The sequence below is a fragment of the Aquimarina amphilecti genome (assembly GCF_900109375.1).
GTDB lineage: Bacteria > Bacteroidota > Bacteroidia > Flavobacteriales > Flavobacteriaceae > Aquimarina > Aquimarina amphilecti.
The window spans coordinates 115,343-346,028 of sequence record NZ_FOAB01000006.1 but is presented as its reverse complement, the minus strand read 5'-3'; the positions used below and the strand labels follow the sequence as shown (position 1 = coordinate 346,028).

Below are 230,686 nucleotides of genomic sequence, written 5' to 3'. Positions count from 1 at the left end.
GTTGTGAACAAAAGGAACTTCTTGTCAACAATGATAACTCTAAAACAGAATCATTGTTAGAAAATAAATCCACTACAGGTATTCCATATGCGGAAGTTCTTATTACTCATCAACCGGGATTTCCAGAATTTAAAAAAGAAGCTAAAAGAATATGTTTTGCAGATTACTTTGACGTAACCATTCAAAGTGTGACGCAATGCAACACTAACCCGAATACAGAAATATTAAGATTTCCAAATACAGTTTTAAGACCTACAAATGGAGATCCGCTTGAAGCTGATGATGAAGACGAGCAAAAACCACCACCATTATACTTAGAATTCAATCCTATTGTCATTTCTGTTGATCAACTATCAGAAGCCGCTAGTGAATGTGGTCTTTTAGATGCTACTGAAATAATCAACTGTGATAATCTGATTATTTTTTAGAATGTATTTAAAATTTAAGTTTTATATACTTACTTTTTTTTTATTCTTTTCAGTTCTTTTAGTACAAAAACTAAATGCTCAATATAGCTACCAAGAGATTAAATCCTTAAGCTTAACTGAAGATATTACAGAAAAAAAAGCAGACCATATACTTAATTCGATATTAAAAAGGGATACGCTCTATGCTAAAACAGCACACAGCTTATCCTTTTTCTTTAAAAAGAATCAAAAAAATTATGATTTAGCCATAAAATATGGTCGAATTGAGATAGCAACTTTAGATAGCTTAAACATCAATGATAGTAATTACACCAATGGTTTATATAATTTAGGCAAATTCTTTTTTTTAAAAGAAAAATACGATAAGGCTATAGAATACTACAACAAAGCGATTAAATCCAATAAATTCCCTAAAAAAGTTGCCCAATCGTATTGTGAAATTGCGGATTGTTATTTTGAAAAAGGAGATTATTATAAATCCATAAATTATTATAATAAAGGCTTACCTCTTCTAGAGAAACACGGATCAGAAGTAAGTCTTGTTTTAAAATACAATCAGCTTTCTAAAAATTGTAATAAAATGAATTCTAAAGAAAGTACTGATCTTGGAATTTATTATTTAAAAAAAGGAGATAGTATCATCAAAAACTCTCCAGAAACTAATAGGTTTAACCGTTATATTCATGGTTTAAACACGGGTTTCGCAAATCTATATGCATTGCCGCATAGGTACAATTTTAATAAAGCGAAGGACTATTATAACCAAAACCTTCGTAGTTCTTTATCCGAAGATGATAGTTTAACAATAGCTAATACATATTTAAACATAGGAGAATTATATTTAAAAAGAAAAAATGATAGCTGCCTTTATTTTTTCAAAGAAAGTTTACGATATGACTCGATAAAAAAAACAGACACTTATGAAACTTATAGAAACTTAGCCGATTATTATACCTCTAAACTAGAATACAATAAAGCACTATCCCAAGTAGAAACATCTATAACTCATAATTTGAGGATTACGTCATCGGTTAATCTTGATTTAATTTCTATAAAAAAATTGTTAGATCTTAAAGATCAAAGATCAATCATTAGTGCCCTAAAAGCTAAAACAAAAATATTATTAAGCCTTTACGAAAAAGAGCATAATAATGAACATTTACTAGAAGGTATTAAAACGGTTCATTTTGCCAATAAGTTGGTTACACTACTTGTAAACTATAGCACTGAAACGGCAACTAAATATCTATGGCGAGAAGAAGTTTCTGAAATCTTTAATTTAGGTGTTTATATTTCCTATTTATTAAAGGACTCAGAATTAATGTTTCAGTTTATAGAAGAAGACAAAGCATTTCTTCTAACTCAGGATATTAATGCTAATATTAAAAATGTAAACCTTCCTCAACATATTATTAACAAACAAATACAATTTAGAAAAAGAATCCTTGAATTAGAGAGCAAAAATAAAAATAGCAATCTATCTCAAAAAAAAGATTCTCTGTTTAACCTCAAGATTGTCTATCAGAATTTTAAAGATTCTCTTCAAGAGAAGTATCCCACTTATTTCGAAAACAAAAATAAAGTACAACTGATTTCGTTAGAAGATGCAATTGCACAATTAGACAACGAAAGTGTTGTTATTTCATATAGCATATTAAACAACACGAATGAAATAAATCAAAAAACTATTTTAGGTGTATTCATCTCTAAAACTGCCACTATTCCTTTTAAAGTTGAAGACTCACAAGAGACCTTAAAGCAGTTAAAAAAGTATAAAAAAGTAATTTCAAAACCATTAAGAACCAAAAAGGAATTTCACCAATTTTATAAGATATCGTACCTTTTATATAATAATCTTATGCCAACCGATAGGATCAAAAAAGGTATTCATAAAAAACATCTTATTGTTATTCTTGATGATGAATTACAAAACACACCTTTCGAAGCTTTTACTACGACTAACAATAAACTAAAGTATCTTATAGAAGATCATGACTTAAGTTATGCGTATTCCTTGTCGTTCCTAAATTTCAATAAAGACATTCAAAGAAAGTATACTAAAGAACTATCCTCTTTTGCGCCTGTACATTTTAATCTATCCAAACTCCCCTCCTTAACATATTCAGAAAATGAAATTAATCAGATTCATGAGATGTTTACTTCAAGTCAAAGTTATATGCACGTTAATGCGTCTAAAAACAACTTCTTAAGCAGTAGCATTGATTCTAAAATTATTCATTTAGCAACACACGCTGATGCTAGCAAAAAACCTGTAATTTATTTCGCAAAAGATTCATTAGAACTTCACGAACTCTATACATACAAAAACAATGCTGATTTAGTTGTTTTAAGTGCCTGCGAAACAAATCTTGGGGAAGTTAAAAAAGGAGAAGGAGTGCTCAACCTTACCCGAGGTTTCTTTTATTCTGGTGCAAATTCGGTTATTTCATCCATTTGGAAAATTAATGATGGTACAAGCTCCTCAATCATGCAAGATTTTTATTCTAACTTAAAAGACAAACAGTCAAAAGTCTCAGCATTAAACAATGCGAAGAGAAAATACTTATCAGAAAACAGCTTATCAGAAAAATCACCTTATTACTGGGCCTCATTTATTCTAGTGGGCGATACTGAACCAACCTTCAATAGTAGCTTTCACGCTTATTACCTAATCGCATTTTTACTACTTCTAGTTTTATTTTTATTTTTTATGAAAAAAAAAGGGTAACATTTCAATCATTATTGAACAGTCTCGTAAATATTCTAAATTTTGAAAGACAGTTTAATATATATTACACAAAGATTATTAAAAAAGAATAAAATTTCTTTTGATAAAAAAGAGTTTAGTTTTCAGATCCAAAGTCATCCATCATACCCAAGCTTACATGCAATAACTGGAGTATTAGATCATTTTAACATAGAGAACATTGCAGCCGATGTTCCCGTAAACTCAGAAACACTAGCACAATTACCTAATAATTTTTTAGCCCAGATCTATCTTGATAATAATGGTAAAGACCTAGTATTTGTTGAAAAAGACAAAAAAACAAAAGATTATAACATCCTTTCAAAGGATAACGAAAAGGAAACTGTCTCTCAAGAACAATTCTTACAAAAATTTACGGGAATTATAGTAGCTGTAGAAAATGAAAAAAGTGAAAGTAAAACCGTAAAAACGTCTAATACAAAAGAAATCTTATTATTTGGTGTACTTACAGTCTCGTTTTTTATAGCGTTATTTTATCAACGACCCCTATTAATTAATCTTGTTCATACCTCATTATCTATACTCGGGATTATAATTAGTTTAGTGATACTAAAACAAGAAAATGGAGAAAAAACGAGTATTGGAAATGCATTTTGCTCAGGAAATACAGAAAAAAAAGATTGTGATGCTGTTTTAACTTCTAAAGGAGCAAATCTTTTTAAAGGTCATAAACTAAGCGATCTAAGTTTACTGTATTTTTCGGGCTTAACTCTTACTTCTTTATTACTCACCGCAAATTTTTACACGATTCATCTCATTAGCATTTTAGCTTCTATTATTACATTATACTCGATATACTACCAATATGCTATTATCAAAAAATGGTGTTTACTATGTTTAACAATAGTTGGCATTTTATGGGTACAATCTGTCATTAGCTATTCCAGTATTGAATCATCTAATTTAATTACAGTATACAGTATTGCCATATTCATTTTAAGTTATACTATCGTGTACACCATCTGGAATTATTTAAAACCCATTTTTATACAGCAAAAAGATCTACAAAAAAACAAAATAGCGTATCTAAAATTTAGAAGGAATTACACTTTATTTGACAGTTTACTCCAAAGGTCTGCAACATTAGATACTAACATAGACAATTTGCAAGAAATAATTTTTGGAAACGCTTCTTCCAAATTAGAACTACTAATTGTTACGAATCCCTTTTGTGGACATTGTAAACCAGTACACACAATTATTGAAGACATTTTAAAACGACACGAGAATAATGTTAGAATAATAGTTCGTTTTAACACTAATGTGGACCATTTAGAATCAAATCAAATAAAAGTAACAAGTAGATTAGTAGAGCTATATAATACACAAGGCCCAGAAATATGCCGACAAGCAATGAGCGCTATTTATCAAGGAGAGAACGTTGAAAAATGGATCCAGACTTGGGGAGTTACTAATAACTTAAAAGCTAGTTTAACTGTTTTGACTATTGAAAAAGAATGGTGCACTAATAATGCTATGAATTTTACCCCAGAAATACTAATAAACGGAAAGGCTTATCCAAAAGAATATGAAAGACAAGATCTACTATTTTTCATAGAAGATTTAGAAGAAAGCCACAATACTGAATCGGCACTTACCTATTAATATCAATAGCAAAACCCCAGTTTGGGGTTTTGCATAAACATATTCTCTCGCGAAGAATAGACACATAAAGTGAGTGTCTTAAAATGTTCACTGCAAAAATAATTTTTAAATATTTATTATGAAAAAATCAATTTTAAACTTGGGGAAAACTTTAAACAAATCAGCACAAAAAGAAATTAACGGAGGTCGTGCATTTTTTGACTGCTCAGATGTATGCAGAATTAGAGAAGAAGACAGACAATATCATATAGCACTTCAAATGGAGTTATATGGTTTAAATTTTTCTCATTGTACATGTAGTGGACATTCTTGTTAATATCCAGTTACTTAAAATACTTAAAAGAAGTAGATTCTACTTCTTTTAAGTATTTACCAACCAAAAAATTCTTTAAAAAGCTTTTAGATTATTGGTAAACGTCTTTTTAAATAAATTCTCTCGCAAAGATATAGACACATACAGTGAGTGTCTTAAAATGTTCACTGCAAAATAATTTTTTAAATATTTATTATGAAAAAATCAATTTTAGAACTAGGAAAAGTTTTAACTAAAGTAGAACAAAAAAAGATTTCAGGTGGTTTAAGTCATTCTTCTTGCTGTGAATGGTGTTGGGGAGGTGATGGGACATATTGTGCCGATTGGGGAGAAATAAACAAAACTTGTAAATATTCAAGAGGATGTGATAGTGCTGGTTATTAAACATTAGTATAATTCTAGAAAGATAACAACAAGAATAATTTTTAAATATTTATCATGAAAAAATCAATTTTAAAACTAGGAAAAGCTTTAACTAAGGTAGATCAAAAACTCATTAAAGGAGGTACAGATCCTATTGCTGGTTTTCCTGGAGGCGGAGGAAATGGAGGCGGTTCAGGAGATTCTTCAAGATGTTTTTGTTTAATGCAAAAATTCGGACAATTTTATCCTGTTTACGTAGACTGCAATGACACATGTACCGACGGCAGTGATCCTCTATCTAACTAGTCTAAAAACTATTGAAGAATAGACATAAATGGTGAGTGTCTATAAACGTTCCCTGTAAAATAATTTTAAACATCTATTATGAAAAATCAAATTTTGAACATAGGAAAACCTTTAAATAAATTAGAACAAAAGAAAGTATTTGGAGGTAAATTCGGTGGCGAATGTAAGTCCGCTAGAGAGTGTTGGATGGCAACAGGTCAAACTGGTAGCGCAACTGACTACTTATGTATTGATGGACATTGTGCCTTTAATCCATTTTAAAATTATTATAGTCAAATATTTTTACACCTATCAAAAGGAATAAAAAATAGGTTATAATAGTACTGGGAAGCAAAACTTCCCAGTATATATTTCTTTGTAATCTTGTCAATAAACATTTTTTTTGATTAAAAAATGAAATCCTTCATTTCTTTCCTAAAAACTAATACCTAAGCTTCCCCCCTCTAAACTAGAAATGCAATATACTTCACAAGTCATTTTACAGTTGTAGACAAAGTGTCTTCGTTTTTTTTATAAAGTAACTAGGTAACAAATCCGTTCTTTACGACACTTACATATATAGAATAGCTAATTAAAAAGTTATAAAAGATTACCACCTATAGAACTTCTATACAACGGAAAATACATAAAAATCAAATATTCAACTAAAAAAATAGTTCAATAATAAAAAGTTTAACTACTTTTAAAAAAATAATCAAAAAACAAATTCACACTAACTATAATATGTCATCGATGATTAAAAAAACAATTTTTAATACATTCATTGGAGCTTTTTTATGTAGTATTCCATTTTCTGGAATAGCTCAATCTAACGATACTAAAGAGCTAAACGCAGCATCTAATGTAAAAAATGAAGATAAAATACCCGTAGATCCTAATGTAAAGATTGGGAAATTAAAAAATGGTCTCACCTATTATATACGTAATAATGGAAAACCTGAAGACAAGGTAGAATTAAGATTAGTTGTAAACGCAGGTTCTATTTTAGAGGATGACAACCAACTAGGTTTGGCTCATTTTATGGAGCATATGAACTTTAATGGCACTAAAAACTTCAAAAAGAATGACCTTGTAGATTACCTACAAACCATTGGGGTTAAATTTGGAGCGGACCTTAACGCATATACTAGTTTTGATCAAACTGTTTATATTCTTCCTATTCCTAGTGATGATCCAGAAAAGCTAGAAAAAGGATTTCAAATCATTGAAGATTGGGCGCATAACGCAGAATTAACCGAAGAAGCTATAGATGGAGAAAGAGGTGTTGTATTAGAAGAATATCGCCTAGGTAAAGGTGCTAATGAGCGTATGCTGCAAGAGTATTTACCTATTATAGCCTATAATTCTAGATATTCGGAACGCTTACCCATAGGAACAAAAAAAATATTAGAGAACTTCAAATACGAAGACGTAAGAAGTTTTTATAAAGACTGGTATCGTCCAGATTTAATGTCAGTAGTTGCAGTTGGTGATCTTGATGTAGCTACATTAGAACAAAAAATTAAAGATCACTTTAGTGGCATACAAATGCCGTCAAACCCTAAGAAAAGAGAAACTTACGATACCCCTAATCATAAAGAAACGCTTATTGCTGTTGTATCGGATAAAGAAGCCTCCAACTCTGTTGTTAGGCTTATGTATAAAGACAGAGAGGTTTCAGAACCAATGACTACAGTAGGAGATTACAGAAAGGCCATTGTAGAAAGAGTATTTACCCAAATGATGAATAGCCGTTTAAACGAATTACGTAACAAACCTAATCCACCATTTGTATTTGCAGGAAGTAGTCATAGTGGAATTTTTGCTCGTAATAGGGAAGCATATCAATCTTTTGCGCTAACCTCAGAAACAGGGCAGTTAAATGCGCTAAAAACAATACTCCAAGAAAATAAAAGAGTACAGAAATATGGATTCAAATCTAGCGAATTAGATCGAGCAAAAAAGGAAATTTCTGCCAATTGGGAAAAGCAATTTAAAGATAAGGACAAGAGAGAATCTGCTCGTATTATTGGCGAGTACATTAATAACTATCTCGAACAAGAACCTATTCCAGGAATCGAATGGGAATATCAATATACAATGTCTCAATTACCAACTATAACTCTTGAAGAGGTTAATGGGTTAATTAAAGATTTTTTACACGATGATAATAGAGCGGTAATTATGACCGGTCCAGAAAAAGAAGGATTAAAACAGGTTACAAAAGAAGAGATCCTTTCTTTACTAAAAGAGGTGGAGACTTCAGAAATAGAAGACTACAAAGATGAAAAAGTTCGTGAGAATTTGATTGAAAAAATGCCTACTCCAGGAAAAATTGTTTCATCAAAAAAAGATGAAAAACTAGGTGTCACAGTTTTAGAATTAGGTAATGGTGCTAAAATCACCTATAAGAAAACAGATTTCAAAAACGACGAAATTTTATTTTCTGCATATAGTTATGGAGGAAGCTCTCTATTTTCTTTAGAAGATCATAATCAAGTAACTTTTGGACTTGGAAGCATTACTCAAACGGGACTTGGAGGATTATCACTTAATGATATGAGTAAAGTTATGGCAGGTAAGATCGCTAGAGTTCGTCCTTATATAAATAACTTATCAGAAGGATTTAATGGATCTGCTACTCCAAAAGATTTAGAAATCTTATTCCAACAAATACATCTTTATTTTACTAGTCTAAATAAAGATGAAAAAGCTTTTAGATCTGATCAGGCAAAAACGAAAGGCTTTTTAGCCAACTATTTATCTAATCCACAAAGCTACTTCAGGGAAGAATTTAATAAGTTTCAATTTGGTAAAAACCCTAGATACACTGGATTTCCTACACCTGAGAAATTAGATGCAGTTAATTATGAGTTAACTTATCAGAAATACAAGGAGAGATTTGCAGGAGCCGGTGGTTTCAACTTCTATTTTGTTGGTAATATTGACGAATCTAAACTAAAACAATATGCGGAAAAGTATATTGCTAGTTTACCTGATACAGGTAAAGACGAAACATACAAAACTTCGAATTTCAGACCCTTATCAGGTACTCATGAAAAAACAGTATACAAGGGTAAAGACCCTAAAAGTTCTGTAAATATTGTATGGAGAGGAGAAACAGCTTATGATAAATCAGAAAAATTAGCAATAGAAGCTTTAGGAGAAATCCTAAGTATAAAACTTATAGAAAAACTTCGAGAAGAAGAAGGTGGTGTTTATGGTGTTGGTGCTAGAGGAGGTATGTACAAAATAGGACCGTCTGGCGGTTACAGTGGATATCGTTTTTCCATATCCTTCCCTTGTGGTCCAGAAAATGTAAAAAAATTAACTGATGCTGCTATTGCAGAAGTAAAAAAAGTTATAAATGAAGGGCCAACTGACAAGGATTTAGCTAAAATCAAAGAATCAAGATTATTAGATTACAAGGAAAAAAGTAAACAAAATTCTTTCTGGCTAAGTAATCTTCAAAATGCAGATTATAATCAGATCACCATAGAAAGTGAAGAGACATATGCAGAAACAATTAAAAAATTATCTAAGCAAGATGTTCAAAATATAGCTAAAAAATATATAGATACCGGATATATTTTAGGTGTATTAATGCCCGAAAAAAAATAAATAAAATATAGTATTCACTCTGAAGGCCGTCTGTTTCAACTGACGGTCTTTTTTTATTTATAAACCGAAAGAAAAATTAAAAAAATATCCCATTATATACAGTAACATTTATTCATTTAGTGACACTATAATGTAGCAATACATAAATAGCAAAAATGAAGAATACAATTATTTTACTAATCGCATTATTAATAAGTACGATAACTTCTGCTCAAAACGAATTTGAACCAGGAACTATCCATTTAAAAGACGGATCAAAACAAAAGGGATTGATTCAATTTTTTAATAAAAAAAATTATAAATCAATTCTATTTAAAAAACTAGAAGAGAGTGAGGTCAAAACGTTTACAACAAATCAGATTGATTATTATGCTTTTGATAATGTTGATAAAAAAGTAATTACTGAGTTAATCAACCTCTCTCCTGTTTTTCTTGAAGTAATTATTGAAGGAAAAGCAAGTCTCCTTTTATACAATGATAAAAATGGTGACAAAAGATATTTTCTGAAATCCAAAAAATCAGGTTTGAAAGAACTGGATATTATTACAAAAGACAAAGGAGATCTGAGTAAAGGACAATTTAAGTTAAAACGATATGTTGGAATTTTAAATTTTGAATTTAATGATTGTGAAAACTTAAAAATCCAAGCAAATAATATTAAACTAACACTAACCAGTTTATCTAAAGCCTTTTTAGAATACAACAATTGTTCAGGAAGTACCTCTTTTAGTTCAGAACGATTAAAAAGAGAAGATATACATGACCTTGTAATACTAGCAGGTCTATATTCTACAAAAATTAAAGAAAAAGGAGACGGGATAAGAGGAATGGGGTTTGAAAACTCTTTAACGCCATCAATAGAAATCCATTACATATATACTCCTACTCTATTCAACTCTAAAACTTCACTTTCGATTGGAGCTTCCTATAATGAGATAAACTCAGAAACAGACTACTTTAGAAACGTCCCTGTTTTAATAGGAGATTATGTCACAACAAAAATAAACCCTAAGACTTTAAATCTTAGGGTTGGTATATATTATAACTTTAGTCAATCGAAGAAAAAATTAAAGAGCAACTTAGGTATATTTTATATAAACAGTCGCTTACTTAATTCAGATAAAACATATTTAAGGATTGATACTGATGGAAATGAAGAATATTTTTATGAAGATTTTAATGTTCCAATATTGAAGTCTTCTTCGGGATTTGCGATAGAGCTAGGTCTTAATTACAATATTTATAAGAATAATGACATAATCGCCAAGGTAGGTTATGAAAGAATAGGAGATTTTTTAGATTTTGTTGGAGCCACATATGCAAGTAATACATTCACTCTAAAATTAGGTTATAGTTTTAATTTATAACTTTTATATAGTAATAATATCTTCTCAGAGACCGTCAACACTGATGGTCTCTTTTTTATTAAGCACTGTTAATACTTTTCATTTTTATAATGTATAATTAATTGTATTTTTATCGCTTAAAATCCAAATCTCCCCCTATGGGTAAAATAATAGCGATTGCCAATCAAAAGGGTGGTGTTGGTAAAACAACCACCTCTGTAAATTTAGCTGCTTCTCTAGGAGTATTAGAGAAGAAAGTATTATTAATAGATGCTGATCCACAAGCCAACGCGACTTCTGGATTAGGATTAGATGTAGAAAACATTGAAAAAGGAACGTACCAGATACTTGAACATACTATCAAACCTGAAGAGTCAATATTAGAGACTACTTCTCCTAATGTAGATATCATACCAGCGCATATCGATCTGGTAGCTATAGAGATTGAACTCGTCGATAAAGACGAACGAGAATATATGCTAAAGAAGGCTATTGAACATCTTAAGTCTGCATATGATTATATTTTGATCGACTGCGCACCATCATTAGGCCTATTAACACTTAATGCATTAACCGCTTCCGATTCGGTAATTATTCCTATTCAATGCGAGTATTTTGCTTTAGAAGGATTAGGAAAATTACTTAATACGATAAAAAGTGTTCAAAAAATTCACAACCAACAATTAGATATAGAAGGATTATTACTTACAATGTATGATTCTAGATTACGATTATCTAATCAGGTCGTTGAAGAAGTGCAAAAACATTTTAATGAAATGGTTTTTAAAACAATCATTCAGAGAAATATACGTTTAAGTGAAGCTCCTAGTTACGGTGAGAGTATAATTAATTATGATGCTGCTAGTAAAGGTGCTAGCAATTACTTAAGTTTGGCACACGAGATTATAAAGAAAAATAGTTAAGGATTCATGGCGAAGGCAACAAAAAAACAAGCTTTGGGTAGAGGACTATCAGCTTTGCTGAAAGACCCAGAAAATGACATAAAATCAGCTGAAGATAAAAATGCTGATAAGGTAGTTGGTAATATTATAGAATTAGATTTAAATAGTATTGAAGTAAATCCTTTTCAGCCACGTACCAGTTTTAATGATGAAACACTTCAAGAGCTTGCTACTTCTATCAAGGAAATAGGTGTTATTCAACCTATAACTGTACGTAAGTTAGATTTTGATAAGTATCAGTTAGTAAGTGGAGAAAGACGTTTTCGTGCTTCTAAATTAGTTGGTTTAAAAACTATCCCTGCGTACATCCGTATCGCTGATGACCAAGAATCACTAACTATGGCTTTGGTAGAAAACATCCAACGCCAAGATTTAGATCCTATAGAGATTTCTTTATCTTATCAAAGATTGATTGATGAAATTAAATTAACTCAAGAACAATTAAGTGATCGTGTAGGTAAGAAAAGATCTACCATCGCTAATTATTTAAGATTATTAAAATTAGATCCTATTGTACAAACTGGTATTAGAGATGGCTTTATCTCTATGGGTCACGGAAGAGCATTAATTAATATCGATGATCAGCAACAGCAACTTGATATTTATGAAAAAATTATAGGAGATTCTTTATCTGTTCGTAACACTGAAAAATTAGTTAGGTCTTTAAATAATAAAGAGGAAAAAACCGATACTGAAAAAACGGAAACTAAAGCTCCTCAATATATTCTAAAAGGAATTAAAGATTTCTCGGAATATTTCGGAGCTAAGATTGATGTAAAAGTTTCCAGTAATGGACGAGGGAAATTAATAATCCCATTTTCTTCTGAAGAAGATTTTAAACGCCTAAAGAAACTTATTGATAGTGAAAACTAAGTCATTTTATATTATTTTATTTCTATGCTTTTTTGTTCATACGGCCTTTTCTCAAGAAGAAAACGAAAATGAAGAACTAAAAGTAGTTACAGAAGAAGTTGCCGTTAAGAAGAAGAAAAAGAAAAAAAAGAAAAAAATCAGACCTTATGAACCTTTAGCACCAGCTCGTGCTGCATTCTATTCTGCCATATTACCAGGATTAGGTCAAGCATATACTGGGAAATACTGGAAAATACCAATTGTTTATGGAGCGTTAGGTGCAGGAGTATACTTTTATTTAGAAAATAACAATACGTATAATGAACTTCGGGATGCTTACAAAGGTAGATTAGCAGGTATAGACCCAAGTGACTTAGATTTCCCTGATTTTAGCGATGAACAATTAATTGATTTACAAAGACGTTTTAGAAGAGATCAAGAGTTATCTTTATTGATTACTGCTGGCTTGTATGTTCTTAACATTATAGATGCTAATGTTACTGCTCATTTACAACAATTTAATGTCTCAAAAGACCTTTCTTTTAAACCCAAAATAAAATTCAACGAATTTGATGCCAGACCTAGTTATGTTATGTCATTAAATTATAGTTTTTAGATTTTATAACCAACAACCACCAAAAAATATGAATATTGCTCTTTTAGGATATGGAAGAATGGGTAAAACCATAGAAAAAATTGCAACAGAGAGAGGTCATTCTATTGTACTTATTGTTGATAAGGATGATAAAGATTATGATGTATCTGTAGCTGATGTAGCTATTGATTTCAGCATCCCTTCTGCAGCAGTAAACAATATCACGAACTGCTTCAATGCTGGAGTACCGATTATATCTGGTACTACGGGTTGGTTAGATCATTATGATCATATCATATCTTTATGTAAGGAAAAAAAAGGTGGTTTTATTTATGCTTCTAACTATAGTCTAGGTGTTAACCTTTTCTTTGAACTAAATAAAAAATTAGCAAAAATGATGAACCCTATTGAAGGATATGATATCAATATGGAAGAAATTCATCATACTCAAAAATTAGATGCTCCGAGTGGAACAGCTATTACCTTAGCTGAAGGTATTATAGAAAACAGCAATAAAGATGGGTGGCTTTTAGACCAAGGAAATGAAGATACAATTCCTATTATAGCTAAAAGAATTGAAAATATTCCAGGAACACATACAGTTACCTACACCTCTGCTGTAGATGATATCGAAATCAAACATACTGCTCATAACAGACAAGGTTTTGCGCTAGGCGCTGTTGTAGCTGCAGAATGGCTATCTGGCAAAAGAGGGGTTTATGGAATGAAAGACGTTTTAGGTTTATAACTAAAAAAATAAAAAGTGTAACACTTTTGATGTTACTTACACTTATACTAAAAACATATATAAGATGACACTATCAGAATGGTTTATATTTTTCCTGGCAGTACAAGTAATACATTTCTTGGGGACTTGGAAATTATACGTTAAAGCAGGAAGAAAAGCCTGGGAGGCAGGAATACCGGTATACAATGCTGTTGTTTTAATGAAAATAATCAATCGTCCTTGGTGGTGGGTAATATTATTATTTATTCCCGTAATCAACGTAATCATGCTTCCTGTAATATGGGTAGAAACCATTAGAAGTTTTGGAAAAAATACAACAACTGATACCATATTAGTAATCGTAACATTAGGTTTCTACATCTACTATGTAAACTATATGTTAGATGTAAAACATATTAAAAATAGAGATCTTAAACCAAAAACAGGCACTGGAGAATGGATTAGCTCTATTCTTTTTGCGGTAGTTGCAGCCACATTAGTGCACACATACTTTATGCAACCATACACGATACCTACTGGATCTTTGGAAAGAACGTTATTAGTTGGAGACTTCTTATTCGTAAGCAAATTTCATTATGGAGCTAGAACACCAATGACATCAGTTTCTTTCCCTATGGTACACGATACGATTCCGTTAGTAAAAACAAAATCGTACAATAGTGATATACAATACCCATATTTTAGATTACCTGGTTTTCAAAAAATTAAACGTAATGATATTGTTGTATTTAGCTGGCCTGTGGATACTGTGCGGTTTTTTAGGGATCCTTCCGGAATTCATGTCTATAAGCCTATTGATAAAAAATCGAACTATGTAAAACGCTGCGTAGGTATTCCTGGTGATTCGTTATCAGTAGTAGATGGATATGTGCATATCAATGGAAAACAGACCGAATTGCCAGACAGAGCACAATTACAATTTTCTTATACGGGAACTACAAAAGGAAAAGGTTTTAATATGCAAAATCTTTATAATCGCTATAAAATCAAACCTAATGAATTTGGTTATAATAATGAATTCTTTCAATCAGGAGGTTTAACAAATGAAGCTGCTACTAAATTCAAAAATCATCCTAATGTAGCAAGTATTCAAAGAAGTATTACTCCAAAAGGAGCTAAAGGTTCTAGTATTTTTCCTAACAATGGAAAAGTTAATTGGAATATTGATAATTTTGGTGCAATTTATATTCCTGAAGCTGGTAAGACAGTAAAAATGGATCTACAAAGCTTTTCTCTATACAGAAGAATTATAGAAGTCTATGAAGGTTCAGAAATGGGAATAGATAATAAATTATCTGTTAATGGCCTACAGGTTTTATTAAACGGAAATCCAATCGACAGCTATACATTTAAACAAGATTATTACTGGATGATGGGTGATAATCGTCATAATAGTGAGGATAGTCGTGCTTGGGGATATGTTCCTGCAAATCATATCGTAGGTAAACCTGTTTTTATATGGATGAGTTGGGACACCAATGCTAAAGGTTTATTTAATAAAATACGATGGGAGCGCCTATTTACTACTGTTGGTGGTAATGGTAAACCAGTATCGTATTTCTATTATTTCTTAATTGCTTTAGCAGGATGGATAATTTTTAGTAAATACCGCAAGAAAAAGAAGACTGCTTAATATTTACTTATTTATAGGTTTTCAAAAACAAGTAACATATTTAAAGATTGAAAAATCCCTTACTCCATCCTATGTATTTTGGATCTATTTCTCAGTATGCAGTAATAGCTCAATCTGATTCAATTATTTTTGAAAATGAGGATAATTACCAAAAACAAACGTATCGCAACAGAACCTACATTTATGGAGCAAATGGAAAGCTTCTATTAACCATACCAATCAAACATTCTGGAACTAAAGACAACACTAAGATATTATATAGAGACGTTAGAATCGAAAACGAATTTAAATGGCAGCCACTTCACTGGAAATCGATTGAGTCTGCATATCGCACCTCTCCTTTTTTTGAATATTATGAAGATGAGATAGCCCACCTTTTCGAAAAAAGAAAAGACTTCTTGTTAGATTTTAATTATGAATGTACAGAAATTATTTGCGAATGTTTACAGTTAGATGTTTCAAACACTAAAACTGCAAATTATCAAAAAGATCCAGAAAACTCAACTGACTTAAGAATGCTAGTCAATGCCAAAAAAGAAAAAGTGTATGAACTATCTCCTTATATTCAAGTCTTTTCGGACAAGCACGGATTTATCCCTAATCTTTCTATTTTAGACTTGCTCTTTAACGAAGGTACAAATGCTCTTACTTATCTAGAAAATCAATCGGTTTTCTAATGTTACGCACAGTAATACATTATGGACTTCATTTTATTATACCTTTAGGTATTGCTTTTATATTATTTCCCAAACAGTGGAAAAAAGTATATCTAGTGTTTCTTGGGGCAATGTTTATTGATTTAGATCACCTATTAGCAAATCCAATTTTTGACCCAAATCGTTGTAGTATTGGATTTCATTTTTTACATAGTGTACCTGCAATTATTATGTACCTGATTATGTTAATTCCTAAAAACACAAGAGTTATCGGATTGGCACTACTTTGGCATATTATTACTGATTATATTGATTGCTTAATGATATAGATATTCCATTTAGAAAATATTTTTTAAATTTAGTACATAACTAGTTCCAAAAAATCATTTATAAATCCTCTCATTCTATGAATAAATTTCTACTTTCTATCGCTATCTTAACTCTTTTTTCCTGTGGAAAACAAAACAAAGAATCAAAAGAGGATTCCAAAACTAAATCGGAAAATATTAGTGCATTACCTATACAAAAACATGCATCAATACCTATAGACACTGCATTAGTCAGGAAAATTTCTAAAAAAGAAATGAATGCGGTTTTCTCGAACAGAAGGCAAATCCAATTAGGTATTTCCTACCCTTTATATCAGGCATATAATTATAAAGATGAATCCGGTGAATATTATCTACTACTAACAGATCATAAAAAAGCGATAACCGAAAAAAAGGATACTTTATACGATAATATATATGGAGTAAACTTACGAGTAGAAAAAAATCAGTTTAAGAAAAGATCAACTATCAAAGGTGAAATAGATCAAGATTGGGAAACATCTATTGGTTTCTGGAATCAATATTCGAAGTTAGAAGATTTTGATGGAGATGGTGTAATAGATCCTATAATTGTTTATGGTACCATTACTCCCAGTAAATACGAAGATGGCAGAGTAAGAATCATAGCCTATAACAAAAAAAGTAGAGTAACGATTAAACACCAAAATAGTGAGATTCCTGATGGAAGAATTACCAAAATAAATAAGAAGTTTTATAATTTTCCTCCACAAATACAAGAAGCTGTTAAAATAATAATGAAATCAATGACAAAAAACGGACATGCTTTTTTTGCTGATGACTGGGAAAAAAAGATGGGTAATAACGCTATTCGATTAGAGAATCAATAGATCAAAGTTTGATAATGGAAGATATCGGGTAATGATCGGAAAGCTCTACATCATAGCTTTTAAAACTTACTACCTCTGTATCATCAGGAACTAATATAAAATCAATTCTAGCAGGAAATAATTCAAAATTAAAAGTTTTACCAAAACCTTTACCTGCTTCTTTAAAGGTGTCTTGTAAATCTTCTGATTTTATTTTATCATATATATAAGAGTATGCTGTATTATTAAAATCGCCCATTACAACATTTCTGTATGGTGATGACTTCATATGTTCAATAAGTTGTTCTGTCTGAGTTTGTTGTTTTTTAAACGAAGTCTGAATACGTTTTAGTAATTTTTGAGAATCAGCTTTTGCGAGATCATCCGTTTTAGTGCTAATACCATGCGACTGTAAGTGAACATTATAAATTCTTATCGTATCAGACTTTATAACAATATCAGCAAAAATCACATTATTAGCTGTTTTTTCGAAACTTAATGAACCCTTGTTTATAAATGGGTACTTAGAAAATATAACCAATGCTAATTCTTTACTGCGATGATGAAAATAATCATACTTGTATTTATATTGTTTAAAATCTATGTCAGGATTATTATAAAACTCTTGTGCACAGAAAATATCGGGATTTTCAGTTTTAACTAACTTTGAAATATCTTTTGGTATCCCATCAGCATCAATCCACTTAAATCGATTAAACGCGTGCACATTATAACTCAACAATGAAAGTGTATCATTGGTGTTTTCTGATGATTTCCCTCTTAATTTATACAAAGAAGTTACGTGCGATATTCCTAGGATTAACACAATTAATGACAACAACATTTTTCGCTTTAACAGTACAGCCCAATAGAACAAAAACAATGCATTAATAACTATCAATATAGGAACAGCAAGACTTAATACCGATAATAAAGGAAATGTTTGAGGAGAGACATAAGGCAATAAATAAGACATCAATAAAGCAAAAGCTACCAACGAATTGATAAAGAATACGATCTTATTTACTAGCTTTCTCATAACTAATCTTTGCCTGCCTTAAACAGAAAGTCTTTCTCCTGTTTTGTTAAGCTATCATAACCGCTTTTGCTAATTTTATCCAATATTGCATCTATTTCTGCTTGGTTAGGGTTTTTAACTTTAGATGAACTTGTACTTTTTTTAGCCGCATTTTTTGATTTCTTAGCTTTATGAACGGTCTTTAAAGGGCTCTTCTTTCTAGGTTTAAACATACTTACCGTAGCATCCATAAGTTTTTCAAAACCACTTCCTATATCATTCCCTTTTCTAAGCTGTATTGCATACAAATAACCAAACAAAGCTCCACCTAAATGTGCTATGTGCCCACCTGCATTACCTGAAGGTATTTGAATAATATCAAGTATTACAAAAAAAGCAGCTATCCACCAGAACTTTACACTCCCAATAAACATTAACCGAACAGACATATGAGGTATATAAGCGGCAGTAGCAATAAGTATAGCCATTACAGAAGCCGAAGCTCCAAGCAGTACAGAATTACCAACTTCTGAAAACGCAGGAAACAAATTATACGATAACATATAAAGTATTGCTCCCATGATTGCCCCCAAAAAATAAACAGTTAGCACTCGTTTTCCTGTTAGATAAGCAACAAAATATTTTCCTGAAAAATATAAAATAATCATATTAGACGCTATATGGAAAAATCCGCTATGAAGAAAAGCATATGTAACGATTGACCAAGGTTTCGTAAAAAAATCCTCAAGCTCTTTTGGGAAAGTAAACCAATCCATTAAAAATCCACTGGACGAATTGAATAGGTACGCGAATGTATTTATAAGATAAAAAGATACGAATACAACTACATTAATTACAATAAGTTTTTCGATTATCGAAAAGGTCTTAAACTTCAATTTTAAATCGTCTATCTGTGACATTAATTCCAACGATTTTGATTAAACGAATTCTTTTTCCAGTACCACATCGTAATAAACCCGATAACCGCTCCTCCAATATGTGCCCAATGAGCAACATTGGTCGCTCCATATATACTTTGACCAGTAATTCCTCCAAACAAATCTAAAGCAAAATATCCTGCAACCATATACTTAGCCTTTATTGGCACTGGAATAAACATAAGATATAAAGGTAAATTAGGATATAATACTGCAAAAGCAACTATAACTCCAGAAATAGCTCCAGAAGCTCCCACCATGGGAGTGAGATATGACCCAATCATTTGTTCCGTCACTTCTTGAGGAATATTAGGATATACTGTATACTTTCCTGTTGCTAATGTATTATTCAAAAATTCTTTTATCTCTAAAACAGTAAAGCCTGCCTCCTGATATGCTTGATATCCAGGTAAAAACTGGAAATAAGTAAACAAAATTTGCAAACCTGCTGCGCCTAGCCCAGAAGAAAAATATAAAAACAAAAATTTCTTCTGTCCAACCGAATTTTCTAAATGACTTCCAAACATATATAACATAAACATATTAAATAGTATATGTGTAAATGTTGACTGACTATGCATAAACATATGCGTAATAATCTGCCATATCTGGAAATTATCATTTTGTGGAAACCACAATGCAAATAACCTAAAAGCTGTATCTCCCAGAGTCAATGCACCAATAAAAAAGATTACGTTAATAATCAATAAGGTCTTAACTGTATCTGTAATTCTCCCCATGTACTCTTAAAATTTTTTATCTATATCATCTACTGTTAACGTGATGAATGTTGGCTTATTATCTGGCGTTACTGTTGGTTCCGTACAAGCGAAAAGACTATTTACGATATGCTGCAATTGTTCTTGTGCTAAATCAACACCAGTTCTTACCGCAATACTTCCCGAAATAGATCTTGCTAAAAGATCTGTTAAAGAAAAACCGCTATCAGGCACCTCTTGTTCAATATCGCTAATTAATTTTTCTAATAGCACAGAAACTTCACTTTCTGTAGTCACCGTAGGAATACCAGATATCGACACTTCTCCATCCGTAATTTCCCCAAAAACAAAACCAGTGTTTTCTAATTGTTCCCGAACTTCTTTTAATAACAAAATTTCCTGTTTAGAAAAAGATAATTTTAATGGAAATAATAGTTGTTGACTTACAGCACTGGCCATAGTAATATTACGTAATACTTCTTCATAGAGCACTCGCTGATGAGCCCTGTTTTGATGAATAATTACCATCCCACTCTTAATAGTAGTAATGATATATTTTCTTCTTAATTGATAGGTGGTATTATGCTCTAAACTCGCTTGTTGATCTCCATCAAACAATGAACCTGTTACTTCGGAACTCTCAAACTGTATTGACGAAAAATCATTTTCTACTGATTTAGGTGACACTTCTGAAGTATCCAAACCAGCATATAAATTTTCCCAACTACCTACTGATTCCTTCTTAAAATTGGTGTAATTATTTGCAGATGAAGAAGATGAACCCTCTTTCCTATCCTCTTTAAAAGGATTAAAACTTCTATCCACTTCTATAGTAGGCGTTTGCGCCATTTTACTCTTATACTCATATGGAGTATCCATGGACGAATCTCTATTGAAATCTAAAACAGGTGCTACATTAAATTGCCCTAAGCTATGTTTAATGGTAGAACGTAACATTGCGTACAAGGCGTGTTCATCATCAAATTTAATTTCGGTTTTAGTTGGATGAATATTAATATCAATAGATGTTGGATCTACTGTAAGGTATATAAAATAACTAGGGTGTGTTTTTTCTTTAAGTAATCCCTCAAAGGCAGAATTCACTCCATGATTAAGGTATGCACTTTTGATAAACCTATTATTTACAAAGAAAAATTGTTCTCCTCTAGTACGTTTTGCATATTCAGGTTTGCAAACAAAACCTGTAATACTAACTAAATCAGTTTCTTCATCAATCGGAACTAATTTTTCATTAGTTTTTCCACCAAAAATATGTACTATTCTTTGACGATGATTAGCTCCCGGTAGACTAAAAACCTCACTTCCGTTGTGGTACAAGTCAAATTTGATATCCGGATGTACCATAGCAACTCGATGAAATTCATCTATAATATGGCGTAGCTCTACTGAATTTGATTTTAAAAAATTACGTCGTGCCGGAATATTATAAAATAAATTTTTCACACTAATAGAAGTTCCTTTCGGAGTAACACAAACTTCCTGAGAAGCTACTTCACTTCCTTCTATTTTTATTTCAGTTCCAACCTCATCTTCTTCCTGTCTTGTCTTTAGCTCTACATGAGCAATAGCAGCTATTGAAGCAAGCGCCTCTCCTCTAAAGCCTTTCGTATTTAATTGAAAAAGATCTTCTGCTGACTTTATTTTGGAAGTCGCATGACGTTCAAAACTTAGTCGTGCATCCGTAACACTCATACCAACTCCATCATCAATTACTTGAATAAGAGTTTTTCCAGCTTCTTTAATTATTAATTTAATATAGGTAGCCTTAGCATCAATTGCATTTTCTAACAGTTCCTTAACTACAGAAGCAGGCCTCTGCACTACCTCTCCGGCAGCGATTTGATTGGCTACGTGATCCGGTAATAGTTGTATGATATCTGACATTTATTGTCGGGCAGTAAATATGGATAAATCAAAATCAATTAAATATAAAAAAATGAAGATTAATACAATTGCAACATAAATAACTCTTCTATTTATTTCACGATTACCTCTATTTCTACTAGATTTTCGATCTTCACTCCATTGAGATCCAAAGTCAATTGCATTTCTGGCGTCGCGATACTTAGTAATTCTATTCTCAAAATCATAGATATTGCCTTCACTCTTTCCCTTATAATATCGGGGAGTATAGTTATATCTTCGATTTGTTTTTCTTTTAGGGATACTTAATTTCACGTGCTGCTCCTTTCTTTTTATATTATTCAAATATACTTAAAATGCAGAGTAATCTAAAGCTTTTAGCATTACAATAACATTGAAAACATGAACAACAAGTATGATGCCGTTTTTAGAACCCAGAAAAGAATATATTGATATAAGTACCTATACTAAAGGTCAATTAAAACTTTGCATCTTTGCGCAATTGAGCCATTTTTATAGCCGCAATAGCAGCTTCTGTGCCTTTATTTCCGTGTTTACCTCCAGATCTATCAATTGATTGCTGCATATTATTATCTGTTAGTACACAGAATATAACAGGAATATCATTTTGGATATTTAGATCCTTAATTCCTTGAGTAACTCCATCGCAAACAAAATCAAAATGTTTAGTTTCTCCCTGAATCACACTTCCGATTGCAATTACGGCATCTAACATATCGTATGATTCTTGCATTTTCTTACAACCGTATATAAGTTCGAAACTACCAGGAACATTCCACCTTACAATATTATCCTTGATAGCCCCACAATCTATTAATGCATCAAAGGCTCCCTGAAAAAGACCTTCGGTTATGGTATCATTCCATTCAGAAACGACAATCCCAAACCGAAAGTTTTTCGAATTTGGGATTGTTGTTTTATCGTACTGAGATAAATTTTTATTTTCTGTAGCCATTGTTAATTAATGGTTTATTGTTGAAAGCTGATAGTATTTACTGTAATAAAACATTACGCGTCCTAAAAACTAACAACTATGAACTACTTAAGCATTCCTTGCGCTCTTCCTAAATGAACATCCGCTTGATTCGCCTCTGCACTTTTAGAAAACTCTTCTTTAATTCTTTCTAAATAGGTAACTGCTATTTCTGGTTTCCCTAATGATATTGCAGTTATAGCAGACTTTAATAAAAACTTAGGAGTTGTAAATTCATTATTCTTAGCTTTTGCCGCTCTTTCATAATAAGATAAAGCTTCTCCCATTTGGTCTAATTGTGCAAAAGCATCACCTATTCCTCCTAATGCTAGCGGTCCTAACATTTCATCATCACTTTTAAACTTATCAAGATAATCAATAGCTTCTTGATATTTTTTCATATTAAGGTAAGAGAAACCTGCGTAGTAATTAGAAAGATTGGCGGCCTTAGTACCTCCATAGTTTTCTATGATTTCTAAGAATCCGTATTTTCCTTCACCTCCGTTAAGAGCCAATGTATATAAAGAGTCACTAATGGTAGTGTTTCCATTTACTGCGTTATCAAAATATTGTTGCGCTTTAAACATTTCATTAGAAGCCTCTAATTCTTTAGGTTCCTGAATATATTTTTGATATCCTAGATATCCTAACACTACAGCAGCGATAGCACCAACAATGATAAATATATATTTTTGATTAGCAGCAACCCATTCTTCAGTTCGGGAAGCACCTTCATCCAAAGTATTAAATACCTCAGCAGTTGTAGAATTGTCTTCTAATTGCTCTACCTCTTCTGCTTTATTTTTTGGTTTGTATCCTCGTTTCTTATAAGTTGCCATAAATTATATTTAATGAACGGCAAAAATAAAATTTTTATTCATAATTAAAAGCGAAAATATTTGTTATTTTTCAATATTTTGCACTTCTTATTTGAGAATTTCTAAAAAGTCACTACTTGCTGACGATCAGTATTTTATGATTCTAAAATCACTTTCTTTAATCAATTACAAAAATTTTGAATCCGAGAATTTCAATTTTGATGTTAAGATTAATTGTCTTGTTGGGCACAATGGAGTAGGAAAAACTAATATCCTAGATGCTATCTATCATTTATCTTTTGGCAAAAGTTATTTTAATCCTATAACAGGCCAAAATATAAAACATGGTACCGATTTTTTTGTGGTCGAAGGATTATATGAAAAGTCGGATAGAGAAGAAAAAGTAATTGTAAGTGCTAAAAGAAGCCAAAAAAAAGTAATTAAAAGAAATGGTAAGGCGTACGATACTTTTAGTGAACATATAGGTTTCTTGCCGCTCGTTATTATTTCTCCAGCGGATAGAGATCTTATAACCGATGGAAGTGATACTCGTCGCAAGTTTATAGATGGTGTTATTTCTCAAAGTGATACCGCTTATCTTTCTACCTTATTAAAATATTCTAAAGTGGTTTCTCAGCGTAATTCACTTTTAAAATATTTTGCCGCCAACAATACATTTGATGCCACTACTTTAGAGATATACAATCAACAATTAAATGAACTTGGCAGCATTATCTATCAAAAAAGAACCACCTTTCTGGAAACATTTATCCCTATATTTATTGAACGTTATGAAGCAATTAGTTCTGGTAAAGAATCCGTTTCATTGCGTTATCAAAGCAAATTATCTGAATACAGCCTTTTAACATTATTAGAACAAAGTATTTCTAAAGATCGAATGCTACAATATACCAGTGTTGGTGTTCACAAAGACGACCTATCTTTTGAAATTGAAGGATATCCTATAAAAAAATTCGGTAGCCAAGGACAACAAAAATCATTTTTAATTGCGCTAAAACTGGCACAATTCGATTTTATTAAAAAGCAAAGCCAAGTAAACCCTTTGCTACTCTTAGATGATATCTTTGATAAGCTCGATGAAAAACGTGTAGAACATATCATACAATTAGTAGATGATCAAAACTTTGGACAGCTTTTTATTAGTGACACGCACGCGGATCGAACGGAAAGTGTAGTAAAAAAAATATCACAATCTTATAAAATTATTAAACTCGGTATCTAACCTACAATTCTATGACAAAAAAGATCATTTACCTATTTGTTTTTAGCCTAATTTCTTGTTCTAAACCAAACCCCGAAGAGTACAAGAAGTATATAAATGGTTATTGGGAAATCGAAAAAGTAATTACTTCGGATGGTATCGAAAAACAATATAATTTTAATCAAAGTATTGATTACCTTCAGGTGAAAGACAAAAAAGGTATTCGTAAAAAAGTACAACCTCAACTAAACGGTAGTTTTATCACGACAAAAGACAGGGAGATCTTCACATTGAAAATCGAAAACGATAGCCTAAGAATGTACTACGTGACTCCGTTATCAAAATGGAAGGAGACCGTTATTTCTGCAAAAGAAAAACAGTTAATTATAAAGAATGAAGCTGGAAATCTATACTTTTACAAACCATATACAAAGATTGAATTATAAATGGCAAAAAGGCAAAACGACAATCTAAAAATAGGTGATGTGCTCAAAGAATTTGTAACTGAAAACAGGTTACAAAAAGGACTTGACAAAGTAGAAGTGCGTGATGTTTGGGAGCAAATCATGGGCCCCGCTATTAATAAATATACCAGAAACATAAAACTGGATCGTGAAACCTTATATATAGAACTTACTTCCTCTGTGCTTAGAGAAGAATTAAGTTATGGTAAAGAAAAAATCATCAGTAATCTTAATGAAGCCTTAGGACGTACTCTTATTAAAAAATTAGTTTTAAGATAATTCTTAATTCTATACTGCTAACCTTTTGTTAAATTACTATTTTTTCCCTGTTTATTAAGTAACATATTCCCCTTTAATGCTATCAATACTTAGTATTAATATTCAAATCATTTTATTATGTTAAAAGACATGCTGAATTTAGAAGGAATCACCTTATTAAAAAAAGATCAAAAAAAAGTAATTAGTGGAGGTATTAATTATGAAAATTGTGACAATCCCGAAACTTGGTTTTATGATATGTCTTCTGAATGTGAGGCATATTATGGTGGTTCATAACTAACTAAAAACAAACAGAAGTTGCCTTTGATAGACAACTTCTGTTTGCAAATAAATTCTTGTATGGCTTTCTAATACATTAAACACTTATATTGAGAGCGATATGCGAAATACTAGTTTTGCGCAAGTCTATCTCTTACAAATTCTATTTTGGTTTTACCATGCGGTGTAGGTTTGCCTTTTTCATCTAGATTAACCATAGTAATCTTTTCTACTTTAATAATTGTTTTTCGAGTTAATTTATTCCGGACTTCACAGGTTAGAATTAAAGACGAACTCCCAAATTTTACAACGTCCATTCCTATCTCTACAATATCGCCTTGTACTGCGGAGCTTATAAAATTAATTTCGGACATAAACTTAGTTACAACTTTTTTACTTTCTAGTTGAATTACTGCATAAAGTGCTGCTTCTTCGTCAATCCACTCCAATAACCTTCCTCCAAATAATGTTTCATTAGGGTTTAAATCTCCTGGCTTTACAATTTTTCTAGTATGGTATCTCATATTCCTTTACTTTCTTGTAAAGTTACTGAAACAGTATATATTTTCTATAAATTTAGCATTTCAACAACAAGAATTATCTAATTCAAAAATTCACTAAAGGATTACTATTAAATTATAAAAATTGAACATAAAATATTACTACATAAACACTTTTAAATCTTCAATAAATGTGATTTACTCGATCACTAGCTGTTCGCAAAATTCAGTTCCATCAGGACAAGTATCGGTTGTAGTCCTAATACAGATCTCATATGACCCAGGATCGAATTGAAAAAAGAATACATTATCTCCACTTTGTCCACCATCTTCTTCTATAACATCTCCATCTATTTCCCATTGATATGTTATTGTATCAATATCTCCAAACTCTGCTGTAAAATTATAGCTTGTAGTATTCCCTTCCTGTTCCAGAGTAAAAAATAAATTAGGACAAATTGGCTCGACAGTTATTTCTTTGCAATATTCTGCTCCATTAGGACAAGAAGGAGTTTCTGTTCTTATACAAACTTCATGTGTACCTGGCGACAAATTAGAGAATAATATGTTATCTCCATTAGCCCCTCCATCTTCCTCTATTAGCTGATTATCTATATACCATTGATAACTTAGCTCTTCCATCGCGGAAAAACTAGAGGTAAAAGTATACGCTAGGGTTCCTTGTTCTTGTTCAAAATCAAAAAACAATTCTGGACAAAACTCAGTAACTTCAATCTGTTTACAAAACTCTATCCCTTCTGGACAATTAGGAGTTTCCGCTTTTATACAAACCTCATAAGTTCCGGGTGAGCCAAAATCGCGTATCAATAAATTATCTCCCTGATTATTTGGTCCATCACTCTCAATAAATTGACCATCTACAAACCAATCATACGTTCCTACTTCTTCTATCTCCGAAAAATCGGCAGTAAATTGATATTCCAAATTAAATTGATCTGTTAGATCAGAGGTGAAATCAAGGTTCGGGCATCTACTTTCGCAAGAATCTATAAGTCTATAAAAGCCAAAATAAGTCTCTATTGTACTACTTTCAAAATTTGGCGATACCAACAAATTCAATGGAAATTTGAAATTTGGTTGATATGACGTCCCTTGTTCTTGATAAAATGTTTGAAACGCATCGTCTGTTGTAATTTCAGTTTCATTTCCATTAACATTAAATAAAGTTACTGGATAGTCAAACTTAAAGCATCCATTAAAAAACTGATCAAAATCATCTCTGATCGTATCGAACTCACATTCTTGTATAACATTTAACAAAGCTACCTCATTAGCAATAGATACTGTGGCATCTGTATTTCTAAATATAATATTGACAGGAAACTCTAATCCCGTGACGTTAAAATTGGTTCCTTGACTTGAAATCACATCTACTAATCCATCGTAATTCTCAATTCTTATAGTAGAATCCGTATTATACCCAAGTGTAATTGGGTATACAAATCTAAAACATTGTTCACTTTCTGACAGAAAAGTTATTGTAGCATCAAAATTATTAAGGACAGTTACCAAAGCAGCACTTGATATCACATTACCTGTGTTTTCTTCAGGAAAAAATGAATCATCACTCACACAACTACTAAATAATGATATCATTATTAGTAATGCATTTAATCGTATATATGTATTGAAATTCTTCAAAATAATTTGCCTTTATATAAGTAAAACGTCTGAAAATCAGTCTACCCTACCCTGAGTTAAAATAAATTATTCAATCTATTTTAGGTTACAATCTAACATATCTTATGCGCATAAACAAAATTCCCTGAAAGAATGACAATGCTTCCAGGGAATCAACCTAATTAATCTAACCTAACTAACTGTACTATTCTATGACTAATGTTTTACAAAATGTTACGCCATTTGGACAATCCGGTGTTTCTGTGATAATACAGATTTCATAAGTACCTGTTCCGAATTGATAATATAAATAATCATCTCTATCATTGCTGTTCATCATCTCAGAATCTACTACATCTCCGTTAATCATCCATTCATAAGAAACACTATTCATTCCCTCAAATTCTGCCCAGAAATTATATCCAGGAGTGTTTCCTTCTTGTTCTATATTAAAAAATAAATCTGGACAATCTACTTCTGACCCTTCGATTTCAATTACTTTACAAAATGTTACACCTTCAGGGCAATCTGGTGTTTCTACAGAAAGACATACCTCATAACTACCAACACTAAATTGATAGTAGAAAGGATCATTGTGACCTGAACTTGTTCCTACATAATCACCATTAATGGACCATTCTAGTGTTACATCATCTATACCTTCAAAAGCACTTGGGTAAAAGTAATACGCAAGGTTATCTCCATCTTGTTCTGCTTCAAAGAACAATTCTGGGCAAACACTAGCATCACCTTCAATTTCAATAATTTTACAATAAGAAGTTCCTTCTGGACATTCTGGAGTTTCTGTTTTTAAACATACTTCATACCTTCCTGGTGCAAACTGATAATAAAATCTATTATTATCACCATTATTAGAATCCTCTACAAACTCTCCATCAATATACCATCCTAACCATTCTACTTGATCAGCTCCTTCAAATTCTACTTGAAAATAATATGCTGGATTATCTCCGTCTTGTTCTGCAATAAAAAATAACTCAGGACATTCTTCGTCTATATCTGTCTCTTCTATTTCGATAGTCTTGCAATAAGAAGTTCCGTTAGGACAATCTGGAGTTTCTGTTTTAATACATACTTCATAACTACCAGACTCATTAAATTCCCAAAATAAATAGTTATCATCATTCTGATTGTCATTATCTATCACTTCTCCATCAATAAACCATTCATAACGAACATCTTCGATTCCAGGGAAATCTGCAATAAACTTATACTTATTTGGTTTTTCATACTGTCTTGCTTCAAAGAATAAGTCTGGACAAGGATCTGTTTCATCAACATCTACTTCAATTTCTTTACACACTTCTATAGGACAAGTATCGCTTACTACTTTTACACAAACGGTATATGTTCCTTCTTCAAACTGATATTCAAAAATCTGATTTGCGATATCGCTTAAGTTACCAGTATCTATTTCTTCGCCATCAATAGACCAAGTAAGTCTTACATCCTCAATACCGTCTAATTGAGCTGCAAATCGATAAACTGCACTTCCAGAAACATTGTCTACATTAATAGTAACATCCGGGCAATTTTCTAATTCTTCAATCTCTTCACAAGAAATAATTCCCAATAAAAGTGTAAAGATCATTACATACCAAATACTAAGTTTTTTCATCATTATAATTTTTAGGGGTTGTCAATAATTAATTGTCTTAGAAGCTTTTTATGCGCTCCACACTAATGAAACGCAGCTAAAAAAGAATACCCTACCCCTTCCTTCAAAAAAAATGTTAAAGGTCATTTTTGAAATTAAAAAAATGAGGTTGTATTGATATACAACCTCATTCTTTAAAATTATGAACTATGATCTATTAAGAACATTTATTATTCATATTACAATCCTTGAAAATCAACTTCGATACACTCTTGTAGTGCTCCACATTCAGTTGACTCCGCCTTATAGCAAATCTCATACTTTCCTGCTTGACTAAGGTGATTTTTTAATATGATAAAATGTCCTGTTGTAGTTGTAGGATTAATTTGAGTTCCATCAATTTCCCATACTACAGAGTTATCCTCTAATCCAAATAGAATAACTCCATTAGCATTTACAAATTCAGCTCCATTTGTTGCTATATATTCCAGCTTAAATACTGAACAATCTACTGGCTGTGGTTCTGGAATTACTACATCTCTACAAAATTCTGTACCATTAGGACATTCATTAGTTTCTGCTTTGATACAAACAGTATAAGTTCCAGGATTATAAGATGATAAATCAAGTTTATTATCTCTATCCTGACTTTGTAAACTTTCGGTTTCTACCAATACTCCGTCAACAAACCATTCATATACATCTAGCTGATTAATACCAGGAAAGTTAGCAAACATTAATGTTCCTTCTTCAATAAATGATAAATCAGGACAATCATCACCTCCATTATTATCATCTGTTACTTGAGCAGATACGCAAGCTTCAATCCCTTGAGAACAATCGTTAGAATTAAATTTTACACAAACTTCATAAGAACCTGGATTGTAATTACTCAAATCTAGTGTTACAGTATTACCCTGAACCTGCAAATCTTCAGCAGCTAAAAGCTGATTGTTTACATACCATTTAAACAAATCAAAATCATCGGTCCCACTAATTGTAGCTACAATGATATTTCCTTCTGAACTAACTGAAAGATCAGGGCAAGAATCCTGTCCATCACCATCGATAGTAATTTCTTCGCAATACTCAGCGCTAGTACAGGTAGGACTTTCTGAGATTAAACAAATAGTATATGTCCCTTCTTCTAAATTAGCAAGAGAAAATTTATTATCCCCTTGATTATCGGTTCCTTCATTTTCTATGATAGTTTCATTCCCTAGAGTTTCTCCAGAAACTTGCCAAGCATAAAACTCTAATGTATCAAGGCCTTCGAAATCAGCTATTAGGTAATCTCCATCTCTTGTGAATTTCAATTCTGGACAACCTTCCATATCCTCTCCTACAACTATTTCTTTACAAAACTCTACACCTGCAGGACAATCTGGAGTCTCGGCTTTTATACAAATAGTATAAGTTCCAGGATTATATTCGGAAATATCTAACGTATTATCACGTTGATTTTCTAGATTTTCAGTTTCTACCAATTCATCATTTACAAACCATTCGTAAACGTCCAAACTGTTTATTTCTTCAAAATTTGCAATTAATTTCCCACCATCTCTTTCAAAAGATAATTCAGGACAATCTGTAGTTGAGTCGCTGTCATCGCTTTCTTCACATGCAGTAAATACTAACATAAGCCCCAGCATAAGTAGGCTAAGAATTTTAAGATTTTTCATTTTAATTTTTTAATTAAAGATTAAGTAAAACTCAATTGAGATATTTTGTGTGTTATAACACTAGTAAAACGCTAATCAATCAAGCTACCCCACCCCAACTTTTATTTTTTTTTATAATTTATTTTTTTTGGTATCGGAAAAAAATCTAGTTTTGACACTAAATAAATCCCCCAAATGTCTGATAGTAAAAACTCTACTTGTGACGAACAAGCTTTTAATCAATTTTTCAAAAGTCATGCTAAACTTTTGAGAAGTTATCTATACTATAAATTTGGAGATCTTGATCAGGCAGAAGATATCGTGCAAGATTCTTTTATCAAATTATGGAATAATTGCGCAAAGGTCCCTTTAGACAAGGCAAAAAGTTATGTCTATACGATTGCTACTAATTTAGGAATTAGCATTGCAAGACATCAACAAGTAAAGTTTAAGCATCAAAATTATATTACACAACGAAAAAGTGATGTAACCAATGAATCTCCAGAATTTGTTATGCTTGAAAAAGAGTATATGGAGAAATTAAAAAAAGCTATAGCTGATTTACCCGATAGACAACGAGAAGTTTTTTTATTAAGTAGAATTGACAAAAAAACATATAGAGAAATTGCTGAGTTATCTAATGTATCTGTAAAAGCAATAGAAAAACTAATGCATAAGGCTTTATTAACACTAAGAAAAAAAATCGGAAATATTTAATTGTAATTATTTTCTAAAACCAAATCATTAGATCATTATTAATATGAAAATAAAAAAAGTAAATATTAGGGTAGGGTTATTAGATAGTAAAACGTTTCTATTATATACAGACAAGTTATGTTAGACGATAAAAAAGATGATATATTCTTATCAAGATGGATTAATGGAGGGCTTTCTCCAGAGGAACTCAATGAGTTCAAATCTCATCCAGAATATCATCACTATGCTAAGATCATGGCTGGTGCAGATGCTTTAGAACTTAAAACATATGATGTAGACAATGCTTTAAACAATATAAAATCTAACAAGAAAAACTCTTTAAAAAAGAACACTAAACCTGTTATCAAACTATGGCCTGCTTTAGCTGTAGCTGCTTCAATCGCTATATTATTTGGATTTTTCTTTTTTAAATCTAATGACTCGTTTACTACCTCGTATGGAGAACAATTAGCTGTTATATTACCTGACGGCTCAGAAATGATATTGAATGCTAAATCTGAAGCTATTTTTAATAAAAACGATTGGAAAAATAATAGAGTGATATCCTTAGAAGGAGAAGCATATTTTAAAGTAAAAAAAGGAAGCAAATTTACAGTAACTACAACAAATGGGGATGTTACTGTGCTAGGAACAGAATTTAATGTACAATCGCAATCTACATATTTTGAAGCACTATGCTATGAAGGTAAAGTGAATGTTAACAGCGGGAAAGAAAACACCATACTCACCGCAGGAAAAGGTTATAGAAAAATTGCTCGTACTTCATCCGAAAACTGGGTGTTTGAGGCATTAGAGCCTTCCTGGATTAGCAATACTAGTTCATTTAAAAGTGTACCTCTGCAGTATGTTTTCAAAGAATTAGAAGATCAGTACAACATTACTATTAACTCCAATGGAATTGATATTGAAACAATCTATACAGGAACTTTTCCCAATGATAATATAGAAGTTGCTCTTAAAACAGTTTTTAGTACCTTAGGTTTGCAATATAAATTATTGCAAGACCAAAAAACCGTGGTATTAGATAGATAAGAGAATGACAAGATTTTTATGTGTTTGCATGCTTTTCTGGGGGATGGTTGTTTTTTCACAAGAAAAAACAACCATTATTGATCTCAAAAACGAACCGTTATCTCTAATAATTCCTTCAATAGAAAAACAATTTAATGTAAAATTCTCCTACATCGATGCGACGATTGTAAATAAACCAGTTTCATTACAAACAAACTCAGAAACCAGTCTAGAAGAAGCTATTAATATATTGCAAGAACAAACACAATTAAAGTTCGAAATTACCGGAAAGAATTTTATCACTATTAGAAAATATTCAAAAAAGGATACCATTTCAATCTGTGGTTATATATATGATGAAAACAATCAACCTCTAGAAAAAATAAGAGTGTTTTTTAAAGGATCTAGAACAAACACTACCACGAATGAACAAGGGTATTTTGAAAACAAAGAGGTTCGTTTTAATACTCCAATTCTAATAAGCGCACCAGGATTTAGACAAAAGGTTTTAAATTCTTCAGAGTTTACCAATACCAATTGTGCCAACATATATTTAATTAATTCTATTGAAACACTTGACGAAGTTATTATACAGGAATATCTTACTAAAGGAATTACTCAAAATAAACGAATAGTTAATATAAACCTTAAAGATATAGAAATACTGCCTGGTCTTACAGAACCTGACATCCTTCAAAGCATTCAATTAACACCTGGTGTGAATAGTCCATTCGAGACAGCATCAGGAATATATGTACGCGGTAGTGCTCCAAATCAAAATTTAGTACTTTGGAATGGCATCAAAACATATCATCAAGGACATCTTTTCGGAATGTTATCTGCTTTTAATCCTTATGTCGTAAAAGAAGTAAATTTTTCTAAAAGTGGAGTAAGTGCTCAATATGGAGACAGGGTTTCTGGAATAATTGATATCAAAACAGAAGATAAAATAGTAGACCGTTTTTCTGGTGGAGCAGGTTTTAATATGATTAATGCAGATGCTGTGATCCATACTCCTATTATTAAAGATAAAGTTTCTTTACAGATTTCTGGTAGAAGATCATACACAGATCTTCTGGAAACCTTTACTTACAAGCAATTTGCTAATCGAGTTTTTCAAAACACTACAATAGCAGAAACGATTGAACTTAATGATGCCAAAAACGATTTTTTTTATGAAGACTACAATGCAAATTTAATTGCAAAAATTTCTGATTTTGATAAAATAGAAGCAAACGCTCTTTACAGCAAAAATGACCTAGATTTTGAACGTAGTGACAACTTAACATCTTTCAATGATAACTTAATTACAGAGAATGAAGGATATAATATTAGTTGGAAACATCAATCAAACAATAAATTTAAAATTAAAACTAGTGGATATTACACAAGGTATTTATTAAACTATCAATTTATTACTACGGAATCGGGAAATACTATAGAAACGGAAAGCAAAAAAAACAGTGTAAAAGACTTTGGAGCAGCTTTGGACCTTAGCTATTCTTTATCACAAAGTCATAAAATTTTAGGTGGGTATCAATTTTCTAACAACAATATTAAATATGCCTTTGTAACAACTACACCGACGTATGAATTAATTTTGGATCAAGATGATCGTTTTCTGAATACACACTCTATATATGGTGAGTATAAATATGAAATACCAAGAAACTTATACCTGTCCGTAGGCTTAAGATTCAATAACTACACTGAATTAAATGAATCATTTATTGAACCTAGAGTTTTTATACAAAAAAACCTATCAAAATCTTGGCAACTAAATGCCACTGGAGAATACAGAAGTCAAGCTGTTAGCCAAATAAGGGAATCCGTAGTAAGTGATCTATCTCTAGAAAATCAGGTATGGACATTAGCGAATGAAGAACAATTTCCTGTGATAACGAGTTATCAATTTACCTTAGGCAGTAGCTTTAAAAAACACAAATGGTATTTTGACATAGACACTTATTACAAGCAAATAGATAATATTACATCCTTAACTGCGGGGTTTATAAACCCAATTGACAATACCTATCATAATGGTGAAAGCAGAGTTTACGGGATTGATTTCTTTTTAAAGAAACGATTTAATCGCTATAAAACCTGGATAAGCTATTCTTATATCAACACCAAAAACAAGTTTGAAGACATCAATAACAATCAATCTTTTCCTGGTAATTGGAATATAGAACATACTGTAAAATGGTCTCATTTTTATAAAATCAACAATTTCCAATTCTCACTGGGTTGGTTGTGGCATACCGGTAAAGCGTTTACCAATGTTGATGGAGTTGATGAAAATGGAAATTTAGTAATTTTAGATTTTGGAGAAATCAACGGTAATAACTTACCTATTTATCATCGTCTTGATTTTTCTGCCATATACGATTTCAAAATAGGTTCTAATCCTAATGTTAAGTATCGATTAGGGCTTTCTGTATTAAACCTATATGATAGAGAAAATTTATTAAATCGAGAGTTTAGAACAACGAATTCTTTAGATAACCGATTTATAAACTCTGATATAGTAGCATTAGGTATTACACCTAATCTTAGTTTTAGAGTTTTTTGGTAGATCTTTTTTTTAAATTATATGGATGAGTTAATTTTATATAAAAAAAGAGGCATTGAATTCAACACCTCTTTTGTATATTTTTTAGAATCTTTCTTTCTTAGAACTGCTCTCTTCCTGAGAAATGGAAAGCTCCTTCGATAGCAGCATTTTCATCACTATCACTTCCGTGTACAGCATTTTCACTAATAGAAGTAGCAAACTTCTTACGGATAGTTCCTTCTGCAGCTTCTTCTGGATTAGTAGCACCGATTAAAGTTCTAAAGTCTTCAACAGCATTCTCCTTTTCAAGGATAGCAGCTACTATTGGACCACTAGTCATATATTCTACTAATTCTCCATAAAAAGGACGCTCACTATGCACAGCATAAAAAGCTTTAGCATCATCTGTAGTTAACTGTGTTAATTTCATTGCCACAATTCTAAAACCTGAAGCAGTTATCTGTTCAAGGATTGCACCGATGTATCCTTTTCTTACCGCATCCGGCTTAAGCATTGTAAAAGTTCTATTTGTTGCCATTTTTAAAGTTTGGTTTTTATCCTATCTCCTAATTAAGGAAATTGATTTTTAATTATCTTTTGACTATTAATGTCAAATGCAAAATTTTGTGCAAAAGTATATATAAAAGCATCAAAAACAATAAAAATCCTAAGAAAGTACTGTCTTTTATAAAATCAGATTTAATTATTCTATTTTTTTAAATACTCTTGTTTTATTTCTTGTAGTACTGCATTATTAGTTCCTCGCATCTGCATGGTTACTAATTGCCTATCAAAATCAAATCTTAAAACACCAAAACTCGGAATAGCAATTACTTTTCCAGTTCTATATCGATTAGGTTCTCCGCTATATTTAGTATATGCATGTGTTAATCCACTAGAGGTAAAATCTACTAAAGGATAAGAAATCATTGGTATATCTTTCTTTGAAAATTCCGAAATATGACGATCACCACTTAGAATCAAACAATTCTTGACCTCTGTTTCTGATATTAATTCTTGTAATTTCAATACCTCATCAGGAAAATTAGCCCAACTTTCCCAACCGTGTTCTCCTGATAAAAATTGAATACTACTCACTAATATATGAAAATCTGCATTACTTGATTTTAGTTCTTTCTCTAACCAAACCCATTGCTTTTCTCCTAATATTGTCTCGTTGTTATTTTCATGAGGTAGGTAACGCTTTTTTCCAGTTATATCTTTACGAAGAATTCCTCTAAAATATCTAGTATCTAATATAATTACTTTTATAGTTCCTTTAGGTGTTTCAAAAAGTTGAGAAGTATATATTCCATCTCTAATTCTTCTTTTATCATCTTTAGCAACTCCTATAAAATCGAGAAACAACTGTTGGCTTTCTTTTTTCTTATGCCACTCTACACCAACATCGTTTTTCCCATAATCATGATCATCCCAGGTAGCCATTATGGGAATCTTACTCTTTAATTTTTGATATCCAAAATTACTATTCTGAATTTTATAATCATCTGCAATTTTGGACATATCATCAGAATCTCCGTAAATATTATCTCCTCCCCAAATAAAAACATTCGGTTTATTCTTTAGAATTTCTTCCCAGAATGGTTGCGGACTATTTTGCTTATTACAACTTCCAAAAGCAATTACAAAATCTACAGTTTCTTTTTCCTGAGTTTCTTGAGCAGAAACATATTTAATAATAAAAAGTAAAAAAAAGACTAAATATATTTGGAGTTTCATTTTTCAAAAAGATTAGATCTTGGTAAAAGTAATCATTCCAGTATTACCATATTATTAATTAATAGTATCTTCGCTGACCTATGAATACAAGTGAGTTTAAAGAAATAAAAGCGCTTTTAAGCGCTCCTAAAAACATAGTAATTATACCTCATAAAAATCCAGATGGTGATGCAATTGGATCTACCCTAGCATTACATCATTATTTATCGGGTTTAGGACATGAATCTACAGTAATAACACCAAATGATTATCCTAGTTTTCTAAAATGGATTCCTGGCGAATCTTCTATCGTAAAGTACGATAGTGATACTGAATTAGCAGTTAAAAAAATTAGAGGAGCGGATATTATTTTTACCCTAGATTTTAATCATTTTTCCAGAACTGGAAATATGGAAAGTGTTTTAGAACATACAAACACTACTTTTATTATGATTGATCATCACCAACAACCTGATGATTACGCTACCTATACATATAGTGATGTTGGTATGAGTTCTACATGTCAAATGATTTATCATTTTATTGAAAAACTAGATGATTTAGACAAAATTACAGCTGACGTAGCTACTTGCATCTATGTAGGTATTATGACAGATACAGGTTCCTTTAGATTTAGATCCACAACAAGCACTACACACAAGGTAATTGCGGATCTTATTGATCGTGGAGCTAATAATACTGCTATTCATGAAGACATATATGATAATAACACTTATTCTAGATTACAATTACAAGGCGTAGCACTTAAAAACTTAAGAGTGTTACCAGAATACAAAACTGCTTATATTACTTTATCTCAGAAAGAATTGGACGATCATAATTTCAAAAAAGGTGATACCGAAGGTTTTGTAAATATGGGATTATCGGTAGAAGGAATTCTTTTTGCACTGATTTTCATAGAAAACAGAGGTGAAAATATCATAAAAATATCTTTACGTTCCAAAGGTGAATTTTCCGTTAATGAATTTTCCCGAAATCATTTTGAAGGAGGAGGTCATCATAATGCTGCTGGAGGAAAAAGTAATCTTTCTCTAAGCGAAACCGTTGAAAAATTTATTAGTATCTTACCATCCTATAAAAATGCCCTGAATTCATGAGATATTTTCTCCTATCCATAGGTTTCCTAACGTTATTTTTCTCTTGTAAAGCTCCTGAAGCCAGAAGACCAGTAAGTATTTCTTCAGGATCATTTATCGATGAATCGATAAATCGAAATAAAGAACTTAGTGCAAGAGAAGAAGCAAGAATTCAAAAAATAATACAACAAGATTCTTCTAATAACTACATCACCTCTGATGGTGGATTCTGGTATTATTATGAGAAAAAAGACACCTTAGCAACCACCAAAGCCAAATTCGGAGATATCGTTAATTTTAATTATGATATCAAAGATCTTAACGGAGACATCATATATAGCGAAAAAGAGTTAGATACTGTAAACTATGCTATTGACCAAGAAGATCTTTTTTTTGGTTTAAGAGAAGGATTAAAAATAATGAAAGAAGGAGAAATAGTAACTTTTCTATTCCCTTCCTATCAAGCTTACGGATATTATGGGGACAATCATAAGATTGGCACAAATATTCCGTTAATATCTAGAGTAAAACTCAATAAAATCACAAAACAATCAACAAAAGAAAATTAAATCTTAACTAAAAAAATGAAAAAATTAAGTCTTTTATTTTTAGCACTTATTACTCTTACATTTACTAATTGTGAGGAAAAATACCCAGAACTTGGAGATGGAATCTATGCTGAGATCATTACCAACAAGGGAACTGCTATAGCTGAATTACATTACAAAGAAACTCCAATGACAGTGGCAAATTTTGTTTCTCTAGCAGAAGGAACAAACACTATGGTAGATAGTCTATATAAAGGTAAAAAATATTATAACGGTATTATCTTCCATAGAGTAATCAAAGATTTTATGATTCAAACTGGTGATCCTCTTGGTACAGGAACTGGTGATCCTGGTTACAAATTTCCGGATGAAATCGTAGATTCATTAACACACAAGTCTAAAGGTATTTTATCTATGGCTAACTCTGGTCCAGCTACCAACGGAAGTCAATTTTTTATTACACTAAAAGAAACTCCTTGGTTAGATGGTAAACATACTGTTTTTGGAGAAATCGTTTCTGGTCAAGATATTATAGACAGTATTGGTGTAACTGAAACTAAACCTGGAGACAAACCTGTTTCTGAAATAAGAATGGAACAAGTTAATATCATTCGTAAAGGAAAAGATGCTAAAGCATTTGATTCTAAAGCAGCTTTTGAAGACAAACTAAAAGCGCTAGAAGAAGAAAAATTAGAAGAAGAACGTATTGAAAAAGAGAGACAAGCGGAAATAGCTAAAAAATTCCCTGCAATTGCTGCTGAGTTCGCTGAATTAAGAAAAAAGGCGACTAAGCTAGAAAGTGGTTTGGAAATACTATTTTTAGAACAAGGAAATGGTGAACAGCCTAAGCAAAGTGATATGGTACAAGTAAACTACCAAGGATCCTTCACTGATGGAAAAATGTTTGACACCAATCTTGTAGAAAAAGCAAGAGAAATGGGACTTTTTGATCAGCGTCGTGCAGACCACCCAAAAGGATATGTTCCTCTAGAAATTCCTTATTCTCCAGAGGCTAAAATGATCCCTGGTTTTAAAGAAGGTGTTCAACAAATGAAGGTAGGAGATAAAGCAATTATATTTGTTCCTCCACATTTAGGATATGGAGAAAGAGGTAGAGCTCCGATTCCTCCGAATACAGAAATGGTTTTCGAACTAGAATTAGTTGGGATAGTAGGAAAACAATAACCTTCCCAATTAAATAGGATAAAAAAGGCATCTCAAATAAAATTTGAGATGCCTTTTTCTTTTGATCTAAATTAAAAAATTATTTACTCGGAATATTTTCTAATATTTCTTTCACAAAACCCCAATACTTTTGAGCAGAAGAAATACTAGCTCTTTCATCTGGAGAATGTGCTCCCAAAATAGTAGGACCAAAAGATATCATATCCATATCTGGATAATTCTGACCTAGAATACCACATTCCAAACCAGCATGACAAGCAGCAATATGTGCCTTTTCGCCATTTATTTTTTGATACAATTCGTCCAATACTTTCAGTATAGCAGAATTCATATTTGGCGCCCAACCTGGATAATCTCCATCTGTTGTAACCTCGCATCCAATTAACTCAAAAGTTGCTCGTAACTTATTTACCAAATCTAATTTAGTAGAATCCACACTGCTTCTGGTTAAACACTCAATCTTAATATCGCCATTACCAATAGTCACTTTTGCAATATTATTGGACGTTTCTACTAAGTCAGAAATAGATAGACTCATAACATACACACCATTATGAGCTGCATATAAAGATTTTAAAACACCTTCTTGAACACCTAATTCCATTACATTACTAGGTAAATCAACTTGTTTCAATTCTATTGATAAGCTTGGATCAACCAAAGAAAGTTCTTTCTTTATTGTAGTTATTAATTCAGAAGTCTCAAATTCAAAAGCTTCAGCTTGTATCGTATCAACCACTATCGTTGCAAAACTTTCTCTAGGAATTGCATTTCGTAAACTCCCTCCTTTGATTTGATGAATTCTAAGCCCAAAATCCTCAAAACCATCAAATAACAATCTATTCATAATTTTATTAGCATTCCCTAACCCTTTATGAATATCCATTCCAGAATGCCCTCCATTAAGACCAGTTACAGAAACTTCATATGCTGTTTTTCCTTCAGAAACCTCCTCTTCTTTATAAGTTCTTTCTGCTGTAACATCTACTCCTCCTGCGCACCCAACTCCTATTTCATCATCCTCCTCAGTATCTAAATTTAATAAGATATCTCCTTTCAACCAATTAGGTTTTAACCCCATTGCTCCAGTCATCCCGGTTTCTTCGTCGATTGTAAACAAAGCTTCTATAGCTGGATGTGATAACTCATTAGATTCTAAAATAGCCATAATAGTAGCCACACCTAATCCATTATCTGCTCCTAAAGTAGTTCCTTTAGCACGCACCCAATCACCATCTATATGCATTTCAATTCCCTGTGTATCAAAATCAAAAACTGTATCAGCATTTTTTTGATGCACCATATCTAAATGAGATTGCATCACTACAGTTTTTCGATTCTCCATTCCTGATGTAGCAGGCTTTCTAATTAAAACATTCCCAACTTCATCTACTTCTACAGGTAATCCTAGAGATGCACCAAAATTTTTCATAAACGCAATTACTCGTTCTTCCTTTTTAGAAGGTCTTGGTACGGCGTTTAAATCTGCAAATTTATTCCAGAGTTCTTTAGGCTCCAGATTTCTTATTTCTGAATTCATGTGTGTATCGTGTTTTTGACAAATGTACATTATGATAATCTTAATTCAAATCATATATTAAATGTTGTAGATTTACAATCTGATATATTTCGTTATATGCACTCTAAAACAAAATTATACCTTACGCTCCTTCTACCGGTGCAGTTTATAATTATCAAAATTCTTTCTTTCTTTCCGGAATTTATAGATCGTTTTTATAGTAATGGAGTTTTTATATACACGTCCAAAGCATTACGATATGCGTTCGGTTGGATTCCTTTTTCTTTCGGCGATATAGGTTATAGCATTTTGATTATTCTTTTGATTCGTTTTTTATTTAAAAAAGTATTTAGAAAAAACATACAATGGAAAACAGTATTGTTAGATATCGGGGCTACTTTATCTATAGTTTATGCTGCTTTCCATCTATTATGGGGAATGAATTATTATAGATTGCCAATGCATGAAATATTAGGTATAGAAGACCAATATAGCGAAGAAGAACTTTTACTAGTTTCAGAGAAACTTATTGAGCGTGCAAATATTATACATTCCACTTTAGAAACAAACGATTCATTAGCTATAGTAGTTCCTTATAGCAAAGAAGAAATATTCAAAAAAACAGTTCCCGCTTATCAAACACTTAATCAAGTTTTTCCTGCTATTAACTATTACCCAAAAAGTATAAAAAAATCTTTATTAAGTATTCCTTTAACGTATATGGGCTTTAGTGGATACCTGAATCCCATAACAAATGAAGCGCAAGTTAACGGGCTAATTGTAAACTACAAAACACCAACTACCAGTTGTCACGAGGAAGCACACCAATTAGGCTTTGCAAAAGAAAATGAAGCTAATTTCATGGCGGCTTTAACTACTATGAATTATAATGATCCGTATTTTAACTACAGCGGAACCACTTTTGCACTTAAGTTTTGTCTTAATGATCTATACCTTAGAGATGAACAAAAAGCATTTTGCTTAATAGAAAAATTAAGACCCGGAATACGAAAAAATTATCAGGAGGTAAATGAATTTTGGATGAGTTATCAAAATCCTTTAGAACCCCTTTTTAAAAGTACTTATGACACATATCTCAAAGCTAACAACCAACCAAAAGGAATGGAAACCTATAGTTATGTTGTAGCTTTATTAGTAAATTATTATAAAGATAAGCTCTAATCTATTTATGATTATCTTATTTTAATTCGGCTATCGGTTGTTAAAAAATTACTAATTTGTAAGGTCTTTCTGTATCAAAAGTTATCTTTAAAACCAATTCATTTTTTACACTAACTCTTATGAAAAAACTATTTTTATCACTCTCTGTGATATTTATGGGATTTAATTTTTATGCTCAAGAATATTTCCCAAAAAATGATGGCGTAAAGACGTCAAATTCTAATTATACAGTTTTCACTAATGCGATTATTCACACATCTCCGGAAACTGAAATTAAGAATGGTACATTAATTATTCAAAAAGGAAAAATCAAACAAGTAGGTACTGCACTCTCTATTCCTAAAAATAGTATTGTAATTGATCTACAAGGAAAACATGTATACGCTTCCTTTATTGATCCTTTTACTAGCTTCGGAATTAAAAAACCTAAAAGACAAGGAGGTTCTTTTAGAAGCAATCCTCAATATGATGCTTCTAGAGAAGGATATTATTGGAATGACCATATCCGTCCAGAAACAAATTCATTAGATGATTTTACTTATGACAAGAAAAAGGCTGATGAATTTATCAAAGCTGGATTTGGAACATTAAATACTCATATGCCTGATGGAATTATGAGAGGAACCGGTTTATTAGTCGCTCTTAATAATGATGGTACCAAAGGTGATCGTTTATTAAGTGATGCATCATCACAATTACTTTCTTTTTCTAAAAGTAATAAAAGCAAACAAATGTACCCTACATCACTAATGGGTTCGATGGCACTGCTAAGACAAGTATATTTAGATGCTAAATGGTACACCACTAATAATACAGATTATAAAGATCTATCCATAGAAGCTTTGAATAAAAACAAAAACTTACCTCAAATTTTTGAAGCAGGAAGTAGAATTAATGGTTTTAGAGCCGATAAAGTAGGTGACGAATTTAATATTCAATACATCATCGTTGGTGGTGGTGACGAATATGCTAGAATCAATAAAGTAAAAGCTACCAATGCCAAATATATAATTCCGCTTGATTTTCCAGAAGCTTATGACGTATCTGATCCCTATATGGCTAATCTAGTAAGCTTAGGTGATATGCGTCACTGGAACCAAGCACCGACAAATCCATCTATTTTGGCTAAAAATGGAGTTCAATTTTCACTAACTACACACAAACTAAAAAAGATTGCTGATCTCAATGCAAGAATCGAAAAAGCAATCAAGCACGGATTAGACAAAAAAACTGCATTAGAAGCGTTGACTACAGTTCCTGCTCAAATCTTGGGTAAAAGTGATGTATTAGGAACTATTAAAAAAGGAGCTTATGCCAATTTCTTAATTACCAGTCAAGAATTATTCTCTAAGGATAATATTATATATGAAAACTGGGTACAAGGGCATAAGAATATTATTAATGACATGAATACTACAGATATTAATGGTAAATATGAATTGACTCTTGCAGGAAAAACATATGATCTATCTATATCTGGCAAACCGGCTAAACCAAAAGCAGAAATAAAACTGGGAGAAACTAAATTAGGAAGTAAAATTAGTTATACTAATGATTGGGTATCTCTCACTTTTACCGATGCAGATACCACAAAAACTCAATTTACTAGGCTAGTCACAGCCATCAATAAAAATCCGAAATTTTGGAGTGGTAAAGCAATTCTTCCAAATGGATCAGAGACTACTTTTACTGCTAAACAAAAACCAAAAGAAGGAACCAAAGATGCTAAAAAGAAATCTAAGGATAAAAAAGAAGTACCTAAAGTACTTCCTGTAACCTATCCAAATATTGCTTATGGTAATAGGTCACTTCCAAAATCCGAAAACATACTATTTAAAAATGCAACAGTTTGGACTAACGAATCTGATGGGATTCTAAAAGATACAGATGTATTAATTAAAAATGGAAAAATTGCTGGAATCGGAAAAAATCTCAATGCTGGGAATGCCAACGTTGTTGATGCTACAGGAAAGCATATAACTAGTGGTATCATTGATGAACACTCTCATATTGCTGCAGCAGCAATTAATGAAGCAGGACATAATTCTACCGCAGAAGTAACTATAGAAGATGTTGTCTCTCCTGATGATATCAATATGTATAGAAATCTAGCAGGTGGAGTAACTTCTATCCAAATATTACACGGATCTGCTAACCCTATTGGTGGTAGATCAGCAATCTTAAAACTAAAATGGGGAGAAAGTGCAGAGAACCTTATTTACGATAATTCACCTAAGTTTATCAAATTCGCTTTAGGAGAAAATGTAAAACAAAGTAATTGGGGAGATGCCGAAAGAATACGTTTTCCGCAAACTCGTATGGGGGTAGAACAACTATATATTGACTATTTCACACGTGCCAAAAGATATGAGCAACAAAAAAATAGCGGAAAACCATATAGAAAGGATATCGAAATGGAGACCTTAGTAGAAATTTTAAACGGAAAACGTTTTATTAGCTGTCATTCATATGTACAAAGTGAAATTAATATGTTAATGAAAGTGGCTGAAAAATTCAACTTTAGAATCAACACGTTTACCCATATTCTAGAAGGTTATAAAGTAGCAGATAAAATGGCTGCGCATGGAGTTGCAGGATCTACATTTTCGGATTGGTGGGCTTATAAATATGAAGTAAATGATGCAATTCCTTACAATGCGACTATTATGCATAATGAAGGTGTTCTTGTTGCAATTAATAGTGATGACGGCGAAATGTCACGAAGATTAAACCAAGAAGCTGCTAAATCAGTAAAATATGGAGGTATTAGTGAAGAAGAAGCTTGGAAGTTTGTGACACTTAATCCAGCAAAAATGCTACATATTGATGATCGTGTAGGAAGTATCAAAATAGGCAAAGATGCAGATCTGGTATTATGGACAGATCACCCGCTTTCTATTTATGCGAAAGCTGAAAAAACAATAATAGAAGGAGCTGTATATTTTGATCTGGAAAAAGACAAAACCAACAGGAAAGCTATCGCTGAAGAGCGAAATCAATTGTCTACAATGCTTCTGAAGGCTAAAAACAGTGGCTTAAAAACGCAGCCCCCAAAGAAAAAGGAAAAACAACATTTTCACTGCGATACCGTAGAACACATCCACTAAACACCAATTGAAAAAATGAAAAGTATATCATATATAATTCTGTTGCTAATTGTTACATTCGGAAATGTAACGGCACAACAGACTCCTGCTAAATCACAGACTAAAGCGATCTCTATTACAGGTGCTATCGCACACATAGGTAATGGCGAAGTAATCAATAATAGTATTATAATTTTCGAAAACGGAAAAATCACTAATGTTGGCATTAATGGAAGTATCCCTAGTAAAGGAGAGGTAATAGACGCATCCGGAAAACATGTTTATCCAGGGTTTATTGCTCCTAATTCTACTTTAGGACTTGTAGAAATTGGTGCTGTACGGGCTACTGATGATGATAGTGAGATCGGTGGTTTTAATCCACATATTAGAAGTATCATTGCTTATAATGCCGAAAGTAAGATCGTAGAAAGCATGAGACCTAACGGTGTTTTAATTGCACAAACAACACCTCGTGGCGGATGGATTTCTGGGACTTCTACCATAGTGCAATTAGATGCCTGGAATTGGGAAGATGCAGCAATTAAGACGGATGATGGGATTCATATGAATTGGCCTAGTCCTTTTACCAGAGGAAGATGGTGGTTAGGTGAAGACCCTGGTTTTAAGCCAAATAAAAAATATCAAGAACAAGTAACGGCACTTACTGATTATATGAATCAGGCAAAAGCAACTATAAAATCTGATGTGAGTAAAGAAAACTTACCTCATCTTTCCATGAAAAATATTTTTAATGGTTCACAAACCCTATTTATTCATGTTAGTGCTGAAAAAGCCATTTTAGATGTGTTGAGTTTTGCAAAAAAACAAGGATTAAAAAAGGTAGTTTTAGTAGAAGCGGATGAAGCATATAAAGCGGTTTCACAATTAAAACAACAAAACATTCCTGTACTATTAACCAGAACGCATTCTACACCAAATTATGAAGATGATGATTATGACTTACCATATAAAAATGCAAGGTTATTAATGGATGCAGGTGTATTAGTCGGTTTGCAAAATACTGGCCAAATGGAGCGAGCAAACGCTCGTAATCTACCTTTTCAGGCAGGAACTGTGGCAGCACACGGTTTAGACAAAGAAAAAGCAGTTCAATTAATAACTGGTAATAGTGCCAAGATACTAGGTATTGATGATATCGTTGGAACTTTAGAAGTGGGAAAAGATGCTACTCTTTTTATAAGTATTGGTGATGCATTAGATATGCGAACTAATCAATTAGAAAAAGCATTTATACAAGGACGAGATATAAGTTTAGAAAGTCATCAAACTAAATTATGGAAACGCTATAGTGGTAAATATGGAAAATAAATAAAACGTTTATTCATTAAAATAAAAAAGAGGCGCTAAAATAAGCGCCTCTTTTTTATTTTAAATTCCAAGCTTGGACATTTGATGTTTGCTTTTATATTTAAGCGCTACCGTAACTCTTACGGATTCATATATTTCGTCTTCTCCTCTTGATCTCCAAAATGTTTTCACACCTTCTTTTACTAGCCAAGAAAGTGATGGTGTATATGTAGGTCTAGGAACTAAATGCATCGATGCTGACGCCTCTAACGCTTCTGCGTACATTTCTGCTGCCAAATCACCCAATTGCTCAGTTACATCATGTTCTGAGATTGAATTTTTAGGATAAAAAAAGTTTAAGATTTCTACGACCATTTGGTCATTACTGATAGAACTCATTGAATAAGGTATTAAGAGATTAAAAACTTGTAAACTATTTTGTTTACACAAAAATCAAAAAAAATAACTTCTAATCACACCCTGTTTTCAGTGAAATTCAACACCTTATATCCAAGTAAACTAATTTCTAAATTCTTTCATATCGTGTAAAGCACTAACCAACATATTTACATGATTGAGAGTACAACTCTCCCCCATAATACCTACTCTCCATATTTTCCCTGCAAAATCACCTAATCCTCCTCCTACTTCGATATTATAATCGTTTAGTAATTTTTTTCTTAGTAATGCTTCATCATTTCCTTCTGGTAGAAAAACTGCATTTAGATTAGGTAATCTATATTGCTTTTCAACCAAATACCTAAACCCTAAGGATTCTAGTTTTGTTTTTAAAACCTCATGTACTTCTTTATGTCTTTTCCATCTGTTTTCTAAACCTTCTTCTAATACTATTCTCAAAGATTCTCTTAAAGCATATACCGAAGAAACTGGTGCAGTATGATGATATGCCCGTTTGGCACCACCCCAGTAGTTTTTAACCAAACTTAAATCTAAAAACCAACTTTGCACTTTTGTTTTTCTATTCTCTAATGCTTTTAGAGCATTATCAGAAAAACTCACTGGTGATAATCCTGGTGGAGCACTTAAATTTTTCTGTGTACCTGTATAGATAGCATCTATATTCCAATCATCTACTTTTAACTCTATACCGCAATATGATGTTACTGCATCTACCATTAATAATCCGCCAGCATTATGAACTAAATCACTAATCTCTTTTATCGGTTGCAAAGCACCAGTAGAGGTTTCTGCGTGTACTAGTGCTACTAGTTTTGGTTTTTTACATATATCCAACGCTTTTTTTACATCTTCTGGAGAGACCACAGTTCCCCAAGCTACTTCAACTTTATGTACTTTGGCTCCACATCTTTCGGCAATATCGGCCATTCTACCGCCAAAAACTCCATTTACACAAATAATAACCTCATCGCCTGGTTCTAACAAATTTACCAAACAAGTTTCCATACCCGCACTACCAGGAGCAGAAACAACAAAAGTCATATTATTTTTAGTCATAAAAGTATTTTGTACCATCGTTTTGACCTCATCCATAATAGTTACAAATTCAGGATCTAAATGACCTATTAATGGTGTAGACATTGCTTTAAGTACTCTTGGATGTGCATCTGATGGTCCTGGTCCCATCAAAATCCTATTACTTGTTGTAAGTTCTTTATACATAAAATTAGTTTTGCGTGTGTTACTATATCGTTTTCGTAAATAGAATTAGATAAAGGATATAAAATTAATTAATTCTAAAAATGTATCTGAATTGACTTTACAGTATTATTCCTAAAAAGGACATTATCAATGATTATTTCGTAATAAAGAATTAAATATATTATAGGATATTATCGATTTCATAAAATTGCACCTCTATTTTTATCAAAAAAAGTTTTCGATTTTCTAAAAAAACAAAGAGCTCTATTAGTTTGTAACTAATAGAGCTCTTTTAAGTTTTTTAAACCTTATAAGTTTCTAAGATCTATTCTGCTTCTTTTGGTTTACTAAATATAGTAAAATCCATTTTTTCTGAACTTGCTGACGCATTTACAAAATTTCTTTCGCTTTTAACTTCGCCTACAACCCCATCTTGATACTCTCTCCATTTTAACGTTTTTGGCAATAATAACCCATCCACGTCATTCCAATCAGAATATTCGATAAGACTAATTTTCTCACTACTTTCTTTACTAAAATACGTTACAGTATATCCTAAATATTTCATTCTATATGACTCATTATCATAGTATACAAAATAATTATCTTTCGGTGAATCACCAATCGCCTCTCCATAAGATATTTTATAACCAGGATACGACGTTTCTCCCACTTTAAGATCTTCTACTTTATCATAAGAAATACCATCATCTCCTAATACAAAAGGCATTGCATAAAAATAGAACATTAGATTATGATAAAACCTCGGGTTTCCTTTAAAATAAGTAGAATCTTGTTCAATCCAAGCTTCTTTCCCATCAAACCCTAATTGAAATTTATCCGTTTCTATACGAGCATGTCTAGTCTTAAGATCTGTAGTATGCTTCTCATTACCTTCTGGATTAGCTAGCTCAAAAACTAGAGAATTCTTTTCATCAAAAGATTGAATCCCTCCATGAGCCTTAAAAACGGAAGCTATATCAGTCGGAAAATCTTTAGAACGATCAACGATAGCAACTTCCTCTTTTTCTTCTACAATAACTTCTTTTTCTGTTTTGGGAGTTTCTTTACAAGAAAACAAAACACTTAAAACTAAAGTGGACAATATTATTTTTTTCATTTTTGAATGTTAGGTTATAGTTTAACTTTACAATAGTCGTAATGTATTTATAACCTTACAATTTATAATGAATTACTTCTTCTTTACTTTTTTTCCAACTTCATATATGTAGTTTTTATCAGAAAAAGTATAGTTACTAGTATTATACTTAAAAGTATTCACATCTGCTCCTTCTACAATTTCACCATGAAAAAAAACATAATTTATATCTTTTGCATACCCATAATCAAGTTCACTAAATGTTGCTGCATCAACTTCTTCGATTATTAAGCCTTGATAAAAAATCTGATCATCTATTTTTAAAAGAGAAGCATCTTCAAAAAAAGCAATTTCATTTCTATTTTTAAAAGGAAGCTTTACCAATTCTTGTATATAATCAGCGCCTCGATACGTAAGATAGAAATAAACATTCTTATCATCTCTTATATGAGAACTTGTGAGCGAAACTATTTCTGAAATATTGGCATCATCAATTTTTAATAAAGGTTCACCATATTGATAGTGATAAACTCCTTGAATATCCCTACAAAACTGATCATTAACAATGTCAAAAGACCCATGATCTACTTCTATGCATTTTTCATTATTGCGATAGATAAAGTTTTTATCCCTTGCAAAATCATAACTAAGCTGTTCATATGTCTTAGCATCTGCATCTTCGAGAATTTTAAAACCTTCTGCCTCTGAATCATCTAAATAATAAAGATCATCTATCAATATATAAACATGATTTTTATCTAATGGCATAAAACCAGACTTCACATCGAATGAAGCAACATCTACAGGAGTATTTATTATTCTAGATTTAAAATAAGCATGATTAGCATCCTTAGCATAATCTCTTCCTAGAACCTGAAAAGTAGGTAAATCCACTTCCATTTCATTCTTACCTAGTGAAAACCAATTTCCCATAGGGCTATATACGACACCCTTATCATCTCTACTGTAATAATAAGAATCTGATAATTCTTCATTTATTACTTTTCCGAAAGGATTAAAAAATCGATATACTCCATAAATACATAAAGCACCAATTGATACAAATAAAATAGCAACTATCATTATTATCTTTTTTACCATAAGATCAAAACTACAAAATGTCTTATACTCCAATCACCCTATAAACAGTGATTTAATAATTGCAAAAAGAAAATAATTAGGTTTTCTGCTTCTTTTTCTTAGCAGCTGGAAAGAGAACATTATTAAGAATTAAACGATATCCAGGAGAGTTAGGGTGTAATTCTAATTCCGTCTTAGGATCCCCTACTCTATGCTGATAGTCCTCTGGATCGTGACCTCCATAGAACGTAAAAAAACCTTTCCCTTTAATTCCATGAATATATCTAGCTTCGTTATTAGTTCGATTTTCTCCAAGAACTAATACATTCGATTTAATTTCACTAGGATCATATGCAGTTGTTTGCCCCATAAATCCTTTAACTAAGGCAGTATGATTCTGACAAAGCATCGTAGGGATTGGATCCCATTTTGCCGAAAAATCCATTAAAGTAAAGTAATCTGTTGTTTTAGAAATGCGTCGTTTTCTAGTCATATCGATGGAAGAAAACTCATAAACATTAGGACTACGTTCTAAGGTAAAATCTTTAAAAGCAAAGGTTTTATTATAATCGATTTTAGATTGATACCCAGGTTCACTCGGATCTCCATCAAACATTGGTTCACATATATCTACGTCTTCTGATGCCAGAGCTATCTCGAAACTATCTGTGGCACTGCACATAGCAAACATAAAGCCACCTCCTACTACATAATCTCTAATCTTAAGTGCTACACCTAATTTTTCTTGAGAAACCTTTTCATATCCTAACTCAAAAGCTAATTTTTCTGCATTAGCTTTTTCTTTAATATACCAAGGTGCTGCTCTATAAGATGCATAAAACTTACCGTATTGTCCTGTAAAGTCCTCGTGATGTAAGTGTAACCAATCATACAGAATAAGGTTATCTTCTAAAACTTCTTTATCGTATATTGTTTCATACGGAATTTCGGCAAAAGTTAAAACCATGGTTACTGCATCATCCCAAGGTTGGTTCCCTTTGGGAGAGTATACAGCAATTTTAGGAGCTTTTTCTAAAATAACAGCTTCCATATTTTTAGATGGACTGCTTATTTCTTCTAAAATTTCTTCTGTTTTTGTATTACTCAAGACTTCATAAGAAACGCCACGAATGGTACATTCTTTTTTAATGTCATCCGTATCCGGTAACAAAAACGATCCTCCTCTATAATTAAGTAACCATTTTACCTTTAAATCTTTACTAAGTGTCCAATAAGTAATTCCATATGCTTTTAAATGATTTTGCTGACCGTCAGCATCCATCGGAATTAATACATAAGAGGCATACGATTGAAAAGTAAATAAAAACAGTAATGTACAAATTAAAAATTTGCACTTTATTTTAGAAAGGAACATCGTCATCATCATTAGAGTCGTTTATGCTACTACCAAAAGCTTCATCGGCACTAGGAAGATGATTTGTACTAAAAGGATCTTCTTCTTCTTTGCCGTCATTCATTTTAGAATGAAATTCAAATGGAGTACTAAAGTCATCTAAGTTATCAAATTTACCTAAGTGACCAATAAACTTTAACCTAATATTTTCTAAACCACCATTACGGTGTTTCGCTACGATAAACTCTCCTTGTCCCTGAGTAGGAGATCTTTCCTCATCATCCCATTCATCAATTTTATAATATTCAGGTCTAAATATAAACGCAACTATATCCGCATCCTGCTCGATTGCTCCAGATTCCCTCAAGTCACTCAATAGTGGCCTTTTACTACCTCCACGAGTTTCTACCGCACGCGATAACTGTGATAATGCAATAACAGGAATATTCAATTCTTTTGCTAATGCCTTAAGGTTACGAGAAATTGTAGAAATTTCTTGTTCACGATTTCCATTTTTACCACTACCTCCTGCCGTCATCAACTGTAAATAATCAATAACAATCATTCTTATACCGTGCTGCGAAGAAAGACGTCTTGCTTTTGCTCGTAAATCAAAAATAGAAAGAGAAGGAGTATCATCAATAAAAAGAGGTGCTTTCTCTAGGTCTTTTACTTTTACGTTAAGTTGCTCCCACTCATGTTTTTCTAATTTACCAGTACGTAATTTCTCGGAAGAAAGACCAGTTTCTGAAGATATTAGACGAGTAATTAGCTGTACTGATGACATCTCTAACGAGAAAAACGCAACAGGAATATTGGCTCCAACTGCCATATTTCTTGCCATAGATAATGTTAAAGCAGTTTTACCCATACCAGGACGTGCTGCTACGATTATCAAATCACTAGGCTGCCAACCAGAAGTTAACTTATCTAATTTATCAAAACCAGAAGGAACTCCACTCATCCCCTCTTTATTAGATATTTCTTGAATTTTTTTCTTAGCTTGAATTACAAGATTTTGTGCAGTCTCAGTAGATCTTTTAATATTTCCTTGAGTAACTTCATATAACCTAGATTCTGCCATATCCAAAAGATCAAAGACATCTGTTGTCTCATCATAAGACTCTTCAATGATTTCATTAGATATTTTAATCAAACTACGCTGTATATATTTCTGCAAAATTATACGAGCATGAAACTCTATATGTGCCGAAGATGCTACCTTTTGAGTCAGTTGTATAAGATAGAATTCCCCACCAGCCAATTCTAATTTTGCATCTTTCTTAAGTTGACTAGAAACCGTTAATAAGTCTATTGGTTCTGAATTTTCGAAGAGTTTAAATATAGCTTCAAAAATATATTTATGAGTCTCTTTATAGAATACATCGGCATTGAGGATATCAATGATTTCATCAACTCCTTTTTTATCAATCATCATTGCTCCTAGCACAACTTCCTCTAAATCAGTTGCTTGAGGAGGTATTTTTCCTTTTTCCAGCGATATTACGTTCCCCCGACCATAATTAGATTGCTGAGCTTGTTGTACTTTTTCCATAACCACGAATGTAAAAAAATTGTAAAGAGCTGGGCCTTACACAAAGGTAATCAATGTCCACCAGTCTTCAACAAATGAACTGTTGATAACTTAATAATATTGTTAATAAGCACAAAAAAATCCGAAGTCATAAACTTCAGATTTAGATGTCAAGTGATTTATTAGGGGTTAGCCTTTGAAGACTCCCATATTGGCATATTTATCCATACGCTTTTCTACCAATTCTTCTGGTGATAAGTTTTTCATCTCATCGAAAGAAGACAAAATTTTGTCACGTACGGTCTTAAAAGTTTTTTCGCGATCGCTATGAGCACCTCCAAGCGGTTCTCTTACGATTTCATCTACAACCTTAAGTCTGGCACTATCTTTTGCCGTCAATTTCAATGCTTCTGCCGCAATTTCTTTTTGTTCCCAACTTCTCCATAATATAGAAGAACAGTTTTCTGGCGAAATTACAGAATACCAAGCATTTTCTAACATCAATACTTTATCTCCAACTCCTATTCCTAATGCTCCACCACTAGCACCTTCACCAATAATGATAACCGTGATTGGAACCTTTAGACGTGTCATTTCTAAAATATTCCTAGCAATAGCTTCTCCTTGCCCTCTTTCTTCTGCTTCTAATCCCGGATATGCTCCTGGAGTATCAACAAAACAAACAACAGGGATATTGAACTTTTCCGCACTTTTCATAAGACGAAGTGCTTTTCTATATCCTTCAGGATTAGCCATTCCAAAATTTCGATATTGTCTTGTTTTGGTATTATATCCTTTTTGCTGACCAATAAACATAAAGCTCTGATCACCAATTTTACCTAAACCACCAATCATCGCTTTATCATCTTTAACATTACGATCACCGTGTAATTCTAAAAAAGAATCTCCACAAATAGCATTTATATAATCCAAAGTATATGGCCTAGATGGATGTCTAGATAATTGTACTCGCTGCCAAGCAGTCAAGTTCTTATATATCTCCTTTTTAGTCTCGTTTAACTTTTTTTCAATTTGCTTACAAGTATCAGTGACATCAACATCACTTTCCGCTCCTATAGCGCAAGCTTTTTCAAATTGTTCTTCGAGTTCTTTTATGGGGAGTTCAAATTCTAAATATTCCATATCAAGAATATATTTTGTTTTTTTTAACTAGGGTTAGCGGACAAATATAAAACAATACTTGTTAAACTAGTATTAAGACCTTTGTCTTTTTATTTTTTTAAGATTTTTAAACACCCCATTTAGTACCACAGTCCCAAGTATAATAAGGGCTCCGTAATAAAATCCTGGATTCATTTTTTCTGAATCTCCAAAAATTAAATATGCCAATACAATTCCATAAACTGGTTCTAAATTTATCGTTAACATTACTGTATAAGGGCTTAAGTATTTCATAACCTGCACAGAACCAATAAAAGCATACGCAGTACAGAAAGAAGCAAGTATTATAAGAAATATCCAATCCGAAGTTGATAATTGAAAGAAACCAACTGTAAAACCATCGTTTTCTGCTCCTAAAAAAGACATCCCTATCAAATAAACGGTAACAAAACCTACTCCACTTAATAATTCATAAAAAGAAATCATCGATGGTGAATATTGCTGCGCAATCTTACCATTAATTAGTGAGAAAACAGAAGATAAAAAAGCTGAACATAATGCATACACAATCCCAAGAAAATAATCTCCTTCTACGTTAAAAATAATATAAAGACCTCCGATTACCATCAAACCAAATACAACTTCATACCAGATTAATTTCCGCTTATAGAAAATAGGTTCTAAAATAGATGTGAAAAATGCACCTGTAGATAAAACAGCTAGCGTTATGGAAACGTTAGAAACTTTTATTGCGGCAAAAAACGTGATCCAATGTAACGCTATAATACCGCCCGCTATACACAACGTGAATAAGAGTTTCCTTGATATATTTAAAGAAACTTTTCTAAAACGAATGTAAATGTAAATAAATCCTGAAGCCATTAACATTCTATACCACACTAAAGGTAACGCTTCAATGGAGATTAGCTCTCCTAGTATAGCGGTAAAACCCCAGATAAATACAATAAAATGAAAATGTAAATAGTTCTGAAGTTTAACGTTTGGCATTGTATAATAGATAAATTGCTAATATCCCAAAAGAAAAATTCGGAAACCATACAGCTACTAAAGGTGGGAAATCTGATTGATTAGCTAAAGTACCCAAAACCTTATCAAAAAAGATAAAGACAAAGGCTAACGAAATACCAACAGCTAAATTAACCCCCATTCCCCCTCTTCTTTTCATAGAAGAAACAGCTACACCAATAACAGTAAGTATAAAAGCTGAAACGGGAATACTCCATCTCTTGTAAGCCACAACTTTATATCGGTTTATATCAGAAGAACCTCTTTTGCTTTCTTTTTCGATAAATTTATTTAACTCCATATAATTTAGCGTCTCTGCCACATAAGTTACCGGAGTAAATTCATCTATATCAAAAGGTAAAACAGTATCTTTTTTTCTAGCTTTTTCTATAATATCCTTATCCTCTAAAACTGTACGTTTTACGAAATCTCTTAATTCATAAACGCTATCTTTTGAAGTAATAGTTCTTGCAGAAATTTTAGTAACTAATTTATTCCCATCAAAATACTCTAATGTGAAATTTGTTGCCTTTTTCTTAAGCGGCCTGAAATCACTGGCATATAAAAAGATACTATCATTTAATTGGCGGTATACATTTCTTGTTTCCTGAACTTTCTTGCCCTTTTTTAGATAGGTATATTTAAACTCATTAAATCCTTGACTTGCTTTAGGAGCTAAAAACAATCCCATCGCAAGGGCTCCCACACAAATCAAAATTGCTCCTATCATATATGGCCTAAGAAATCTCCAAAACGAAACTCCAGAACTTAAAAAAGCAATGATTTCCGTTTTATTAGCCAACTTAGAAGTAAACCAAATTACAGAAAGGAAAACAAATAATGGAAATAATAAATTCGCAAAATATATTGTAAAATCTAGATAATAAGAAACAACAGCTCCAAATGGTGCTTCGTGCTCCAATATATTATCTATTTTTTCAGAAAGATCAACGATAATCCCTATTGGAATAAACATAAGAATCATTGCAAAAAATGTACCCAAATAACGTTTAAGTATATACCAGTCTAATATTTTCAAATTATAGTCTTTTATCCATTTGTTTAACCATCATATTTTTCCAAGAATAAAAATCTCCTGCTAATATATGTTTTCTCGCCTCTCTAGTCAACCATAAATAGAAACCTAAATTATGAATTGTAGCTATCTGTCTACCCAACATTTCATTGACAGAGAAAAGGTGTTTTAAATATGCTTTAGAATATTCTGTGTCTACGTATGTGATTGCCATTTCATCAATCGGAGAAAAATCATCTTCCCATTTTTTATTCTTAATATTAATAGTTCCGTGTGCTGTAAACAACATTCCATTTCTACCGTTTCTTGTCGGCATTACACAATCAAACATATCAATCCCCAGCGCAATATTTTCCAAAATATTAATAGGTGTACCAACACCCATCAAATATCTAGGCTTATCTTCTGGTAATATTTCAGTTACTACTTCGGTCATTGCATACATCTCTTCAGCCGGTTCTCCTACGGACAATCCTCCGATTGCATTTCCTTCTGCTCCAGCATTGGCTATATATTCTGCAGACTGTCTTCTTAGATCCTTATAAGTGCTTCCTTGCACTATCGGAAAAAAAGTCTGATCATATCCATATTTAACTGGAACTTTTTCAAGATGTTGCATACACCTATCTAACCACCTGTGTGTCATATGCATACTTCTTTTCGCATATCGATAATCACAAGGATATGGAGTACATTCATCGAACGCCATTATGATATCAGCACCAATTGTTCGTTGTATTTCCATTACATTTTCTGGAGTAAACACGTGATATGAACCATCAATATGAGATTTAAACTTAACTCCTTCTTCCTTAATCTTACGATTTGCTGATAAAGAATATACCTGATAACCACCACTATCTGTTAGAATATTTCTATCCCAATTCATAAATTTATGTAACCCTCCTGCTTTTTCTAAAATTGGTGTTTGTGGTCTTAGATACAGGTGATATGTGTTTCCTAATATAATATCTGGATTAATATCATTTTTCAACTCTCTTTGATGCACACCTTTTACAGTTGCCACAGTACCAACAGGCATAAAGATTGGAGTTTCGATAACTCCATGGTCAGTTGTTATTTTTCCGGCTCTAGCCTTACTCTCAGGGTCCGTAGATAATAGGTCGAATTGCATAATTTTTATTTCGTAGAGCGCAAAGATAACTAACTAAAACTACTTTAATAAAGTGAAGTTTCCGAAAACTTTTCGTTATTAACAATAGTATCTTAATTAAAAGGTGATCAGACATTTTGCCACGGTAATCAAAACCTTTATTTTTGCGCCTTAATCATTAAGCCAATTAGCATAGCAATGCCAAAAACACAACAATTAGAAGATTTTGTAACCCAAGTTCGTAGAGATATTCTTCGACAGGTTCACAAAGTAAACTCAGGGCATCCAGGTGGTTCTCTGGGATGTACCGAATTTTTTGTAGCTCTTTATCAAGAAATTCTAGAAAGAAAAGATGGTTTCGATATGGACGGAAAAGAAGAAGATCTTTTCTTTTTATCTAACGGACATATTTCTCCTGTTTTTTATAGTGTATTAGCAAGAAGTGGGTACTTTCCTGTGGAAGAACTAAATACATTTAGACTTATCAATAGTAGGCTTCAGGGACACCCTACAACACACGAAGGACTTCCTGGAATTCGAATTGCTTCTGGATCTCTTGGACAAGGTATGTCTGTAGCCATTGGAGCTGCTCAAGCAAAAAAACTAAACAATGACAATCACCTTGTATATAGTCTTCACGGAGATGGAGAACTACAAGAAGGTCAGATTTGGGAAGCAGCTATGTATGCGTCTGGAAAGAAAGTAGACAATCTTATTTCTACTGTAGATCTTAATGGACAGCAAATTGATGGATCTACTGATGATGTATTATCCTTAGGTAGTCTTAGAGCTAAATTTGAAGCTTTTGGTTGGGATGTTATGGAAATCAAAGAAGGAAATAATATCACAGCTGTAATAGAAGGCTTAAAAGAAGCTAAAAGTAGAACCGGAAAAGGGAAACCAATTTGTATTTTGATGCATACGGTAATGGGTAACGGAGTTGATTTTATGATGCACACACACGCTTGGCATGGTAAAGCTCCAAATGATGAGCAGTTAGAAATAGGTTTAGCACAAAATCCAGAGACTTTAGGAGATTACTAAGGCGTACAAAAGAGATTTCTGTTTTACAGAAATGACTTAAAAAAAATATTCATGAAAAAATATATAGATACAGGAAAAAAAGATACTCGCTCAGGTTTTGGAGCAGGTCTTGAAGTACTTGGAAAAACAAACGAGAATGTTGTAGCACTTTGTGCGGATCTTATTGGTTCTCTAAAAATGGATGCATTTATTGCAAATAATCCAGATCGCTTTTTTCAAATAGGAATTGCTGAAGCTAATATGATGGGAATAGCTGCTGGATTGACTATTGGAGGTAAAATACCTTTCACTGGAACATTTGCTAATTTCTCTACAGGTCGAGTTTATGATCAGATTCGTCAATCCATTGCTTACAGTGGAAAAAATGTAAAAATCTGTGCTTCTCACGCTGGATTGACACTAGGTGAAGATGGTGCTACTCATCAAATCTTAGAGGATATTGGATTAATGAAAATGTTACCAGGAATGGTTGTAATTAATCCTTGTGACTACAATCAAACCAAAGCAGCTACAATGGCTATTGCAGACTATGAAGGCCCCGTATACTTACGTTTTGGAAGACCAAAAGTTGCAAATTTTACTCCAGAAGATCAAAAATTTGAAATCGGAAAAGCGGTTCATTTACAAGAAGGTACTGATGTTACTATTGTAGCTACTGGTCATTTAGTTTGGGAAGCTTTACTTGCCGCCGAAGCATTACAAGAAAAAGGAATTAGTGCTGAAGTAATTAACATACACACTATCAAACCACTTGACAACGAAGCTATTTTAAATTCGGTTAAAAAAACAGGTTGTATAGTTACCGCAGAAGAACATAACTTTTTAGGAGGTCTTGGAGAAAGTGTATCTAGGGTATTATCTCAAAACCACCCAGTACCACAGGAATTTATTGCAACCAATGATACGTTCGGAGAAAGTGGAACTCCAGATCAACTTATGGAAAAATATGGATTAAATGCTGAAGCTATTACAAATGCAGTAGAAAAAGTGATAAAAAGAAAGTAATACTAACTATTCCATTATACCAAATTATATTAAAAGTCTTCTGTTTTCACAGAAGACTTTTTTATTAGCCATTAGAATAATCAGATTCTATTTCCGTTATAGAAGAAACACTGACCACAACCAAAAAAATAATTAGTTAATTATTCATCTTTTAAAACTCATTTAAAATGAAAAATGTATTAGTGTTTTTAATTCTTTTCACTTCTTGCTCAATCATATCGCAAGAAAAAGGAATAAATTTTGGTGTAAAAGCCGGTTTAAATTATGGAGATAATGGTAAAATCGAATTTAGTGATGTCACCAACGCAGGTGATAACTTACTTTCTGAAAATGCCGATGATCGTGTTGGTTATCACATTGGCATCTTCTTAAGAGGAGATATTACTGATAACTTCTATCTAAAACCCGAACTACAATACACCCAAAACAGCAGCTCTTATTCATTTGAAAACAGAAAATTAAATTACAATGTAAAGAAAATAGATCTTCCTATTCTAGCAGGAGTTTATTTACTAGGCCCGTTACACGTTTTTGGAGGACCTTCTTTACAGTATATTGTAGATAATGACTTGGAAGATGTCAGGCTAAGCGAAGTTAAAAACGAGTTTACTGTAGGAGTTCAATTTGGTGTAGGGTTACAGATAAGACGACTAAACATAGACCTTAGGTATGAAAGAGGAATTACCGAAAACCAGGCTCAGACTATTGACGCAAATACAGGACAAACAATTAGAGTTGATTCTAGACCTAATCAATTTATTTTAAGTTTAGCATTGGACTTATAATTTCATTTATAAAAAAAACTCCGGTAAAATTATCGGAGTTTTTTTTATAAATTAATCATCTCTAGATGCTGTATCATCCGTATCGAGATAGTTTGGAATTCCATCACCATCAGTATCATCATTTGTTGGATCTCCATCTCCAATATCATTAGTAGGATCTCCATCTCCATCTCTATCCACAGTTAAATCTGTATCTGGCTCTAAATCTTCATCTATAGTTAATGTTCCATCACCATCATCATCCGGATCTAAATAATCAGGAAAACCATTAGCATCGGTATCATCATCAGTATCAAAAACTAACCTATCTCCATCTATATCTTCTAAATAAGAGGGAACACCATCATTATCATGATCAGCTTCTACACTTCCATATAACTGAATACTAAATATTAATGGAGCATATTGCGGAATTCCGTTCTGCGGTTCTGCAAAATATGCCAAACCTGAAGGCATAAAGACCGTGAAATTACCAAAATCCATATTATAACTAACAGTACCATCAGCATTCTCTATAAAACCAGAAGCTCCTTTAAAATCAACTACAGCTTCCCTAAAACCTTCTACAACATTTACTAAATCAAACCATAAAGGAGTAACTGCACTATCAAAAACTCTTCTACTAGGATTATTATTATCCACAGGATCATTGTCATCAATTACACCATCGCCATCAGAATCCGATGCTCCAGGGTTATTATCAATATCACTATCATCTGCAATTCCATCATCATCACTATCCGTTTTTGTAACAGAGTCATCTACAGTATCAGGCTCACCATCACCATCGGCATCAACATCTCCATCATTAGGAATACCATCTCCATCATCATCTTCATAATCATAAAACACCTCACCAGTATATGTTACAAATGTAGAATCCGCAAATTGCGTCTGACGTTCAGTAACAACTCCTTCATCATATTTAAGCATATATAATGTATAAGACACTTCGGTATCTTGATTGGTAACTGTTTTAGTTTCCAAAAGACCAGAATCCCAAATAGAAGTTTGGCCACTATTATCACCCGCTATAGTATCAAACTGTACCGTCTGAAAATCCGGATTAGCAGGATTATCTACCAATGTAAAAAAGTGTGTTTTTAAGTAATCTTGTATTATTGGATCTTCATCCGCCTGTTGTTCTGCTTCATCTCTTGGCGGAACACTAATAATACCATCATCATCATCGTTATTACAGGCATATAAGGCTGCCACAACAACACTTGCGGCAAAAATATATCTTCTTACATTCATCTGATTGCTTTTTTGAAGGCGCAAGATACAATTTTCTTGTACTTTTGCTCAACTATTATTATAGATAAAACGCATTTTTTAATCATTTTTTATGCGAGTTGATAAATATTTATGGTGTATCAGATACTTCAAGACACGTAGTATTGCTACTAAAGCTTGTAAAGAAGGTAAAATAAGAGTGAATGGTGATATTATAAAACCATCACGAGAAATCTACCCAACTGATAAAATTACAGTTCGAAAAAACCAGGTTAACTATGAACTTGTTGTTCTGGACACACCAAAAAGTCGACTTGGCGCTAAGCTAGTCGACATATACCGTAAAGACGTTACTCCAAAAGAAACGTTGCAAAAATTAGATCTTTTAAAATATTCTAAGGATTATTATAGAAAGAGAGGGAGCGGTAGACCCACCAAGAAAGACAGAAGAGATATTGATGACTGGTTTGAAGAGCCTTCCGATAAAGATAGCGAAGAATGAAATTAGATTCAGATTTTTGGGATAATAAATACAAATTAAATCAAACTGGATGGGACATTGGGTATGCATCTCCTCCAATTATTTCTTATTTTAATCAATTAGAAAACAAAAAACTAAAAATATTAATTCCTGGATGTGGAAATGCTCATGAAGCTATTTATTTATTTCGGAAAGGATTTAAAAATATTTACATATTAGATTTTGTAGAAGACACATTATCTAATTTTAAAAAAAACTTTCCTGATTTCCCTGAATCACAGATACTATATAAGGATTTTTTTAAGTTAGAAAATCAATTTGATATCATTATTGAACAAACATTTTTTTGTGCTATTTCTCCTATTCAAAGAATTGACTATATCACTAAAATGAAATCTCTATTAAAACCAAATGGAAAATTAATTGGTCTCTTGTTTGATATCACGTTCGAAAAAAAAGGGCCTCCTTTTGGAGGAAACAAGAAAGAATATTTAGAGTTGTTTTCTCCTTATTTTAAAATTAAAATTTTAGAAAAATGTTATAATTCCATTATACCACGCATGGATACCGAACTCTTTTTTATCTTTGAGGTTAATTGAAAGAATACTATAACTGTTACAAATGCAAGCCGAAGACAATATTATCCTTACTCACGAACAAATCCAACATAAGATTAAACGTATCGCGTATCAAATCTATGAAACCAATGTAAATGAAAAAGAAATTGTGATTGCTGGTATTTCTAGTAATGGATATGTTTTTGCTCAACGACTAAAAAAAATTCTAGAAGAGATCTCGGATATTAATATTACGTTATGTGAAGTGACTATGGACAAATCATCTCCACAAGACACTGTACATACCTCCATTTCTTCTTCTGAATATGCTAACAAATCACTGGTTCTTGCCGATGACGTTCTTAATTCAGGTACAGCCTTAGTTTATGGTGTAAAGCATTTTTTAGATGTTCCATTAGTTAGATTTAAAACAGCTGTTCTTGTAAATCGAAATCATAAAAAATATCCAATAAAAGCAGATTTCAAAGGAATTTCTCTTTCCACCTCACTACATGAGCACGTAAACGTAACTTTTGGAAAAAAAGATCTTGCTATATTAGAATAAGGTATTCTGTATTTCGTTAGTAACTTCTCCAATAGTACGATCATCAGTAGAAATAATATACTCGGCTTGGTTATAATAAAATGATCTTTCAAAAAGATGTTTACGAACAAAATCTTTAAGATCATCCCTAGACGATATATGAGCTATTAAAGGACGTTTTTCTTTCTCTTGATATAATCTATCCACTAATTCCTCTAAAGATGTTTTTAGATAGACACTTTTTACATTTGTGTTTTCTTTTATTATTTCAATGTTTCCAGCAAAACATGGAGTACCTCCTCCTAAAGAAATTATATGGTTATTTTTCGTTTCTAATACCTGTTTTAGATACTCATTTTCTTTTTTTCTAAAATATATCTCTCCTTTATCAGCAAAAATCTGAGCTATTGATTTTTTTTCTTGATCTTCTATAAAATCGTCTAAATCGAGACACTGCATTTCCAATTTAGAAGCTAAATCCCTGCCAATAGAAGATTTACCGCAACCCATATACCCCAATAAAATAATATTCATAAACTAAAATTTAGGTTATTTATGCCTGAAAAAAAGAGCAATTAAAATAAAATGTAAATTTATATTAAATTCTTCTTGAAAAATAAATTTTTGATAGTATATTTGCACCCGCATTCAAGGAAAAAGAATGTATGACCGGGTAGCTCAGTTGGTAGAGCATCTCCCTTTTAAGGAGAGGGTCCTGGGTTCGAGCCCCAGCCCGGTCACTGATACTGAATAATTATGAAGTATTGCTGATTATTTATTCTATAGTTCTTTAAAATACACGATAATTAATTTATCAATGACCGGGTAGCTCAGTTGGTAGAGCATCTCCCTTTTAAGGAGAGGGTCCTGGGTTCGAGCCCCAGCCCGGTCACTAAAAAGTATCGCAATTCCCCTGTGATACTTTTTTAGTTTTATACTATATTGTAAAACAAATTATATTGCCCAGGTGCTGGAATTGGTAGACAGGCATGGTTGAGGGCCATGTGTCCATTAGGGCGTGCGGGTTCGACTCCCGCTCTGGGCACTTTTTTTACTTCATTAAACTCTTGTAATGTTACAGAGATTAATCCCCATCAATTTCTTTAAAAGTAATAATTCTTGAAAAATTACTAACCAAGACGAGAATCATACAAACTTGTATTCAAAAAACAATACCTTATATATTAACAACATTTTTATAACTATAATTTTAGTAATATTACTATATCTGTAGTAATATTACTAAAATTATAGTTATATTTACCATATGAAAGACTTAACGAAAGCTGAAGAGCAGATTATGAAATACTTATGGAAACTTGAAAAAGCATTCCTAAAAGATATCGTAGACCAATTCCCAGAACCTCGCCCAGCTTATACTACTATATCTACAGTAATAAGAACTCTAGTTACTAAAAAGTTTATAAGCTTCAACACCTATGGCAGAATAAAGGAATACTACCCATTGATATCAAAAGAAGTATATTTTAAAAGCCACTTCAAAGGAGTTGTGAAAAATTTCTTTAGTGGTTCCATAAGTAAATTCGCTATGTTTTTCACAAATGACGAAGATCTAAATGTTTCTGAACTAGAAGACATGAAACAATTTATAGAAGAAAAAATAGAAAAACTAAAGAGAGAAAATGAGTGATTTTTTAACATATTTGTTTCAAGCCAGTATTTGTTTAGCCACGTTATATACTTCGTACTATTTATTTTTAAAAAGATTAACCTTTCACAAGGTCAATAGAATAGTATTACTCCTTTTAATACCTTTCTCTTTAGGTCTTCCTTTACTAAATCAAATAGAATTCACTGTAACCACCGAAACTATAACAATCCCATTTTTTAATGAACTTCTACCGATAGATCAACCAGCAACAGAAGTTGTTTTGCCGAAAAAGCCACGCTCCGAAGAAAAGAATTATCTGACTAATCTTATTTCATTAATATACATCTTGGGTTTCTTTACAGCACTATTTCGATTATCTCTATCTGTAATACAACTTTATAGAATAAAGAAAAAGTCCAATATATTTTCGAAAGATGGATATCGTTTTGTTACAACAGATACTCCTCATATATTCTCAAGTTTCGGCTGGATTTTTATTCCAAAAGATAAAATAAATGAAATTGCCACGCCCATTATAGAACATGAAAAAGCACATATTAAACTATGGCATACTGCAGATTTAATACTTACGGAAATGTATGTTGTTATATTTTGGTTTAATCCATTCTCTTATTTTTTCAGAAAATCAATACGATCTGTTCACGAATTCCAAGCAGATAGCTTTGTTCTAAATACCCAAATAAAAAAATCCTATTATTTAGAACTCCTTATCAATACGTTACAAACCAGACAAACAAAAAAATTACATAGTTATTTCAATCATTCATTAATCAAAAAACGAATAGACATGATCACAAAAACCAATTCTAATCAGGCAAGTATTATTAGATACGCCTTATTACTACCAATCTTTATTGTACTCTTAACAGCCTTTGTGCAACCCAAATTTGACGATAAAAATATTGTTGAAAATATTATCGAAGAAGAAGTAAAAGTAGAAATTCCACCTTCTATATTTCCAATCGAAAATGGTTCAAAAGACAACATTACTGCGGTTTATGGAAAAATTCATAAGCACCCTCTATCAAAAAAGAAAGTGATTCATAGAGGAATAGATATTCGGGCTAAAATCGGAACTCCTATATTAGCCACTGAAGATGGAACAATTTCTGTAGCAAAGGATAAAGGGAATTGGGGAAACTTAATTGTTATTACCCATGCTAACGGTTATGAAACTTGGTACGCTCATTTAGATAGTTTCGAAGTAACAGAAAATCAAAAAGTAAGCAAAGGACAAATTATTGGAAAAAGTGGAAATACAGGTCTTTCTACTGGCCCTCATCTCCATTATGAAGTAAGACTTAATGGAAAAAACATGGATCCAATGGATTACTTAAAATAAACATATAAAAAACAGGCAAAGATATCTTAATCCTTGCCTGTTTATGTTTTTATCTAAAGGCTAAAATTAATTCTTGCAAATAAAAATCTACCGGAATATCCAAATTGCGAGGTTCTTCTAGAATACACGAACTGATCACCAGCTGTTCCTCCTGCTCGGTTATCATCAGGATATACATCAAGGAGATTATTAGCTCCAATGGTAATGTTTAGATTTTCTAAAAGTTTTGCGGAGAATGAAAGATCGGTTACTACTTTTCCTCCATATACAGCGTCATCACTAACAACAGTACCATCCACCCTTGGATCTCCATTAAAATCATCTGGATCTGTTACTTCTCCAAAGAATACATTTCTTAATAGAATGTCATATCGTCCAAAAGATAATGCGTTAGTTAAACTTAATTTAGTTCTTGGTTGCGCTAATGTCAGGAATGCTTCTTCCTGTCCATCAAAAAAGCTTCCACCTTCTCCAGCCGCTGCTATTTTCTCAGGCACTCTTATTTCTTCTACTTCTGTCTTAGCGAACGTTCCCGAAAGATCATTTTTAAGTAACATATTTTCTCCAAGGTTCATTTTATGTGAAATCACAATGTCTATCCCTTGTGATTTTGTATCTATTGCATTCACAAAGAATCTTGCGCTGGTTGCACCGGCATCTTCGAATATTTGTGTTAGCTCAGGATCTCCTCCGTTACCAAAACTACCACTATAAACGATTCTATCATCTATATTGATTACATATGCATCCGCTGTGATAGTAAAATTTTGAACTTTGGCAGTAAGTCCAAGACTAAAACTACTAGATGTTTCTTCTTTTAACTTTGCTATTCCAATTAATGATGCAGCCCTACTATCATTCGTAAAAGTTCCTTGCTCAAAAGGCTGATTATCTACAAAAACTGTACTCGTACGACTAAAAAATTGTTGGTGTAAAGATGGCGCTCTAAATCCTGTACTATTCGCCCCTCTAACAGAGAAGTTTTCTGTTATCTTATAACGTGTAGCTAATTTATAATTAAATGTATCTCCAAAATCCGAAAAGTTCTCATATCTACCTGCAAGACTTACTAGCCATTTCTCTGTAAAATCAGCTTCCAAATCAATATATCCTGCAATACTATTTCTATATTCATCAGTTTCATTATTGGGATCATACCCTCTAAATACCTGAGAACCTCCTCCAAGGACTGCTCCGGTAAAATTATTACGTACTAAATCAGTTTCTGGAGTGGTACTCGTTACAATATTACCATTGACATCATAACTTGTGTATGATGCTTCTTCTCCTGCAGTAATCGTATAATTTTCTACTTTGTACTCTGCTCCCATTGCAATATTCAATCCTTTAAAAATATCATCATAAAATCTACCAATATCTAGATTTGTAGTATTCTGCATAAAACTTAAAGCTCCCGCATCAAAACTCCTTGGTGTTGATACTCCTAAAGTTCCATTACTGGAGTTTCCTACAGTAATATCAAAATTGTTTATCCCATAAGTATTGGAAAAATCTACATTCCATTCCTTTACTTTTCCTTTGATTCCTACTGCAACTGATTTATCTACGATATCCGTTCCTATATTAGGTAAAAATCCATTTGGAAACGCTGGAGTATTCGCTCTACCATCTCCTTGCGCAGGTCTTCTATAAAAACCAGAAGCTAAACCTTCTCTATAACTAATCCCTCCAAAACTATAAAACTCTGCATCTTCTCCTAAAGGAATAGACATATTAGCAAAGAATTTTCCTTCTCGTAGTTTAGCAGTTCCTACCTTAAATCTAAAATCTGTTCGTGTCAAACCACGTGCTGACAATTCATCCTCATCAACATCAATATCTAATAAAGTTCTAAATGTTTCAATATCATTTGGATCTGTAACATCCAATGCCGCAATCTGATCTCTTGTTGTTTGATCTAAATAAGATATATCCTGCGAAGCTGTTTGATAATCCCCTAATGTCATTTCTGCAACATTTCCACCATTAGCGGTAAATATGCGTTCGGCTCCATGAAAACCCCTAAAGATATCTCCTTGATAATCTCTATTACGCAAAGCGGGTTCTCGTGTTGACAAAGAACCAGTGAAATTTATAAACCCACCATTATCACCTATTGGTAATCCATAATTAACATCAAGCTTTACTTTTTCTCCATCACTACCTCCATCGAATTGGTTGGAATTCTTACTGAAATTAGCTCCAGTAGTCAATGTAACATCCAACTTATTAGTTCCCTTTTTTAATACTATATTAATTACTCCTGCAATAGCATCAGAGCCATACTGAGCAGCTGCTCCATCTCTTAATACCTCGATTCGCTGAATCGCCGCTGTTGGAATTGCATTTAGATCAGTTCCAACACTACCAGCTCCCACTGTTCCATTTACATTTACCAGAGCAGTATTATGTCTTCTCTTTCCATTAACTAATACCAATACCTGATCAGGACCCAATCCTCGTAAAGATGCCGGATCAATATGATCAGTTCCATCAGAAACCGTTTGCGTCTGCGATGTAAAAGATGGCGCTACATAATTTAAAATCTCATTTACAGATGTTTGCGGTCCTTGTGTAGCAATTTGAGTAATATCAATTACATCAATAGGAACCGCTGTCTCTGTTGCCGTACGACTAGGATTTCTAGATCCTACAATCACAACATCATCTAATTGAGCTGATGCATCTTTTAATGCAATCGAAATAAAATCTTTTCCAGTGGTATCTACTTCCAAGGTTTCAAAACCAATATAAGAGATAACCAATATACTATTGTCATCAGGCATATTGATTATAAAATTCCCTTCAAAATCCGTTTGTGCTCCAATAGTAGTTCCTTTTACTAAGATATTAGCTCCAGGAAGTGGATTCCCATTAGAATCTTTTACATTACCTTTTACTTCCCTTATTATCTTTTGTTTTTCCTGTGTAAATGGTCTTTTCTTCAATATCACTTGTTTTCCCAATATGGAATAAGAAATATCCGTTGTATCAAAAAGTATTGACAAAACCTTATCAATAGTTTCTTTCTTTACTTTAATCGAAGTCTTTTGATCCAAATTGACTTCATCATTAATATAGAAGAACTTATACGAAGTCTGATTTTTAATTTCTTCTAATACGTCAGTAATTGCTGTTTGTTCTAAATCCAATTCTATTTTACCCTGCGAAAAGCCGGAAGTTGCCATCATCTGAAAGATGGAAAAACTAAATAAAACTAGTGTAAGCCTCATTTTTAATACGATTGATTTGTGCGCTAAGTGTGAAAATAGCGTACAGTTACCCTTTTTTTTCATAATTTTGAAAAGTTTGGTTGTTAGTACTCAGTTAAATAATAATCAGACCATAAGGGAAGTGTTGCAGCACTTCCTTTTTTTATGGTTTGATTTTAATCTTCTAAAATCACCCGAAGCTTATCAAATATTTAGTGTCTAGAAATTCTCCGATAAGCTCCGAATGAAAATTGCATCTTAGTTATGGGGCGATGACAATTCTTTTATTTTCTATTACATATTTAAAATTTATAGTTTTGGAAAATACGTTAAGAATCTGTTTTACATTTTCTATATCAAATTCTCCGGTAAATCGAGTATTATTTAATTTTTGATTTGTACTTATGATTTCTACATCATAAGTTCTCTCTAGTCGTTTAATTACTTCAGCAAAGGATTCATTCTGTATAATCATCTTTTTCTGCATCCAAGATGTAAATAAAACCGTATTTACTATCTTCTTATTTATCATTCTGTTGTCCTTAGAATAAATCGCTTGGTCGTTGGGCTTCAAACTAATTACTTCTAATTCATCCCCGGTGTTTATAGTAACAGAACCTTCTACCAATGTTGCTTTTATGGTGGTATCCTCTTGATAAGAAGACACATTAAATTGTGTACCTAACACTTTTACATCCATTCCGTTTGTTTTTACTAAAAATGGTTGCCTCTTATTTGTAGCGACATCAAAAAATGCTTCTCCTTGCAAGTATACTATTCTATTTTTTTCAGTAGCTATAAAGTTTTTAGGGAACTTTAGTTTACTATCTGCGTTCATCCATATTCTAGTTCCATCGGATAAACTTAATTGAAAAATTCTCCCTTTGGGAATAGAAATTTCTAAGTATTCTAGTTTTTCTTCATTTTTAGTATCATCTGATATCACCAGTTTATCCTTAACCTTTTTACCGATCACAGTACCATTTGTTGTTATAACATCTGATAAGCCATTAATATCCATATACGTTACTGTACCATCATCTTGAACAATTTTAATTCTATCCTCTTGTATCTCTTCATTCAAGACTAAAATTCTTTCATTTCCTGCTTTAGTAGGATTCAATTCAATTAGGTAATATCCCAACCCCAAGATTCCCAAAAACATAGCTGCATACTGCAATACTCTTTTTAGGGATCGAAATTCGACAACCTTATTATTTTCTTGTGTCTTATCTAAAAAACGTTTGAAAGCTTTATCTGAGTTAACAGAAATTTCTTGATGTGCCTCATTCCATTCAGCAACTTTTTTTTCAAAAAATTCTCTATGCTCCTGCTTTTCATTCAACCACAGTTTTAAACTTTCTTTCTCAAAAGACGAAGCATTCCCTTCTAAATATTTTTCAATTATTGTTAAATAATTATTCATTCTACTACATTTCTACATACATGATGCAAAAATCACATGAATCCCCTACTTTATTTTAATTTTTATAATTTAGCAAGTGATTGTCATCATGAAATACCAAAATCATAACATAGAAAAATCACTCATTAAAGGGTTAAGAGACGGAAATCAAAAAAGTTATAAAATTTTATTTGATCAATATTATAATTGGTTATGCAATTATGTCTATAAGCTCTCTAAAAATAATGCCTTGTCCGAAGATCTTGTACAAAATGTATTCTTACGGCTTTGGGAAAAAAAGTCTACATTACACATAACTTCTTCATTAAGAAATTACCTTTTCCGTTCTTGTCATAATGAGTATTTAATGCATTTGCGTCAACAAAAAAAGGAAATCGATTTATTAGATGAGTTAAAATGGAAAGCTCTTTTTCAGTTATATCAAGAAAATGAAAAATTACAACAAGAAGAAGATTGGTTAAAAATAGAAAAGGCAATTGCAAAATTACCGAGAAAATGCCAAGAGGTCTTTAAATTAAGCAGATTAGAACAAAAAAAACATAAGGAAATAGCTGAAATTTTAGGGATTTCTACGAAAACTGTAGAGATTCATATAACTAAAGCATTGCGTTTTCTAAAAACAAATGTTTCTGGATTTTTCTTTTAATCACCTATATATCAGTGATTTTTCATCTATAAACAATTAGATCTTCTTATCTCCAAATTTGATTTTTAAATATCTTTTTAACAATTGAGGTTGATAATTTAACAAGAACTATCTCTTAATTAATTACTTTTTTGTTTAAATTTGTTTAACTATTTATATGAAAAGGTGAACAATATAAAACAGAATTTTAGTATTAAAGATCTCGAAAATCTATGCGGAGTAAAAGCGCATACCATTAGAATATGGGAAAAAAGATATAATTTGTTATCACCGGATCGAACGGAAACCAATATAAGAACTTACAGTTTAAAAAGTCTTCAAAAATTACTTAATGTAACATATTTAGTAAATAGCGGATATAAAATATCTAGAGTTTCTAAACTTAATAACGAAGAAATAGATGAGTATGTTAGGAGAATAGTTTCTGATAACAGCACTAAAAACCAAGCAATCAATTCTTTAAAAATATCGATGCTTAACTATGATCTACAATTGTTTTTAGGCACCTATGAACAATTGGCTGAAAAAAGAACCTTTAGACAAATTTTTACTGATGTTTTCATACCCCTTTTAACAGAAATCGGTCTTTTATGGCAAACTAATACAATAAGTCCTTCTCACGAACATTTTATAACGAATTTAATAAAACAAAAACTTCTTATAAACATCGAGAAACTTCAATACTCTAAGTCTACAAAAACTGATAAGGCTTTTATACTTTTCCTTCCGGAAAATGAGATACACGAATTGGGTTTATTATATATAAACTATGAAATATTATTACAGGGCTATAAAGCTATTTATTTAGGCCCAAGTATTCCTCTTGATAGTTTGCCAAACATGCTTACTTTCCATGAAAGTACTATATTTTTATCTTATTTTACCGTTAGGCCAGAAAAAGACAAAATAAAAGACTATGTTGCAAAATTTAACGATATAATATGTTCCAAACGTGAAAGTGAGTTTTGGATGCTTGGAAAACAAACCATGCACATATCTGAAAATAGCGCTCCCAACCACCGTTATTTCTCATCTATCACGGACCTGATCAAAGAACTATAATATATTTTTTTACAATAAACAAACCACTATGTCAAAGAAAGTAGTAATCATTGGTTCTGGCTTTTCATCTCTTTCTGCCTCTTGTTATTTAGCACAATCCGGATTTGAGGTATCCATATATGAGAAAAACGAAACTATTGGCGGCAGAGCAAGACAACTTAAAAAAGATGGGTTTACCTTTGATATAGGTCCCTCTTGGTATTGGATGCCAGATGTGTTTGAAAAATTTTTTAACGATTTTGATAAATCCCCTTCCGATTTTTATGCACTAGACAAACTAAACCCTGCATACAAGGTATTCTTTGAAAATAAGGAAAGTATTACTATTGAAGATACCTTAGAAAAAATCTACACTGCTTTTGAAAAAGAAGAAAAAGGAAGTTCATTAAAGCTTCAAAAGTTTATTAATGATGCTAAAAACAACTATGACATTGCTATCAATGAATTAGTATATCGACCAGGTGTATCACCTATAGAATTAGTTACTAAAGAAACAATCAAAAAAATTGGACAGTTTTTTAGTACAATTTCCAAAGAAGTTAGAAAAGAGTTTAAGAATGATAAATTGATTAAAATTCTTGAATTTCCGGTGCTATTTCTAGGAGCAAAGCCTAGCAATACTCCTGCATTTTATAGTTTTATGAACTATGCTGATTTTGGTTTAGGAACCTGGCATCCTAAAGGAGGAATGTATCAAGTAATTTTAGGTATGAAAAAATTAGCAGAATCTTTAGGTGTTCAATTTTTCACTAGCTCTCCTGTAGAAAAAATTGATGTAGATAATGGAGTGGCGAATGGAATTGTTGTTAATGGCACTAAAATTAATGCAGATATCATACTATCTGGTGCTGATTATCATCATAGTGAAACGTTACTAGACCAAAAATATCGCCAATATTCAGAAAAATATTGGGAACGCAAAACATTTGCTCCTTCTTCACTATTATTTTATGTAGGTTTTGACAAAAAATTAAAAAACATACATCACCATAATTTATTTTTTGATACAGACTTTGATTTGCACGCTAAAGATATTTATGACGATCCCAAATGGCCTGAAGAACCTCTTTTTTATGCAAATTTCACTTCTGTGACTGATTCCGGTTCTGCTCCTGAAGGTAAAGAAAATGGTTTTTTCTTGATTCCCTTAGCACCAGGGATAGAAGATACTCCCGCGTTAAGAGAAACTTATTTTAGTAAAATTATAACTCGTTTTGAGGATTTAACTGAGCAAACTGTTCAAAATAACATTATATTTAAAGAATCCTTTTGTGTTAAGGATTTTGTAAAAGAATATAATTCATACAAAGGAAATGCATACGGAATGGCTAACACGTTATTGCAAACCGCATTTCTAAGACCTAAGCTAAAAAGTAAAAAAGTACAACATTTATTTTTTACCGGTCAGCTAACTGTACCTGGACCTGGAGTTCCACCTTCTTTAATATCTGGTAAATTAGTAGCAGGATTAATAGAATCGCAGTTAAATATATCAAGAAAACCAAAACTTCAGACTGTTTGATTTATGTAAAATATATCTAATTATTCGACAACACTATTAAGATCTAATTATTAATTCTCAACACATGATGAGAATTAAGCCTAACTAAAACCATATCCATGAAAGCTCTATTTGACTCCGTTTCTTATAATTGTAGTAAACTTGTTACTAACTCTTATAGCACTTCTTTTTCTTTAGCGTCTAAAATGTTATCTGATTCTATTAGACAGGATATTTATAATATTTATGGATTTGTAAGGCTAGCTGATGAAATAGTTGATAGTTTTCATGATTATGATAAAGAAACACTTTTCAATGATTTTGAAATTGAAATGTATAAAGCGATTGAGCATAAAATAAGTTTAAACCCTATTTTAAATTCATTTCAAGAAACGGTGCATCAATATAATATTGAACCAGAATTATATGAAGCTTTTATGAAGAGTATGCGATTAGATCTTCATAAAACAGACTATTTAACCAATGCAGAATACAAAGAATATATATATGGTTCTGCTGATGTGGTTGGTTTAATGTGTCTTAGAGTATTTGTAAAAGGAGACAGTAAAAAATACAATGAACTTAAAGAAAGTGCTATGCATTTGGGTTCTGCTTTTCAAAAAGTTAACTTCTTAAGAGATCTAAAAGCAGATTTCGAAGATTTAAGTCGTACATATTTTCCGAATACTGATTTGACGCAACTCGATGAGATTTCTAAATTAAGAATTATAGAGGAGATTCAAGAAGATTTCGATAAAGGTTTCGAAGGAATCATGAAACTACCTGCAGAAGCTAAATTTGGAGTTTACACAGCCTATATTTACTACAGGAAATTATTAAACAAATTAAAATCAACTCCTTCAGTTGAAATAAAAAATACTAGAATACGAGTTCCAAATTATCAAAAATTTGGATTACTAGCTAAATCATATTTTGATTACAGATTACATTTAATTTAATGATTCATTAAAAAAGATTTATCTCACATGAATACACTAATTTGGATATCAATTTTTATTGCCACGTTCTGTTTTATGGAATTTATGGCGTGGTTTACTCATAAATATGTTATGCACGGTTTTTTATGGTCTTTACATAAAGATCATCATCATAAAGATCACAGTAGTTGGTGGGAACGTAATGATCTATTTTTTGTGTTTTATGCAGTAATTAGTATGTCTTGTATTATGCTTCATGATCCTGTTACTTTTTGGTTTGGAGAATCTATCGGTTTTGGAATATTAGCCTATGGCATTGCTTACTTTCTTGTACATGATATTTTTATTCATCAACGTTTTAAGCTATTCAGAAAAGCAAATCATTGGTACGCAAAAGGTGTTCGCAGAGCACACAAGATACATCACAAACATCTAGGCAAAAGCAAGGGAGAATGCTTCGGAATGTTATTTGTTCCTTTCAAATATTTTAAAAATTAAATTTTATTCCGAGATTAATTCGTCTAGCGTATTTCTTACTTTTTCTGTATTCCAATCTGCAGCGCCAATCTTATGAATCACAATATTTCCCTTTTTATCAATAAGATAAGTTCCCGGAATAGGCTTATGAACGAACGGTTTAGGATGCTCCTTTGATAATGATCTATAAATAGGATAATTATAACTCTTATCACTCATAAATTTATTTAGTTCTGGATCATCATCTTCAGTAAGAAAAACAAATACCACTTTACCTTTATAGTCATTATACAGTTTTTGTAATGATGGCATTTCTGCAATACAAGGAGGACACCAGGTTGCCCAATAATTTAATATCACCACTTTACCTTCTGCAATATTAAAATTCATTGACTCTGTATTAACTCCATGAAGTTTCCAATCATAAGAAGCCACTTGTGCTCGTTCTTCTACATCTACTAAACTAGGACTAAACGAAAATATTCTTGTTAAGAAAATTTGCATCATTCCTCTAGTATTAGGGATAAAAAAGAGTAATAAAATAATTACAAAAATTAAATTTGATATGTTCTTTTTAGTAAGCTTCATAAACGATTTGCAGTATTGTTTTATTAATATTTGTCAGTAAAAAGTAGTTTCCTTACAAAAGTATATAAATTAATAAAGCGCAACCAGAGGTTGCGCTTTAAACTAACAAAAAAACAACAATGAACTATTGTGTTATGCTTCCTAAGAGAAGAGAAGCTACGTTAAGTTCACATTATCTTCAATGATAACTATCTCTTTTTCTATATTTAATTTCTTGTTACCTGTATAGAGTTTGATAAGCTGAAACAACCTTTAAGATCATTTGCATTCATTCCCATTGCTAACCCTTCTACCCCATTCTCGTATCTCAAATACCAGATTAGACATACTCCAGGACCTGCCGCATCAAAATTCACTCCTTGTACATCAAATAAAGTAGCTGGCAATCCTAGGATTTCACCTTGATCATCTGTAATAATCCAAGTACTATTAGGTCCTGCTGCATTTGAGTTATCTATAGATAATCCACTTACCATATCTGGTGTTCCATCAACAGTAAAAGTATAAGGACCTCCGGATATTACTCCTGGACTTGTATTACAATTTCTAGTTACTGTAATTGAATTAGAGAGATCAAAATCGCCAGTTACGTTATTAGCATTCATACCCATTTCTAGTCCGGTAACTGTTCCTGTATATCTTGCATACCATATTAAACAAACACCTGGACCTGCTGCGTCAAAATCTACACCCTCTACAGCCATTATTGTTGGTGGCAATCCTAAAATATTTCCTTGATCATCAGTAATTACCCATGTACTATTATCTCCAAATACATTTGTATCATCTAATGTGATTCCTGAAACCATATCGGCTGTACCATCTACATCAAATTCAAATGGTCCTCCGGCTATAACTCCTGCATTAGCAACTTGATTACGAACAACAGTTATTGAGTTAGAAAGATCAAAATCACCTGTAACATCATTAGCGTTCATTCCCATTTCTAATCCAGTTACAGTTCCATCATATCTAGCATACCAGATTAAGCAAGTACCTACTCCAGCAGCATCAAAATCAACTCCTTCTACTGCCATAAGTGTTGGTGGTAATCCTAAAATATTTCCTTGATCATCAGTAATGATCCAAGTACTATTAGCACCAAAAGCATTCGTATCATCTAATGTAATTCCAGATACCATATCAGCATCTCCATCAACGTCAAATTCAAATGGACCTCCTGAAATTGTCCCAGCATTTACAACTTGATTACGAACTACGGTTATCGAATTAGAAAGATCAAAATCACCTGTAACATCATTAGCATTCATCCCCATTTCTAAACCTGATATCGTTCCTTCGTATCGAGCATACCAAATCAAGCAAGTTCCTGCTCCAGCACTATCAAAATTAACTCCTTCTAAAGCAGTCATTGTTGGTGGTAATCCTAGTATATTACCTTGATCATCAGTTACAATCCAAGTACTACCAGAACCAAATACATTTGTGTCATCTAACGTAATTCCTGAAACCATATCCGCTTCACCATCAACATCAAATTCAAATGGACCTCCATCTATAACTCCAGCGTTTGCAACTTGATTTCTTACTACAGTAATAGAATTAGAAAGATCAAAATCACCAGTTACTTCATTGGCATTCATCCCCATTTCTAAACCAGTAATAGTTCCATTGTATCTAGCGTACCATATTAAACAAGTTCCAGCACCAGCTTCATCAAAATTAACCCCTTCTACTGCGGTTATTGTAGGTGGTAATCCAAGAATATTTCCTTGATCATCTGTTACTATCCAAGTGCTACTAGTTCCGAAAGCATTGGTGTCATCCAATGTAATTCCTGAAACCATATCCGCTTCTCCATCCACATCAAATTCGAAGGGACCACCAGCGATTTCACCAGCATTAGCGACAAGTACGTTATCGTCGTCGTCATTACAGGAAACTGCGATCAATCCTATCGCTAGCATTCCTATTATTAATTTTTTAAACATTGCCTTTTATTTTATGATTATTATTACTGTAAAAGTAAATTCATAAAACTTTTTAAAATGTTAGGTAGCTAACACTAAGCAACAATTTTTAAACGAATCTCCCTTCTATTGAAATCAATTTTATTAGATTCCTTTAATTCGTTCATAATGATATTTAAGGTAGGGCGGGATGTACCAATAAGATTCGCTATATCTCTTTGTGTATATGGATGTTGTATCACAGTATCACCAGTATTAGGACAGCAATACCCAAAATCTTCTTTAAGTTCATCTAGGAATTCTAGTAATCTAGTTTTAGTATCTTTAAATAAGAGCAATTGCAACCTTCTTTCTAAACGTTTAAAACGAAGTCCAATAAATTTATAAACCTTTAAGCTAAAGGTCTGATTATCCCTCATAAGATCGTGCATAGTTTGCACCCCAATAGGACATATAGAGGTTGCGTTGTCAACGGATTGTGCAAACTCGGTTCTTCGATCTTCTCCTAAAATTGCTTTTTCTCCAAAAAGCTCCCCTCGTGTTAAGATTGCTTTTACAACTTCATTCCCATTTTCAGAATAATAGCCTATTTTCACTTTTCCTTTTTCGATTAAATATACCTTGTTAGCTGAGTCTTCTTCAAAATAAATGTAATCGCTCTTCTTATAAGCGTCGAAGTCGTGATCTTTCTTGTAATTTCTAAATTTATGAGGACATAATACCTTGAAGAGATTGGCATCCTCAAAAAACCAAATTGTACTCATGATGTTTGTGTTTTATAAGTTAGTTAGATATCTAGTGACTGATACCATAAGGACTGTCGTAATACTAAAATGATCCTTACAAAAAAATGATCAAATTATTTTTTTGTTAAAAAATTAATTATCACACACTATTATAACAGATTTATAACTATAAACCCTATATAGTTATATATAAAAACTCCCAAAAAAAGCTTTTTGGGAGTTTTCATATATATATGAATAATCTATGCTAAAATTCGATTTCGTATAACTGAGAGGCTTTCATCTTTAATTAATTTACCATCTTTAAAAACAGTCTCAAACAACCCTTGAGTTTCTTCTTCTACTGTACATTGATCTTTTAATATAATCTCACCATTTAACCTATACAATTGCATTAACCCTTTAGCTGATTTTTTAGTTCCATCATCTGTTATGGGATCTTTAAAAATTTCTCTTCCTTCTCCATTAACCTCAACATAAGTCGCTTTCATAGCAAATCCAAAAGTATCTCTAGTATTATATTGATAAGTAAAACTCCCGATTCCTAATACTACATTAGTAGAAGCAAAACCTTTTTCCTTAAGACGCTCACAAATCTGTGTTGCTCTATCTATTGTTATACTATCACCATAAATAGCTCCAATCTTTGGATCTAACACTTTATATCCTTGTGCGTTAATAGCTCCTCCAAATTCATCCCAAAGTAATTCAATAACACCTTTAGCAACTATAGGGTTTTCATGATCACAACCACAAATAATATCTACTGGATCTCCCGAGTCAGGCCTTATTACTAATTTCCCATCACGTTCTAAAATTTCCTTCTTCAATTTTGGAAGGTATTCCGTAAGTACTTTCCATAAATCCCAAGTATCAGATACTACAGATAAAATCCCATTTGGATACGTCTCTAACAACCTTCTGAACGTACCAATTTCATCATCTTTACTTCCAGCACACATCACACTATGCTCTGTAGCATTGACACTACCAATTACTAATTCTTTTGTAACATCTGCATTATAGTACATTTCATATGCCTTTGCGACTGGTAATGTATCACTTCCTGAAAAAGAAAGTGCGTGTCCCATACCACTAAGGATAGCTGATTCTGTACCAGACATCCCTCTCATAGAGAAATCATGTCCTTGCCATGTTATAAATGCTAGATTCTCCTTATCAGTTTCAACTGCATACTTACTAAGAATCTTTTGGTATTGCTTTGCTATCGTTGCAGAGGTACATGGTTGCCAAATAATACTAGAAAGTAACGTTTCTAGGTAGTTTGTCAACCAAAAGAATTCAGGTTTTGTATTTACCAACGTAAACATTGGTACTTTTATCGGTACTTCAGTCCCTTCTGGTAATGCTTTTATCTCAATAGGTAAATATCCTAAATCGTGTAATGCTGAAATATGTTTCGTATCATAATCAACACCTAAATAATGATCTACATATTTTTTATATTCTGAAACAACTTCTCCTTTAGGAAGATTAAAAAAACTTTCGTTAAATCTTTTAATTAAATATTCTTTTACAAAATACTGCAATCCAAAGAACACTACATGATCAATTCCTTCTATTCTACTCTTTCTTGGAGTCCAATTAGAATACACCAGGGTAGTTCCATCTGGATATTGTTCTTTATGACCTAATTTGTAACCGTCTGTTAATAGTAGTGGATTCATTTATAATTTATTTTGCGTTAATCATACGCAAATATAGTTTTTATTTTGAAATATAGAAAATTTTTGAAAACATTTCTTTTAAAATATAGTACGCTAATCATTTCTAATCTTGTTTAAGTAATTTTTAAACACTTTTTGAAAATTAATAATATCTATCTTTTCTTTTTTAACACTATTACCATTTGCATATTCCTCATAATATGAACTCTTATCATCTTCATAAAATCGTATCCCAGTAACTATATTTACAGGATCCCCAGTGATTAAATATCCCCTATATATTTCTGGTTCTTTTGGACTTGTACCTTCTTTTCTTTTAGTTTCAATTATTGACGCCTCCACAAGATCTCTAAAAAACATATCTATTTTTTGAGATTTGAAAATTTCTGGTTTGTCAAAAAATATATTTGTAAGATCAATTAAGTTAAGTGTAGGTAAGAAATCTTTGAAATCACTAGTCCCATAGCCATAAGTATTATCGTTTTTGTCATAAATAAACAACATACTATTCTTGGGCAATTTATTAGTTTCTTCTCCTATCACAAAATATTTGGATCCTATATACTCCTCATTTAAAGTATATCTTAAATTCCAATAGCTGTCTTTTCTCGTTAGGTTTGTTTGAAATTTTTCTCCTTCAGCCGCTATCGAAGGAGATTCTATAATTATAGTATCTTCTTTTAGAATCATAGAAGTTCTCTGATAATAATGCATAGCAAATACATCAATATGCAATTCTTTAATTTCTCTATTTTCTATTTTCTTAGAAAAGATAGCAGAAGACATTTCTTCATACTCATATCCATCTGCTATTTTACCATTCTTATAAACCGACTTGATATTTAACCTTGGTCTATACTTATTTTTCACGTATTCGTTATAGTCGTCCTCATTCATTTGATATGAATCTTCTTCTTCGGATTCATAAACTTCATCTCCTCCTAATGCCATTTGATACACATCAAGGGAGTATTGAAATTTTGCTATCCCATCCTTATAAAAATCAACTCTAGGAAACTCGACATTTCCTTTTGAGAAATATCCATTGTACGGTTTACCATCCTTATAAAAACCTTGATATATTTTCTGCGGTTTCTCAACAATTAAAAAAGAATCGTACTCAATAAAATCTTCCATATTTTGAGAATTAATGGTATTAGATAAAAAGATGTACCCTATTAAAAATAAATTGATCTTTATGTTGTTTCTTACAATATGTTTAAGCGGAAATTTATCAATTATCATACTTCATATTTTAGAGAATAAAAGTCGTTACTATTGAATCTAAAAACTACCCCGTTTTCAGGTAAAATAGAAAGGGTTTAGTTTCGCCCTTTTTCATTAGGGTATAAGGAAGGTAATGTATCACTTTGCCAAAATTCTTTAGAATCAATATCTAATATGGTGAGTTTTCCTGTAAAAGCTGCTCCTGTATCTATGTTCCAAAGATTATATGCTTTTATTGGTGTCGATATTTTATATTCTGTAGTTGGGGTATGCCCTATATAAATCTCTTTATAATGATTAAATCGTTTGGGAGAAGTAAGCATTTCTTCTAGTGTTTTTTCTTCTACCTTATCAGCTAGAAGCGCTGCTTCCCACAATGTTCTGTCCCAGTAATAATTGGATTCATATTCTTCTTTTCCAACCCCATGCATAGAAGTAAAACCAGCGTGAATAAACAGTCTATTTCTTGAGTCTATATGATAATTCTGTAACCCTTTAAAGAACTGTTTATGCGAAGCATTGGCTAACAAACCTGATTGGATATAACTATGTATGGTTTCTTTTCCTCCATGAGCTAACCAAACTGGATTGGTAGCTCCTTTATCTAGCCATAAACCACACCACAAATCATGATTTCCTCTAACAAATACACATTTATTTGACGACGAAAGATCTATTAATTTCTGAATAGTTTCTGCCGATTCGCTCCATCCATCTACATAATCTCCTAAAAAGATTAAAGTATCTGATGTTGTAACTTTAGCTCTTTCTAATATTTGTGTTAATGCTTTGTATCCTCCATGTATGTCTCCGATTACAAGTGTTCTCATTCTGTCAATTTATACATTATATCGGTTCTTAAAACATACTTCGTTCCTGAGGTTATCGGCTTTCCTTCGTGACGTAATGGATGATGAAACAACAATGCATCTCCAAGGCTCGGAGTGATTATAACCCCATTCTCAAAAAAGGTTTCTCCTCCTTCAAAATCTTCATTTAAATATATAAGAAATGAGAAGAAACTACATTCCTTCTCATTTCGTTTATAACTACCATCACGATGCATCTTAAAACGTTGTCCTTCTTCATACTTATAAACCCGAAACATCTCATTAAGACCATTCGCTTTATAAATGCCAAAATTTTGTATCACATTAGGTTCTAATTTTTCCCATATCTTATCTGCTAGCAATTGATCTTTAAATAAGATTCGTTGATTATTACGAACTCCTTTTACCATTACTTGTTTACCATCAATAGAAACTTTAGCTTCCTCAAAAGAAACTTGTTCTCCTTTTTCTATAAAATGATTACACATTTCTTTTGACAGAAAATCTTCAATTAAAAATATTTCTGGATGTAGTACATTTTTAATCATTCATTTTGGTTTATTCGGACTTATCAAATTTTGAAAACCTGACAGGTCTCATTCTTTTAGACTTTAAACTCAATATACTCTGAAGCAACAGTATCTGTCAACCATACTCCATTATCCGATTGATAAAACTCAATCCCGTTACGATGCATATCACCAGATCGAACTGTCAGTATTATTGGTACTCCTCTTCTGGAACCGACCTTCATCGCTGTTTCTAATTCTTCACTAAGATGTACATGATGCCTACTCATTTTTAACAGACCTTTTCTTCGTATATCTTCTCTGAACTTCCCTACGGTACCGTGATACAAAAATTCTGGTGGTTGCACAGGTGTATACTCTAAATCCACTTTTATGGAATGCCCTTGGTTTGCTCTAATTTTAGTTTCATCTTCATTAAATGCAAAACGCTTTTTGTCATTGGTAGCAACCACTTCTTTTAGCGTTTCTATAGTTAGTTGATTACGATGTTTATTCGCTTTACGTATTAGTTCACTTACATCCGCCCAACCGTTTTCATCTAATTGCAATTCAATCTTCCCTGGATTGTGCCTTAGAATTAGGCTTAAAAATTTACTTATTTGTTTCGTATTTGTTTTCATTTTCTTCAATAATTCTTTTTAATTCTTCATTTTCAGGAGACATGTATTTCTTTCCGAAACATGCTTTTATCACCCTGATTTCTCCTACTATGTTTTCATTTTAAATTGGCAACTGTTTCTTTTGTCTAATATCATCTAACCCTTCTCTATACTCAGATAACCCAATATTAAACTCCTCTATAGTATTCGTGTTCTTTATATAATCATAGTACTTATTCTTTTTCAGAACTTTTTCTAATTCAAAACACCAATAGATAGTCATTAGAGGGTTGATCCATAATTCACTTCCTTTTGTTCTACTAGTCTTATGATAGTTTCCATAATTCCCTTCTAAAGCACTAATAATCGAATTAGAAACAATACTTTCCATTCCTTTCATTTTACTATCTACAAAATCGATTGCTTCTTTATACTTTTGTCCTTCTGGCATCGAATTAAGGACCTGAAACGATCCCAAATATGCGTTCTCTCTATCCAATTCCGCTAAATTTTCTAGAAACCTATAATGAGAAACTCCGTGAAAATGATCTACTCCGAAACCAATACTTACTAATAATTTTTTAGCAACATTGATCTGAAAAGCTGCTGCCATTGAAGAAATATCTTCTTGTGGTGTTCCTAGTCCTTCTTCATCTCCAAACATTAAACAATCCGTTCCTCCATCTACCAAAATTACAGTATCTATCTCATGCTGATCTACTAAAAACTGATACGCATCCTTAAGTGGTTGAACTGCTATTCTTTCAAAAGCGTAGATATCGACCAAAATTCCTTGAGATTGAAACCATAACTTAAGATACTTCTCTGGGAAATATGATGGTATTGTATATACTTGATCTCCAGATCTTATTTTATAACAAAAAGGAAATACAGATTCTGAATTAGTATTTCTTAATCTGGTAAAAGAATAATTAGCAATAGTTACTTTTTTACCTTGTTGTATTAAGCTAAAATATAATGGTATCGCAGCATAGATATCAAAACCACCACCCATACCAGTTAGTAGTACATTCTTACTATCATTTACTTCCTGAAAAAAAGGTATTTTATCTAGTGTATACATAGTAATAGTTTTTTATTTTATTCTTAATCAAAATCATATACATAAACATCCAAATCCTTCTCTAATAAAGTTTGTTCTACCAAAGGCTCTATTTCAGTCCATTTTCCTCCTGCTAATCCACAACCTATTCTAGGCATATGAATACTTGCATTCAATTTTTTGGCTTCGATGCTTATTTTTTCTAAACAAGTTTTTACAGCTTCATATCTAATCGGGACGCCTTTACTTCCGGTTTTTATTCCTTGCTGAGCAACTATATTTCCCACATATTTATCATTAGAAACCTGTATTACTTGAATAGAACCAAGCTCAAAATCGTTCTTAGCTCGGTTTCTATGCCATTCTCTATATGCCTTTTCTGGTTCTGGCCATCTTTTTGATATTGCTACAACAAAACCTTTTCCCCAGCCACCAATATTATTACATATATGCACAATTAATTTAGTTCCTTTGGCTTGTGGAACTGTGGCATCTCCTTTTATATATGTTATTTGTTTCATTTTAAATTTCATTTAACTTACCTAATTCCTATTCTTCGTTTTATATCGTCAGGAACGTCATACAACTTTTCTTTAGGTACTATTCTTTTAGCTTCTTTATACTTTCCTTGTTTTAGCAACAATCGAATTTTCTTTGTTAATGGAGTTAAGTCGATTATTTCCTGTATCCATTCTTCATTATATTCTTGTATCAAATCTCTACCAATTCCTACCTGTATAGATCTGATTTACATCTTTGCTCCTTTAAAGGTTCTTTCTGGATCCCATTGAATATGAACTTTTGCATTTCGGAATTCCTTATCCCATAAAGCACCACTTTTATAAATAGTTTTATCTGGATCTGTTAGCACTCCTAATGACAAAGCTTTTTCCCAACTGGTTCTTTTTATTTTTATCCCAAGATATACTCTTGATTCGATTTTGTTCCCCAATTACTCCGTTCCATTAACCATAAATAGGAAGGTTTGATCCAAGTCATTCGATTAAACGAAAAGGGTTTTTCGAACCTATTGTTTTTGATAGCAGGTATCGCAATTGATTTATCATATGCTTGATACACCGTTATTGTTTCTCTATCATAATCTGCTCGTATTTCCTGAATCATATCAATAATCTTATTCTAATTTCAAATATTTATTAAGCTTCTTATTTTTAAAAATGAATGGTTTTTCAAGAGGTGTAACTAGTGCTTCTAAGTTATTAGATTGTACTAATGCATATTGTTCTTTTACAAATTTCGAAATATCTTCTATCTCCAATATATCTTCGGACGCATATGATTTTATAAACTCCTTTCTTAATCCAATCTGGATTGCTCTTCTTTCTAATTTAGCTCCATAGGGATCGTGATCAGGATCCCATTGCAACCTAACATCAGAAGCTGTAACATCTAATTGCCAATCTTCATAAGATTTATATAATTCGGGTTTAAATGAAGAGTACACCGCGTTACTTAAGTAATTTTCGAAAGCCTCTCGCTTTAGATGTATAGCTAACACAACTTCTTGTCCTTCTTTTGTCCCCCATCCATTGCGATACATCATCCAAAGAAAATTAGGCTTAATCCAAGTCATTCTTTCTAAACTAAATGGGCCTCCAAAAAATTGATTTCCCACCGCAAAATTTCCAATAGCTGGTCTATATGATTGGTATACCACTATTTTTTCATCATCATATTGTGCCATAATATGATATCCTTGTTGTGGCCAGTTCTCTTCTTGTTTTTTATAATTTGTTATTTCTAATTTCATTTTAATGTTCCTTTAAAAAACCTTTTATGGACTCAGCATATCCCTTACCTCCATCAAAGCAAAACCTAAAAGATTTTGACCTCTCCATAAATTAGGATTCTGTGCTTTTTCATTTGCTTGCCCCATTCCGATTCCCCATATGCGATCTCTTGGACTTGCTTCTACAATAATTCTTTTCTTTGTATTTAATAAAAACTGCTTCTGTTCTTCATACTGAGAGAACTTATGATAGTTTCCTTGTTTTACAATTTCATATTTATGAGCATCCCATATTTTAGGATCAAAATTTCTAACCTTTCTACCTAGTTGTTTTGCTTCCATTGGTTGATTACAATCAATAATCTCATTCAAAATTTCAATGTCTTTAAACAACCTGGCTTTTTCAGCCATCATCCAGTGTTCTGCAGTTTTATAAACTATGCCTTCTACTGTAAAAAACTGATTCCACCATTGACTGAAGCAACTTTTACCAATACTTCCGTCTTTATTAGGCGTATGTCCCCAGAAGAACAGATATTTCAGACTCTTTCCTTTATTAAACTGTTCTTGTATGTTTTGTAATGTGTATTTCATTTAACTCTCTTCTTTACTTCATTAATTCAAACTATCATTAAATCTTTTTATCAAGTCGTCAATATCCTCAAATCTAGCAAGTTGAAACTTCCAAGTTTCTGGAATAGTATCATATCCAAAATATAACCCTGCCAATCCACCTGTTATAGCCGCTGTCGTATCAGTATCCTCACCTAGATTAACTGCCTTCAAAACACATTCTTCGTAAGAATTAGAATTTAACAAACACCAAAAAGGGGCTTCTAGTGATCTTAGTACATAACCTGTACCCTTTATATTAAAACGATCTTGTTTTGAGATATCATCTTCTAAAATTCTTCCAAAGAGTTGTATTTCATTTGGATTAAAATCATTTTGTTTTGCAAAATCTATTACTGGTTTTTTAATAGTATGATAAGCTTCAAACTTACCTCGGCCTTCCAGTAACAATAATGCATATTCTACGTATATAAAACACGAAAAAACAGATCTCAAATGCCCATGCGTAATAGAAGAAACTCTTTTGATAGTATCATATCTAACATTAATATCAGCCTCATCTCTTAGAAAATATACCAATGGTAATATTCTCATAAGAGAACCGTTCCCATTAGAATACTCATCCAATCCTCCACATAAATCAGGTGTCATACCTCTCTTGTATTGGTAAATTACATTTTTGGTTGTTATCCCAATATCAAAAACGAACCCTCTAGGTGTCCATAAATTTTCATAAAACCAAGCAGCAAACTTGGAAGCAATATCATCTAAATTATATCCATTACACAAACTATCCATTAAACAAAAAGTTAATGAACTATCATCTGACCAAGTTCCCTCTGGTTGATTATGTGTACCATATCCGATTATATCGCGAGCCGGTTTTTTATCCATTTGATCTCGATCTAAAAACTCGTAGGGTACTCCCAAAGCATCTCCAACCGCTACACCAAATATTCCTCCTTTTATTTGTTCTAATATTTCTTTCATCTTATTTCCCTCTTTACCTCGTGTATCAACTCCTCTAAACTATCTACTTGCTGTACTCGATATCGTTCACAAACAATAGCTACATTTCCTTTTCTCCAGAATCCATCAGGACAGCAAACAATTAATTTTCCACTTCTTGCAAATAATCCCAATTCTAAAAGTGTAATTGGCGACTTCGTATTTATATCAAAGTACATTACTATCATTTCAGCCTTTTCTAAAGCCTCTAATTCCCAATTTACTTGTTCTTTAAAAATAGGATTACTTATTTCTTGTTTCCAGCTAGCATCCCAACTTGCTCTTCTAGGATTTAGTATGGTTACGTTTGTTTCAGATAGATCTTTAATAACTTTATCTTGCCATCTTTCTGCAACACCAATCTCTATGCTTCCGGCTAGAAAAACACTTATATTTTTATCTAATACTATTTTTGATGGTGCCGTGATTACATTCATTGATTAATTATTTTATTACTGAAAACTGCGCCACTTTTTCCTCTTCTATATCTCTAAAAGAATTCGTAGTGAAAATAGTATCAAATGACTTATTTAATTCCTGAAAGCCTTTGCTAAAAATCCCATGACTCACTATTAAACTTAGTTTTCCAGCATTTTTTTCTTTTAATGCAGTTGCCAATCCTAAAAACGTTCCACCTCCATCGCAGATATCATCCACAATTACGCAATGTTTTCCTTTCAGATCTTCTTCATATACTCTAAATCCAGAAAGCTTCCCTGTTTTTACATCTCGCTTCTTAGAACATTCTACTACTTCTATTCCTCCTAAATACTCAGATACTTTATATATTTTTTTTAAAGCACCTCCATCAGGAGATATCAACACAATATCTTCTTTTATATGATCTAAGCATTGCTTTACGAATTCATAATTCTCAATCACCTTTACATTATTCAACAAAGCTGGAGTCACCTCAGAGTGTGGATCAAAAACCATCACTTTATTATATTGTTGCGCATTTATAATATCTGCATATACTTTTACACTTAAAGACTCTCCACTAATCATTACTCTATCTTGTCTGGCAGCAGGAAAATATGGAATCAGTACACTGATTAATTTCACATCCATTCTACGCAATGCATCTGTAGCAACTAATAATAAACCGACATCATTAAATGAATTCAATCTATGTGTAATTGTCACTTGGTTTCCTATAGACTCCTCAGAGATTTTGATATGTGGCTCACCTCCATTAAAAACAAACGAGCTAAACTCAATTGACTTATCGAATGGAGTAAATGACTGATCTAAATGTAAATACTGCATAATTGTGTTATTTTTACGCAAATATAAAACAGATCAATACACTTACAAAATATTTTGCGTAAAAAATACAATAAAAGATTAGTTTAGTAAATTCGGATAGATAAAATTACTTACCATAATCACCCTACCCAAAACAAGATTATCATAGAAAACCAGTCTTCATTTAAAAGAAAAAGGAAGCGCTATTCTAGTTATTATTATCTACTAAAAAGGTGAATGATTACTTGATATCAAAGAGGAACCCTTCTTCCTTAAGCCTGAAGTATTGTTTTTGATTGAATTTAAAAAGGTTTGCTGGTCTCCCTCTCCCTTCTGACACCTTTTCTGTTAGTTCTTCGAGAATATCAAAGCTAAGAATCTTCTTTCTAAAATTTCTTCGATCGATTTGCTTATCTAAGATCGTCATATACAATTTCTCTAAGTCAGAGAAAAGAAACTTATCTGCTAATAAATCAAAACCTATTGGTTCGTAAGTCAATTTATTTCTAAGTCTCTTCTTAGCTATATCAAGGATAGTGTCATGGTCAAATGCTAACTCAGGAAGTTCATTAATATCATACCAAGCCACATCATTAGCATCGGTATCTGCTTTTATATTATGATGTTCTGGTTTCACTAAACCAAAATACGTAATACTCACCACTCGGTTTCTAGGATCTCTTCCAGGTTTACCAAAAGAATACAACTGCTCTAAATAATCAGCAGTAACATTAGTTTCTTCTTTAAGTTCTCGTTCTACAGCATCTTCTAAACTTTCATTTTCCAACACCAAACCACCTGGTAATGCCCAAGAATCTTTAAACGGTTCAATATCTCTTTTGATTAAAAGCACATGCAGCGCCTTATCTTTATATCCAAAGACTACCGCATCTACCGCTACTTTAATATTTTGGCGTACCATATACGCAAAATTACAAAATTCAGATGCTTTATAAAACAAAAACTCCCGAAGAATAGTCTTCGAGAGTTTTATAACAATCTATTTTATTTAGGTAAAACTAAGCATTTTGTTTCTTTATTAAATTTAAAGCAGAACCTTCCTTAAACCATTCTATTTGAGAATCATTATAGGTATGATTTACTTCAATTACATCTTTAGAACCATCGGCATGAACAAATTCGATACTCAATGTTTTTCCTGGTGCAAAAGCATTTAAATCTAAGAAATTGATTGTATCATCTTCCTTGATTTTATCATAATCCGCTTCATTTACAAACGTTAATCCTAACATCCCTTGTTTCTTAAGGTTCGTTTCGTGTATCCGAGCAAATGATTTTACAATTACAGCAACAACACCTAAATGTCTTGGTTCCATTGCTGCATGCTCCCGAGAAGAACCTTCTCCATAATTATGATCCCCTACTACAATTGTAGGCACGCCTGCAGCTTTATATGCTCTTGCGGTATCCGGCACACCACCAAATTCTCCATCTAATTGATTTTTAACAAAGTTTGTCTTTTTTCCAAAAGCATTAACAGCCCCAATTAAACAGTTATTGGATATATTATCTAAATGTCCTCTATAACGCAACCAAGGACCTGCCATAGAAATGTGATCTGTAGTACATTTTCCAAAAGCTTTGATTAATAGCTTTGCTCCTTTTATTTCATCACCTATTGGCTCAAAAGGAGTTAATAACTGAAGCCTTTCTGATGTTGGACTTACATTAACCTGTACTCCACTACCATCTTCTACCGGCGCTAAGTATCCTGCATCCTCCACTTCAAAACCTTTAGGAGGTAATTCCCATCCAGTTGGCTCATCAAACATTACTTCTTGCCCATCTTCATTTAGCAACTTATCTGTTAATGGATTAAAATCCAATCGTCCAGAAACAGCAATAGCAGCGGTTAATTCTGGAGATGCTACAAAAGCATGGGTATTAGGGTTCCCATCTGCACGTTTCGCAAAGTTTCTATTAAAAGAGTGAACGATACTATTTTTCGGAGCATTTTTAGGATCACTATATCTTGCCCATTGCCCTATACAGGGTCCACAAGCATTGGTAAATATCTTGGCATCTAATTTTTCGAATATTCCAAGAATACCATCTCTCTCTGCTGTGTATCTTACTTGTTCAGAACCAGGATTAATTCCTAACTCGGATTTCATTTTTAGACCTTTATCAAGTGCTTGTTGTGCGATAGAAGAGGCTCTCGATAAATCTTCATAAGAAGAATTTGTACAGGATCCAATTAATCCCCATTCTACCTGCAACGGCCAGTCATTAGCTTTTGCTTTCTCTGTCATACTCGTACCAACTTCTGTTGATAGATCTGGAGTAAATGGCCCATTCAGTAACGGTCCCAACTCTGATAAATTAATTTCTATAACTTGATCAAAATATTGCTCAGGATTCGCGTATACTTCTGGGTCTGCTGTTAGATGTTCTTTTACTTTGTTAGCAGCGTCAGCTACTTCAGCCCTTTCGGTAGCACGTAAATAACGTTCCATCGATTCATCATACCCAAATGTAGAAGTAGTAGCTCCAATTTCAGCTCCCATATTACAGATAGTTCCTTTTCCGGTACAAGACATTGAAGTTGCTCCTGGGCCAAAATATTCTACAATAGCGTCTGTCCCACCTTTAACAGTAAGAATTTCTGCTACTTTTAAAATAACATCTTTTGGCGCTGTCCAACCAGATAGTTTGCCGGTTAATTTCACACCTATTAATTTAGGGAATTTTAGCTCCCAAGCCATTCCCGCCATTACATCCACTGCATCAGCTCCACCAACACCAATTGCCACCATTCCTAATCCTCCTGCATTTACAGTATGAGAATCTGTACCGATCATCATACCTCCTGGAAATGCATAATTTTCTAATACTACCTGATGTATAATACCTGCTCCTGGTTTCCAAAAACCAATTCCATATTTATCAGATACTGATTCTAAAAAATTAAACACTTCGCTACTAGTATTCATAGCCGATTGCAAATCTTTATCAGCACCGACTTTGGCTTGAATTAAATGATCACAGTGTACTGTAGTTGGAACAGCAACTTTCTTTTTCCCAGCTTGCATAAACTGTAATAATGCCATCTGAGCAGTAGCATCTTGACAAGCAATTCGGTCTGGTGCAAAATCAACATAATCTTTCCCTCTTGTAAAGGCCTCTTTGCTTTTACCATCCCAAAGATGTGAATACAAAATTTTCTCTGCTAATGTTAAAGGTTTTCCTGTTACTTCGCGAGCAGCATCTACTCTTTCTGCAACCTGAGCATACACCTTTTTTATCATATCGATATCGAATGCCATATAGTTGTGTTTTATATATTTTCGTTATTCTTTTTTAAGTATTCCAAGATACGAAATATGCAATGACTACGAAAAACGTATAAAGAATATAGAATGATTATAAAAAAGAGATGTTATCTCAAGTGTGATTGTTTCACAAAATATATTAAACAGATCTTTTTTTAATCTGATTAATTGATACTACTCACTATGTTAAAACAATCTTTTTATCTTTTGTATCAAAACAAAACTGAAATACTTCTTTTAAGACATAAAAAAAACCTTAGTACTAATTGTACTAAGGTTTTTAAATCAATATAAATATCTTTGATTACATTACTAATTGTTTTTGAGACGGTTTAAATTTCGTCAATACAATACCATCAACAGCAGCTTCATACTCTTCCATGGTTGGTGTTCTACCTAAAATTGTAGACAAAACTACTACTGGCGTAGAAGACAATAAAGATTCTCCTTTTTTCTCACCAGAATCTCTAACGACTCTTCCTTGAAATAAACGTGTAGAAGTAGCCATCACTGTATCTCCTGGTTCCGCTTTTTCCTGATTACCCATACATAAGTTACATCCAGGACGTTCTAAGTATAACATATTCTCATACTTGGTACGTGCTAAACCTTTTGGTGCATTATCATCAAACTCAAAACCAGAATATTTCACTAAAACATCCCAATCACCTTCTGCTTTTAACTCATCCACGATATTATATGTTGGAGGTGCTACAACTAAAGGTGCATTAAACACAACTTCTCCTTGTTGTTTCTCAATATTCTTTAACATTTGAGCTAAAATTTTCATATCTCCTTTATGAATCATACAAGAACCTATGAAACCTAAATCTACTTTCTTAGTTCCTCCATAAAAAGATAATGGTTGAATGTTATCGTGCGTATAACGCTTAGATACGTCTTCATTATTTACATCTGGATCAGCTATCATTGGTTCTACAATCTTATCTAGATCAATAACAACTTCAGCGTAATATTTAGCATCTGCATCTGGTTTCAATGCCGATTTAGTTCCTGTTTTAATTTCAGTGATACGGTTATTAGCTTTATCAACTAATCCTTTAAGATCTTGCTTCGGGTTATCCATACCCTTATCAATCATAATTTGAATACGATCTCTAGAGATTTCTAAGGATTCGATTAACGTATCATCTTCAGAAATACAGATAGATGCTTTTGCTTTCATCTCAGCAGTCCAATCTGTAAATGTAAACGCTTGATCAGAAGTTAATGTTCCAATATGTACTTCTATAATTTTTCCTTGGAAAACATTTTCACCTTCAAACTGATTTAACATCTGCTCTTGAGTAGCGTGAACAACATCACGAAAATCCATGTACGATTTCATTTCTCCTTTAAAAGTAACCTTTACAGACTCTGGAATTGGCATAGTAGCCTCTCCTGTAGCTAATGCTAAAGCAACTGTTCCCGAATCCGCTCCAAAAGCAACACCTTTTGCCATACGTGTATGTGAATCTCCACCTATGATTACGTCCCAATCATCAACTGCAATATCATTTAATACTTTATGAATTACATCTGTCATTGCATGATACTTCCCTTCAGGGTGACGTGCAGTAACTAATCCAAAGTCATTCATAAATTTCATTAATCTAGGAATGTTGGCTTTAGACTTATCATCCCAAACAGAAGCCGTATGACATCCTGATTGATACCCTGTATCAACAATTGGAGAAATAACTGTGGCAGCCATCATCTCTAATTCTTGAGAAGTCATTAAACCGGTAGTATCCTGAGAACCTACAATATTTACTTCAACTCTAACATTTGAACCTGCGTGTAGTGTTTTACCTGGTGTAGTTCCTACTGCATTTCTATTGAAAATTTTCTCAACAGCAGTTAAACCTTGCCCTTCTAATGAAACTTCTTTTGAAGCAGCGTATACTTGAGGAACATCTATACCTAGAACATTACAAGCAAATGTTTGTAATTTCTTACCAAAAACAACAGCATAAGAACCTCCTGCTTTAATAAACTCCATTTTTGGTGGTGTTAAAGCTGTAGAGATATCTTTTAATTCTTTGTCTCCGTTATATAATTTTTTTGTTTTTGTATTTATAGTAAGAACCGTACCCGTAGCTACAGAATACTCTTCTTTTAAGATTGCTTCACCATCTTCATCAACAATGGTTTTTCCGTCAGCATCTTTTTGTTTTACCCAGTTCTTTAAATCGATACCAATACCACCCGTTACTCCAACAGTTGTTAAGAAAATTGGAGCAATACCATTCGTACCAGCAATTACTGGAGCTATATTAATAAATGGCACATATGGGCTAGAAGAAATACCTGTCCATAACGCTACATTATTTACACCTGACATTCTTGAAGATCCTACTCCCATCGTTCCTTTATCAGCAATTAACATCACACGCTTGTTAGGGTGCTTTTCTTTTAATGCTAATAATTCATTTTGCATATCTTTATTATGCTCAAACATACACTGACCGTGTAATTCACGATCTGATCTTGAATGCGCATCCGCTCCTGGAGATAATAAATCTGTAGAAATATCTCCTATACCAGCAACAAAAGTTACAATCTCTATTTCTTCGTCTACATCTGGTAATTTTGTAAAGAATTCTGCTTGAGCGTAGCTTTCTATTAATTCTTTTGCAATAGCATTACCAGCTTTATAAGCTTTTTCTAATTGCTCAGTATCTGCTTCATATAAAAAAACTTGTGTTTTTAATACTTTAGCTGCTTCATTAGCTGTAGTTGTATCATCACCTAATGCTAAATCTAACAACACCTCTACAGAAGGTCCACCCTTCATATGGGATAATTGCTCAAAAGCAAAAGCAGGAGTAATCTCTGTAACTACTTCTTTACCTAAAATGATTTCTTTTAAAAACTGAGCTTTTACACCAGCAGCGCTTGTAGTTCCTGGTAAAACATTATAGATGAAAAAGTTAAGGGAGTCATCACGATGTGCATTATTGTCATCTTTAATTTGGGCGATAATTTCGCTTAATAACTCAGCTCCATCGATTGGCTTAGGGTGTAACCCAAGGGATTTCCTTTCTTCGATCTCCCTGATATAATCATTGTAAGTGTTCATAGTACGTAATAGAATTCTTTCCTGGTTTAATATAAATGTTTGGAAAACGATAAATTTCTCCTACTTGTCAATAATAGAAAAAGCCCTATTATATTTATATTATTACATAATGACAAGCTATACATTAGGTAGTGAAATTATGGTAGTCCTTACATCTTTTCAACATTCTTATTTAACTCAATTTTTCAAAAAATATCACTATAATTTCATACAATCATAGTAAAGATATATTCTTCATTAAGAAACAACATCCTGAGCTTCTGTAACTTAGATTTACACCTTTTTTATTATATCTATATCGAGAGCAATACTGCTTTATAATACGTATTGAAAAGTCTGACGAAAATACGAATTTTAAAGGATTTTATTAAATGAATACCCCTAATAACCCGTTTTTGCATTTTTGAAAAAAATATCACTTGTAATTGTATAAATTATCAATTTTGGAACTACTAAAATGGCAATCACATAAAAAAACATCTAATATTTTAATAGCCTTCTTTAAGAATTACGAAAACGTTGTAGTAAATTATTAAGTTATTGATTCAAAAACAATCATTTTTAACATAAAAACACAAAAAGAGTGAAGTTTTATCAACTTCACCCTTTCTACACAAAATAAACTAAATTTAATTCTCTTCTTTATCTTCTTTTTTTCCGTTATGTCCTTTACGTCCTCTTTTTCCTTTTCTGTGACCTTTCTTTTTTACTTCCTCATATTTCTTTAACTGCTCTTCACTAAGAGAAGCTTCAAACTTAGTTTTTGCAGCTTTCATTTCCTCTTTTTGAGTCTTCTTTAATGCCTTCTGCTGATCACTTAATGTAGGGTTTAAAGCTTTATGCTTCCCTTTTCTAGAAAGGTCCTCATTTTTCACAATCTGTAACTGTTCTTCTGTATATGTTTCTTTAAAAACCTTTTTATGCTCTTTATGTAATTCTCTCTGAGAATCTAATTGAGCTTTTTGATCATCCGATAAGCTTTCATTAAATTCTTTTCTTAACTCCATTCTTTCCTTACGATCTGTTCTTCTATCTTTCATGTCTTCTGATTGAGCCGACATCGTCAAAGCTCCCAGAAACAAAATCATTATGTAGGTTATACTATTTTTCATCTATCTATTTTTCTTAATTATTCAACTATATTTTTAATGAACGTTCAATACTAAGACTCATATAAATCAAAAAGGTTTAATTATTAGATGAAAAATATCAAAAAAAAGGATAGACAACACGCAGGTAAAACACAGCACAAGTACTTACAACTAGTTCCTAGGACTTGATTAAGGTTAAAATATTTCAAATCAGTCTTTATGATTTCTTTACAAACCCTTAAAAGAGGATTAAAGAAATGTTAAAAACGGGGTTATTTCCCCTTATTCTATTATTTTCGCGCACTGAAATTGAAGATATCTGGTGATGATTTTCCCCAAGTATTCATTACCAAAAAATTCAATCATTCATAATTGTATAAAGCCCATTTCCTACTTAAATGGGCTTTTCTTTTTTATTTCGATAAATAGTATTGTAAAAATGACTTTTCTGAAACCAAGAGATTAACTTGATTCTTAAAATAAGCTTTGAATAATATCCTCTATACTTACTCCTTCTGCTTCTGCTTTGTAGTTTTTAATCATACGATGACGTAAAATCCCCATTGCTACCGCTTGCACATCTTCTATATCAGGAGAAAATTTACCTTTTACAGCAGCATTTGCTTTTGCGGCTAGAATTAGATTTTGTGATGCTCTTGGACCTGCACCCCAATCTATATAACTTTTTACTAAGTCTGTTGCAGATTCTCCATTAGGTCTTGTTTTAGAAACCATGGAAACAGCATATTCCACCACATTATCAGCTACAGGAATACGACGAATTAATTGTTGGAAATCTATAATTTCTTGTGCTGTAAATAAAGAATTAATCGTTACCGAAGTATCTCCAGTGGTACTTTTTACAACTTCTACCTCTTCTTGGAAACTAGGGTATTTCAATTCTATGGCAAACATAAACCTATCTAATTGTGCTTCTGGCAAAGGATAGGTACCTTCTTGCTCAATTGGGTTTTGCGTAGCTAAAACAAAATATGGTAAATCTAATTTATAGTGATGACCGGCAACAGTCACTGCTCTTTCCTGCATTGCTTCTAATAAAGCTGCCTGTGTTTTTGGAGGAGTCCTATTTATTTCATCTGCTAAAATAATGTTAGAAAATATAGGGCCTTTTATAAATTTAAAATGTCTAGATTCATCTAAGATTTCACTTCCTAATATATCACTTGGCATTAAGTCAGGAGTAAACTGAATTCTCTTAAAATCCAATCCTAGAGCTTTGGAAATGGTATTTACCATTAACGTTTTTGCCAATCCAGGAACACCTATCAATAAGGCATGACCTCCAGAAAATACAGAAATTAGTATCTGATCGATTACTTCTTCCTGACCTATGATTATTTTAGCTATTTCTTTTTTGAGTTCGGTATGTTTGCTTACCAGTTTTTCTACTGCTGCAACGTCAGACATATTATTTTTCTTTTTTTAACCAGTTACCGCTATACTCACAGTCTCTGTACTCTCCATTAATTTTTATATAGGTATCATTAATTTTTTCTTCCTGCCAAGCTCTTATTGCCTCTATTTGCTTTTTTCTAAGTGCTAGCTCCTGTATTTTTAAATAATCTTTAGAATAATCTGCTATATGCTCATCAAAACGATTTAGTACAGTAATCAATTTAAATTTTTTACGTCCTTGACGATCTTGGTCTGGAATTACTAACGAAACTTCATTCGTTTTTAATTTTGATACTTGATCGTACAATATAGGATCAATTTTGGTAAGTTCAAAACGTGTATCCCCTGTTGTAGGATTTAGTAATTGTCCTCCATCTTCCTTAGTTTCTTTTTCGTCACTAAATTTCCTAGCAGCTTCTTTAAAACCGATATTCCCAGAAACTACTGCAGTACGAACCGAATCAACAAGTTTTTGTGCTACATCAACACTTTCTCTAGTAACATCCGGAATCAATAAAATATGCCTTACATCAATTTCTTCTCCTCTAATTTTATCCAATTGTATAATATGCCAACCAAAATCTGTCTTAAAAGGTTCACTAACTTCTCCTACCTGCAAACTAAAAGCAACATCTTTAAATTCTTTAGCAAAAGGTGTTTGTCTATTTAATGTATATTTTCCTCCTTTTGATTTCGATCCTGGATCTTGAGAGTATAAAACTGCTTTGGTTGCAAAACTACTACCATTCTCTACAATATCCGTTCTAAACTGTTTTAACCTATCGATTACTTTTTGCTCTTCTTCATCTGGTATTTTTGGATCTATTACTATCTGAGCAAGTTCTAATTCCGTTCCAAAAAGAGGTCTTTCAGCTTCTGGAATTTCATCAAAAAACTCTCTCACTTCTTCCGGTGTAATCTCTACATCTTCTACTATTTTAGAACGCATTTGTTCTGCAAGTCTATTTCCCTTATTAATTTCAAAAAGTTCTTTTCTAAAATCCTCTTCACTTTCTTTTCTATAGAATTTTAAAACTTTATCCAGAGTTCCAAGCTCTCTTGTCATATAACTCAATTGCTGATCAACCATCGAATTCACCTCAGCATCTGTTACGATAACACTATCTTGTACTGCGTGGTGTGCATATAATTTGTTTTCAAACAAACTTCCTGCTAATTCACAACGACTAACATCTCCCGCAGAAACTCCTTCGCTTATCAATTGCTGGTAAGCAATCGTAATATCACTTTCCAATATTACATATTCTCCTATTACAGCGGCAACTCCATCAATCTTAATTCTTTGGAATGGATTTACAGAATCTTTCTTTGTCTCAACTTCCTTTTTTACATCTTCAATAATCTCCTGAGCATAGATCTGAGCACCGGTGCTACATAATAGCAATACAGCTATACAAATAGTATTCTTAATTGTATATTTCAAATTGTTTGTTTTTAATTGCATCTTTCGTGATATCCTTTTCTAATTTTTTTATCAGCTCCCGCTTTCTTTTATTCAATATGATTTGCCTTATTGTCGGTTTTATATAATCTAAAGGTGCTGTTTCTTTTTTCTTAAGCACTTCTTTAATTTTAATCATATATACTCCTAAAGAGTCACGCAACTGCACATATTTACCATCTTTTAAAATCTTATTTCTATCTTGATTCTTAAGAACAGGTATTTTATTTAATACTTGATCAAACTGAACCCAAACAGAATCATTAAAGGAAAACGTGGCAAACTCTATTTTTTTACTAAGCAGTTCATCAAGATCCTCTTCATTAAAACGATTAAAACGTGTTTGCGTTGCAACAATATTTTTATAATCAGGTGGCAAATGTAAGTAACGTAGCTTTACCAACTCTTCATTAAGAATAAAATTTTCTAAATTTTCTGAATAATAAGATGTCATATCATCTTTGGTAATCTCCATGTTAATGGATTTATTGATCACAGCATCTTTATAAGCATTGATATATAAAGTACTTTTATAATCCTCTACTAGATTATCAAATTCCTGAAGTTCTGCTTCCGTAAGATTTCTTTTTGATTGATCAATAAACAACTGTCTAGTTGCCCAGATATTAATATAATTATTTACTATGTTAGTACTATCCTCTATAGCTGTTCCCTTTGGAACAAGATCTTTTATATCGTCTTTATATAAGTATGTTTCATTAACTCTTGCGACTACCTCTTTGTTCGCATTTCGGTTTATATTCCCACAAGAGGCTAACACAAAAAGTAATATTATATTAAAGATAAACCTCATCTATATAGCTAATTCTTTTTTAATTTGTTTTAAAGTCTTTTTATTTAACTCTATAGAATATTTTTTCCTAAGCTCACTCAACCATTTCTTTTCTAAATCTTCTTGAAAATCATTGATAACTTTACCTTTTGTTTCTTCAAAAGTTTTAATTCTAGAAGGAAGTACTTCTACGACCTTGATCAAGGTTATATAATCATCTTCCTCGACAACAACAATCTGCTCTTTTTGTCCAGAAAATTTATCCGTTAACTTGTCTGTATTTTTAGTTAATTCTTCTTCTGTAAAAAGCACCATATTAGTATCAGAGATATTTACTTCTTTTTTAATATCTTCAATAGCGTTACTTTTTTCAATTTGTACTTTCACTTTGTTTATCAACTCCTTATTCGAAGAAGAAGCCTTTATTACCTTATAACTTTCATCTTTTATATAGGTATCTTTTCTAGATGTATAAAATTTTTGAAGTCCAATAGAATCATCTTTAGCAGCGTTCCATATCTTGGATTCCATAAGATCGAATAATAACAACCCATCTCTATATTCTGAAATCACATTGGCAAAATCCTGATTATCTGACTCTAAATGTTCCTCATAATACTGGAGTAGTTTAGCCGATTCATAATTATCATAAACATTCTCTACAAACAAAGAAACATCTTTTGTACTGGTCTTACGAGTTGCTTTCTGTTGCAAAAACTTTGCGAAATCTAAATAAGAAAAACTTTCTTTTCCTATTAAAAATACAGTCTTAGTAAGATTCTTATCTTCAGTTGGTATCTCCCATTTTTCATTAAATATTGTTGCCGGTACGTTCTTTTGGAAATAAGATATCGCTTCTTCATTTCTTTTTAAACCATATTTCTCTTTAAGAGAATTTATAAATGATTTTGTTATCAGCTGAGATCTACTATCTTTTTTAATTCTCTGAGTAAGTTCTCCTTTTAACTCATCAAAAGTTTTTGGTGGATGTTTTTCTAACAACTTTATAAGGTGCCACCCATACTTTGTTTTTACAGGTTTTGATAATTCTCCAGTAGATTGTAAAGCAAAAGCTACTTTCTCAAAATCTTCCGAATTTAATGCTCCTCGTCCAAATCGATTAATTTTACCGCCGTTCACGGCCGTGTTACGATCATCACTATATTGTTTTGCTAAAGATTCAAAAGAAGCATCTGTTTTAAGTTGTGTCCTTATTTCATTAATTCTTTCTTCTGCCTGATTTTCTGTTCTATCCTTATTAAAAGCAACCATAATATGAGCAACCGTAACTTCTCCTAAAGATTTTTCTTTCTCATTTACCTTTACTATGTGATATCCAAAACGAGTTTTAAAAGGTTCTGAAACATCTCCTACTGGAGTAGTAAAAGCTGCTTGTTCAAAAGGGTACACCATTCTAAACGCTGAAAACCAACCTAAATCACCTCCATTTTTTTTAGCAGAAGGATCCTGACTGTACTGAATAGCAGTTTCTTTAAAATCAGCTCCTTTAATAATTTTATTTCTTGCTTCTATTATTCTTTGATATGCCGCCAACGTATCTTTTGGTGATGCATTAGGTTTTACTTGCACCAAAATATGACTAGCATTTACTCTTTCTTGTAAACGATCGTACGCTTCTTTTACTAAAGCATCAGAAGCCTTCATATCTGTAAGATAGCCAGAAGAAAGTTGTTTTTTATACCCTTCAAGTTCTTTAATGTAAGATTCCTTTTTATCAAGACCTTGTTCCTTAGCTTCTTCTAACTTTAATTTATAATTAATAAAAAGCTCTAGATATTCATCAATATCTTTTTGGGATTCATCTTTTACAAGATCAATATTTTTAAGATATACTCTTTTAAATTCTGACCTATATACTGGTGAGTTATTAATAGTAAGTAATACAGCGTCTTTTTGTTGACCATACATTATGGTACAAAAGATGACTGTTAAAAACAATAAGATAGATTTTTTGTGCATAGTTCTCTCTAAATAAAGTCCCAAATCGGACAAAAATAACAATATTAAAGCGTTTTACAAGCTCTTTATTCTAACGAATCATAACCGTAATATAGTATTAAATAGCTTTTAAAATTTTAGTGTTCTGCATATATTGCCAACATATTGGACCAATACGAATATATTAAGTTAAAAAAAAGCGTTTTCAAAACCTAAAAACACATACTTTACAATAACCTTAACTATAAAATTTGGAAAGAAAATTAAAACTTATTTGGGACTTCAGAGGTCCTGTCGCAAGCAAAACAGCACAACATCACGTAATTCATCTTAATGAATATATTGTTTCCGAAGAGCTATCTATTAAAACTACAGGATATCAAGACATTAATGAACTACACTGTATTGCTTATATGATAGTAACTGATTCTGAAATGAAAAAAGTAAGAGATGCCTTAAAACCACATCGTGGACAATTGTTTGAAGAATAGATTTTTTATTTTTTTTTGTCTTGGCACGTATATTGCCTTAGACCTTATATATTTGCAAAAATTCTAAATCAAAAATTAAAGAAAAAGTTATAATGAAAAACATATTATTTCCAATATTAGTATTATTTATAAGTGCCCAAACAATAGCACAATCGAAAGTAGGAACTATTGATAGTGATTTTATTCTATCTAAAATGCCTGAACTCACAAAAGTACAGGAAGACCTTAAAGCTTACAATACTAAGTTAGAAGCTGATCTAAAAGTAAAAGTAGATGAGTATCAAGCAAAAGTAAAAGCTTATCAAGATGGTGTTGCTGCAATGACAGAACCAATGAAGAAAACAAAGCAAGAGGAGATTATTAATTTAGAAAACGACATTGCTAAATTTCGTCAAAATGGTTCACAATTAGTACAATTAGAACAGAATAAATTACTACAACCTTTATACACTAAAATAGGTAAAGTACTAGAAGAAGTTGCTAAAGCTGAAGGATACACGCAAGTACTAACAATTACAAGTAGTGGGTTAGCTTATGTAGATCCAAAATTCGATCTCACAAAAACTGTAATGACAAAATTAGGAATCCCGGTACAGTAATCTTAGATATTTGTACTCGTAAAAAAAAACGCTTCAAATAATTTTGAAGCGTTTTTTTTATCTATTTAAATTAAAAGCTATTTACCTACTATAATTAGGAGCTTCTTTAGTAATAGTCACATCATGAGGGTGACTCTCGTGGATTCCACTTGCTGTAATTTTCACAAAACGTCCTGTATCCTGTAGAGTTCTGATATCTTTAGATCCACAATATCCCATACCTGCACGTAATCCACCTACGAATTGATGAATACTTTCATACAACTCTCCTTTATATGCCACACGTCCAACAATTCCTTCGGGAACCAATTTTTTAATATCATCTTCTACATCTTGGAAATAACGATCTTTTGATCCTTTCTTCATTGCTTCGACAGATCCCATTCCTCGATAGGATTTAAACTTTCTTCCTTCGTAAATAATTGTTTCGCCAGGAGATTCTTTTGTACCTGCTAATAGAGAACCTAACATAACCGTATCCGCTCCTGCAGCAATCGCTTTAGGAATATCTCCTGTATATCTAATTCCGCCATCCGCTATTACCGGAACACCAGATCCTTTAATTGCTGAAGCAACCTCTAAAACAGCGGAAAACTGTGGAAATCCTACTCCAGCAACAACTCTAGTTGTACAAATAGACCCTGGTCCAATCCCAACTTTTACTGCATCTGCTCCTGCTTCTACTAAATATTTAGCCGCCTCTCCTGTTGCTATATTCCCAACAATTACATCTAATTCCGGAAATTTATTTTTTACTTCTTTTAAAACTGCTACTACTCCTTTAGTATGTCCGTGAGCTGTATCAATGACTACTGCATCTACTCCTGCACCAACTAAAGCGGCTGCTCGATCTACTGCATCACCTGTTACTCCAATAGCAGCTGCAACTCGAAGTCGCCCTAAACTATCTTTATTAGCACTTGGTTTTAGTGTTAACTTTGTAATATCTCTAAAAGTTATTAAACCAACTAATGTATTATCCTGATTAACAACTGGTAACTTTTCAATCTTATTATCCTGTAATATCACTTCAGCTTCCTGTAGTGATGTTCCTTCTCCTACAGTAACAAGATTTTCACTAGTCATTACTTCCGATATAGGTCTTTCATTATTTTTTTCAAAACGTAAATCCCTATTCGTAACTATTCCTAACAACTTATTATTATCATCAACTATAGGAATACCCCCAATGCTATGTTCACGCATATTGTTTTTAGCATCAACTACTTTTGCATCTAATGGTAATGTTACAGGATCAATGATCATCCCGCTTTCTGCTCTTTTCACCTTTCGGACTTTCATCGCCTGTTCCTGGATGGTCATGTTTTTATGCAATACACCTATCCCTCCTTCTTGCGCCATAGCAATTGCCATACGACTTTCTGTAACAGTATCCATAGCTGCAGAAACTATAGGAACGTTAATCGTAATATTTCTCGTAAATTTTGTTTTAATGCTTACTTCTCGTGGTAGTATTTCAGAAAATGCAGGGACTAAAAGTACGTCGTCGTATGTAAGTCCTTCTCCAACGATTTTGGATTCGTGTGCTGTCATCGCAATTAAGATTTAATTGCGTGCAAATATAAGTCTTTTTTAAAGGAATCCTATAAAAGTCAATAGGTAATATATGATTTGTTTATTTGTTACGTTTTTTGAAGCCAAGCTCTTGTATAATTACTTTAGAAAAACTCCTCTAAACATCATTAAACACTGTATTTAAATTAATTACAAATCCTATACTTATAAAAATCAATTCAAAAAATTAATAATAGCTTCACTTGTTTTAACATTTTTTTAATATTAAAATAGTATATTTCGTTGCTTTAGATCCCAAATCTATTAAGTGCCCTAAAAAATATCCTATGAAGATTAGTATTAACCTATTACTATTGGTAAGCCTATGCGTAAATATTACCAATGCTCAATTTACGGAGCTGCCTCCTACTAAAGTTCAGTTTAAGAGATCTAAACAAACTGAACGTAAGAAATCTAAAAGAAATTTATTCACTAAAAGGGTGATTCCATTCACATTAATTGCATCTGGAATTCTTCTATCTACTAGTGATTTTGAAAAATCACTACAAAGTGATATAAGAGGTTACGCAGGTGACAATTTTTATTTAAATATTGATGATTATACCAGGTATGCTCCTATTCTTCAAATGTATGCTGCGGATATTTTTGGGGTAAAATCTAGAAATCATTGGTTTGATCAAACAAAAAACTTATTAATTTCTTCTGTAGTTACGAGTGCCGCTACCACAATTTTAAAACAAGAAGTGGATAAAGAGCGACCGGGAGATCCTACTAAATTAAATTCATTTCCATCAGGACATACGTCGATGGCTTTTGTATCTGCCGCTGTGTTATATGAAGAGTTCATAGATAGTAGCCCGTTATTAGCATATAGTGGATATATCTTTGCTATTACTACAGGTAGTTTAAGAATGATGAATAACAAGCACTATCTATCTGATGTTCTTGTAGGAGCTGGAATAGGAATTTTGACAACAAGGTTAGTCTATCATTATGAACACCTAATCTCTTGGAACCCTTTTAAGAGTGATGATGACATTGCATTTGCTCCTCAATTTACCGGTGACAGTGTTGGATTATACTTTTCTAAATCTTTTTAGATACTAAATTCAATATCCTTCAGCATAAGAAAAATTTTCTCGGGACATATGCTTTACGTAATCTAATTTCAACCTAGTTACTTGTCTAAAATGTAAATAATCATGTGCTAACCAATTAGCAAGGAATTGTTGCGCACTCATTTCTCCAAAGTCCTTATGAATAGTCACATTATTCCAATTTGGATTTATCAAAGAATTCAACCAGTTAATGGATGCTTTTCTTTCCTTTAAAAAATCATTTAACATAGAATCATACTCTTGCTTTATATATCTTCTATCTATCACCCAACCTTCAGGGTCAATTGGTGCAAATCTTTTATTAGGGGTTTCTAAAATATGCCTAGTTCTTTTTCTAAAATCTTCTCTTTCCTCATCATACAGATGGCAAACTATTTCTAATAAACACCAACGGTTTGGCTTGTCTTTCCATAGATATTCTTCACTTGGAATACCCATAAATAATTCTTCAAAAACTTTTTGATTTCTTAATAGATTATTGATCATTAACTGATGATTCATTAGACAGGTTTTTATTTATTCTATGCTTAATTGAGTGAAGTAAAGATATATTTAATAACAAAGGGTAACAAACCCCTATAAAAACCAGTCCTTTAACTCTTTCTATGAATTATTACTTACAGTACTTTTGAAAAAACAATATTGAAATTCTTAATTTATTAGAGTTAGCCAAATTCAATACTAAACAAAAAGCCTAAAAATTCTAAAAACCAAAAACTCTCTATTTGAGTACGGGCCAGTCAGAACCGAGAGTTAAAAGAATCTAAATAAATGTAATTGTATGCATTTTTGACAATAGTGGAAGTACTCGAAACCAAGTGGTATATATTTTTTAGGCTTTTTTGATATATAAAAATTCAATTAAATCATTTCTATAAAAAAAGCTGTCTCCAAAATACCGAGACAGCTAATTATGATTTAATCAAGATGTAATTTCTATTGTAATCCTTTAAATAGTTCTTTTATCCACACGCACATAATCTACATACATATAGGTATTCCAGTAAATATTAATTCTAGAATTATCGAAAATACCAGTATTAGATCCAATATTTAGATTCAGTATAATATTATGATTTTTAAAATTTTGAAGTTTCAAGTCATTATCAACATTATTGTTATAATTAGCGACTCTATTACCGTCTACATATATTTGAACAGTAACCCATCCATTTCTATTGCTCCACCTCTGTTCATAAGTATGCCAACCTTCTCCTAAATTATATCCTCTTTCTGCACTTGTACCTAGTTGATTTTGAGAAGTATTTACTCCGTAAAACAAATTACTAGCAAATCTAGCGTTGTTACCAAAAGAATATCCTTCCATAATATCGCTCTCTCCTCGTGTAGGCCAATTTGTTTCATTAACTGTCCAGAAAGCTGGCCAAGCACCATATGTTTCTGAAAAACCCTTATAATTATTACCATTCTTCGCTAACAACTTAATTCTTGATATCACTCTATACTCTTCGTTATTTCCGGGATGAAAGTTAAAATAAGACTTAACATGACCTGATTCATAATTATTGTTGCTCTTTTTATAAGCTTGAAGACGTAAACAACTACTACCATCTAAACTAGCAATTTCCGAGTTCCAGTTCCTGTAATTACAAATACTTGAATTATAGTCGGCTCTGTTATGCGTTCTTTCCCATTGGTTTAAATTACCGTTGGAATTAAAATTATCAGTAAACTGCCTTACCCAAGGTCCGGCTTTGGCATCTATTTCATCTATATTTTCTAAATCAGTAGCTTCCTCTATTGCCAACTCTTCTGTTTCGCAGGCCGATGAGAAAAAAATGAATAACAAAACTCCAAAAAACTTGACAAACATTCTCATAGTGTTAAATTTAGTTAATGATTATGTTACTAAATTAAGAATGGATTCATCAACTTATTAAATAAACAAAGTAAACTATATTGAATATTCTATTTATGTGTTCTTTTTTTACGGATAACCTAAAACTAAAATCCTTTAACCAAAGATTTAATAAGGGATTACATAAATAAAGTAACGCAAACGTTTGCGTTACTTTTATCGCATTTTTTTAACTAAAATATTAAAACATAAGAAAAATTTAAGATGTTTTAGAAACAAAAAACTTGAAAATCAAGTCTTTTTCCTCAATTATTTATACAAAAAAAGACATATTAGTATTTTTAAAACCAAAAATCTCATCTTTTATCTTTAATAATCCTCTTATTTTATGAAATTAAATCCTTAATCTTATTCCCAACTGAACCACGCTCACCTATTCTAATAACACCTAAAATAATATTTGCTATTAAACCTGGGTCTGTTATAATTGAAGCCTTACTTGCTACTTTAAGATCTCTTTCTTCAATCAACTGTACTAACTCATCATCTGGAGCGCTATTAATTTTTCTAGCAAATTCCCAAGCTCCATCCCTTGCCAATTCCATGCTAAAATCAACCAAAAAATCATCAAATTCACTAGTCAAACTAAGAATTTTTTTAAGAGTTGGCCAAATACTCGCTAAATCATTTTGAACCTCTATTACTAATGATGATAGAATCTCATTGATCTTATCAAAATCTCCTTTAAGATTTTCAATATTTGTTCCTTGGGAAACTTCGGCAGCTGCTATACCTAAATCTAAGTTAATATGAGCATTCATCCCAATCAATAAATGTTGTAATACTATAGGCCAATAATCTGTAGATAAATCAAATGCTATTTGCCAAGAAATTGTTATTATCTCATCATCCTTGTATGAAAAATACGCCTCTAGATATCTACTAGCAAAAACTACATCAAGCTTTGCCATTCTAGGCCCATTATCAAAAAAATCATTTTCAATTCCTTCTTTAACTTTAATGGTTACTCTTCGATATAATGCCGCAAAATATCCTAAAGAATCATTTTCGACCTGTGATACTTTAATAATATCATCTAAAGAAGCGATGACATCATCAATGGTTGTGATTGGTTTCAAGTTATTATCTTATATACTATAGTTCCTTACTAATGTACTAAATAATTGTAAGTAATCTTCTTAGTTAATATCGGTTTTCTTATTAAGAATAGAATAAAAATTATATTTCAATTTCAACCCGAAATAATTTTCAGTAAATTTAATAACACACTGATTAGCAATGAAAAAGATCGATACAATCTTATTTATAATATTGATTCAGACTTCGATGTTAGCACAAATGAATCCTACTTTTATTGGTGCAAAATCTCATTACGGGTTCATTATAGCGCACTCACCTGAATTAAAATCAATTTCCCAAACAAATCCTTATGGATTACAATTAGAATATAGCTGGCTAAAAACAAGCGACAAAGCTTGGAAAACTTGTTTCTGCTATGGTAAATCCGGTTTTGCATTTGCTTATTTTAATTATGCGAATCCTGATATACTTGGTGATTCATATAACCTAATATACTTTGTTGAACCATATTTCACATACAAAGGTCCTTTAAAATTTTCGCTAAGAGGATCGGTGGGAGTAACTTATCTTGATCGAATATTCGATCAAGATACAAATCCTGAAAACTTATTATTCAGCACTCATCTTAGTTTCTATTTAGCACTATCTCTTAATCTTAACTATCATATTAATAATAATTATGCAATCAACGCATCCTTAAGTTACAATCATATTTCTAACGGAGGGCAAAAACAGCCAAACAAAGGAATGAATTTCCCGACTTTTTCTATTGGGGTCGATAAAATCATAAATAATATTGAATTAAAAAGAAAACCAAAATCCTTAAAATCTTATGACACTTCTATTGATTATTATTTAGGATCATTTGTCAGTTTAAGGTCTTCTGACAGAGAAGCTGAAGCTTCTAATCACCTTTTGATTGGATTTACAGGTGGAATGTTACGACCAGTATCTGGAATCAATGGGTTAAATGCTGGTATAGAACTTTGGTATGATTTTTCTGATCAAGAGATTGCAACACAACAAGGGATTAATGATTCTGCTTTTTCATCTTCAATTACGGCTGGGCATCATTTCTCCATTGGTAGTTTCTATTTCTTACAACAATTAGGATTTTATATAACTCGCCCAAAAAACATTCAGAGTAATTGGTTATATCAACGATATTCATTTTGGTACAGCATTGGAAAATCCAAACGTTGGACCATTGGAGCTTCTCTAATTGCTTACGGAAAAGTAGCCGACCATATGGATGGTCGACTTATTTATCTAATAAATTAATCTACTAATATATTAACTAACCTCTCCTATGATCGCTCTCTTTAACTCAATAATTTCTAATAAAACATTTATTTCTTTCTTTATGTTTTTTCTAACGGCCAAATAAGGAATTATAGCGCCAATAATATAAGATATATCAATCAAAACCATTTGCCATGTTTCGAAATACAAACTAAATTCTGGAGTAATCATATAAAAACCAAGTGTATATAAAACTATTATCCCTATAGTTATTGGTCCGTGAATCTTTTTTCTAAAATTATAGAACGCAATAGTATCATTAGTAGTTTGCAAAGCATCATCCACCATATTAATCTTTTTCGCCTTTGATACACTTATAAACTCGATTAGGATTCTTATAAACAATCCTCCTATCATAAATCCAGCCCCTACTCTACTTAATAACTCTTGAACTGGTGCCACAAAATAGAAAAAAGACATTATTCCAATCAAAACCAATGATAGAATAATTATGTTTCCATAATGAAAGCGGGTACTCCAACTTTTCTTTTTACTTATCAAAGAGAACATTTCCTCTGAATTGGGTGAATTTCCCTTTATATTATTTTTACTCTTCTGCCATTGACTCTGCAATGCTTCAAACTCATTACTCATGATCTAATATTTTTTTCAATCTCTTTTTTACCCTATGAATCTTCACTCTTACATTAGTTGGTTTTATTCCCATTATTTCGGAAATACTATCATAATCCTGTCCTTCTAAGACCATCATAATCAATAATCGATCTATTTCTTCTAGTTTACCTATTGCAGTATACAAACTCTTATGTTCATCAGAATTAACTTCATTAACTTCTTCTGCAACCATATGCTCAACTGCATCAATAGGTATCTTTTTTTTATTTTTCTCTTTTCTAATGTATTGTAAACATGTATTAACCGTAATCCTATATACCCACGTTTTATGAGCAGATTTACCTTTGAAATTATCCATTGCATTCCAAATATTTATAAATACATCTTGTGCTAGATCATAAGCTAAATTTTGATCTCCTTTCATATAACCTAAACACATCTGTAATACCATCGGATAACAATCAGTATAAATAATTTCAAAAAATTGTCGTTTATCTCTACCCATTATTTAAAAATCCATTTATCTTTTCATAAAGTAATTCTGGCTGATCAAACATAATGAAATGCTTACTATCCGATATCATTTCTATATGCTTATTAGGCAAATCTTTATATTGTTTTTCATAATTGGTTTTTGCGGTTTCAATAGTTGGGAAAGCTGCTCCTATGATTAAAGTTTTTGCTGTTACTTTATCTAGTGATTTTCTAAGATCTAGTTTTAACAAATCAGTATACCCGTATACATACGTCTCTCGATCCGCTTTTAGTATCCAATTTAACAAGGTATTTACCTTCTCTTTTTTATTAGTCATATTTTGCGCCATCATCGTAGCAGTTTGATTAAACTGTTCCTTATTCATAGATAACATTTGTTTATTATAAGAGCTATCGTATTGGATCTGAGCTTCTGTAACACCAGGCATCATTAACTCACGCATACAAGGTATTGAATCAATAAGAATTAAACTTTTTATTGAATCTGGTAAAGAAGCTGCTATATCAATTGCTAAATTACCTCCCATACTATGACCAATAATGATTACATCTGTTAACTTTTTTTCATTAACATAAGCTATCAATTCTTTTTTTATAGTGTCATACCAAGGCATAGCAATAGGTGCATTACCATCAAATCCTGCATAGGATACTAAATAGTTTTGATGATTTCCGTTTAAATTAGCGACGGTTTCATCCCAAACTGAACCAGGTGTAGTAAAACCAGGTAAGAATAAAACTGGTGTACCGCTTCCGGATATGTCAATAGTAATTGCTGGAGCTTGACTAAATGCAAAATTAAAGAGTAAGAAAAAGGCAATCGTAATTTTTAGACTTTTCATAATGTTTTGTTTTTGATTTCCTCTTTGATGCAATTCGTCATAAAATGTTACACTCAATAAAAAATTATTACACTTTTCAATAATCATTAACATCTCTTAATCGACACTATAAGCATTGATGTTTCCAATCTTATTATAAAATACTATAACAAGATCATCATTCTGGTGGTAGGGTATCATCTTTAAACAAACGTTATATAATAAAAGGGAAGAAACTATGAAATTTTTACAAACACACTTTAGATTGAATTTTAAGCTTATGATGAACTTTATGAAAGACCTACCTGCTTCTTGCGGATACGCTATAAGAAGATAAGCAAGTAGGGATATAACAGTAATCGACTAGTATTCAAACATTATTTCAGAATCATGATTACATTACATTTTACCATTGTTTAAACTTCGTAAATAAATAAGCCTATCAAAATTGATAGGCTTATTGATTAAAAAAGTTATGTAGTATGTATTAGATTACTTTTACATTTACTGCGTTTAACCCCTTTTTTCCTTCTTGTAGATCAAACTCTACTGCATCACCTTCTCGAATTTCATCTACTAATCCTGAAATGTGTACAAAATGTTCTTTGTTCGAACCTTCTTCTGTAATGAAACCAAAACCTTTGGCATCATTAAAGAACTTTACTGTTCCTTTGTTCATTGTAAAAATTTATATTAATTATTTATTAGATTACAAAGATGATGCCACATAAAAATTTTACAAACTGGCATGTCTTCAATGGTAAAGCTACAAATAATAATCATATCTCATTTACGGTAATACCTTTGATTGTTTATTAGATATCAATTGAGGCCATAAAAAACAATTATGTATCAGGTTAGTTCTAACCTTTATTTTTTTTTTAAGCTATTTAAAAACGGGTAACAAATTGGTATTGTCTTTGATCTATAATAAGAAAAAGCTCCGTATACTATACGTTATTTGAAAAACAGCAAAAATAACTTAACTTTAGTTGAATAGTTTGGGGAAATTAAATTAAACAAATACAATCAGTAATAAAGATGAAAAATTCACACATTATCTTCACTTTGGCATTATTATTTTCTTTTATGGTCAAAGGACAAACTCCTATACAAGGTGGATATATAGAACTTAGTAAAAATGAGTATGATGAATTGCTAGAAATTAATAAAGAAAATGAACTTGACGGCAAATATTATGTAAGAGAGTTTAAGGATAAAAAACTTATTGGTATACATAAAATCCAATATAAAAAAGGCAAAAAACATGGAGAATGGGTTCATTTTTTGGTTTTTAGAAAAAAGGGAGTTTTAGACCTATCTATGGTAGAAAACTACGATGACAATGAAAGAAATGGTTATTACTATAATTCTGATAATGGTTTTACTTTTACTGAAGAAGGGTATTATGAAAAAGGAGAAAAAGTAGGTCTATGGAATGTTACCAAAAGTGGTTCTAAGGAAAAAATTAACTATAAAAATGGAAAAAAACACGGTGATTATTGGAGACAAGATGCATCAGGTGTTATTGTAAAGGGAGCTTATAAGAAAGGTAAGAAATTAGACAATTGGACAATTGAAGATTTGTCTGGGAACACTACAGAACAAATCGAAGCTAACACTACATATCAAGTTTCTGCAACTCCGACCAATGAAGCAAGTATCCAACCAATTGAAGGTAGCATAAAAAAGTCTGATGGTTCCGTTGTGCCTATTGCAGTAGTGAGATTACAATTATCAGATAATTCTTGTGCGTATGCGTTTTCGGATTACGATGGTAAATTTAATATAGAAATTGACACCAATAAAATTTCCGGTAGCAGTTATTTTGAAATAGTCATAGAAGGATTTCCGAAAAAGAAAATCCTTTACTCAGAATTCTCTAACCAAAGCACTATTGTATTAGATAAAGGTCGAAAAAAAGTAAGTTATGATGAGTATCGTGCGTATTATGAATCTATGAAGAATTGTCAATAAAACATTAGAGATACTATCTAATTAGTTTAAAACCCTAGCTATTTTTCGTTTTAACAAACGTTGTTCAGGTTTTGATTGCGTAAGCTTTATAGCTTTCTGATAATAACCTACGGCTCTATTTGGGTCTATCAAACGTTCGTATATTTCTCCTAGGATTGCATAATAGAGGTAATAAGCGCCTACGATTTTATGATCTTCTAGTTTTTTAATAGTATTTAATGCTTCTTCTGCCCCAAAAAGCTCTAAAACCACTAAACATCTATTTAAAAAAACAATTGGATCATTATCCTTTTTTAAAAGCAAATCATAGTAACTTAATATTTCTTTCCAATTGGTTTTTTCATAACTAACAGAAATACAATGTTGATATGCAATAGCCGCTTCAAGATGATAGGTAGATAAGGATTCCCCAAAAGCTGATTGATTTAAATAATCATTCCCTTTACCTATCAATTCTTTACTCCATAAACCTCTATCCTGATCTGACAAAAGAATTAAATCTCCGCAACTACTAATACGACTATCGATACGAGCTGTATGAAATAACATTAATGCCATCAGTGCATATACTTCTGATAATTGTGTTCGTTCATTATCTAATAATGACTTACACAACCACATAGCCTGAGAAATAACATCTTTTCTTACTAATTTATCACCGTGTGTAGCATTATAGCCTTCATTAAAAATTAAATATATAGTACTTAATACCGTTTTAGTTTTATCAATAATTTCTTCCTGTAATGGTATTTTGGGGTATATCTTATGTTTTCTAAAATACTCTTTAGTGCGATATAACCTTTTAGAAATAGTATCTTCTGATGTTAAAAAGGATCTAGCAACTTCTTTCGTACTAAAACCACATAGAGATTTTAGGATAAAAGTAATTTGATTCTCTGGAGAAATATCTGGATGACAGGAGGCATACATCATTGCTAAAAAATCGTCTTGTATATACTGTTCTTTCCATAGGTTATCCACGGTGCTCACTAATGTATATTCTGAAGTCAACAATTTACGTTCGGGATCAGAGAAGTCAATGGTTTTACTATGCTTATTCCTTCTTAAAATATCAATTGCTTTATTTCTTGCTGTTCTATATAACCAAGCCTTGGGGTTATCCGGTATACCTCTATACTTCCAAGTTTCTAAAGCACTTACTAAGGCATCTTGTACTACATCTTCTGCCATTTCAATATTCTCAGTGCCAAAAATTTTAATCAAAACAGCAACCATCTTTCCAGATTCTTGCCTAAAAAGATGGTTTAAAGTATTATCTATATGATCTTCAGATTCCAATGTTGATTATTATGCTAATGGAGCGATTTCACGAATTTCTACACTACAATCATATTCAAAACTTGGACAACCTTTAGCCATCATAGTTGCTTGATCTAAGGAATCTGCCTTTATGAGAAGATATCCTCCCACCAATTCTTTACCTTCTGCAAATGGTCGATCTATAACTTTGTTTCCTCCTTCTGTTATCGTATTCCCTTCTTTTAGCAATGGCTGTCCCCCTAACAATCTCTCTTCCTTAGCTAATCCACTCATCCATTGTTGCCAGTGTTCCATATGCTTTTGCATTTCACTAGGAGATACTGAGTCATATTTTTCTTGCCCACCTCTAATTAGCATCAAAAACTCTTTCATCTTCTACCTTTCAAATTAAACATCTTCTGGCCAAACTTCTCTAACTTCTACCGATGATTCCCATTGTAATCCTGGACATCCTTTTGCCATTTCTGTAGCTTCATCTAATGTATTAGCAAATACTGTAATATAACCTCCAACTAATTCTTTAGCCTCAGCAAAAGATCTGTCAGTAACTTTTGTGCCTCCAGGATGAATTGTTTTTACAGCCGGATAAAGACGTTCTCCTCCAACATATTTTTCTTCTTCCGCCATTTGCCCAATCCATTGCATCCACTTTTCCATGTGTGCATTTTGTTCTTCTTCGGATTTTGCATCCCAAACGTCGTCTCCACCTTTAAAAAGGAACATAAATTGTTTCATACTATATATTTATTTATGGTTTATATGATTCTATGACGAAATGATTATAAATATTTGGACAAACATTTTGAAAGAATTACTTTTTCTTCATCATCATTAGTGTAAAACCTCCTAACAAACCAATAATAACAAGCATTATACCCCATAACCAAATTTTATTTTCAAACAGAGGTTCTATTGTTTCCTTTTCATTTTTGGGAATTATTTGTTCTGCTCCTAACTTTAGTTTTACTAATTTTTCCGGAACTCTTTCTGTCATATATTGAAGATCATAAGATGGTTTACTTATCCCCTTATTACCATATGTCAAAAAATAGTTTGCGGAAGTATTAAATCTGGTGATTAACTCATAATCAAAGCCTTTAATTAAAACCTCATCAATATCTAACGGTTCATTATCCTGATTATTAACAACTATTTTTATCTTATTAGTAATTGTACTATAAAAGTTAAATTCGTTTTCCTCTATAGAATTTAGAATCCCTGAAGTCATATGCTGATAATCATATTTCCATCCACTTTCTCTATGAATACTGTCTCTAAGATAGGTAACACGAAAAGGTCTGTAATAATCAAAAGTATTATTTGCCTTTATTTTCATATAACTTACAGGAACTGGTGTATCTAAATCAATAGTTAGTATAGTACTTTTATTTTGTTCTATAGTTTTTATTGCTTTAACAGTAAATCTCTTGTAGCTACCTTCTTGTTTTTCTTTTAAGGTAATCTCAGCCTTTTTTACATCTGGTGCATCTTTCCCTTTAACAAAAACTCTATAATATGTGTATTTAGAATCAGGAAACTTTAGCGTTGTAAACGAGTATTCCGTCAATTCATTTTTTACAGATAATACACGATAATCATCTACTACAGTATACCAATCTTTAAGGTTTTGACTCCCTTCGACTTTTATTAATCTATCAAAATTATCTTGTTCAAAAGATAACTGAACTTGATTGATAACTGCGTCTAACGTAACTTTAAAAGTGATAAATGAACCTTTATTCGTAGTCGATTTATTAACATATTTGAATCCGATATTTTTACTTGATATTTTAGGCTTCTTTTGTTCTAAAAGATATGGAGCCTCTACAGTATCCGTCTCTTTGGTTATACCATAAATTCTTATATCCGAAAGATCAGAAGATACATTTTTAAAAATCGCATCTGGCAATACGATAGCATGCCAATCATCTGACACATCCAATAATTCTCTTTTGTAAGCATACTTATCAATCTGTGCATAAGTTTGTAAACAAACTAAAAACAATAGCCATTGTACAATATTAATCTTTAACTTCATCCGTAATAATATGTTTGTATTTATTATATAAGAAAGAAATAATAAGCAATAATAAACCTAGTGATACAAATACAATTGTTTTAGATATTGTATTTAAATGTGCAATATCATATAAAAACAATTTTATAAGTGTAACTCCAAAAAGTATAAAAGCTATTATTCGCATATGCTTTATTTTCTTCCAAAATCCAAAAACGATCAATAGCAAAGAATATATTCCCCAAAGAATACTTAGCCCTAATTTATCTGAAGATGTATAACCAGCTATATCTAACCAATGGATTAATTCACTACTCAACAACCAGATTACAGCAATCTGTAAAACAACATCAAAAGCTATTTTAAAAGTACCTTTAAAAAATTTCTCTCTTACGTATCTATAGCAAGCAATCAATAACAAAGTGCAAAAAGCTAAAGAAATATATCTAATACTGATATGATACGACCCTGCCTCACCAGATTCTAAAAGTATTGGATCCAAATAGCTTTCTCGTAACTCACTTAAAATATATAATCCCGTCGTTAAAAACATCAGTAATGCAAACATATTAAGCACCATATTGATATAACCGAAAACCACATTCTTAATCCTCTTAATATTCACAAGAGATAAAATTGATAAGAAAGCTAAAGTGTAATTAATTAACCAAATTCCCATAAAATCTTCTTGATTACTCTCTAAACCGTTCCAATAATCAATAATCTCTAAGAAAAAGGTCATATACAGAACAAATAAAAACATAGCTGAAATCCAAAGAGAAATTAACTGATACCAAGTCTTATATTTTAACCATGGAAAAGGATAATTTTTGCTACGATGTAAAAAGAGAATATATCCAAAAGAAGCTGCACATAATAATGAGGTAAGTACCGAAATATTAAAAAACGGAATTACCGAAATTTCATCAGTACCAGACATATAAGCATACTCTGCATAATACATCCACCAATCTTGAATTAAACTAAAAAATGTTAAGGCTATAACTGGATAAGCTAATTTTTCATAAATAGGCACTTTTTTAGTCCTTCCTATCCAAAACAGTAAAGCTGCTTCAGCTGCCCAAAGCAAGGTAACCCAATTTCCGTCTAACTGCACTGGAAACGAAATACTGATAAAAACCAATACCATCCCAGATGTAAAATAAAACAAATTACGATCTGCTAATTTGAGCTTATAGATAACAACACTTACTACAAAATGTATTACAGCATTTGCTAAAGTAAAAACTCCTAATAACTGTGATCCAATATCATGATCACTTAACATCGAAAATCCAATTCCATAAAAAACAAATGCATTAATCAATTGGAGTATAACATCACCTGTACCGAATTTTTCTTTTCTACTCAATTTATATACAAGAAACATGAAATAAAATGTAGCAAAAAACACCAATAAAAAAGTAAATGCCAATCCAAAATGAATATCCGTTTCATAATCAATTGCATACCAACTAAAATAAATCAACCAAGTAAGTATGAAAGATGAATAATATAAAGGTTTCCAGTATTTCTTAAATGATATGATTAAGATTCCGACATTAATAATTGCCATATAACTAAACAAAACAGCTACTTTTCCTGATCCGTCACTCAATAAAAACGGAACCGCATAAGCACCTACTAATCCGATATGCGCAATAACCTGTTTATTATATTGCACGGCTGCAAATACAGTGAAAATCGTAAATACTACCATCAATCCAAATGTAAACAATTGTGGTATTAGGCCATATAAGCTATAGGCAAGAAAAGTAATGAAATATAAGATAGCCATCGCTCCACTAACTAAAACAGCACTAAAATTCTCATACTTCTTTTTTAACTTCATTCCCACAGCAATCAAACCGATTCCGGTAAGGTATCCTAATATAATTCTTGTCAAAGGACTTATTAACTCATTATCTATAGAATATTTTGCACCAATTGCAACTCCTATAATTAGAATAATAACTCCTATTTTACTTATAAGATTCTCTCCAATAAACTTTTCTAAATTAGATTTTCCTTTAGGTTTTACAATCTGTTTTATCTTAGACTGGGAAAAAGATAATTCTGGTTCTTTTTGGGGTAGAGGTTCTTTTATTTCGACTGTATCTTTTACCTCTTCTAAATTAGGTTCAATAATAGGAGTAGTTATCTTATCTTCTAATACCTGAGGTTCCCTTTGTCCTTCTTCGTTTTTAAAACGGAGAACTTCATTTTTAAGGTTTAGTATTTCTCTCCGAAAGACCTCTTGTTTATTAGATAGAATTGCTATTTTTTCAAGCAAATCATTAATATACTTTTGATTGTCAGCCATTGTTGTTTAGATATAAAAATGAATATAGAGTAATTATATTCACATTAGAAATATAGGCAAAAAAAAGAGTATTGTTAAAAATCAAAACATCTTCCTCCCTATTATATCCAAAAATAAAACTAATAGATAAGAACCAATCCCCTGAAAAAAGGGAAACACTTTTGGTGGTTTATAGTATAAAGAAAAATTAAAATTGAACTAATAATATACAACCTAAAAACCAGTTGTAAATAAATTCCTAGCTCCTCTAATACCACATTTTTGATATTTATGATATGATTGCGCAGCTCTTTCATCAATCTGTTTGCCAGATTCATTTCTCATCCATCCGTCTATTGCCGCCTTCAATGTATAAGCCTCCGGAGCCATCAGATGAGTTGTCCATAATACCGGATTCGCATTAGCTTTCTCTATTTCTGGAGAAAAATAACTTTTACTATAACAAGCTAGGATCATAACATCTTTAGGTTTAGAAACAGATTCTTTATAGGTAATATTTACATTAAAATCCATTAAACCATCATGTCCAACATATGCTAACAAATCAGCTCCTCCTCCAAAATTTAAAATCTTATCTTTTTCTTTTATTTGTGCAGGTATCTGACCATTAGATGATCTCAAAAAATGTTCTATACTTTGTTTAATTTCGGCTCCATCATAAGCGTCAGCCAACATATACACATCTTTACTAACGTGTTTAAATAGTAATCTTTCTAAGACATGAAAGTCTTTAGGTGCTATAGTTCTAACTAGTTGCCAATCTTTTGTTTTAACTTTAAAGAATGTTTTCACACCATATCCTGCTCCCCAATAAAGATTATTTTTAGGATCCTGACCATTCCCTATTTTTTGTGGTACAGGAACAATTCCTTGATTTACATTATCACAAAGCGCAACAAAAACATGAATTGTTCTTGTCTGACCAAAAGATGTTAAAGAACAAAACAGGAAAGAAAACAACAGAAACACCCTCATTGTTTAAGACTTAAAATTAATTCTATATTTTTCTTTTCTATAGCTGTTAACTTATCAGCAGCATCAGTTTCAGAAGGCATGTACCAAGATTTTGATTCAAAATAATCTTGCCATTTCTTTTTGGTAAACATATATCCATGAGAAGCAAAAATCTCATTTTTAATAACTGCTAATTCTTCTTCAGTTTTATCATTTAACTCATCTACTGTAAAAATTCGATGAGAATATATATAATTCTCTCTTTCTATCGCTTTTAGATCTGTATATGGTTTAGAGAACGTACCATCTCCTTTTATTGGTTGAAATTCTAACCACATTTTTATTCCTATTTGCTTACCATCCCCTATACAATCCAATTTTTCTCTAACCTCCTTAAACACCAACAAGTTACTAGACACAAAAACCGATGTTCGTGAGTCATCAAAAGAACAATCTGCTATTTTTCTCTCAAAAGCAATAGTATTAATTCTATCACCAAGGGTAGTAAATGAAGTTATAGATGATTGCTCGCAACTTACTCCAACATTACAATTCATTACAGTTGATAAAATGACATAGTTACTTGTCTTGACAACTATTTCTCCCGTTAATAAAGCATCTGCTCTTTCCGTAGATTTAAAATCAAAATATTTCAACGCCTGATCAACTGGAATTTGTTTATTAGGTTCTTCAAATAAATCAAGTAATTCATCAAACTCACTTTCCTGTGCATTCATTACAATGGTAATAAACATACAGAGTAATACTACATATCTAATCATAAAAAATCTAGTTGTATGCAGGTTAGTTAAATTTAAACTTGGGGAGAAATACAAATCTAAAAAAGATTAGCTAAATCCCAAGGATCTATCAATCTTTTAGTTTTATATTTTTAATTCTATTTTATCTTGAATAAGATTTCACCTACTATGAATATGCTTTTTAAAAAAATAAAAAGCACGCAATAGCGTGCTTAATAGAATTTATTCAATTTATACTTTAAGGCAGCTTAAAGCTTAGGGCATCTCTTACAATTAGATTTCCCTTTTTTCTTATATTTTTTACAACACTTCTTCTTTTTTCCTCCACAACTCACTTCACAATTTAATGAAGCACAAGGAGAATATAAAGATGGTATATCCGAACTTTGCACTATTATTTAATTTTTATTGAATCTAAATAAAGCACAAAAATATAAAAAAAAGACTCTCAAAAAAAGAATCTTTTATTTTTATTTAGTGACTTATTAACAACAAGTTAGTTACCTACTCTTGTTGTGAATTACTTATCTGAAAAGTATTGATATCTCTATCGAATAAATAGTGCCCTGATTTATCATCACCGATAATTTTTAACTTATCTAATAACGTTCTTGCCACAGCCTCCTCCTCTAATTGCTCCGCCACATACCATTGCATAAAATTATGTACATTATAATCTTTATGCTCTAGACATTGAAAAATAACATTGTTAATCTGAGCAGTAACAAACTCCTCGCTTTCTAAGAAAATTTCAAACAATTCTCTTAAAGACTTAAAATCATTCCTTGGTTTATCGATAGCAGGAATTACTGCTTCTCCATTTCTTTCGTTAATAAACTTAACTAACTTAGTCATATGCACACGCTCCTCTTCTGACTGAGTATAAAAAAAATCTGCTATCCCATTGTAACCGTTTACATCAGCCCAACAAGCCATTGAAAGATATTGAGCAGATGCTTTAGCTTCATATTGTACTTGGTCATTTAAAGATTTCTCTATTTCAGGTATCATAGTTTTATTTCTTGTATTTATAATATTCTTTTGATTGCTACAAAAAACATATCAAGTAATTATTTCATTCATATCCAGAAAAACTTGTTATGTCCAATTTTATCGCAATTAAATAAAAGTACATAAATATTAGTCCTTTCAATAGTTTTAATTAGTGTTTTCTTCTAATTTAAAATCAGACTATTTAACAATCAAAATCTTAAAAAAAGATTTTATTAATAGTTTTATAAATTTATTGACGCGTGTATTCCGAAATTATATCCAAATGATCCGGATATTGGTTTATTAAAAAGCTCCTTTGTGCCAATTCAAAATCCTCAAAATCAAATCCTGGAGATACGGTACATCCAACAAAAGAATACCCTTCATCATCTTTTACACTTGACGCAAACCAACTATTAGCAGGAACAACCAATTGCGGTGATTCCCCTTCATCTAAATTCATCCCTACAGTATATTTGGTATACTTCCCATTAGGAGTTATTACATGTACATATAACGAACTCCCTACATAATAATGCCACATCTCATCTTGCTTTATTTTATGAAAAGCCGAAAAATTCTTTGATGTCAATAAGAAATAAATACCTGTACAATAGTTCCTATCTCCTGAGAAACCTTCTTCTAAAGTATCTTTAGGAATAACTCCTGTACTTCTGTACGTCTCCTTATAAAACCCTCCTTCAGGATGTGGTTTCATATCTAACTTTAGAACGATTTTTTCTACTTTTTTATCCATAATATAAGTTTTAGCTAAAAAAAGAAGCGATCCAAATGATGGATCGCTTCAAAATACCTTGTAATTAATTTAGATATTATTATGCTAATACAGCTTGTACTTTATCAGCAGCTTCTTGGAATTGCACAGCACTCTGCACATCTAATCCGCTATTATCTATTAATTCTTTAGCAATATCTGCATTTGTCCCTTGTAAACGAACGATGATAGGTACATTAATAGCATCCCCCATATTCTTATAGGCATCAACTACTCCTTGAGCTACTCTATCACAACGAACAATTCCTCCAAATATGTTTATCAAAATTGCTTTTACGTTAGTATCCTTAAGGATAATTCTAAAAGCTTCTTCTACACGTTTAGCATCTGCTGTACCTCCTACATCAAGGAAGTTAGCAGGTTCTCCACCAGCTTGTTTGATCAAATCCATTGTCGCCATTGCAAGACCGGCACCATTTACCATACATCCAACATTACCATCAAGATCCACATAATTAAGTCCAACTTCATTCGCTTCAACCTCGATTGGATTTTCTTCACGAATATCTCTCATATCCACATAGTTCTTATGGCGATATAATGCGTTATCATCAATTGTTACCTTAGCATCAACTGCCATGATCTTGTCATCACTTGTTTTTAAAACAGGATTGATCTCAAACATAGAAGAATCAGATTTTACATAAGCAGTATATAATGCTTTTACAAATTTAGTCATCTCTTTAAATGCACCACCGCTTAATCCTAAGTTAAAAGCAACACGTCTTGCCTGAAAAGGTAATAACCCTACAGAAGGATCAATTTCTTCTGTAAATATTAAATGTGGAGTTTCCTCTGCAACCGTTTCGATATCCATTCCACCTTCTGTAGAATACATAACCATATTTCGTCCAGTAGTACGATTCAATAATACAGAAATATAAAATTCGTCTGGTTCACTATCACCTGGATAATATACATCCTCTGCAACTAATACTTGGTGTACTTTTTTTCCTTCAGCAGAAGTTTGTGGAGTTATCAAATTCATTCCGATGATCTGTCCTGCTATATCTTCAACTTCCTGAAGATTTTTAGCTAGTTTCACACCACCACCTTTTCCTCGACCACCTGCGTGCACTTGGGCCTTAATTACATGCCATCCAGTACCTGTTTCTGCAGTTAATTGTTTTGCAGCAGCAACTGCTTCTTTAGCATTCTGTGCAACAATACCTCGCTGGATGCGCACACCAAAGCTACTTAATATCTCTTTACCCTGATATTCGTGTAAGTTCATAGTCTTATTTTTTGCCTTTTGAATAGGAGTTTCAAAAATATGAAAAGTGAAGTTACTGTGCCAATCTTTTCTGGTAAAAAAAGTTATATCAAGAGACCTCTCTCATTATCCCAAAAAATAGCATTAAAAATTCGCTGAATTCGAATTACGATAGCTTATAATTTAAAATCTTCAAAATCTAAAGGGTCAAAATTCTTGAAGTGTCCATTCATCTTAATTACTTCTTTAGCTCTATTCATTTCTCGCACTACAGGAATGGTAATTTTAAGGTGTCCGATGAGATAATTAAGTCGCTCTAATTCACTTCTTAACTTTAATAAATGATACTCTTGGTGTAATGCTAAGCCAACTTTATGAGCCACTTGATAACTTACGAATGGAATATTAAATAACGGGGGCTTTTCTATAGTCAGTTCCACATATAAAATTGCTATATTTTTTAATAACTCTTCTTGTAGTTCCTCTATCCCATTTTCATCATCCTCTAAATATTGCACCTCTCCTCCTGCATATAGTTTACCTGGAAGTTGAGGATAAAAACTTTCAATTCTAAACACTCTCGCCCCTAAACAAACTACATCACTTCCTCCATCTGGATATCTTTTTTCTACTTTTTGCAAAGTAACTTCCGTGCCATATTCTAGCTTTTTGTCTATAAAGGTTGGAACGCCAAACGAGATACCTTCTTCTTCACAATCAGATATCAACTGTTGATATCTCTTTTCAAAAATATGAAGAGGTAATCGTTCGCCAGGATACACAACTAATTGTAAAGGAAAAAGTGCTAACATTTTTTTATTAAAAATACTAAATAAAGAACTACTAGATGTACGATATCTGTTCAAAAATCAAAAATTCGTTATTTGAAGCTCATTTTTTTTAGGTTTACATAATTTTATACTAATTACGCGGCGCTTAGAGGAAATTTATAGTAAAAATAGTAATTTCGTAAGCTTAATTTAATTACCATGGAAAACGCAAATTTATTAGCAATCGCAGAAGAGTTTGGGAGTCCTATATATGTTTATGACTCCGAAAAAATTGTTTCACAATATGAACGCCTTACAGGTGCTTTTAAACAGGTGAAACATGTAAAACTTAACTACGCAGTCAAGGCATTGTCTAATCTTGCGATTTTAAAACTAATGAATTCATTAGGTGCTGGATTAGATACTGTATCTATTCAAGAAGTTAAATTAGGATTATTAGCAGGAGTAGAACCGGCTAATATTATATTTACTCCTAATGGAGTTTCGCTAGAAGAGATTGAAAAGGTTTCTGAAATGGGTGTACAGATAAATATTGACAATTTATCTATACTAGAGCAATTCGGAACAAAACATCCAGATGTACCTGTTTGTATTAGAATCAATCCACATGTTATGGCTGGAGGAAACAGTAAAATCTCTGTAGGTCATATCGACAGTAAATTTGGAATTTCTATTCATCAAATCCCACACATCCTAAGAATTGTAGAGAATACAGGGATGAATATTAATGGTATTCATATGCATACAGGTAGTGATATTCTTGATGTTGATGTATTTCTATATGCAAGCGAAATTCTTTTTGAAACCGCTAAAAACTTCAAAAACTTAGATTTTATAGATTTCGGAAGTGGTTTTAAAGTTCCCTATAAAGAAGGTGATATTGAAACTAATATTGAAGAATTTGGTGAAAAGCTAACAAAACGTTTCAACACCTTTTGTAAAGAATATGGAAAAGAACTTATTTTAGGTTTTGAACCAGGAAAGTTTCTAGTTAGTGAAGCCGGATATTTTCTTGCAAAAGTTAATGTAGTAAAACAAACAACTTCTACAGTTTTTGCAGGAATTGACAGTGGTTTTAATCATTTAATAAGACCTATGTTTTATGATTCATATCATGGAATTATAAATGTATCCAACCCTAAAGGGAGAGAGCGCTTCTATTCTATTGTAGGATATATTTGCGAAACAGACACCTTCGCTACTAACAGAAGAATATTAGAAATTACTGAAGGCGATATACTTGCATTTAAAAACGCAGGTGCTTATTGTTTTTCTATGGCAAGCAACTACAACTCTCGTTTTCGTCCAGCAGAAGTGCTTTGGCATAATAATAAGGCACATTTGATTCGCAAACGTGAAACTTTTGATGACATTACTAAAAATCAGATAGACATAGATATATTTAATAAAGTCGAAGTACCTGCTTCATAAAAAACTATTTAATCTTTTACCAAAAAATGCAACAAAATATATACTTGTTGCATTTTTTGCTTTTTCTATAATTCTATTAAAGTTTTCTAATATTTCTTATTAAATACTCCAGACCATTTAACTTAAGTTCATAAACAGTCTGCATCTGTCTACCTAGAGTACCTTTTGGAAACCCTTTATTGTGATACCAAACAATATAATGTTCTGGCAAGTCAATAAGATATCTGTCTTTATATTTACCAAAAGGCATTTTGGTATTGGCAAGTTTAACTAAAAAATCTTTCTGGGATTGAAGATCCATAAACGGTTAAGTAAGCGTAAGTTTATTTTGCGTAAGCTCTATAATACCACATTAAATTCTTCACCTTCTTTTCCCATTTTTTCTGATTTGTTTTATTTTTTGAATGATCTGTTTCTAAATCATATTGTTCTTGCATATTAATCCGCATCCGCTCTACTCTTTTGTACATCTTATTAAGATCCTTACGGACATTCTTACCCGGCTTATACTCTTTCAATTTTTTGCGCATAATTCTGGCATGCAATTCAGATACATCAAAATGCAATTGTTCGTGAAGCAATAAGTATTTAGTGGACTGACCTTTTTTCACCCACGATAGTGAGGGATAACAAAAGCTGTCCACTTCATATTTTAATTCAATTTTCCCATAATCCTTACTTATAGACCATTGATAAGTTATTCCTGTATTGACACTAGCATCAAAACTGCTATCGACTTTAGGTTCTCCCCTAAAATCTGACCAATCTAACTTACTCTTTTCTGCATAAGAAAAACGCTCTACATATCCATGATTAGCAAAAACTAAAACTAAGAGAATAGTAAAAAATTTACCCATAATTGCAATAATTATGCCCGGCTAATAGTTGTTGTTTTCTTGTATTTAAGTATCTAAAATATACAATACGGGGCTAAGTATTGATAATTTTTGCTCAAATAATCTTTATTAATTTTCAGATATACAATTCATATTTATATCTATCCCAATCGAAACAATTTTTCCAAAATTTCGAATTTACTTTAGTCTATCAAAATTGTATATAATTTGTATATCAATTTCCATACCATGACTTTAAATCACCTTAAAGTCTTCACTAAAATTCACTTTCTAATACTGTTTTTATATTAAAAAACAATAAAGTTCAGAATCTAAAAATAAAAAAAATGATTTTAAAATCAGCTTTAAAATTAATTATTGATAAAATAAATTTTATTCTATCACTGTAAGCTTCAATTCATCATCAAATTTAATAATATAAGAAGCTTTGTTATAATAGCCTCCTAAAAGCTTTTTAGCGTAATTAAATTTATTTTCAACATACTCCGTTGTACCTTCAAAAGTTGCTGCATGGTATAAATCATCTGCAGAACCTAAACGCATTAAGATATCATATGTAATATCAAAACCTCTCACTGCATATTTGCTAGGGATAGTTCCATATTGTTTTTTATATCTCGCAACAAACGGAGTCATTCTGGTTTCATCGTAATTATCAAACTCCTTATCAATAGAGGGGTAATGCAAATGTAATTTAGACAAATATTCATTTTTAATATTATCATCATCAAAAGCATTGTTCTTATCAGTAGTGAATAAAGTAATTTGATGGCTTTCTGCCTTAGCATTAAGTAAAGGCGTAACGTTACTTATCATAGCTACATCATCCGATTCTAAAAACACCCAATTTGGTTTGTTTTTTGCCAACACCTTATTAAGATGCACTTCATACACATAATTCCCTTCTTCTATTCTTGCAATCTTTGCTTCAGGAAATTTAGCAATCAACTTATTTTTTATTTCTTCATGTTTCTTTTTCCCTTGCTGCACAATAATAACGATATTTTTATCGGTAGAATCCTTAGCTACATAATTAATCAGTTTATCCTGAAGCATTATGTCTGTCGGTATTGTTTGGAAAAAATTACTGTACAACTTTGATTCTCTATTCGAAATTGGAGAAATTACTGGAGTATCATACTTTTTTAATTCAGCAGCAACAGTTTCTACATTAGCCTGATAAAGTGGTCCAATTACAACATCCATTTCATCAAAATTGTTTTGATCAATTAATTGTTTTATATGACTCTTGTTATTGTTCTTTTCAGTATCAAAAACAGTTAAATCAATACTTAACCCTCTACTTTTAGCTGAATCTACTGCGATCTGAACTCCTTTATAAAAATCTAAAGCGACCCTTGTTCCTCTTGCTTTTCTGCTTTTCAAAAAATCCTCTGTCTGCTGTCTTTCATTCAGATTTAATGTATCTAAACCAAATGGTAACATTACAGCAAGTTTTTTCATTTTAAAATTTGAAAGCATATTCTCTAACGGAACTATTTTCTTCTCTGGAAAATCAATTGCAAGAGAATCTACCTCACCTCTCTTAGGTAATGTAATCACCATACCCGCTTTCAGACCATCTCTCAAGTATGGGTTCATATTAAATAAAGAATCTGAAGAAATTTCAGTTCTTTTAAGAATGCTATATACAGTCTCTTTTGGTTGCACTTCGTACAATTCAAAATCTGAATCAATAATCTCTTTTAGAGGAACAAATATGGTCGTTGGTACCACAATCTCCATTCCGATGGGAAAATTAGGATCCATTTCTGGGTTTAGTTGATCTAACTCTCCAACAGTAATACCGTGTCTTCTAGCAATTCTATATCTAGTATCTTTTGGCTGCACTACATATTTAGTAGTTGTAGAAACTCTACTGCTCAAAGTATCTTTTGGAACTTCTGTTTCTACTACAGCTTTTTCGGCATATACAGGTATTCTAATTCTATCCCTTTTTCGAACCTGTTCAGAATACAATCTTTTGTTATGCTTTTTTATATCATCTATAGTAATATCATATTTTTTAGCAATTCCATATAAAGTTTCTTTTCTTCTAACCTTATGAGTTTTAAAACGAACTATTTGACGTATCTCCTCCAATGGCTTGATACTATCCAGAACGGGATCACTTACATTTTCTGTCGGTGTATTCTCTTCCTTAGGTTTCTCTAATATCGCAACTCTTAATATCTGCCCAAGATTAATCCCGTTTATTGCATCAGGGTTTAAATTATAAATTGCTTCTTGAGTAGTATTATACTTTTGTGAAAGGTTAAATACAGTATCTCCTTCCGCTACTACATGAATTTGATATTCATTATCATTAGTTACAGGAATAGCAAGGATTTGCCCTTCCTTAATCCCTTCTTTAGAAGTTGGATTTATTTTATAAATTGCTTCTGGAGTTGTATTATATCGCTTCGCAATTCTATACACATTTTCTCCTTGAACAACTTTATGACTTTTATACTGCTGAGCAAAACCAATACTGGTAATAAAAAGCACAAAAAAGAACAACAATATTTTTTTCATTCGATTTAATTTTAATGGATCTGATTCTTCACGAATCAAAGTGTCAATATATAAAATATATTACTCCCACTCTATAGTTGCAGGCGGTTTCGAACTGATATCATATACTACTCTATTAACGCCTTTTACCTTATTTATTATTTCATTAGATGTTTTTTGCAAAAATTCATATGGAAGATTTACCCAATCAGCAGTCATCCCATCAGTACTTTCTACTGCTCTTAATGCTACACATTTTTCATAGGTACGCTCATCTCCCATAACACCGACACTCTGTACTGGTAACAAAATTGCTCCAGCTTGCCATACCTTATCATAAAGTCCATTGTCTTTCAATCCATTTATAAAAATAGCATCAACCTCTTGCAAAATACTAACTTTTTCTGGAGTAATGTCTCCTAAAATACGAATTGCTAATCCAGGCCCTGGAAATGGATGCCTTCCTAACAAATCTGATTCAAGTCCCATTGACGCTCCAACTCTTCTTACCTCATCCTTAAATAACATTTTTAGAGGCTCAACAATTTTCAATTTCATAAAATCAGGCAAACCACCTACATTATGATGAGATTTAATCGTAGCAGATGGACCTCCATTAACAGAAACAGACTCAATTACATCAGGATATATAGTTCCTTGTGCTAACCATTTAGCATCTTCTATTTGGTTTGCTTCATCATCAAAAACTTCTATAAATACTCTACCTATTATTTTTCTTTTCCCTTCTGGATCACTTTCACCTGCTAGAGCTTCCAAAAAGCGTGCCGAAGCATCTACTCCTTTTACATTAAGCCCCATACCTTCATACTGTTTTAGTACAGATGTAAATTCATTTTTTCGGAGTAATCCATTATTAACAAAAATACAATGAAGATTGCTTCCGATTGCCTTATGAAGCAACACTGCCGCTACGGTAGAATCCACTCCTCCACTTAATCCCAAAACTACTTTATCATTTCCTAATTGTTCTTTTAGGTTTTTCACCGTTTCTTCTACAAAAGAATCAGGAGTCCAATCCTGAGCAACACCTGCTATGTTTACTAAAAAGTTCTCTAAAAGTTGCGTACCATCCTTAGAATGATATACTTCGGGATGGAATTGAATCGCATACGTTTCTTCTCCATCAATCTTAAATGCTGCATTTTCTACATCTTGGGTGCTCGCCAAAAGAGTTGCTTTAGCTGGTAATTCCTTAATCGTATCACTATGACTCATCCAAACCTGAGACCCTTCAGAAATATTTTGAAATAATTCATTTTTGCCTATATATGACAAGTTTGCTCTACCATACTCTCTTGTATTAGATTCTGCTACACGACCACCACCAAAGTGTGCTAAATATTGAGCTCCATAACAAATACCTAATAATGGTTTTTTACCCTGTATCTCTGATAGATCTGGATGCGCAACATCATCTCCTCTTACCGAAAGTGGACTACCAGACAAAATTACAGCATTATATTCGGCGATATTTTCTGGAGGTTTATTGTACGGATGTATTTCTGAATAAATATTTAGTTCTCTTACTCGGCGTCCTATAAGTTGTGTTACTTGTGATCCGAAATCTAAAATAAGTACCTTGTTATTTTGCATAGGCAAAAATAAAATTAAATTACAACCCTCGAAATCCTAACTGAGATATTTTTCAACTTAGACTGTTATTTTACAAACACCCTATCAATTCTCAAAAAAAATACAGACATACTTAGTATATTTATAGAAAAACTATGAAATCTTCAATTTTATATCGTCTTTTTTACTTTCTCCTTTTTATTTTAAGTATTTCTTGTAAAAGTGGACTTGACACTCGAGGAAATACTAATTACCTTAGTAGTATTGACTCTGAATCTTTTAAAAAAATCCCGCTAACTCCCGGGAACCTAATCAATACAATAAAAGTAAATGACAAAGAATCAGAATGGAAATATGACCTTACTATTCCACAAATTAATGAGGGACAAAAAGTTCCATTATTCATTGTTCTACACGGTGGTGTTGGAAGCAAAAACTACACAAAATTTAATAACTGTCTTGTAACTCCAGGGTTACAGGATGCTGGAGGTTTTATTTTTAGTCCATCGGGCGCCTGGAGAACCTGGACATTAGACTATCTTGAAAAAAGAATTTTAGATTTCATAGATCTAGCAAAAGAAAACTGGCCAATTGACCCAAATAAAATTGTACTTGTAGGTTATAGCAATGGAGCTATAGCTGGATGGCAATATGCTAAAGACTACCCAGATATTTTTTCTGCCATGATATTAATGGGATCAAGCTGTAGAGTAGAAGAAAAACTAGATATTCCTATTTATGTTATACAAGGAACAAAAGACAAATTCTTTCCAATAAAAAAAGTTAGAAAACGAATTGCAGAAGCTAAAGCATTAGGATGCAATATTACTTTCGTAGAAGCCAAAGGTAATACTCACCTAAAAGCATGTGAATATAAAGAAATATTAAGCACAAGTATTTCATGGATGGAAAAAGAAGTTTGGAAAACTAAATAAATTAAAGAAAATATTAGAGTTCTGTTTTTTGAGCTTACATTAACAAATTGATTAACTTTAAAACATCTGTTAAAACCAATAACCAATGACTGATATTATATTCTCTTCTATAGTCGCAGACTTAAAGACAGCTGTGGCAAACAATAAGCATGCTTTTAGGTATTTCACCTTAGCTACATCTGATTTCAATAACACTCCTAGGTTAAGAACTGTTGTTCTAAGAAATATTGATGATCAATTAAACTTAATGGTATACACAGATGAGAGATCTAAAAAAATCGCGAATATTCAAGCAAACAATAGAGTCAGTCTTTTATTTTATGATCAAAATCGTCTATTACAAATTGCAATAAAAGCTAAAGCAGAAATCATAAATGATCAACAATCTTTAGAAACCATTTGGAAACAAATCCCTTCAAAATCTAGAAACGATTATACCACAGAGCTATCTCCAGGAGTAGAGATCAAAAACCCCGATGATATAAATTACCTAGAAGGGAAACATTATTTTTCTGCCATAAAACTTATTCCAATGCGAATTGAATACCTCCGATTAACCAGACCAAATCATATTAAAGTTGCCTTTAAAAAAGAAAACAACAACTGGAAAGGGAATTATATCATCCCTTAATTTCTTTTAATAAATTTAAAATTAGTTTGTTGTTTACCGGATACAACATTCCCTATATACAAACCATTAGATAATTTTTCGATATTTATATCAGTAGAAGCAACATTTGATGGTATACTACCTTGATATACTAACTGCCCATTAATATCATAAATCATTAATGATTTTGCTTTGACTACATCTGAAGTAGAAAATCTAATCACCTCATTTGCTGGATTCGGAGAAATCAGAAAGGAAATTTGTCTTTCAGGTCCACCAACACTTAATGTATTTCCGATCACATATTTTATTCCCTCTTCTACATGTTTTATAAAATTAGTATTATTTGTATAATCATTCGCGTTATGTCCCAATGCTGTATAGAAAGATCGTCCGCCTCCATATTCTTTATACCAAGAAATTGGTCTTGCTTCATCATAATCATTTGATCCAGTTGACTCTACCTTTAACAAGTCTATATTGCCTCCGAATAGTTGTCCACCATTATTCCGCCAATAATAATATTCTTCAGATTTATTCCAAGTAGCTCCAATGTTACCCAAAAAATCTACTGAAGGATGTGAATTTACTACAGTCATGTTAGCGTTAAAATTATTACTGGTATGATTCGGTCCGGTTTGTACAATTCCTCCTACCAACTCATTGTAGAATGTCCAACTTTGATCCCTATAGGTATCGGTAGCGGCATGTATTCCCAAAAAACCTCCGCCTGCAGCTATAAAATCTTCAAAAGCTTGTCTTTGTGTAGCATTTAGTAAATTATTTCCACTAGTATTACACCATATTACTGCACTATATTGAGCTAAATTACTTGTAGTGAAATCATTAGCGTCATCTGTTTGATCTGTAGACCACAAGCCATTTGCAGCACCTAAATTAGTGATCATAGTAACACCAGCTCCAATAGAAGGATGGGTAAACCCATTGGTTTTGGTAAACACCAAAACTTTATCCTGAGATGACAAATTAAATATGGAAGTAAAGAATAAGAGTATTAAGAATGTTTGTTTTTTCATGACGATTCAGGTTTGTTTTCATAACGTTTGTGACTATTTTAAATTATATAAGTCATAAAAAACCTATCATTTTTCTCTTTAAAAATTCACCTAAAAACATCATCTCTTAATTTATATTTTAATTCAATAATCAATAGTAACACTACATTTCCAAAATTATAAAAAAAAGAATATCCATTAATCACACGCCAATTAATTTAATTTAACACATTTAGCCTATGTTTAAAAATTCTAATTTAGAAGATAAAAAATAGGTAAGATAATGCTACATTTATGATAATCCTTATAATGATGATGAAGGCTTATTTTTATAAAAATTGAATGTTTATTTGAAAATACCAATGGATAAATCTCATTTTGAAAAACTTGAAAAAATGTATTTGCAAGCTAATGTAAATACTATGATATTTGATACTACAACTTGTAAGATATCCGAAGAATACTCAGAAATCGGGTTAACAATTTCTGAAAAATATTTTCACGCTCTAGGAGCTATTCACGGATCCATTTACTTTAAACTGTTGGATGATGCCGCTTTTTTCGCTGTAAACTCGATAGTAAAAGATGTTTTTGTATTGACCACCTCTTTTAATATTAACTTGATTAGACCTGCGAATCAAGGAGTGATTAAAGCTATTGGAAGATTAAAGTATAAATCTCCGAGTTTATTTACCGCACAATCTACTCTTTATAATGAAGCGGGAAAAGAAATTGCTTTTGGAACAGGTAACTTTGCTAAAAGTAAAATTTTACTATCTGAAGATATAGGTTACAAATAAAGAAAAACTATTACGAATACCACTTATAATTATTACAATGAAAAAAGAAAAAGAATTTACTATTGAAGGTTGCGACAAAAAAAACATAAAAACAATAGTTGATGGAATTAACACCTATAATTTGAATCAAGTTCCTGCTATTGCAGACATATGGACACCTCTAGAATTTGTAATTAAAGATAAAAATGGAAATGAAATTGGAGGGATTTTAGCCGGTATTGGATATTGGAACGGCCTAGAAATTAAAATATTATGGGTCAAAGAAGAATATAGAAAAAAAGGAATTGGAACACAACTTTTAAAACACACTGAAAAAATTGCAAGAGAAAAAGGGTCAAAAACTTCTATGTTAGATACATTTGATTTTCAGGCAGAAGCTTTTTATTTAAAAAATGATTACACACCCATTGGAGAAATAAATGATTTCCCAATGGGACATAAGAGAATCTATTTTTCAAAAGAATTAACCAACGAAATATAAGACTAATCCGAATAATTTTCCAGAACAAAATCCCCCCAATTGGCTATAGATTCAATTATTGGTGTTAAAGTTTTTCCAAAATCTGTTAACGAATATTCTACTTTTAAAGGAGGTTTAGAAGTATACACTTTTCTATTGATTAACCCATCTTCTTCTAATGCTTTTAATTGCAGACTTAATGTTCTCTCCGTAACCGTTGGCATCTCCTTTCTTAACTCACTATATCGCAGTGTTTTTTTTAGCAAATGAAATAAAATTACTGTCTTCCATTTACCACCAATCATGCCCATGGTTAAACTTGCACAACAAGGGTATTCCTTTCCATTAAACTTTAACATTTTATGCTCTGACTCCTTCATTATTTTAAACTATCCTTTTTGACCGTTATTGCAAAGGTATTGAACTATAGTTAATTTTGCTACTATAATTTTTATAGCAATAAATTAAAACCTATGAGCTTCCTAAATTCAATGCAAAATCGTTATACAACAAAAAAGTATAACCCAAATAAAAAAATAAACTCAGAAACAATTAATGAGTTAAAAGAGATTTTAAACTTAAGTCCATCATCTATTAATAGTCAACCTTGGAAATTTACACTTGTGTCCAATAAAAAAACTAAAGAGCAACTCTCTAAAGTATCTTGGCTAAATGCGAGTAAAGTAATAGACTGCGACACTGTTGTAGTTTTTAGTAGAATCGACAATATTTCTCTTTTCGAAAAACAAATAGAAGAAGAATTACCTACTGGTGCTGTTGGTTATTTTAAAGAATTCATCAAACCACAATCCGAAGAACAAATTAAATCTTGGTTCGGGCATCAATTATATCTTTCGCTAGGTGTATTCTTAAGTGCTTGCGCCGAAATGGAAATCGACGCAACACCTATGGAAGGAATTGAACCTGACAATTACAATACTATATTAGAATTAGAAAATTATCATACAATGGTTGCAGTTGCTATTGGATATAGAGATCCAGAAGATAACAATCAACCAAGTAAAAGGCCTAAGTCTAGAAGAAATATAAATCAAGTCGTAGAAACTATCTAAAAAACTTAATACAATGAAAAAACTTACTATAGTTGCAAGAATACTTGCTAAAGAAGAAAAAAGAGACCTAGTAAAATCCGAATTATTGAAGCTCATTGATATTACTAGAGCAGAAAAAGGATGTATTAATTATGATTTACATCAAGATAATGAAAACCCAAATTTATTCTTATTTTATGAAAACTGGGAAAGTAGAGCATTATGGCAAGAACACATGAACAATGATCATTTGGCAGCTTATATGAAAGCTACTGATGGAGCTGTAGAGGAATTTGTCTTAAATGAAATGAGCCACATTGCATAAACATGATTTAGAAATCTTTAATTATTTCCAAAATAATATCATGAGAAAGATCATCACAATTTTCGTCATCTTAGTTGTCAGTACCGTAATTTCTTGTTGTAATTCTGAAAACCAAATAGAAAAAACAACTTCAGAAAGCATTAAAGAACCAACTAATAAAGTTTTGCTAAGCTCACAAATTCGGTGGGAAAAATTAAATCCTGCTCGTGGTGATCAAAGCCCCGAAGCAGGAACTATTTGGGGAGATCGGAACAAAGAAGTACCAACTGGATTTTTAGCTAAATTTATAGATGGATTTTCTTCTCCTCCACACATCCATAATGTTACTTACAGAGCTATTGTTATTAGTGGTTCCATTCATAACGATGATCCAAAAGCTGAAAATATGTGGATGAAACCTGGTAGTTTTTGGACACAACCTGCAGGAGAATCGCATATTACTTCTGCAAAAGGAACAGAAAATATAGCCTTGGTAGAAATAGACAAAGGTCCATATCTAGTAAAACCTATAGACAAAGCTTTTGATAATGGCGAGAGGCCTATCAACATAGATGGATCTAATATTATATGGCTGGATCATTATGCAACCAATTGGATAACTACCAATAGTGATGCAGAAATCAGTTTTCTCTGGGAAAGCAAATCTATTGATCAGCATAAAGGACTTTTTATAAAATTACCTAATGGTTTTAATGGAGAATTAAAAACTAACGGGACCATTGTACACACGGTAATAATAAAAGGCCTATTAAACTACACCTTACCAAAAACCAATGAAATAAAAGGTTTAGACTCTGGAAGTTATTTTGGTTCTACAGATAATGCAATTCATAAAGTTTCTAACGATACTAACAACGAAGTTGTTTTATATATGAGGACCAATGGAAACATCCAAATTGAAGAAACAAAATAACGGTAGGATATAATCACATGCCTTTAAAAACATAGAATTTTAATATAACACTATGAAAACTATTTTTATCACAGGAAGTACCGACGGAATAGGTAAACTTACAGCTATAAAATTAGCTAATTCTGGGCACTCAATTTATGTACATGGAAGAAATCCAGAAAAACTATTACGTACCGTTACTGAAATAAAAGAAATCACAAACAATGAGAACATAATAGGTTTTGTAGGAGACTTCTCTGATTTTAATAGCGTACAAGAAATGACGTCCAAAATCAAACAAGAAGTTTCTAAAATAGATGTTCTTATAAATAATGCAGGAATATTTAAAAGTCCTGCAACACATAATAAAGATGGAATAGATATTAGATTTGCAGTAAATTATTTAGCTCCATTTTTATTAACAGAGGAGTTAATCACCTTACTCCAAAAAAGCAAAGCTCCCAGAATCATTAACCTAAGCTCTGCAGCACAATCTGTTGTTTCCTTAGATGCACTATCAGGAAAAAGTCATCTCTCGGAGCAAGAAGCATATGCTCAAAGTAAATTAGCGTTAACCATGTGGACTACTAAATTAGCAAAAGAGTTCAATAATATAAATATAATAGCTGTAAACCCTGGTTCATTACTAAACACTAAAATGGTTAAAGAAGCCTATGGAAACCATTGGTCCCCCGCAGAAAAAGGTGTTGACATACTATTTGACTTAGCTACTTCTGATAAATACTCCAATGATTCTGGTAAATATTTTGATAATGATAAAGGTTTTTTTTCCAAAGCACATGGAGATGCGTATGATCAAAATAAAATTGATCAGTTGATTTCAATCACAAATTCAATTTTAACTAAGTAAATCAATATGCTTAAAAAAATAGCGCAAAAAGATCGCTTAACTTTAGGACTTGTTTTTCCTTTAGAATCCTATAACGGTTCTGTTCCAAAAATGGAGCATCAAGAAAAACTTGCTAAAAGAGCAGAAGAACTAGGCTTTAAAGCACTCTGGTTTAGAGATGTACCTTTTAACGATCCTTCTTTTGGAGATGCTGGTCAATTATATGACCCTTGGATATATATGACTCATATAATGAATCATACCAAAACAATTTCATTAGCTACAGGAAGTATTATTTTACCACTTCGTCATCCAGTACATATTGCAAAATCTATACAAAGTTTACAACAACTTTCAAAAGGTCGATTAATCTTAGGTACAGCTTCTGGGGATCGTCCAATTGAATATCCTGCGTTTAACTACAATCTAGAAAACAAAAGTGAATTATTTAGGGATAGTTTTTTTTATATAAAAGCATTACAAAAAGAGTTTCCTATCTACGAATCGAAGTATTATGGAAAGACTAATGGAAGAATTGATGTATTACCAAAATCTCAATATAGCACATCAATGCTAGTAACTGGCCATTCTGGGCAATCTCTAGATTGGATTGCTGAACATGCGGATGGTTGGCTCTATTACCCTAGAGACTTTAATTTCCTAAAACAAACAATGACAAATTGGTCACACGCTTTAGAAAAAAACAAACAGTCTTGGAAGCCTTATATGCAATCATTATACATTGATTTAATAGAAGAAAAAAATGCTACTCCTAAGGGGATTCATCTTGGGTTTAAATCAGGTAGTGAGTATGCCATACAGCATTTAAAACTTCTGGAAAACAATTGTGTAAATCATGTAATTATTAATCTAAAATATGGTTCCAGACCAGCAGAAATAGTAATTGAAGAACTTGGCAACGATGTTTTACCTCATTTTATCTAATCTATCGTATTGAAAAATAACAGAAAATAGTGTTACCAAGAATCATGATCTAAAATTATTGCTTCAAAACAACAAACTCACCTAATAAAGGGTTCAAATGTTTAATAAGTTCTGGAATTAGATTTTCTCCGTACTCCAGATACATTTCGGAGAAATTAACATTTCGCTCTTGCAAACTTTGATTAGGAAACAATTCGTTTTGTATACTTGTCAATCGCTGTACGTGATCGCTCAGCTTTAATCGCTGTGCTTTTAGTAATCTTTTTTCTAGCATATCCAATCCCTTCAATTGTTTTACCTCCTGAGCTTTTACTGCATTCAAAAAAGTCACGTCTGTTTGATTTGCTAGTTCATGCATCTCTTTGAACTGTTCCTTTAACTGTAATCTTTGTGGATCAAAATTAATATCAATATTAGATATCTGCCTGACTTTACGATTAATCAATTCGTGTTGCTTCAAGAACAATTCCTCATCAGAGACTTCTAGTTTTTTAATTTTCTGCCCTTGTTTTGTTGTTTGCATTAATACAGAATTACGCAATAACAGCATCGGAAATGGTATTTTCACAGTATCAAAATAGTCTTTTAATTCCAACCAATAAGCAAGCTCACCTCCTCCCCCAATATAACAGAGGTTAGGTAAAATCACTTCTTGATAAAGTGGTCTCATCATAACATTAGGACTAAATCGCTCCGGGGACTCCGACAGTTCTTGTAACAACTCACTTTTGGTCCAAACAATATCTGTATCATTTACAAAATAACGATTTTCCTTTTCTATGATACGTTCTCTTAATCCTTCAGAAAGGTAAAACAGATTAATTTCTCTGGGATTAACTTGTATTTTATATCCCTTAGAAGCTAGTTTTTCGGCTTTAGGCAATACATTATTATATGAAATCTGTTCCTCGAGCTCTCTTTCTACATATGGAATGAAGAGACGTTTTAAATCTTTATCATCTCCATCAACAATAACCAACCCGTATTCTGCAAACAATTCATTTGCCAAATACCTAGTAGCATCCGCAAGATTCTCATGCTTTAAATAAGCTTCCTGGAAAAGAGATTTTAATCGTTCAGCATTTCTTCCCGATCCAATTTCCGAAGAAAACACTTCAAAAACTTTATCCAATCCTTCTGTATCAAAAACCCCTACAGCTCCTCCATCCTTTCGATTCCATTGGATTTTCTTTCCTTTAAAATTAAAATAATTGATTTCCTCAAAATCATGATCTTCTGTAGCCATCCAATATACAGGAACAAAATTATACGTAGGATACTCCTCCTTTAAGACAGAAGCCAAATTAATAGCAGAAACTATTTTATACAAAAAATATAAAGGACCGGTAAAAAGATTTAATTGATGACCTGTAGTTACTGTAAAGGTAGTATCCTTATCCAACAGATCAATATTATTTTGAGTAGTTTCGGAAATATTTACTTTGGTATATTGAGCAAATAAAGCTGCTTTAAGAACTTTTCGATTTTCTGCCGAAAACGACTGTTGTTTCTCCAGAATCTGATCTTCAAAATTATCAAGATTAGGAAACCTATGATAAAACTCTTTAAGCTCAGGATTTTCGTCTAAATAATCACAAATAAAAGATGAAAAGTAATTTGTTACTCTAAACGGAATACAGTCACTTGGCATAGGGTCTTCTTTTTTGATCGATAAATATACATTAGATTGTCTTTGTATCTATTATTTTATATTTTTTTTAATATTCCGTCACTTTACTTTAGAAATATTAAGTATTTCGGAATAACATAAATTCATAAATATGGTGATATCAAATCCTAAATTTTAGTTAATACAATTTATATCCTTAATTTAAGGCGGTATTTTACCAAAATTAAAAGTTCATCAATGAAAAAAATATTCTTAACCCTATTTGTAATTACTACAAGTTGGGGATTCGCTCAAAACAATGTTAAATCTCCAGCACAATTCTTAGGATACGAAATAGGTGACCAATTTACACGTCACGCAGATGTTGTTAACTACTTTAATCACGTAGCTTCTAACTCAGAACTAGTTACCTATCACACTTATGGAAAAACAAATGAAAGAAGGCCTTTAACCTATGCAATTATAACCAGCACAGAAAATCAAAAAAACATAGAAAACATAAGGCTTGATCATCTTAAAAATACAGGTATTGCAGCTGGAAATAGTAATCCAAAAATAGCTATAGTTTGGCTTAGTTATAATGTACACGGTAATGAAGCTTCTAGTACAGAAGCATCTATGAAAACTATATACGAATTGATTACCACTAAAAAAGATTGGTTAAACAATACTGTTGTTATTATGGATCCTTGTGTAAATCCTGATGGTCGAGATAGATATGCTAACTGGTATAATCAAACAAAAGCAACACCATACAGCACAGATCAGAATGCCTCAGAACATAACGAACCTTGGCCTGGCGGAAGACCTAATCATTACCTTTTTGATCTTAATAGAGATTGGGCTTGGGCAACACAGGTAGAATCTTATAGCCGACTAACAGCATATAATAAGTGGATGCCTCATGTCCATGTCGATTTCCATGAGCAAGGTATTAATGAACCTTATTATTTTGCTCCTGCAGCAGAACCGTTCCATGAAATTATAACGCCTTGGCAAAGAGATTTTCAAACACAAATTGGTAAAAATCACGCGAGATATTTTGATGCAGAAGGATGGTTATTCTTTACCAAAGAACGTTTTGATCTTTTGTACCCAAGTTATGGAGATACTTATCCAACTTTTATGGGAGCGATTGGGATGACCTACGAGCAAGCTGGGCACGGACGCGCTGGGTTAGGTATTCAAACAGATGAAGGATATGTTTTGACATTAAAAGATCGAGCATCCCACCATACAACAACTGGTTTATCTACTGTGGAGATTTCGTCAAAAAATGCTGAAAAACTCAATACAGAATTCAAGAAATTTTTTAATAACTCTGGGTTAAAATATAAAAGCTACGTTCTAAATGGCGAAGTTGACAAAATCAATGCGTTAACCAGACTCTTAGATAAACATGAAATAAAATATGGATATACCAATAACGCTAAAATATCAGGTTTTAATTTTAGAGAAAATAAACAAGGAAGTATCAATGCTAATGGAGCATTAGTTGTAAGCACAGATCAACCTAAAGGCAAAATGGTAAAAGTATTATTTGAACCGGATGCTAAATTGAGTGAACCTCTTACATATGACATAACGGCTTGGAGTATTCCTCATGCTTATGGACTAGATGCAATTGCTTCTACTTCATTAATCCCTGCTAATGGAAGTAAAAAAAATAAACAGATTAGTAATACTGCTAATTCTGCTGGAGCCGGATATATAGCAAAATGGAATAGTTTAGATGATGCAAATTTCCTAGCAGACCTTCTGAAAAATAAAATTAGAGTTCGATTTAGTGAAAAAGATTTCGAAAACAACAACGAGAAATTTAAGAAAGGAAGTCTAATTATTACCAAAAGTGATAATAGAAAGACAAAAGATTATGATAAAACAGTTATAGCGATAGCTAATAAACATAATCGAAAATTATATACAACTATTTCTAGTTTTGCATCAAATGGAGTGGACTTTGGCTCGCCAGATGTTAAACTTATTAATAATCAAAAAATTGCAGTTTTAAAAGGAGATTACACTTCATCTTTAAGTTATGGAGAAATCTGGCATTTCTTTGAGCAACAGCTACAATATCCAATTACTTCTATTGATACAGATTATTTTAAAAGAGTCGATTTAGACAAATACGATGTCTTAATTCTTCCTAATGGATATTATGGAGGATACTTGGATAAAAGTTCTCTAGATAAATTAAAAGGATGGATTCGTAGTGGAGGAAAAGTAATTGCGATAGCTAATGCCGTAAATGCATTTGCTAACAAAGATGGTTTTGACCTAAAGAGTAATAAAAACAAACAAGAGAAGAAAGACTCTATTGGTAACCTAATACCATATGATAAACGTGAGCGCGAACGTGTTAAAGACTTTATTACTGGAAGTATTTACAAAACTCAGGTAGACACCTCCCACCCTTTAGCATTTGGGTATGAAGACACTTATTTCAGTCTAAAATTAGGCAGCAGTTCTTATCAATTTTTGCAGGATGGATATAACGTTGCTTATATGAAAGAACCTATAAGTGTTTCAGGTTTCTCTGGTAAAAATGCTTTTAAGAGCCTTAAGAATTCACTAGTTTTTGGCGAAGCTAGAATGGGTAGTGGAAGTATTATTTATATGGTTGACAACCCATTATTTAGATCTTTTTGGGAAAATGGAAAATTATTTTTTGTAAATGCAATCTTCTTTACCAATAATAATAAGTTTAGACTTTAGATAATCGATACATAACTTTGATGTATCAGCTAGATAAGTACATCATAGAAAAACTTGCAAAAACAAATAATTCGATGAATACACAACACATCTCTAAAATACTTTTTGCTATAACTGTTTGTTCGTTAATTTTTATGACCAGTTGCAATAAAAAGAAAGAAACCATGGAAAACACAAATCCAGAAAAAAATACGCCAAATGTATTAATGGAAACATGGACAGGATCTTATGGAGGTACTCCTGCTTTTGACAAAATGAGTATTTCAGATATTAAACCTGCTCTAGAAAAAGGAATGGAATTAAATCTAGAAGACATTGATGCTATCACTAATAATTCTGAAACTCCAACTTTTGACAATACCATTATACCACTCGAAAAATCTGGACAAGAACTAAGTAGAGTTTTTACATATTATGGAATTCTAAGTAGTAATATGTCGTCTCCAGAGTTTAGAAAGATTCAAAAGGAAATGGCTCCTGAATTATCCGATTTTCGATCTAAAATATCTCAAAACGAAGTGTTGTTTCAACGAATTAAAGCAGTTTATGACAATGCTCAAAAACAACCTTTAGAAGCTGATCAACAACGAGTAGTTCAATTGACCTATGAACAATTTGCTATGAACGGTGCAGAGTTAGATCCAGAAAAAAAGAAAAGATATGCTGAGATCAATAAAGAATTATCTGAACTGTATACGAATTTTTCGAATAATATTTTAGCAGATGAAGAAGGATACACAACATATTTAACCAAAGATCAACTGGGAGGTTTATCGGAACCATTGATCAAAGCATATGCTAAAGCGGCTACAGACAAAGGACAGGAGGGCAAATATGCAATAACCAATACAAGATCTTCTATGGATCCGTTTTTGAAGTACTCGACAGAAAGAGAACTTAGAGAAAAAGTCTGGAAAAACTATTATTCTAGAGGAGACAATGGAGATGATAAAGATAATAATGATAATATTGCTAAAATCCTTAAACTAAGGAAAGAACGTGTAGGATTACTAGGTTATAACAATTTTGCGGATTGGCGGTTACAAAATAGAATGGCTAAAAATCCTGAGAATGCAATGACACTAATGAATGCAGTTTGGCCAGCCGCTATCGGACGAGTAAAAGAAGAAGTGGCGGATATGCAATCTGTAGCTAATACCAATAAAGATAATATCACTATCCTGCCTTGGGATTATAGATATTATGCAGAAAAAGTTCGGAAAAAGAAATATGATCTCGATTCTGATGAAGTAAAACAATACTTGCAACTAGGAAAACTAAGAGAAGCTATGTTTTTTGTTGCAGGAGAATTATTCAATTATAAGTTCACTCCTGTTACGGAAGGTAGTGTCCCTGTATTTCATGAAGATGTAAATGTATGGGAAGTAAATGATAAAACCTCTGGAGAGCATATCGGATTATGGTATCTAGATCCATTTGCAAGAACAGGTAAACGTTCTGGTGCTTGGGCAACAACTTACAGAAGTCACACTACATTTGACGGTAAGAAAACAGTCTTAGCGTCCAATAATTCTAATTTTGTAAAACCGGCTCCTGGAGAACCTGTTTTAGTATCTTGGGATGATGCAGAAACATTTTTTCATGAATTTGGTCATGCCCTACATTTTTTCTCTTCAGAAGTAAGGTATCCGACATTAAATGGTGGTGTTCGTGATTACACAGAATTTCAGTCGCAACTATTAGAAAGATGGTTGGCTACAGATAAGGTAATTGACAACTATTTAGTACATTATAAAACTGGTGAACCTATGCCAAAAGAGTTGATAAATAAGGTAAAGAAAGCTGCTACTTTTAATCAAGGATTTGCCACTACAGAGTATTTAGCTTCTGCTCTAATGGATATGAAGTTTCATTTAGCGGATCCATCAGGTCTCGATGTTGATAAATTCGAAAGAGAAACATTAACAGCTTTAAACATGCCTAAAGAATTAGTAATGCGTCATCGAACTCCACATTTTGGACATGTATTTTCCGGAGAAGGATATGCTACAGCGTATTACGGGTATATGTGGGCAGATGTACTTACTTCAGACGCTGCGGAAGCTTTTGCCGAAGCTCCAGGAGGCTTTTATGATAAGGAGCTGGCTTCTAAGTTAGTTAAATATTTATTTGCTCCTAGAAATGCAATAGATCCAGCAGAGGCATATAGATTGTTTCGTGGTCGTGATGCAAAAATAGAAGCTTTAATGAAGGATAGAGGTTTTCCGGTTACAGCTAACTAAAATTAGTATTTAATTATCCCTAGTAATATTAAAAACGCAGAAAGATGAAAAAAGTACCAAACACTACTACTCGGAGAAATTTTCTTAAAGGATCATCAATATTAGCAGCTGGTATTGCAGCGACTCCTTTAATAAGTTTCGCAAATGAAACATCCAATATAGACACATCGGATAATATCTATCTAGTAGGACCACAAAAAGGATATTCCCCACAAGTTGGTACTCTATTATCTACAATGACTATGATGAGAGCTTGGGTTATTAGAACTGTAAAGGATCTCACTGTGGAGCAATTAGATTTTCAGATTGATGAACAATCTAATTCTATTGGTGCTATGTTATTGCATCTCGCTGCAACAGAAAGATACTATCAACTTAATACTTTTGATCAAATTTCTTGGGGTAAATGGGATGATGACATAAAAAAAGAATGGGATATCGCCAGTGGTCTTGGTAAAAAAGGAAGGGAAATAATCAAAGGAAACTCTGTTGATTATTATCTTCAAACATTAAATGAAGTTAGAGAAATTACCAAAAAAGAATTTGCAAAAAGAGACGATAAGTGGATTATGAAATCTGAACCTTTTTTTGGCAATCAGCCTACTAATAATTATGCGAAGTGGTTTCACGTATGTGAGCATGAATCAAACCATCGTGGCCAAATAAAATTTATTATTAAACGACTTCCAGCTTAACAAAGTAAATGGATAAAAATGTACAGTTAAAACCTGAAAAAATAATTGATACGATTACTTTGTTAGAAAAACGTATTGAAGATAGATTTCCTAATTCAGGTTTAAAAAAAGTATGTCATAATTTTCTACAGATCACACTAGATAGTAAGCAAAATATAGATTGGATTTCTAAACCCAATCTAGCATTGAGAGCTTTTGCTTATCTTGTTATTCTTATCGGATTAGGAGGGTTAATTTATAGTATTACCTACGTAGATTTAGAAATAAAAAATACAACACTCGGAAATATTGTTTCTTTGTCGGAAGCTATATTTAATGATATAGTACTTATTGGCGCAGCAATTTTCTTTTTGGTAACTCTAGAATCCAGACTAAAAACTAAACGAGCACTTAGGGCTTTAAATGAACTTCGAGGTATAGCGCATGTGATTGACATGCATCAACTTACCAAAGATCCTAATCTAACCGATCTACCGGAATCGGCAACAGAAAACTCACCTAAACGAACTTTTACTAGGTTTGAACTTCAACGGTATTTAGATTATTGTTCAGAAGCGATGGCATTGGTAGGAAAAGTAGCCGCTCTTTATTCCCAAAGTTTACCAGATGAAAATGTAGTACAGGCAGCAAATGAAATCGAAATACTTACAACTGGATTGAGCAGAAAAATATGGCAAAAGCTTATAATTTTAAATGAATCAAATACCCCTAAACGTAAACTATAAAATGGCTTATAACATTGTTCTTATAGAACCCGAAATACATACCAATACAGGAAATATTGGACGATTAAGTTTAGCATCGGGATCAAATTTACATCTGGTTAAACCATTTGGTTTCGAATTAAGTGATAAGAGATTAAAACGAGCTGGTCTGGATTATTGGAAACACATTTCACTAAATATATATGAAAATATAGATGAGTTCTTATCCATAAATAAAGGCAAGAAAATGGCGTTTTTTTCTAGCCACGGAAAAACTGATCATTGGTCTATTGACTATGAAGATGATATGTTTCTTATTTTTGGAAAAGAATCAGCTGGTTTACCCGCTGAAATTATAGAAGCTAATTCAGATAACACTTACAAAATACCAATATTCGATAAACATATCAGAAGTTTAAACCTTGCCAATGCTGTTAGTATTATAGTATATGAAGGACTTAGAAACCTGAACACATAGTATACCTTATTTCAAAAATCATAACAATTCATCAATTATGAAAACAGTCAAAACCCTATCAATCATATTTTTATCCTTAGGACTCTTTACTTCCTGTAAAAAAGATACAACTATTGTCGACGAAAACACTGAGCAGCCTGGAGAAACAAAAGAATTTAAGGTAGATTTCGAAAAATTCACTTTAGATAATGGCTTACAAGTTATTTTTCATTTAGATCACTCTGATCCTGTAGTTGCAGTAGCTTTGACAGCTCATGTGGGTTCTGCTAGAGAAATCGAAGGAAGAACTGGTTTTGCTCATCTATTTGAACATCTATTATTCCTTGAGTCAGAAAATCTTGGAAAAGGAGGACTTGATAAAATGAGTGCACGTATTGGAGGGTCTGGAGCAAATGGCTCTACTAGTAGAGACCGTACAAATTATTTTCAAACAGTACCAAAAGATGCATTAGAAAAAATGATCTGGGCGGAAGCAGACAAACTGGGGTTCTTTATAAACACCGTTACCGACCCTGTTTTAGCTAAAGAAAAACAAGTGGTAAAAAATGAAAAACGTCAAAGTGTAGATAATCGCCCTTATGGACACGTATCTTATGTGATTGATAAAAATATGTTTCCAAAAAATCACCCGTACAATTGGCAAGTAATAGGGTCTCTAGAAGACCTCCAAAATGCTACACTACAGGATGTAAAAGATTTTTACAACAAATGGTACGTACCCAATAATGTAACACTAACTGTTGCCGGAGATTTCAATATGGCTCAGGCAAAAGAATGGGTTCACAAGTATTTTGATGAGATTAAAAAAGGGGAAGATATCAAACCTCTAAAAAAACAACCTGCATCATTAACTGAAACTAAGAAATTATACTATGAGGATAATTTCGCAAGACTTCCTCAACTAACAATGACGTGGCCTGCAGTACACCAATACCATCCGGATTCTTACGCATTAGATGTATTATCTAGTTATTTATCGGAAGGAAAAAAAGCTCCATTCAATAAGGTAATTGTGGAAGATAAACAACTAGCACCTAATGTTACCATGTTTCATTACGGGTCCGAATTAGCGGGTCAATTCCGATTAATTGTAAGAGGATTCGAAAAAGTAAACCTGAATGAAATCGACAAAGCAATACAAGAGTCTTTTACAAAATTCGAAACAGAAGGTATTTCTCAGGAAGACCTAGATAGAATAAAAGCAGGTTTAGAAACTAATTTTTATAATAGTCTATCCAGTGTATTAGGTAAAGGATTTCAATTAGCACAATATGAAATCTTTGCTGGTGACCCAGGTTTTATAAATCAAGATATTAAAAACATACTTGCTGTAACTACAGATGATATTATGCGAGTATATAATAAGTATATCAAAGAGAAACATTTTGTAGCTACCAGTTTTGTTCCTGTAGGACAAACGGAGCTGATTCTTAATAACTCTACATTAGCGGAAGTAGTAGAAGAAAAAATTGTAGAAGGTGCTGAAGAGAACTTTGATTCGAGTATTACAGCTACTTATGAAAAGACACCTTCTAGTTTTGATAGATCAGTAGAACCAATATATGGAGATACTCCAAAAGTAACTATTCCAGAAGTATGGGAGGATAATTTAACTTCTGGTCTAAAAGTATATGGTATCGAAAATGATGAAGTTCCATTAGTACAATTCAGAATGAATATAAGAGGTGGATTACTCTTAGAAAAAGCTGATAAGGTTGGAGTTTCTAACCTATTGGCTGATTTAATGTTAAAAGGAACAAAAAACAAAACAGCAGAAGAATTAGAAAATGCTATTGAAAGTCTTGGAGCAATCTTAAATATCTATGCTACAGATGAAAATATTGTTCTTAGCGGTAGTACACTCTCTAAAAACTATGACAAAACGGTAAAACTTATTCAGGAAATTCTATTAGAACCAAGATGGGATGAAAAAGAATTTGGATTAATTAAACAAAGTGTTATAAGCCAAATACAACAAGAAAAAGCAAGTCCGCGTAGTATCGCCGGAAATGAGTATGCTAAATTAATTTATGGAAAAGACCACATACTTTCACATAATAATTTGGGCACCGAAAATTCTATAAAAAAGATTACCATAGAAGATCTGAAGCTATATTATACTGCAAATATTTCTCCATCAGTAACTAAATTACATATTGCAGGTGATATCTCTAAAAACAATGCTATTTCATTTCTTTCAGATCTTAATAAAAAATGGGCACCTAGAGACGTTCTATTTCCAGATCTATTAACTCCAAAAGCACCTGAAAGATCAAAAGTATATTTCTATGATGTTCCCGGTGCAAAACAATCTATGCTTCGTTTTGGTTACCCTGCTATGAACGCTACGGATAAAAACTATTACCCAGTACGTATCATGAACTACCGATTAGGTGGTGGCGGATTCGCATCTCAACTTACGCAACAGTTAAGAGAAGGTAAAGGATATACGTATGGTATTCGTTCTGGTTTTTCGGGTACCCCTACATTTGGATCTTTTTTAATCTCCAGTGGAGTGAGATCTAATGTTACTTATGAATCTGCTAGTTTAATAAAAGAAATATTAGAAAGCTATGGGCCGAATTATAATAATGAAGATCTAGAAATAACAAAAAGCTCTCTAATTAAAAGTAATGCTAGAGCTTCAGAAACTTTGGGAGCTAAACTGAATATTTTAAACAATATTAGTTCATTACAATACCCTACAGATTATATTACCAAACGTGAAGCCATTGTAAATAATATGACTGTGGAAGAAATCAAAAAGCTTTCCGATCAATACTTAGACCCGAACAAGATGATATATTTGGTAGTTGGTGATGCCAAAACTCAATTGAAAAAATTGGAACAACTTGGATTTGGAACACCGATACTGTTGAATGAAGAAAACGAAGTTGTAAAAGATTAATACAATTTTAAGCTTATAAAAAAAGAAGCGCAAAAACAATAATTAAACTTACAGAAACTAATTAAAAAGCAGATAACTCTAACAGTTATTATACTTTATTAAAGAGTATTGAATACAAAAGTGGCATATCGCAAACTGAAATATATGAAGCAGCAGGGCTACAAAAGACACTAGAGGCTTTTTTCCTGCTGCTAAAATCAATAAAATATCATTGAAATAACATCTTTATATGGTAATCTTCTATATCAAACAGAACCCTATCCGGTGATTAAGGATCACTTAGATAAGATAGCTAATAAGATTTTTGAAGGTTTTATAGAAAATCAATATGTAATTTTTCGAGAAATAAACAATTACCACCCAAACCATCTAGGTACACCTATAGAACAATTAAAACAACTCAATCTAACTATTAATGATTGCAGAATAACCATTGCTAATGAATATGGACTAAGAATCTATAGAACAGCTAAAAGATTATTATGATCAAAATTTTGAAAAAGCTGTCAATTTTATTGTTAATGGAAATTTCGAAGAATTAAAAAAGCTGGTAAATTTATATCCAGAATTAACCATTAAAAGATCAAAATACGGTCATAAAGCAACGCTATTAATTTATGCAGCTAGTAATGGTGTAGAAATGTCGAGACAGAAAGCCCCTAGAAATCTTCCGAAAATAACACGATTTTTAATTGATCTAGGTGCAGATATTAATGCTACTATTTATGTATATGGTGGATATTTTTATACAATTGACTTGCTCAAATCAAACACTCCTCCAATTAAAGCGAGTGTTAGAAATGAAATTATGATGATTTTAGAAGAGAAACGATAGAAAACAATCTATAAAATAACATACATAATCAACTAATTTGAGATGATTATATTCAAATAACGAGGTTTTCTAAATTTCAGGATTAACAACTACACAAAAAAGGGGAATTTATACATATGAAAGCTTTAACTACATTAACTTTTATTAAAAAATAATTATTAAAATACATATTTTATTGATAATAATATAATTTAAATTCATTTTAAGGCTTCAATATTACCATATTGTTAACTTAAGGGTTTTTGCTCTTTTATTACATTCTCAGTACAAACATCTAAAAGTTGCATATAATTTATAGATTCATTTCAATACGATATTAAATATTGAATGTTTTCTCTTTTTTGTTGAAGACTAAACATCGTGTTTTCCCCATAAAGCCCGTAAACAAAGGGCTGTTAAGATAATTTTATGATTTACATTGAGTTTTTTGAATACATTTGCACTCGATTTTGAAAAAGTAGAACAAAAACATAAATAATTTTTACTAAAATGATCAAAAAAATCCCATTTCTGTTTATGCTAGTTATCGCACTTGCATCTTGTGAAAAATCTTCAATTGAAGAAGAAACATTTAGTGAAGAAAATGATAAACCAGAGATCGTACATATCCATGAAGAAGATAATCATGGACTAGGAGACTAAAAATATAATACCTCAAAATAAAATTAAAATAATAAAACAAATCAAAATGAAAAAATTTACATTCTTATTAGTATTCGCATTAGCTACAACATTCGTTTCTTGTGAAAACGAAACAATCGAAAGTCAAGTTTTCAATGAAGAAGAAAACAATAACAATGACAACGAAAATGACACAGATGACGAAAACACTGACGGTGATATTATTATCGACGGTAACAACTAGTCATAACAGATCTCTTTTTTAGTAAAAAAGAGTAGGTTTTAATAAAAAAAGGGAAAGCTAAATTAGGCTTTCCCTTTTTTTATTAATGCTTTTTGATTAGCGTATTTTCTATATAATTAAAACCAATTAACTATAAATTATTCTATTTATGATTATATAGATCGTATATTAACAACAAATAGAATTACTTACTATTAAAAAATGACTTCTATTAAGACGTACAAACTCATTGATGAAAGAAATAATCAAATAGTTTTTGACATCAAAAAAATGGAAGACATTTATAATAAATCAGCAGGCAAAGTTGATTTACCCCACAGACATGATTTTTATATTATCATTTTGACCTCTAAAGCTCAAGGGATTCATATTATAGATTTTAATGAATTTTTATTAAAAGATCGACAAGTTTTCTTTTTAAGCCCAGGACAAGTTCATCAAATTAGAGAAACACAAAAACCTGATGGTTGGGTAATTACATTTTCCAGACAATTTTTAGTAAAGAATGATATCGATTATCGTTTTATAGAAGATATTAACCTTTTTCAAGACTATGGATACACTCCTCCTCTCCTTTTAAATGCAGAACAACTAAAACAATTGAATTCTTATAGTGCTCAGATTTTCGAAACACACCATTCTATTACTAAGTTTAAATCAGAAATGATAGGAGCACTATTAAAACTTTTTTTGATCTACAGTAATAATATTTGTGATATTCACACAAAAGATCCACAGCAATTACATGCAGGATCTATGATACTTAAAGAATTTAAGAATCTAGTAGAAAAGCATTTTTCCGAATGGCATAAAGTACATGAATATGCCAAAGCGCTGCATGTTACGCCAGACCATTTAAACAGAACTATAAAATCCCTTATAGGCAAAACAGCCAAAGAATATTTACAATCTAGAATTATTATTGCTGCTAAAAGGTTATTAAGCTTTTCTGATAAAACAACGAAAGAAATTGGATATAATCTTGGCTTTAATGAACCAGCTAATTTTAGTAATTTCTTTAAAAAATGCACCGGAGTTTCACCCTCTAATTTTAAGCAAAAACACTAAAGGTCGGATTTTTACAACATTCCTCCGTATTCTCATATTTTAAATCCTTAGATAAAAACTCACCTTTGTAAAAGAATTATAAAGAAAGGATACATTATGAAAACGATCATCCATAAATCAGATACTAGAGGAACTGCCAATTTTGGTTGGTTAAACTCTTACCATACTTTTAGTTTTGGAAATTATTACAACCCAGAAAGAATGAGCTTTGGAGCTCTAAGAGTACTAAATGACGATACCGTATCAGCAGGAAAAGGATTTGGAAAACATCCTCATGATAACATGGAAATCATTTCCATTCCACTTGAAGGTGATTTAGAACATCAAGATAGTATGGGAAACACAACCGTTATCAAACAAGGAGATATTCAGGTAATGAGTGCCGGAACCGGTGTATTTCATAGTGAATACAATAAGAACCTTGACAAGGAAGTAAAATTCTTACAAATATGGATTACTCCAAACCAAAAGAACGTTACTCCTAGATATGATCAAATTACCATTAGAGATAATGATATTAAAAACAACTTATACCAGATTTTATCTCCTAATCAAGAAGATGATGGTGTATGGATTCATCAAAATGCTTGGTTTCATTTAGGCAAATTAGAAAAAGGAAGTACACATACATATACGCTAAATGACAAAAAAAACGGTGTATACGCTTTTATACTAGAAGGAAATATATCTCTAGAAAACAATTTATTAGAAAAGAGGGATGGACTAGGGATCTGGGATGTTGAACAACTGCAAATCACGTCAAATGAATCTTCAAAAATACTATTAATGGAAATTCCTATAACGCTTTAAACCCTAAACATATGGGACTATTTTGAAACTATTTAAAGTATGGTTCGTATATCTTAAATAAGGTGGAGGTTTGAAACTAAAAAAATCAGATCTCTTTTAGTTTATTTTTTTTAATCTTCAAATAACTACTACAACCTAAACAAATACATTATAATCAAACTATTCATGTTTTCACGTCACAAAAATCAATGAAACATAATATTTAAACCTCAATATTATCAAATTGTTAAGTTTAAAGTTTTTTGAAGAAAAACAGCAATGTACTTATTTCAATAAAAACCTAAAAATAATACATTCAAACCTTACTTTTTCCAACTATATTATTAATACCTCAACCCTTACCTTTATTGAGTTACGAAAACCTTAAACTACTATTTCTTTCAATTTCAAAAACGCAGTTAGCGTTAACTAAAATTAAGAATTTCGTATCTCTTTTTTAAATACTTTTGCGCCCGAATAAAATTAAATTAAAAAAATAGCGTTTACTATAAGACTTTGTCCCTTAATAAAATAAAGTAATAAAGTTCTCTTATAAATTAGAATTAGCCAAAAAATCTAAAGAGTATACGCAACAAAATCGAGGATCATCGTATCCTCGATTTTTTTTTGTTTTAAACTGTAAATTTAATTGGTTCTTACTGTCTATAATATACTTCACTTTTAGGCAAATCAATAAAATATATTGAAACATACCGCAAATTGAATACTAAACAAAATTGAGTCTACTATTAGCATATAACGCGCCAAAGTATCGTAATAAAAGACATAGATAATATCACTACTAAACTAACTTTAATTATAACGGATTAATCAAGAGAAACCAGGGAAATAATATTGGATACCGATTACAAATAAATAATTAAACAACTTCTCCATATAAATCAAAATCCTCTGCTTCATATATCTTAACAGTTGTATATTCTCCTGTTTTTAGATAAAACTTAGAAGCATCTATCAAAACCTCGTTATCAACATCAGGAGAATCAAACTCGGTTCTACCTACAAAGTATTGTCCTTCTTTACGATCAACAACCACTTTAAACTCCTGTCCTATCTTCTGTTGATTTAATTCCCAAGAGATTTGTGACTGTATCTCCATTATCTCATTGGCACGGTCCATTTTTACTTCTTCTGGCACATCATCTTCAAGATTAAAAGCATGTGTGTTTTCTTCATGAGAATATGTAAAACAACCTAAGCGCTCAAAACGCATTTCTTTTACCCAATCTCTTAACGTCTCGAAATCCTCTTGTGTTTCTCCAGGATACCCGACAATCAAAGTCGTACGAATTGTCATTTCCGGAACAGCTGCTCTAAATTCTTTTAAGAGCTTTGTAGTTTTAGCCTTAGTAGTTCCTCTTCGCATTGATTTCAGAATAGGATCAGCTATATGCTGTAAAGGAATATCTATGTAATTACAGATCTTAGGTTCCTTTCTCATTACTTCTAACACTTCCATTGGAAATCCTGTAGGAAATGCATAATGTAATCGAATCCATTCTATTCCATCAACCTTTACCAATGCGCGAAGTAAATCTGCTAATTTTCTTTCCTTATATAAATCTAACCCATAATACGTTAAATCCTGAGCAATCAATACTAATTCTTTTACTCCATTGGCAGCCAATTTCTCCGCTTCAGTTACTAATCCTTCTATAGGAGTTGACTTATGCTTACCCCGCATTAATGGAATAGCACAAAAGGAACAAGGACGATCACAACCCTCTGCAATTTTTAAATATGCATAGTTTTTAGGTGTAGTTGTTAATCTTTCTCCTATAAGTTCATGTTTATAATCTGCTCCCAAAGCCTTTAATAAACCGGGAAGCTCAGTAGTACCAAAATACTGATCAACATCTGGAATTTCCTTTTGTAAATCCGGCTTATATCTTTCTGATAAACAACCTGTAACAAAAACTTTATCTACAACACCTTGATCTTTTTTCTGTACGTACTCTAAAATAGTATTAACAGATTCTTCTTTAGCATTTGCTATAAAACCACAAGTGTTAATCACAACAACATTTCCTTCTTCTTCATGAACTACTTCTTTATTGTTGGCCTTTAGTTGTCCCATAAGAACCTCACTATCATACACATTCTTGCTACAACCCAATGTAACTACATTGATCTTATTCTTTTTTAAAGTCTTTGTTCTCATATCTTCTGAATAAAGGTGTGCAAAGATACAATGAATAACTAAAGTTTTAGTACATAATTAATAATTAAGTCAATCCCTTAAAAAAATGGAAACTAAACCTTTTGTATATTGTATAGTCTAATGTTCATAATCCCCAAGCTATGAAAAACAAAGTCATTCTATTTCTACTTTTTTTATCTATAAGTTTACTTTCTTGTTCAGATGCTACGGATGAAGTTATTAGCGTTGAACCAAATCCAGATCAAGACAACTTATATTTTCCTCCAATTGCTTCTGAGGAATGGGATACTACTGCAATTATTGACTTGGAATGGAACGTTAATGCAGAACAACCTCTTTATGATTTTCTTGAAGAAAAAAACTCCAAAGCGTTTATCATTCTCAAAAACGGAAAAATTGTAATTGAAAAATATTTTAATGGAGGCACAGCTTCTGATAATAATCCCTGGTACTCTGCAGGAAAAACATTGACGGCTTTTACCGTAGGATTAGCACAACAAGAAGGTTTGCTTGAAATCGATCATAATTCTGCTTCCTACTTAGGTAATGAGTGGGCAGATATTACTAATGATCAACAAAGTAATATCACAATTAGAAATCACCTGACAATGACAACAGGTTTAGATTATAACATTTCTAATCAAAATTGTACTGATTTTGATTGTCTTCTATACCTCAATGAAGCAGGAAGTTTCTGGTATTATCATAATGCTGCATACACATTACTTTCAGATATTGTTGCAGGTGCATCGAATATGGAATATAACGCTTATTTTGATTCTAGGTTAAAAAATAAAATTGGCATGACTGGCGCTTGGATACGTCTAGGGTATGCTAATATATATTATAGTACAGCAAGAAGTATGGCTCGTTTTGGTCTTCTTAATCTTAACAAGGGAACTTGGGATAGCAATCAAATTCTTACTGATCAAAACTATTTTACAGAAATGACTACTGCCTCTCAAAACCACAATAAATCATATGGATATTTATGGTGGTTAAATGGTAAATCAAGTTTTAGGGCACCTGCATTTGAAACTGAATTTCCTGGAGAATTAATGCCTGATGCACCAGAAGATCTTATTGCTGGATTAGGGAAAAATGATCAAAAATTATATGTAGTTCCTAGTCAAAACCTAGTAATTGTAAGGATGGGTGATGATTCTGGAGAATCACTACTTGGTCCATCGAGTTTTGATAATGATTTGTGGATTAAAATTAATGCGCTGATCAATTAGTTATACTTTTCAGGGATATTACGCTCTTTAGAAATTAACTCATACCCATACCCCAATTGCAGTAAATTATCTTCTAACATAGGTTTTGCAATAAAAGTAAGCCCTTTGGGCTCGCCTTTATTCGTATATCCCATAGGTACAGTTAAAGCAGGATATTTAGCCACGGCGGCATAACCAGCATGATAGTTATTTATGGACAATATAACATCTAGATTATATGTATCAATCTGCGAATCAAAATATTCACGAGCCGCAACCTTAAGATCTTCTTTTATTTTTTTTACACCCTTTGAAGAAGTAGTGTCTTTTAAAATTCCCTCAAATATGCCTTGCCCATAAGGAATTCTAGTAAGTGTATCTTCTAAATTAAATGCCATTACATCTTCTATAGTCTTTATATTTATATTATTGCTTGCATATAAATCAACATATTCTGTAAGATCATTTTTCATGTCTACATTGAGAATACTAAGAAACCTTGGTAATGGAGGTTGTTTCGGGTCAACTTCTATAATCTCTCCACCTGCAATTTTAATCTTATCAATCGCCTGCAGATATAAAGAATCATTCAAAAAGGTTTTAATAACTCCAAACCGTTTTCCCTTAACAGTCGAGTTTTTCATCAATTCCATAAAATCTTTTTCAGAAGAAACAGAAGCCAAATCATTTAGATCCTTACCCGTCATTGCATCTAATAAAATAGCATTATCTATCACACTCTTTGTCATCGGCCCTGGAGTATCCAAAGTACTAGATATAGGAACAATACCTGATCTGCTTAATACTCCAATTGTAGGCTTCAAACCTACAACAGAATTCTGACTAGAAGGTGATAAAATAGATCCACTCGTCTCTGTTCCGACTGCGGCAACACAAAAATTTGCAGCAACAACAACACCACTGCCAGAACTTGACCCTCCACTTTCGAAAACCATTCTACCATATGGATTAAGAGTTTGACCTCCAATCGCACTATACCCAACAGGACAACCAATACAAAGGAAATATGCCCATTCACTAAGATTTGCTTTACCTAAAATCAATGCATTTTGATCTAATAAACGTCTAGTTATAAAAGCATTATCCGTTTTATTCTTTTGTAACACAACAGCCCCAGCAGTTGTATACATATTTTTCGCACCAATATTATCTTTCAATATAATTGGCATTCCAAAAACTGAATTAGCATCAATGGTGTTTTTATCCATTTTATCTAATGCTCTTGCTTGTTTTATAACTTTTGGATTTAGGGATATCACAGCATTTAAAGAAAGAGCATTATTACTCTCAAACTTCCGAATTCGATAAATATAGAATTTGGTCAATTCCTCATATGATAGTTTACCATCTTTTACACTCTGCTGAATAGAAGGTATATCTTTCTCTAAGATATATTCTTTTAATCTATTATAATCTTTTACGGAAAAATAATCCAACTCAGATTCTAAATCTTTCCATATATTATTTTTATTTAAAACTTTAGAATTTATAAGTTTCAAATGCATTCTTGATTGTTCAAGCTTTTTTGTCGATTCTAAATCTTTAGTTTCATTATAAGACTTCCAAACCACTTTAGGTTCTTTCGCTTTTTTTGGTTCTTCCTTTTCTTCTTTACAAGAAATAAAGACCAAAAGCGATATTAAAAAATATAGTAATTTCTTCATTAAATGGGAATTATCAAGGTATTTCTAAAATTCAAAATATAAAAAAAAGGTGCTATGATTAGAACATAACACCTTTTTAACTATTTCGTAACAGTATTTCCTACTTAAAAAAGGAATCTACAAATTCATATTTATTAAATACCTGAAGGTCTTCTATACCCTCTCCTACTCCTATATATTTTACAGGAATTTGAAATTGATCACTAATACCAATAACTACTCCTCCTTTTGCTGTTCCATCAAGTTTAGTAACAGCTAACGAAGTTACCTCTGTAGCAGCAGTAAATTGCTTTGCTTGTTCGAATGCATTCTGACCAGTAGAACCATCTAAAACCAGTAAAACATCGTGAGGTGCATCCCCTATCACTTTTTGCATTACTCGCTTCACCTTTGTTAACTCGTTCATCAAGTTCACTTTATTGTGCAATCTACCAGCCGTATCAATAATAATCACATCGGCATCCTGATTTACTCCAGATTCTAAAGTGTCAAAAGCAACAGATGCGGGATCACTTCCCATATCTTGTTTTACAATAGGCACATCTACTCGATCCGCCCAAACTTGCAGCTGATCTATTGCAGCAGCCCTAAATGTATCGGCCGCTCCTAAAACAACTTTTAAACCTTTTTTATTGAATTGATATGCTAGTTTACCTATGGTTGTAGTTTTCCCAACGCCATTGACTCCTACTACCATTAAAACATATGGTTTCTTATTTACAGGAACATCGAAATCTGTAGCTTCTCCAGAATTAGTTTCAGAAAGTAATCCAGCAATTTCTTCTCTAAGGATTTGATTTAACTCTTCTGTTCCCAAATATTTATCCTTTGCTACTCGATCTTCTATCCTTTCAATAACCTTTATTGTAGTTTTCACACCAACATCACTGGTCACTAAAACCTCTTCAAGGCTATCTAGTACATCATCATCTACTTTAGATTTACCTGCAACAGCCTTACTTAATTTAGAAAAAAAGCTGGTTTTAGATTTCTCTAACCCTTTATCTAGGGTTTCTTTTTTCTCGGAAGAGAATATTTTTTTAAACAAACTCATGTGTCGTATTCAGAATGCTAATAAGTTAAATATGGATTTATCCATAAAATCGTATAAATATAAAAAGAAAGAGCCATTCCAATAAAATTGAAACGGCTTCTTTTTAAAATATTTTCTTACGAATTACTTTTTCTTAAAAAAGTCATTCACTGCATCAGGCTGCATAATAGACTCTACAAAAGTATATGCTCCCGTTTTCGGAGATTTAACCATCTTAATAGCTTTGGTCAATCTCTTTGATCCTGTCTGTAACGATGCTACTGATTTCTTTGCCATTTTCTTATTTTATTTCTTTATGAACAGTCATTTTCTTTAGAATAGGATTAAATTTCTTTATTTCCATTCTATCAGGAGTATTCTTTTTGTTTTTTGTTGTAATATATCTTGATGTACCTGGTTTACCAGAAGCTTTGTGCTCTGTACATTCTAAGATTACTTGAACTCTATTACCTTTCTTTGCCATTATAGTATCTTTTTAGAAGCTGAATTATTTTGTTAAGAAACCTTTAGCTTTTGCTTCTTTTAAAACAGCAGCAATACCGTTTTTATTTATATTTTTTAACGCTGCAGTAGACACTTTAAGTGTTACCCAACGATCTTCTTCTGGAATATAAAAACGCTTTTTAATTAAATTCGCGTTGAATTTACGTTTTGTTTTATTCATCGCGTGAGAAACATTATTTCCCACCATCGCTTTTTTACCTGTAAGCTCGCAAACTCTTGACATCTCTTCTTAATTTTGGTATTATTTCAAAACAGGGTGCAAATTAACGAATTATTTACCGAACCACCAATAATAGTTTTGTAATTTTTTTCTGTTTTTAAAAAAAAATCACCTTTACATTATTAAAGCTATTATATTCAATAGATGAATCAAAAAAATATCCTTTAAAATAAGAGCGACAAAGATACTACAATAGTTCTCTATAACACGTTTGTTATTTCTAATTTAAAAACAGGTATTTATACCTATATATTAAATCAAACATTGGAATTATTTTTACACCAGTTAGTTTTCATAACTGTAACTAGCTACTTGATATGGGGTAATTGAGTAGTAAACAAGCGGATCTTACGATCCGCTTTTTTTGCAACTATCATTATAAATTACAGAAAGTTAAGTTTCTAGAAAACACCTCAAGAACTGTTAAGAAAAACATAAAATAGCATAGCCTTTATAGTTATTATATAAAGTCTAAATTGTATATTAGAAAAAAAGTAATGCTATGTTACCCAATAACAGCAATAATTTTATCCGAACTCACGAACTAGATATTGGATCTTTCCATTTCCATAAGAATTATTTGATTTCTGAAATGAGTGAAGGAGCTTCTGTAGATTATGATAAAGCAACCAAATTATTTTTATTAGCAAAGGAATATTACGGAACTAACATTCCTTTTGTTTATATTACGAATAGAATAAATTCCTATTCTTTTGAACCAACTACTCATTTCAAATCTGCAAAATTATTCCCTAACCTAAAAGGATATGGAGTAGTTACATATGACGCTATTAATAATAAAATAGCAGCTTTAGAGCAATCTTTTCTTAATGTCCCTACTAAAATATTTGACAATCTAAAAGATGCTATACTCTGGGTAGATGAATTAATTATGCTTGATTGAGAAGACTAAGGTTACTAGCCATACTCTGATTACTTTTAACTATAAAAACAAGTACTGCTTACTTTAAATAATTTGAAATTATATTTTTATTACAAAAATAGTATATTACCATTGTAATTGGAAAACATCTTATTTTGATATGGTTCATGATTTTAACAAAAATCTTCTCCATAAGCATGAGCTTGCTATTGGATCATTCTACTTTTATAAGAATTATATTATTTCTGAAATAAAAGAAGGAATTACACTTACATTCGAAAATTGTACCGAATTATTTGAAATAATTCATTCCCATTTCGGAACTACTACTCCATTTGTATATATTTCTAACAGAAAGAATTCATATTCTTTTGTTCCTACTGGGCATTTTAAATCATCTAAGTTATTTCCAAATTTCATAGGATATGGCGTAATAACATATGACGCGATTAATACTAAAGTAGCTACCCTAGAACAGTCTTTCCTTGAAAATAAAACCAAAATCTTCGATAATTTGGATGAAGCAATACTATGGGTGAATGAACTTATTAAACCACTAACAAAATTAGATTAGCTTCTGTAATGAAAAAAGTAAAGAGCTAACAACTTCTAAAAAAAGAACAACACACGAATAATTAAATTAGTAAAACAAAAGCTTCTCAATTATCCTAAAGGTTTATAAGCAGATCTAATTACTAAAACGTTTGAAATTCATAAAACTATCATAAAATACTGAAATTCAAACACTAACACGAAATTATCTCTATAAGAATTCGACATACTCATAACTAATAAAAAACAAAAGTTATGACAACCAACACACAAGACACTTTAATCCGACAATATGATCTCAACCTAGGAACTTATTATATTTATAACAAATACATTATTGCAGAAATAAAAGAAGGTGTAACGATCACACTAGGAAAACTTCAAGACCTAATACCCATTGTACAAAAACATTTTGGCAATGGACAACCTTTTACATATCTATCCAACAGAATCAATTCTCACTCGATAATACCAACGGATTATTTAGATTGTCCTTTTCTAAATATGGAAAACTTTAAAGGGTATGGAGTCATTACTTACAATCTATTAACCGAGAAATCCACCGAGATTGAAAAGCATTTTGCGCAAAAACCTTTTTATAATTTCACCAATTTACAGGATGCAATAGAATGGTCAAAAGAACAAATAAGCATATAATAAGATTAGCTCAACTCTTTAAGAAGAAGTTCAAAAGATTTATTAACGGCTTTACCTATAGTTCGTTCTCTATGATTACTAAAAACAAATTTCTCAGAAAAAACTCTTTCTGGTGTAGCCACCGCAATAAAAACGGTTCCTACCTCAACATCACCATCCCCTTTTGTTGGACCTGCGTTACCAGTCGTCGCGATACTATAATCAGATTTAAATTTACTCTTAACACCTAACGCCATTGCTTCTGCAACTTCTTTACTTGTAACCGTAAATTTTTCTATCGTCTCTTTTGGAACACCTAAAAGATCACTTTTAGACTGGGTTGCGTATGTTACAGCTCCTCCCTTAAAAAAAGACGAGGTGCCTGGATAAGAAGTAATAGATTGAGCTATTTTACCTCCAGTACAACTTTCAGCAACAGCGAGAAAATGTCCATTAGAAGTTAATATTTTTCCAATTAACACCTCTATTGATTCCGTCTCTTCATACCCCACAATTATATCTCCTATTAGCGCTTTAAGACCAATAATTCTTTCTTCAATAGTATCTAACAACAATTTCTCATCAGTTCCACGTGCAGAAAGACGCAACCTAACCCTTCCTAAGTTTGGCAGATACGCTAATTTTATAAAGGATGGTAAATTATCTTCCCATTGTTCTATCTTCTTAGCTATAGCACTTTCTCCTACACCATAAGTTAACACCGTCTTATGAACAATAAATGGTCTATCAAATCTTTCTTGAAGCCTTGGCAGCACTTCATCGTTCATAAGATTTTTCATCTCAAAAGGAACACCAGGCATAGAAACAAAAACAGTTTCATCTTTATCGAACCACATACCAGGAGCGGTACCATATTGATTCATCAATACTACAGAAGTACTAGGAACTAGTGCCTGCATTCTATTAATATCAGTAACCGGAGTTTGGATATATTTAGCAAAAATCGCTTCGATATGCTGCAGAACCTTATCATCTTGCACCAAAGTATCATCAAAGAATTTACAAATTGTATGCTTGGTTATATCATCCTTAGTAGGACCTAAACCCCCTGTAATAAGTACAATATCAACCCTATTCTTCGCCTCTTCTAGAGCATTAAGAATGTGCTGTTTATCATCCTGAATAGAAGTTATTTGATAAACATCAATACCAATTTTATTGAGTTCTTTTCCTATGAATGCAGAATTAGAATCCACAATCTGTCCTATAAGAATTTCATCTCCAATAGTAATTATTTCTGCAAGCATAATTATTGAAAATCAACTTTCAGTTCTTCAATTGCACGATTAACTGTTGCGGTGATATGATCAAGAATCAAAGCTATTTCAGATTGATCCTTACCTGATTTCGACCAAGCTTCAACTTGCTTAATTTCTTTTAAAAGATCAATTCCGAATAACTGAAGATTCGGTTTCATTTTATGAGCAAATTGGTAGGCAGTTTTTGGATCATTATCTTTAACTGCTTGCCCCATACCTTCAAGATCGGGAGGTATTTCTTCTAAAAATGTTTGTACCAATACTGTTATAAATTCATCATCGCCACCTGACAATTCATTTACACTTTCTAAGCTGTAACTTTTGCTCATTTATTTAATTATAATTGAAAAAAAATATCATTCTTCTATCAAACCAGTCGACACATATTAACCTTTCGTCCCCAACTGGTCTTCCTGTAAAGATAACATCTCCAATCTTTAATCTAAAATATTTCATTGATTATTCTATAATCAAATTACAAAATAAAGAGAATAAAAGATGTATTCATATAATAAACATGGCACATACTAGCTTAAACAAACAAATTTAAACTTAACTAAAATTTAGTTTATATTATGTTAAAATAATTTGTTAGACTAATCTAACTTTTTAAATTTGCCAAAACTAATAATTAAGTTACACTGTTTAATAATGAAATCATTTTTATTCTTTTTGATCGCACTAAACACCTATCTAGTTACAGGTCAGACAGGAAACATAAAAGGAAACATTAACACAAATGAATTCCCATTACCTTATGCCAACATAGCAATATCAAACCCTTCCTTCAACACATATACATCTGCGGATGGGGATGGTTTTTTTGAAATTAAGAATATCCCTATTGGAGATTACGTTTTAAAAATTAGTTCGTTAGGACACCAAACCTTGACAGAAAATATCTCAATAACACCTAATACTTCTATCAAAAAATTCATTCTTAAAGAAGATCGATTAAATCTAGACCAGATCGTAGTAAGTGCAACTAGAAATCGAGTAAATCGAAAAAACGCCCCAGTGGTAGTGAATGTACTAAGTCCTAAACTACTAGAAGCTACACAATCTATATCAATTTCTGAAGGACTAAATTATTCTACAGGGGTTAGAGTGGAAAACAATTGTCAGAATTGTGGATTTACTCAAGTAAGACTTAATGGCCTAGATGGTAGCTACACCCAAGTATTGATAAATAGTAGAGCTGTTTTTAGTGCATTAAATAGTGTTTATGGACTAGAACAGATACCCACTAATATTGTTGAACGTATTGAGGTAGTTAGAAGTGGAGGTTCTGCTCTTTATGGATCTAATGCTATCGCAGGAACAATTAATATCATAACTAAAGACCCGATTCTTAATTCTTGGGAAATCGGCACTTATTTTGGCCTTATTGACGGAAATACTCCAGACCGTTCTTTAAACTTTAATGCATCTCTTGTAAGTGATGATTTAATGTCTGGAATTACCGTATTCGGACTTAATAGGGATCGAGAAGAATTTGATGCTAATGATGATGGGTTTACTGAGTTAACAACTCTCCAAAACACCACTTTTGGAATTAAAACATTTTTAAAACCAAATGATAGAAGTAAAATATCTTTAGATCTAACCACTATTAAAGAATATCGTCGTGGGGGAGATCGTCTTGACATTGCCCCACATTTTACCGACATTACGGAAGAATTAGATCACAATACTTTTTTAGGAGGGATTACTTATGAAGTAGAAAACAAAAAAGGTACTAACAATCTATCTATCTACACCTCTGGTCAATATACAGAAAGAGACAGCTACTACGGAGGATTAGGCGGTTCGAGAACGCGACAAGACAGCATTCTTGCACTAAACTCTTACGGAATCACAAAGGATTTAGCATTACTAGCAGGGATTCAATTCACCCAAAATCTTAAAAACGATGACATTATTACTATAGGTACAGAATATAACATCAGTGATACCGAAGATATAATTGCTGGTTATAATAGACTAATTGATCAACAAGTTCATACTATCGGTTCCTATGCACAGTATGAATGGAAACCAAATAATGATTTCACGGCACTATTAGGTACTAGATTAGATCATGTAAATGTCAAAGGAGAATATAATATAGGTGGTATTTCTAGAGAGATATCTATAAATCAAACGGTACTAAGCCCAAGAATAACAATATCCTACAATCTGCTTAATTCTTTAAAATTAAGAGGTGGTTACGCAAGAGGATTTAGAGCTCCGCAAGCTTTTAATGAAGATTTACACATCTCATCAGTTGGAGGAGAACCTCAATTTGTGATTTTATCAGAAAACCTGGATACGGAATTTTCCAATGCCTTTACTGCATCTCTGAATTACACAAAAAACATAAACAAAATTCAAACAGATTTTCTACTTGAAGGGTTTTACACAAGTCTTGAAGACCCCTTTACTTTGGTAAGTACAGGAGCAGTTCTCGAAAATGGTTCTATTCTTGAAGAAGTTAGAAATGGATCAGGCGCAAAGGTATTTGGATCTAATTTTGAAATTGGTATATCTCCTTCTAAAGAATGGCAATTTCAGTTAGGAGGAACTATTCAAAAAGCTTCATATAATGAAAGTCAAATACTTTTTGAAACAGATGGCACAATCCCTCAAGAAAGTAATGTAGCCGTAGATGAGTTTGTAAGAAACCCTAACACTTATGGATACCTTAATACATCTTGGGTTCCCGGAGAACAATTTAACATAGATCTTACTGGAACATATACCGGTGGTATGACAGTACCTCGTGTCATTAGTGACACAGGGTTTCTAGATCTTGTGGATACCGATTCTTTTTTTGATATGAATCTAAAACTTGAATATCATTCAGATATTTCAGAAAATTTTCACATCACTTTTAGCGGTGGAGTTAAAAACATATTTAACAGCTATCAGAATGATTTTGATATCGGACCTCTTCGCGATTCTGACTATATTTACGGACCTGGATCTCCAAGAACATTCTTTATAGGTATAAAATTTGGTAAGCTTCATTAACAATGAATTATTTGAGAATCATACTATTATTATTTTTATTCGTTTCCTTGCAAACAGAAGCTCAAGAAAATAAAACCATCAATTGGATAACTTTTGAGCAATTAGACGATTCTCTTGCACTAAAACCAAAAAAAGTAATTGTTAGTTTCTATGCCGATTGGTGTGCATATTGCAAAAAAATGGATAGAGTAGTTTATACTAAATCAGAAGTCATTGAAAAAATAAATAAGAATTATTATGCTGTAAAAATGAATGCAGAAAGTAGAGATACGATTATTTTTGATGGTGCTATTTTTACAAATAAAAATTACTTAACTTCAAGAAATGCGATTCATCAAATCCCAGTCTTATTGGCATCCAGGAAAAACAATTCTTTTTCTCTACCTGCCACTATATTCTTAGACGAAAATTTTAAAGTTAGAAAACGGTATTTTGAATACCTAAGCCCAAAGAAAATGTTATTAGCACTTTAGGTGTTAACCAAAAAGACTATTTTACTTTAATAGAAAACATTTTCTTTTCTTCTATAAAACCACTTAAATTATCATTTGTTTGCACAGGTCCTACACCAGCAGGAGTACCCGTAAAAATAATATCTCCAATTTTCAATGTGAAGTATTTCGATACGTATTCTATTAGTTCATCAATTTTCCAAAGCATTAACTTAGTGTTTCCTTCTTGAACAATTGCGTCATTCTTTTCTAAACGAAAATTAATATTATTTACATCCGAAAAATCGCTCTTATCAACCCATTTTCCAATAACAGCTGCACCATCAAATGCTTTTGCTTTTTCCCAAGGCAATCCTTTGGCCTTAAGTTGACTTTGTAAATCTCTAGCTGTAAAATCTATTCCAAGCCCAATTTCATCATAATATTTATGGGCAAATTTTTTATCGATATACTTACCTAATTTTTTAATCTTCACCAAAACTTCTACTTCATGATGTATATCATTAGAAAAATCCGGAATAAAAAAAGGTTGTTTCTTTAAAAGAATTGAAGTATCAGGTTTCATAAAAACAACAGGATCTGTTGGTTTTTCATTTTCCAATTCTTCTATATGATCCGTATAGTTACGCCCAATACAAATAATCTTCATAAAATTAATGATAATCGTTACAGCTTAAGGCTATTGTTTAACTTTCGGAGTCTAACAGCTGTAAGAACTTTTTTAGTATATAAAGGAAAATCTGCATTCTGTAACCATCCAAAATAACCTGGTTCATCTTCCATTACTTTTTCAACTAACTTACCTTTATGCTTTCCAAAAGAAAATATCTCTCTTCCTTCTTTATCATAAGCTATAAAACCAGCGAAATCCGCAAATTGTTTTCTAGAACTAAACTCTGCGAGAAATTTAGTGTCATTTTCTAATTCTGGATATCTATCTAACTGCGCTTTTAACACTTCATAAGTTGCATTAGTATCAGCTTCTGCAGAATGTGCATTTTCTAAATCTTTATCGCAGTAAAATTTATACGCAGCTTCTAAAGTTCTCTTTTCCATTTTATGAAAAATAGTCTGAACATCTACTGCAACAGTGTTTTTCATATCAAAATCCACATCAGCACGTAATAATTCTTCTGCTAATAAAGGAATATCAAATCTGTTAGAGTTAAAACCTCCCAGGTCACATCCTTTTATCATATCACTAACTTTATTCGCTAACTGATTAAAAGTTGGCTCATTAGCTACTTTTTCATTTGTAATACCGTGTACTTCTGTAGTTTCTGGTGGAATTGGCATCTCTGGATTAACAAGCCAAGTTTTACTTTCCTTATTTCCATTCGGAAAAACTTTAAGGATTGAAATTTCCACGATTCGATCTTTAGAAATATTTATACCGGTTGTTTCTAGATCAAAGAAACAGATCGGTCTTTTTAACGTAAGCTCCATAAATTGATTGTGTGCCTCAAAGATAATAGGTATAAGCTACAATCCGCAATAGTCTTGTTTTTTTTAACATTTATTATTAAGTCATAATACTTTTACAAAAACATTATCAGCAAATTTTCTTGTTACCGTTTCAATACTATCATTAAATTGAATTCTAATAGACTTGTCAAATTCTCGTACTTCAAGCACTTTGATCTCACTACTTAAAGCCAATCCAATTTCCGAAACAAATCTCAAAAAATTAACAGAACCATCATTTACAGAGATTAATTGACAAATAGCTCCTTCCTCTAAAGAAGATAATGTAATTTTAGGAACTACCTTGTACTCACCTTTTGAAGTAGGAATTAATTCTCCATGAGGATCTTTCTCTGGAAAATCCATAAACCGATCTAACTCATCAATTAATTTATATGATTTTATGTGCTCCAACTGCTCGGCTACCTCATGAACCTCATCCCAACTAAAGTTTAGATAATTATATAAAAAAGTTTCCCAAAGCCTATGTTTCCTAATAAGCCTAACTGCAATAGCACTACCTTCATCTGTTAATTCTAATTTCCCATACTTCTCACTTACTACGTAATTCTTTGTTTTTAACTTTTTGATCATATTATTAGTAGAAGCAGGAGAAACCTTAAGATACTCCGCCAATTGGTTATTCCCGACCTTCACCGAATTATCTTCCACTAATAATTGAAAAAGAGCTTTTAAGTAATCTTCTTCGCTTTTTGTTAAATTATTCAAATTTAATTTGTTAGTCATGGCTAACTTTTTTAGTTTTGCTATTATAATTAAACAAAAATACTAAACCTAATACAATTATAACAGGTCCGATTATTGTCTCTTCTTATTTAGATTTTTTTGGATATTGTTTTTATAAATAGTTTTAGCTTAAAAATATAACATCATTATTGAATCAAAAATTTCAAATGACCAAAAAAATTGTAATACTTGTAGTAATAACAATGACTTTCTTTTCTTGTAAAAAAGAAGAAAAGAAGGTAAATCAAAAATTAAATGTAGTCACCACGACTACCATGATCACTGATCTTGTTAAAAATATTGGAGGGGATCTAATAACTGTCGAGGGCTTAATGGGATCTGGTGTTGACCCTCACCTATATAAAGCTAGTGAAGGTGATGTTACCAAATTAGTTAACGCAGATGTTATCTTTTATAATGGACTGCATCTCGAAGGAAAATTAGTAGAAGTATTTGAGAAAATGGGGAGTCAAAACATAAAAACTATTGCAGTTGGCGAAGTTTTGGACAAAAACACACTTATAGGATCTGACTATTTTGCTTCTAATTATGATCCACATATTTGGTTCAATGTAGACAACTGGAAACAAGTAGCTTCCTTTACCATGAAAAAATTAAAGGAATTGGACCCTAAAAACGCAAACGCTTTTGAAACCAACGGAAAAGCATATCTAGATAAATTAAATCTACTAGAAAATAAGTTAAAAACCACTATAGAAACTTTACCAGAAAACAAAAGAATTCTGGTGACAGCTCATGACGCGTTTAGCTATTTTGGCAAAGAATACAGGTTTAATGTAGTTGGATTACAAGGGCTGTCCACGGCAACAGAAGCTGGTGTACAAGATGTACAAAAGTTAGCAGCCTTTATTATAGAAAACCAAGTGAAAGCGATTTTTGTTGAAACTTCGGTTCCAAAACGTACTATTGAAGCTTTACAAGCAGCTGTAAGGTCTAAAGATCATGAAGCAATAATAGGAGGTACACTATACTCTGATGCCTTAGGAAACCCTGGAACTACAGAAGGAACATATATAGGGATGTTTGAATACAATGTAAACACAATTGTAAATGCATTAAAATAATGAATGACAAAATTGCTGTACAAATAGATGACCTTACGGTAGCTTATAACTACAAGCCTGTATTATGGGATATCGACCTTACTATTCCAGAAGGAGTACTAATGGCGATTGTCGGACCAAACGGGGCTGGAAAATCTACATTGATCAAATCTGTTTTGGATATTATAAAACCTATCGCAGGAAGCGTAAAAATTTACAATAAACCATATAAAAAACAACGATCTCTTGTAGCTTACGTTCCTCAAAAAGGAAGTGTAGATTGGGATTTTCCTACAACTGCATTGGATGTAGTTATGATGGGGACTTATGGAAGCTTGGGTTGGATAAAGAGACCTGGACAGAAGCAAAAAAAAGCGGCTCTTGAAGCTTTAGAAAAAGTAGGGATGTTGGCTTTTAAATCTAGGCAGATAAGTCAACTTTCTGGAGGACAACAACAACGTATTTTTCTTGCAAGAGCATTGGTGCAGAATGCATCGATATATTTTATGGATGAGCCTTTTCAAGGGGTTGATGCTACGACAGAAAAAGCAATTATAAATATTCTAAAAGAATTAAGAAAAGCTGGTAAAACGGTAATAGTAGTGCATCACGATCTACAAACGGTTCCTGAATATTTTGATTGGGTAACATTCTTGAATGTTAAGAAAATCGCAACAGGACCTGTAAAAGATATTTTTAACGATGATAATCTTACTAAGACATATGGAATCAACTATAAGGTAAGTGTTCAACAATAATACTATGGATATTCTTGAGTACATACAACTTGTTTTTACCGATTATACGCTGCGGACTATCACCTTAGGAACTGCAATTCTTGGAGCAATTTGTGGAATGTTAGGGAGTTTTGCTGTCTTAAGAAAACAGAGTCTATTGGGTGATGCTATTTCGCACGCCGCCTTACCAGGAATCGCAATAGCTTTCTTAATTATTGGAGCAAAAAATAGCAATGCATTTTTATTAGGAGCCCTAGTTAGTGGCTTAATAGGTAGTTTCTGGATTCGAGGAATTATCAAAAAGACTCATCTTAAATCTGACACTGCGCTAGGATTAATTCTTTCTCTATTTTTTGGTTTTGGAATGTTATTACTCACATACATACAAAAACTACCAAATGCGAATCAAGCGGGATTAGAAAATTATCTTTTTGGGCAAGCTGCTACTTTGTTAGAAAGTGATGTTTGGATGATGTCATTGGTCACAGGAGTCTGTCTCATCGTACTATTATTATTTTGGAAAGAGCTTAAAATATCATTGTTTGATAGCGATTATACCAAAACATTAGGTTTCAATATTAAATTTTTAGACATACTAATTACCACATTTATTGTAATTGCCATTGTTCTAGGTTTACAAACAGTTGGCGTAGTTTTAATGAGTGCTATGATCCTTGCTCCTGCTGCTGCTGCAAGACAATGGACCAATAGTCTATCCATTATGGTAATCCTTGCAGCTATTTTTGGTGCGTTTTCCGGAGTCCTTGGCACTGCAATAAGTGCTAGTCACAATAATCTATCTACAGGCCCAGTGATCGTTTTAGTAGCAGCGGTATTCGTACTGGTTTCTTTTATATTTTCTCCTGGTCGCGGGCTTTTATTTAGAGAAATACGATTTAGGAAGAACAGAAATGACTTGCAACTTCACAAAACGCTCTCATTTATGTATAATATTGCCAGAGATCATGAAGATATTTCGCATCCTCACGCAATCAAAATATTGAATAACTTCCAAGGGTTCACCAAACGGTCTTTGCAAAAATTAGAAGACAAAGATTATGTAAAAATCGAAGGTAACATGTGGTCGCTGACCACATCAGGATATAAGACAGCTTCAAATCTCTACAATCAGCTAACACAAATGGAAGATGAGTAATGCGCAAATCGAAATACAATTAATCGCTAGTCTTGTAGCTATTGCTTGCGCAATACCAGGAACATTTTTAGTCTTGCGTAAAATGGCATTGATTACAGATGCAATTAGCCACTCTATATTACCTGGAATTGTAATTGGTTTTTTTATTACTCACGATCTATCCTCTCCTCTATTAATTCTTCTTGCCGCATTAAGCGGAGTACTCACAGTAGTCTTGGTAGAATTTATTCAAAAAACTGGTTTAGTAAAAGAGGACACTGCAATTGGGCTTGTTTTTCCTGCTCTATTTAGTATCGGCGTTATTATGATTGCGCAGAATGCTAATGACGTACATCTTGATATAGATGCAGTACTACTAGGCGAACTTGCCTTTGCTCCATTTGATAGACTTATTATAGACACTGTGGACCTTGGTCCTAAATCTTTATGGATTATAGGAACTATCTTATTAGCAACTTGCGGTTTACTTTTTGCTTTTTTCAAGGAATTAAAAGTTAGCACATTTGATGCTGGTCTTGCCGCAGCCTTGGGACTATCACCAGTAGTAATGCACTATGGTTTAATGACCATAGCATCAATAACAACCGTGGGCGCTTTTGATGCTGTTGGGGCTATTTTAGTAATCGCTTTTATGATTGCACCCGCAGCTACTGCATATCTATTAACGAATGATCTAAAAAAAATGATCCTGTTAGCCTGTATCTTTGGTGTTATTTCTGCCATCGCAGGATATTGGGTTGCGCACGGATTAGACACTTCTATTTCGGGATCAATGACTAGTGTGCTCGGTATTTTATTTCTTATAGTATACTTATTTGCTCCTAATAGAGGATATTTTTCTGTTATATATAGACACAGACAACAACGAATAGAAGTTTCTTTACTCACCTTTCTATTGCATTTAGGGAACCACGCAGATGACGAAACAGAAAGACACGTAAAACATCTTAATGAACATATTAATTGGCAAAAAGTAAAATCGAAATCTGTATTGGATTTAGCTCTTAAAAACAATATGATAGAAATCAATAATGATATCGTATCCTTAACAGAAAAAGGACAACATTTTACTACAGAAGCTATCGATTATATTATAACCAACAAGAATTCTGAAATTGAAAAAATGAAAGATCGTTTTTTCTTATTTAGAGGGTAGTAAATATATCTATATACAGGTATTTTTTGTATATTAGAAAAAGTAAATCTTTTGTCTTTCTAATAACTGAAACTAGTTTTGAAAACCCTTTCTTGTTTTATATTCCCGCTACTGTTATTATATACTGCAACCGCTTATTGTCAAGAAAAATTGGTGTATCTGGTAGAAGACGTTCAAAAAAAACATACTGTTATCTACGTTCAAAATGACACAAACCTAGATAAAAGTGTTTTTCTCAAAATAGACCCTATTGGTTATCGAAGACGTGCTCAACGCCCTGTTCTTAAAAATATTCCAGCTAATAGCAAAGTACAAATGTCAATCTTGATTCCGTTAACAGATAAAGAATCCTCTTACACATACAATCTTATTGTTAATGATCAATTAGAAAATATTAATACCAGAAGACAAAAAGAAAAACCAAAAGAAATAAAATCCCAAACTATAGCGAATTATAAACTCTTTATTTATACGGATCAAGATTGTAATAGATGTGATACATTAATTCAAAAATTAAAAGAAAATAAAATAAGATTTTTGGAAGTAGACATCGACAGTAAAAACAACTTACTATCTCCTTTATTTTGGAGAAAAATGCTAAAAGAAGGATATACCAGAGAGAATATTGAACTTCCCTTTGCTAAAAAAAATAAAAAGTTATACTACCCTATTCCAAATTTTGACATTTTAATTGAAGAGATCACGAAAAAACCAGAACGAAAGAAAAGAATAAGTCTTTTTTAATCATACGGAAAACGTAAATAATGTTTCTCGAAATTCATTAATTGTATATAGAAATATAATTCCAAAAGCATTCGTTATTATTGGTTCAAAACAACACAACTTCGGTTTGAATGTTATCTTTATTCAATTCTATAATTCTATACCCAAATGAATTATTATGAACTTTAATCTCATTCAGGTCTTTTTCTACCTGATAGGATGCTGCAGGTGTAATATATTGAATTACATTATTACATTTACGATAATCTTCCATATGATAATGTCCTGAAAAAAGTATGATCTCATTTGGAATCTTTTGTAATAAAGCTTGAATTTTTTCTCTTCCTTGTAAAAAATATTTTTTATCTATAATAGCAGGAATTGGTAAAATAGGATGATGAATAAATAATACTATTTTTTTTGTACTAATCAACTCAGTTTTTAACCATTCTAATTGCTTTTCACTAATTACCTCAGTACTAGAATCTAAAAATATAAGTTTGAAAAAATCAATTTCCTTACTATAAAAAAGTCCATCAACATCGATATTAGTGCTATTTTTATAATACTTTGTTACTTCAGAAAAAAGATCGTGGTTGCCTAAAGAAACGGATAGTTTATAATTTTGCAAAGTTTCAAAAAACCATGAATTAGATGATCCTTCTCCTATATCACCTCCATAAATTACTTCATTAATATCTTTTGAATCAATATCTTCTAAAATAGTCTTCCAATTGTTTCGAGCATTGACCCCTAAAGTTTTAGGGTATTCTTCATCAATATGAGCATCTGTAATATAAGCTATCTTTTTGATCATATCGGTCATTTAACCCTTTGTTATTCAGTTCAAAAAATTCCTTAAAGAATATTTTTATATGCTTCTAGAATATTCTCTATTTTTTCACTTGCTTTTAATGGTCAATACTTTACCTTCTTTTTTTGCATTAGCATCCATAGCTGCACCAATTGCCAATCCAAAAGACATGCCCACTGTCATCCCAAAAGTCATTCCATAAATCAATCCATTAGAACCTCCGAAAACTACTCCAAAAGTCATCCCTAAACTCATTCCCAGGCTCATTCCTAAACTCGTACCAATCGTCATATAATAACCTTCGGATATAAGAGAAAAATCTTTTTTCAAATACCCTGTAAACTCACTGAGTTTTTTCCTGTAGTATTTTTTTCTATTTTCTCTTAGTATATCTATATCAAATGCATCTAATTTACTTTCTATAGCACGTAATTGGTCTTCAGATAAATCTCTATTCTCTAGCTGAGATAAAATACTAATAAATTTCTTATACACCTTTATTTCGGATATATCGTCAGTCTCTGTAACCAAGTTCTTAAAAAATTTAGATGCTTCATCAATAGTCATGGGTATAGCGTTTTAATATTAAAAAGATTTACCTCCTATACAGTTAGTAGCGAAACTATTTAATTTGTTACAATATTAAAAAGAGACTTAACGTATATCTATTACTATAAAATTATATAGAAATATTAAATTTCTTCTGCTAATTAAACTTCATAAAGCACTTTATTCACAATTCTCTAAAAGGATAATGATATGACAGTAGAATTATTTAGAGCCTCAAATTCATCTCAAAAAAACTTATTTTTTTGATCTATTAAATTGCTCTATCAACTCTTTTATTTCATCTTCATCATACTTACGTGAAAAGTGTACAGGAACCGCATTTTTTATTTCACAAGCCTTCATAATCTATGCTGATTTTGAAGCATAACTATAATTATTTTTTCTACCAATTCGCAATCTTCATAAGGAGTACTTTTCATCTCTACCGTAAAGATGTTTTCGTTATTCACCTCATCTTCTACCCTAAATAATCTAGTCCAAAACTATTTTATTAAACAAAAACTGTTCTTTGATAATTAATTCTCTTGTTTTATAATCAGTTCAGACTTATTAGATATCCAAACATTGTCTCCTGTATTATTTTCCGACCTCAATCTTAAATAAATATTTATTTCCTCCTCCGGTAATGATTCAACAAGATTGTTAGAAATCACATTTTCGTATTCAGTATTTCTTGTAGCAAGAACGGAATTACTTATCGTTCTAAAATTAGTAGCATCATACAATTCAACAATTGCACTATTATTACTGTTGTCAGACTTAATACTCGCTGTATAAACAACAGATCTTAATTTACTCCAATTTCTTTTATCAAATTTTATAATGGCTGGATACGTATTTATATAGTTACCAGAAGTACCGGAAGCTCCACCATTATTATTATGAAGTATAATTCTCGTTTCTTTTGAAATTGGATCATCAATTCCCCCACAAACAAATTTGGTTGTTTCTATTTCATTTGTTTCTAAAACAAAATTCGAATTGACATCTAAACCTAACTCTATTTTAATACCTCCATATTGACAGTTTGAGCCAGAATCTTCCTTAGAAAACACTGTTAAGGAATTTAATCCCGAAACACCATTCTCTCCATCCTCTGGTTCGCAACCACTTAATATTAAAACAGATATAAATAAGAAACTTAATTTTATAATATTTTTCATAGTGATCAAAAAAGTGTTTGTGTTATTAACGTTTTATAACTAATTCAGCCTTTCTACCCATATACACAGTCGTACCTTCATTTTCTGAACGTAATCTTAACGATATATCTATTTCTTTTTCAGGAATAGAAGAAATTATATTTTCTGAGATCATTAGTATTCCAGGATAATTGGTACTATTGTTAGTAAGAACACTATTAGCTATAACCTCCCCATCCGTTTCATTAAATAATTCTACAAAACAACTATTATTAGAATTTTCCGAATATATCCAAGCTACATAATAAATTGAAGACGCATTTTCCCAATTTCTTTTATCAAATTTTATTATTTCACCCATTTTCCTTCCTTCTACAGAACTAGTTCCAGACGCACCGGATCCGTTACTAAATAAAACTAGTCTTGTTTCATCTTGATAATCACTATTAAATCCATCACACAAGAAAGTTGTCGTTAACACCTCGCTAGTTTCAAGAATTGCATTTGAATTTAAGTCTAAGCCATTTTCAATTCTAACCCCTCCATTTTCACAATTTGCTCCGCTAGGCTCATCATTTAATATTGTAAGATTACTTAACCCAGGAACACCATCAGTTCCATCTTCCGGAGAACAACTTAACAACATCGTTCCTAACAATACACAAAAAAAATAATTTACTTTTGAGAATCTCATACATTTTAAAATTTAAATATTTATTAGAGTTTAACATATGTATCATTTAGAAGGAAAATGTTACCCTATTATATGCATTTATTGTATAAAAACAGAATATAGGGAATAGGAGTATTTCAAGAACTAACACATTTATATGTCTTCTAATCAAAACATCTTGGTAGTAATTAAATATTATAAATAAAAAACCGCATAATACATATGCGGTTTTTTATTTATAAATTATAGTATTTCTTAAAACTCTCTATTTACATCAAACGCTTCGAGATAATCCTTTACTCGTTGCACAAATTGTCCTCCTAGTGCTCCATTTACGACTCTGTGATCATAGGAGTGTGATAAGAACATTTTATAACGAATACCAATAAAATCTCCATCAGGAGTTTCAATCACAGCGGGCACCTTACGAATAGCTCCTAAAGCTAAAATAGCAACTTGTGGCTGATTGATAATTGGTGTTCCCATAATACTACCAAAAGTACCTACATTAGTTACTGTGTAAGTCCCACCTTGTATATCATCAGGTTTTAAAGCATTAGTACGAGCTCGGTTTGCTAAATCATTTACAGCTTTAGTCATACCAACTAAATTTAGCTGATCAGCATTTTTAATTACTGGCACAATCAAATTACCATCTGCTAAGGCAGCTGCCATACCCAAATTGATATTCTTCTTTTTGATAATAGTATCTCCAGACACAGAAATATTGATCATTGGAAAATCTCTAATAGCTTTTGCTACAGCTTCCATAAAAATTGGAGTAAAAGTTAGGTTCTCCCCTTCTCTCTTCATAAAGTCACCTTTTACCTTCTTTCTCCAGTTCCAGATATTCGTCACATCCGCTTCTATAAACGATTGTACGTGCGCAGAAGTTTGTACCGATTCTACCATATGATGCGAGATCAACTTGCCCATTCTGGTCATTTCTATAATCTCGTCCTCTCCTGATGCAACTACTGGTGATGCTTTAGGGGTTTCTATTTTCTTAACTGGTGCTGTTTTTTGCTCTGTCACTACTGGTACCACAGGAGCAGTAGCAATTTTGCCAGCTTTACGATCTTCTACAAATTGTAAAATATCATTTTTGGTAACTCTACCATCTTTTCCAGTTCCAGATATATTTTCTAATTCGGCTACAGAAACACCTTCTGCAGCAGCGATATTTTTTACTAAAGGTGAATAAAACTTAGAACTTTCTGAAAAATCTGTTTTTGTGGTAACCGTTTCCGTTACTGCAGCAATATCGTTTTCTATAACTTGAGCTGCGGTTTCAGGTGCAGCTACAACTTCTTCTTTAATTTTTTCTGGAGCTGCATCTGCAGCAACTTCTCCTTCTGTTTCAATAATAGCAATTGTTTGACCAACTTTTACTACATCGTCAACATCAAAAAGCTTTTCAACCAATACTCCTTCTACTTCACAAGGTACTTCGCTATCTACTTTGTCCGTAGCAATCTCTAATACTGCATCGTCCATATCGATAGTATCTCCAACTTCTTTTAACCAAGTTGTTATTGTTGCCTCTGCAACACTCTCACCCATCTTCGGAAGTTTAAGCTCAAATTTTGCCATATTCTTAATCAAAGGTATTTATTAGTTATATTTTTTGCGAAATTAATAAAAGTTAAGCTCTTAAATTAATTTTTATTTACTAAAGTTTCTCTAAAAAGTAATTACCTCCCCTTTTCCATCACTGAAATTACTCCCAAGTATAAAATTACATCTTGCTGGTTTGATCTTAAAAGTAATATTTGATTTCTTTAAAACCTGCATTTCTTTTATAATCTCTCCAAAACTTAATAACTCATTGTCAAAGATAAGTTCGTTATTACTATATCCCAAATTCTTTGCAGATTCTAAGGAAATAAACTGTACTTCTTTCTTAAGTACATTACTAAGTTTTTGCTTTAAAATTTCATTTTCAGAGACTAAGTAATAGCAATCGATTATACGCTTTTCTTTATGATAGCTTTTAAATGATTGTATAATAGAAGTCAAACGTATTCCAAAAGAAACAATCAAATCTAAAAACCAATTACTTTTAAAATGTTTTCGATAAAACAATCGCATTGCTCCATAAAAACGTTTGATATATTCTGAATTACGATCAGTACTTTCGCCTTTATAATGAATCACAGGAATTGTTCCTATGTAGTAATTTTGCAATCCTTGTTTTTTCATTTTGTAAGAGAGATCAATATCTTCTCCGTACATAAAATAATCTTCATCGAAACCTCGTACAGAATTATATTCTTCTTTTCTTACTAAAATAAAAGCACCCACTAAGATATCTATATCTCCAATTCCTGTTTCGGATATATGATCTGCGTAATAATTTTTTACTTGCCCTAATTTAATACCAAATAATCGACGAAAAGAAGTTAATGGAGAAGGTACATTTCTCTTACTTTCCGGAAGAAAATTACCCGTTCCATCAATAAGTCTAGGGCCTAACATCCCCATATGAATTAACTTTTCTGATGCTGTAAGAATATTTAAAAAAGTGTCTTCTGCTACTACCGTGTCTGGATTTAAAATACAAACATATTCTCCTTTAGCAATATCAACTCCCTGATTATTCGCTCTTGCAAACCCAACATTCTCTTCATTTTCTATTAAGCATACATCTGGAAAGCGATCCTTCACCATAGTGCAGCTATCATCGGGAGAATTATTATCAATCACAATAATCTCGGCATCTATAACTTTAACAGCTTCCTGAACACTTAAAATACATAGTTCTAAGAAATAACGAACATTATAATTTAGGATGATTACAGATAATTTCAGAAGACTAAATTTAAAAAATGGAACATGTTACGAACTCTTCAAAGCGTTTTCAAAAGGGATTCTATTAATAATACTTCTTCCTAAAGTTACCTCATCTGCATATTCTAACTCGTCATTTACCCCTATTCCTCTAGCAATAGTCGCTATTTTAACCTCCACTCCTTCTAACTGTTTATATATATAAAAGTTGGTAGTATCACCTTCCATAGTAGCACTTAGCGCAAAAATTAACTCCTTTATTGTTCCGGATTTCACTTTTTCTACCAATGTATGTATTTTTAGATCTTGTGGACCTATACCATCCATAGGACTTATTTTTCCTCCCAAAACGTGATATAAACCTCTATACTGACTAGTACTCTCAATAGCCATAACATCCCTAATGTCTTCTACAACACAAACAATATCTTGAATCCTGTTTGGGTTGCTGCATATATCACATACTTCAACATCACTGATACTATGACATTTTTTACAAAACTTCACATCCTCTCTTAAAGTACCTAGCGCTTTTACCAAATGCTGTGTTTGCGTCTCAGGTTGCCGCAAAAGATGCAACACCAATCGCAATGCTGTCCGCTTACCTATTCCTGGCAATTGAGACATTTCGTATACAGCGTTTTCTAATAATTTTGATGAAAATTCCATAGCGATACAAATGTAATAAATAGCAATGAGTATTTAGACAATAGCCTATTACTGTATTTAACAAACCATTCATTCACTATTCAATTGATTAACTCGTAAATTCAAAAAACTAACAAACTCATTGCTATTTATTACATTTACCACAAAAGAAGAAATCATGTTTGATGCACTTTCTGAAGAAACCCAACTAGTATTAGTTATTATAGGAATAGCGTTACTATTTTTTGCCGTGCGATGGAATTCTGGTAGAAATAAAAAGAAATTATACGACCGCTCTACAAGAGATTTTAGGAAGAACTATTTAAAAAAGAAGAAAAAATGAAATTTCCTTGGTTCTGGATTGCCGTATTGATTGGGGCAATTTTTGTTTATTTAAATACGAAAAAAGCGCAGAAGGACATTTCAAATTACAAAAAAGACAACCAACAAAAAACAGATGAAGATATACACAAAGACGGGAGATAAAGGCACAACTGCTCTATTTGGTGGCACTAGAGTCCCTAAACATCATATACGTATTGATAGTTACGGTACTGTAGATGAATTGAACTCTTACATTGGTTTAATACGAGATCAACAAATTGACGAGCTAAGTAAAAAAGTATTGGTTAACATTCAAGACAAATTATTTACAGTTGGCGCCGTTTTAGCAACCGATCCGGAAAAAGCACTATTAAAGAATGGACAAAAAAGGTTGAACATCCCTACCATTTCTATAGAAGACATCACTCTTTTAGAAACTGAAATGGATCGCATGAATGAATCTTTACCACCAATGACACATTTTGTATTACCAGGAGGGCACCAAACCGTGTCATTCTGTCACATTGCCCGCTGTGTATGCAGAAGGGCCGAGCGTTTAGCTACAGCGTTATATGAATTAGAGCCGTTTGAAGAAACAACTTTACAGTATTTAAACCGACTATCTGACTACCTATTTGTACTGGCACGAAAGTTGTCCTACGATTTACAAGCAGACGAGATACAGTGGATTCCTCAAAAAAATTCTTAGTGCTCAAGAAAGCTTGAAAATAAGTTAAGGGTAATACCCGAAAAATCACGTTCTTATAATTATTGTTTAAATAATTAATTTTTTACTTGACTTTTTAAACTAAAAAATTATTTTTGCAAAAAAAATTAAACCAGTAAGCATATGTATTGGACTTTAGAATTAGCATCTTATTTAAGTGATGCACCTTGGCCAGCAACCAAAGATGAGTTAATTGACTATGCAATTCGTACGGGAGCACCGCTAGAGGTTGTGGAAAACCTGCAATCAATTGAAGATGAAGGAGATTCGTATGATTCTATAGAAGAAATATGGCCAGATTATCCTACTGACGAAGATTATCTTTGGAATGAGGATGAATATTAAAAAAATATTTAAATAGTATTAAAAGTCTCGCAAGAGGCTTTTTTTTTGCGTAAATTACGCCACTTTCGCAAGCTATTATATAGCCTGTAAAGCATTGTATAATATTGCCCTTAAGGCACAGAGATTACAATAGATTCGAAGAATTGGAGTTAAACTTAAAACTATCTTTTTTTAAAGGTAAAATAAGTCGGTTTCATTTTAAAATTAAATCTCATTAAAAACACATAACCATAACCATGGGAGTTTTAGATTCTGTATTAAAAGTATTTGTTGGAGATAAATCCAAAAAAGATATAAAAGAAATCCAACCAAAGGTTGAATTGATCAAAAAAGCCGCACAAGGTATAGCCTCTCTTTCTGATAATGAATTACGTGCTAAAACTTTAGAATTCAAAAATACTATAAATGAAGCTCGTGCTGATATCAACAACAAAATTGATACTCTTAAAGAAGAAGCTGATGCCACAGAAGATATCGATAGAAAAGAAGATATTTATGGTGAGATCGATAAATTAAAGAAAGACGCTTACGAAGCAACAGAAAAAATCCTCAACACAATACTACCTGAAGCTTTTGCTGTTATAAAAGAAACTGCTAAGAGATTTGCAGAAAATGATACTATTACTGTAGAAGCTACAGCTTATGATCGCGAACTTTCTGGTACAAGAGATCATATTAATCTTGATGGAGATCAAGCTATCTGGTCTACAAGTTGGGATGCAGCTGGAAAAGAAGTAAAATGGGATATGATACACTATGACGTGCAGCTGATTGGTGGTATCGCATTACACGAAGGAAAAGTAGCAGAAATGCAAACTGGAGAAGGTAAAACCTTAGTAGCTACCCTGCCAGTATATCTTAATGCATTATCGGGTAACGGTGTTCATCTTGTTACAGTTAATGATTACTTAGCACGTCGTGATAGTGAATGGATGGCTCCTATTTTTCAATTCCATGGATTAACTGTAGAATGTATAGACAACCATAGACCTAACTCTGCAGAACGAAGAGCAGCTTATAATGCCGATATCACATATGGTACTAATAATGAATTTGGTTTTGATTACTTACGTGATAATATGTCTCACGCTCCAGAAGATTTAGTACAACGCCCTCATAACTATGCGATTATTGATGAAGTTGATTCTGTATTAATTGATGACGCACGTACACCATTAATAATTTCTGGACCAATACCTAAAGGAGATGTTCATGAATTTGATGAACTAAAACCAAAAATCGCTGATATTGTTGGAGTTCAACAAAAATACTTGACAACAGTTCTTGCTGAAGCAAAAAAACTGATTAAAGAAGGAAACACTAAAGATGGTGGTTTTAAACTATTACAAGTATATCGAGGAATCCCTAAAAATAAAGCACTAATTAAATTCTTAAGTGAAGAAGGAGTAAAAATGTTACTCCAAAAAACTGAGAATTTCTATATGCAGGATAATAATCGTGAGATGCATAAGATTGATGCTGATCTGTACTATGTAATAGAAGAAAAAAACAATCAAATCGATCTTACAGATAAAGGTGTAGATTATCTTTCGGGTAAAGAAAACCCAGATTTCTTTGTATTACCACAAATTGGAATGGAAATCGCTAAGATTGAAAATCTTGGTTTAGCCAAAGAACAAGAAGCTGAAAAGAAAGAAGATCTCTTTAGAGAATATAGCGTAAAGAGTGAACGTATACATACACTGCGTCAGTTATTAAAGGCCTATTCATTATTCGAAAAAGATGTTGAATATGTTGTTATGGACAACAAGGTGAAAATTGTTGATGAGCAAACCGGACGTATTATGGATGGTCGTCGTTATAGCGATGGACTACATCAAGCAATTGAAGCAAAAGAGAATGTAAAGATTGAGGATGCTACACAGACATTTGCTACGGTAACACTTCAGAATTACTTTAGAATGTACGGAAAGTTATCCGGTATGACAGGTACTGCGGTTACAGAAGCAGGAGAGCTTTGGGAAATCTACAAATTAGATGTTGTAGAAATACCTACAAATAGACCAATAGCAAGAAAAGATAAAGAAGATTTAGTATATAAAACTAAGCGTGAAAAATATAATGCTGTTATTGAAGAAGTAACTGAATTATCACGTGCAGGAAGACCTGTTTTAATTGGTACTACCTCGGTAGAAATTTCAGAATTACTAGGTAGAATGCTTACAATTCGTAAAGTGCCGCATAATGTACTGAATGCAAAACTTCACAAAAAAGAAGCTGACATTGTAGCAGAAGCTGGAAATCCAGGAGTTGTTACTATTGCAACGAATATGGCTGGTCGTGGAACGGATATCAAATTATCGGACGAAGTAAAAGCTGCTGGTGGTTTAGCGATTATCGGTACAGAGCGACATGATTCTCGTCGTGTAGATAGACAGTTACGTGGTCGTGCTGGTCGTCAAGGAGATCCAGGAAGCTCGAACTTCTATGTATCTCTAGAAGATAATCTGATGCGTTTATTTGGATCAGAGCGTATCGCTAAGATGATGGATAGAATGGGACTTAAAGAAGGTGAAGTAATTCAGCATTCGATGATCTCTAAATCTATCGAAAGAGCACAGAAAAAAGTTGAAGAAAATAACTTCGGTGTTCGTAAACGATTACTAGAATATGATGATGTGATGAACGCACAACGTGAAGTAGTATACAAACGTCGTTATCATGCTTTGTATGGAGAACGTCTTCGTGTGGATCTTGCAAATATGATCTATGATACTGCAGAAGTAATTACCGAAGGAAACAAAAACGCTCAAGATTTTAAAAATTTCGAGTTTGAGTTAATTCGTTATTTCTCGATGAGTAGTCCTATTTCTAATGAGGAATTTGAGAAAAAGGATACACTAACAATTGCAGGAGAAGTTTACAAAGCTGCTTATGAACATTATCAAGATAAAATGAAGCGCAATGCGGAAGCTGCTTATCCTGTTATCAAACAAGTTTATGAAGATCCTTCTAGCAAGTACGAACGTATTTTAGTTCCGTTTACAGATGGAGTAAAAAGCTTAAATGTTGCAACTAACCTTGAAAAAGCATATGAAAGTGAAGGAAAACAATTAATCACTGACTTTGAAAAAAATATCACCTTAGCTATTATTGATGATGCTTGGAAAACGCATCTTCGTAAAATGGATGAATTAAAGCAAAGTGTACAGTTAGCAGTTCACGAACAAAAAGATCCATTACTTATTTATAAATTCGAAGCTTTCGAATTATTTAAAGTAATGATTGAAGAAGTTAACAAGGATGTTATTTCTTTCTTATTCAAAGGAGAACTACCAACAGGTAATACCCAAGATATCTCTGAAGCTCGACAAGTACGTAGAAAAGATAACCTAGAGACTTCTAAAGAAGAAATCCCTAATATGGATGAACGAGCTGCTCAAAATAGAGCCGCAGGAGAAACACAACAACGTGCCCAAGTAACAGAAACTATCATTAGAGAACAACCAAAAATTGGACGTAATGACAAGGTTACAATTAAACACGTAATGAGTGGCGAAAACAAAACTGTAAAATACAAACAAGCAATTCCTTTAATTGAAAAAGGAGAATGGGTACTTATTTCTGAGTAAACCCTAAAACTTTTAATACGAAACAAAACAACCCTGAAGTAATCTTCAGGGTTGTTTTTTATTTATAATATATCATTTTGGCTAAACCAGCGACTTCCTGTACATTGTAAAAAATAAAAATGGAAGATATCCTACGACAAAAATAAAAGCTCCTGCCAATAGTAGCACCTCAGCGCCCATCCAATGCATCAGCTTAAACAATCCAGACAAACCTACAATAACACCAGAAACACAACCTAAAACAATTTTTAAGCGCTCTGAAAGCGTTCTTGCAATCGCCACTTTATACTTATCAATAGCTAACATTGGAACAAAAATCAATAACAATAACAGAAACCCTGTTATAAAAAGATTATTCGCACCTGGATACCATAACATCTTAAACACAATTCCAGCAGTTAATGTTAACGATCCAATAAATCCAATAAAATACATCAGTTTTTTCATCATAATAATTCGTTTTGAGTTTAATAAAAAAAATGTTTTGCGTTCTAAATCAATTAAACCATTAGGAGCTAATTCTGATATAGCATCTTGTAATGATTGATCAAATGTTTTACCTGTCTTTAGATCACTCTCTACAACACAGCATAAATGATCAACTATATTATCTCGTAGTTCTAATAACTTTAATCCTTGTTTATCAACAAAACTCTTAATCTTTTCTTCTTGTTCACTATTTAATTTCATACAACATCTAGTTTTGGAAAAATAACTTTATTGAGTGTCATCATGAAATCTTTAAGTTCTTCTATGTAATTCACTTTTTCTTCCTCCCCTTTTGAGGTAAGCAAGTAATACTTTCTTACTCTTTTGCCTATATACTCTTCTTCGCAGGATAACAAACCTTCTTTTTTCATTTTCTGCAAAGCTGGATATAGTGATCCATCTTTTAATAATATTTTACCGTCAGACCGTTCCTTTACCTGCTGAAAAATCTCATAACCATACATCCTACCTCGTTCGGATAATAAGTTTAGGATAATCACAGATAAGGTTCCTTTTAAAAGTTCTTTTGAATACATAGATCAAATATACATAAAAATACAATACATCATAATCCTATGTATTAAAATTTAATATTTTAAACATCTAGTTTATATTACAAGCAATCTTTCTGCATATCTATCGTCTTAGTAATAAAGTTTATCATGAAAAAAATCTTCCTATTACTTATCATCTTACTAATTAGTATTTCGTGTAATGATGATGACGAAATAATAGAAATTACAAACATTAGAGTGAATCATTATCAGGATACAGGATTAGTCACTTTTTTTTGGAAATCTAGGTGTTATTACATTAATCCAAGAAGGAGATCAGGTAGGAGAAGAAGAATTTACAAATTCATATAACGGGATAAATGGTTTTGAATATAAATTAGGCTTTATCCATGATTTACAAATTAGTAAAACTCACATATCAAACCCTCCGCAAGACGGTTCAAGTATAAGAATTGACTTGATAAAAGTACTATCCAAAACACCTGTTTCGCCAAATACAGAATTTACAGTACAACTAACAAGGAATCTAACTAATGGAACTTTTAATAACTGGGTAACAGTAGATCAGGAAAACAACTATTCCTTAATCAACTCTTCAATATCTATTGATTGTCAAAATCTATGCCCTGAGCTATCCGACAAAATCAATAATCGAGAACAGATAACAGGCATATTTACTCACGGATCCGAAAATAAATACGTGTTAATGGAAATTATTAACGAATAACATATAGATAAAAATAAAAGCGGGTTCAAATTGAACCCGCTTTACTTTTGTATTTGTTTATCCCCCTTAAACTTCTTACAAATCAGTTAATGTAGCTTGAGTTTCTATAAATTTTTCAACAACCACAGAATCTCCGTTACTATTTTCTAAAATATATAATCCTACTGGTAATTGACTTAAATCTATTTCGTTTGTTGTTTTAGACAAAACGTGAATAGTATCCTTAACTTCAAATAATTTTAACTTATCTCCTTCTTCAAAATCCACCACTACAATGATATCACCTTGTCTTTCAATATTCAATAAGTTTTGATTTGAACTCACATAATTATTGATAAAATCTTGCTCTACATTCACTTCTTCTTCCCCATTAAGATCAGCTACTAAACTTTCGTCTTCAACTATAAAATCTTCTTCTTGTAAAACAACCGCTCCATCAATCACTAATTCTTCTTCCTGACGATTAATTATTAAAGATTTCCCTTCATTGTTTTCTAATAAATAAGAACCAATAGGTAATTGACTTAGATCTATTAAAGAATAAGATTTAGATAAGATATGGTCACCAGTTTCAACTTCAAACAGCTTAAGTTTATCTCCTTCTTCAAAATTCAACACCTCAACAGTTAAACCATCCATATGAACGGTTAATTTGTTATCTTCATTTGCTGAAATAATAAGTGATAAAAATAGACTGAATATTAGGGCTATAACTTTCATTTTTCTGGGGCTTTAAAGTTAAGTTATTACGGCTTTACCATACAAGGATACTGCAAAAAAGCCACGCCACCAACTAGAAATCAGACTTTTAGACGAAATAACCCGGATTTTCGTTCAACTACAAAGGTTTTGTTAATTTTATTTACAAAAAACTGATTATCAGTAATTTATGTTTAAAAAAAATAAAAATAACTGACGAAACGCATTTTAAACCTGCTCAAAAACACAAATTCCTATACATCTTCCTGTATTTTCATAACTAATTAGTCTTTTTTAACATCTTACACTTTCACTCTCCTTATCAAGAATATCACAATGATTAGTTTAAATCTTCAGTAATAAATTGGGGTCAGGACAATTTTGTAAGAAAAACTGTAACTCTTTTTTATTAGAAACTCCCGGATAATCACCAATATTACCTTTCAAGTCTCTAATAATTTGAAAATGTAAATGAGGTGCATAATCACCGTTTACAGTCGCATCACCCAACTGAGCAATTACATCACCGCCATAAAAGCGTTGTCCTATCTCTATCCCTTCAATTGATTTTTTACTTAGATGTCCATATAAAGTATAAAAAATCACTTCCTGTATATTATGTTCTAAAATTATAGTTGGACCATAATCTCCAAAGTTTTTATTATTTCTAAAACTATGAACTTTTCCAGTTAATGGAGCTAATACATCGGTTCCTACATCACACCAAACATCCAATCCTAGATGAATATTACGTTCGGTTTCTGGATCTTGTTGATTAAAATGTTTACTTCTTCTATAGATTCCCCTAGTTTCATTATACCCACCAAAAGCCACTTTAGCTCTAGTAGTAATTAAATATTTGCTTATATAATCTTCAAAAGCCATAGAAGAAGACACATCTATACTATCTAGATTTTTATTGTATATCGACAAATCAATGGACGTATACTCTTCATTTAAAAACTTAGAATCTACTACAGGAATAAAGCTAGAAGACAAACTCTCTATAAATTGAGAAAATGAATTATTTATCATGAGGCATTTTTTGAAATATTATTAGATGTTTTAGAAATCCAATTCTTAGGCAATTGTTTTAGTAAGCTCCTTCTAAATTTATGATAGTCAACAGTAATTGTATGCCTAGGAGTATTAATCTGCTTATAATGAGGATGAGTAATTTCTCGTAAACATAATTTTTTAATATTGGAAGGCATTTTCCAGTCTCCTGTCAGATAATTTGCTAATACCTTACTCTGTAATTCTGATCCAGGCCAAATACATCCTAGGGGTTGGAACATTCCAACAAAAAATAGATTATGAAATTCTTCATGAAACATTTTTAGATATAATGGTACAGGTCCATTACTATAATCAATAAATGAAGAATCAAAAAAAGAATGTTTTAACACATATCCCGTACAAGCAATAATTACATCATAATCTTCTTTGGTTCCATCTTTAAAATAAACCGTTTTTCCATCTAACTTTTCTATATCAACTTTTGGATGTACTTTTCCATGCCTAATTTTATACAAAAGCTCATCATTGATAGTTGGATGTGTTTCTCCAAATTTAGTTTTGACTTCTGGCAAGCCGTATAATTTATTCTTACCAAGCATAATACCTAACAGCTTATCATTAAACCAGCTTCGAATCTTTACGGGTAGCCAAGCGGATCTGGCACCTATAATATCTGAAGGTAATCCAAAAAAGAATTTAGGTATGATTCGATATCCTCTGCGCCAACTAATTGCCGTTTTCTCACTTACTCTACTTGTTTCTACAGCTACATCGCAAGCAGAATTACCTCCACCGATCACCAATACTTTTTTGTTTGCAAAAGGTGCAGCTTTTTTATAAACGTGTGAGTGTAAGAACTCACCAGTAAATTCACCAATATATTTAGGGATTCTAGGAACAGAATGATGCCCATTACAAACTACTAAATCAGTAAACTCTTCTTTTCGTTCTTTTCCTTTCTGTAGTATTGTAATTTCCCATTTACGATCATTTACACGTTTACAGTATTTCACAGTAGTTCCAAATTCGATGTAAGGATAAATATCAAAGTGTTTAGCATACGCTTGAAAATACCCCCTCAATTCATCATGCGAAGGATAATCAGCTACTGTCCTATCAAAATCATCAAAAGTAAAATCTTCATACTGAGACAATGTTTTAGAACTAATAATATGAGTAGTTTCAAAAACACTAGAGTGACTAATATCTTCTGAAAAAATCCAATTACCACCTACATCTTGGTTTCTATCATAGACTACAACCTCTAGGTTTTTATCTTTTAGATTTTTTAGAGTGGTAATACCACTTGGCCCAGCACCTATAATACATATTCTTGATTTCATAAACTATAAACTCTGTTACCCAAAGTAGCTTGTAAAATAAAGAATGTATATAAGTTTAAAAAGTATTTTATGATTTAGATTAAAGACAAGAGCAATTTAAACCGAATATGTCTTATCGATCCTTCTTTTGATTACTGTTATTTGTACCAAAAATAATATAGCAAGAAATATGATACCATATGTTGTCGTAGTATGAAATCTAAAACCCGAAAAAGGATTCTTAAAATCATTTAAACTAAATAAAGAAAGATCAAACTTACTTAAAACCCAAGTACCTTCTGATAAAAATGGTAAAGAAACCAACACCCCTGTTACTATCAAACTAATAATCATCCAAGCCTTTCTAGAAATTAAAGGTTGATATACTAGCGATTGATCTATAGAAGTATTCTGTACTTCGTTCATCACATTTTGCAAAAAATCTACTGATAGATCTTCTACACCTGCTTCTCTTACTAATTTCTTTATATCATTATATTGCTCTTCCATTGCTAGTATTAATTTCTGGTGAAACGTGATACTTAAGTATCGAATATAGTTTTTTTCTACTTCTATATAGTTTTATTTTGATGTTATCTTCTGTAAGCCCAATGATATCTTTAATTTCTTTTACACTTTTCTCTTCAAAATAATATAATGTAATAATAGCGGCTTCCTCTTCAGGAAGCTTAAGAATACTATCAGAAATAATCTGTTTTCGTTCTTTATCCTGTAAATAACTTAATGCATCATTTACATTGGTAACCTCTCCTTCACTTATCTCCTCAATTAATTCTGTGGCAACGAATCGTTTTTTAGTCTTTATAGCATCTAAGCTTTTTCTATATGCAATAGTATACAACCAAGTAGAAAATTTAGCTTCTCCTCTATAGTTAGACAATGATCTATATGCCTTTATAAAAGTATCTTGTGCAACCTCTTCTGCTTCTTCTTTATTTCTTACCATTCTATATATCACAGTATATACCAAATTTTGATAGCGTTCTACCAAGGTCGAAAAAGCATTTGCATCTCCTTCTAACACTTGTTTAATATAATATTGATCTGATTGATGGTTCATTTATACATTAGACGACACTTTTTCATTTCTGGTTACATTCCTTATCTAAAAAGATACAAAATAATTTTTCATCAATTCTGTAACCGTGTCGTTCTAATTGGCGTCATAGATAAAAACGAACAGTTAAATTTTTTAAATCTAAAAATTATGAGTTTTATTGAAGCACTAATACCTTTATCTATATTTGGATGTATTTTTGGTATTTTTTATTTATTTATTACCGCACGTAACAAAGAACGTATGTCTCTTATTGACAAAGGAGCAGATGCTTCTATTTTTTACAGCAGTAAGACGAAAAGAGTAACTCCAATTTGGAAAGTTTTTATTCTTAACTTCTCCCTATTATTAATGGGTATTGGTTTAGGTATTTTTATTGCAGGAATACTACACTATACATTAGGAGTAGATGCAGAAGTAGCGTACCCAGGAACTATATTTTTAATGGCTGGGGCAGGATTATTTACTGGTTTTAAAATGACTAGCAATTTGGATAAATAAACCATTGAATAGTTTATAAAATATAAAGACCTATCATTTCTGATAGGTCTTTCCCCCAAATTCTACTTATTCTATAAAAATAAATAATTAATTTTAATTTTCTAGTTGAACGCTACCGTCTCAGTAAATTCTAAATCAACATCAAACTTCTCTACAACTACTGATTGTCCTCTATCATTTTCTAATATATATTTACCAGTAGACAACTGCGTAAGATCTACAACTTCTGTTGTTTTAGATAAAACGTGAATTTTACCAATCATCTCGAACAACTTAATCTTATCTCCTTCTAAGAAATCTGAAACAGTAATAACATCGCCGTTTCTTGTTATTGCTAAAGGATTTAATTCTGATTGTAAATAGTATTCTTCAAGCTCTTCTTCTACTGTAATATTATCACCTGACATCGACTCGCTATCATATTCTACTATATATTCAGTACCAAGTTCTTTTTCAATTACAATATCGTCTTCGCTTTTTTCAATTACTACAGATTTACCTTTATTATTTTCTAATAAATATCTTCCAGATGGTAGTTGACTAAGATCTATCTGACCTCTTGTTTTAGACAATATATGATCTCCAGTCTCTACCTCAAACATTTTGATTTTGTCTCCATCTTTAAAATCTACAACTACAATAACAAGTCCTTCTCTAGCTATCTGCAGATCATCATCTTCAAATCTAGCATTTAGATTTGTAAGAAAGAATAAACTGAAAATAAAAATTAAAGCCCTCATTTGTCTGGATATTTTATTGTAATATTTTTACGTGATTACCATACAATAATATTGTTAAATTATCGTTCCCCGAAAAAAAACATCAACTTTTAGATCAAACGTTTTCGATTTTCGACAAATGACACAAAAACAGCTGTTTATTAAAATTTTAAAATTTAAACAATTGATTATCAGTGTTTTGTTTTTTGTAAGATTTCAAAAAAAACGATCAAATACACAATATTTAGACGAATAAACCAGATTTCAGTAATCATACTATTATAATTGTCTTAAAAAAACATTAATAATTAGCTTCAAATGTGAATAAATTAACATTTAGACAAGTGATTTACTAATATAAATTTGCTTGATTTTTGATTTACAATCACTTAACACAAAACTCCGGATTTGATAACTTCTCGACGATAACTTTTCGCCCATCCTTATCCACTAGAAGGTATTTACCTGCAGGAAGTTGACTTAAGTCGAAGATTCCTCTTTTAGTTTTATAGGTAATAATCCTACCCGTTCTTAACTCAAATAATTTTACTTTGTCCCCGTCTTTAAAATCGACTACAGTTATGATATTACCAGTACGTTTGACGATGAGGCTTTCGTCATTCCCATTATTTCCAAACAAAACTGTAGCATACATTAAAGAAAAAATTAGTAATAATTTTTTCATAAGCTACTGAAATTAAATTAATTATGATTTGTATTTTCCCACTTTAAATTTACCATAAAAAGAGAGTAGACAAAAGAGTCCTGAAGCTTTTTAGCTTAAGTTTTTATATAATCGATAAAACGCGTAATTAAACAATTAAGCCAATAAAAATGTAGTCTTATTTTTACAAAAAAAAATCTTTGCACGAGTAGAATGTATTAACAAAAAAGCCCTACTAAACTGATTAGCAGGGCTTTTAAAAACAATTAACACATTATTATAAAATTATTGTAGTATGATATCGCTATACTTGGCGTTTATAGTTATAACCTTATCGGTATCTCTAGTTTGATTGAATCCATTTACAAATACATTCCCAAAATTTCGTCTCGCATTTACTTCTACTGTTTTTGGCAATGAGATTCTACTTTGCATACCACTATAAGCAATATTAAATGCTACTTCTGGCAATTTTAATTTAAAATCACTGTTCTCTACTGCTAAGTCTAATGTAGAAAATGAGTCTAAAAGGTTAGCAACAGTAATGGTTCCAAAACTTCCAGATACAGCAGCATTATCTTCCAAATCTTGTATAAAGATATTACTTGAATCTGCATTCACTCTAAGGTTTTTAGCACTTTGAATTCTACAATTCTTTACATAATTCACTGCTAATCTACCATTGTTCCACTGCTTAATAACTACAGGAGAATACGATGTTCTAATAAACGTACGATCCCCATCAATAATATTAGCTTGCAAACTTGTATGGGATAAAGAAGCGATCATATTAGTAGTCTTCTCTGCCAATTGCACATTTCCATGTCTTATATTTAATTTAAGTAACGCTTCTTTTGGCATTTTTACTTTTACAATTCTATGAATAGTTCCTGAATTATTCATTCTAGAACTATATCTATACACCGTGACATTAGAACCATTTGTTTGTGTTATTTCTAGATCTCCCGAGAATTGTGATGCCCAGGCTTGCATTCTTCGAGCAAACTCTTCTCCACCCCAATTCTGTGAATTCAATTCGGAATTTGGTTGAATTTGTTTAGCATTCTTACTTAGTTCTTTTGTCCAGCTTTTTACAACATTCTCATAATTATCACCAAACTTCTCTTTAATTTGATCTCCCCATTGCTGAATATATTTTTCTTCATTTTCTTTAAACTTGTTAGCATCAAAGTTCATGCTAGCTAGGTTTTCAGAAAGTGCACTTGGCATTGGATTATTTTCTATATTCTTTAGAATAGGCCTTAACATATTAGAAATAACTGGCTCTAATCGTCTAAGTTCAGGTGACTTGATGTTTTCTGCATTCGAAACAGATGCTTTTCCTGACCAAAAATTACCTGTAATAGAGTTTATAGTAATTTCTTTACTATTACCTAAGGCTTCTATTTTCCAATTTTGTAATAGTCGCTCTTTATTTTCATCTGTAATATTATCACCTTCTATATATGCTTCTATTTCTACAGAATTTTTATTCCAAGTTTCGAATACAACTTCGGTATGACTAGTATTTAGATGAATTGCAACATCTTTATTTACTACAAACTTTTCACTTAACTTATCTTGTTTATTCTGAGCAAACACTCCAGAAAAACATACCAGACTAAGTGTTACAAGATTAAGCTTGTATATCAATGTAATTTTCATTCTCAATTTTTTCTAGTTCTTTTAGTTTGTCTTTTAATCTCTTTAAAAGCGATAGCCTAAGTGTCAAATTTTCTATCATAGCTTCTGCACTTTGCTCATTAGGACCAATCTCAATCAATTCTTTATTAAGATCTTGATATTCTCTATTCAAATTCTCTAATCGCTTCATAAAACTTTCCACTAACTCTCTATTAGAATCATCTACATTAATCTGAGACAACTGAAACTTTATACCGGTTAGTAAGTAATTCTCTGTTTTTTCATACTCAGGAAACATCTCAGCTAATGATGATGTCTGTTTACTTAAAACTACCGTCGCATTTTTTACATCTGGAGTATTTGCATCAACAATTTGCGTATTACTACCTCCATTATTTCCAAACTCATTAAAAGCAAACATAGAAACCGATAAGATTACCACAACACTGGCGGCAATTCTTAACCAACCATAGTTAAATTTCCTGGCTTTTTTAGGAAGTTCTTCTTCTAATCTTGCCATAAAACGATTTTGGTGACCTTCTGACAAAAGTTCTGAAGGGATCCTATTATCTTTCTTTAATAACTCTCTAATATCCTGTCCCATCTCTCAAATGTTTTAATTGATCCTGAAGTTGTTTCTTTCCTCTATGCACTAAAGTTCTAGAAGCAACTGGAGTAATATCTAATATTTCACTTATTTCTTTATGATCGTATCCCTCAATCAAAAATAGCATTACAGCATATTTATATTTTTCGGGTAATCTTTCTATTGCCCCCTTCACTTCGTCAACAGTTGTCGAATCAGCAACAGACCAATCATCCTGTTCTTCTACTGTAGACATCACCTGCTCATTAATAGCAACCATATTCATCTTCTTTGCTTTGAGCATATCAATACTCTTGTTTATCACTATACGTTTCAGCCACGCACCAAAAGTCACATCACCAGTGAACTGATGAAGTTTCAAAAAGGCTTTAATAAAAGATTCTTGCATAGCTTCTTCAGCCTCAAAAGGATCTTTCAGAAATCGTAATGCTACATAATACATACCATCACAGTATTTATTATAAAGCTTCATCTGTGCTTTACGATCGTTAGCCCTACATTGTTCTATTAGCTCGCTCTGTAACAAACTTTTATAAATTTTGGTTAGTGATTACTTCTTTAAAACTGTTCTAATTACTATTCTCTTCTAAAGACGACAGGGAATATCAATTTGTTGCAAAATTAAGGATAAAAAAAAACAAAAACACTAAACACACTGAATATCAAACTATTAAAAAAAATCACAAAGCATAGTAAGCTTTTTATAAAAAATAAGACTACCCAAACGCACAAGTTCTGTTAATCACAAATCATCAAAAAAAATGCTTAAACCATTTAATAATAGTAATGCTGATACCAAGGAGTTTAAAAACGTAATTAATCTTATGCAGAATAATGTTGATAATACTAAAGATATTATCAATCAAATTGATATTTTTTTAGAAACGAAAGTATTACCAAAATCAATGCTAGATATATTAACAACTCAAAGAAATACTTATGCGGTAAATGTGATGAATTCTATTAGGATAATGAAAAGAATATAACATTTAGTACTTAGCAGCAATTTCTTTAAACTGCTTACTCATATTCCATTTGATAATAGTGGCGGCGGTTAAAACACCACTTCCCATCGCACCACCTACTCCAACTAATGTAATATCTTGCCCAGTCAGGTACAATCCTTTAATATGCGTTCTAGGTTTTAAAACCCTCGTCCGATATCGCTCAGGCCCATGAGTAATTCCATAAATTTCTCCTTGACTATAATTACTGAATTTTCTGGTAGAAACTGGAGTAGAAACTTCTGCATGGGTTATTTGTCCTTCCAACTGTGGATATAACTCTTTAAGTAATGCTAAACCTTTATTTTTAAACTTCTCTTTAATTTCGTTGTACGCTTCCCCTCGATTTAACCATGGTTTATCTTCATATTCGCTAAAATCTGAATACCATGCCCTACCTATTAATTGAATTGTTGATTGATCGGGGTGATCAGAAGACCACAAACTATCTTTTGCAGAAGGAAAAGATATATAAGCAAAAGACAAAGTATCTTTTATCAGATTATTTTTATCATTTAATATATGATCTGTATCCTTATCTGCGTACCACCATATATTGTACTTTGGTAAATTAAGATCTTGATCACTTTTACTTAACCCTACATACAAACACAAATGAGAGGTAGACGGGTTAATCTTTTCAAAATCTAAATATTTTTTATTATTCCGAGAATTATTTAATAAACGTAAAAATGTATTACGCGCCCCGGCATTACTAATCACCTTCTTACAAGTATATTCTTTTCCATCAATCATGATTCCTCTTACTGAGCTGCCTTTAGTAAGAATTTTTTCGACTTTGGCTTTTATGTATACTTGGACTCCTAATGATTCCAAATTATCAATTATAGTTTCATGAATACGGTTTGCTCCTCCTCTTGGATAGTATCCTCCTTCCATAAAATGATTAATCACAATACAATGAGAAGCGAAGCTACTCTCCTTTGGCGATAGCCCATAATTTCCGCATTGGGCACATAAAGCTGCAATAAGTTCCTGATTATCCGTAATATCTTTCAAAACTTCATAAGTAGTTCTCTTAGAAATGGAACTTTGTATTCTTCTGAATAAAGGACCTAAAACTATACTTAAGAAACCAGGAAAAGCCTTCTGAGCAAAATACAAAAGATTCTTCTTAATTGAATTTTGAAGCAACTCTAAATACTTATCTATTGCAACAGTATCATTTGGGAAATATCCGTGAAATTTCTTTCTAAAGTTTTCCTTACCACCAACAAATTCAAACTTACGCCCTCCTATATATGCCACATCATATGGGTCTCCCATAGAATCCCATTCTAATTTATTATCTGACAAATAATTAAAAATTCTACGCAGTCCAGAATCTTTCTCCATATTTCCGACATAATGAACTCCTACATCCCAAACCAAACCTTTTCGTCTCTTAAAAGTATGTGTAAATCCACCAGGTGTATAATGTTGTTCTAACACTACAACTTTCTTACCCGCTTTAGCCAAAAAAACCGCAGTAGTTAATCCTCCAACTCCTGAACCAATAATAACATAAGTATCATCGGTGAATTTAATATCTGAAGTGAATTTTTTAAAGGACTTTTCGATCATATGCCGCTAATAAGTGCTCAAAAGTACATAAATATCTGTATTTTCACCTTTAAAATGGATTATCTTTAAAAAACAAAAAAAGCCATGTCAAAGCTCTTAAAAAGGTCATTAATCATAATTATCGGAATTGTAATTATTGGATTCGCGGGAATGTCTATTCTTAAATCCAATACCAAAACACATAGCCCGGAACAGACAGTGACACATACAAGTAAGGAAACGAACTTTACTGTTTTTTACAATAGACCTATTAAAAATGGAAGAGAAATTTTTGGAGACTTAGTACCATTTGATCAAGTATGGAGAACAGGTGCTAATGAGGCTACAACTTTTACAACAGATAAACCAATACTCGTAGATGGTACAGAATTAAAAGCTGGTAGCTATACCTTATGGACAATTCCTGGAAAAGACTCTTGGAAAGTAATTTTTAACGATCGAGAATATAATTGGGGAGTCAGTTTTATGGACGGCACTCCTTCTAGAGATCCTGAATACGATTTATTAACCATAGAAGTTCCTGTACAACATTTACTAAATATCGTAGAGCAATTTTCTATTTATTTTCAAGAAGCTAACAACTTCACTATTATGTTTCTCGCTTGGGATCAAACAGCTATTGCTATACCTATAACACATAAAGAGTAATTTTGCATTGTATTCTAGGTCGTAATAGTAATGTATACTAAAATGAATTTATAAATTTGCTCTAAAGTAGTTTCTGAATAAAAGTTATATGAAAGATCAATCTTCTAAAATCCCCTCTAACACCAATAAGAATGTTATTGATCGTTTTAAGAAGTTACAACAAAAAGAAGTGTCTATACCTGATATTTTTGATGGAATTATTTCGAAAAACACAGCAGCTCTAAGTAAAGGAATTACATTAGTAGAAAGCAGTCAAAAAAAGCACAGTCAAAAAGCTCAACAACTTATTGAAAAGTGTCTCCCTTTTGCTAATAATTCTACAAGAATAGGAGTTACAGGAGTTCCTGGAGTAGGAAAAAGTACATTTATTGAAGCTTTAGGAAATCTCCTTATAAAAAAAGGAAAAAGAGTAGCCGTGTTAGCTGTAGATCCTAGCAGTACTATTTCTGGCGGAAGTATATTGGGTGATAAGACAAGAATGGAATCTCTTGTTCGATCCAAAGGTGCTTTTATTAGACCTTCTCCTTCTGGAAGTTCCTTGGGTGGTGTTGCACAGAAAACACGTGAGTCTATTATTTTATGTGAAGCTGCAGGATATGATGTAATAATCATTGAAACTGTAGGTGTTGGACAAAGTGAAACCGCTGTGCATAGTATGGTAGATTTTTTTCTTCTATTAAAATTAGCAGGAGCGGGTGATGAACTACAAGGAATCAAAAGAGGTATTATCGAAATGGCAGATGCAATTGTAATCAATAAAGCTGACGGCGATAACCTAAAACGTGCTAGAGAAGCTAGAAATCAATTTAAAAAGGCTTTACACCTATATCCAATAGCTGAAAGCAGTTGGTCTCCAGAAGTATTGACATGTAGCGCACTTAAAAACACTGGTATTGAAGAAATTTGGGAATTAATTTTAAAGTATTTAGAAATTTCTTCAAAAAATGGGTATTTCGAGCAAAATAGAATTCGACAAAATAAATTTTGGTTATTACAAACTATTGAAGAAGAACTAAAAAGCTCATTTTACAACCATCCAGAAATCAAAAAGTCCTTATCTGATCAAATTAAAGCTGTACAACAACATAAAATCACTCCTTTTGCGGCAGCCTCGTATTTGTTAGATCAACATAAAAGCTTGAAATAACATAATTACCTATATACTAAAACACTAGCAATACCATTCACGTATTCTAAATATCAAAACTAACCTCACCACCTATTTGTTCTTTTGTAGCAGCTCCAGAAATGTCCGTATCTAATGTAGTATCTCCATAATTTTGAATAACACCAGCAAGACGCTCACTGATTTTAACCAAATATGTTGTATCGTTAGTTTTTACCTCTACAGCCTCAATAGTATCATTCTGATGATTTTTAAAAGAAATAATATCATTGTCTGAGTATCCATCTGGAAATTTACCTACTAAAAGGTTTAAAATGTCTTTATTCAGTTTTTTGTAGTTAACAATTACTCTTTTCATAATGCGCAGGATTAGTTGGTTACTTTACTAATAAATAGTAAATAAAAGAATGTTATTCTATGTTATATGTTTACATACAACCCATTTCGAAGCCTTATTTTCTTAGATGCTTCAAATAATTTTCTTCTGGTACTTATGACGCAGTATTCATTACTACAATTTAAAATAAAAAACTCTAAAAACTTGATAATTAACCTTCAAAAAAAGTAAGTGTTTCCCTGAAATTAATTTTAGTAATAATGTAAAGAGAAGTACTTTTCAATAATATTACATTTTTAACGTTAAGAGTAGTCAGATCTATGATACGAATACTATTTCAAAAAAAATGGATTAAGTGGCCATTAATAACTTTAGGAGGGTTCTTTTTCATCTTCATTATTTTCTATGGAAGTGTTTATTGTGGTTTTTGGGGAAAGATTCCAGATAAAGATGAATTACGTTCGTTAAAACAGGCAGAAGCTACTCAAGTATTAGACAAAGATGGGCGACTCATTGGAAAATACTTTATATATGATAGGCAACCAATTACCTTTGAAGATCTACCCAATCATCTAATAAATGCACTAATTGCTACAGAAGATATTCGCTTCTACGAACATAATGGTGTTGACAATGTGAGTTTACTTAGAGTTTTTTTTAAAACCATCTTACTAAGTGATAGATCCTCTGGAGGAGGGAGTACGATTACTTTACAATTAGTTAAAAATATTTTTGGTAGAAATGATTATGGAGTTTTTAGTATTCTAGTGAATAAACTAAAAGAATCTATTGTCGCCAAACGTATTGAGGATATATATACTAAAGAAGATATTCTAACTCAATACTTTAATACTGTTCCTTTTCCCGATAATACTTATGGCATTGAGAGTGCTGCTCAAAAATTCTTTAACAAATCTACCAAAGAACTTACTTTATCAGAAGCTAGTACATTAATTGGTAGCCTAAAGGCTAATCATAGCTATAACCCTAGGCTCTTTCCCGAACGCAGTCAATTAAGGCGTGATGTTGTTTTGCGACAGATGGTGAAATACAAGTACATCACTCAAAACATTGCAGATCCGGTGATGAATCAAAATATTGTACTAGACTATCAATACTTCAATCATGATCTAGGGTTAGCTCCTTATTTTAGAGAAGAAGTAAAAAAAGAACTCAATAAAATTCTAAAAAAACACAAAAAAGCAGATAGTAGTTCCTATGATATTTATAAGGATGGATTGATAATACATACTACCCTAGATTATGAAATGCAATCATTGGCAGAAAAAGCAATGAAAGAACATCTGCAAAATCTACAAAGTATATATGAAAAAGAATATGGTAAAAAAGCTCCTTGGAATGAAAACTCAAACCTTCTGGATAATGCTTTAAAACAACTCCCTATTTATAGAAAATATCAAGAACAAGGTCTTAGCGAAAACCAGATTAATGACTCTTTATCAGTAAAACAAGAAATGGAGCTTTTTGAATGGAAAGGTAACATAACTAAAAAAGTTTCTAAAAAAGATAGTGTTCAGCACTATCTCAAATTTCTAAACGCTGGAATGATTGCAATTGACCCTAATGACGGCGCTGTTAGAGCTTATCTAGGTGGTATCGACTATAGATATTTTAAATATGATCACGTATCACAAAGCAAAAGACAAGTAGGTTCTACGTTCAAACCTTTTGTATATACTGCAGCCATCGAAAATGGTATGAAACCCTGTACCTACTTCCCTTTAAAAGAAGTAACTTATACTAATTTAAAAGATTGGACTCCTAAAAACTCTTCTACAGAACAAGATCCTTATTTAAATTACAATTTAGAAACTGCCTTGAGTAATTCTGTAAATACGATTGCTGTGAAAGTAATGGGCGAAGTAGGAATTACTAATGTACTTGATCAAATCAAAAAGATGGGAGTAAATGAAGAATTGCCAGAACAACCATCTATTGCATTGGGAACAGCTGGAATCAAAATTAAAGAACTAGCAGGTGCTTATGCAAGTTATGTCAATAACTCTAAAGGAGTCCAACCTTTCTATATTACAAAAATCGAAGATAAGCGAGGTAATCTGATTGCTTCTTTTCAACCTAAAACACCTAACGAAGTTGCCTTTAGCGATTACACAAGACAAGTGATGTTAGAAATGATGAAATCTACAGTAAATAAGGGCACAGCTACTAGATTGAGGAATACATATGGATTAAAAAATGAAATAGCTGGAAAAACAGGAACTACTCAAGACAATAAAGATGGTTGGTTTGTTGGGGTTACACCAAAACTTGTTACGGTAACCTGGGTTGGAAATGATAATTATAATATTGGATTTAAAACTACCAAACAGGGACAAGGTGCCAATTCTGCACTACCAATCTTCGGAAAGCTTTATCAAAAAATGAATGAGAATCCTGTTTTCGACCCTATAACCAAAAGTAGTTTTGAAAAAACTCCGGATCGAGTATTGGATGACCTGGATTGTAAACCAGAAAAAAGAGATAATTTCTTAAAAAGACTTTTTAGTAAAAAGAAAAAAAAGAAGAAATTTAAAAAGAAATAAAAATGAAATCACATATATACATTTTCTATTTTTTAGTAGTCATCTCAGTGGCAAAAATTTATACTCAGGAATGCAATAATACTGTACATACTGGTGAGGGTACATTTTATGATGGTGTAGCAGGAGGTACTTTTGGCAATTGTTCTTTACCAGTGGCGGTTGGAGATTATCTACATTGTGCCTTAAACAATTTTGATTACGATGGCAGCGATAGCTGTGGAGCTTGTATCGAAGTAACTGGAGCAAAAGGAAGTGTTATTGTCAATGTAGTAGATCGTTGTCCTGAATGTGCTTCTGGTGATGTAGATATGACAATCGAGGCATTTGAAATGATTGCGGATGTTGTTGATGGAAGAGTACCTATATCGTGGAAGTTTGTACCCTGCGAAACAATACTCGCCAACGAAACTATTAAAATTAATTTCAAAGAAGGTTCTAGTGAATTCTGGACAGCCATACAATTTAGGAATATCAACCATGCAATCTCTAAAATGGAATATCAATTACCAGACAATACCTGGAAAAACACAAATAGAGAACTATTTAATTTTTTTATAGAAACCTCTGGAATTCCATCACCAATGAATCTAAGAGTAACTTCAATTTTGGGAGAAGTGCTTATTTTTGAAAATATTGTGTTGAACCTAAACGAAGATTTTGATACTGGACTTCAATTTTCTACTCCAGAAGAGTGCAATCAACAACTTTCTGTAACAGAAATAGAAATTAACCCGAAAACAATACTATACCCTAACCCTACATCAAGCATTATACATCTCACACAAAATGCTAATAAATGGAAATTGGTAAACAGCTCTGGAAAGACATTAGATCAAGGATCCTCTAAAGAAATAAATATGTCATCTTATAGTAATGGTATATATTATCTTTTGTTAAAAGATAAAAAGACGATGAAAGTAGTTAAGCAATAATAAAAAACTTAATTACTAGATCTTATGATGTTACATATTTCTTCATCAAAAACATAAGCAATTTATACGCTCCTACACCTAGAAGAATTCCGATTGCCATACCTGTAATGATATCTCCAGGATAATGGACACCTACATAAATTCTACTATAACTTACTACTATTGACCAAACGACCATAAATGGAAAAATATACTTTAGTCTTTTTTGCAAAGCCAATCCAGTAAAAAAAGCTAATGCCATAGAACTTGCTGCGTGAGCCGAAAAATATCCATGGCGCCCACATCGTTCAGCTATAAATCTAGTAAATTCTTCTACACCTTCTGCCCTACAAGGTCTTGGTCTCATAAATAACACATTTTTAAATAAATTGGATAACTGATCAGATGCTGTAATTAAAGCAGCTACTATAACAAGTGTTATAATAGTACCTTTTATTCCAAAATATTTATAAAAAAAGTATAACAGAAGTACATACAAGGGAATTTGATATAATTTTTCGGTCATAAATAACCAAAACCCATCCCATAAAGGCGTTCCCAAATTGTTAAGATATAAAAACAAATCTTTATCTAATTGTATAAGTTCTTCCATAATTACAAGTAGTTTATAATTCTATTTTTAATTAAAAGAATATGAATTAGTCTTCATAGCGTTCGATCTCTCGATCATAAAAATCATTTGCGGCCTGAAATAAGTTCTCCGCCTCACTTTCTAATTCTTTTTCATCGCTCTTATCAAACTCTTCGAACCATTCCACCTCATCATTTTCTAAATTAATTACGAACCTTGGAAATTCCATATGGACTACGAAGATGGCATTTGGATAATCTGTATTATCACCTAATAAGAATTTTGGAAAACTCATATATATAAATTATGTTAAGCAAAGCTACGAAGTTTAAACCCAAAGTAGCAAAAACAAAAAGAGGTAAATTTTATTTTAAAACTTACCTCTTCTTATTTGTTATTATATTTTTTAGATCTTATTCAATAATAATTTGAACTCTAGCATTAGACCCTAATTCTAAGTTATCTATACCTTCTCCTTCTTTTGGTTCTGTATTACTAACACCAACATACTCTATCAAGGTTTCGTCGATTCCATTTTCTATTAAATAATCCTTAACGAATCCAGCTCTTGCAGATGAAAGAATTTCATTCTCAAACTGAATTTCAGAATCATTCGCGTGACCAACTATTTTAATACTATCAAACTTAAATACTTTAAGATACTGTAAATAAGAATCAAGTGCTTCTTTAATCTCTTCATAGACTTCACTTTCTCCAATCAGGTATTCTATATCAGAAAAATCAAGTGCCATATTACAAATATTATCCACAGCTACACCTTGCACATCTTGCATTTCTCTTAGTTCTACATCATCGATATAATAATATGCATCACTAAAAGATCCTCCTTTTAATGATTTTCCATTAGGAGTATCTGAAAAATAACCTAAAGAGATATATTTTTCAGTTCCTTTTGCTTTGTAAACTCCACAGACCTTAGTCCATTCCTTCGTATCACAAATCATCTCTGAAGATTCAATGTGCAATTTATAAGTTGATGTTTCTGTAATTCTAGGAACTCTTGCTGTAAAATAAGAACCAATCGATGAAGTACAGGAATTACTTACCCTTCCTTCACCAAGGGATACATACATATGAAAATAATAATACTTACCTGCTTTTAAGGGGCTAACCAACTTGGTAACAATAGACTCTTTTGTGTTATTACCTGTAACATATAATCCTACTTTTGACTCACCTGTTCTAGGCGCCTGAGGACCAAACTGTTTTAAAAACCCTGGTGCTTTATGATCAAACTTTACTTCGCTAACTGCCGGATGGTGTGCATCAGGTGTATTGGTTAAAGATTTCCAGTGTGAAATGACACCAAAGTTTCGCATCTCATGCTTCAACTTTTTAACAGCTGCATTCGTATCTTCAAAACTTGGGTTGGGAATTAAATTTTGCGCATTAATAGAGCTGCTACAACAAACACTAAAAATCACAATAAGTAAAAGGTAAAGGTTAGATTTTGGGCTATTCATCTCTTTTCTTTTCAGGTTTAGATATAATCGAAATATAGTTAAATATTTCTTAATATAAAATATACTTTGACAAGTAACAAAAACTAGTCCAAAAAAAGAAACGATGTAAAACTTTCTATATTGTAAAAGTCAAAAAAGATTATGCATTCCCCTTTTTTAACATTAGATCTTTACTTAAATAATTGAACCTAAAATAGAGCAGTATTGCTGATGTTGTTAACCCCGCCAATAAACCGATCCAAATACCTGAACTTTTATATTCAGTATATAAACCTAAGTAATAGCTAACAGGAAAACCTACAATCCAATAAGCAAAAAATGTAATCACAGTAGGTATTTTTACGTCTTGTAATCCTCTTAATGCTCCAAGAACTACTACTTGAATTCCATCAGATATCTGAAACAAAGCAGCTATAATTAAAAGCTTCGCAGCGATTCCAATTACTTCTATATTATCAGCTAAATTCTCCGTATCGTTTACATCTAAATAAATCTCTGGCAAAACATTATTAAAAATGACAAAACATAAGGCAAATACAATTTCAATAAAAAACGTTAGTAAGAATATAGAAAAAGCTATTCTCCTAAGCTCTTTATATTTTTGTAATCCTTTTTGATTCCCCACCCTCACCATTGCAGCTACACTTAATCCCATAGCTACCATAAACGTCATTGCTGACAAGTTCAATGCTATTTGATTAGCTGCTTGTGGGTTTTTACCTAAAATACCCGAAATCCAAATAGCTGAAGTAAAAATAGCAACTTCGAAAAACATTTGTAACGCAGAAGGAAAACCCAATGTCACTATTTTTTTTAACATATCGCTCTGAAGCGAAAAGAGTTTAATATTGATCACATATGCTTTTGACCTTTCTTTATATTTAAGAAAAAGCCACAAAAATATTACCATTACAAATCTAGACACCAACGTTCCTACAGCAGCTCCAACAATACCCATCTGAGGAAAACCAAACTTTCCGAAAATCAATAAATAATTCAACACTACGTTCACAATATTAGCGACTAGTGTAGCATACATTGGATATTTTGTCATTGATAAGCCATCAGAGAATTGCTTAAATGCCTGAAAAATAATTAAAGGAATTAATGAAACCGCAACCAAATCTAAATATGGAATAGCTAATTCAACCACTTCTACAGGTTGTCTCATAAGATACATAAGTGGCTTTGCTAATAGTATTCCGAGAAATAGAACTATACCCAAACTAGTACATAAAAATAATCCATGCTTAAACGCAGATTTACCTTTATTAAAATTACGCTCTCCATCTGCTTCTGCCACCAACGGCGTTATTGCTGTAGAAAAACCAATACCTAAAGACATTGCTATAAACATAAAACTATTCCCAAGGGATACTGCAGCTAATTCTGCAGTACCTAATTGCCCTACCATTATATTATCAATTAACCCCACAAAAGTATGTCCTAACATACCTAACATGACCGGTGCTGCTAACTTCAGATTATAACTAAACTCTTTTGTGTATTGATAAAGCATCTGTACATATTGAACCTACAAATATAGGGAGATTAGTAACAGAATTACTTCTTGTTTTAAAACAACTTTATTAAAAGAAGGTGCTTACAAATAAGCACCTTCTTTTATAGATATAAAACGATCATATTAATTCTTCATAAACTTGGTAGTCGCTTTAGCACCAGTATTAGAAGTTAAACTAACAAAGTACATCCCAGATGACAAATTCCAAGTTGGTATCGAAATCCTATCTGTAGCAACGTCAGATACTGTAATAGATTTTATGATATTTCCGGTTATTCCAGAGATCACAACAGTCGAATTTTGAATCTTCGTTATATCACCAGAAATGTATACTACATTTTTTGCTGGGTTAGGGAACAATTGTAACCCTAAAGTATTAAAGTCAGTTACAGATAATGACCTTGAAGGTTCAGTCCCCCAAACTAATATTCCATCAGCATAAATAGGAACTTTCTCTGATTCAATAAGCGTATTACTCAGATCTTCATAGGAATAATCATTGGTAGGATCCCAAGAACTATCAGAAGCATTATTCGGCACAGAAACTCTTACCTGAATTTCTTTTCTATGTTCTCCCTGACCACCAGGAAAAGGCATATTATCATTATCTATTGCTACTTCCACAAAATATATGTTATTATCTACATCCCATGCTTGTAATCCTCCAGTCGCTCCACCATTTCCTCTGGCTATAATTTCATAATCACTCGGAGTATACCCCGCATTAATTCCTTCGGTAATATCAATAAAATAACGTGCTGTTAAACTTCCCGGAATTCTTGCAGGCCAAGCTGACCTATTATTTAGCCAAATTGCTAATTCGGTAAACCTGCCTGATTCACTATTGATTTTTGTTTCATTAAGAAATTCAGTATTCGCTTGCTCTTCTTGCGGAAAATTATCCAATGCAGTACCTCCAAATTCCATTACCATTCTAGCTAAAACTCCTTGATAACAGGCATTATAGTCACAAGCAACTTCATTAGCTTGAAAATCTGATCTATTCTCCACAAAAACATCATCAGGATTTCCTGGTCCTCCCATTAATGCGCCCCAAAGTGTATGTCTTGATTCTTCTGGAATACTTTCACTTCTTATCCAACTAGAATGTTGTCCTCTATGGTGTGGTTTTGTAGGAGGGTTTACTCCATAACCAGTAACTAAACTACGATTATTAGGGTTATCTCCTAAAGCATAATTAACTTGATCAACAGCAAAATCGTGATATTCTTGCTTATTTGGAGTATCTACAGTATCACTAAATATTAAAGCTGTTAATGCTGCATTCATAGAATGACGTAAAGATCCCCATTGCGTAAGATGCGCTTGACCTCCAGGAGAGTATGTTATACCATTCCCATTGTCTATCCAAAACTGCAAATGTCTTTCTGTATTATCAATATATTGTTGCTTTCCTGTAAGCTGCGCTAATAAAACCATATTTCCATATCGCTTATCATCCCATACAAAACTCCATAGATAATCTGGTTCTCCATAAGCGGCTTCAGCTTTTTGAAGATACGTATTATCTCCTGTTGCTTTGTACAACCATAAAGCACCCCAACTTAATTCATCTTCATACCCTCCAGAAGAATAAGTCCCAACAGCTGGAATTCCACCTTCTTCAGTATATTTTCCTTTATACGTTTCTCCAAATTCATATAGATCTTTAGCATGTTGTAATAAAGTAGCACTATATGTAGGGTCACTATCTTTAAATATAATACTGGCAGAAGCTAAAGCAGCAGCTGTTTCACAAACTACTTCTGTTCCTGGGTGATCTACGTCTAATTTATAAGATTCTCTTTGACCATATTGCGGATGTACATCTATCATCTCGGCAGGCATCCAAAAATTATGATCTTGCCCCTTTTTAGAAACTTGAGCATAAAATTCAAATTTAGAAGGGTGACATTTTATAAAATAATCTGTTACCCATTTTATGTTTCTCTTGTAATGTTCTGTTTGATTCACAGCATCATAACCATCTTTATATTCTAAAAACCCCCAATTTAATGCCGTTACGGAAAATGCCATTGGGAAACCAAACTTTATATGATCTCCAGCATCAAACCATCCGCCAGTTAGATCTAATCCAACATCTTGCCCATCATTTACACCGGCGTTACTACGCCAGCTAATTCTATTCCAATCTGGAAGAACTCCTGATTGTTGTGATTCATAAAATAATATTGATTTTTGTAAAGCTTCGCCATAATTGTGTTGTGCGACGACCTGTGTCCCTTGTAATCCTAAAAAGATTAACAATAAGTTTCGTAAGTTTTTTTTCATGTCTAAATGATTTGTGTATTATTTTAATTTATGTGAGGTTAAAGGTTTTCATAACTCTTTTTTTAGGTTACATATTGCTGTTTTCTTCCATTGTTAAGAGAGTGATAAGATATTTTTATGTTGTTTGAAAAAAATTCTTACAAAGACCTTTTTCGTGTTATTCTAAAATTAAGAAGAGAAACTATCCTTTTTAAGGGATAGTTTCTCTATACAGAGTTTGTGCAAATAATACTGGTAGTTAACTAGTATTTACTCTTATAGTTTTACCTGCTTTACTGCTTAACTATTTTCTTAGAAACAATTAATTTATTTGATTTACCAGCTTCTAAAACATTGATAATATAATAACCCGATGACAGATTGGCTACATCGATAGAATTTTGACCAGCTTCTAAAACAGTTTCCTTCATCAACACTCCATTAACATTGAATACTTTAACTATTTGACCTTCCATATTAGAAGAAAAGTTAATTGTATTTACCACTGGATTAGGATATAATTTTATAATATTTGAATTATCATCATCACTACGATTGGTGGTATACGTAACCACTAATTGTGGTTTTGCAGCTAAGGTGTTCTCTTTTGAAGCGAATGCAAAATCATTTCCCGAAAGGGCATCGATAACAAATGATATCTTATTCCCAGAAATTTGTGCTGTTTTTAAAGGAATTGTTTTAGTACTACCAATTGGAAGGTTCGTATTTAATGATCCCAATTGTGTCCCTTTTCCTGGTTTATTAGTATTGGATAGATTAGTTTCTGTCCAATTATTACTATTTCCTTTACTAACAGTAATATTCCCATTTCCAGCATCTGAATATACAGTGAACTTAAGATCAGCTTTTGTTATAGTTCCGTTGATTGATGATAAATCAAACATCAAATACCCTGAACGTCGATTATGCTCAATTCGAATCATATCAAGATTGTGCCTAGTTGATCCTTGTAAATAAGCATCATGTATTGGAGTTAAAGTAACTGTTTGTTCTACCTGTTGGATCTTTGTTGCGACAACTTTGTCAATGTTATATAAATATCCAGAACCTCCTTTAAAAGATAATCTCAATGTTTTTTCTCCTGAAGTTAAAGAAACAGTAGTGGAATATTTCTTGTAATTATGCCATTGTCCTGTTACCGGAATATTTATTGAACCAACAACAGTACCCGATTCAATGATATCTACTTTTCCACCAGCTCCATTACTTGAGGCATAAATATCAAAAGTATATTCGCTACTAATATCAATATTTACAGTATAATCAACAAAGTCTCCATTTTTGATAAAGCCTAAATTTTTACCTGAGGTTGTTCCTGGAGTATCTTCGATACGAACGCTACCTGATTTTGTAATCAAATCTTCGGCCTCAAAAGATCCTGGAATATTAATTATATCACCAGGAGGAACCGAATCATCCTCTACAGTAATAGTAATGGGTACAGATGTAGATACAGCCTCATCATTATCGATTGCTTTAGCAGTTATTGTATAGTTTCCTACATTATTTAACGTAGTAGTTATATTATATGGAGAGGTAGTGTCTGTTCCTACTAAACTACCATTAACAAAAAATTCTACTTTAGAAACTGTTCCATCAGAATCAGAAGCGTTAGCTTTTATCGTAACCGATTGCCCTTCTTCAAAATTAGTTCCATTAGATGGTGAGGTTACAGATACTTCTGGTTTTATATTAGTACCTCCACTACCAAGTAATACAGGGTATAGCGTTCCTCCTTTTGGAGATTCACTCGCTGATAACGCCGGAAAATTTGTTGCAGGATTCGAAGGTTTTACTTCTCGAGGTCCTTTGTACAATAAATTAGGATCTGACCATGGTTTAATATTATTATGATTTTCTTCAAGGCAATTATTCTTATATATAAAGTTTGGTTTTTTTGAATTTTGATGTTGGATGGACCAAGGTCCCATAATTGCATAGTAGTTGGGTTCATTTCTATTGTTATAAGCCGCATTTGGTGTATCAGCTTTTGAGTTAGGCATATCTCTAGGTAATGTAATTCTGTTATTTTCTATTAGGTTATTTCCATTATCACCACTATGGAAACTTACTTCTTGCCTAAAATCATTATCATACACCACATTATATTCAACGTTACTTCCTTGTAAAGATATATGTCGTAAACGGGTAACCTTACATCCTGTAATAAGATTATAAGCTCCTTGTATAAAAAAATATCCTTGCGCGCCACCTGCTTTTTTATGAGCTCCATCCACCATTAAATCCCTCAATGTTACATGGTTAGAAGGAACCCTTACTGGATCTCTTGCAGAATTAATAATATTTACTTTATCTAACCAACAGTCAGGAGAATCATTAAACTTAACAGATATATTATCATTACCTCTTAATTCATCGTTAGCACTTAAACTATAATTCCAGTCGTATTTTGGTTTTCCCCAACTCCCTTCGATTGTTAGAGTATATATTCCACTTTTACTAACCTTATAAAAACTAAAGGCATTGCTACTATTCATCCTAATGATACATTTAACACCTTCTCTACTCTCTCCTATCAAAGAGACATTTGATTTCATGGAAACTCGTTTATTGATATTGTAGGTTCCATTTTTCAAAAACACTGCTACCAATCCGTTTTGTTTAGATGCATCCTCAATTGCCCTATTAATTGCATCACTATCCGCACCATTAGTTAGAGTTTTTACAATTTTAATGTCTTTTAAAAAAGGGATACCACCTCTAACACCGGCTTTTTCCCATTCTTTCATTTGTTGATAACGGTTATCAAATTTTTCCGAATCAAAAGTAACTCCTGGATCTCCTACTCTCAATTGGGCTTCTAATTGAGTGGTTATAAAAATCAATAGAAATAGCATACTTCCTATAGTTTTCTGCGTAGAATATTTATATTTTTTTGAAAATAAATTTTTCATTTTTTTTGAGTTTTCTTCTAAAATTAAAGAAGAGAAACTATCCCTTTTTAGGGGATAGTTTCTACATACTGAGTTTGTGTAAATAATACTAGTAGTTCGCTAGTATTTCTTGTTATTACCGATTTTTATTGTTTAACTATTTTCTTAGAAACAATTAATTTATTTGACTTACCGGCTTCTAAAACATTGATAATATAATATCCAGATGATAAGCTAGTTACATCGATAGAATTTTGGCCATCTTCTAGAACAGTTTCTTTCATCAATACTCCATTAACATTAAACACTTTAACTATTTGACCCTCCATATTAGAAGAAAAGTTAATTGTGTTTATCACTGGATTAGGATATAATTTTATAATGTTTGAGGTATTCTCCTCACTTCGATTTGTAGTGTAAGTAACCACCAATTGAGGTTTTGTGGCTGATGTATTCTCCTTCGAAGCGAATGCAAAATCGTTCCCTGAGAGTGCATCGATCACTAATGAAATCTTATTACCCAAAATTTGGGCTGTTTTTAAAGGGATTGTTTTAGTACTACCAATTGGAAGGTTCGTATTTAATGATCCTAATTGTGTTCCTTTTCCTGGCTTATTGGAATTGGATAAATTAGTTTCTGTCCAATTATTACTATTTCCTTTACTAACAGCAATATTTCCATTTCCAGCATCTGAATATACAGTGAACTTAAGATCAGCTTTTGTTATAGTCCCATTGATTGATGAAAGATCAAACATCAAATACCCTGAACGTCGATTATGCTCAATTCGAATCATATCAAGATTATATCTGGTTGATCCTTGTAAATAAGCATCATGTATTGGAGTTAAAGTAACTGTTTGTTCTACCTGTTGGATCTTTGTTGCGACAACTTTATCTATATTATATAAATATCCAGCACCTCCCTTAAAGGATAATCTCAATGTTTTTTCTCCTGAAGTTAAAGAAATTGTAGAAGAATATTTTTTATAACTATGCCATTGTCCCGTAACTGGTATGTTCACAGAACTTACAATAGATCCCGACTCTAAAATATCTACTTTCCCTCCAGTTCCTTGACTTGACGCAAATATATCTAACGTATATTCACTTGTAGTATCTACATTTACAATATAATCCACATAATCTCCATTTTTAATAAACCCAAGGTTTTTGCCAGAAGTACCTGGTGTATTTTCTACACGAACACTTCCAGATTTTGATTCAAAGTCTTCTGCTTCAAATGATCCCGGAATATTAATAACATTACCCGGTGGAGTTGAATCATCTTTAATTGTAACATTTACAGATTGTGATGTGGTAACTGCTCCATTATTATCTGTAGCTTTAGCGGTAATTGTATAATTTCCAACATTATTAATAGTTGTTGAAGTTTGATATGGCACCACTTGCTCAGTAGCTGTAAGGTTATTATTAATAAAAAATTCAACCTTGCTAATAGTCCCATCTGAATCCGCTGCGTCAGCGGCTAAGGGGATTGTTTGACCAACTTGGTAACTGGCACCATTTACAGGAGTAGTAAGTTTTACTGTTGGAGGGTTATTAGGGTTATTATCATTAACTAATTTATACGAACGAACCCAATCATAATAAGTTGTACGCTCATTTAAAGAATTATTCATCCCATCTTGTCCTCCTTTTGGCGGATTCCAATCGTAGGTCTCCACTACCATACGCAAGTACATAGGAAGATTAAAATCTGCTGGTGGCTTAATTTGCCCAACAAACTGACCATCTAGATAAAATAAAATTTCACTTTTACTTTTCCACCAAACTCCATAAGTATGATAATTTTTCCAAGAAGCTTCTCCTAGTGGAGCTTTGTTTCCTTGTTGCCCAACAGGCGTATTATTACAATTTGTATTTCTACTATGCGTATTGGAATTCATATTAGTGATCATATTATTCACCCAATTAGCTCCATTAGAGTTAACACCTACCGTCTCCGTAATATCTAACTCTGTAACGCGAAGATTACATCCACTACCTTCATTTCGTTGATTAATAAGCCAAAACGTGGATGACATAAAGGTTTTATTACCTTTCATTCGCGTTTCGTAATATCCGTATGTATTTTTTGTTAAGGATCTAACGAGACCTCCGTTATGAGTCCAACCATTAAATGGGTTTGTCTTTTTAGAAGCAGAAATTTTAAGGTCTCCGTTCCCAACAGAAACTGATGATGTTTCAAATCTGGCAGGTTTTCTACCTTCCCATTGAGGGCTATTTATTGCCCATTTATTAGTATTTAATGAAGAACCATTAAACTCATCAGACATCACATCTATTTTTTCCCACTTCTTTCCATTAGGAGCTGCTGGTTGCGCAAAAACATTTACTGCTACGAAACACAACATTAAGACTAATAATAAATTTGTATTTTTTTTCATGATTAAAACAGGTTTGTTTTATCAAATAAACTTTAGGAGTTTTAGCTATCCATAACAAGAAATAATAACATAATCCTGACAATGATTTTCTAATCAATCCGAATTATGCTATTATCTCTTTTGCAATGGATTACAAACAATCGCTTAAAAGCTGATCATTCGTCACTTTTACCCCTTAAAATTATATTTGTGATTTTAATAGGATTAAAGGGGTTCTTATTTTTTCAATACTTTCTTTGCCGAAAGAACTTTATTCGTTTTACCAGCTTCTAAAATATTAACGATATAATATCCTGAAGACAAACTACTCATATCAACAGTATTTTGACCTTCTGAAAAAGTTACTTCTTTTACAAGAACTCCGACCGTATTATATATTTTAATTGTCTTACCAGCCGTAACACCTGAGAAATTAATTATATCTACTACAGGGTTAGGATAAAAAGTAATATCATTAGAATCATCAAGGTTATCTTCTCTATTAGTATCATAAGTAATTACTAATTGAGCTTGAGTAACAGATCCATTCTCTTTAGATGCAAATGCAAAATCATTACCAGAAAGCGCATCTATAATCAATGAAAGTTTGTTACCAGAAACCTGAGCTGTCTTTAATGGTATTGTTTTCGTACTACCAACTTGGAAATTAGCATTTAAAGTCCCTAACTGAGTGCCTTTCCCTGGTTTATTAGTGTTAGATAAATTAGTCTCTGTCCAATTATTACTAGTACCTTTATTAACACTTATATTTCCATTTCCAGCATCTGAAAATACCGTAAACTTAAGATCTGCTTTAGTAATCGTTCCATTAATAGATGAAAGATCAAACATTAAGTACCCTGTTCTTTTATTTAATTCTATACGAACCATATCGTTATTAAATCCTGTAGATCCTTGCATATATGCATCATGTATTGGATTAAGTGTTACTGTTTGCTCTACTGGTTGTATTTTTGTTGTAACCACTTTATCCACATTATACAGATATCCAGTTCCTCCTTTGAATACGAATCTCAATTCTTTTTCTCCTGAGGAAAGAGACACTGAGGTAGAATACTTCTTGTAATCATGCCATTGTCCATTAACTGGAATTGATACAGATCCTACAACTGTTCCTGCTTCAAGAATATCCACTGTACCACCTGTTCCTTTAGTAGATGCATAGAAATCAAAAGTGTACTCGCTAGTTGCATCAACATTTACATTGTATGATACGAAATCTCCATTGTTAATGAACCCAAGGTTTTTACCAGTACTATTTGGAGTATTTTCTATTTGTACACTTCCTGATTTTAACTCGAAATCTTCTGCTTCAAAAGAACCAGGAATATCAATTGCATCTGTTGGTGGAACTGAATCATCTTGAACAGTAATATTTACAGCTTGCGATGTTGTTACAGTACCATCATTATCAGTTGCTTTAGCCGTTATTGTATAGCTACCTGAATTTGCTATTGTAGTCGATGTTTCATATGGTGCAGATTGCTCTGTAGCACTCAATGTATTATTTATGAAAAACTCAACTTTTGCAACAGTACCATCTACGTCAGATGCATTCGCTACTAAAGGAATAGTTTGTCCTATTTCAAAATCACCTCCGTTTGCAGGAGAAGTGATTGAAACCCGAGGAGGCTTATTTTCATTACCACAATCCACTAAAACTTCATCAGGACCATTTCCTGAAGGCTTCGTATAACTTTTAGACAAAACGAATTTATCCATCTCAAATCCATCTTCTCTCATTGAAAAAGAAATTGTATGCACACCTGCAGAAGGAATATCTAAATATATCTTTTGCGCTTCTCCACAATGATTGGCATTCGTACGCTGTTTACTTTCCCAGGTCCATTGGTTTTTTCCTGCACACCATTGCATTCTTGCTCCAGAAGCAGGCCAATTACCATTCAATCCTACGTGGATTCCATTATCTTCGCTTCCGGTAGAATGAGCTCGTACCCATACATAATAACGACCGGCGTTTGTAAATTTCACTTTATAATTAATGATTGCTACTTGACCAGGAGTATTAGAAAAGCTCACTCCATTTACTAATGGATCACTATGAGTTACTCTTGTATCGGGTAAGATTTCTAAATAACCTCCACTACTAGCTCCACTAGCATGAGCTGGATCCGGATCTGGAGTAGGTGTAGCGGTACTACCATTTTGTGTATACCACTTTCTATTAGTTACTTTAGATTGATCTATAAAGTGTTCCGCTTCTACCGCAGCTACTCCGTTTTGCTCTAATGCAACACAATCACCATCACCATCACCGCCGCCATCGCCATCACCACCATCAGTGCAAATGAAATCTAACGCTGTCCATCTTCCTCTAGAATAAGCTGTACTATTACCTTCAGGTATAGTACCATTTGTATGCGAATTAAACGCTACTCTTATTTTATCTCCTTTTTTTACTTGTATACCTGTAAAAGTAGTTCCAGATGGTGAATAATCAGTACTCGAAGTTGGGTTTTTAAATTCACCTATTTCCTTACCATCTATAGAAACTCTATATGTAGATTCTCCATCTGTTTCTGTAAGTGTTGCTAATCTAATATCATAAGTACCAGTATCTCCATTAAATGTAGCTTCTGCAGCAGCAAATTCATCTTTGTACTGAGACGCATCAATTGCCAATGCACTTCTTGCATTATCCTTATATGCTGGTGAAAAACCTGTCACTGCAATTGTTGGGAAATCAGAAATTGCTTGCATAGAAATAGTTCCACAATCTCCACCTCCATTATCTCCATCTTTACTAGTAACAAGTGCTACCCAATCATTATTATCAGGGGCAACCAAATTACTCCCTAAAGTTTGTTTTGCAGATAAATTACCTCCAGAACGTGGATTATACCATTGTACATCATATTTATTATTACCTGCAGGTAAACTTAATCCAGTAGAACCTCCATTTGGTCTGTAAACTGCATAGACGTTCCCTGATTTTGCTAACACATAATCATTATTGTCTGAAGTTACACCATCAGCACTTACCATATTTACCATATCCGACTGGAGATAACGATTAAAGAAATTAAGTGCATAACCTCCTTCTTTATATTTATTACCTCTCTTTCGTTGATCATTACCATTTATATCACCATCATCATTTGTATATCCACTATAATATTCAACTCCAGTTCCTCCAGCTATAAGTGTAGCCCACAAGATTCTATGTCTTACTTCTTTATCAGAAATTCTAACCCCTGTAGAAGCAGGCCCTTGCTCATCATTAGCTACTACCCATTTCTTACCTGAATTTCTAGATTTTTCTAACCATCTTCGTACATCATTATGAACATTATTCTTTCCTGTTTGGATAGAAGCTCCGGTTAAATCAGAGTTATTTCCTAACAATGGATTATAGCGTTGATCTTGTTGATTTGGATATGTGTGAATCACAATGTTATGATCATATGGATCTACATTTTTGATATAAGTTGCAGTAGATTTCGCTACTTGATCTTTTAAAGTAGTTTCTTCTGTTAGATTCCAGTTTAATGCTAAATGATGACTAAATCTTGCAATTAATTCACGGTAATATAATTTTCTTTCTCTTCCGAAATTGTCACCATCCATTTTATTATCATTCTCTGTTTCCATGGTTTTAAAGTGAAGGTATACTCCTTTTTTATCAGCATACTGCATTACTTTTTCCCATTGAGCCATTTTAGATACATCGAACCTATCATGGTGAACTTTGTTCCACTGCTGAGCTCTTGCAGTATTTCCGTACTCTTGTTCAGAAACTTTTAAAACATGTGGAAAAACAGCTCCTCCATCTCCAGAAGTGTTCCAGGTTAAAAAAGAAACAACATTAGCTCCTTGACCAGATAGGTAGTTGATCATACCTAAAATTTCTGTTCCTTTACCATTCGACCAAGTATAAGAAGATGCATCAGAAGCTACATAATCTCTTTGATGTGGTTGCCAAGTTTTATTACCTATTTTATTAAGATTATTATTATAACTTGGAGTAGCATCGAAATCTACATAGTTAAAAGCATTTTCTGGAGAATCTGCTCCAGCTTTTACAAACCAAGGTCCATTAGGATTACTAGGATTTGTCCCTACATGCTTTAAATAATGTTCTCCAATATACTTTAACCTTCCAAGTTCTTTACTTCTGTAATCTCTTCCAGATTTATTTGATTCAGCAATATTAAAAGATCCAGTATCACCATTCATAAATCCAGCATTAGATCCTCCACCATTAATTGCTACATTGGATCCTGATTTAAAAGAAGCCGACCAGTTCCATGTACCAGTCTGATCTGGAGCAAAATTTACTCGCCATTTATTACCGGAATCACAACTATTATTTTCTGCATTTCCGCAAGCGGCAAAATATCCTGGTACAGTATAACTAGTATTACTACCTTGATGTGTAAATGTTACATCCAATCGATAATCCGAAAAAGGATTTGGGTTTGCGGTCTCTGAGGTGTTAGGACCGTTAAAGGTCAAAGTGACTTTGTGCCATCTCTTTAATTCTCCTTCTGGTGTTTGAGCTTGTAGCAAAAACCCTAGAAACAAGAACGTTAATAGAACGTTGAGTTTAGTTAATTTCATGATTTAAATTGTTTTTTGTGTGTGTTTGGTTTTAAGATATTTATTTTGTTCGTGTAAATATTCAAAGAACGTCTTTTATTGTTTTTAATTTCGAGCAAAAACACCTAACAAACAGTTAGTTAACAAGTTTTAACACGAAGTTAAAAACGAAAGATTTCTCGAATTTAAGATCTCATAAGCTTATTAAATTTATCAAAACTATTAAGTGTTCTTTTGGAAATAGAATTCGTTAAAATTCATTTAGAATTCGATATTTAATTAACAAAATAGTTAGTGTAACTTATGCTACCTTATTGGGTCAAATGGACTTTTGTCCTACTGAAAATTATTGTTTTTTAACTTTTAATTAACTATTTGATTTATGTTTTTCATGTTTAAAAAAAAGGGTTGAAAATTTTGATTTAGTCTTTAATAAACTGCACTTTATCCTTACCAAATACTGATAAAACATAAAGTCCAGATGCCATATCAGAAACATTCACTGATTTATTATTGGTGGTTAATTTAGTTTGTTTAACAATCTTACCAGTTAGATCATAAATAGTAATAATATCATTAGCCTCAACTCCTAGAATAGTGATCGATTCTTTGGAAGGATTTGGATATACCGTTAGTACTGAATCATCTGATGTAGGGTCTTGTCTATTTCCTACGGAGAGAATTTTCCATTTTTGATTCGCATTTGTATTATTATAGTCCCAAATAGTTGCATTCGCACCAACTCCTCCTCCGGCTCTATCTAATGCTCTAGAAAGACAATGCATCGGTTTTACCCCATAAATATCATTACCATTCTTAACGATTTTCCATTTCTTATGAGAATCTACATCATCGGTCCAAGTGGCGACATTGGTTCCATTTTCACAACGAGCATAAGGAACTTCTAAATATCTGTTCGTTCCTAAATTTTTAATGGTATATGAATTATCACTAATATGCTTAATCTCCCATTTCTGATCATCAAAATTCGCTGGCTTATGCATTCTGGCACTATGACTTTCTAAAGCGCGAGCTAATAATCTTTCATTATTCTGAGGAGATTCTATATAATAAATACCATTTGGGATTAGCTGGGTAAAACGAGTACTTACTGTCACATTATTTACTTGATCTCTATCAATGGCATCTTGCCATGATGTATTTAACGGTCTGATATGAACTTTATAAACATATCCATTTCCAGGTGGAGGCAAATTAGGTAGGTTAACAGTAATTGTTTTTGTACCAATACCTTTAGCAACTTGCTCATTTTGTTGTGCAATCCAACCAGTTGATGACCAAAACTCTACTATTATATCTCTGGCGGCAGAAGCTTCATAATTAATATCAAATGAATACGAAGTTGCTTGTACAATAGTAGCTTGCGCATTGTTAAAGGAAACCTTATCCGCAAATGTTTGGTTAGCAACAGTTACATTATCCACCTGATCTCTATCGATAGCTTCTTGCCAGGTAGTGCCCACTGGCCTTATATGTGCTTTGTAGATATATCCAGCACCTGGAGTTGGTGCAGATGCCAAATCAACGGTAACATTTGCTGTTCCAGTACCAGCGTTCACGTTTACCATCTGCTGACCTAACCAACCTGTGGATGACCAAAATTCAACTACAATTTCTCTATTTGCCGAAGCACTATAATTCACTTTAAAATCATAAGAAGTTTGTGGTTGAATTGATGTTGCTGCGTTTACAAATGCTATCTCATCAGGAATAGTTGTATCATTACAACCCTCGCCAGGTAATCCGTAACATCCATTTCCTGTAGGACCTAAAACAGGATTCCAATTGATTCCTGTTCTAAATGGTGGTACACCAAACTCATAAGCTCCTACATCAGGCTTATTCCCTTGATAACCCTCTGTGTATCCGCTAATAACTCTTCCATAATCAATTGCTTGAGCTCCTGATTTTAAAGTATAATCATTATTATTATAGTTTTTAAAAGAATTTCTGCTTACCAAGTTATTCTGCTTATCGGACTGCGGTTCCCAAGTACTTTCAGTTTCTTGATTTCCATCTTGATCTGTAGCTTCTTTATCTGTTATGTTATTCCAAACTTTTACATTACTAAATTGAGTACCTGGTTTGTGCCATGCCCCCATAGTTGCAGAACCTTTGGCAAAGGTATTATTGAAAATATTGAGGTTTGTACCATCCCAATTAATCTGTATGTTGGTCCATTTAGTGTTCCATACAACGTTATGGTGGACATCCCAATTTTTAGAATCGTTATCTAAATAAATTCCTGCTCCTTTAAATCTACCAGTTCGAGCTTTAGAATCATGAAAAGTATTATGATGAATAGATGATTTAGCAGCTCTTGCGTTAGTCGTATAAAGTAATCCTCCATCATCAGCGATAAAATTATTATTACTAATATCATTATATGCAAACTCTCCGCCATCGACATATGCTTGAATTACATCTTTACCAGCTCTAGTTAGAGTATTATTTCTGTATTTTCCTCGTTTTGCCCCACGAGTATTTAGCACACAATCATAGTTACCTAAATAATTAAAATCATGAACATAAGAATTCAACAATCTATTATCATCTCCTTTATCATAAACTCCATTTCCTGCTCCCCAAGCAATTTCACATTTTTCAATAAGATTCTTATTACCTGTTATCAGAACACTTTGTCGTCTAGAGTCAAATCCATTGATAACACCTAAGGTGTGATTACCATAAAAACTTGAAACCGCATATAACTTATTATTATTACCACTGATATCAATGGAACCGCCAAAAACAGCTATTCCTTCAATATGAATGTAATTTTTATTTAGATTTATAGTTTGTGTTCTTCTTCTAAAACGAATAGAATTATTTGCTGGCGATCCTCCACCTTCAATTTGAACATAAAGTGTTTTATTTCTTTTATCATAAAACCATTCATTTTTATAATCCAAAGCCTCTTTTATTCCTTGTAGAAAAAACTCACCCTTTTTGATACCATGTCCAGTATATCCTGGATTATGCCTTAATTGAATCCAGTTTTGCGCTCTTTGTAATTTAAAATCTATTCGATTAGAAGAGGAATTCGTTACATAATCCGTCCAGGCTAAAAATCCTGCTCCACCATAAAAATGAATTGAACCTCCATTTTGCCATTTACCAGCATGAGGAATACTCGTTGCATTTCCATTGGATTGGCTTCCATTATAATTTAACCAAGTTTTCCCACCTCCTGCAGCACCTCTATTACAAGCTGGTAAATAATCACGTTTGAATAAGTTTTGCGTTACATTGTTTGGCCATCTAGCAAGATCCATGAGTTTATCATTATGTAATGTCATATTATCTTGTCCTAAATCCCAAGTAACTTGTGCTTTATAGATCTTACCTTGGTCTTTACTCCAATTATTAACAGCTTGCATTGCTGTTATGATTACCTTTTCTCCAGCTTTGGATCGGTATATAATTGGATTCCCTGCTGTTCCAGATCGCACAGGCCGCAACAGTTCTTCATAAGTACCGCCTCCAATGATGACCACATCCCCAGCTTGGGCAACAGAAGAAGCTTTTGCGATTGTCTTATATGGTTTAGATTGTGTTCCTAGATTATTATCGTTTCCGTTTTTAGAAACATAAATATTCTTGGCACATAACGATGATGTAATGATTAAGAACAATATCAAAACATATTTTTGCAATATGAATTGAAGTTTTTGGTTAGCTTTCATGGTTATTAAGTAGTTTGTGTTTTTTTAAATGTATAAAATACGTTTAAAAATTATTTTTCTATTTTATTAATCGATAGGATTCAAAAAGAATTCGTTAGATATTTTGAGACCATTACATAAATTAGGGCTATATCGAAATTCTCTTCACCCTACATGCAGATAATTTCCCCTAAATACTTTGATCTAAACTATCACGATTGGTTCTGTTCGTTTACATCACTTTATACGTTTGCTATATTCTTGACAAACGCATAAAGGATGTTTTCTTTTTAATTAAATAATTCTTAGAATGTGTTATTCTTTGACAAATTGTGTTTTACTTTTTCCGAAAACAGATAGTATATAAACTCCAGATTCTATATCCGAAATTGATATTAACTCATCTCCAGAAGTTAGTTTCGTTTTCTTAATCGTTTTACCAGTGATATCATAAATAGTAATAATATCATTCGCTTCAACTCCTAGAATAGCAATCGATTCTTTGGACGGATTTGGATATACTGCCAGTACTGAATTATCTGATGTAGGATTCTGTCTGTTTCCTACGGAGAGAACTTTCCACTTTTGGTTTGTGTTGGTACTGCTATAATTCCAGATAATGGCATTTGTCCCAATGGTTCCTCCTGCTCTATCCAAACCTCTCGATATACAATGCATTGGTTTTATCCCATAAATATCGTTACCATTCTTAACGATTTTCCATTTTTTATGCGAATCCAGATCATTGATCCAAGTACCTACATTACTTCCATTTTCACAACGTGCATAAGGAACTTCCAAATATCTATTAGTTCCTACATTTTTAATAGTATATGAATTATCACTAACATGCTTAATCTCCCATTTCTGATCATCAAAATTTGTTGGCTTATGCATTCTGGCACTATGGCTTTCTAAGGCACGAGCTAGTAATCTCTCATTATTCTGAGGAGATTCTATATGATAAATACCATTTGGGATTAACTGAGTAAAAAGCTTAGTAATAGTAATATCATTTGTCTGGTCAGTAGCTAATGCATCTTGCCAACCAGTTCCTACAGGTCTAATATGTACCTTAAATAAATATCCTGGACTAGGTTGTGGCATATTCGGAATATCGATTGTAATTGCTTTAGATCCAGTTCCTGCCGCTACGACTTCCTCTTGCGCTGCAATCCATCCGGTAGCTGACCAAAAAGACATTACAATTTCTCTATTAGAAGAAGCCTCATAGTTTACATCTAAAGTATAAGAAGTCGCCTGCGCCATACTATTCGGAGAATTACTAAAAGATATTTTATCTTCTAATGTTTGGCCTTGCACAGTTACATTATTAATCTGATCTGTATCAATAGTCTCTTGCCAACTAGTACCTACAGGTCTAATATCTGCTTTATAAACATATCCAGAACCCGGGATTGGTGCTGTTGGTAAATCGACTGTTACAATTATAGTATCTGAACCACTTCCCACGGTAACTCTTTTCTGACCTAACCATTCGGTAGCTGACCAAAATTGTACTACAATATCTCTATTGGTATCTGCACTGTATTGTATTTCAAAATCATAGGAAGTTTGAGAAGCAATTGTAGTGGAAGGATTAATAAATACTATTTGATCATTTGCTGCATCTCCTTCTCCTGTATCTTCTATTGCATTAATCCCTGCGGTCCATCTCGTTCCTCCTCGTTCATAAGCTCCTATATCTGGCGCAGAACCTTTATAAGGTTTTTGGAATCCCGGAATCACTCTTCCGCTATTGACCACAGATCCATTAGATTTGGGCATAAAATTCTGATTATTCGCATTCTCTAAAGGAGATGTTGCGCTTATAATATTATTCTTGTATTCAAACCCTGGTGCTTCATGCCATCCTTCTTTATTCGAATAATTATTATAAACTCTATTATCACTTTGTGGATAACCATTTACCCATGAACCCATTGCTTCTCCTGCATTCCAGATAGTGTTATGAAAAAAGTCTAGATGTTCATTATTCCAGTTTACCTGATAACCAGTCCAAGATACATTCCATACCACATTATGATGGACAACATATCCTTTACTATTATTATCTAAATATATCCCAGCAGCTTTATTTCCAGCATATGAAGGTGGTTTAGAATCATGAAACCAATTATGATGAATTTCCGTTTCTTTTCGTCTATCGTCACCAACTGTATAAAAAACTCCAGAATCAGCATTGATTAGCTGCGCTCTTGACACATCATTATAAGCAACTTCACAGTTATCTCCACTAACGTACATTCCATCTCTTCCTGAATTGGTAATTTTATTCTTTAGGACTTTTACATTATTTGCTCTCGTTCTTATAGGCGTAGCATGAATTCCTAAATAATCGATATTGGAAATGGTATTTTTCTCGATAATAGAATTATGAGCATTTGCCCAACTCTGAACCGAAATTCCATTTGCAGAACTATGATTAATAGTACAATTTCTTATAATAGTATTAGGCCCCAACACTTCGATAGATGATTCACCTACACCTGCGCTCGTACTATTTATATTATCAAAACCTTCGCTTCCATGGATTACTTTATTATTCTCAAAGATATTAGAACGACCATTGATCTTTACACTTCCTCCAAAAAACTCAATACCTTCTATTTTTATATAATCTCCTTTTACTTCCGCAATAAATTTACGAGTGGCATACTCTACTGTATTATTAGTAGGTTTTTTACCATTAGCTGGCTGAAAATAAAGCATTTTAGTAGCAGTATCGTAATACCATTCTCTGGCATAATCTAAGGCTTCAAACTTATTAAACAGATACAATTGTCCTCTATGTCCATTTCTTACAATTGTTGGGTTATGAGGATTAAATGGCCATTTATTTATATTCACTCCTGCGTGTTCAATCCTATTTCCGGCACTGCGAGTAATTCTTCTCGTCCAGCTAGTACCAGAGTGTCCGCCAATATAATACACTAAACCACCTGTCCAATCGAAGTTTGGTATTCCCGAAACACTAAAATAATTACTACCACCATTATCAATAAACTTACAATCTACCGTAAATCTATTGTTATCAACATTGTTTGGCCACCTAGCCAAATCCATATATTGTTGATTATGGTAAACATTCCGAAACCTTTCTTCTAAGGTCATATTAACAGATGCCTTATAAATGTTACCGGAATGTAATTGCCATCCATTGATAAACTTTGTTGCTTTTATTTTTACATTTTCTCCATCTGCAGCTTTAAATGTTAAGTAATTATTATTAGTCCCATTTTTATTAATTAATAATGGTTCTGTGTATACCCCTCCCTTTATTATACAGATATCTCCAGGTGACATTACCGATACTGCTTTAGCAAATGTTTTAAAAGGATTATTGATAGAACCATTATTGTTGTCATTACCACTGGGTGCTACATAAATGTTTTTCGCATGTAATGAAGACACAAATACAAATAAAAGTATCCATATATGTTTTCGAAAAAAGGTTTTAAAAGTTTGATTATTTTTCATTGTTAAGTATTGATTTGGTTTGATCATGAAATCTAATCACATTAAATATTTCCAAGTTTACATTTTTTATTAATCAGAAATACTTTATTAGAATTAGATTAACTTGTAATTATATACTGTTTTATTGAAAGACTGAACAGGGATATACCCCGCTAGTAATTAAATATTTAATTACTAGCGAGTATTATCCTAATTCAAAAAATACTATGTTATTCGATTAATCCTTAACGAACTGCACCTTATCCTTGCCAAATACTGATAAAATATAAAGCCCTGATGCCATATCTGAAATAATCAATGTTTCATTATTAGTGGTCAATTTAGTTCGCTTAATAATTTTACCCATTAGATCATATATAGTTAGAATATCGTTCTCTTCTACCCCGTGAATTGTTATAGAATTAGATGAAGGGTTAGGATAGACTGATAGAATTTCTGATTTTACTTCATCTGGTTTTTCTCGATTACCTAATGAGATAATTTTCCATTTCTGATTATTGTTTTCAGAGTTAAAACCCCAAATATGAACGTTAGCGTCAACAGCACCAGCTGCTCTATCTAATGCAGTTGATGTACAATGCATCGGTTTTAAACTAAATGCATTACCACCATTCTGAACTACTTTCCATTTTTTATGATTCTCATTAGCATCTGTCCAAGTAGCAACATTTTCTCCGTTACCACAACGTGCATAAGGAACTTCTAAAAACCTATTAGTCCCTAAATTTCTTATCGTATACACATTATCTCCTTTATGATCAAAAACCCATACTTGATCGTTATAAGGATAAGGATTACTCATAATCGCGCTATGTTGTTCATTAGCTCTTGATAACAATCTTTGATTAGATTGTGTAGACTCTATTTGGTATGAACCATTTATTACTAATTGTCTAAATGCTGCAGTAACAGTTACATTATCAATTTGATCTCTATCAATTGCATCTTGCCATGATGTATTTAGCGGTCTGATATGAGTTTTATAAATATATCCTGAACCAGGCTGCGGTGCAGTAGGAAGACTAATAGTAATTGTTTTTATTCCTTTTCCTGCAGAAACAGTTACATTCTGCTGAGCTATCCAACCGGCCGAAGACCAAAATTCTACTATGATTTCTCTATCTGTTGATGCTTCATAATTAATATCAAATGAATACGAAGTTGCTTGTACAATAGTAGTTGGTGCATTGCTAAAGGAAACCTTATCCGCAAATGTTTGGTTAGCAACAGTTACATTATCCACCTGGTCTCTATCGATAGCTTCTTGCCAGGTAGTGCCCACTGGTCTTATATGTGCTTTGTAGATATATCCAGCACCTGGAGTTGGTGCAGATGCCAAATCAACGGTAACATTTGCTGTTCCAGTACCAGCATTCACGGTTACCATCTGCTGACCTAACCAACCTGTGGATGACCAAAATTCTACTACAATTTCTCTATTTGCCGAAGCACTATAATTCACTTTAAAATCATAAGAAGTTTCTGGTTGAATTGATGTTGCTGCGTTTACGAATGCTATCTCATCAGGAATAGTTGTATCATTACAATCCTCGCCAGGTAATCCATAACAACCATTACCCGTAGGGCCTAAAACGGGGTTCCAATTAATTCCTGGCACCCAATTTTCGCCTCCGAATTCATATGCACCTGCATCTGGTGCTGACCCAACAAAACCATCTGTTATACCCGATATTCTTCTACCAGCATTTACAGCAGGAGAATTAGATTTTAATGTAAATTTATTTCCGTTATAATTCGTATACCCAGATTGAGTAATTACATTATTTTGTTTATCCGCATCTCTTTCGAAAGTACCTTCATCTTCCTGTGTAGAAGGGTCATCTTCAGTTTTAACATCAGCAATATTATTCCAAACCTTAACATTAGAAAAAGCAGTCCCTTCTTTATGCCAAGCACCCATTGCTCCTCCTTTTGTCTTCACCAAAGTATTATTAAAGATATCTATATCTTTACCATTCCAGTTAATTTGAACTCCTGTCCACTCTACATTCCATACTACATTATGATGTACTGAAA

At 32.2% G+C, this 230,686-nt stretch carries 214 protein-coding genes, 3 tRNA genes and 2 pseudogenes (2 of these 219 cut by a window edge); 98 read left to right on the top strand and 121 right to left on the bottom strand.

The features are described 5' to 3' along the window. From BMY33_RS17285 to BMY33_RS17205, 17 genes are all read left to right on the top strand, one after another. Positions 1-428 carry the 3' portion of a hypothetical protein gene (locus BMY33_RS17285; RefSeq protein ID WP_091410878.1) on the top strand. It extends 49 nt beyond the left edge of the window, so the window shows 428 of its 477 coding nt (coding positions 50-477); its start codon lies beyond the left edge, outside the window; it ends in the stop codon at positions 426-428. Position 429: 1 nt separating this feature from the next. Beyond that, positions 430-3,156, top strand: coding sequence for a CHAT domain-containing protein (locus tag BMY33_RS17280; RefSeq protein ID WP_091410877.1), 2,727 nt, complete (start codon positions 430-432; stop codon positions 3,154-3,156). Positions 3,157-3,198: 42 nt separating this feature from the next. After that, positions 3,199-4,800 (top strand): vitamin K epoxide reductase family protein, encoded by a 1,602-nt coding sequence (locus BMY33_RS17275; RefSeq protein WP_170837116.1) that lies wholly within the window; start codon positions 3,199-3,201, stop codon positions 4,798-4,800. A 139-nt stretch (positions 4,801-4,939) separates the two neighbouring features. Continuing rightward, complete coding sequence (locus BMY33_RS23565) at positions 4,940-5,116, top strand: hypothetical protein (protein WP_170837115.1); 177 nt, start codon at positions 4,940-4,942, stop codon at positions 5,114-5,116. Between the two features lie 192 nt (positions 5,117-5,308). Beyond that, on the top strand, positions 5,309-5,497 hold the full coding sequence (locus BMY33_RS17265) for a hypothetical protein (protein ID WP_091410872.1): 189 nt from the start codon (positions 5,309-5,311) through the stop codon (positions 5,495-5,497). Between the two features lie 54 nt (positions 5,498-5,551). Beyond that, entirely contained in the window at positions 5,552-5,782 is a 231-nt protein-coding gene (locus BMY33_RS17260; protein ID WP_091410870.1) for a hypothetical protein, read from the top strand. Between the two features lie 93 nt (positions 5,783-5,875). Continuing rightward, positions 5,876-6,043, top strand: coding sequence for a hypothetical protein (locus BMY33_RS23560; protein ID WP_170837114.1), 168 nt, complete (start codon positions 5,876-5,878; stop codon positions 6,041-6,043). A 471-nt stretch (positions 6,044-6,514) separates the two neighbouring features. Further along, entirely contained in the window at positions 6,515-9,382 is a 2,868-nt protein-coding gene (locus BMY33_RS17250; protein WP_091410867.1) for a M16 family metallopeptidase, read from the top strand. Between the two features lie 155 nt (positions 9,383-9,537). Beyond that, positions 9,538-10,749: a hypothetical protein gene (locus tag BMY33_RS17245; RefSeq protein WP_091410866.1), complete on the top strand. Its 1,212-nt coding sequence runs from the start codon at positions 9,538-9,540 to the stop codon at positions 10,747-10,749. 137 nt (positions 10,750-10,886) lie between these two features. Continuing rightward, positions 10,887-11,651, top strand: a complete 765-nt coding sequence (locus BMY33_RS17240) for a ParA family protein (protein WP_091410864.1) — start codon at positions 10,887-10,889, stop codon at positions 11,649-11,651. A 6-nt stretch (positions 11,652-11,657) separates the two neighbouring features. Continuing rightward, complete coding sequence (locus BMY33_RS17235) at positions 11,658-12,563, top strand: ParB/RepB/Spo0J family partition protein (protein ID WP_091410863.1); 906 nt, start codon at positions 11,658-11,660, stop codon at positions 12,561-12,563. After that, positions 12,553-13,158, top strand: a complete 606-nt coding sequence (locus BMY33_RS17230; RefSeq protein ID WP_244543046.1) for a DUF5683 domain-containing protein — start codon at positions 12,553-12,555, stop codon at positions 13,156-13,158. Before BMY33_RS17235 ends, BMY33_RS17230 begins: the two co-directional genes overlap by 11 nt. Positions 13,159-13,186: 28 nt before the next feature. Next, the gene (gene dapB / locus BMY33_RS17225) at positions 13,187-13,885 is read left to right on the top strand and encodes a 4-hydroxy-tetrahydrodipicolinate reductase (protein ID WP_091410861.1); all 699 of its coding nucleotides are present in this window, start codon (positions 13,187-13,189) and stop codon (positions 13,883-13,885) included. 64 nt (positions 13,886-13,949) lie between these two features. Then, a complete protein-coding gene (gene lepB / locus BMY33_RS17220) occupies positions 13,950-15,518 on the top strand; it encodes a signal peptidase I (RefSeq protein ID WP_091410859.1) in 1,569 nt (522 codons plus the stop codon). Between the two features lie 47 nt (positions 15,519-15,565). Then, positions 15,566-16,195: a WbqC family protein gene (locus BMY33_RS17215; RefSeq protein WP_091410857.1), complete on the top strand. Its 630-nt coding sequence runs from the start codon at positions 15,566-15,568 to the stop codon at positions 16,193-16,195. Beyond that, positions 16,195-16,503 carry a DUF6122 family protein gene (locus BMY33_RS17210; protein WP_091410855.1) on the top strand — a complete coding sequence of 103 codons (309 nt, stop codon included), beginning with the start codon at positions 16,195-16,197 and terminating at the stop codon, positions 16,501-16,503. Before BMY33_RS17215 ends, BMY33_RS17210 begins: the two co-directional genes overlap by 1 nt. Before the next feature lie 77 nt (positions 16,504-16,580). Then, entirely contained in the window at positions 16,581-17,351 is a 771-nt protein-coding gene (locus BMY33_RS17205) for a M949_RS01915 family surface polysaccharide biosynthesis protein (protein ID WP_091410853.1), read from the top strand. Position 17,352: 1 nt separating this feature from the next. Here the strand turns inward: BMY33_RS17205 and BMY33_RS17200 are convergent, their stop codons facing one another. From BMY33_RS17200 to BMY33_RS17170, 7 genes are all read right to left on the bottom strand, one after another. Further along, positions 17,353-18,369: an endonuclease/exonuclease/phosphatase family protein gene (locus BMY33_RS17200; protein ID WP_091410852.1), complete on the bottom strand. Its 1,017-nt coding sequence runs from the start codon at positions 18,367-18,369 to the stop codon at positions 17,353-17,355. Positions 18,370-18,371: 2 nt separating this feature from the next. Next, complete coding sequence (locus BMY33_RS17195) at positions 18,372-19,268, bottom strand: rhomboid family intramembrane serine protease (protein WP_091410850.1); 897 nt, start codon at positions 19,266-19,268, stop codon at positions 18,372-18,374. Continuing rightward, positions 19,268-20,026 carry a rhomboid family intramembrane serine protease gene (locus BMY33_RS17190; RefSeq protein WP_091410849.1) on the bottom strand — a complete coding sequence of 253 codons (759 nt, stop codon included), beginning with the start codon at positions 20,024-20,026 and terminating at the stop codon, positions 19,268-19,270. The genes BMY33_RS17195 and BMY33_RS17190 overlap by 1 nt, the downstream gene beginning before the upstream one ends. A gap of 6 nt (positions 20,027-20,032) precedes the next feature. Further along, positions 20,033-21,910 carry a DNA mismatch repair endonuclease MutL gene (gene mutL / locus BMY33_RS17185; RefSeq protein ID WP_091410847.1) on the bottom strand — a complete coding sequence of 626 codons (1,878 nt, stop codon included), beginning with the start codon at positions 21,908-21,910 and terminating at the stop codon, positions 20,033-20,035. Beyond that, positions 21,911-22,204, bottom strand: a complete 294-nt coding sequence (locus BMY33_RS17180; protein ID WP_091410983.1) for a hypothetical protein — start codon at positions 22,202-22,204, stop codon at positions 21,911-21,913. 163 nt (positions 22,205-22,367) lie between these two features. Continuing rightward, the gene (gene ribH / locus BMY33_RS17175; protein WP_027395640.1) at positions 22,368-22,865 is read right to left on the bottom strand and encodes a 6,7-dimethyl-8-ribityllumazine synthase; all 498 of its coding nucleotides are present in this window, start codon (positions 22,863-22,865) and stop codon (positions 22,368-22,370) included. A gap of 83 nt (positions 22,866-22,948) precedes the next feature. After that, complete coding sequence (locus BMY33_RS17170) at positions 22,949-23,722, bottom strand: tetratricopeptide repeat protein (RefSeq protein WP_091410845.1); 774 nt, start codon at positions 23,720-23,722, stop codon at positions 22,949-22,951. A 136-nt stretch (positions 23,723-23,858) separates the two neighbouring features. On the opposite strand from BMY33_RS17170, the gene recF reads away from it, so the two are divergent. The 4 genes from recF (at position 23,859) to BMY33_RS23555 (ending at position 25,942) form a co-directional block, all read left to right on the top strand. Beyond that, complete coding sequence (gene recF / locus BMY33_RS17165) at positions 23,859-24,944, top strand: DNA replication/repair protein RecF (RefSeq protein WP_091410843.1); 1,086 nt, start codon at positions 23,859-23,861, stop codon at positions 24,942-24,944. Between the two features lie 11 nt (positions 24,945-24,955). Beyond that, positions 24,956-25,369 (top strand): lipocalin family protein, encoded by a 414-nt coding sequence (locus BMY33_RS17160; protein WP_091410842.1) that lies wholly within the window; start codon positions 24,956-24,958, stop codon positions 25,367-25,369. Continuing rightward, positions 25,370-25,666, top strand: a complete 297-nt coding sequence (locus BMY33_RS17155) for a DciA family protein (protein ID WP_091410840.1) — start codon at positions 25,370-25,372, stop codon at positions 25,664-25,666. A 117-nt stretch (positions 25,667-25,783) separates the two neighbouring features. Next, complete coding sequence (locus BMY33_RS23555) at positions 25,784-25,942, top strand: hypothetical protein (RefSeq protein WP_170837113.1); 159 nt, start codon at positions 25,784-25,786, stop codon at positions 25,940-25,942. A 113-nt stretch (positions 25,943-26,055) separates the two neighbouring features. Here BMY33_RS23555 and BMY33_RS17150 read toward each other — a convergent pair whose 3' ends face one another. From BMY33_RS17150 to BMY33_RS17135, 4 genes are all read right to left on the bottom strand, one after another. Further along, positions 26,056-26,448, bottom strand: a complete 393-nt coding sequence (locus tag BMY33_RS17150) for an acyl-CoA thioesterase (protein ID WP_091410839.1) — start codon at positions 26,446-26,448, stop codon at positions 26,056-26,058. Positions 26,449-26,622: 174 nt separating this feature from the next. After that, positions 26,623-28,086 (bottom strand): hypothetical protein, encoded by a 1,464-nt coding sequence (locus tag BMY33_RS17145; protein ID WP_170837112.1) that lies wholly within the window; start codon positions 28,084-28,086, stop codon positions 26,623-26,625. Between the two features lie 184 nt (positions 28,087-28,270). After that, positions 28,271-29,704 carry a hypothetical protein gene (locus tag BMY33_RS17140; protein WP_091410835.1) on the bottom strand — a complete coding sequence of 478 codons (1,434 nt, stop codon included), beginning with the start codon at positions 29,702-29,704 and terminating at the stop codon, positions 28,271-28,273. Positions 29,705-29,922: 218 nt separating this feature from the next. Continuing rightward, entirely contained in the window at positions 29,923-31,365 is a 1,443-nt protein-coding gene (locus BMY33_RS17135; protein ID WP_091410833.1) for a hypothetical protein, read from the bottom strand. 174 nt (positions 31,366-31,539) lie between these two features. Between BMY33_RS17135 and BMY33_RS17130 the strand changes: the two genes are divergently transcribed. The 3 genes from BMY33_RS17130 (at position 31,540) to BMY33_RS17120 (ending at position 35,647) form a co-directional block, all read left to right on the top strand. Next, positions 31,540-32,061 (top strand): RNA polymerase sigma factor, encoded by a 522-nt coding sequence (locus BMY33_RS17130; protein WP_091410831.1) that lies wholly within the window; start codon positions 31,540-31,542, stop codon positions 32,059-32,061. Positions 32,062-32,178: 117 nt separating this feature from the next. Then, positions 32,179-33,093, top strand: coding sequence for a FecR family protein (locus BMY33_RS17125; RefSeq protein ID WP_091410829.1), 915 nt, complete (start codon positions 32,179-32,181; stop codon positions 33,091-33,093). Between the two features lie 4 nt (positions 33,094-33,097). Continuing rightward, complete coding sequence (locus BMY33_RS17120; RefSeq protein WP_091410827.1) at positions 33,098-35,647, top strand: TonB-dependent receptor domain-containing protein; 2,550 nt, start codon at positions 33,098-33,100, stop codon at positions 35,645-35,647. 97 nt (positions 35,648-35,744) lie between these two features. Here BMY33_RS17120 and BMY33_RS17115 read toward each other — a convergent pair whose 3' ends face one another. Both BMY33_RS17115 and BMY33_RS17110 read right to left on the bottom strand, forming a co-directional pair. Next, entirely contained in the window at positions 35,745-36,164 is a 420-nt protein-coding gene (locus BMY33_RS17115; protein ID WP_091410826.1) for a nucleoside-diphosphate kinase, read from the bottom strand. A 170-nt stretch (positions 36,165-36,334) separates the two neighbouring features. Beyond that, on the bottom strand, positions 36,335-37,366 hold the full coding sequence (locus tag BMY33_RS17110; protein ID WP_091410824.1) for an alkaline phosphatase D family protein: 1,032 nt from the start codon (positions 37,364-37,366) through the stop codon (positions 36,335-36,337). 80 nt (positions 37,367-37,446) lie between these two features. Here BMY33_RS17110 and BMY33_RS17105 point away from each other — a divergent pair, with 80 nt between their 5' ends. From BMY33_RS17105 to BMY33_RS17095, 3 genes are read left to right on the top strand one after another with little or no spacing between them, the layout of a single operon-like run. Then, positions 37,447-38,463 carry a DHH family phosphoesterase gene (locus tag BMY33_RS17105; protein WP_091410823.1) on the top strand — a complete coding sequence of 339 codons (1,017 nt, stop codon included), beginning with the start codon at positions 37,447-37,449 and terminating at the stop codon, positions 38,461-38,463. Further along, the gene (gldI, locus tag BMY33_RS17100; protein ID WP_091410821.1) at positions 38,460-39,011 is read left to right on the top strand and encodes a gliding motility-associated peptidyl-prolyl isomerase GldI; all 552 of its coding nucleotides are present in this window, start codon (positions 38,460-38,462) and stop codon (positions 39,009-39,011) included. The genes BMY33_RS17105 and gldI overlap by 4 nt, the downstream gene beginning before the upstream one ends. 15 nt (positions 39,012-39,026) lie before the next feature. Then, a complete protein-coding gene (locus BMY33_RS17095; protein WP_091410819.1) occupies positions 39,027-40,175 on the top strand; it encodes a peptidylprolyl isomerase in 1,149 nt (382 codons plus the stop codon). A gap of 79 nt (positions 40,176-40,254) precedes the next feature. Here BMY33_RS17095 and BMY33_RS17090 read toward each other — a convergent pair whose 3' ends face one another. Next, complete coding sequence (locus BMY33_RS17090) at positions 40,255-41,715, bottom strand: aminoacyl-histidine dipeptidase (protein ID WP_091410818.1); 1,461 nt, start codon at positions 41,713-41,715, stop codon at positions 40,255-40,257. Positions 41,716-41,811: 96 nt separating this feature from the next. Here BMY33_RS17090 and BMY33_RS17085 point away from each other — a divergent pair, with 96 nt between their 5' ends. From BMY33_RS17085 to BMY33_RS17075, 3 genes are all read left to right on the top strand, one after another. Continuing rightward, entirely contained in the window at positions 41,812-42,876 is a 1,065-nt protein-coding gene (locus BMY33_RS17085) for a DUF3810 domain-containing protein (protein WP_091410816.1), read from the top strand. Positions 42,877-42,995: 119 nt separating this feature from the next. Then, positions 42,996-45,983, top strand: a complete 2,988-nt coding sequence (locus tag BMY33_RS17080; RefSeq protein ID WP_091410815.1) for an amidohydrolase family protein — start codon at positions 42,996-42,998, stop codon at positions 45,981-45,983. A gap of 15 nt (positions 45,984-45,998) precedes the next feature. Continuing rightward, positions 45,999-47,291, top strand: coding sequence for an amidohydrolase family protein (locus tag BMY33_RS17075; protein ID WP_091410813.1), 1,293 nt, complete (start codon positions 45,999-46,001; stop codon positions 47,289-47,291). Between the two features lie 60 nt (positions 47,292-47,351). On the opposite strand, the gene BMY33_RS17070 is transcribed toward BMY33_RS17075, so the two are convergent. From BMY33_RS17070 to tgt, 10 genes are all read right to left on the bottom strand, one after another. After that, positions 47,352-47,669 carry a hypothetical protein gene (locus BMY33_RS17070; RefSeq protein WP_091410811.1) on the bottom strand — a complete coding sequence of 106 codons (318 nt, stop codon included), beginning with the start codon at positions 47,667-47,669 and terminating at the stop codon, positions 47,352-47,354. A 120-nt stretch (positions 47,670-47,789) separates the two neighbouring features. Continuing rightward, positions 47,790-48,911 carry a pyridoxal-phosphate-dependent aminotransferase family protein gene (locus tag BMY33_RS17065; RefSeq protein WP_091410809.1) on the bottom strand — a complete coding sequence of 374 codons (1,122 nt, stop codon included), beginning with the start codon at positions 48,909-48,911 and terminating at the stop codon, positions 47,790-47,792. 304 nt (positions 48,912-49,215) lie between these two features. Further along, the gene (locus BMY33_RS17060; RefSeq protein WP_091410808.1) at positions 49,216-50,010 is read right to left on the bottom strand and encodes a DUF6503 family protein; all 795 of its coding nucleotides are present in this window, start codon (positions 50,008-50,010) and stop codon (positions 49,216-49,218) included. 72 nt (positions 50,011-50,082) lie between these two features. Then, complete coding sequence (locus tag BMY33_RS17055; RefSeq protein ID WP_170837111.1) at positions 50,083-51,072, bottom strand: DKNYY domain-containing protein; 990 nt, start codon at positions 51,070-51,072, stop codon at positions 50,083-50,085. A gap of 94 nt (positions 51,073-51,166) precedes the next feature. After that, entirely contained in the window at positions 51,167-52,453 is a 1,287-nt protein-coding gene (locus tag BMY33_RS17050; RefSeq protein ID WP_425284230.1) for an asparagine synthetase B, read from the bottom strand. Continuing rightward, positions 52,431-53,978 (bottom strand): replicative DNA helicase, encoded by a 1,548-nt coding sequence (gene dnaB, locus BMY33_RS17045; RefSeq protein ID WP_091410803.1) that lies wholly within the window; start codon positions 53,976-53,978, stop codon positions 52,431-52,433. The genes BMY33_RS17050 and dnaB overlap by 23 nt, the downstream gene beginning before the upstream one ends. 168 nt (positions 53,979-54,146) lie before the next feature. Next, positions 54,147-55,100, bottom strand: a complete 954-nt coding sequence (locus tag BMY33_RS17040; protein ID WP_091410801.1) for an acetyl-CoA carboxylase carboxyltransferase subunit alpha — start codon at positions 55,098-55,100, stop codon at positions 54,147-54,149. 72 nt (positions 55,101-55,172) lie between these two features. Further along, on the bottom strand, positions 55,173-56,087 hold the full coding sequence (locus BMY33_RS17035) for a DMT family transporter (RefSeq protein ID WP_091410799.1): 915 nt from the start codon (positions 56,085-56,087) through the stop codon (positions 55,173-55,175). Next, a complete protein-coding gene (locus BMY33_RS17030) occupies positions 56,074-57,144 on the bottom strand; it encodes an LptF/LptG family permease (RefSeq protein WP_091410798.1) in 1,071 nt (356 codons plus the stop codon). Before BMY33_RS17030 ends, BMY33_RS17035 begins: the two co-directional genes overlap by 14 nt. A 1-nt stretch (position 57,145) precedes the next feature. Then, positions 57,146-58,276 (bottom strand): tRNA guanosine(34) transglycosylase Tgt, encoded by a 1,131-nt coding sequence (tgt, locus tag BMY33_RS17025; RefSeq protein ID WP_091410796.1) that lies wholly within the window; start codon positions 58,274-58,276, stop codon positions 57,146-57,148. Positions 58,277-58,453: 177 nt separating this feature from the next. Between tgt and BMY33_RS17020 the strand changes: the two genes are divergently transcribed. The 3 genes from BMY33_RS17020 to BMY33_RS17010 all read left to right on the top strand — a co-directional run bounded on the left by BMY33_RS17020 (position 58,454) and on the right by BMY33_RS17010 (position 61,089). Then, complete coding sequence (locus BMY33_RS17020) at positions 58,454-59,299, top strand: transketolase (protein WP_091410794.1); 846 nt, start codon at positions 58,454-58,456, stop codon at positions 59,297-59,299. A 51-nt stretch (positions 59,300-59,350) separates the two neighbouring features. Continuing rightward, positions 59,351-60,304 (top strand): transketolase family protein, encoded by a 954-nt coding sequence (locus BMY33_RS17015; protein ID WP_091410792.1) that lies wholly within the window; start codon positions 59,351-59,353, stop codon positions 60,302-60,304. A 167-nt stretch (positions 60,305-60,471) separates the two neighbouring features. Further along, on the top strand, positions 60,472-61,089 hold the full coding sequence (locus tag BMY33_RS17010; protein ID WP_091410790.1) for a porin family protein: 618 nt from the start codon (positions 60,472-60,474) through the stop codon (positions 61,087-61,089). A 51-nt stretch (positions 61,090-61,140) separates the two neighbouring features. Here the strand turns inward: BMY33_RS17010 and BMY33_RS17005 are convergent, their stop codons facing one another. Continuing rightward, positions 61,141-62,346 (bottom strand): FKBP-type peptidyl-prolyl cis-trans isomerase, encoded by a 1,206-nt coding sequence (locus BMY33_RS17005; RefSeq protein ID WP_091410788.1) that lies wholly within the window; start codon positions 62,344-62,346, stop codon positions 61,141-61,143. A 91-nt stretch (positions 62,347-62,437) separates the two neighbouring features. Here BMY33_RS17005 and BMY33_RS17000 point away from each other — a divergent pair, with 91 nt between their 5' ends. The 3 genes from BMY33_RS17000 to BMY33_RS16990 are packed head-to-tail and all read left to right on the top strand — an operon-like array spanning position 62,438 to position 63,928. Continuing rightward, positions 62,438-62,827: an RNA-binding S4 domain-containing protein gene (locus tag BMY33_RS17000; RefSeq protein ID WP_091410786.1), complete on the top strand. Its 390-nt coding sequence runs from the start codon at positions 62,438-62,440 to the stop codon at positions 62,825-62,827. Continuing rightward, complete coding sequence (locus tag BMY33_RS16995; RefSeq protein ID WP_091410784.1) at positions 62,824-63,405, top strand: methyltransferase domain-containing protein; 582 nt, start codon at positions 62,824-62,826, stop codon at positions 63,403-63,405. Before BMY33_RS17000 ends, BMY33_RS16995 begins: the two co-directional genes overlap by 4 nt. A gap of 22 nt (positions 63,406-63,427) precedes the next feature. Continuing rightward, positions 63,428-63,928 (top strand): phosphoribosyltransferase family protein, encoded by a 501-nt coding sequence (locus BMY33_RS16990; protein ID WP_091410782.1) that lies wholly within the window; start codon positions 63,428-63,430, stop codon positions 63,926-63,928. Here the strand turns inward: BMY33_RS16990 and BMY33_RS16985 are convergent. Further along, positions 63,920-64,441, bottom strand: coding sequence for a shikimate kinase (locus tag BMY33_RS16985; RefSeq protein WP_091410781.1), 522 nt, complete (start codon positions 64,439-64,441; stop codon positions 63,920-63,922). The genes BMY33_RS16990 and BMY33_RS16985 overlap by 9 nt on opposite strands. 133 nt (positions 64,442-64,574) lie before the next feature. Between BMY33_RS16985 and BMY33_RS16980 the strand changes: the two genes are divergently transcribed. The 5 genes from BMY33_RS16980 to BMY33_RS16960 all read left to right on the top strand — a co-directional run bounded on the left by BMY33_RS16980 (position 64,575) and on the right by BMY33_RS16960 (position 66,882). Continuing rightward, positions 64,575-64,647, top strand: a tRNA-Lys gene (locus BMY33_RS16980). 79 nt (positions 64,648-64,726) lie between these two features. Further along, positions 64,727-64,799 (top strand) — tRNA-Lys (locus BMY33_RS16975). A gap of 69 nt (positions 64,800-64,868) precedes the next feature. Next, positions 64,869-64,952, top strand: a tRNA-Leu gene (locus BMY33_RS16970). A gap of 222 nt (positions 64,953-65,174) precedes the next feature. Continuing rightward, positions 65,175-65,558: a BlaI/MecI/CopY family transcriptional regulator gene (locus BMY33_RS16965; RefSeq protein ID WP_091410779.1), complete on the top strand. Its 384-nt coding sequence runs from the start codon at positions 65,175-65,177 to the stop codon at positions 65,556-65,558. After that, positions 65,551-66,882, top strand: a complete 1,332-nt coding sequence (locus tag BMY33_RS16960; protein ID WP_091410777.1) for a M23/M56 family metallopeptidase — start codon at positions 65,551-65,553, stop codon at positions 66,880-66,882. The genes BMY33_RS16965 and BMY33_RS16960 overlap by 8 nt, the downstream gene beginning before the upstream one ends. 53 nt (positions 66,883-66,935) lie before the next feature. Here the strand turns inward: BMY33_RS16960 and BMY33_RS16955 are convergent, their stop codons facing one another. After that, the gene (locus BMY33_RS16955; RefSeq protein WP_170837110.1) at positions 66,936-70,115 is read right to left on the bottom strand and encodes a TonB-dependent receptor; all 3,180 of its coding nucleotides are present in this window, start codon (positions 70,113-70,115) and stop codon (positions 66,936-66,938) included. A gap of 241 nt (positions 70,116-70,356) precedes the next feature. Then, on the bottom strand, positions 70,357-71,520 hold the full coding sequence (locus BMY33_RS16945) for a FecR family protein (protein WP_091410771.1): 1,164 nt from the start codon (positions 71,518-71,520) through the stop codon (positions 70,357-70,359). Between the two features lie 88 nt (positions 71,521-71,608). Between BMY33_RS16945 and BMY33_RS16940 the strand changes: the two genes are divergently transcribed. The 5 genes from BMY33_RS16940 (at position 71,609) to BMY33_RS16920 (ending at position 76,165) form a co-directional block, all read left to right on the top strand. Beyond that, the gene (locus BMY33_RS16940; RefSeq protein WP_091410769.1) at positions 71,609-72,166 is read left to right on the top strand and encodes an RNA polymerase sigma factor; all 558 of its coding nucleotides are present in this window, start codon (positions 71,609-71,611) and stop codon (positions 72,164-72,166) included. A gap of 165 nt (positions 72,167-72,331) precedes the next feature. Next, positions 72,332-73,228, top strand: a complete 897-nt coding sequence (locus BMY33_RS16935) for a MerR family transcriptional regulator (RefSeq protein ID WP_091410981.1) — start codon at positions 72,332-72,334, stop codon at positions 73,226-73,228. Positions 73,229-73,256: 28 nt separating this feature from the next. Then, positions 73,257-74,750: a phytoene desaturase family protein gene (locus tag BMY33_RS16930; RefSeq protein WP_091410767.1), complete on the top strand. Its 1,494-nt coding sequence runs from the start codon at positions 73,257-73,259 to the stop codon at positions 74,748-74,750. Between the two features lie 98 nt (positions 74,751-74,848). Next, a complete protein-coding gene (locus tag BMY33_RS16925; protein ID WP_091410764.1) occupies positions 74,849-75,688 on the top strand; it encodes a phytoene/squalene synthase family protein in 840 nt (279 codons plus the stop codon). A gap of 27 nt (positions 75,689-75,715) precedes the next feature. Then, positions 75,716-76,165 carry a sterol desaturase family protein gene (locus tag BMY33_RS16920; RefSeq protein ID WP_091410762.1) on the top strand — a complete coding sequence of 150 codons (450 nt, stop codon included), beginning with the start codon at positions 75,716-75,718 and terminating at the stop codon, positions 76,163-76,165. Between the two features lie 3 nt (positions 76,166-76,168). Here the strand turns inward: BMY33_RS16920 and BMY33_RS16915 are convergent, their stop codons facing one another. The 24 genes and pseudogenes from BMY33_RS16915 to BMY33_RS16800 form a co-directional block, all read right to left on the bottom strand. Next, positions 76,169-76,732, bottom strand: coding sequence for a TlpA family protein disulfide reductase (locus tag BMY33_RS16915; protein WP_091410759.1), 564 nt, complete (start codon positions 76,730-76,732; stop codon positions 76,169-76,171). Between the two features lie 206 nt (positions 76,733-76,938). Next, positions 76,939-78,684, bottom strand: a complete 1,746-nt coding sequence (locus tag BMY33_RS16910; RefSeq protein WP_244543045.1) for a hypothetical protein — start codon at positions 78,682-78,684, stop codon at positions 76,939-76,941. Between the two features lie 74 nt (positions 78,685-78,758). After that, on the bottom strand, positions 78,759-79,427 hold the full coding sequence (locus tag BMY33_RS16905; protein WP_091410756.1) for a Crp/Fnr family transcriptional regulator: 669 nt from the start codon (positions 79,425-79,427) through the stop codon (positions 78,759-78,761). Positions 79,428-79,651: 224 nt separating this feature from the next. After that, positions 79,652-81,097, bottom strand: a complete 1,446-nt coding sequence (locus BMY33_RS16900; RefSeq protein ID WP_091410755.1) for a nicotinate phosphoribosyltransferase — start codon at positions 81,095-81,097, stop codon at positions 79,652-79,654. A gap of 93 nt (positions 81,098-81,190) precedes the next feature. Continuing rightward, complete coding sequence (locus tag BMY33_RS16895; protein ID WP_170837109.1) at positions 81,191-82,234, bottom strand: hypothetical protein; 1,044 nt, start codon at positions 82,232-82,234, stop codon at positions 81,191-81,193. A gap of 185 nt (positions 82,235-82,419) precedes the next feature. After that, positions 82,420-83,154 carry a metallophosphoesterase family protein gene (locus BMY33_RS16890; RefSeq protein ID WP_091410752.1) on the bottom strand — a complete coding sequence of 245 codons (735 nt, stop codon included), beginning with the start codon at positions 83,152-83,154 and terminating at the stop codon, positions 82,420-82,422. Further along, on the bottom strand, positions 83,151-83,702 hold the full coding sequence (locus BMY33_RS16885) for a 2OG-Fe(II) oxygenase (protein ID WP_091410745.1): 552 nt from the start codon (positions 83,700-83,702) through the stop codon (positions 83,151-83,153). The genes BMY33_RS16890 and BMY33_RS16885 overlap by 4 nt, the downstream gene beginning before the upstream one ends. A 56-nt stretch (positions 83,703-83,758) precedes the next feature. Continuing rightward, positions 83,759-84,304 carry an RNA 2'-phosphotransferase gene (locus BMY33_RS16880; protein WP_091410743.1) on the bottom strand — a complete coding sequence of 182 codons (546 nt, stop codon included), beginning with the start codon at positions 84,302-84,304 and terminating at the stop codon, positions 83,759-83,761. A gap of 100 nt (positions 84,305-84,404) precedes the next feature. Beyond that, the gene (locus tag BMY33_RS16875) at positions 84,405-85,367 is read right to left on the bottom strand and encodes a DUF1152 domain-containing protein (RefSeq protein WP_091410741.1); all 963 of its coding nucleotides are present in this window, start codon (positions 85,365-85,367) and stop codon (positions 84,405-84,407) included. 23 nt (positions 85,368-85,390) lie between these two features. After that, the gene (locus tag BMY33_RS16870) at positions 85,391-85,867 is read right to left on the bottom strand and encodes a macro domain-containing protein (protein ID WP_091410978.1); all 477 of its coding nucleotides are present in this window, start codon (positions 85,865-85,867) and stop codon (positions 85,391-85,393) included. Between the two features lie 17 nt (positions 85,868-85,884). Further along, a pseudogene (locus BMY33_RS23820) lies at positions 85,885-86,471 on the bottom strand (DUF4291 domain-containing protein). A gap of 10 nt (positions 86,472-86,481) precedes the next feature. Continuing rightward, positions 86,482-87,117, bottom strand: a complete 636-nt coding sequence (locus BMY33_RS16860) for a DUF4291 domain-containing protein (protein ID WP_091410739.1) — start codon at positions 87,115-87,117, stop codon at positions 86,482-86,484. 24 nt (positions 87,118-87,141) lie between these two features. Continuing rightward, positions 87,142-87,690: a riboflavin biosynthesis intermediates N-glycosidase gene (locus BMY33_RS16855; RefSeq protein ID WP_091410738.1), complete on the bottom strand. Its 549-nt coding sequence runs from the start codon at positions 87,688-87,690 to the stop codon at positions 87,142-87,144. A 21-nt stretch (positions 87,691-87,711) separates the two neighbouring features. Continuing rightward, on the bottom strand, positions 87,712-88,659 hold the full coding sequence (locus tag BMY33_RS16850) for an ADP-ribosylglycohydrolase family protein (protein ID WP_091410736.1): 948 nt from the start codon (positions 88,657-88,659) through the stop codon (positions 87,712-87,714). Continuing rightward, positions 88,656-89,114 carry a nucleoside 2-deoxyribosyltransferase domain-containing protein gene (locus BMY33_RS16845; protein WP_091410733.1) on the bottom strand — a complete coding sequence of 153 codons (459 nt, stop codon included), beginning with the start codon at positions 89,112-89,114 and terminating at the stop codon, positions 88,656-88,658. Before BMY33_RS16845 ends, BMY33_RS16850 begins: the two co-directional genes overlap by 4 nt. Before the next feature lie 7 nt (positions 89,115-89,121). Further along, on the bottom strand, positions 89,122-89,946 hold the full coding sequence (gene prs, locus BMY33_RS16840; protein WP_091410731.1) for a ribose-phosphate diphosphokinase: 825 nt from the start codon (positions 89,944-89,946) through the stop codon (positions 89,122-89,124). 220 nt (positions 89,947-90,166) lie between these two features. Continuing rightward, the gene (locus BMY33_RS16835; protein ID WP_091410976.1) at positions 90,167-90,847 is read right to left on the bottom strand and encodes an NUDIX hydrolase; all 681 of its coding nucleotides are present in this window, start codon (positions 90,845-90,847) and stop codon (positions 90,167-90,169) included. 97 nt (positions 90,848-90,944) lie between these two features. After that, positions 90,945-93,212: an aconitate hydratase gene (locus tag BMY33_RS16830; RefSeq protein ID WP_091410729.1), complete on the bottom strand. Its 2,268-nt coding sequence runs from the start codon at positions 93,210-93,212 to the stop codon at positions 90,945-90,947. Between the two features lie 310 nt (positions 93,213-93,522). Then, on the bottom strand, positions 93,523-96,300 hold the full coding sequence (locus BMY33_RS16825) for a bifunctional aconitate hydratase 2/2-methylisocitrate dehydratase (RefSeq protein ID WP_091410727.1): 2,778 nt from the start codon (positions 96,298-96,300) through the stop codon (positions 93,523-93,525). Between the two features lie 629 nt (positions 96,301-96,929). Continuing rightward, on the bottom strand, positions 96,930-97,412 hold the full coding sequence (locus BMY33_RS16820; protein ID WP_139195690.1) for a hypothetical protein: 483 nt from the start codon (positions 97,410-97,412) through the stop codon (positions 96,930-96,932). A gap of 453 nt (positions 97,413-97,865) precedes the next feature. Further along, positions 97,866-98,819, bottom strand: a complete 954-nt coding sequence (locus BMY33_RS16815) for an AAA family ATPase (RefSeq protein WP_091410723.1) — start codon at positions 98,817-98,819, stop codon at positions 97,866-97,868. Between the two features lies 1 nt (position 98,820). Further along, positions 98,821-100,251, bottom strand: a complete 1,431-nt coding sequence (locus BMY33_RS16810) for a peptidylprolyl isomerase (protein WP_342028439.1) — start codon at positions 100,249-100,251, stop codon at positions 98,821-98,823. Then, positions 100,235-101,083: a peptidylprolyl isomerase gene (locus BMY33_RS16805; RefSeq protein ID WP_091410714.1), complete on the bottom strand. Its 849-nt coding sequence runs from the start codon at positions 101,081-101,083 to the stop codon at positions 100,235-100,237. The genes BMY33_RS16810 and BMY33_RS16805 overlap by 17 nt, the downstream gene beginning before the upstream one ends. Further along, entirely contained in the window at positions 101,084-103,021 is a 1,938-nt protein-coding gene (locus BMY33_RS16800) for a peptidylprolyl isomerase (protein WP_170837108.1), read from the bottom strand. A gap of 251 nt (positions 103,022-103,272) precedes the next feature. Between BMY33_RS16800 and BMY33_RS16795 the strand changes: the two genes are divergently transcribed. Both BMY33_RS16795 and BMY33_RS16790 read left to right on the top strand, forming a co-directional pair. Next, complete coding sequence (locus BMY33_RS16795; RefSeq protein WP_091410710.1) at positions 103,273-103,512, top strand: hypothetical protein; 240 nt, start codon at positions 103,273-103,275, stop codon at positions 103,510-103,512. Between the two features lie 92 nt (positions 103,513-103,604). After that, positions 103,605-104,111, top strand: a complete 507-nt coding sequence (locus BMY33_RS16790; RefSeq protein ID WP_091410707.1) for an OmpH/Skp family outer membrane protein — start codon at positions 103,605-103,607, stop codon at positions 104,109-104,111. An 81-nt stretch (positions 104,112-104,192) separates the two neighbouring features. Here the strand turns inward: BMY33_RS16790 and guaB are convergent, their stop codons facing one another. Further along, positions 104,193-105,665, bottom strand: coding sequence for an IMP dehydrogenase (gene guaB, locus BMY33_RS16785; protein ID WP_091410705.1), 1,473 nt, complete (start codon positions 105,663-105,665; stop codon positions 104,193-104,195). Between the two features lie 308 nt (positions 105,666-105,973). On the opposite strand from guaB, the gene BMY33_RS16780 reads away from it, so the two are divergent. Then, positions 105,974-106,747 carry a phosphatase PAP2 family protein gene (locus tag BMY33_RS16780; RefSeq protein ID WP_091410702.1) on the top strand — a complete coding sequence of 258 codons (774 nt, stop codon included), beginning with the start codon at positions 105,974-105,976 and terminating at the stop codon, positions 106,745-106,747. Positions 106,748-106,756: 9 nt separating this feature from the next. Here the strand turns inward: BMY33_RS16780 and BMY33_RS16775 are convergent, their stop codons facing one another. The 3 genes from BMY33_RS16775 to BMY33_RS16765 all read right to left on the bottom strand — a co-directional run bounded on the left by BMY33_RS16775 (position 106,757) and on the right by BMY33_RS16765 (position 109,723). Beyond that, on the bottom strand, positions 106,757-107,266 hold the full coding sequence (locus tag BMY33_RS16775; RefSeq protein ID WP_091410700.1) for a DinB family protein: 510 nt from the start codon (positions 107,264-107,266) through the stop codon (positions 106,757-106,759). A gap of 448 nt (positions 107,267-107,714) precedes the next feature. Beyond that, positions 107,715-108,605, bottom strand: coding sequence for a glycoside hydrolase family 16 protein (locus BMY33_RS16770; protein WP_139195688.1), 891 nt, complete (start codon positions 108,603-108,605; stop codon positions 107,715-107,717). 365 nt (positions 108,606-108,970) lie between these two features. After that, complete coding sequence (locus BMY33_RS16765) at positions 108,971-109,723, bottom strand: DUF5995 family protein (RefSeq protein WP_244543044.1); 753 nt, start codon at positions 109,721-109,723, stop codon at positions 108,971-108,973. A gap of 160 nt (positions 109,724-109,883) precedes the next feature. Here BMY33_RS16765 and BMY33_RS16760 point away from each other — a divergent pair, with 160 nt between their 5' ends. Beyond that, positions 109,884-110,966 (top strand): acyloxyacyl hydrolase, encoded by a 1,083-nt coding sequence (locus tag BMY33_RS16760; protein ID WP_091410696.1) that lies wholly within the window; start codon positions 109,884-109,886, stop codon positions 110,964-110,966. Positions 110,967-110,978: 12 nt separating this feature from the next. Here the strand turns inward: BMY33_RS16760 and BMY33_RS16755 are convergent, their stop codons facing one another. The 4 genes from BMY33_RS16755 to BMY33_RS16740 form a co-directional block, all read right to left on the bottom strand. Continuing rightward, complete coding sequence (locus BMY33_RS16755) at positions 110,979-111,581, bottom strand: hypothetical protein (RefSeq protein WP_091410695.1); 603 nt, start codon at positions 111,579-111,581, stop codon at positions 110,979-110,981. Then, positions 111,574-112,068: an RNA polymerase sigma factor gene (locus BMY33_RS16750; RefSeq protein WP_091410693.1), complete on the bottom strand. Its 495-nt coding sequence runs from the start codon at positions 112,066-112,068 to the stop codon at positions 111,574-111,576. Before BMY33_RS16750 ends, BMY33_RS16755 begins: the two co-directional genes overlap by 8 nt. Beyond that, positions 112,061-112,900: an alpha/beta fold hydrolase gene (locus tag BMY33_RS16745; RefSeq protein ID WP_170837107.1), complete on the bottom strand. Its 840-nt coding sequence runs from the start codon at positions 112,898-112,900 to the stop codon at positions 112,061-112,063. The genes BMY33_RS16750 and BMY33_RS16745 overlap by 8 nt, the downstream gene beginning before the upstream one ends. Before the next feature lie 466 nt (positions 112,901-113,366). After that, a complete protein-coding gene (locus BMY33_RS16740; protein WP_091410689.1) occupies positions 113,367-113,558 on the bottom strand; it encodes a cold-shock protein in 192 nt (63 codons plus the stop codon). A gap of 362 nt (positions 113,559-113,920) precedes the next feature. Here BMY33_RS16740 and BMY33_RS16735 point away from each other — a divergent pair, with 362 nt between their 5' ends. Beyond that, positions 113,921-114,856 carry a toxin-antitoxin system YwqK family antitoxin gene (locus tag BMY33_RS16735; protein ID WP_091410688.1) on the top strand — a complete coding sequence of 312 codons (936 nt, stop codon included), beginning with the start codon at positions 113,921-113,923 and terminating at the stop codon, positions 114,854-114,856. A gap of 21 nt (positions 114,857-114,877) precedes the next feature. Here BMY33_RS16735 and BMY33_RS16730 read toward each other — a convergent pair whose 3' ends face one another. The 11 genes from BMY33_RS16730 to BMY33_RS16680 all read right to left on the bottom strand — a co-directional run bounded on the left by BMY33_RS16730 (position 114,878) and on the right by BMY33_RS16680 (position 126,006). Continuing rightward, the gene (locus BMY33_RS16730) at positions 114,878-116,155 is read right to left on the bottom strand and encodes an RNA polymerase sigma factor (protein WP_091410686.1); all 1,278 of its coding nucleotides are present in this window, start codon (positions 116,153-116,155) and stop codon (positions 114,878-114,880) included. A gap of 9 nt (positions 116,156-116,164) precedes the next feature. Continuing rightward, positions 116,165-116,509: a YciI family protein gene (locus BMY33_RS16725; RefSeq protein WP_091410685.1), complete on the bottom strand. Its 345-nt coding sequence runs from the start codon at positions 116,507-116,509 to the stop codon at positions 116,165-116,167. Between the two features lie 15 nt (positions 116,510-116,524). Beyond that, a complete protein-coding gene (locus tag BMY33_RS16720) occupies positions 116,525-116,872 on the bottom strand; it encodes a YciI family protein (protein WP_091410684.1) in 348 nt (115 codons plus the stop codon). 76 nt (positions 116,873-116,948) lie between these two features. Then, positions 116,949-118,175 carry a DUF3999 family protein gene (locus BMY33_RS16715; protein ID WP_091410682.1) on the bottom strand — a complete coding sequence of 409 codons (1,227 nt, stop codon included), beginning with the start codon at positions 118,173-118,175 and terminating at the stop codon, positions 116,949-116,951. Further along, the gene (locus BMY33_RS16710) at positions 118,159-120,477 is read right to left on the bottom strand and encodes a DUF2339 domain-containing protein (protein WP_091410680.1); all 2,319 of its coding nucleotides are present in this window, start codon (positions 120,475-120,477) and stop codon (positions 118,159-118,161) included. The genes BMY33_RS16715 and BMY33_RS16710 overlap by 17 nt, the downstream gene beginning before the upstream one ends. Before the next feature lie 213 nt (positions 120,478-120,690). Then, positions 120,691-121,452, bottom strand: coding sequence for a hypothetical protein (locus BMY33_RS16705; RefSeq protein WP_091410678.1), 762 nt, complete (start codon positions 121,450-121,452; stop codon positions 120,691-120,693). Continuing rightward, positions 121,449-122,213: a YARHG domain-containing protein gene (locus tag BMY33_RS16700; protein ID WP_091410676.1), complete on the bottom strand. Its 765-nt coding sequence runs from the start codon at positions 122,211-122,213 to the stop codon at positions 121,449-121,451. Before BMY33_RS16700 ends, BMY33_RS16705 begins: the two co-directional genes overlap by 4 nt. 483 nt (positions 122,214-122,696) lie before the next feature. Further along, the gene (locus BMY33_RS16695) at positions 122,697-123,203 is read right to left on the bottom strand and encodes a ferritin (RefSeq protein ID WP_091410674.1); all 507 of its coding nucleotides are present in this window, start codon (positions 123,201-123,203) and stop codon (positions 122,697-122,699) included. Positions 123,204-123,435: 232 nt separating this feature from the next. After that, the gene (locus tag BMY33_RS16690; RefSeq protein ID WP_091410672.1) at positions 123,436-123,942 is read right to left on the bottom strand and encodes a cupin domain-containing protein; all 507 of its coding nucleotides are present in this window, start codon (positions 123,940-123,942) and stop codon (positions 123,436-123,438) included. A gap of 79 nt (positions 123,943-124,021) precedes the next feature. Then, on the bottom strand, positions 124,022-125,215 hold the full coding sequence (gene sucC / locus BMY33_RS16685) for an ADP-forming succinate--CoA ligase subunit beta (RefSeq protein ID WP_091410670.1): 1,194 nt from the start codon (positions 125,213-125,215) through the stop codon (positions 124,022-124,024). 155 nt (positions 125,216-125,370) lie between these two features. Further along, complete coding sequence (locus tag BMY33_RS16680; RefSeq protein WP_091410668.1) at positions 125,371-126,006, bottom strand: LON peptidase substrate-binding domain-containing protein; 636 nt, start codon at positions 126,004-126,006, stop codon at positions 125,371-125,373. Between the two features lie 177 nt (positions 126,007-126,183). Between BMY33_RS16680 and lysA the strand changes: the two genes are divergently transcribed. After that, positions 126,184-127,416 carry a diaminopimelate decarboxylase gene (lysA, locus tag BMY33_RS16675; protein ID WP_091410666.1) on the top strand — a complete coding sequence of 411 codons (1,233 nt, stop codon included), beginning with the start codon at positions 126,184-126,186 and terminating at the stop codon, positions 127,414-127,416. Between the two features lie 76 nt (positions 127,417-127,492). Here the strand turns inward: lysA and BMY33_RS16670 are convergent, their stop codons facing one another. From BMY33_RS16670 to guaA, 4 genes are all read right to left on the bottom strand, one after another. Then, positions 127,493-127,717: a DUF3820 family protein gene (locus BMY33_RS16670; protein WP_091410664.1), complete on the bottom strand. Its 225-nt coding sequence runs from the start codon at positions 127,715-127,717 to the stop codon at positions 127,493-127,495. Between the two features lie 22 nt (positions 127,718-127,739). After that, positions 127,740-128,273, bottom strand: coding sequence for a DUF922 domain-containing protein (locus BMY33_RS16665; RefSeq protein ID WP_091410662.1), 534 nt, complete (start codon positions 128,271-128,273; stop codon positions 127,740-127,742). 372 nt (positions 128,274-128,645) lie between these two features. Continuing rightward, positions 128,646-130,808 (bottom strand): LysM peptidoglycan-binding domain-containing protein, encoded by a 2,163-nt coding sequence (locus BMY33_RS16660; protein ID WP_091410660.1) that lies wholly within the window; start codon positions 130,806-130,808, stop codon positions 128,646-128,648. Between the two features lie 60 nt (positions 130,809-130,868). Beyond that, on the bottom strand, positions 130,869-132,401 hold the full coding sequence (gene guaA, locus BMY33_RS16655) for a glutamine-hydrolyzing GMP synthase (RefSeq protein WP_091410659.1): 1,533 nt from the start codon (positions 132,399-132,401) through the stop codon (positions 130,869-130,871). A gap of 134 nt (positions 132,402-132,535) precedes the next feature. Here guaA and BMY33_RS16650 point away from each other — a divergent pair, with 134 nt between their 5' ends. Then, positions 132,536-133,315, top strand: a complete 780-nt coding sequence (locus BMY33_RS16650) for an alpha/beta fold hydrolase (RefSeq protein ID WP_091410657.1) — start codon at positions 132,536-132,538, stop codon at positions 133,313-133,315. Between the two features lie 85 nt (positions 133,316-133,400). After that, a complete protein-coding gene (locus tag BMY33_RS16645; RefSeq protein WP_091410655.1) occupies positions 133,401-133,946 on the top strand; it encodes a pyridoxamine 5'-phosphate oxidase family protein in 546 nt (181 codons plus the stop codon). Here BMY33_RS16645 and BMY33_RS16640 read toward each other — a convergent pair. Then, positions 133,943-134,962 (bottom strand): ThuA domain-containing protein, encoded by a 1,020-nt coding sequence (locus BMY33_RS16640; RefSeq protein ID WP_091410653.1) that lies wholly within the window; start codon positions 134,960-134,962, stop codon positions 133,943-133,945. The genes BMY33_RS16645 and BMY33_RS16640 overlap by 4 nt on opposite strands. Before the next feature lie 374 nt (positions 134,963-135,336). Between BMY33_RS16640 and BMY33_RS16635 the strand changes: the two genes are divergently transcribed. Together BMY33_RS16635 and BMY33_RS16630 are read left to right on the top strand one after the other, a co-directional pair. Continuing rightward, on the top strand, positions 135,337-135,741 hold the full coding sequence (locus BMY33_RS16635; protein ID WP_244543043.1) for a PaaI family thioesterase: 405 nt from the start codon (positions 135,337-135,339) through the stop codon (positions 135,739-135,741). Between the two features lie 37 nt (positions 135,742-135,778). Continuing rightward, on the top strand, positions 135,779-136,222 hold the full coding sequence (locus BMY33_RS16630; RefSeq protein ID WP_091410650.1) for a GNAT family N-acetyltransferase: 444 nt from the start codon (positions 135,779-135,781) through the stop codon (positions 136,220-136,222). 2 nt (positions 136,223-136,224) lie between these two features. Here BMY33_RS16630 and BMY33_RS16625 read toward each other — a convergent pair whose 3' ends face one another. Next, positions 136,225-136,560, bottom strand: coding sequence for a winged helix-turn-helix transcriptional regulator (locus BMY33_RS16625; protein ID WP_091410973.1), 336 nt, complete (start codon positions 136,558-136,560; stop codon positions 136,225-136,227). A gap of 114 nt (positions 136,561-136,674) precedes the next feature. Between BMY33_RS16625 and BMY33_RS16620 the strand changes: the two genes are divergently transcribed. The 5 genes from BMY33_RS16620 to BMY33_RS16600 are packed head-to-tail and all read left to right on the top strand — an operon-like array spanning position 136,675 to position 140,265. Then, entirely contained in the window at positions 136,675-137,274 is a 600-nt protein-coding gene (locus tag BMY33_RS16620; protein WP_170837106.1) for an NAD(P)H-dependent oxidoreductase, read from the top strand. 13 nt (positions 137,275-137,287) lie between these two features. Further along, on the top strand, positions 137,288-137,578 hold the full coding sequence (locus tag BMY33_RS16615) for a putative quinol monooxygenase (protein ID WP_091410648.1): 291 nt from the start codon (positions 137,288-137,290) through the stop codon (positions 137,576-137,578). A 40-nt stretch (positions 137,579-137,618) separates the two neighbouring features. Then, positions 137,619-138,491, top strand: a complete 873-nt coding sequence (locus BMY33_RS16610; RefSeq protein WP_091410646.1) for a DUF4437 domain-containing protein — start codon at positions 137,619-137,621, stop codon at positions 138,489-138,491. A gap of 52 nt (positions 138,492-138,543) precedes the next feature. Beyond that, the gene (locus BMY33_RS16605) at positions 138,544-139,341 is read left to right on the top strand and encodes an SDR family NAD(P)-dependent oxidoreductase (RefSeq protein WP_091410645.1); all 798 of its coding nucleotides are present in this window, start codon (positions 138,544-138,546) and stop codon (positions 139,339-139,341) included. Between the two features lie 6 nt (positions 139,342-139,347). Further along, complete coding sequence (locus BMY33_RS16600; protein WP_091410643.1) at positions 139,348-140,265, top strand: LLM class oxidoreductase; 918 nt, start codon at positions 139,348-139,350, stop codon at positions 140,263-140,265. 55 nt (positions 140,266-140,320) lie between these two features. Here BMY33_RS16600 and bshC read toward each other — a convergent pair whose 3' ends face one another. After that, the gene (bshC, locus tag BMY33_RS16595) at positions 140,321-141,916 is read right to left on the bottom strand and encodes a bacillithiol biosynthesis cysteine-adding enzyme BshC (RefSeq protein WP_091410641.1); all 1,596 of its coding nucleotides are present in this window, start codon (positions 141,914-141,916) and stop codon (positions 140,321-140,323) included. Between the two features lie 216 nt (positions 141,917-142,132). Between bshC and BMY33_RS16590 the strand changes: the two genes are divergently transcribed. From BMY33_RS16590 to BMY33_RS16545, 12 genes are all read left to right on the top strand, one after another. Next, positions 142,133-144,613, top strand: coding sequence for a M14 family metallopeptidase (locus BMY33_RS16590; RefSeq protein ID WP_091410639.1), 2,481 nt, complete (start codon positions 142,133-142,135; stop codon positions 144,611-144,613). 74 nt (positions 144,614-144,687) lie between these two features. Then, positions 144,688-146,856: a M3 family metallopeptidase gene (locus tag BMY33_RS16585; protein WP_091410971.1), complete on the top strand. Its 2,169-nt coding sequence runs from the start codon at positions 144,688-144,690 to the stop codon at positions 146,854-146,856. A 44-nt stretch (positions 146,857-146,900) separates the two neighbouring features. After that, positions 146,901-147,551 carry a DinB family protein gene (locus BMY33_RS16580; protein WP_091410637.1) on the top strand — a complete coding sequence of 217 codons (651 nt, stop codon included), beginning with the start codon at positions 146,901-146,903 and terminating at the stop codon, positions 147,549-147,551. 8 nt (positions 147,552-147,559) lie between these two features. Next, a complete protein-coding gene (locus tag BMY33_RS16575) occupies positions 147,560-148,276 on the top strand; it encodes a hypothetical protein (RefSeq protein ID WP_091410635.1) in 717 nt (238 codons plus the stop codon). 1 nt (position 148,277) lies between these two features. Next, the gene (locus tag BMY33_RS16570; protein WP_091410633.1) at positions 148,278-148,733 is read left to right on the top strand and encodes a tRNA (cytidine(34)-2'-O)-methyltransferase; all 456 of its coding nucleotides are present in this window, start codon (positions 148,278-148,280) and stop codon (positions 148,731-148,733) included. 37 nt (positions 148,734-148,770) lie between these two features. Next, on the top strand, positions 148,771-151,641 hold the full coding sequence (locus tag BMY33_RS16565) for a M16 family metallopeptidase (RefSeq protein ID WP_091410631.1): 2,871 nt from the start codon (positions 148,771-148,773) through the stop codon (positions 151,639-151,641). Between the two features lie 264 nt (positions 151,642-151,905). Beyond that, positions 151,906-152,127 carry a hypothetical protein gene (locus tag BMY33_RS16560; RefSeq protein ID WP_091410629.1) on the top strand — a complete coding sequence of 74 codons (222 nt, stop codon included), beginning with the start codon at positions 151,906-151,908 and terminating at the stop codon, positions 152,125-152,127. A gap of 154 nt (positions 152,128-152,281) precedes the next feature. Beyond that, positions 152,282-152,476 carry a hypothetical protein gene (locus BMY33_RS16555; RefSeq protein ID WP_091410627.1) on the top strand — a complete coding sequence of 65 codons (195 nt, stop codon included), beginning with the start codon at positions 152,282-152,284 and terminating at the stop codon, positions 152,474-152,476. Positions 152,477-152,965: 489 nt separating this feature from the next. Then, the gene (locus BMY33_RS23550) at positions 152,966-153,118 is read left to right on the top strand and encodes a hypothetical protein (protein ID WP_170837105.1); all 153 of its coding nucleotides are present in this window, start codon (positions 152,966-152,968) and stop codon (positions 153,116-153,118) included. 46 nt (positions 153,119-153,164) lie between these two features. Next, entirely contained in the window at positions 153,165-153,341 is a 177-nt protein-coding gene (locus BMY33_RS23545) for a hypothetical protein (RefSeq protein WP_170837104.1), read from the top strand. 201 nt (positions 153,342-153,542) lie between these two features. Beyond that, a complete protein-coding gene (locus BMY33_RS16550; RefSeq protein WP_091410625.1) occupies positions 153,543-154,409 on the top strand; it encodes a helix-turn-helix domain-containing protein in 867 nt (288 codons plus the stop codon). 96 nt (positions 154,410-154,505) lie between these two features. Beyond that, positions 154,506-155,219 carry a pirin family protein gene (locus BMY33_RS16545; RefSeq protein WP_091410623.1) on the top strand — a complete coding sequence of 238 codons (714 nt, stop codon included), beginning with the start codon at positions 154,506-154,508 and terminating at the stop codon, positions 155,217-155,219. Between the two features lie 859 nt (positions 155,220-156,078). Here the strand turns inward: BMY33_RS16545 and rimO are convergent. Continuing rightward, on the bottom strand, positions 156,079-157,380 hold the full coding sequence (gene rimO, locus BMY33_RS16540) for a 30S ribosomal protein S12 methylthiotransferase RimO (RefSeq protein WP_091410622.1): 1,302 nt from the start codon (positions 157,378-157,380) through the stop codon (positions 156,079-156,081). A 140-nt stretch (positions 157,381-157,520) separates the two neighbouring features. Between rimO and BMY33_RS16535 the strand changes: the two genes are divergently transcribed. After that, on the top strand, positions 157,521-158,618 hold the full coding sequence (locus tag BMY33_RS16535) for a serine hydrolase domain-containing protein (RefSeq protein WP_091410620.1): 1,098 nt from the start codon (positions 157,521-157,523) through the stop codon (positions 158,616-158,618). Here the strand turns inward: BMY33_RS16535 and BMY33_RS16530 are convergent. From BMY33_RS16530 to rpmB, 5 genes are all read right to left on the bottom strand, one after another. Beyond that, positions 158,615-160,282: an amidase family protein gene (locus BMY33_RS16530; RefSeq protein WP_091410619.1), complete on the bottom strand. Its 1,668-nt coding sequence runs from the start codon at positions 160,280-160,282 to the stop codon at positions 158,615-158,617. The two genes, BMY33_RS16535 and BMY33_RS16530, sit on opposite strands and share 4 nt — an antisense overlap. A gap of 100 nt (positions 160,283-160,382) precedes the next feature. Further along, on the bottom strand, positions 160,383-161,336 hold the full coding sequence (gene ftsY / locus BMY33_RS16525; protein WP_091410617.1) for a signal recognition particle-docking protein FtsY: 954 nt from the start codon (positions 161,334-161,336) through the stop codon (positions 160,383-160,385). Between the two features lie 123 nt (positions 161,337-161,459). Beyond that, on the bottom strand, positions 161,460-161,612 hold the full coding sequence (locus BMY33_RS16520; RefSeq protein WP_081415706.1) for a DUF4295 domain-containing protein: 153 nt from the start codon (positions 161,610-161,612) through the stop codon (positions 161,460-161,462). 4 nt (positions 161,613-161,616) lie between these two features. Beyond that, positions 161,617-161,799, bottom strand: coding sequence for a 50S ribosomal protein L33 (rpmG, locus tag BMY33_RS16515; RefSeq protein ID WP_027395522.1), 183 nt, complete (start codon positions 161,797-161,799; stop codon positions 161,617-161,619). 24 nt (positions 161,800-161,823) lie between these two features. Further along, the gene (rpmB, locus tag BMY33_RS16510; protein ID WP_091410615.1) at positions 161,824-162,063 is read right to left on the bottom strand and encodes a 50S ribosomal protein L28; all 240 of its coding nucleotides are present in this window, start codon (positions 162,061-162,063) and stop codon (positions 161,824-161,826) included. 499 nt (positions 162,064-162,562) lie between these two features. On the opposite strand from rpmB, the gene BMY33_RS16505 reads away from it, so the two are divergent. From BMY33_RS16505 to BMY33_RS16495, 3 genes are all read left to right on the top strand, one after another. Next, on the top strand, positions 162,563-162,964 hold the full coding sequence (locus tag BMY33_RS16505) for a hypothetical protein (RefSeq protein WP_091410613.1): 402 nt from the start codon (positions 162,563-162,565) through the stop codon (positions 162,962-162,964). Between the two features lie 139 nt (positions 162,965-163,103). Then, positions 163,104-163,517 carry a hypothetical protein gene (locus tag BMY33_RS16500; protein WP_091410612.1) on the top strand — a complete coding sequence of 138 codons (414 nt, stop codon included), beginning with the start codon at positions 163,104-163,106 and terminating at the stop codon, positions 163,515-163,517. A gap of 233 nt (positions 163,518-163,750) precedes the next feature. Continuing rightward, on the top strand, positions 163,751-164,152 hold the full coding sequence (locus BMY33_RS16495) for a hypothetical protein (RefSeq protein WP_091410610.1): 402 nt from the start codon (positions 163,751-163,753) through the stop codon (positions 164,150-164,152). Positions 164,153-164,157: 5 nt separating this feature from the next. Here BMY33_RS16495 and BMY33_RS16490 read toward each other — a convergent pair whose 3' ends face one another. Together BMY33_RS16490 and BMY33_RS16485 are read right to left on the bottom strand one after the other, a co-directional pair. Beyond that, positions 164,158-165,399, bottom strand: coding sequence for a competence/damage-inducible protein A (locus BMY33_RS16490; RefSeq protein ID WP_091410608.1), 1,242 nt, complete (start codon positions 165,397-165,399; stop codon positions 164,158-164,160). 2 nt (positions 165,400-165,401) lie between these two features. Beyond that, a complete protein-coding gene (locus tag BMY33_RS16485; RefSeq protein WP_091410606.1) occupies positions 165,402-165,740 on the bottom strand; it encodes an Hpt domain-containing protein in 339 nt (112 codons plus the stop codon). Positions 165,741-166,062: 322 nt separating this feature from the next. Between BMY33_RS16485 and BMY33_RS16480 the strand changes: the two genes are divergently transcribed. Both BMY33_RS16480 and BMY33_RS16475 read left to right on the top strand, forming a co-directional pair. Continuing rightward, on the top strand, positions 166,063-168,423 hold the full coding sequence (locus BMY33_RS16480) for a TonB-dependent receptor (protein ID WP_091410604.1): 2,361 nt from the start codon (positions 166,063-166,065) through the stop codon (positions 168,421-168,423). A gap of 2 nt (positions 168,424-168,425) precedes the next feature. Next, the gene (locus BMY33_RS16475) at positions 168,426-168,896 is read left to right on the top strand and encodes a thioredoxin family protein (RefSeq protein ID WP_091410602.1); all 471 of its coding nucleotides are present in this window, start codon (positions 168,426-168,428) and stop codon (positions 168,894-168,896) included. A gap of 16 nt (positions 168,897-168,912) precedes the next feature. Here the strand turns inward: BMY33_RS16475 and BMY33_RS16470 are convergent, their stop codons facing one another. The 3 genes from BMY33_RS16470 to BMY33_RS16460 form a co-directional block, all read right to left on the bottom strand. Continuing rightward, positions 168,913-169,524, bottom strand: a complete 612-nt coding sequence (locus BMY33_RS16470; protein WP_091410600.1) for a fumarylacetoacetate hydrolase family protein — start codon at positions 169,522-169,524, stop codon at positions 168,913-168,915. Positions 169,525-169,541: 17 nt separating this feature from the next. After that, positions 169,542-170,321 (bottom strand): 3'-5' exonuclease, encoded by a 780-nt coding sequence (locus BMY33_RS16465; protein WP_091410599.1) that lies wholly within the window; start codon positions 170,319-170,321, stop codon positions 169,542-169,544. Positions 170,322-170,402: 81 nt separating this feature from the next. Then, the gene (locus BMY33_RS16460) at positions 170,403-171,086 is read right to left on the bottom strand and encodes a metal-dependent transcriptional regulator (protein ID WP_091410597.1); all 684 of its coding nucleotides are present in this window, start codon (positions 171,084-171,086) and stop codon (positions 170,403-170,405) included. 167 nt (positions 171,087-171,253) lie between these two features. Here BMY33_RS16460 and BMY33_RS16455 point away from each other — a divergent pair, with 167 nt between their 5' ends. From BMY33_RS16455 to BMY33_RS16435, 5 genes are all read left to right on the top strand, one after another. Beyond that, a complete protein-coding gene (locus BMY33_RS16455; RefSeq protein WP_091410595.1) occupies positions 171,254-172,171 on the top strand; it encodes a metal ABC transporter solute-binding protein, Zn/Mn family in 918 nt (305 codons plus the stop codon). Next, positions 172,171-172,908: a metal ABC transporter ATP-binding protein gene (locus BMY33_RS16450; protein WP_091410593.1), complete on the top strand. Its 738-nt coding sequence runs from the start codon at positions 172,171-172,173 to the stop codon at positions 172,906-172,908. The genes BMY33_RS16455 and BMY33_RS16450 overlap by 1 nt, the downstream gene beginning before the upstream one ends. A gap of 4 nt (positions 172,909-172,912) precedes the next feature. Next, positions 172,913-174,043, top strand: a complete 1,131-nt coding sequence (locus tag BMY33_RS16445; protein ID WP_091410592.1) for a metal ABC transporter permease — start codon at positions 172,913-172,915, stop codon at positions 174,041-174,043. Next, on the top strand, positions 174,036-175,199 hold the full coding sequence (locus tag BMY33_RS16440; RefSeq protein ID WP_091410590.1) for a metal ABC transporter permease: 1,164 nt from the start codon (positions 174,036-174,038) through the stop codon (positions 175,197-175,199). Before BMY33_RS16445 ends, BMY33_RS16440 begins: the two co-directional genes overlap by 8 nt. A gap of 78 nt (positions 175,200-175,277) precedes the next feature. Then, positions 175,278-175,943, top strand: coding sequence for a hypothetical protein (locus BMY33_RS16435; RefSeq protein ID WP_139195687.1), 666 nt, complete (start codon positions 175,278-175,280; stop codon positions 175,941-175,943). Between the two features lie 85 nt (positions 175,944-176,028). Here the strand turns inward: BMY33_RS16435 and BMY33_RS16430 are convergent, their stop codons facing one another. From BMY33_RS16430 to recR, 7 genes are all read right to left on the bottom strand, one after another. After that, positions 176,029-176,739, bottom strand: coding sequence for a metallophosphoesterase family protein (locus BMY33_RS16430; RefSeq protein ID WP_170837103.1), 711 nt, complete (start codon positions 176,737-176,739; stop codon positions 176,029-176,031). Positions 176,740-176,823: 84 nt separating this feature from the next. Further along, positions 176,824-177,303: a hypothetical protein gene (locus BMY33_RS16425; RefSeq protein ID WP_091410585.1), complete on the bottom strand. Its 480-nt coding sequence runs from the start codon at positions 177,301-177,303 to the stop codon at positions 176,824-176,826. A gap of 518 nt (positions 177,304-177,821) precedes the next feature. Further along, on the bottom strand, positions 177,822-178,469 hold the full coding sequence (locus BMY33_RS16420) for a DUF7151 family protein (protein WP_027395504.1): 648 nt from the start codon (positions 178,467-178,469) through the stop codon (positions 177,822-177,824). 25 nt (positions 178,470-178,494) lie between these two features. Then, a complete protein-coding gene (locus BMY33_RS16415) occupies positions 178,495-179,142 on the bottom strand; it encodes a DUF7151 family protein (protein WP_091410584.1) in 648 nt (215 codons plus the stop codon). 234 nt (positions 179,143-179,376) lie between these two features. Next, positions 179,377-180,714 (bottom strand): dihydrolipoamide acetyltransferase family protein, encoded by a 1,338-nt coding sequence (locus BMY33_RS16410; RefSeq protein WP_091410582.1) that lies wholly within the window; start codon positions 180,712-180,714, stop codon positions 179,377-179,379. A gap of 90 nt (positions 180,715-180,804) precedes the next feature. After that, complete coding sequence (locus BMY33_RS16405) at positions 180,805-181,914, bottom strand: glycosyltransferase family 2 protein (protein ID WP_342028440.1); 1,110 nt, start codon at positions 181,912-181,914, stop codon at positions 180,805-180,807. Positions 181,915-181,959: 45 nt separating this feature from the next. Beyond that, positions 181,960-182,580, bottom strand: a complete 621-nt coding sequence (recR, locus tag BMY33_RS16400; protein WP_091410579.1) for a recombination mediator RecR — start codon at positions 182,578-182,580, stop codon at positions 181,960-181,962. A 121-nt stretch (positions 182,581-182,701) separates the two neighbouring features. On the opposite strand from recR, the gene BMY33_RS16395 reads away from it, so the two are divergent. From BMY33_RS16395 to secA, 5 genes are all read left to right on the top strand, one after another. Beyond that, positions 182,702-182,902, top strand: a complete 201-nt coding sequence (locus BMY33_RS16395) for a hypothetical protein (RefSeq protein WP_091410577.1) — start codon at positions 182,702-182,704, stop codon at positions 182,900-182,902. Next, a complete protein-coding gene (locus tag BMY33_RS23540) occupies positions 182,899-183,045 on the top strand; it encodes a hypothetical protein (RefSeq protein ID WP_170837102.1) in 147 nt (48 codons plus the stop codon). Before BMY33_RS16395 ends, BMY33_RS23540 begins: the two co-directional genes overlap by 4 nt. Beyond that, entirely contained in the window at positions 183,017-183,592 is a 576-nt protein-coding gene (locus BMY33_RS16390; protein WP_091410575.1) for a cob(I)yrinic acid a,c-diamide adenosyltransferase, read from the top strand. The genes BMY33_RS23540 and BMY33_RS16390 overlap by 29 nt, the downstream gene beginning before the upstream one ends. A 141-nt stretch (positions 183,593-183,733) precedes the next feature. Further along, positions 183,734-183,955 carry a DUF2795 domain-containing protein gene (locus BMY33_RS16385; protein WP_006989959.1) on the top strand — a complete coding sequence of 74 codons (222 nt, stop codon included), beginning with the start codon at positions 183,734-183,736 and terminating at the stop codon, positions 183,953-183,955. A 236-nt stretch (positions 183,956-184,191) separates the two neighbouring features. Then, positions 184,192-187,548, top strand: coding sequence for a preprotein translocase subunit SecA (gene secA, locus BMY33_RS16380; protein WP_091410573.1), 3,357 nt, complete (start codon positions 184,192-184,194; stop codon positions 187,546-187,548). An 81-nt stretch (positions 187,549-187,629) separates the two neighbouring features. Here the strand turns inward: secA and BMY33_RS16375 are convergent, their stop codons facing one another. Both BMY33_RS16375 and BMY33_RS16370 read right to left on the bottom strand, forming a co-directional pair. Further along, a complete protein-coding gene (locus BMY33_RS16375; RefSeq protein ID WP_091410572.1) occupies positions 187,630-188,238 on the bottom strand; it encodes a hypothetical protein in 609 nt (202 codons plus the stop codon). Next, on the bottom strand, positions 188,235-188,573 hold the full coding sequence (locus tag BMY33_RS16370; protein ID WP_091410570.1) for a PadR family transcriptional regulator: 339 nt from the start codon (positions 188,571-188,573) through the stop codon (positions 188,235-188,237). Before BMY33_RS16370 ends, BMY33_RS16375 begins: the two co-directional genes overlap by 4 nt. A 126-nt stretch (positions 188,574-188,699) precedes the next feature. Between BMY33_RS16370 and BMY33_RS23300 the strand changes: the two genes are divergently transcribed. The 3 genes and pseudogenes from BMY33_RS23300 (at position 188,700) to BMY33_RS23815 (ending at position 189,279) form a co-directional block, all read left to right on the top strand. Further along, complete coding sequence (locus BMY33_RS23300) at positions 188,700-188,903, top strand: hypothetical protein (protein ID WP_139195686.1); 204 nt, start codon at positions 188,700-188,702, stop codon at positions 188,901-188,903. Then, positions 188,845-188,970 (top strand): annotated as a pseudogene (locus BMY33_RS24015) (DUF4377 domain-containing protein); the annotation flags it as partial. The gene BMY33_RS23300 and the pseudogene BMY33_RS24015, both read left to right, overlap by 59 nt. Positions 188,971-189,009: 39 nt before the next feature. Further along, a complete protein-coding gene (locus tag BMY33_RS23815; protein ID WP_244543042.1) occupies positions 189,010-189,279 on the top strand; it encodes a hypothetical protein in 270 nt (89 codons plus the stop codon). Between the two features lie 75 nt (positions 189,280-189,354). Here the strand turns inward: BMY33_RS23815 and BMY33_RS16360 are convergent, their stop codons facing one another. The 5 genes from BMY33_RS16360 to BMY33_RS16340 all read right to left on the bottom strand — a co-directional run bounded on the left by BMY33_RS16360 (position 189,355) and on the right by BMY33_RS16340 (position 193,401). Further along, a complete protein-coding gene (locus BMY33_RS16360; RefSeq protein WP_091410568.1) occupies positions 189,355-189,999 on the bottom strand; it encodes a hypothetical protein in 645 nt (214 codons plus the stop codon). 324 nt (positions 190,000-190,323) lie between these two features. Beyond that, the gene (locus BMY33_RS16355; protein WP_091410566.1) at positions 190,324-191,013 is read right to left on the bottom strand and encodes a peptidoglycan DD-metalloendopeptidase family protein; all 690 of its coding nucleotides are present in this window, start codon (positions 191,011-191,013) and stop codon (positions 190,324-190,326) included. Continuing rightward, positions 191,010-192,341 carry a flavin-containing monooxygenase gene (locus BMY33_RS16350; protein ID WP_091410565.1) on the bottom strand — a complete coding sequence of 444 codons (1,332 nt, stop codon included), beginning with the start codon at positions 192,339-192,341 and terminating at the stop codon, positions 191,010-191,012. Before BMY33_RS16350 ends, BMY33_RS16355 begins: the two co-directional genes overlap by 4 nt. A gap of 96 nt (positions 192,342-192,437) precedes the next feature. After that, positions 192,438-192,830 (bottom strand): hypothetical protein, encoded by a 393-nt coding sequence (locus BMY33_RS16345; RefSeq protein ID WP_091410563.1) that lies wholly within the window; start codon positions 192,828-192,830, stop codon positions 192,438-192,440. Then, a complete protein-coding gene (locus BMY33_RS16340) occupies positions 192,814-193,401 on the bottom strand; it encodes an RNA polymerase sigma factor (RefSeq protein ID WP_091410561.1) in 588 nt (195 codons plus the stop codon). Before BMY33_RS16340 ends, BMY33_RS16345 begins: the two co-directional genes overlap by 17 nt. A gap of 147 nt (positions 193,402-193,548) precedes the next feature. Between BMY33_RS16340 and BMY33_RS16335 the strand changes: the two genes are divergently transcribed. Beyond that, complete coding sequence (locus tag BMY33_RS16335; protein ID WP_091410559.1) at positions 193,549-193,899, top strand: DUF6249 domain-containing protein; 351 nt, start codon at positions 193,549-193,551, stop codon at positions 193,897-193,899. 101 nt (positions 193,900-194,000) lie between these two features. On the opposite strand, the gene BMY33_RS16330 is transcribed toward BMY33_RS16335, so the two are convergent. From BMY33_RS16330 to BMY33_RS16310, 5 genes are all read right to left on the bottom strand, one after another. Then, on the bottom strand, positions 194,001-194,639 hold the full coding sequence (locus BMY33_RS16330) for a hypothetical protein (RefSeq protein ID WP_091410556.1): 639 nt from the start codon (positions 194,637-194,639) through the stop codon (positions 194,001-194,003). A gap of 364 nt (positions 194,640-195,003) precedes the next feature. Further along, positions 195,004-195,303, bottom strand: a complete 300-nt coding sequence (locus BMY33_RS16325) for a hypothetical protein (protein WP_139195685.1) — start codon at positions 195,301-195,303, stop codon at positions 195,004-195,006. Positions 195,304-195,567: 264 nt separating this feature from the next. Next, positions 195,568-196,947, bottom strand: coding sequence for a hypothetical protein (locus tag BMY33_RS16320; protein WP_091410552.1), 1,380 nt, complete (start codon positions 196,945-196,947; stop codon positions 195,568-195,570). Continuing rightward, complete coding sequence (locus BMY33_RS16315) at positions 196,919-197,530, bottom strand: hypothetical protein (protein WP_091410550.1); 612 nt, start codon at positions 197,528-197,530, stop codon at positions 196,919-196,921. Before BMY33_RS16315 ends, BMY33_RS16320 begins: the two co-directional genes overlap by 29 nt. Beyond that, positions 197,514-198,059 carry an RNA polymerase sigma factor gene (locus tag BMY33_RS16310; RefSeq protein WP_027395487.1) on the bottom strand — a complete coding sequence of 182 codons (546 nt, stop codon included), beginning with the start codon at positions 198,057-198,059 and terminating at the stop codon, positions 197,514-197,516. Before BMY33_RS16310 ends, BMY33_RS16315 begins: the two co-directional genes overlap by 17 nt. Positions 198,060-198,294: 235 nt before the next feature. On the opposite strand from BMY33_RS16310, the gene BMY33_RS16305 reads away from it, so the two are divergent. Then, on the top strand, positions 198,295-198,519 hold the full coding sequence (locus BMY33_RS16305; protein WP_091410548.1) for a hypothetical protein: 225 nt from the start codon (positions 198,295-198,297) through the stop codon (positions 198,517-198,519). 3 nt (positions 198,520-198,522) lie between these two features. Here the strand turns inward: BMY33_RS16305 and BMY33_RS16300 are convergent, their stop codons facing one another. Continuing rightward, complete coding sequence (locus BMY33_RS16300) at positions 198,523-200,121, bottom strand: phytoene desaturase family protein (protein WP_091410546.1); 1,599 nt, start codon at positions 200,119-200,121, stop codon at positions 198,523-198,525. A gap of 84 nt (positions 200,122-200,205) precedes the next feature. On the opposite strand from BMY33_RS16300, the gene BMY33_RS16295 reads away from it, so the two are divergent. Both BMY33_RS16295 and meaB read left to right on the top strand, forming a co-directional pair. Beyond that, entirely contained in the window at positions 200,206-200,769 is a 564-nt protein-coding gene (locus BMY33_RS16295) for a DUF2911 domain-containing protein (protein ID WP_091410544.1), read from the top strand. 88 nt (positions 200,770-200,857) lie between these two features. After that, positions 200,858-201,916: a methylmalonyl Co-A mutase-associated GTPase MeaB gene (gene meaB, locus BMY33_RS16290; protein ID WP_091410542.1), complete on the top strand. Its 1,059-nt coding sequence runs from the start codon at positions 200,858-200,860 to the stop codon at positions 201,914-201,916. Between the two features lie 46 nt (positions 201,917-201,962). Here meaB and BMY33_RS16285 read toward each other — a convergent pair whose 3' ends face one another. Further along, positions 201,963-202,253, bottom strand: coding sequence for a hypothetical protein (locus BMY33_RS16285; protein WP_091410540.1), 291 nt, complete (start codon positions 202,251-202,253; stop codon positions 201,963-201,965). Between the two features lie 299 nt (positions 202,254-202,552). Here BMY33_RS16285 and BMY33_RS16280 point away from each other — a divergent pair, with 299 nt between their 5' ends. Together BMY33_RS16280 and BMY33_RS16275 are read left to right on the top strand one after the other, a co-directional pair. After that, positions 202,553-204,796 (top strand): transglycosylase domain-containing protein, encoded by a 2,244-nt coding sequence (locus BMY33_RS16280; protein ID WP_091410538.1) that lies wholly within the window; start codon positions 202,553-202,555, stop codon positions 204,794-204,796. A gap of 2 nt (positions 204,797-204,798) precedes the next feature. Beyond that, positions 204,799-205,728 carry an expansin EXLX1 family cellulose-binding protein gene (locus BMY33_RS16275; protein ID WP_091410536.1) on the top strand — a complete coding sequence of 310 codons (930 nt, stop codon included), beginning with the start codon at positions 204,799-204,801 and terminating at the stop codon, positions 205,726-205,728. A gap of 22 nt (positions 205,729-205,750) precedes the next feature. Here BMY33_RS16275 and BMY33_RS16270 read toward each other — a convergent pair whose 3' ends face one another. The 11 genes from BMY33_RS16270 to BMY33_RS16220 form a co-directional block, all read right to left on the bottom strand. After that, positions 205,751-206,320 carry a phosphatase PAP2 family protein gene (locus tag BMY33_RS16270; protein WP_091410534.1) on the bottom strand — a complete coding sequence of 190 codons (570 nt, stop codon included), beginning with the start codon at positions 206,318-206,320 and terminating at the stop codon, positions 205,751-205,753. Between the two features lie 46 nt (positions 206,321-206,366). Then, complete coding sequence (locus BMY33_RS16265; RefSeq protein WP_091410532.1) at positions 206,367-206,594, bottom strand: hypothetical protein; 228 nt, start codon at positions 206,592-206,594, stop codon at positions 206,367-206,369. A gap of 118 nt (positions 206,595-206,712) precedes the next feature. Beyond that, the gene (locus tag BMY33_RS16260; RefSeq protein ID WP_091410531.1) at positions 206,713-207,783 is read right to left on the bottom strand and encodes an OmpA family protein; all 1,071 of its coding nucleotides are present in this window, start codon (positions 207,781-207,783) and stop codon (positions 206,713-206,715) included. 139 nt (positions 207,784-207,922) lie between these two features. Next, positions 207,923-209,302: an MATE family efflux transporter gene (locus BMY33_RS16255; protein ID WP_091410529.1), complete on the bottom strand. Its 1,380-nt coding sequence runs from the start codon at positions 209,300-209,302 to the stop codon at positions 207,923-207,925. 126 nt (positions 209,303-209,428) lie between these two features. Next, a complete protein-coding gene (locus BMY33_RS16250; protein ID WP_170837101.1) occupies positions 209,429-211,597 on the bottom strand; it encodes a glycoside hydrolase family 9 protein in 2,169 nt (722 codons plus the stop codon). A gap of 272 nt (positions 211,598-211,869) precedes the next feature. Continuing rightward, positions 211,870-214,512, bottom strand: a complete 2,643-nt coding sequence (locus tag BMY33_RS16245; protein WP_091410528.1) for a carbohydrate-binding protein — start codon at positions 214,510-214,512, stop codon at positions 211,870-211,872. A gap of 125 nt (positions 214,513-214,637) precedes the next feature. Further along, positions 214,638-216,902: a carbohydrate-binding protein gene (locus tag BMY33_RS16240; protein WP_091410526.1), complete on the bottom strand. Its 2,265-nt coding sequence runs from the start codon at positions 216,900-216,902 to the stop codon at positions 214,638-214,640. A gap of 216 nt (positions 216,903-217,118) precedes the next feature. Next, positions 217,119-221,483, bottom strand: coding sequence for a carbohydrate-binding protein (locus BMY33_RS16235; protein ID WP_091410525.1), 4,365 nt, complete (start codon positions 221,481-221,483; stop codon positions 217,119-217,121). Between the two features lie 401 nt (positions 221,484-221,884). Continuing rightward, positions 221,885-225,169, bottom strand: a complete 3,285-nt coding sequence (locus tag BMY33_RS16230) for a T9SS type A sorting domain-containing protein (RefSeq protein WP_091410523.1) — start codon at positions 225,167-225,169, stop codon at positions 221,885-221,887. Positions 225,170-225,463: 294 nt separating this feature from the next. Continuing rightward, positions 225,464-228,649: an RICIN domain-containing protein gene (locus BMY33_RS16225; RefSeq protein WP_170837100.1), complete on the bottom strand. Its 3,186-nt coding sequence runs from the start codon at positions 228,647-228,649 to the stop codon at positions 225,464-225,466. A gap of 217 nt (positions 228,650-228,866) precedes the next feature. Then, positions 228,867-230,686, bottom strand: the 3' portion of a protein-coding gene (locus BMY33_RS16220; protein ID WP_211482407.1) for a right-handed parallel beta-helix repeat-containing protein. Its footprint extends 1,372 nt past the window's final position; the window shows 1,820 of its 3,192 coding nt (coding positions 1,373-3,192); its start codon lies off the right edge, out of view; the stop codon is at positions 228,867-228,869.

Bases quoted from the DNA above. Each gene is read 5' to 3' on its own strand.
- BMY33_RS17280 (WP_091410877.1), top strand. From the start codon at position 430: ATGTATTTAAAATTTAAGTTTTATATACTTACTTTTTTTTTATTCTTT.
- BMY33_RS17265 (WP_091410872.1), top strand. From the start codon at position 5,309: ATGAAAAAATCAATTTTAGAACTAGGAAAAGTTTTAACTAAAGTAGAA.
- BMY33_RS17260 (WP_091410870.1), top strand. From the start codon at position 5,552: ATGAAAAAATCAATTTTAAAACTAGGAAAAGCTTTAACTAAGGTAGAT.
- BMY33_RS17250 (WP_091410867.1), top strand. From the start codon at position 6,515: ATGATTAAAAAAACAATTTTTAATACATTCATTGGAGCTTTTTTATGT.
- BMY33_RS17245 (WP_091410866.1), top strand. From the start codon at position 9,538: ATGAAGAATACAATTATTTTACTAATCGCATTATTAATAAGTACGATA.
- BMY33_RS17240 (WP_091410864.1), top strand. From the start codon at position 10,887: ATGGGTAAAATAATAGCGATTGCCAATCAAAAGGGTGGTGTTGGTAAA.
- BMY33_RS17235 (WP_091410863.1), top strand. From the start codon at position 11,658: ATGGCGAAGGCAACAAAAAAACAAGCTTTGGGTAGAGGACTATCAGCT.
- dapB (WP_091410861.1), top strand. From the start codon at position 13,187: ATGAATATTGCTCTTTTAGGATATGGAAGAATGGGTAAAACCATAGAA.
- lepB (WP_091410859.1), top strand. From the start codon at position 13,950: ATGACACTATCAGAATGGTTTATATTTTTCCTGGCAGTACAAGTAATA.
- BMY33_RS17210 (WP_091410855.1), top strand. From the start codon at position 16,195: ATGTTACGCACAGTAATACATTATGGACTTCATTTTATTATACCTTTA.
- BMY33_RS17205 (WP_091410853.1), top strand. From the start codon at position 16,581: ATGAATAAATTTCTACTTTCTATCGCTATCTTAACTCTTTTTTCCTGT.
- BMY33_RS17200 (WP_091410852.1), bottom strand. From the start codon at position 18,369: ATGAGAAAGCTAGTAAATAAGATCGTATTCTTTATCAATTCGTTGGTA.
- BMY33_RS17195 (WP_091410850.1), bottom strand. From the start codon at position 19,268: ATGTCACAGATAGACGATTTAAAATTGAAGTTTAAGACCTTTTCGATA.
- BMY33_RS17190 (WP_091410849.1), bottom strand. From the start codon at position 20,026: ATGGGGAGAATTACAGATACAGTTAAGACCTTATTGATTATTAACGTA.
- mutL (WP_091410847.1), bottom strand. From the start codon at position 21,910: ATGTCAGATATCATACAACTATTACCGGATCACGTAGCCAATCAAATC.
- ribH (WP_027395640.1), bottom strand. From the start codon at position 22,865: ATGGCTACAGAAAATAAAAATTTATCTCAGTACGATAAAACAACAATC.
- BMY33_RS17170 (WP_091410845.1), bottom strand. From the start codon at position 23,722: ATGGCAACTTATAAGAAACGAGGATACAAACCAAAAAATAAAGCAGAA.
- recF (WP_091410843.1), top strand. From the start codon at position 23,859: ATGATTCTAAAATCACTTTCTTTAATCAATTACAAAAATTTTGAATCC.
- BMY33_RS17160 (WP_091410842.1), top strand. From the start codon at position 24,956: ATGACAAAAAAGATCATTTACCTATTTGTTTTTAGCCTAATTTCTTGT.
- BMY33_RS17155 (WP_091410840.1), top strand. From the start codon at position 25,370: ATGGCAAAAAGGCAAAACGACAATCTAAAAATAGGTGATGTGCTCAAA.
- BMY33_RS23555 (WP_170837113.1), top strand. From the start codon at position 25,784: ATGTTAAAAGACATGCTGAATTTAGAAGGAATCACCTTATTAAAAAAA.
- BMY33_RS17150 (WP_091410839.1), bottom strand. From the start codon at position 26,448: ATGAGATACCATACTAGAAAAATTGTAAAGCCAGGAGATTTAAACCCT.
- BMY33_RS17140 (WP_091410835.1), bottom strand. From the start codon at position 29,704: ATGAAAAAACTTAGTATTTGGTATGTAATGATCTTTACACTTTTATTG.
- BMY33_RS17135 (WP_091410833.1), bottom strand. From the start codon at position 31,365: ATGAAAAATCTTAAAATTCTTAGCCTACTTATGCTGGGGCTTATGTTA.
- BMY33_RS17130 (WP_091410831.1), top strand. From the start codon at position 31,540: ATGTCTGATAGTAAAAACTCTACTTGTGACGAACAAGCTTTTAATCAA.
- BMY33_RS17125 (WP_091410829.1), top strand. From the start codon at position 32,179: ATGTTAGACGATAAAAAAGATGATATATTCTTATCAAGATGGATTAAT.
- BMY33_RS17120 (WP_091410827.1), top strand. From the start codon at position 33,098: ATGACAAGATTTTTATGTGTTTGCATGCTTTTCTGGGGGATGGTTGTT.
- BMY33_RS17115 (WP_091410826.1), bottom strand. From the start codon at position 36,164: ATGGCAACAAATAGAACTTTTACAATGCTTAAGCCGGATGCGGTAAGA.
- BMY33_RS17110 (WP_091410824.1), bottom strand. From the start codon at position 37,366: ATGAAACTCCAAATATATTTAGTCTTTTTTTTACTTTTTATTATTAAA.
- BMY33_RS17105 (WP_091410823.1), top strand. From the start codon at position 37,447: ATGAATACAAGTGAGTTTAAAGAAATAAAAGCGCTTTTAAGCGCTCCT.
- gldI (WP_091410821.1), top strand. From the start codon at position 38,460: ATGAGATATTTTCTCCTATCCATAGGTTTCCTAACGTTATTTTTCTCT.
- BMY33_RS17095 (WP_091410819.1), top strand. From the start codon at position 39,027: ATGAAAAAATTAAGTCTTTTATTTTTAGCACTTATTACTCTTACATTT.
- BMY33_RS17090 (WP_091410818.1), bottom strand. From the start codon at position 41,715: ATGAATTCAGAAATAAGAAATCTGGAGCCTAAAGAACTCTGGAATAAA.
- BMY33_RS17085 (WP_091410816.1), top strand. From the start codon at position 41,812: ATGCACTCTAAAACAAAATTATACCTTACGCTCCTTCTACCGGTGCAG.
- BMY33_RS17080 (WP_091410815.1), top strand. From the start codon at position 42,996: ATGAAAAAACTATTTTTATCACTCTCTGTGATATTTATGGGATTTAAT.
- BMY33_RS17075 (WP_091410813.1), top strand. From the start codon at position 45,999: ATGAAAAGTATATCATATATAATTCTGTTGCTAATTGTTACATTCGGA.
- BMY33_RS17070 (WP_091410811.1), bottom strand. From the start codon at position 47,669: ATGAGTTCTATCAGTAATGACCAAATGGTCGTAGAAATCTTAAACTTT.
- BMY33_RS17065 (WP_091410809.1), bottom strand. From the start codon at position 48,911: ATGTATAAAGAACTTACAACAAGTAATAGGATTTTGATGGGACCAGGA.
- BMY33_RS17060 (WP_091410808.1), bottom strand. From the start codon at position 50,010: ATGAAAAAAATAATATTGTCCACTTTAGTTTTAAGTGTTTTGTTTTCT.
- BMY33_RS17055 (WP_170837111.1), bottom strand. From the start codon at position 51,072: ATGATAGTTGCTATTTTATTTGTATCAATTGGTGCTTTATGTATTTAT.
- BMY33_RS17050 (WP_425284230.1), bottom strand. From the start codon at position 52,453: ATGATGACGATGTTCCTTTCTAAAATAAAGTGCAAATTTTTAATTTGT.
- dnaB (WP_091410803.1), bottom strand. From the start codon at position 53,978: ATGGAAAAAGTACAACAAGCTCAGCAATCTAATTATGGTCGGGGGAAC.
- BMY33_RS17040 (WP_091410801.1), bottom strand. From the start codon at position 55,100: ATGGAATATTTAGAATTTGAACTCCCCATAAAAGAACTCGAAGAACAA.
- BMY33_RS17035 (WP_091410799.1), bottom strand. From the start codon at position 56,087: ATGCCAAACGTTAAACTTCAGAACTATTTACATTTTCATTTTATTGTA.
- tgt (WP_091410796.1), bottom strand. From the start codon at position 58,276: ATGCAATTCGACCTATTATCTACGGACCCTGAGAGTAAGGCTAGAGCC.
- BMY33_RS17020 (WP_091410794.1), top strand. From the start codon at position 58,454: ATGCCAAAAACACAACAATTAGAAGATTTTGTAACCCAAGTTCGTAGA.
- BMY33_RS17015 (WP_091410792.1), top strand. From the start codon at position 59,351: ATGAAAAAATATATAGATACAGGAAAAAAAGATACTCGCTCAGGTTTT.
- BMY33_RS17010 (WP_091410790.1), top strand. From the start codon at position 60,472: ATGAAAAATGTATTAGTGTTTTTAATTCTTTTCACTTCTTGCTCAATC.
- BMY33_RS17005 (WP_091410788.1), bottom strand. From the start codon at position 62,346: ATGAATGTAAGAAGATATATTTTTGCCGCAAGTGTTGTTGTGGCAGCC.
- BMY33_RS17000 (WP_091410786.1), top strand. From the start codon at position 62,438: ATGCGAGTTGATAAATATTTATGGTGTATCAGATACTTCAAGACACGT.
- BMY33_RS16995 (WP_091410784.1), top strand. From the start codon at position 62,824: ATGAAATTAGATTCAGATTTTTGGGATAATAAATACAAATTAAATCAA.
- BMY33_RS16990 (WP_091410782.1), top strand. From the start codon at position 63,428: ATGCAAGCCGAAGACAATATTATCCTTACTCACGAACAAATCCAACAT.
- BMY33_RS16985 (WP_091410781.1), bottom strand. From the start codon at position 64,441: ATGAATATTATTTTATTGGGGTATATGGGTTGCGGTAAATCTTCTATT.
- BMY33_RS16965 (WP_091410779.1), top strand. From the start codon at position 65,175: ATGAAAGACTTAACGAAAGCTGAAGAGCAGATTATGAAATACTTATGG.
- BMY33_RS16960 (WP_091410777.1), top strand. From the start codon at position 65,551: ATGAGTGATTTTTTAACATATTTGTTTCAAGCCAGTATTTGTTTAGCC.
- BMY33_RS16955 (WP_170837110.1), bottom strand. From the start codon at position 70,115: ATGAGGCTTACACTAGTTTTATTTAGTTTTTCCATCTTTCAGATGATG.
- BMY33_RS16945 (WP_091410771.1), bottom strand. From the start codon at position 71,520: ATGAATAATTATTTAACAATAATTGAAAAATATTTAGAAGGGAATGCT.
- BMY33_RS16940 (WP_091410769.1), top strand. From the start codon at position 71,609: ATGAAATACCAAAATCATAACATAGAAAAATCACTCATTAAAGGGTTA.
- BMY33_RS16930 (WP_091410767.1), top strand. From the start codon at position 73,257: ATGTCAAAGAAAGTAGTAATCATTGGTTCTGGCTTTTCATCTCTTTCT.
- BMY33_RS16925 (WP_091410764.1), top strand. From the start codon at position 74,849: ATGAAAGCTCTATTTGACTCCGTTTCTTATAATTGTAGTAAACTTGTT.
- BMY33_RS16920 (WP_091410762.1), top strand. From the start codon at position 75,716: ATGAATACACTAATTTGGATATCAATTTTTATTGCCACGTTCTGTTTT.
- BMY33_RS16915 (WP_091410759.1), bottom strand. From the start codon at position 76,732: ATGAAGCTTACTAAAAAGAACATATCAAATTTAATTTTTGTAATTATT.
- BMY33_RS16910 (WP_244543045.1), bottom strand. From the start codon at position 78,684: ATGTTTAAAAAATTAATAATAGGAATGCTAGCGATAGGATTGATCGCA.
- BMY33_RS16905 (WP_091410756.1), bottom strand. From the start codon at position 79,427: ATGAGTACAATTTGGTTTTTTGAGGATGCCAATCTCTTCAAGGTATTA.
- BMY33_RS16900 (WP_091410755.1), bottom strand. From the start codon at position 81,097: ATGAATCCACTACTATTAACAGACGGTTACAAATTAGGTCATAAAGAA.
- BMY33_RS16895 (WP_170837109.1), bottom strand. From the start codon at position 82,234: ATGGAAGATTTTATTGAGTACGATTCTTTTTTAATTGTTGAGAAACCG.
- BMY33_RS16890 (WP_091410752.1), bottom strand. From the start codon at position 83,154: ATGAGAACACTTGTAATCGGAGACATACATGGAGGATACAAAGCATTA.
- BMY33_RS16885 (WP_091410745.1), bottom strand. From the start codon at position 83,702: ATGATTAAAAATGTACTACATCCAGAAATATTTTTAATTGAAGATTTT.
- BMY33_RS16880 (WP_091410743.1), bottom strand. From the start codon at position 84,304: ATGAAAACAAATACGAAACAAATAAGTAAATTTTTAAGCCTAATTCTA.
- BMY33_RS16875 (WP_091410741.1), bottom strand. From the start codon at position 85,367: ATGTATACACTAGATAAAATACCTTTTTTTCAGGAAGTAAATGATAGT.
- BMY33_RS16870 (WP_091410978.1), bottom strand. From the start codon at position 85,867: ATGAAACAAATAACATATATAAAAGGAGATGCCACAGTTCCACAAGCC.
- BMY33_RS16860 (WP_091410739.1), bottom strand. From the start codon at position 87,117: ATGAAATTAGAAATAACAAATTATAAAAAACAAGAAGAGAACTGGCCA.
- BMY33_RS16855 (WP_091410738.1), bottom strand. From the start codon at position 87,690: ATGAAATACACATTACAAAACATACAAGAACAGTTTAATAAAGGAAAG.
- BMY33_RS16850 (WP_091410736.1), bottom strand. From the start codon at position 88,659: ATGAAAGAAATATTAGAACAAATAAAAGGAGGAATATTTGGTGTAGCG.
- BMY33_RS16845 (WP_091410733.1), bottom strand. From the start codon at position 89,114: ATGAATGTAATCACGGCACCATCAAAAATAGTATTAGATAAAAATATA.
- prs (WP_091410731.1), bottom strand. From the start codon at position 89,946: ATGCAGTATTTACATTTAGATCAGTCATTTACTCCATTCGATAAGTCA.
- BMY33_RS16835 (WP_091410976.1), bottom strand. From the start codon at position 90,847: ATGGTACGCCAAAATATTAAAGTAGCGGTAGATGCGGTAGTCTTTGGA.
- BMY33_RS16830 (WP_091410729.1), bottom strand. From the start codon at position 93,212: ATGGCATTCGATATCGATATGATAAAAAAGGTGTATGCTCAGGTTGCA.
- BMY33_RS16825 (WP_091410727.1), bottom strand. From the start codon at position 96,300: ATGAACACTTACAATGATTATATCAGGGAGATCGAAGAAAGGAAATCC.
- BMY33_RS16820 (WP_139195690.1), bottom strand. From the start codon at position 97,412: ATGAAAAATAGTATAACCTACATAATGATTTTGTTTCTGGGAGCTTTG.
- BMY33_RS16815 (WP_091410723.1), bottom strand. From the start codon at position 98,819: ATGTCTGACGTTGCAGCAGTAGAAAAACTGGTAAGCAAACATACCGAA.
- BMY33_RS16805 (WP_091410714.1), bottom strand. From the start codon at position 101,083: ATGAGGTTTATCTTTAATATAATATTACTTTTTGTGTTAGCCTCTTGT.
- BMY33_RS16790 (WP_091410707.1), top strand. From the start codon at position 103,605: ATGAAAAACATATTATTTCCAATATTAGTATTATTTATAAGTGCCCAA.
- guaB (WP_091410705.1), bottom strand. From the start codon at position 105,665: ATGACAGCACACGAATCCAAAATCGTTGGAGAAGGACTTACATACGAC.
- BMY33_RS16780 (WP_091410702.1), top strand. From the start codon at position 105,974: ATGAAGATTAGTATTAACCTATTACTATTGGTAAGCCTATGCGTAAAT.
- BMY33_RS16775 (WP_091410700.1), bottom strand. From the start codon at position 107,266: ATGAATCATCAGTTAATGATCAATAATCTATTAAGAAATCAAAAAGTT.
- BMY33_RS16770 (WP_139195688.1), bottom strand. From the start codon at position 108,605: ATGAGAATGTTTGTCAAGTTTTTTGGAGTTTTGTTATTCATTTTTTTC.
- BMY33_RS16760 (WP_091410696.1), top strand. From the start codon at position 109,884: ATGAAAAAGATCGATACAATCTTATTTATAATATTGATTCAGACTTCG.
- BMY33_RS16755 (WP_091410695.1), bottom strand. From the start codon at position 111,581: ATGAGTAATGAGTTTGAAGCATTGCAGAGTCAATGGCAGAAGAGTAAA.
- BMY33_RS16750 (WP_091410693.1), bottom strand. From the start codon at position 112,068: ATGGGTAGAGATAAACGACAATTTTTTGAAATTATTTATACTGATTGT.
- BMY33_RS16745 (WP_170837107.1), bottom strand. From the start codon at position 112,900: ATGAAAAGTCTAAAAATTACGATTGCCTTTTTCTTACTCTTTAATTTT.
- BMY33_RS16740 (WP_091410689.1), bottom strand. From the start codon at position 113,558: ATGAACAAAGGAACAGTAAAGTTCTTTAATGATGCCAAAGGTTTTGGT.
- BMY33_RS16735 (WP_091410688.1), top strand. From the start codon at position 113,921: ATGAAAAATTCACACATTATCTTCACTTTGGCATTATTATTTTCTTTT.
- BMY33_RS16725 (WP_091410685.1), bottom strand. From the start codon at position 116,509: ATGAAAGAGTTTTTGATGCTAATTAGAGGTGGGCAAGAAAAATATGAC.
- BMY33_RS16720 (WP_091410684.1), bottom strand. From the start codon at position 116,872: ATGAAACAATTTATGTTCCTTTTTAAAGGTGGAGACGACGTTTGGGAT.
- BMY33_RS16715 (WP_091410682.1), bottom strand. From the start codon at position 118,175: ATGAAGTTAAAGATTAATATTGTACAATGGCTATTGTTTTTAGTTTGT.
- BMY33_RS16710 (WP_091410680.1), bottom strand. From the start codon at position 120,477: ATGGCTGACAATCAAAAGTATATTAATGATTTGCTTGAAAAAATAGCA.
- BMY33_RS16705 (WP_091410678.1), bottom strand. From the start codon at position 121,452: ATGAGGGTGTTTCTGTTGTTTTCTTTCCTGTTTTGTTCTTTAACATCT.
- BMY33_RS16700 (WP_091410676.1), bottom strand. From the start codon at position 122,213: ATGATTAGATATGTAGTATTACTCTGTATGTTTATTACCATTGTAATG.
- BMY33_RS16695 (WP_091410674.1), bottom strand. From the start codon at position 123,203: ATGATACCTGAAATAGAGAAATCTTTAAATGACCAAGTACAATATGAA.
- BMY33_RS16690 (WP_091410672.1), bottom strand. From the start codon at position 123,942: ATGGATAAAAAAGTAGAAAAAATCGTTCTAAAGTTAGATATGAAACCA.
- sucC (WP_091410670.1), bottom strand. From the start codon at position 125,215: ATGAACTTACACGAATATCAGGGTAAAGAGATATTAAGTAGCTTTGGT.
- BMY33_RS16680 (WP_091410668.1), bottom strand. From the start codon at position 126,006: ATGTTAGCACTTTTTCCTTTACAATTAGTTGTGTATCCTGGCGAACGA.
- lysA (WP_091410666.1), top strand. From the start codon at position 126,184: ATGGAAAACGCAAATTTATTAGCAATCGCAGAAGAGTTTGGGAGTCCT.
- BMY33_RS16670 (WP_091410664.1), bottom strand. From the start codon at position 127,717: ATGGATCTTCAATCCCAGAAAGATTTTTTAGTTAAACTTGCCAATACC.
- BMY33_RS16665 (WP_091410662.1), bottom strand. From the start codon at position 128,273: ATGGGTAAATTTTTTACTATTCTCTTAGTTTTAGTTTTTGCTAATCAT.
- BMY33_RS16660 (WP_091410660.1), bottom strand. From the start codon at position 130,808: ATGAAAAAAATATTGTTGTTCTTTTTTGTGCTTTTTATTACCAGTATT.
- guaA (WP_091410659.1), bottom strand. From the start codon at position 132,401: ATGCAAAATAACAAGGTACTTATTTTAGATTTCGGATCACAAGTAACA.
- BMY33_RS16650 (WP_091410657.1), top strand. From the start codon at position 132,536: ATGAAATCTTCAATTTTATATCGTCTTTTTTACTTTCTCCTTTTTATT.
- BMY33_RS16645 (WP_091410655.1), top strand. From the start codon at position 133,401: ATGACTGATATTATATTCTCTTCTATAGTCGCAGACTTAAAGACAGCT.
- BMY33_RS16640 (WP_091410653.1), bottom strand. From the start codon at position 134,962: ATGAAAAAACAAACATTCTTAATACTCTTATTCTTTACTTCCATATTT.
- BMY33_RS16635 (WP_244543043.1), top strand. From the start codon at position 135,337: ATGTATTTGCAAGCTAATGTAAATACTATGATATTTGATACTACAACT.
- BMY33_RS16630 (WP_091410650.1), top strand. From the start codon at position 135,779: ATGAAAAAAGAAAAAGAATTTACTATTGAAGGTTGCGACAAAAAAAAC.
- BMY33_RS16625 (WP_091410973.1), bottom strand. From the start codon at position 136,560: ATGTTAAAGTTTAATGGAAAGGAATACCCTTGTTGTGCAAGTTTAACC.
- BMY33_RS16620 (WP_170837106.1), top strand. From the start codon at position 136,675: ATGAGCTTCCTAAATTCAATGCAAAATCGTTATACAACAAAAAAGTAT.
- BMY33_RS16615 (WP_091410648.1), top strand. From the start codon at position 137,288: ATGAAAAAACTTACTATAGTTGCAAGAATACTTGCTAAAGAAGAAAAA.
- BMY33_RS16610 (WP_091410646.1), top strand. From the start codon at position 137,619: ATGAGAAAGATCATCACAATTTTCGTCATCTTAGTTGTCAGTACCGTA.
- BMY33_RS16605 (WP_091410645.1), top strand. From the start codon at position 138,544: ATGAAAACTATTTTTATCACAGGAAGTACCGACGGAATAGGTAAACTT.
- BMY33_RS16600 (WP_091410643.1), top strand. From the start codon at position 139,348: ATGCTTAAAAAAATAGCGCAAAAAGATCGCTTAACTTTAGGACTTGTT.
- bshC (WP_091410641.1), bottom strand. From the start codon at position 141,916: ATGCCAAGTGACTGTATTCCGTTTAGAGTAACAAATTACTTTTCATCT.
- BMY33_RS16590 (WP_091410639.1), top strand. From the start codon at position 142,133: ATGAAAAAAATATTCTTAACCCTATTTGTAATTACTACAAGTTGGGGA.
- BMY33_RS16585 (WP_091410971.1), top strand. From the start codon at position 144,688: ATGAATACACAACACATCTCTAAAATACTTTTTGCTATAACTGTTTGT.
- BMY33_RS16580 (WP_091410637.1), top strand. From the start codon at position 146,901: ATGAAAAAAGTACCAAACACTACTACTCGGAGAAATTTTCTTAAAGGA.
- BMY33_RS16575 (WP_091410635.1), top strand. From the start codon at position 147,560: ATGGATAAAAATGTACAGTTAAAACCTGAAAAAATAATTGATACGATT.
- BMY33_RS16570 (WP_091410633.1), top strand. From the start codon at position 148,278: ATGGCTTATAACATTGTTCTTATAGAACCCGAAATACATACCAATACA.
- BMY33_RS16565 (WP_091410631.1), top strand. From the start codon at position 148,771: ATGAAAACAGTCAAAACCCTATCAATCATATTTTTATCCTTAGGACTC.
- BMY33_RS16555 (WP_091410627.1), top strand. From the start codon at position 152,282: ATGTCGAGACAGAAAGCCCCTAGAAATCTTCCGAAAATAACACGATTT.
- BMY33_RS23550 (WP_170837105.1), top strand. From the start codon at position 152,966: ATGATCAAAAAAATCCCATTTCTGTTTATGCTAGTTATCGCACTTGCA.
- BMY33_RS23545 (WP_170837104.1), top strand. From the start codon at position 153,165: ATGAAAAAATTTACATTCTTATTAGTATTCGCATTAGCTACAACATTC.
- BMY33_RS16550 (WP_091410625.1), top strand. From the start codon at position 153,543: ATGACTTCTATTAAGACGTACAAACTCATTGATGAAAGAAATAATCAA.
- BMY33_RS16545 (WP_091410623.1), top strand. From the start codon at position 154,506: ATGAAAACGATCATCCATAAATCAGATACTAGAGGAACTGCCAATTTT.
- rimO (WP_091410622.1), bottom strand. From the start codon at position 157,380: ATGAGAACAAAGACTTTAAAAAAGAATAAGATCAATGTAGTTACATTG.
- BMY33_RS16535 (WP_091410620.1), top strand. From the start codon at position 157,521: ATGAAAAACAAAGTCATTCTATTTCTACTTTTTTTATCTATAAGTTTA.
- BMY33_RS16530 (WP_091410619.1), bottom strand. From the start codon at position 160,282: ATGAAGAAATTACTATATTTTTTAATATCGCTTTTGGTCTTTATTTCT.
- ftsY (WP_091410617.1), bottom strand. From the start codon at position 161,336: ATGAGTTTGTTTAAAAAAATATTCTCTTCCGAGAAAAAAGAAACCCTA.
- BMY33_RS16520 (WP_081415706.1), bottom strand. From the start codon at position 161,612: ATGGCAAAGAAATCAGTAGCATCGTTACAGACAGGATCAAAGAGATTG.
- rpmG (WP_027395522.1), bottom strand. From the start codon at position 161,799: ATGGCAAAGAAAGGTAATAGAGTTCAAGTAATCTTAGAATGTACAGAG.
- rpmB (WP_091410615.1), bottom strand. From the start codon at position 162,063: ATGTCAAGAGTTTGCGAGCTTACAGGTAAAAAAGCGATGGTGGGAAAT.
- BMY33_RS16505 (WP_091410613.1), top strand. From the start codon at position 162,563: ATGTTACCCAATAACAGCAATAATTTTATCCGAACTCACGAACTAGAT.
- BMY33_RS16500 (WP_091410612.1), top strand. From the start codon at position 163,104: ATGGTTCATGATTTTAACAAAAATCTTCTCCATAAGCATGAGCTTGCT.
- BMY33_RS16495 (WP_091410610.1), top strand. From the start codon at position 163,751: ATGACAACCAACACACAAGACACTTTAATCCGACAATATGATCTCAAC.
- BMY33_RS16490 (WP_091410608.1), bottom strand. From the start codon at position 165,399: ATGCTTGCAGAAATAATTACTATTGGAGATGAAATTCTTATAGGACAG.
- BMY33_RS16485 (WP_091410606.1), bottom strand. From the start codon at position 165,740: ATGAGCAAAAGTTACAGCTTAGAAAGTGTAAATGAATTGTCAGGTGGC.
- BMY33_RS16480 (WP_091410604.1), top strand. From the start codon at position 166,063: ATGAAATCATTTTTATTCTTTTTGATCGCACTAAACACCTATCTAGTT.
- BMY33_RS16475 (WP_091410602.1), top strand. From the start codon at position 168,426: ATGAATTATTTGAGAATCATACTATTATTATTTTTATTCGTTTCCTTG.
- BMY33_RS16470 (WP_091410600.1), bottom strand. From the start codon at position 169,524: ATGAAGATTATTTGTATTGGGCGTAACTATACGGATCATATAGAAGAA.
- BMY33_RS16465 (WP_091410599.1), bottom strand. From the start codon at position 170,321: ATGGAGCTTACGTTAAAAAGACCGATCTGTTTCTTTGATCTAGAAACA.
- BMY33_RS16460 (WP_091410597.1), bottom strand. From the start codon at position 171,086: ATGACTAACAAATTAAATTTGAATAATTTAACAAAAAGCGAAGAAGAT.
- BMY33_RS16455 (WP_091410595.1), top strand. From the start codon at position 171,254: ATGACCAAAAAAATTGTAATACTTGTAGTAATAACAATGACTTTCTTT.
- BMY33_RS16450 (WP_091410593.1), top strand. From the start codon at position 172,171: ATGAATGACAAAATTGCTGTACAAATAGATGACCTTACGGTAGCTTAT.
- BMY33_RS16445 (WP_091410592.1), top strand. From the start codon at position 172,913: ATGGATATTCTTGAGTACATACAACTTGTTTTTACCGATTATACGCTG.
- BMY33_RS16440 (WP_091410590.1), top strand. From the start codon at position 174,036: ATGAGTAATGCGCAAATCGAAATACAATTAATCGCTAGTCTTGTAGCT.
- BMY33_RS16430 (WP_170837103.1), bottom strand. From the start codon at position 176,739: ATGATCAAAAAGATAGCTTATATTACAGATGCTCATATTGATGAAGAA.
- BMY33_RS16425 (WP_091410585.1), bottom strand. From the start codon at position 177,303: ATGACTATTGATGAAGCATCTAAATTTTTTAAGAACTTGGTTACAGAG.
- BMY33_RS16420 (WP_027395504.1), bottom strand. From the start codon at position 178,469: ATGAAAAATATTATAAAATTAAGTTTCTTATTTATATCTGTTTTAATA.
- BMY33_RS16415 (WP_091410584.1), bottom strand. From the start codon at position 179,142: ATGAGATTCTCAAAAGTAAATTATTTTTTTTGTGTATTGTTAGGAACG.
- BMY33_RS16410 (WP_091410582.1), bottom strand. From the start codon at position 180,714: ATGGCAAAATTTGAGCTTAAACTTCCGAAGATGGGTGAGAGTGTTGCA.
- recR (WP_091410579.1), bottom strand. From the start codon at position 182,580: ATGGAATTTTCATCAAAATTATTAGAAAACGCTGTATACGAAATGTCT.
- BMY33_RS23540 (WP_170837102.1), top strand. From the start codon at position 182,899: ATGAAATTTCCTTGGTTCTGGATTGCCGTATTGATTGGGGCAATTTTT.
- BMY33_RS16390 (WP_091410575.1), top strand. From the start codon at position 183,017: ATGAAGATATACACAAAGACGGGAGATAAAGGCACAACTGCTCTATTT.
- BMY33_RS16385 (WP_006989959.1), top strand. From the start codon at position 183,734: ATGTATTGGACTTTAGAATTAGCATCTTATTTAAGTGATGCACCTTGG.
- secA (WP_091410573.1), top strand. From the start codon at position 184,192: ATGGGAGTTTTAGATTCTGTATTAAAAGTATTTGTTGGAGATAAATCC.
- BMY33_RS16375 (WP_091410572.1), bottom strand. From the start codon at position 188,238: ATGAAATTAAATAGTGAACAAGAAGAAAAGATTAAGAGTTTTGTTGAT.
- BMY33_RS16370 (WP_091410570.1), bottom strand. From the start codon at position 188,573: ATGTATTCAAAAGAACTTTTAAAAGGAACCTTATCTGTGATTATCCTA.
- BMY33_RS23300 (WP_139195686.1), top strand. From the start codon at position 188,700: ATGAAAAAAATCTTCCTATTACTTATCATCTTACTAATTAGTATTTCG.
- BMY33_RS16360 (WP_091410568.1), bottom strand. From the start codon at position 189,999: ATGAAAGTTATAGCCCTAATATTCAGTCTATTTTTATCACTTATTATT.
- BMY33_RS16355 (WP_091410566.1), bottom strand. From the start codon at position 191,013: ATGATAAATAATTCATTTTCTCAATTTATAGAGAGTTTGTCTTCTAGC.
- BMY33_RS16350 (WP_091410565.1), bottom strand. From the start codon at position 192,341: ATGAAATCAAGAATATGTATTATAGGTGCTGGGCCAAGTGGTATTACC.
- BMY33_RS16345 (WP_091410563.1), bottom strand. From the start codon at position 192,830: ATGGAAGAGCAATATAATGATATAAAGAAATTAGTAAGAGAAGCAGGT.
- BMY33_RS16340 (WP_091410561.1), bottom strand. From the start codon at position 193,401: ATGAACCATCAATCAGATCAATATTATATTAAACAAGTGTTAGAAGGA.
- BMY33_RS16335 (WP_091410559.1), top strand. From the start codon at position 193,549: ATGAGTTTTATTGAAGCACTAATACCTTTATCTATATTTGGATGTATT.
- BMY33_RS16330 (WP_091410556.1), bottom strand. From the start codon at position 194,639: ATGAGGGCTTTAATTTTTATTTTCAGTTTATTCTTTCTTACAAATCTA.
- BMY33_RS16325 (WP_139195685.1), bottom strand. From the start codon at position 195,303: ATGAAAAAATTATTACTAATTTTTTCTTTAATGTATGCTACAGTTTTG.
- BMY33_RS16320 (WP_091410552.1), bottom strand. From the start codon at position 196,947: ATGAAAATTACATTGATATACAAGCTTAATCTTGTAACACTTAGTCTG.
- BMY33_RS16315 (WP_091410550.1), bottom strand. From the start codon at position 197,530: ATGGGACAGGATATTAGAGAGTTATTAAAGAAAGATAATAGGATCCCT.
- BMY33_RS16305 (WP_091410548.1), top strand. From the start codon at position 198,295: ATGCTTAAACCATTTAATAATAGTAATGCTGATACCAAGGAGTTTAAA.
- BMY33_RS16300 (WP_091410546.1), bottom strand. From the start codon at position 200,121: ATGATCGAAAAGTCCTTTAAAAAATTCACTTCAGATATTAAATTCACC.
- BMY33_RS16295 (WP_091410544.1), top strand. From the start codon at position 200,206: ATGTCAAAGCTCTTAAAAAGGTCATTAATCATAATTATCGGAATTGTA.
- meaB (WP_091410542.1), top strand. From the start codon at position 200,858: ATGAAAGATCAATCTTCTAAAATCCCCTCTAACACCAATAAGAATGTT.
- BMY33_RS16285 (WP_091410540.1), bottom strand. From the start codon at position 202,253: ATGAAAAGAGTAATTGTTAACTACAAAAAACTGAATAAAGACATTTTA.
- BMY33_RS16280 (WP_091410538.1), top strand. From the start codon at position 202,553: ATGATACGAATACTATTTCAAAAAAAATGGATTAAGTGGCCATTAATA.
- BMY33_RS16275 (WP_091410536.1), top strand. From the start codon at position 204,799: ATGAAATCACATATATACATTTTCTATTTTTTAGTAGTCATCTCAGTG.
- BMY33_RS16270 (WP_091410534.1), bottom strand. From the start codon at position 206,320: ATGGAAGAACTTATACAATTAGATAAAGATTTGTTTTTATATCTTAAC.
- BMY33_RS16265 (WP_091410532.1), bottom strand. From the start codon at position 206,594: ATGAGTTTTCCAAAATTCTTATTAGGTGATAATACAGATTATCCAAAT.
- BMY33_RS16260 (WP_091410531.1), bottom strand. From the start codon at position 207,783: ATGAATAGCCCAAAATCTAACCTTTACCTTTTACTTATTGTGATTTTT.
- BMY33_RS16255 (WP_091410529.1), bottom strand. From the start codon at position 209,302: ATGCTTTATCAATACACAAAAGAGTTTAGTTATAATCTGAAGTTAGCA.
- BMY33_RS16250 (WP_170837101.1), bottom strand. From the start codon at position 211,597: ATGAAAAAAAACTTACGAAACTTATTGTTAATCTTTTTAGGATTACAA.
- BMY33_RS16245 (WP_091410528.1), bottom strand. From the start codon at position 214,512: ATGAAAAATTTATTTTCAAAAAAATATAAATATTCTACGCAGAAAACT.
- BMY33_RS16240 (WP_091410526.1), bottom strand. From the start codon at position 216,902: ATGAAAAAAAATACAAATTTATTATTAGTCTTAATGTTGTGTTTCGTA.
- BMY33_RS16235 (WP_091410525.1), bottom strand. From the start codon at position 221,483: ATGAAATTAACTAAACTCAACGTTCTATTAACGTTCTTGTTTCTAGGG.
- BMY33_RS16230 (WP_091410523.1), bottom strand. From the start codon at position 225,169: ATGAAAGCTAACCAAAAACTTCAATTCATATTGCAAAAATATGTTTTG.
- BMY33_RS16225 (WP_170837100.1), bottom strand. From the start codon at position 228,649: ATGAAAAATAATCAAACTTTTAAAACCTTTTTTCGAAAACATATATGG.